At 62.5% G+C, this 216897-nt stretch carries 238 protein-coding genes, 5 tRNA genes and 5 pseudogenes (2 of these 248 running past the window's edge); 158 read left to right on the top strand and 90 right to left on the bottom strand.

Annotated elements, in window-relative coordinates:
- A protein-coding gene (locus ACMGGG_RS14845) for an AI-2E family transporter (protein WP_054895332.1) crosses the window boundary here: on the top strand, positions 1-374 show its end. The gene continues 691 nt to the left of window position 1, outside the view; the window shows 374 of its 1065 coding nt (coding positions 692-1065); its start codon lies beyond the left edge, outside the window; the stop codon is at positions 372-374.
- A gap of 74 nt (positions 375-448) precedes the next feature.
- Here ACMGGG_RS14845 and ACMGGG_RS14840 read toward each other — a convergent pair whose 3' ends face one another.
- Positions 449-2497, bottom strand: coding sequence for a TonB-dependent receptor family protein (locus tag ACMGGG_RS14840; RefSeq protein ID WP_063545530.1), 2049 nt, complete (start codon positions 2495-2497; stop codon positions 449-451).
- A 133-nt stretch (positions 2498-2630) separates the two neighbouring features.
- On the opposite strand from ACMGGG_RS14840, the gene ACMGGG_RS14835 reads away from it, so the two are divergent.
- Positions 2631-3251: a TetR/AcrR family transcriptional regulator gene (locus ACMGGG_RS14835; RefSeq protein ID WP_054895334.1), complete on the top strand. Its 621-nt coding sequence runs from the start codon at positions 2631-2633 to the stop codon at positions 3249-3251.
- A 69-nt stretch (positions 3252-3320) separates the two neighbouring features.
- Here ACMGGG_RS14835 and preA read toward each other — a convergent pair whose 3' ends face one another.
- The 3 genes from preA to hydA form a co-directional block, all read right to left on the bottom strand.
- Positions 3321-4595 (bottom strand): NAD-dependent dihydropyrimidine dehydrogenase subunit PreA, encoded by a 1275-nt coding sequence (preA, locus tag ACMGGG_RS14830; RefSeq protein WP_414153973.1) that lies wholly within the window; start codon positions 4593-4595, stop codon positions 3321-3323.
- Positions 4596-5963 carry an NAD(P)-dependent oxidoreductase gene (locus ACMGGG_RS14825; protein ID WP_063545528.1) on the bottom strand — a complete coding sequence of 456 codons (1368 nt, stop codon included), beginning with the start codon at positions 5961-5963 and terminating at the stop codon, positions 4596-4598. It lies immediately after the preceding gene.
- Between the two features lie 131 nt (positions 5964-6094).
- On the bottom strand, positions 6095-7534 hold the full coding sequence (hydA, locus tag ACMGGG_RS14820; RefSeq protein WP_063545527.1) for a dihydropyrimidinase: 1440 nt from the start codon (positions 7532-7534) through the stop codon (positions 6095-6097).
- 618 nt (positions 7535-8152) lie between these two features.
- Here hydA and ACMGGG_RS14815 point away from each other — a divergent pair.
- Together ACMGGG_RS14815 and ACMGGG_RS14810 are read left to right on the top strand one after the other, a co-directional pair.
- Positions 8153-9643: an NCS1 family nucleobase:cation symporter-1 gene (locus ACMGGG_RS14815; RefSeq protein WP_063545526.1), complete on the top strand. Its 1491-nt coding sequence runs from the start codon at positions 8153-8155 to the stop codon at positions 9641-9643.
- A 60-nt stretch (positions 9644-9703) separates the two neighbouring features.
- A complete protein-coding gene (locus tag ACMGGG_RS14810; protein WP_414153972.1) occupies positions 9704-10987 on the top strand; it encodes a Zn-dependent hydrolase in 1284 nt (427 codons plus the stop codon).
- A 131-nt stretch (positions 10988-11118) separates the two neighbouring features.
- Here ACMGGG_RS14810 and sodC read toward each other — a convergent pair whose 3' ends face one another.
- The gene (gene sodC, locus ACMGGG_RS14805) at positions 11119-11637 is read right to left on the bottom strand and encodes a superoxide dismutase family protein (protein ID WP_063545524.1); all 519 of its coding nucleotides are present in this window, start codon (positions 11635-11637) and stop codon (positions 11119-11121) included.
- Positions 11638-11981: 344 nt separating this feature from the next.
- On the bottom strand, positions 11982-12527 hold the full coding sequence (locus tag ACMGGG_RS14800) for an RNA polymerase sigma factor (protein WP_196759873.1): 546 nt from the start codon (positions 12525-12527) through the stop codon (positions 11982-11984).
- A gap of 339 nt (positions 12528-12866) precedes the next feature.
- On the opposite strand from ACMGGG_RS14800, the gene ACMGGG_RS14795 reads away from it, so the two are divergent.
- The 19 genes from ACMGGG_RS14795 (at position 12867) to tagF (ending at position 37438) form a co-directional block, all read left to right on the top strand.
- Positions 12867-13817 (top strand): hypothetical protein, encoded by a 951-nt coding sequence (locus ACMGGG_RS14795; protein WP_063545523.1) that lies wholly within the window; start codon positions 12867-12869, stop codon positions 13815-13817.
- 40 nt (positions 13818-13857) lie between these two features.
- A complete protein-coding gene (locus ACMGGG_RS14790) occupies positions 13858-14895 on the top strand; it encodes a catalase family peroxidase (RefSeq protein WP_414153971.1) in 1038 nt (345 codons plus the stop codon).
- 228 nt (positions 14896-15123) lie between these two features.
- The gene (tssA, locus tag ACMGGG_RS14785) at positions 15124-16140 is read left to right on the top strand and encodes a type VI secretion system protein TssA (protein WP_414153970.1); all 1017 of its coding nucleotides are present in this window, start codon (positions 15124-15126) and stop codon (positions 16138-16140) included.
- A gap of 37 nt (positions 16141-16177) precedes the next feature.
- Positions 16178-16687, top strand: a complete 510-nt coding sequence (gene tssB / locus ACMGGG_RS14780; protein ID WP_054895420.1) for a type VI secretion system contractile sheath small subunit — start codon at positions 16178-16180, stop codon at positions 16685-16687.
- Positions 16688-16778: 91 nt separating this feature from the next.
- Positions 16779-18275, top strand: coding sequence for a type VI secretion system contractile sheath large subunit (gene tssC, locus ACMGGG_RS14775; protein WP_063545520.1), 1497 nt, complete (start codon positions 16779-16781; stop codon positions 18273-18275).
- 50 nt (positions 18276-18325) lie between these two features.
- Positions 18326-18808 carry a type VI secretion system tube protein Hcp gene (locus ACMGGG_RS14770; protein ID WP_054895422.1) on the top strand — a complete coding sequence of 161 codons (483 nt, stop codon included), beginning with the start codon at positions 18326-18328 and terminating at the stop codon, positions 18806-18808.
- A gap of 97 nt (positions 18809-18905) precedes the next feature.
- On the top strand, positions 18906-19424 hold the full coding sequence (gene tssE, locus ACMGGG_RS14765; RefSeq protein WP_414153969.1) for a type VI secretion system baseplate subunit TssE: 519 nt from the start codon (positions 18906-18908) through the stop codon (positions 19422-19424).
- Positions 19421-21295, top strand: coding sequence for a type VI secretion system baseplate subunit TssF (tssF, locus tag ACMGGG_RS14760; RefSeq protein WP_414153968.1), 1875 nt, complete (start codon positions 19421-19423; stop codon positions 21293-21295). The genes tssE and tssF overlap by 4 nt, the downstream gene beginning before the upstream one ends.
- A complete protein-coding gene (gene tssG / locus ACMGGG_RS14755; protein ID WP_414153967.1) occupies positions 21280-22323 on the top strand; it encodes a type VI secretion system baseplate subunit TssG in 1044 nt (347 codons plus the stop codon). Before tssF ends, tssG begins: the two co-directional genes overlap by 16 nt.
- Positions 22316-24961 (top strand): type VI secretion system ATPase TssH, encoded by a 2646-nt coding sequence (gene tssH, locus ACMGGG_RS14750; RefSeq protein WP_414155775.1) that lies wholly within the window; start codon positions 22316-22318, stop codon positions 24959-24961. The genes tssG and tssH overlap by 8 nt, the downstream gene beginning before the upstream one ends.
- Positions 24958-25563: a ribosome-inactivating family protein gene (locus ACMGGG_RS14745; protein WP_063545515.1), complete on the top strand. Its 606-nt coding sequence runs from the start codon at positions 24958-24960 to the stop codon at positions 25561-25563. The genes tssH and ACMGGG_RS14745 overlap by 4 nt, the downstream gene beginning before the upstream one ends.
- Positions 25564-25580: 17 nt before the next feature.
- Positions 25581-26186, top strand: a complete 606-nt coding sequence (locus ACMGGG_RS14740; protein ID WP_063545514.1) for a hypothetical protein — start codon at positions 25581-25583, stop codon at positions 26184-26186.
- Between the two features lie 31 nt (positions 26187-26217).
- Positions 26218-26814, top strand: coding sequence for a hypothetical protein (locus tag ACMGGG_RS14735; protein ID WP_065861795.1), 597 nt, complete (start codon positions 26218-26220; stop codon positions 26812-26814).
- Positions 26815-27085: 271 nt separating this feature from the next.
- Entirely contained in the window at positions 27086-29047 is a 1962-nt protein-coding gene (locus ACMGGG_RS14730) for a type VI secretion system Vgr family protein (protein WP_414155774.1), read from the top strand.
- Between the two features lie 33 nt (positions 29048-29080).
- Positions 29081-30478 (top strand): type VI secretion system-associated FHA domain protein TagH, encoded by a 1398-nt coding sequence (gene tagH / locus ACMGGG_RS14725; RefSeq protein WP_063545511.1) that lies wholly within the window; start codon positions 29081-29083, stop codon positions 30476-30478.
- 24 nt (positions 30479-30502) lie between these two features.
- A complete protein-coding gene (tssK, locus tag ACMGGG_RS14720; protein WP_063545510.1) occupies positions 30503-31834 on the top strand; it encodes a type VI secretion system baseplate subunit TssK in 1332 nt (443 codons plus the stop codon).
- 28 nt (positions 31835-31862) lie between these two features.
- A complete protein-coding gene (gene icmH, locus ACMGGG_RS14715) occupies positions 31863-33143 on the top strand; it encodes a type IVB secretion system protein IcmH/DotU (protein ID WP_063546827.1) in 1281 nt (426 codons plus the stop codon).
- A 10-nt stretch (positions 33144-33153) separates the two neighbouring features.
- A complete protein-coding gene (tssM, locus tag ACMGGG_RS14710; RefSeq protein ID WP_196759872.1) occupies positions 33154-36714 on the top strand; it encodes a type VI secretion system membrane subunit TssM in 3561 nt (1186 codons plus the stop codon).
- A 10-nt stretch (positions 36715-36724) separates the two neighbouring features.
- The gene (gene tagF / locus ACMGGG_RS14705) at positions 36725-37438 is read left to right on the top strand and encodes a type VI secretion system-associated protein TagF (RefSeq protein WP_063545509.1); all 714 of its coding nucleotides are present in this window, start codon (positions 36725-36727) and stop codon (positions 37436-37438) included.
- 120 nt (positions 37439-37558) lie between these two features.
- Here the strand turns inward: tagF and ACMGGG_RS14700 are convergent, their stop codons facing one another.
- Entirely contained in the window at positions 37559-37984 is a 426-nt protein-coding gene (locus ACMGGG_RS14700; protein ID WP_063545508.1) for a RidA family protein, read from the bottom strand.
- Between the two features lie 543 nt (positions 37985-38527).
- On the opposite strand from ACMGGG_RS14700, the gene ACMGGG_RS14695 reads away from it, so the two are divergent.
- Positions 38528-38848: a hypothetical protein gene (locus ACMGGG_RS14695; protein ID WP_054895303.1), complete on the top strand. Its 321-nt coding sequence runs from the start codon at positions 38528-38530 to the stop codon at positions 38846-38848.
- Between the two features lie 189 nt (positions 38849-39037).
- Here the strand turns inward: ACMGGG_RS14695 and ACMGGG_RS14690 are convergent, their stop codons facing one another.
- The 3 genes from ACMGGG_RS14690 to ACMGGG_RS14680 form a co-directional block, all read right to left on the bottom strand.
- Positions 39038-39295, bottom strand: a complete 258-nt coding sequence (locus ACMGGG_RS14690; RefSeq protein ID WP_063545506.1) for a DUF2790 domain-containing protein — start codon at positions 39293-39295, stop codon at positions 39038-39040.
- Between the two features lie 109 nt (positions 39296-39404).
- Positions 39405-39875, bottom strand: coding sequence for a cyanase (cynS, locus tag ACMGGG_RS14685; RefSeq protein ID WP_054895305.1), 471 nt, complete (start codon positions 39873-39875; stop codon positions 39405-39407).
- 39 nt (positions 39876-39914) lie between these two features.
- Entirely contained in the window at positions 39915-40574 is a 660-nt protein-coding gene (locus tag ACMGGG_RS14680; RefSeq protein WP_063545505.1) for a carbonic anhydrase, read from the bottom strand.
- 110 nt (positions 40575-40684) lie between these two features.
- On the opposite strand from ACMGGG_RS14680, the gene cynR reads away from it, so the two are divergent.
- From cynR to ACMGGG_RS14665, 3 genes are all read left to right on the top strand, one after another.
- Positions 40685-41572: a transcriptional regulator CynR gene (cynR, locus tag ACMGGG_RS14675; RefSeq protein WP_063546823.1), complete on the top strand. Its 888-nt coding sequence runs from the start codon at positions 40685-40687 to the stop codon at positions 41570-41572.
- A gap of 507 nt (positions 41573-42079) precedes the next feature.
- Positions 42080-42337 carry a hypothetical protein gene (locus tag ACMGGG_RS14670; protein WP_112898697.1) on the top strand — a complete coding sequence of 86 codons (258 nt, stop codon included), beginning with the start codon at positions 42080-42082 and terminating at the stop codon, positions 42335-42337.
- Positions 42338-42546: 209 nt separating this feature from the next.
- Complete coding sequence (locus tag ACMGGG_RS14665) at positions 42547-42834, top strand: DUF3077 domain-containing protein (RefSeq protein ID WP_112898696.1); 288 nt, start codon at positions 42547-42549, stop codon at positions 42832-42834.
- A gap of 279 nt (positions 42835-43113) precedes the next feature.
- On the opposite strand, the gene ACMGGG_RS14660 is transcribed toward ACMGGG_RS14665, so the two are convergent.
- Positions 43114-43545, bottom strand: a complete 432-nt coding sequence (locus ACMGGG_RS14660; RefSeq protein WP_414155772.1) for a hypothetical protein — start codon at positions 43543-43545, stop codon at positions 43114-43116.
- A gap of 158 nt (positions 43546-43703) precedes the next feature.
- Here ACMGGG_RS14660 and ACMGGG_RS14655 point away from each other — a divergent pair, with 158 nt between their 5' ends.
- A complete protein-coding gene (locus ACMGGG_RS14655) occupies positions 43704-44138 on the top strand; it encodes an anti-virulence regulator CigR family protein (RefSeq protein WP_414155771.1) in 435 nt (144 codons plus the stop codon).
- A gap of 242 nt (positions 44139-44380) precedes the next feature.
- On the opposite strand, the gene ACMGGG_RS14650 is transcribed toward ACMGGG_RS14655, so the two are convergent.
- Genes ACMGGG_RS14650 through ACMGGG_RS14635 form a run of 4 tightly spaced genes read right to left on the bottom strand, consistent with a single transcriptional unit; the run spans position 44381 to position 48322 of the window.
- Complete coding sequence (locus tag ACMGGG_RS14650) at positions 44381-45196, bottom strand: PP2C family protein-serine/threonine phosphatase (protein WP_414155770.1); 816 nt, start codon at positions 45194-45196, stop codon at positions 44381-44383.
- The gene (locus ACMGGG_RS14645) at positions 45193-46566 is read right to left on the bottom strand and encodes a serine/threonine-protein kinase (RefSeq protein WP_414155769.1); all 1374 of its coding nucleotides are present in this window, start codon (positions 46564-46566) and stop codon (positions 45193-45195) included. The genes ACMGGG_RS14650 and ACMGGG_RS14645 overlap by 4 nt, the downstream gene beginning before the upstream one ends.
- Positions 46567-46579: 13 nt before the next feature.
- Entirely contained in the window at positions 46580-47458 is an 879-nt protein-coding gene (locus ACMGGG_RS14640) for a DUF3365 domain-containing protein (RefSeq protein ID WP_081255285.1), read from the bottom strand.
- A gap of 15 nt (positions 47459-47473) precedes the next feature.
- A complete protein-coding gene (locus tag ACMGGG_RS14635; RefSeq protein WP_372822433.1) occupies positions 47474-48322 on the bottom strand; it encodes a hypothetical protein in 849 nt (282 codons plus the stop codon).
- Positions 48323-48707: 385 nt separating this feature from the next.
- Between ACMGGG_RS14635 and ACMGGG_RS14630 the strand changes: the two genes are divergently transcribed.
- Positions 48708-49223, top strand: a complete 516-nt coding sequence (locus ACMGGG_RS14630) for a DUF3455 domain-containing protein (protein ID WP_414155768.1) — start codon at positions 48708-48710, stop codon at positions 49221-49223.
- 126 nt (positions 49224-49349) lie between these two features.
- On the opposite strand, the gene ACMGGG_RS14625 is transcribed toward ACMGGG_RS14630, so the two are convergent.
- The 6 genes from ACMGGG_RS14625 to ACMGGG_RS14600 form a co-directional block, all read right to left on the bottom strand.
- Complete coding sequence (locus ACMGGG_RS14625) at positions 49350-50678, bottom strand: OprD family porin (RefSeq protein WP_414155767.1); 1329 nt, start codon at positions 50676-50678, stop codon at positions 49350-49352.
- Between the two features lie 467 nt (positions 50679-51145).
- Entirely contained in the window at positions 51146-52498 is a 1353-nt protein-coding gene (glpT, locus tag ACMGGG_RS14620) for a glycerol-3-phosphate transporter (RefSeq protein WP_063545483.1), read from the bottom strand.
- Between the two features lie 320 nt (positions 52499-52818).
- Positions 52819-54111 carry a PQQ-dependent sugar dehydrogenase gene (locus ACMGGG_RS14615; protein WP_414155766.1) on the bottom strand — a complete coding sequence of 431 codons (1293 nt, stop codon included), beginning with the start codon at positions 54109-54111 and terminating at the stop codon, positions 52819-52821.
- Positions 54108-54536, bottom strand: coding sequence for a DUF2231 domain-containing protein (locus tag ACMGGG_RS14610; RefSeq protein ID WP_054892136.1), 429 nt, complete (start codon positions 54534-54536; stop codon positions 54108-54110). The genes ACMGGG_RS14615 and ACMGGG_RS14610 overlap by 4 nt, the downstream gene beginning before the upstream one ends.
- Before the next feature lie 103 nt (positions 54537-54639).
- Complete coding sequence (locus ACMGGG_RS14605) at positions 54640-55605, bottom strand: MBL fold metallo-hydrolase (protein WP_414155765.1); 966 nt, start codon at positions 55603-55605, stop codon at positions 54640-54642.
- 77 nt (positions 55606-55682) lie between these two features.
- Positions 55683-56300: a dihydrofolate reductase family protein gene (locus ACMGGG_RS14600; RefSeq protein ID WP_414155764.1), complete on the bottom strand. Its 618-nt coding sequence runs from the start codon at positions 56298-56300 to the stop codon at positions 55683-55685.
- 199 nt (positions 56301-56499) lie between these two features.
- Here ACMGGG_RS14600 and ACMGGG_RS14595 point away from each other — a divergent pair, with 199 nt between their 5' ends.
- Together ACMGGG_RS14595 and nudC are read left to right on the top strand one after the other, a co-directional pair.
- Positions 56500-57312 carry a crotonase/enoyl-CoA hydratase family protein gene (locus ACMGGG_RS14595; protein ID WP_414155763.1) on the top strand — a complete coding sequence of 271 codons (813 nt, stop codon included), beginning with the start codon at positions 56500-56502 and terminating at the stop codon, positions 57310-57312.
- 36 nt (positions 57313-57348) lie between these two features.
- Positions 57349-58179, top strand: a complete 831-nt coding sequence (nudC, locus tag ACMGGG_RS14590) for an NAD(+) diphosphatase (RefSeq protein WP_054892132.1) — start codon at positions 57349-57351, stop codon at positions 58177-58179.
- A 72-nt stretch (positions 58180-58251) separates the two neighbouring features.
- Here the strand turns inward: nudC and ACMGGG_RS14585 are convergent, their stop codons facing one another.
- Together ACMGGG_RS14585 and ACMGGG_RS14580 are read right to left on the bottom strand one after the other, a co-directional pair.
- The gene (locus tag ACMGGG_RS14585; protein ID WP_112898686.1) at positions 58252-59031 is read right to left on the bottom strand and encodes a TSUP family transporter; all 780 of its coding nucleotides are present in this window, start codon (positions 59029-59031) and stop codon (positions 58252-58254) included.
- 126 nt (positions 59032-59157) lie between these two features.
- Positions 59158-60057, bottom strand: coding sequence for a LysR family transcriptional regulator (locus ACMGGG_RS14580; protein WP_414155762.1), 900 nt, complete (start codon positions 60055-60057; stop codon positions 59158-59160).
- Positions 60058-60163: 106 nt separating this feature from the next.
- On the opposite strand from ACMGGG_RS14580, the gene ACMGGG_RS14575 reads away from it, so the two are divergent.
- The 11 genes from ACMGGG_RS14575 (at position 60164) to ACMGGG_RS14525 (ending at position 70465) form a co-directional block, all read left to right on the top strand.
- On the top strand, positions 60164-61027 hold the full coding sequence (locus ACMGGG_RS14575; RefSeq protein ID WP_063545474.1) for a VOC family protein: 864 nt from the start codon (positions 60164-60166) through the stop codon (positions 61025-61027).
- Positions 61024-61731, top strand: coding sequence for a class II aldolase/adducin family protein (locus tag ACMGGG_RS14570; RefSeq protein ID WP_063545473.1), 708 nt, complete (start codon positions 61024-61026; stop codon positions 61729-61731). The genes ACMGGG_RS14575 and ACMGGG_RS14570 overlap by 4 nt, the downstream gene beginning before the upstream one ends.
- A gap of 20 nt (positions 61732-61751) precedes the next feature.
- Positions 61752-63212, top strand: coding sequence for a 2-hydroxymuconic semialdehyde dehydrogenase (locus tag ACMGGG_RS14565; RefSeq protein ID WP_063545472.1), 1461 nt, complete (start codon positions 61752-61754; stop codon positions 63210-63212).
- 10 nt (positions 63213-63222) lie between these two features.
- A complete protein-coding gene (dmpE, locus tag ACMGGG_RS14560; RefSeq protein ID WP_414155761.1) occupies positions 63223-64005 on the top strand; it encodes a 2-oxopent-4-enoate hydratase in 783 nt (260 codons plus the stop codon).
- A 12-nt stretch (positions 64006-64017) separates the two neighbouring features.
- Positions 64018-64821, top strand: a complete 804-nt coding sequence (gene dmpH / locus ACMGGG_RS14555; protein ID WP_112898682.1) for a 2-oxo-3-hexenedioate decarboxylase — start codon at positions 64018-64020, stop codon at positions 64819-64821.
- Positions 64822-64835: 14 nt separating this feature from the next.
- Positions 64836-65033, top strand: coding sequence for a tautomerase family protein (locus ACMGGG_RS14550; RefSeq protein WP_414155760.1), 198 nt, complete (start codon positions 64836-64838; stop codon positions 65031-65033).
- A gap of 16 nt (positions 65034-65049) precedes the next feature.
- A complete protein-coding gene (locus tag ACMGGG_RS14545; RefSeq protein ID WP_054892123.1) occupies positions 65050-65985 on the top strand; it encodes an acetaldehyde dehydrogenase (acetylating) in 936 nt (311 codons plus the stop codon).
- Positions 65986-65989: 4 nt separating this feature from the next.
- The gene (dmpG, locus tag ACMGGG_RS14540; protein WP_063545467.1) at positions 65990-67003 is read left to right on the top strand and encodes a 4-hydroxy-2-oxovalerate aldolase; all 1014 of its coding nucleotides are present in this window, start codon (positions 65990-65992) and stop codon (positions 67001-67003) included.
- 61 nt (positions 67004-67064) lie between these two features.
- On the top strand, positions 67065-68420 hold the full coding sequence (locus ACMGGG_RS14535) for an MFS transporter (RefSeq protein WP_414155759.1): 1356 nt from the start codon (positions 67065-67067) through the stop codon (positions 68418-68420).
- 112 nt (positions 68421-68532) lie between these two features.
- On the top strand, positions 68533-69864 hold the full coding sequence (locus ACMGGG_RS14530; protein WP_054892120.1) for an OprD family porin: 1332 nt from the start codon (positions 68533-68535) through the stop codon (positions 69862-69864).
- Between the two features lie 250 nt (positions 69865-70114).
- The gene (locus tag ACMGGG_RS14525; protein ID WP_112898676.1) at positions 70115-70465 is read left to right on the top strand and encodes a hypothetical protein; all 351 of its coding nucleotides are present in this window, start codon (positions 70115-70117) and stop codon (positions 70463-70465) included.
- A 1-nt stretch (position 70466) separates the two neighbouring features.
- Here ACMGGG_RS14525 and ACMGGG_RS14520 read toward each other — a convergent pair whose 3' ends face one another.
- The gene (locus tag ACMGGG_RS14520) at positions 70467-71165 is read right to left on the bottom strand and encodes a YoaK family protein (RefSeq protein WP_112898675.1); all 699 of its coding nucleotides are present in this window, start codon (positions 71163-71165) and stop codon (positions 70467-70469) included.
- A 17-nt stretch (positions 71166-71182) separates the two neighbouring features.
- Positions 71183-72256 carry a helix-turn-helix domain-containing protein gene (locus ACMGGG_RS14515; protein ID WP_112898674.1) on the bottom strand — a complete coding sequence of 358 codons (1074 nt, stop codon included), beginning with the start codon at positions 72254-72256 and terminating at the stop codon, positions 71183-71185.
- 150 nt (positions 72257-72406) lie between these two features.
- Here ACMGGG_RS14515 and ACMGGG_RS14510 point away from each other — a divergent pair, with 150 nt between their 5' ends.
- Entirely contained in the window at positions 72407-74500 is a 2094-nt protein-coding gene (locus tag ACMGGG_RS14510; protein WP_414155758.1) for a TonB-dependent siderophore receptor, read from the top strand.
- A 33-nt stretch (positions 74501-74533) separates the two neighbouring features.
- Here ACMGGG_RS14510 and ACMGGG_RS14505 read toward each other — a convergent pair whose 3' ends face one another.
- Positions 74534-74905, bottom strand: coding sequence for a GFA family protein (locus ACMGGG_RS14505; RefSeq protein ID WP_054892110.1), 372 nt, complete (start codon positions 74903-74905; stop codon positions 74534-74536).
- Positions 74906-74989: 84 nt separating this feature from the next.
- On the opposite strand from ACMGGG_RS14505, the gene ACMGGG_RS14500 reads away from it, so the two are divergent.
- Positions 74990-75811: a class I SAM-dependent methyltransferase gene (locus ACMGGG_RS14500; RefSeq protein WP_112898672.1), complete on the top strand. Its 822-nt coding sequence runs from the start codon at positions 74990-74992 to the stop codon at positions 75809-75811.
- Here ACMGGG_RS14500 and ACMGGG_RS14495 read toward each other — a convergent pair whose 3' ends face one another.
- The 4 genes from ACMGGG_RS14495 to ACMGGG_RS14480 all read right to left on the bottom strand — a co-directional run bounded on the left by ACMGGG_RS14495 (position 75812) and on the right by ACMGGG_RS14480 (position 78957).
- Positions 75812-76579 (bottom strand): SDR family oxidoreductase, encoded by a 768-nt coding sequence (locus ACMGGG_RS14495; protein ID WP_063545458.1) that lies wholly within the window; start codon positions 76577-76579, stop codon positions 75812-75814. It lies immediately after the preceding gene.
- Positions 76580-76603: 24 nt separating this feature from the next.
- Entirely contained in the window at positions 76604-77671 is a 1068-nt protein-coding gene (locus ACMGGG_RS14490; RefSeq protein WP_414155757.1) for a phosphotransferase family protein, read from the bottom strand.
- Between the two features lie 201 nt (positions 77672-77872).
- Complete coding sequence (locus tag ACMGGG_RS14485) at positions 77873-78190, bottom strand: SCP2 sterol-binding domain-containing protein (RefSeq protein WP_027920549.1); 318 nt, start codon at positions 78188-78190, stop codon at positions 77873-77875.
- A gap of 53 nt (positions 78191-78243) precedes the next feature.
- The gene (locus tag ACMGGG_RS14480) at positions 78244-78957 is read right to left on the bottom strand and encodes a histidine phosphatase family protein (protein WP_414155756.1); all 714 of its coding nucleotides are present in this window, start codon (positions 78955-78957) and stop codon (positions 78244-78246) included.
- A 199-nt stretch (positions 78958-79156) separates the two neighbouring features.
- Here ACMGGG_RS14480 and sohB point away from each other — a divergent pair, with 199 nt between their 5' ends.
- Both sohB and ACMGGG_RS14470 read left to right on the top strand, forming a co-directional pair.
- Positions 79157-80182, top strand: coding sequence for a protease SohB (sohB, locus tag ACMGGG_RS14475; RefSeq protein ID WP_151926198.1), 1026 nt, complete (start codon positions 79157-79159; stop codon positions 80180-80182).
- A gap of 145 nt (positions 80183-80327) precedes the next feature.
- A tRNA-Cys gene (locus tag ACMGGG_RS14470) sits at positions 80328-80401 on the top strand.
- A gap of 101 nt (positions 80402-80502) precedes the next feature.
- On the opposite strand, the gene ACMGGG_RS14465 is transcribed toward ACMGGG_RS14470, so the two are convergent.
- Genes ACMGGG_RS14465 through ACMGGG_RS14455 form a run of 3 tightly spaced genes read right to left on the bottom strand, consistent with a single transcriptional unit; the run spans position 80503 to position 82390 of the window.
- Complete coding sequence (locus ACMGGG_RS14465) at positions 80503-81552, bottom strand: tyrosine-type recombinase/integrase (RefSeq protein ID WP_414155755.1); 1050 nt, start codon at positions 81550-81552, stop codon at positions 80503-80505.
- Between the two features lies 1 nt (position 81553).
- Positions 81554-81799, bottom strand: a complete 246-nt coding sequence (locus ACMGGG_RS14460; protein ID WP_063545410.1) for a DUF4224 domain-containing protein — start codon at positions 81797-81799, stop codon at positions 81554-81556.
- Between the two features lie 39 nt (positions 81800-81838).
- Entirely contained in the window at positions 81839-82390 is a 552-nt protein-coding gene (locus ACMGGG_RS14455) for a hypothetical protein (protein WP_414155754.1), read from the bottom strand.
- Positions 82391-82423: 33 nt separating this feature from the next.
- On the opposite strand from ACMGGG_RS14455, the gene ACMGGG_RS14450 reads away from it, so the two are divergent.
- On the top strand, positions 82424-83134 hold the full coding sequence (locus tag ACMGGG_RS14450) for a hypothetical protein (RefSeq protein WP_414155753.1): 711 nt from the start codon (positions 82424-82426) through the stop codon (positions 83132-83134).
- A gap of 18 nt (positions 83135-83152) precedes the next feature.
- Here ACMGGG_RS14450 and ACMGGG_RS14445 read toward each other — a convergent pair whose 3' ends face one another.
- Both ACMGGG_RS14445 and ACMGGG_RS14440 read right to left on the bottom strand, forming a co-directional pair.
- The gene (locus ACMGGG_RS14445; protein WP_414155752.1) at positions 83153-83557 is read right to left on the bottom strand and encodes a DUF2591 domain-containing protein; all 405 of its coding nucleotides are present in this window, start codon (positions 83555-83557) and stop codon (positions 83153-83155) included.
- Positions 83554-83835, bottom strand: a complete 282-nt coding sequence (locus ACMGGG_RS14440) for a hypothetical protein (protein WP_414155751.1) — start codon at positions 83833-83835, stop codon at positions 83554-83556. Before ACMGGG_RS14440 ends, ACMGGG_RS14445 begins: the two co-directional genes overlap by 4 nt.
- Positions 83836-84445: 610 nt before the next feature.
- On the opposite strand from ACMGGG_RS14440, the gene ACMGGG_RS14435 reads away from it, so the two are divergent.
- Positions 84446-84745: a hypothetical protein gene (locus ACMGGG_RS14435; RefSeq protein ID WP_414155750.1), complete on the top strand. Its 300-nt coding sequence runs from the start codon at positions 84446-84448 to the stop codon at positions 84743-84745.
- Between the two features lie 129 nt (positions 84746-84874).
- Here ACMGGG_RS14435 and ACMGGG_RS14430 read toward each other — a convergent pair whose 3' ends face one another.
- Together ACMGGG_RS14430 and ACMGGG_RS14425 are read right to left on the bottom strand one after the other, a co-directional pair.
- Positions 84875-85324, bottom strand: coding sequence for a hypothetical protein (locus ACMGGG_RS14430; RefSeq protein ID WP_414155749.1), 450 nt, complete (start codon positions 85322-85324; stop codon positions 84875-84877).
- Positions 85321-85752: a hypothetical protein gene (locus ACMGGG_RS14425; RefSeq protein WP_414155748.1), complete on the bottom strand. Its 432-nt coding sequence runs from the start codon at positions 85750-85752 to the stop codon at positions 85321-85323. The genes ACMGGG_RS14430 and ACMGGG_RS14425 overlap by 4 nt, the downstream gene beginning before the upstream one ends.
- Positions 85753-85844: 92 nt before the next feature.
- Here ACMGGG_RS14425 and ACMGGG_RS14420 point away from each other — a divergent pair, with 92 nt between their 5' ends.
- Positions 85845-86297, top strand: coding sequence for a hypothetical protein (locus ACMGGG_RS14420; protein WP_414155747.1), 453 nt, complete (start codon positions 85845-85847; stop codon positions 86295-86297).
- A gap of 1 nt (position 86298) precedes the next feature.
- Positions 86299-86664: a hypothetical protein gene (locus ACMGGG_RS14415; RefSeq protein ID WP_414155746.1), complete on the top strand. Its 366-nt coding sequence runs from the start codon at positions 86299-86301 to the stop codon at positions 86662-86664.
- Positions 86665-86708: 44 nt separating this feature from the next.
- On the opposite strand, the gene ACMGGG_RS14410 is transcribed toward ACMGGG_RS14415, so the two are convergent.
- Together ACMGGG_RS14410 and ACMGGG_RS14405 are read right to left on the bottom strand one after the other, a co-directional pair.
- Positions 86709-87659 carry a phosphoadenosine phosphosulfate reductase family protein gene (locus tag ACMGGG_RS14410; RefSeq protein WP_414155745.1) on the bottom strand — a complete coding sequence of 317 codons (951 nt, stop codon included), beginning with the start codon at positions 87657-87659 and terminating at the stop codon, positions 86709-86711.
- Positions 87660-88135: 476 nt separating this feature from the next.
- Positions 88136-88774, bottom strand: a complete 639-nt coding sequence (locus ACMGGG_RS14405) for a hypothetical protein (protein WP_414155744.1) — start codon at positions 88772-88774, stop codon at positions 88136-88138.
- Positions 88775-88884: 110 nt separating this feature from the next.
- Between ACMGGG_RS14405 and ACMGGG_RS14400 the strand changes: the two genes are divergently transcribed.
- The gene (locus tag ACMGGG_RS14400) at positions 88885-89394 is read left to right on the top strand and encodes a hypothetical protein (protein WP_414155743.1); all 510 of its coding nucleotides are present in this window, start codon (positions 88885-88887) and stop codon (positions 89392-89394) included.
- Positions 89395-89396: 2 nt separating this feature from the next.
- Here ACMGGG_RS14400 and ACMGGG_RS14395 read toward each other — a convergent pair whose 3' ends face one another.
- From ACMGGG_RS14395 to ACMGGG_RS14375, 5 genes are all read right to left on the bottom strand, one after another.
- A complete protein-coding gene (locus ACMGGG_RS14395) occupies positions 89397-89909 on the bottom strand; it encodes a hypothetical protein (protein WP_414155742.1) in 513 nt (170 codons plus the stop codon).
- Positions 89910-89990: 81 nt separating this feature from the next.
- On the bottom strand, positions 89991-90449 hold the full coding sequence (locus ACMGGG_RS14390) for a hypothetical protein (protein ID WP_414155741.1): 459 nt from the start codon (positions 90447-90449) through the stop codon (positions 89991-89993).
- Positions 90446-90715: a hypothetical protein gene (locus ACMGGG_RS14385; RefSeq protein ID WP_414155740.1), complete on the bottom strand. Its 270-nt coding sequence runs from the start codon at positions 90713-90715 to the stop codon at positions 90446-90448. Before ACMGGG_RS14385 ends, ACMGGG_RS14390 begins: the two co-directional genes overlap by 4 nt.
- A 19-nt stretch (positions 90716-90734) precedes the next feature.
- Positions 90735-91118 carry a response regulator transcription factor gene (locus tag ACMGGG_RS14380; RefSeq protein ID WP_414155739.1) on the bottom strand — a complete coding sequence of 128 codons (384 nt, stop codon included), beginning with the start codon at positions 91116-91118 and terminating at the stop codon, positions 90735-90737.
- A 639-nt stretch (positions 91119-91757) separates the two neighbouring features.
- Entirely contained in the window at positions 91758-92486 is a 729-nt protein-coding gene (locus tag ACMGGG_RS14375; protein ID WP_414155816.1) for an XRE family transcriptional regulator, read from the bottom strand.
- Between the two features lie 104 nt (positions 92487-92590).
- On the opposite strand from ACMGGG_RS14375, the gene ACMGGG_RS14370 reads away from it, so the two are divergent.
- Positions 92591-92815: a helix-turn-helix transcriptional regulator gene (locus ACMGGG_RS14370; RefSeq protein ID WP_414155738.1), complete on the top strand. Its 225-nt coding sequence runs from the start codon at positions 92591-92593 to the stop codon at positions 92813-92815.
- 180 nt (positions 92816-92995) lie between these two features.
- Here ACMGGG_RS14370 and ACMGGG_RS14365 read toward each other — a convergent pair whose 3' ends face one another.
- The gene (locus tag ACMGGG_RS14365) at positions 92996-93277 is read right to left on the bottom strand and encodes a hypothetical protein (protein WP_414155737.1); all 282 of its coding nucleotides are present in this window, start codon (positions 93275-93277) and stop codon (positions 92996-92998) included.
- 139 nt (positions 93278-93416) lie between these two features.
- On the opposite strand from ACMGGG_RS14365, the gene ACMGGG_RS14360 reads away from it, so the two are divergent.
- From ACMGGG_RS14360 to ACMGGG_RS14180, 37 genes and pseudogenes are all read left to right on the top strand, one after another.
- The gene (locus ACMGGG_RS14360) at positions 93417-94268 is read left to right on the top strand and encodes a replication protein (RefSeq protein WP_414155736.1); all 852 of its coding nucleotides are present in this window, start codon (positions 93417-93419) and stop codon (positions 94266-94268) included.
- A complete protein-coding gene (locus ACMGGG_RS14355; protein WP_414155735.1) occupies positions 94258-95070 on the top strand; it encodes an ATP-binding protein in 813 nt (270 codons plus the stop codon). The genes ACMGGG_RS14360 and ACMGGG_RS14355 overlap by 11 nt, the downstream gene beginning before the upstream one ends.
- 2 nt (positions 95071-95072) lie before the next feature.
- Positions 95073-95369, top strand: coding sequence for a DUF1364 domain-containing protein (locus ACMGGG_RS14350; RefSeq protein WP_372822472.1), 297 nt, complete (start codon positions 95073-95075; stop codon positions 95367-95369).
- A complete protein-coding gene (locus ACMGGG_RS14345) occupies positions 95366-95794 on the top strand; it encodes a VRR-NUC domain-containing protein (RefSeq protein ID WP_414155734.1) in 429 nt (142 codons plus the stop codon). Before ACMGGG_RS14350 ends, ACMGGG_RS14345 begins: the two co-directional genes overlap by 4 nt.
- Complete coding sequence (locus ACMGGG_RS14340; protein WP_414155733.1) at positions 95791-97089, top strand: tyrosine-type recombinase/integrase; 1299 nt, start codon at positions 95791-95793, stop codon at positions 97087-97089. The genes ACMGGG_RS14345 and ACMGGG_RS14340 overlap by 4 nt, the downstream gene beginning before the upstream one ends.
- The gene (locus tag ACMGGG_RS14335; RefSeq protein ID WP_414155732.1) at positions 97086-97367 is read left to right on the top strand and encodes a hypothetical protein; all 282 of its coding nucleotides are present in this window, start codon (positions 97086-97088) and stop codon (positions 97365-97367) included. The genes ACMGGG_RS14340 and ACMGGG_RS14335 overlap by 4 nt, the downstream gene beginning before the upstream one ends.
- Entirely contained in the window at positions 97361-97678 is a 318-nt protein-coding gene (locus tag ACMGGG_RS14330; RefSeq protein ID WP_414155731.1) for a hypothetical protein, read from the top strand. The genes ACMGGG_RS14335 and ACMGGG_RS14330 overlap by 7 nt, the downstream gene beginning before the upstream one ends.
- 10 nt (positions 97679-97688) lie before the next feature.
- Positions 97689-98030, top strand: a complete 342-nt coding sequence (locus ACMGGG_RS14325) for an antiterminator Q family protein (RefSeq protein WP_054892293.1) — start codon at positions 97689-97691, stop codon at positions 98028-98030.
- A gap of 142 nt (positions 98031-98172) precedes the next feature.
- Complete coding sequence (locus ACMGGG_RS14320; RefSeq protein ID WP_054892292.1) at positions 98173-98496, top strand: phage holin, lambda family; 324 nt, start codon at positions 98173-98175, stop codon at positions 98494-98496.
- 60 nt (positions 98497-98556) lie between these two features.
- On the top strand, positions 98557-98736 hold the full coding sequence (locus ACMGGG_RS14315; protein WP_414155730.1) for a hypothetical protein: 180 nt from the start codon (positions 98557-98559) through the stop codon (positions 98734-98736).
- Positions 98727-99107, top strand: a complete 381-nt coding sequence (locus tag ACMGGG_RS14310) for an HNH endonuclease (protein ID WP_414155729.1) — start codon at positions 98727-98729, stop codon at positions 99105-99107. Before ACMGGG_RS14315 ends, ACMGGG_RS14310 begins: the two co-directional genes overlap by 10 nt.
- A 147-nt stretch (positions 99108-99254) precedes the next feature.
- Positions 99255-99731 (top strand): phage terminase small subunit P27 family, encoded by a 477-nt coding sequence (locus tag ACMGGG_RS14305; RefSeq protein WP_414155728.1) that lies wholly within the window; start codon positions 99255-99257, stop codon positions 99729-99731.
- 3 nt (positions 99732-99734) lie between these two features.
- Positions 99735-101459, top strand: a complete 1725-nt coding sequence (locus tag ACMGGG_RS14300; RefSeq protein WP_414155727.1) for a terminase large subunit — start codon at positions 99735-99737, stop codon at positions 101457-101459.
- Entirely contained in the window at positions 101459-102859 is a 1401-nt protein-coding gene (locus tag ACMGGG_RS14295) for a phage portal protein (protein ID WP_054912139.1), read from the top strand. The genes ACMGGG_RS14300 and ACMGGG_RS14295 overlap by 1 nt, the downstream gene beginning before the upstream one ends.
- A gap of 14 nt (positions 102860-102873) precedes the next feature.
- Complete coding sequence (locus tag ACMGGG_RS14290; RefSeq protein ID WP_054912138.1) at positions 102874-103755, top strand: head maturation protease, ClpP-related; 882 nt, start codon at positions 102874-102876, stop codon at positions 103753-103755.
- Between the two features lie 2 nt (positions 103756-103757).
- Positions 103758-104972 carry a phage major capsid protein gene (locus tag ACMGGG_RS14285; protein WP_196128057.1) on the top strand — a complete coding sequence of 405 codons (1215 nt, stop codon included), beginning with the start codon at positions 103758-103760 and terminating at the stop codon, positions 104970-104972.
- Between the two features lie 41 nt (positions 104973-105013).
- Positions 105014-105259 carry a hypothetical protein gene (locus ACMGGG_RS14280; protein ID WP_414155726.1) on the top strand — a complete coding sequence of 82 codons (246 nt, stop codon included), beginning with the start codon at positions 105014-105016 and terminating at the stop codon, positions 105257-105259.
- A 2-nt stretch (positions 105260-105261) separates the two neighbouring features.
- Entirely contained in the window at positions 105262-105738 is a 477-nt protein-coding gene (locus ACMGGG_RS14275; RefSeq protein ID WP_414155725.1) for a head-tail connector protein, read from the top strand.
- Positions 105738-106079 carry a phage head closure protein gene (locus ACMGGG_RS14270; protein WP_414155724.1) on the top strand — a complete coding sequence of 114 codons (342 nt, stop codon included), beginning with the start codon at positions 105738-105740 and terminating at the stop codon, positions 106077-106079. Before ACMGGG_RS14275 ends, ACMGGG_RS14270 begins: the two co-directional genes overlap by 1 nt.
- Positions 106072-106557 carry an HK97-gp10 family putative phage morphogenesis protein gene (locus tag ACMGGG_RS14265; RefSeq protein ID WP_414155723.1) on the top strand — a complete coding sequence of 162 codons (486 nt, stop codon included), beginning with the start codon at positions 106072-106074 and terminating at the stop codon, positions 106555-106557. Before ACMGGG_RS14270 ends, ACMGGG_RS14265 begins: the two co-directional genes overlap by 8 nt.
- A complete protein-coding gene (locus ACMGGG_RS14260) occupies positions 106554-106922 on the top strand; it encodes a DUF3168 domain-containing protein (RefSeq protein ID WP_414155722.1) in 369 nt (122 codons plus the stop codon). Before ACMGGG_RS14265 ends, ACMGGG_RS14260 begins: the two co-directional genes overlap by 4 nt.
- A gap of 52 nt (positions 106923-106974) precedes the next feature.
- A pseudogene (locus ACMGGG_RS14255) lies at positions 106975-107313 on the top strand (phage tail tube protein); the annotation flags it as partial.
- A 159-nt stretch (positions 107314-107472) separates the two neighbouring features.
- Positions 107473-107700, top strand: a pseudogene (locus ACMGGG_RS14250) (phage tail tube protein); the annotation flags it as partial.
- Between the two features lie 8 nt (positions 107701-107708).
- Positions 107709-108176 carry a phage tail assembly chaperone family protein, TAC gene (locus tag ACMGGG_RS14245; RefSeq protein WP_414155721.1) on the top strand — a complete coding sequence of 156 codons (468 nt, stop codon included), beginning with the start codon at positions 107709-107711 and terminating at the stop codon, positions 108174-108176.
- Positions 108177-108474: 298 nt separating this feature from the next.
- Positions 108475-108783: a superinfection immunity protein gene (locus ACMGGG_RS14240; RefSeq protein ID WP_414155815.1), complete on the top strand. Its 309-nt coding sequence runs from the start codon at positions 108475-108477 to the stop codon at positions 108781-108783.
- A 39-nt stretch (positions 108784-108822) separates the two neighbouring features.
- Positions 108823-111354, top strand: coding sequence for a phage tail tape measure protein (locus tag ACMGGG_RS14235; protein ID WP_414155720.1), 2532 nt, complete (start codon positions 108823-108825; stop codon positions 111352-111354).
- The gene (locus ACMGGG_RS14230; RefSeq protein WP_054925847.1) at positions 111354-111701 is read left to right on the top strand and encodes a phage tail protein; all 348 of its coding nucleotides are present in this window, start codon (positions 111354-111356) and stop codon (positions 111699-111701) included. The genes ACMGGG_RS14235 and ACMGGG_RS14230 overlap by 1 nt, the downstream gene beginning before the upstream one ends.
- Positions 111702-111738: 37 nt before the next feature.
- Positions 111739-112440, top strand: a complete 702-nt coding sequence (locus ACMGGG_RS14225) for a phage minor tail protein L (protein ID WP_414155719.1) — start codon at positions 111739-111741, stop codon at positions 112438-112440.
- Positions 112441-112442: 2 nt separating this feature from the next.
- On the top strand, positions 112443-113225 hold the full coding sequence (locus tag ACMGGG_RS14220; protein ID WP_414155718.1) for a C40 family peptidase: 783 nt from the start codon (positions 112443-112445) through the stop codon (positions 113223-113225).
- On the top strand, positions 113222-113806 hold the full coding sequence (locus ACMGGG_RS14215) for a tail assembly protein (RefSeq protein ID WP_054886645.1): 585 nt from the start codon (positions 113222-113224) through the stop codon (positions 113804-113806). The genes ACMGGG_RS14220 and ACMGGG_RS14215 overlap by 4 nt, the downstream gene beginning before the upstream one ends.
- A gap of 83 nt (positions 113807-113889) precedes the next feature.
- On the top strand, positions 113890-117390 hold the full coding sequence (locus tag ACMGGG_RS14210) for a host specificity protein J (RefSeq protein ID WP_414155814.1): 3501 nt from the start codon (positions 113890-113892) through the stop codon (positions 117388-117390).
- Positions 117390-118442 carry a hypothetical protein gene (locus tag ACMGGG_RS14205; RefSeq protein ID WP_414155717.1) on the top strand — a complete coding sequence of 351 codons (1053 nt, stop codon included), beginning with the start codon at positions 117390-117392 and terminating at the stop codon, positions 118440-118442. The genes ACMGGG_RS14210 and ACMGGG_RS14205 overlap by 1 nt, the downstream gene beginning before the upstream one ends.
- Before the next feature lie 10 nt (positions 118443-118452).
- Positions 118453-119316 (top strand): phage tail protein, encoded by an 864-nt coding sequence (locus tag ACMGGG_RS14200; protein ID WP_414155849.1) that lies wholly within the window; start codon positions 118453-118455, stop codon positions 119314-119316.
- The gene (locus ACMGGG_RS14195) at positions 119316-119912 is read left to right on the top strand and encodes a tail fiber assembly protein (RefSeq protein ID WP_414155715.1); all 597 of its coding nucleotides are present in this window, start codon (positions 119316-119318) and stop codon (positions 119910-119912) included. Before ACMGGG_RS14200 ends, ACMGGG_RS14195 begins: the two co-directional genes overlap by 1 nt.
- Before the next feature lie 60 nt (positions 119913-119972).
- On the top strand, positions 119973-120599 hold the full coding sequence (locus ACMGGG_RS14190) for a glycoside hydrolase family 19 protein (protein WP_414155714.1): 627 nt from the start codon (positions 119973-119975) through the stop codon (positions 120597-120599).
- A complete protein-coding gene (locus ACMGGG_RS14185) occupies positions 120596-120958 on the top strand; it encodes a hypothetical protein (RefSeq protein ID WP_414155713.1) in 363 nt (120 codons plus the stop codon). Before ACMGGG_RS14190 ends, ACMGGG_RS14185 begins: the two co-directional genes overlap by 4 nt.
- Positions 120955-121218 carry a hypothetical protein gene (locus ACMGGG_RS14180; protein ID WP_414155712.1) on the top strand — a complete coding sequence of 88 codons (264 nt, stop codon included), beginning with the start codon at positions 120955-120957 and terminating at the stop codon, positions 121216-121218. The genes ACMGGG_RS14185 and ACMGGG_RS14180 overlap by 4 nt, the downstream gene beginning before the upstream one ends.
- 348 nt (positions 121219-121566) lie before the next feature.
- Here the strand turns inward: ACMGGG_RS14180 and ACMGGG_RS14175 are convergent, their stop codons facing one another.
- A complete protein-coding gene (locus ACMGGG_RS14175; protein ID WP_414155711.1) occupies positions 121567-121689 on the bottom strand; it encodes a hypothetical protein in 123 nt (40 codons plus the stop codon).
- Positions 121690-121718: 29 nt separating this feature from the next.
- On the opposite strand from ACMGGG_RS14175, the gene ACMGGG_RS14170 reads away from it, so the two are divergent.
- On the top strand, positions 121719-121925 hold the full coding sequence (locus ACMGGG_RS14170; protein ID WP_414155710.1) for a hypothetical protein: 207 nt from the start codon (positions 121719-121721) through the stop codon (positions 121923-121925).
- Here the strand turns inward: ACMGGG_RS14170 and ACMGGG_RS14165 are convergent.
- On the bottom strand, positions 121919-122581 hold the full coding sequence (locus ACMGGG_RS14165; RefSeq protein ID WP_414155709.1) for an SOS response-associated peptidase: 663 nt from the start codon (positions 122579-122581) through the stop codon (positions 121919-121921). The two genes, ACMGGG_RS14170 and ACMGGG_RS14165, sit on opposite strands and share 7 nt — an antisense overlap.
- A gap of 107 nt (positions 122582-122688) precedes the next feature.
- Between ACMGGG_RS14165 and ACMGGG_RS14160 the strand changes: the two genes are divergently transcribed.
- On the top strand, positions 122689-122982 hold the full coding sequence (locus ACMGGG_RS14160; RefSeq protein ID WP_414155813.1) for a hypothetical protein: 294 nt from the start codon (positions 122689-122691) through the stop codon (positions 122980-122982).
- A complete protein-coding gene (locus tag ACMGGG_RS14155; protein ID WP_414155708.1) occupies positions 122951-123190 on the top strand; it encodes a hypothetical protein in 240 nt (79 codons plus the stop codon). Before ACMGGG_RS14160 ends, ACMGGG_RS14155 begins: the two co-directional genes overlap by 32 nt.
- Before the next feature lie 325 nt (positions 123191-123515).
- Here the strand turns inward: ACMGGG_RS14155 and ACMGGG_RS14150 are convergent.
- The 3 genes and pseudogenes from ACMGGG_RS14150 to ACMGGG_RS14140 form a co-directional block, all read right to left on the bottom strand.
- Positions 123516-123995, bottom strand: a pseudogene (locus ACMGGG_RS14150) (integrase); the annotation flags it as partial.
- Positions 123959-124207 (bottom strand): hypothetical protein, encoded by a 249-nt coding sequence (locus ACMGGG_RS14145; RefSeq protein WP_414155848.1) that lies wholly within the window; start codon positions 124205-124207, stop codon positions 123959-123961. The pseudogene ACMGGG_RS14150 and the gene ACMGGG_RS14145, both read right to left, overlap by 37 nt.
- Entirely contained in the window at positions 124204-124440 is a 237-nt protein-coding gene (locus ACMGGG_RS14140) for a hypothetical protein (RefSeq protein WP_414155812.1), read from the bottom strand. The genes ACMGGG_RS14145 and ACMGGG_RS14140 overlap by 4 nt, the downstream gene beginning before the upstream one ends.
- 184 nt (positions 124441-124624) lie before the next feature.
- Between ACMGGG_RS14140 and ACMGGG_RS14135 the strand changes: the two genes are divergently transcribed.
- Positions 124625-124885 (top strand): hypothetical protein, encoded by a 261-nt coding sequence (locus tag ACMGGG_RS14135; RefSeq protein ID WP_414155707.1) that lies wholly within the window; start codon positions 124625-124627, stop codon positions 124883-124885.
- Between the two features lie 363 nt (positions 124886-125248).
- On the opposite strand, the gene ACMGGG_RS14130 is transcribed toward ACMGGG_RS14135, so the two are convergent.
- On the bottom strand, positions 125249-125611 hold the full coding sequence (locus ACMGGG_RS14130; RefSeq protein ID WP_112899587.1) for a hypothetical protein: 363 nt from the start codon (positions 125609-125611) through the stop codon (positions 125249-125251).
- A 120-nt stretch (positions 125612-125731) separates the two neighbouring features.
- On the opposite strand from ACMGGG_RS14130, the gene ACMGGG_RS14125 reads away from it, so the two are divergent.
- Positions 125732-126199, top strand: coding sequence for an anti-virulence regulator CigR family protein (locus ACMGGG_RS14125; RefSeq protein ID WP_081255267.1), 468 nt, complete (start codon positions 125732-125734; stop codon positions 126197-126199).
- Positions 126200-126338: 139 nt separating this feature from the next.
- On the opposite strand, the gene ACMGGG_RS14120 is transcribed toward ACMGGG_RS14125, so the two are convergent.
- Entirely contained in the window at positions 126339-126608 is a 270-nt protein-coding gene (locus ACMGGG_RS14120; protein WP_063545352.1) for a hypothetical protein, read from the bottom strand.
- Positions 126609-126627: 19 nt separating this feature from the next.
- Complete coding sequence (locus ACMGGG_RS14115; RefSeq protein ID WP_063545351.1) at positions 126628-126930, bottom strand: LuxR C-terminal-related transcriptional regulator; 303 nt, start codon at positions 126928-126930, stop codon at positions 126628-126630.
- On the opposite strand from ACMGGG_RS14115, the gene ACMGGG_RS14110 reads away from it, so the two are divergent.
- Positions 126917-127249 carry a hypothetical protein gene (locus ACMGGG_RS14110; protein WP_231100248.1) on the top strand — a complete coding sequence of 111 codons (333 nt, stop codon included), beginning with the start codon at positions 126917-126919 and terminating at the stop codon, positions 127247-127249. The genes ACMGGG_RS14115 and ACMGGG_RS14110 overlap by 14 nt on opposite strands.
- A 1400-nt stretch (positions 127250-128649) precedes the next feature.
- Here ACMGGG_RS14110 and ACMGGG_RS14105 read toward each other — a convergent pair.
- Positions 128650-129432 (bottom strand): EAL domain-containing protein, encoded by a 783-nt coding sequence (locus tag ACMGGG_RS14105; RefSeq protein ID WP_372822506.1) that lies wholly within the window; start codon positions 129430-129432, stop codon positions 128650-128652.
- Between the two features lie 325 nt (positions 129433-129757).
- Here ACMGGG_RS14105 and ACMGGG_RS14100 point away from each other — a divergent pair, with 325 nt between their 5' ends.
- Together ACMGGG_RS14100 and ACMGGG_RS14095 are read left to right on the top strand one after the other, a co-directional pair.
- Positions 129758-130051, top strand: a complete 294-nt coding sequence (locus tag ACMGGG_RS14100; RefSeq protein WP_054892102.1) for a hypothetical protein — start codon at positions 129758-129760, stop codon at positions 130049-130051.
- Positions 130052-130283: 232 nt separating this feature from the next.
- Positions 130284-131153, top strand: a complete 870-nt coding sequence (locus tag ACMGGG_RS14095; protein WP_065862473.1) for an AraC family transcriptional regulator — start codon at positions 130284-130286, stop codon at positions 131151-131153.
- A gap of 7 nt (positions 131154-131160) precedes the next feature.
- Here the strand turns inward: ACMGGG_RS14095 and ACMGGG_RS14090 are convergent.
- Both ACMGGG_RS14090 and ACMGGG_RS14085 read right to left on the bottom strand, forming a co-directional pair.
- Positions 131161-131289: pseudogene (locus tag ACMGGG_RS14090) on the bottom strand (DUF2388 domain-containing protein); the annotation flags it as partial.
- Between the two features lie 126 nt (positions 131290-131415).
- The gene (locus ACMGGG_RS14085; protein ID WP_054892099.1) at positions 131416-132090 is read right to left on the bottom strand and encodes a polysaccharide lyase family 7 protein; all 675 of its coding nucleotides are present in this window, start codon (positions 132088-132090) and stop codon (positions 131416-131418) included.
- Here ACMGGG_RS14085 and ACMGGG_RS14080 point away from each other — a divergent pair.
- Positions 132077-132214, top strand: coding sequence for a hypothetical protein (locus ACMGGG_RS14080; RefSeq protein ID WP_153774860.1), 138 nt, complete (start codon positions 132077-132079; stop codon positions 132212-132214). The genes ACMGGG_RS14085 and ACMGGG_RS14080 overlap by 14 nt on opposite strands.
- 112 nt (positions 132215-132326) lie before the next feature.
- Complete coding sequence (locus ACMGGG_RS14075; protein ID WP_054892098.1) at positions 132327-132521, top strand: hypothetical protein; 195 nt, start codon at positions 132327-132329, stop codon at positions 132519-132521.
- A 1-nt stretch (position 132522) separates the two neighbouring features.
- Here the strand turns inward: ACMGGG_RS14075 and ACMGGG_RS14070 are convergent, their stop codons facing one another.
- From ACMGGG_RS14070 to ACMGGG_RS14060, 3 genes are all read right to left on the bottom strand, one after another.
- A complete protein-coding gene (locus tag ACMGGG_RS14070; RefSeq protein WP_054892097.1) occupies positions 132523-132936 on the bottom strand; it encodes a DoxX family protein in 414 nt (137 codons plus the stop codon).
- Positions 132937-133040: 104 nt separating this feature from the next.
- A tRNA-Leu gene (locus ACMGGG_RS14065) sits at positions 133041-133125 on the bottom strand.
- A 106-nt stretch (positions 133126-133231) separates the two neighbouring features.
- The gene (locus ACMGGG_RS14060; RefSeq protein WP_112898588.1) at positions 133232-133444 is read right to left on the bottom strand and encodes a hypothetical protein; all 213 of its coding nucleotides are present in this window, start codon (positions 133442-133444) and stop codon (positions 133232-133234) included.
- A gap of 136 nt (positions 133445-133580) precedes the next feature.
- On the opposite strand from ACMGGG_RS14060, the gene ACMGGG_RS14055 reads away from it, so the two are divergent.
- The 3 genes from ACMGGG_RS14055 to ACMGGG_RS14045 are packed head-to-tail and all read left to right on the top strand — an operon-like array spanning position 133581 to position 136569.
- Positions 133581-134729 carry a two-component system sensor histidine kinase NtrB gene (locus ACMGGG_RS14055; protein WP_414155706.1) on the top strand — a complete coding sequence of 383 codons (1149 nt, stop codon included), beginning with the start codon at positions 133581-133583 and terminating at the stop codon, positions 134727-134729.
- Positions 134730-134751: 22 nt separating this feature from the next.
- Positions 134752-136197 carry an ATPase domain-containing protein gene (locus tag ACMGGG_RS14050; protein WP_063545338.1) on the top strand — a complete coding sequence of 482 codons (1446 nt, stop codon included), beginning with the start codon at positions 134752-134754 and terminating at the stop codon, positions 136195-136197.
- Between the two features lie 12 nt (positions 136198-136209).
- Positions 136210-136569 carry a response regulator gene (locus tag ACMGGG_RS14045; RefSeq protein WP_054892093.1) on the top strand — a complete coding sequence of 120 codons (360 nt, stop codon included), beginning with the start codon at positions 136210-136212 and terminating at the stop codon, positions 136567-136569.
- 71 nt (positions 136570-136640) lie between these two features.
- Here ACMGGG_RS14045 and csrA read toward each other — a convergent pair whose 3' ends face one another.
- The 7 genes from csrA to ACMGGG_RS14010 all read right to left on the bottom strand — a co-directional run bounded on the left by csrA (position 136641) and on the right by ACMGGG_RS14010 (position 141353).
- Entirely contained in the window at positions 136641-136838 is a 198-nt protein-coding gene (gene csrA, locus ACMGGG_RS14040) for a carbon storage regulator CsrA (protein WP_054892092.1), read from the bottom strand.
- A 264-nt stretch (positions 136839-137102) separates the two neighbouring features.
- A complete protein-coding gene (locus ACMGGG_RS14035; protein WP_063545337.1) occupies positions 137103-138116 on the bottom strand; it encodes a DNA topoisomerase IB in 1014 nt (337 codons plus the stop codon).
- 54 nt (positions 138117-138170) lie between these two features.
- The gene (modC, locus tag ACMGGG_RS14030) at positions 138171-139262 is read right to left on the bottom strand and encodes a molybdenum ABC transporter ATP-binding protein (protein ID WP_054892090.1); all 1092 of its coding nucleotides are present in this window, start codon (positions 139260-139262) and stop codon (positions 138171-138173) included.
- Position 139263: 1 nt separating this feature from the next.
- Complete coding sequence (gene modB / locus ACMGGG_RS14025; protein ID WP_063545336.1) at positions 139264-139944, bottom strand: molybdate ABC transporter permease subunit; 681 nt, start codon at positions 139942-139944, stop codon at positions 139264-139266.
- Positions 139944-140702, bottom strand: coding sequence for a molybdate ABC transporter substrate-binding protein (gene modA, locus ACMGGG_RS14020; protein WP_414155705.1), 759 nt, complete (start codon positions 140700-140702; stop codon positions 139944-139946). Before modA ends, modB begins: the two co-directional genes overlap by 1 nt.
- Before the next feature lie 169 nt (positions 140703-140871).
- Positions 140872-141042, bottom strand: coding sequence for a hypothetical protein (locus ACMGGG_RS14015; RefSeq protein ID WP_172964765.1), 171 nt, complete (start codon positions 141040-141042; stop codon positions 140872-140874).
- A gap of 8 nt (positions 141043-141050) precedes the next feature.
- Positions 141051-141353, bottom strand: a complete 303-nt coding sequence (locus tag ACMGGG_RS14010) for a DUF1883 domain-containing protein (protein WP_054892087.1) — start codon at positions 141351-141353, stop codon at positions 141051-141053.
- A gap of 163 nt (positions 141354-141516) precedes the next feature.
- On the opposite strand from ACMGGG_RS14010, the gene ACMGGG_RS14005 reads away from it, so the two are divergent.
- The 12 genes from ACMGGG_RS14005 to ACMGGG_RS13950 all read left to right on the top strand — a co-directional run bounded on the left by ACMGGG_RS14005 (position 141517) and on the right by ACMGGG_RS13950 (position 154151).
- A complete protein-coding gene (locus ACMGGG_RS14005) occupies positions 141517-141876 on the top strand; it encodes a hypothetical protein (RefSeq protein WP_054892086.1) in 360 nt (119 codons plus the stop codon).
- A gap of 145 nt (positions 141877-142021) precedes the next feature.
- Positions 142022-142672 carry a c-type cytochrome gene (locus ACMGGG_RS14000; RefSeq protein ID WP_414155704.1) on the top strand — a complete coding sequence of 217 codons (651 nt, stop codon included), beginning with the start codon at positions 142022-142024 and terminating at the stop codon, positions 142670-142672.
- Positions 142669-143583 carry a c-type cytochrome gene (locus ACMGGG_RS13995; protein ID WP_414155703.1) on the top strand — a complete coding sequence of 305 codons (915 nt, stop codon included), beginning with the start codon at positions 142669-142671 and terminating at the stop codon, positions 143581-143583. Before ACMGGG_RS14000 ends, ACMGGG_RS13995 begins: the two co-directional genes overlap by 4 nt.
- A 95-nt stretch (positions 143584-143678) precedes the next feature.
- Positions 143679-145040 carry a UDP-glucose dehydrogenase family protein gene (locus ACMGGG_RS13990; RefSeq protein ID WP_414155702.1) on the top strand — a complete coding sequence of 454 codons (1362 nt, stop codon included), beginning with the start codon at positions 143679-143681 and terminating at the stop codon, positions 145038-145040.
- Positions 145041-145088: 48 nt separating this feature from the next.
- Positions 145089-145928 (top strand): UTP--glucose-1-phosphate uridylyltransferase GalU, encoded by an 840-nt coding sequence (galU, locus tag ACMGGG_RS13985; protein ID WP_063545331.1) that lies wholly within the window; start codon positions 145089-145091, stop codon positions 145926-145928.
- Positions 145929-146030: 102 nt separating this feature from the next.
- Positions 146031-147386 (top strand): glutathione-disulfide reductase, encoded by a 1356-nt coding sequence (gorA, locus tag ACMGGG_RS13980; protein WP_153774852.1) that lies wholly within the window; start codon positions 146031-146033, stop codon positions 147384-147386.
- A 215-nt stretch (positions 147387-147601) separates the two neighbouring features.
- Complete coding sequence (locus ACMGGG_RS13975) at positions 147602-148126, top strand: fimbrial protein (RefSeq protein ID WP_054892080.1); 525 nt, start codon at positions 147602-147604, stop codon at positions 148124-148126.
- Between the two features lie 58 nt (positions 148127-148184).
- A complete protein-coding gene (locus ACMGGG_RS13970; protein ID WP_414155699.1) occupies positions 148185-148928 on the top strand; it encodes a molecular chaperone in 744 nt (247 codons plus the stop codon).
- 70 nt (positions 148929-148998) lie between these two features.
- A complete protein-coding gene (locus tag ACMGGG_RS13965) occupies positions 148999-151389 on the top strand; it encodes a fimbria/pilus outer membrane usher protein (RefSeq protein WP_414155698.1) in 2391 nt (796 codons plus the stop codon).
- Between the two features lie 152 nt (positions 151390-151541).
- Positions 151542-152105 (top strand): alkyl hydroperoxide reductase subunit C, encoded by a 564-nt coding sequence (gene ahpC, locus ACMGGG_RS13960; protein WP_004375926.1) that lies wholly within the window; start codon positions 151542-151544, stop codon positions 152103-152105.
- Between the two features lie 125 nt (positions 152106-152230).
- Positions 152231-153793: an alkyl hydroperoxide reductase subunit F gene (gene ahpF, locus ACMGGG_RS13955; RefSeq protein ID WP_054892077.1), complete on the top strand. Its 1563-nt coding sequence runs from the start codon at positions 152231-152233 to the stop codon at positions 153791-153793.
- A 166-nt stretch (positions 153794-153959) separates the two neighbouring features.
- Positions 153960-154151, top strand: coding sequence for a hypothetical protein (locus tag ACMGGG_RS13950; RefSeq protein WP_054892076.1), 192 nt, complete (start codon positions 153960-153962; stop codon positions 154149-154151).
- Between the two features lies 1 nt (position 154152).
- On the opposite strand, the gene ACMGGG_RS13945 is transcribed toward ACMGGG_RS13950, so the two are convergent.
- From ACMGGG_RS13945 to nhaR, 3 genes are all read right to left on the bottom strand, one after another.
- The gene (locus tag ACMGGG_RS13945; RefSeq protein WP_372822517.1) at positions 154153-154800 is read right to left on the bottom strand and encodes a YceH family protein; all 648 of its coding nucleotides are present in this window, start codon (positions 154798-154800) and stop codon (positions 154153-154155) included.
- A 67-nt stretch (positions 154801-154867) separates the two neighbouring features.
- Positions 154868-156079 (bottom strand): serine/threonine transporter SstT, encoded by a 1212-nt coding sequence (gene sstT / locus ACMGGG_RS13940; RefSeq protein ID WP_151926217.1) that lies wholly within the window; start codon positions 156077-156079, stop codon positions 154868-154870.
- Between the two features lie 132 nt (positions 156080-156211).
- A complete protein-coding gene (gene nhaR / locus ACMGGG_RS13935) occupies positions 156212-157105 on the bottom strand; it encodes a transcriptional activator NhaR (RefSeq protein WP_414160003.1) in 894 nt (297 codons plus the stop codon).
- A 137-nt stretch (positions 157106-157242) separates the two neighbouring features.
- Between nhaR and ACMGGG_RS13930 the strand changes: the two genes are divergently transcribed.
- Both ACMGGG_RS13930 and ACMGGG_RS13925 read left to right on the top strand, forming a co-directional pair.
- Positions 157243-157482, top strand: coding sequence for a hypothetical protein (locus ACMGGG_RS13930; protein ID WP_063545324.1), 240 nt, complete (start codon positions 157243-157245; stop codon positions 157480-157482).
- A 15-nt stretch (positions 157483-157497) separates the two neighbouring features.
- Positions 157498-158250: a TerC family protein gene (locus tag ACMGGG_RS13925; protein ID WP_054892071.1), complete on the top strand. Its 753-nt coding sequence runs from the start codon at positions 157498-157500 to the stop codon at positions 158248-158250.
- 62 nt (positions 158251-158312) lie between these two features.
- On the opposite strand, the gene ACMGGG_RS13920 is transcribed toward ACMGGG_RS13925, so the two are convergent.
- Positions 158313-158492, bottom strand: coding sequence for a hypothetical protein (locus tag ACMGGG_RS13920; RefSeq protein WP_054892070.1), 180 nt, complete (start codon positions 158490-158492; stop codon positions 158313-158315).
- Between the two features lie 159 nt (positions 158493-158651).
- Between ACMGGG_RS13920 and ACMGGG_RS13915 the strand changes: the two genes are divergently transcribed.
- A complete protein-coding gene (locus ACMGGG_RS13915; RefSeq protein WP_112898578.1) occupies positions 158652-159389 on the top strand; it encodes a peptidase C39 family protein in 738 nt (245 codons plus the stop codon).
- 100 nt (positions 159390-159489) lie between these two features.
- Here the strand turns inward: ACMGGG_RS13915 and ACMGGG_RS13910 are convergent, their stop codons facing one another.
- Complete coding sequence (locus ACMGGG_RS13910) at positions 159490-160773, bottom strand: NAD(P)/FAD-dependent oxidoreductase (protein ID WP_054892068.1); 1284 nt, start codon at positions 160771-160773, stop codon at positions 159490-159492.
- A 203-nt stretch (positions 160774-160976) separates the two neighbouring features.
- On the opposite strand from ACMGGG_RS13910, the gene ACMGGG_RS13905 reads away from it, so the two are divergent.
- From ACMGGG_RS13905 to ACMGGG_RS13885, 5 genes are all read left to right on the top strand, one after another.
- A tRNA-Val gene (locus ACMGGG_RS13905) sits at positions 160977-161053 on the top strand.
- 139 nt (positions 161054-161192) lie between these two features.
- Positions 161193-161269, top strand: a tRNA-Val gene (locus ACMGGG_RS13900).
- A gap of 180 nt (positions 161270-161449) precedes the next feature.
- The gene (locus ACMGGG_RS13895) at positions 161450-164365 is read left to right on the top strand and encodes an RHS repeat domain-containing protein (RefSeq protein ID WP_414155850.1); all 2916 of its coding nucleotides are present in this window, start codon (positions 161450-161452) and stop codon (positions 164363-164365) included.
- Between the two features lie 104 nt (positions 164366-164469).
- The gene (locus ACMGGG_RS13890; RefSeq protein ID WP_063545319.1) at positions 164470-165039 is read left to right on the top strand and encodes an SPOR domain-containing protein; all 570 of its coding nucleotides are present in this window, start codon (positions 164470-164472) and stop codon (positions 165037-165039) included.
- A 264-nt stretch (positions 165040-165303) separates the two neighbouring features.
- A complete protein-coding gene (locus tag ACMGGG_RS13885) occupies positions 165304-165729 on the top strand; it encodes a GTP pyrophosphokinase (RefSeq protein ID WP_054892066.1) in 426 nt (141 codons plus the stop codon).
- A gap of 48 nt (positions 165730-165777) precedes the next feature.
- Here ACMGGG_RS13885 and ACMGGG_RS13880 read toward each other — a convergent pair whose 3' ends face one another.
- Positions 165778-166236 (bottom strand): MarR family winged helix-turn-helix transcriptional regulator, encoded by a 459-nt coding sequence (locus ACMGGG_RS13880; RefSeq protein WP_414155696.1) that lies wholly within the window; start codon positions 166234-166236, stop codon positions 165778-165780.
- A gap of 105 nt (positions 166237-166341) precedes the next feature.
- Here ACMGGG_RS13880 and ACMGGG_RS13875 point away from each other — a divergent pair, with 105 nt between their 5' ends.
- A complete protein-coding gene (locus ACMGGG_RS13875) occupies positions 166342-167325 on the top strand; it encodes an aldo/keto reductase (protein ID WP_414155695.1) in 984 nt (327 codons plus the stop codon).
- A gap of 48 nt (positions 167326-167373) precedes the next feature.
- On the opposite strand, the gene ACMGGG_RS13870 is transcribed toward ACMGGG_RS13875, so the two are convergent.
- From ACMGGG_RS13870 to ACMGGG_RS13860, 3 genes and pseudogenes are all read right to left on the bottom strand, one after another.
- On the bottom strand, positions 167374-168339 hold the full coding sequence (locus ACMGGG_RS13870) for an endonuclease (RefSeq protein ID WP_200603901.1): 966 nt from the start codon (positions 168337-168339) through the stop codon (positions 167374-167376).
- 51 nt (positions 168340-168390) lie between these two features.
- Positions 168391-168630: a DUF1654 domain-containing protein gene (locus tag ACMGGG_RS13865; RefSeq protein ID WP_054892062.1), complete on the bottom strand. Its 240-nt coding sequence runs from the start codon at positions 168628-168630 to the stop codon at positions 168391-168393.
- 140 nt (positions 168631-168770) lie between these two features.
- A pseudogene (locus ACMGGG_RS13860) lies at positions 168771-169859 on the bottom strand (asparaginase).
- 401 nt (positions 169860-170260) lie between these two features.
- Between ACMGGG_RS13860 and ACMGGG_RS13855 the strand changes: the two are divergent.
- The 7 genes from ACMGGG_RS13855 to ACMGGG_RS13825 all read left to right on the top strand — a co-directional run bounded on the left by ACMGGG_RS13855 (position 170261) and on the right by ACMGGG_RS13825 (position 177289).
- A complete protein-coding gene (locus ACMGGG_RS13855; protein WP_112898573.1) occupies positions 170261-171214 on the top strand; it encodes a sugar ABC transporter substrate-binding protein in 954 nt (317 codons plus the stop codon).
- Between the two features lie 94 nt (positions 171215-171308).
- Positions 171309-172862, top strand: a complete 1554-nt coding sequence (locus tag ACMGGG_RS13850) for a sugar ABC transporter ATP-binding protein (RefSeq protein WP_414155811.1) — start codon at positions 171309-171311, stop codon at positions 172860-172862.
- Positions 172859-173854, top strand: a complete 996-nt coding sequence (locus ACMGGG_RS13845) for an ABC transporter permease (RefSeq protein ID WP_112898571.1) — start codon at positions 172859-172861, stop codon at positions 173852-173854. The genes ACMGGG_RS13850 and ACMGGG_RS13845 overlap by 4 nt, the downstream gene beginning before the upstream one ends.
- A 3-nt stretch (positions 173855-173857) precedes the next feature.
- Entirely contained in the window at positions 173858-174880 is a 1023-nt protein-coding gene (locus ACMGGG_RS13840; RefSeq protein ID WP_063545313.1) for a LacI family DNA-binding transcriptional regulator, read from the top strand.
- A gap of 9 nt (positions 174881-174889) precedes the next feature.
- Positions 174890-175798, top strand: a complete 909-nt coding sequence (gene rbsK / locus ACMGGG_RS13835) for a ribokinase (RefSeq protein WP_414155694.1) — start codon at positions 174890-174892, stop codon at positions 175796-175798.
- Positions 175795-176199 (top strand): D-ribose pyranase, encoded by a 405-nt coding sequence (gene rbsD / locus ACMGGG_RS13830; RefSeq protein ID WP_414155693.1) that lies wholly within the window; start codon positions 175795-175797, stop codon positions 176197-176199. Before rbsK ends, rbsD begins: the two co-directional genes overlap by 4 nt.
- A gap of 124 nt (positions 176200-176323) precedes the next feature.
- Positions 176324-177289 (top strand): nucleoside hydrolase, encoded by a 966-nt coding sequence (locus ACMGGG_RS13825; protein WP_414155810.1) that lies wholly within the window; start codon positions 176324-176326, stop codon positions 177287-177289.
- Here the strand turns inward: ACMGGG_RS13825 and ACMGGG_RS13820 are convergent.
- Positions 177261-177473 carry a hypothetical protein gene (locus ACMGGG_RS13820; protein WP_414155692.1) on the bottom strand — a complete coding sequence of 71 codons (213 nt, stop codon included), beginning with the start codon at positions 177471-177473 and terminating at the stop codon, positions 177261-177263. The two genes, ACMGGG_RS13825 and ACMGGG_RS13820, sit on opposite strands and share 29 nt — an antisense overlap.
- A 290-nt stretch (positions 177474-177763) precedes the next feature.
- Here ACMGGG_RS13820 and ACMGGG_RS13815 point away from each other — a divergent pair, with 290 nt between their 5' ends.
- Positions 177764-178087 carry an I78 family peptidase inhibitor gene (locus ACMGGG_RS13815; RefSeq protein WP_054892053.1) on the top strand — a complete coding sequence of 108 codons (324 nt, stop codon included), beginning with the start codon at positions 177764-177766 and terminating at the stop codon, positions 178085-178087.
- An 89-nt stretch (positions 178088-178176) separates the two neighbouring features.
- Here the strand turns inward: ACMGGG_RS13815 and ACMGGG_RS13810 are convergent, their stop codons facing one another.
- A complete protein-coding gene (locus ACMGGG_RS13810; protein WP_012313861.1) occupies positions 178177-178389 on the bottom strand; it encodes a cold-shock protein in 213 nt (70 codons plus the stop codon).
- Positions 178390-178552: 163 nt separating this feature from the next.
- Entirely contained in the window at positions 178553-178855 is a 303-nt protein-coding gene (locus tag ACMGGG_RS13805) for a hypothetical protein (protein WP_054892052.1), read from the bottom strand.
- A 330-nt stretch (positions 178856-179185) separates the two neighbouring features.
- Here ACMGGG_RS13805 and thrS point away from each other — a divergent pair, with 330 nt between their 5' ends.
- The 10 genes from thrS (at position 179186) to ACMGGG_RS13755 (ending at position 187668) form a co-directional block, all read left to right on the top strand.
- Complete coding sequence (thrS, locus tag ACMGGG_RS13800) at positions 179186-181108, top strand: threonine--tRNA ligase (RefSeq protein WP_414155691.1); 1923 nt, start codon at positions 179186-179188, stop codon at positions 181106-181108.
- Positions 181108-181659 carry a translation initiation factor IF-3 gene (gene infC, locus ACMGGG_RS13795; protein WP_172964767.1) on the top strand — a complete coding sequence of 184 codons (552 nt, stop codon included), beginning with the start codon at positions 181108-181110 and terminating at the stop codon, positions 181657-181659. The genes thrS and infC overlap by 1 nt, the downstream gene beginning before the upstream one ends.
- A 61-nt stretch (positions 181660-181720) precedes the next feature.
- Entirely contained in the window at positions 181721-181915 is a 195-nt protein-coding gene (rpmI, locus tag ACMGGG_RS13790; RefSeq protein WP_003250667.1) for a 50S ribosomal protein L35, read from the top strand.
- 28 nt (positions 181916-181943) lie between these two features.
- Complete coding sequence (gene rplT, locus ACMGGG_RS13785) at positions 181944-182300, top strand: 50S ribosomal protein L20 (protein WP_003250671.1); 357 nt, start codon at positions 181944-181946, stop codon at positions 182298-182300.
- A gap of 110 nt (positions 182301-182410) precedes the next feature.
- The gene (gene pheS / locus ACMGGG_RS13780) at positions 182411-183427 is read left to right on the top strand and encodes a phenylalanine--tRNA ligase subunit alpha (RefSeq protein ID WP_054892050.1); all 1017 of its coding nucleotides are present in this window, start codon (positions 182411-182413) and stop codon (positions 183425-183427) included.
- 33 nt (positions 183428-183460) lie between these two features.
- The gene (pheT, locus tag ACMGGG_RS13775; RefSeq protein ID WP_414155690.1) at positions 183461-185842 is read left to right on the top strand and encodes a phenylalanine--tRNA ligase subunit beta; all 2382 of its coding nucleotides are present in this window, start codon (positions 183461-183463) and stop codon (positions 185840-185842) included.
- 4 nt (positions 185843-185846) lie between these two features.
- The gene (gene ihfA, locus ACMGGG_RS13770; protein ID WP_003250679.1) at positions 185847-186149 is read left to right on the top strand and encodes an integration host factor subunit alpha; all 303 of its coding nucleotides are present in this window, start codon (positions 185847-185849) and stop codon (positions 186147-186149) included.
- The gene (locus ACMGGG_RS13765; protein ID WP_054892048.1) at positions 186130-186486 is read left to right on the top strand and encodes a MerR family transcriptional regulator; all 357 of its coding nucleotides are present in this window, start codon (positions 186130-186132) and stop codon (positions 186484-186486) included. The genes ihfA and ACMGGG_RS13765 overlap by 20 nt, the downstream gene beginning before the upstream one ends.
- A gap of 110 nt (positions 186487-186596) precedes the next feature.
- Positions 186597-186673: transfer RNA gene (locus ACMGGG_RS13760), tRNA-Pro, on the top strand.
- A 188-nt stretch (positions 186674-186861) separates the two neighbouring features.
- Positions 186862-187668, top strand: a complete 807-nt coding sequence (locus ACMGGG_RS13755; RefSeq protein WP_414155689.1) for a NaeI family type II restriction endonuclease — start codon at positions 186862-186864, stop codon at positions 187666-187668.
- Positions 187669-187686: 18 nt separating this feature from the next.
- Here the strand turns inward: ACMGGG_RS13755 and ACMGGG_RS13750 are convergent, their stop codons facing one another.
- On the bottom strand, positions 187687-188550 hold the full coding sequence (locus ACMGGG_RS13750) for an NgoMIV family type II restriction endonuclease (protein ID WP_414160002.1): 864 nt from the start codon (positions 188548-188550) through the stop codon (positions 187687-187689).
- Positions 188550-189506 (bottom strand): DNA cytosine methyltransferase, encoded by a 957-nt coding sequence (locus ACMGGG_RS13745; protein ID WP_414155687.1) that lies wholly within the window; start codon positions 189504-189506, stop codon positions 188550-188552. Before ACMGGG_RS13745 ends, ACMGGG_RS13750 begins: the two co-directional genes overlap by 1 nt.
- Before the next feature lie 463 nt (positions 189507-189969).
- On the opposite strand from ACMGGG_RS13745, the gene ACMGGG_RS13740 reads away from it, so the two are divergent.
- The 4 genes from ACMGGG_RS13740 (at position 189970) to ACMGGG_RS13725 (ending at position 192969) form a co-directional block, all read left to right on the top strand.
- Positions 189970-190206 (top strand): hypothetical protein, encoded by a 237-nt coding sequence (locus ACMGGG_RS13740; protein ID WP_414155686.1) that lies wholly within the window; start codon positions 189970-189972, stop codon positions 190204-190206.
- Between the two features lie 143 nt (positions 190207-190349).
- Positions 190350-190670: a DUF3077 domain-containing protein gene (locus ACMGGG_RS13735; RefSeq protein WP_414155685.1), complete on the top strand. Its 321-nt coding sequence runs from the start codon at positions 190350-190352 to the stop codon at positions 190668-190670.
- A gap of 214 nt (positions 190671-190884) precedes the next feature.
- Entirely contained in the window at positions 190885-191793 is a 909-nt protein-coding gene (locus tag ACMGGG_RS13730; protein WP_414155684.1) for an NAD synthetase, read from the top strand.
- A gap of 825 nt (positions 191794-192618) precedes the next feature.
- On the top strand, positions 192619-192969 hold the full coding sequence (locus ACMGGG_RS13725; protein ID WP_414155683.1) for a hypothetical protein: 351 nt from the start codon (positions 192619-192621) through the stop codon (positions 192967-192969).
- 183 nt (positions 192970-193152) lie between these two features.
- Here the strand turns inward: ACMGGG_RS13725 and ACMGGG_RS13720 are convergent, their stop codons facing one another.
- The gene (locus ACMGGG_RS13720; protein ID WP_402758611.1) at positions 193153-193695 is read right to left on the bottom strand and encodes a VOC family protein; all 543 of its coding nucleotides are present in this window, start codon (positions 193693-193695) and stop codon (positions 193153-193155) included.
- Between the two features lie 61 nt (positions 193696-193756).
- The gene (locus ACMGGG_RS13715) at positions 193757-194509 is read right to left on the bottom strand and encodes an SDR family NAD(P)-dependent oxidoreductase (protein WP_414155682.1); all 753 of its coding nucleotides are present in this window, start codon (positions 194507-194509) and stop codon (positions 193757-193759) included.
- Between the two features lie 104 nt (positions 194510-194613).
- On the opposite strand from ACMGGG_RS13715, the gene ACMGGG_RS13710 reads away from it, so the two are divergent.
- From ACMGGG_RS13710 to ACMGGG_RS13700, 3 genes are all read left to right on the top strand, one after another.
- Positions 194614-195543 carry a LysR family transcriptional regulator gene (locus ACMGGG_RS13710; RefSeq protein ID WP_414155681.1) on the top strand — a complete coding sequence of 310 codons (930 nt, stop codon included), beginning with the start codon at positions 194614-194616 and terminating at the stop codon, positions 195541-195543.
- A 113-nt stretch (positions 195544-195656) separates the two neighbouring features.
- The gene (locus ACMGGG_RS13705) at positions 195657-196061 is read left to right on the top strand and encodes a nuclear transport factor 2 family protein (protein WP_414155680.1); all 405 of its coding nucleotides are present in this window, start codon (positions 195657-195659) and stop codon (positions 196059-196061) included.
- A gap of 27 nt (positions 196062-196088) precedes the next feature.
- Positions 196089-196466: a putative quinol monooxygenase gene (locus ACMGGG_RS13700; protein ID WP_414155679.1), complete on the top strand. Its 378-nt coding sequence runs from the start codon at positions 196089-196091 to the stop codon at positions 196464-196466.
- 81 nt (positions 196467-196547) lie between these two features.
- On the opposite strand, the gene ACMGGG_RS13695 is transcribed toward ACMGGG_RS13700, so the two are convergent.
- Complete coding sequence (locus ACMGGG_RS13695; RefSeq protein ID WP_414155678.1) at positions 196548-197711, bottom strand: AAA family ATPase; 1164 nt, start codon at positions 197709-197711, stop codon at positions 196548-196550.
- A gap of 208 nt (positions 197712-197919) precedes the next feature.
- Positions 197920-198615: a type 1 glutamine amidotransferase domain-containing protein gene (locus ACMGGG_RS13690; RefSeq protein WP_414155677.1), complete on the bottom strand. Its 696-nt coding sequence runs from the start codon at positions 198613-198615 to the stop codon at positions 197920-197922.
- Positions 198616-198875: 260 nt separating this feature from the next.
- Between ACMGGG_RS13690 and ACMGGG_RS13685 the strand changes: the two genes are divergently transcribed.
- The 3 genes from ACMGGG_RS13685 (at position 198876) to ACMGGG_RS13675 (ending at position 204214) form a co-directional block, all read left to right on the top strand.
- Positions 198876-202274: a type III effector HrpK domain-containing protein gene (locus ACMGGG_RS13685; protein ID WP_414155676.1), complete on the top strand. Its 3399-nt coding sequence runs from the start codon at positions 198876-198878 to the stop codon at positions 202272-202274.
- Between the two features lie 278 nt (positions 202275-202552).
- Entirely contained in the window at positions 202553-202861 is a 309-nt protein-coding gene (locus tag ACMGGG_RS13680; RefSeq protein WP_054892041.1) for a DUF3077 domain-containing protein, read from the top strand.
- 114 nt (positions 202862-202975) lie between these two features.
- Positions 202976-204214 (top strand): hypothetical protein, encoded by a 1239-nt coding sequence (locus ACMGGG_RS13675; RefSeq protein WP_414155675.1) that lies wholly within the window; start codon positions 202976-202978, stop codon positions 204212-204214.
- Positions 204215-204225: 11 nt separating this feature from the next.
- Here the strand turns inward: ACMGGG_RS13675 and ACMGGG_RS13670 are convergent, their stop codons facing one another.
- Complete coding sequence (locus tag ACMGGG_RS13670; protein WP_414155674.1) at positions 204226-205230, bottom strand: 5'-nucleotidase; 1005 nt, start codon at positions 205228-205230, stop codon at positions 204226-204228.
- Positions 205231-205570: 340 nt separating this feature from the next.
- Here ACMGGG_RS13670 and codB point away from each other — a divergent pair, with 340 nt between their 5' ends.
- The 3 genes from codB to codA are packed head-to-tail and all read left to right on the top strand — an operon-like array spanning position 205571 to position 209290.
- The gene (gene codB / locus ACMGGG_RS13665; protein WP_054892038.1) at positions 205571-206830 is read left to right on the top strand and encodes a cytosine permease; all 1260 of its coding nucleotides are present in this window, start codon (positions 205571-205573) and stop codon (positions 206828-206830) included.
- The gene (locus ACMGGG_RS13660; protein ID WP_054892037.1) at positions 206827-208044 is read left to right on the top strand and encodes a PucR family transcriptional regulator; all 1218 of its coding nucleotides are present in this window, start codon (positions 206827-206829) and stop codon (positions 208042-208044) included. The genes codB and ACMGGG_RS13660 overlap by 4 nt, the downstream gene beginning before the upstream one ends.
- A gap of 4 nt (positions 208045-208048) precedes the next feature.
- Positions 208049-209290, top strand: coding sequence for a cytosine deaminase (codA, locus tag ACMGGG_RS13655; RefSeq protein WP_063545293.1), 1242 nt, complete (start codon positions 208049-208051; stop codon positions 209288-209290).
- Positions 209291-209325: 35 nt separating this feature from the next.
- Here the strand turns inward: codA and ACMGGG_RS13650 are convergent, their stop codons facing one another.
- The gene (locus ACMGGG_RS13650; protein ID WP_063545292.1) at positions 209326-209814 is read right to left on the bottom strand and encodes an Lrp/AsnC family transcriptional regulator; all 489 of its coding nucleotides are present in this window, start codon (positions 209812-209814) and stop codon (positions 209326-209328) included.
- Between the two features lie 146 nt (positions 209815-209960).
- On the opposite strand from ACMGGG_RS13650, the gene ACMGGG_RS13645 reads away from it, so the two are divergent.
- From ACMGGG_RS13645 to ACMGGG_RS13630, 4 genes are all read left to right on the top strand, one after another.
- Complete coding sequence (locus ACMGGG_RS13645) at positions 209961-210596, top strand: LysE family translocator (protein ID WP_054892034.1); 636 nt, start codon at positions 209961-209963, stop codon at positions 210594-210596.
- A 48-nt stretch (positions 210597-210644) separates the two neighbouring features.
- Positions 210645-211172, top strand: a complete 528-nt coding sequence (locus tag ACMGGG_RS13640; RefSeq protein WP_414155673.1) for a sulfite exporter TauE/SafE family protein — start codon at positions 210645-210647, stop codon at positions 211170-211172.
- 2 nt (positions 211173-211174) lie between these two features.
- Positions 211175-211387, top strand: coding sequence for a hypothetical protein (locus tag ACMGGG_RS13635; protein WP_414155672.1), 213 nt, complete (start codon positions 211175-211177; stop codon positions 211385-211387).
- Between the two features lie 81 nt (positions 211388-211468).
- Positions 211469-212206: a hypothetical protein gene (locus ACMGGG_RS13630; RefSeq protein ID WP_414155671.1), complete on the top strand. Its 738-nt coding sequence runs from the start codon at positions 211469-211471 to the stop codon at positions 212204-212206.
- Here the strand turns inward: ACMGGG_RS13630 and glcF are convergent.
- The 4 genes from glcF to ACMGGG_RS13610 all read right to left on the bottom strand — a co-directional run.
- Positions 212163-213425 (bottom strand): glycolate oxidase subunit GlcF, encoded by a 1263-nt coding sequence (glcF, locus tag ACMGGG_RS13625; RefSeq protein WP_414155670.1) that lies wholly within the window; start codon positions 213423-213425, stop codon positions 212163-212165. The genes ACMGGG_RS13630 and glcF overlap by 44 nt on opposite strands.
- Positions 213426-213434: 9 nt before the next feature.
- The gene (gene glcE, locus ACMGGG_RS13620; RefSeq protein ID WP_414155669.1) at positions 213435-214487 is read right to left on the bottom strand and encodes a glycolate oxidase subunit GlcE; all 1053 of its coding nucleotides are present in this window, start codon (positions 214485-214487) and stop codon (positions 213435-213437) included.
- Positions 214487-215986 carry a glycolate oxidase subunit GlcD gene (gene glcD, locus ACMGGG_RS13615; RefSeq protein WP_414155668.1) on the bottom strand — a complete coding sequence of 500 codons (1500 nt, stop codon included), beginning with the start codon at positions 215984-215986 and terminating at the stop codon, positions 214487-214489. The genes glcE and glcD overlap by 1 nt, the downstream gene beginning before the upstream one ends.
- Before the next feature lie 70 nt (positions 215987-216056).
- Positions 216057-216897, bottom strand: the 3' portion of a protein-coding gene (locus tag ACMGGG_RS13610; RefSeq protein ID WP_414155667.1) for an AbrB family transcriptional regulator. Its footprint extends 248 nt past the window's final position; only the last 841 of its 1089 coding nucleotides appear in the window; its start codon lies off the right edge, out of view — the gene reads right to left on this strand; the stop codon is at positions 216057-216059.

Raw genomic sequence — 216897 nt, 5'->3', positions numbered from 1 at the left:
GGGTGCTGGATATTCCCAGTGCGCTGGTGTGGGCGGTGCTGATGGCGTTCTTGTCGCTGTTGCCTGCGGTGGGTGCCGGGATCGTCTGGGGGCCGGTTGCGGTGTATTTCCTGCTGACCGGCGCGATGTGGCAGGGCATCGTGCTGACGGCGTTCGGCGTGCTGGTGATCGGGCTGGTGGACAACCTGCTGCGCCCTATCCTGGTGGGCAAGGATACGCGCATGCCCGACTACCTGATCCTGGTGTCGACCCTGGGCGGGCTGGCGGTGTTCGGCCTCAACGGCTTCGTGATCGGGCCGTTGATCGCCGCGTTGTTCATTTCCAGCTGGACGATCTTCACCGAGACCACACCGCAGGTGCAGTTGCCGTCCTGACTCGATCTACCCAAGGGCAGGAGCAGCGTAATGCTGCTCCTGCAGGGTGCAGTTCAATTAGCCCCGGCTAATCGCTAGCGGAAGCTGTACGAAACCCCCGCATACATCCCGAACCCTTCTCCCGGGGTCGAGCGCGCAGCATCCAGCCCGGCATCGTCGTACCCTGGTGTCACCGTCGCGGCGTAGCGCTTGTTGGTCAGGTTGCGCAGGTCGAGCCAGGTCTGCCAGTCGCGCTTGGGCGAATCCCAGCCCAGACGCGCGCCCAGTAGGGCGTAGGCATCGGCGTGATAGCTGTTGGCGTAGTCCACCTGCACCTTGGAGGCCAGTTGCGTGTTCACCCCGGCGTAGAAACCGCTCGGCCAGTCGTAACGTAGCTCCGCCTGGTAGTAATGCATGGGGATGCCCGGCAAACGGTTGTCGCCGAAGCGGTCATCGTCGCGGTAATGGAAGTCGCTGAAGGTATAGGCCTGGCGCAGAGACAGCTTGCCACTGCCCGGCTGCTCCCACAGCGTGCTGTCCAGACCAGCTTCGATGCCCTGGTGCACGGTGGCGCTGGCGTTGAACTCCTTGAACGGCTGGCCCGGCACGATTTCCACTGCCAGCAGCTCGTGACGCACCTGCGAGTAGTACCAGGCCAGGTCCCAGCGCCCCAGCACCGAGTCGCCGCGGGCCCCCAGCTCCAGGGTGGTGGCCGTCTGGTTCTGCATCTCGATCGGTTGCGTTGCAACGGTCGAACTCCAGATCAACGACCAGGGGTGCGGTGGTTCGACGGAGCGACTGAGGTTGCCGTAGACCTGGGTCTGCGGATCGATGTCGTAGCGCAGGCCCAGGCGTGGTGCGTAGTCCCAGTCATGCTGGCTGACCTTGCCGCCGTTGGCGGGGAAGGTGACAGCACTTTCTCGGCGGGTGTAGATCATGGCAAGGCCCGTGGTCAGCCACAGGTTGGGGACCAGCTCCAGATCGTTGCCCAGGTGCAGCACGGTGTCCGAGCCCTGGTAGCTGAAGTCGCGGCTGCGCGGGCCGAACACATCGCCATTGCGGGCGAACTGCGAGGCGCCGCTGTTGGGCAGGTGCTTGGTGGTGCGCCAGCCAACGGTGGTCTTGCTCTCGTGGCCGAACAAGGTGTCGCGACGCAGATAGTTGAGCGTGCCGCTGACATCGGTGTAGGCCACCTTCAGGCGCATCGGGCCTTCGCGCAGGTCCATCGGGTAGTCGTGGTAGACCAGCCCGGCCTCCAGGCGTGAGTCGTCGTCGAGGAAGAAGGTGGTCTTGTTGCCCACCCAGGTGCTGCCGGGCTGGGGACGGCTGTCATCGCGGGCGAGGTAGGCCGGGTTGGCGGCGCGCGGGTGATGCTTGATCTGCGCCTTGGTCAGGCGCCCGGCCAGGTCGTTCTCGGTTTCCCGGTAGCGCAGGTAGAAGCGCGTTTCCAGATTCGGGTTGAAGCGATAGCCGACATTGGCGGCGATGCCCTTGGCACTGCCGCTGCTGTGTCGCTGGTAGCCGTCGTACTCGGCGTCGGTCAGCGCCACGTAGTAGTCGAGGTTGCCCAGCACCTGGCCAGAGCTGATGTGCCGGCGCTGGTAGCCGTGGCTGCCGACCTCATAGCGCAGTTGCAGCGGGGCGGCGTCATGGCCGGTGTGGGTCACGTAGTTGATCGCACCGCCCAGAGCCAGGGCGCCCTGCTCGAAGCCGTTGGCGCCGCGCAGTACCTCGGCGCGGCTCAGCCACAAGGGTTCGAACAGCTCGTAGGGCGTCCCGCCGGGGCCGGTCAGCGGCAAGCCGTCGAACATCGTGTAGACCCCCGAGCCATGGGCGCCAGGCGCGCGGTTGATACCCGAGCCCCGGATCGACAGCTTGATCCCGTCGTTGCCCGCCGACTGGGCGAACACGCCCGGCTGGTAGGCCAGCACATCCTGGTTGCTGGCCACGCGTCCCTGGCCGACGGTTTCCATATCCACCAGGTTGCTGGCGCCAGGGATCTCGCGCAATCGTTCGGCGGCGGCCTCCTGCTCGGATTGCTGGCGGTCCTGGATCAGCACCTGTTCGAGCTCGATGCGCTCGGCGGCATGGGTGGCGGTGCTGACCAACAGGGCCAGTAACGAAAGTGGAAGGGTCGGACGCATGGGCAGGGGTTCCAGAGCGGGTGCGCAGTTGTGACGCTACAACTGTCAGACGAAGCACAGTGGTCGATCTGCAGAGCGCAGTCCTGGCGCCTGCGTGTTAGCCTTCACAGGTTCCAGCCGCTTCGGACGCCCTATGGCCAACCACAAGATCGAGATCCGCCGTCGCAATATCGAGAAGATCCTCCAGGCAGCCGAGCAGGTGTTCGCCGAACAGGGCTACGGCGTCACCTCCATGGGCGACATCGCCGAGCGTGCGCAGTTGCCGCGTTCCAACCTGCATTACTACTTCAGTACCAAGGACGAACTCTATCGAGCGGTACTGCAGGACCTGCTGGACGTCTGGAAGCAGGATGCCCTCTGTTTCGAACGCTTCGACGACCCGCGCGTCGTGCTGACCAGCTATATCCGCGCCAAGATGGGGCACTCGCGCTCGCGGCCGCTGGGCTCGAAGGTCTGGGCCGAGGAAATCCTCCATGGCGCGCCGCTGCTGGGAGGCAGCCTGGACGATTCGCTGGTGCCTTGGGCGCAGTTGAAGGAAGCCAAGATCCGGCGGTGGGTGGAGGAGGGGCGCATCCTCCCGGTCGAGCCGTCGGCGCTGCTCTACATGATCTGGGCTTCGACTCAGCATTACGCCGATTTCGGTTATCAGGTGGCTTTGCTCAATGATGGGCAGCCGCTGTCGGACATGGCGTTCGAGCGGGCGGTACAGACGGTGACCAGCGTGATTCTGCGGGGCATCGGGCTGGAGCCTTGAGCCTGCCGGGGTGCCTGACAACCCCGGCGAGGGTTCTTGCAGGGTTCAAAATCTGAAGGCCAGCCCAGGTCAGCTCGCTTCACGATAGGGGTTGCGCGGATCCTGGGTCCAATTCAGGTACGGCTTGCCGGTCTCCTGCGCCACCATGTCGATGCAGTTTTCAACCGGGCAGGTGATCTGGCACAGGTTGCAACCCACGCATTCGGCCTCGATCACGCTGTAGACGTGCGTCCCATCGGCCTGCAGGGTGTTGGCGATGGCTTGGTGCGAGGTGTCTTCGCAGGCGATGTGGCAGCGTCCGCAGCCGATGCAGGCATCCTGGTCGATATGCGCCACCGACTTGTAGTTGATGTCCAGGTACTTCCAGTCGGTGGTGTGCGGTACGGCCTGGCCGCGGAAGGCTTCCAGGGTGCGGTGTCCGTGCTGGTCCATCCAGCGCGCCAGGCCATCTTTCATGTCTTCGACGATGCGAAAACCGTGCAACATCGCCGCCGTGCACACCTGCACCGCACCGCTGCCCAGTGCGATGAATTCCGCGGCATCGCGCCAGTTGCCGATTCCACCGATGCCACAGATCGGCAGGCCACGGGTTTCAGAATCGCGCGCAATCTCGGCGACCATGTTCAGCGCGATCGGTTTGACTGCCGAGCCGCAGTAACCGCCGTGGGTGCTCTGGTCACCGACGATGGGGTGGGCGACCATGCGGTCCAGGTCGACACTGGTGATCGAGTTGATGGTGTTGATCAACGACACGGCATCGGCTCCACCCCGGTGTGCGGCGCGGGCTGATTGGCGGATGTCGGTGATGTTGGGCGTGAGCTTGACGATCACCGGCAGTGAGCAATACGTCTTGCACCAGCGGGTGACCATTTCCACGTATTCCGGTACCTGGCCGACCGCCGCGCCCATGCCGCGCTCGGGCATGCCGTGGGGGCAGCCGAAGTTCAGCTCGATGCCATCGGCGCCGGTGGCTTCGACCAGCGGCAGGATGAACTTCCACGACTGCTCGACGCACGGCACCATCAACGACACCACCAGCGCCCGGTCGGGCCAATCCTTCTTCACCTGGGTGATTTCACGCAGGTTGATCTCCAGCGAGCGGTCGGTGATCAGCTCGATGTTGTTGATGCCCTGCACCTGGCGGTTGGCGCCGAAGTGCGCGGAGTAGCGCGACGACACGTTGACCGCCGCCGGGTCCTCGCCGAGGGTTTTCCAGACCACGCCACCCCAGCCCGCCTCGAAGGCGCGAACCACGTTGTAGGCTTTGTCGGTCGGTGGCGCGGACGCCAGCCAGAAAGGGTTGGGCGCCTTGATACCGGCGAATTCGATGGACAGATCGGCCATTTACGCTGCCTCCACATTGAGCATGAGTTGGGCATGGATGGCTTCGGCGGCCAGCTTGCCATGTTGCACGGCCTGAACGGTGAGGTCCTGGCCAAGGGCGGTGCAGTCGCCACCGGCATAGACGCCAGGCAAGCTGGTGCGCATCTGCTCGTCGACGCGGATGCGTTCGCCATCGCGCGCCAGTTGCGCCGCCACCGGATCCTTGAGCCCTGCGTCGTCGAAGCACTGACCGATGGCCTTGAAGATCGCGTCGGCGGGCAGCTCGAAGGTTTCGTCGGTATCGGCCAGTTTTCCTTCGACCTGTTTGGTGCGGACGAAGCGCATCCCCTTCACCCGGCCCTGCTCATCCAGCAGCACCGCATCGGGCCGCGCCCAGGTATGCAGGCGCACCTGGTTGGCCTTGGCGATGTCCTGCTCGTGGCCGGTGGCGCCCATGTCGGCGGCGCCGCGGCGGTAGACGAGGTTGACCTCGCGCGCCCCCAGGCGGCTCATCTGCACCGCCATGTCGATGGCGGTATTGCCCGCGCCGATCACCAGGCAGCGGTCGGCCAGCGGCAGTTGGCTGAGGTCGTCGGCCTGGCGCAGTTCACGGATGTAGTCGGTGGCGGCCAGCACGCCAGGGGCCTCTTCGTCCGGCAGGCCGAGCTGGCGCACGGCATTCAGGCCAAGGCCCAGGAATACCGCGTCGTACTGGTCACGCAGCTCGCCGAGGGTGAGGTTGTCACCCAGGCGTTGGCCATGGCGGAGCTCGATGCCGCCGATGCCGAGCAGGAAATCCACTTCACGCTGGGCGTAGTCGTCGACCAGCTTGTAGCGGGCGATGCCGTATTCGTTGAGGCCGCCAGCCTTTTCCAGCGCCTCGAAGACCACCACATCATGACCATGCAAGGCCAGGCGATGGGCACAGGACAGCCCGGCGGGGCCGGCACCGACCACTGCGATGCGCTTGCCGGTGCTGGGCGAGCGCTTGAAGGGGTGTTCGCTGAAACCGGCGTTGTCCAGGGCATAGCGTTGCAACTGGCCGATCAGCACCGGCGCGCACTCCTGGGCGTTGTTGCGTACGCAGGCTTGCTGGCAGAGGATTTCGGTCGGGCACACGCGGGCACAGCTACCACCGAGGATGTTCGCCGACAGGATCCGCTCGGCGGCGCCCTGCAGGTTTTCATCACCGATGCGGTGGATGAACGAAGGGATGTCGATTTCGCTCGGGCATGCATTCACACAGGGGGCGTCGTAGCAGTACAGGCAGCGCGCGCTTTCCACGGCGGCCTGGCGTGCGGTCAGGGGAGGGGCGAGGTCGGTGAAGGCGTCGGCGAGCTGCTCGGCGCTGGCCCTCGGGCGCGGCAAGTGGTTCAGGGTGTCGATCACGGTTGTAGCCTCTCTCTTTTTTATGGGTGCAGGCGGCGGTTACTCGCCCGTCCGTTCTGGGATGGCAGTCAACAGGTGTCTCTGGATTGTTATCGCCGGAGGCGTTGCGGCCCCCGGCCGTTATGGGCTGCTCAGCGGCTGACCGGGATCGGCCGCTGCTGCTCGGCCCGTCGCCCTAGGACCTCGTACACCGAGGGGTAGGCGGGCCTTTCCACATAGCGTCCCGCGCCCGGCTCGGCGCGCAGGTCGCCATCTGCCCAGAGCACTCGCCCCTGGCTGATGGTGTGGCTGGGAATGCCGCGCACCGTGCGACCTTCGAAGATGTTGAAGTCGACCTTCTGGTGATGGGTGCTGGCAGAAATCGTGCGTGTGCCCTGCGGATCCCAGAGCACCAGGTCGGCGTCGGCTCCGACACGGATCGCCCCCTTGCGCGGGAACAGGTTGAAGATCTTGGCCGTGTTGGTCGAGGTCAGCGCCACGAACTCGTGCATCGACAAGCGCCCGCTGTTCACGCCGGCGTCCCACAACACCGCCATGCGGTCCTCGATGCCGGCGGTGCCGTTGGGGATGCGGCTGAAATCATCACGGCCCATGGCTTTCTGCTCGGCGCAGAAGCAGCAATGGTCGGTGGCGGTGGTGTGCAGGCTGCCCGATTGCAAGCCGCGCCACAGGGCTTCCTGGTGTTCGCGCGGACGGAATGGCGGGCTCATCACATAGCCGGCGGCGGTGGACCAGTCGGGGTTGCGATAGACGCTGTCGTCGATCAGCAGGTGCCCCGGCAGTACCTCGCCATACACCGGCTGGCCCTTGGCCCGGGCGTAGGTGATCTCATCCAGTGCTTCCTTGCTGGAGATGTGCACCAGGTACAGCGGGGTGCCCAGCGTTTCGGCTATACGGATGGCGCGGCTGGCCGCCTCGCCCTCGACCTGCGCCGGACGCGACAGCGGATGGGCCTCGGGGCCGGTGATGCCCTGGGCCAGCAGTTTCTTCTGCAGGTGGTACACCAGCTCGCCGTTCTCCGCATGCACGGTGGGCACCGCGCCCAGCTGCAGGCAGCGCTCGAAGCTGGCGACCAGGGTGTCGTCGGCGGCCATGATCGCGTTCTTGTAGGCCATGAAGTGCTTGAAGCTGTTCACACCGTGATGGGCGACGAGCTCGCCCATCTCCTGGGCGACCTGCTCGCTCCACCAGGTGATTGCGACGTGAAAACCATAGTCACTGGCCGACTTCTGCGCCCAGCCGCGCCAGGTGTGGAACGCCTCCAGCAGTGACTGCTGCGGATTGGGGATGACGAAGTCGATGATGGAGGTGGTGCCGCCGGCCAGGCCTGCGGCGGTGCCGCTGAAGAAGTCCTCGCTGGCCACAGTGCCCATGAATGGCAACTGCATGTGGGTGTGCGGGTCGATGCCGCCTGGCATCAGGTACTGGCCGCTGCCGTCCAGGACCTGGCAACCGCTGGGCACTTCGAGGTCTTTGCCAATGGCGCGGATCAGGCCGTCGGCACACAGGACATCGGCGGGATAGCTTTCTTCGTGGGTGACCACGGTGGCGCCACGGATCAACAGGGACATACCGTCTTCCTCGCAGGCTGACCGGTCGTTTTGCCGGTTCTTGAAATTGTTTTGTGCCAGCGGCGGGAGGCTGCGTTGCAATCCTGTCAGCGCTGACAAGATTGGAATCTAGATGCTGATCAAGGATTGATCAAGAAAAAATTTTATGAGCTTATTACTTTTATAAATTACTGAAATATAAGTGTTTTCTGTATAAATCACCAAAATGGACAGGCTGCTCACCATTTTGACGCACTTGACAAGAAGCAGATTTGGTCAAGATTTTCCATGCGAAATCAGCCGTTTGAAACCTGGCTTGCCGGCGCGAACCACGCCACGCAAAAACCAGGCTGCACCAGATTGAAACCGAGTGCGCAGGCCAGGGCGGGCCGCCACCAGCAAGACGACAGGGCAAGGCATGACCGTACCTTTCCCTGGCGCTAATCAATGCCTTGCAAATCAGTGAATTACCTCCAGTCGGCGGTGGCCGGCAGGGTTGGCCCGGGCCAATCCGGCACGCAATTTGAGTGCGGCCACAACCGCCAGGCCGGACCGGAGGTGCAGTACTGGTGAGGTGTGTAACTCCGGCCATCGATTCAGCCGATGAGCGAATAACTAGAACAATCTGGAGAAGGCCCCATGCAACAGAGCAGATCGCAAGTGATCGAGCAGCACGGGCTGTACGAGCTGTCCGAAGGCACTGATGTCCTCGACAGCCCTCGCTACAACCACGACATCGCACCGACCAAGGTGCACCAGCGTACCTGGAACAAATGGCACATCACCGCCTTGTGGGTCGGCATGTCCATCTGCGTCCCTACCTACACCCTCGGCGGGGTCCTGACCGCCTACTTTGGGCTGAGCGTCGGCGAGGCGCTGTTGGCGATCTTGCTGGCCAACCTGATCGTGCTGATACCGCTGACCCTCAACGCCTTCCCCGGCACCAAGTACGGCATTCCCTTTCCGGTGCTGCTGCGCGCCTCGTTCGGCATTCTCGGCTCCAACGTGCCGTGCCTGATCCGCGCGGTGGTGGCTTGCGGCTGGTTCGGTATCCAGACGATGTTCGGCGGCCTTGCCATCCACCTGTTCCTGGGGTCGCTGTTCGACGGCTGGAAGAGCCTGGGCGGAACCGGCGAGGTGATCGGCTTCATGCTGTTCTGGCTGCTCAACCTGTGGGTGGTGCTGCGCGGCTCGGAGTCGATCAAATGGCTGGAGACCCTGTCGGCACCGCTGCTGGTGGCGGTGGGCGTAGGCCTGCTCTTCTGGGCGCTGCCGCACATGTCGATGAGCGAACTGCTGGCCCAGCCGCCCAAACGCCCGGAGGGGGCCAGCGTGGTCGGCTATTTCTGCGCGGGGCTGACGGCGATGGTCGGGTTCTGGGCCACGCTGTCGTTGAATATTCCCGACTTCAGCCGCTACGCCAAAAGCCAGAAGGACCAGATCCTCGGCCAGATCTTTGGCCTGCCGCTGACCATGTTCCTGTTCGCTGCCCTGGGCGTGATCATGACCGCCGCCTCGGCATCGCTGGTGGGCGAAACGGTCTCGGACCCGGTGAGCCTGATCGGACGTATCCAGAGCCCCGGCTGGGTGGCGCTGGCCATGGCGCTGATCATCATCGCCACGCTGTCGACCAACACGGCGGCGAACATCGTCTCACCGACCAATGACTTCCAGAACATCGCCCCACGCCTGATCGGGCGCAGCCGTGCGGTGTGGCTGACCGGGTTCATCGGCTTGGCGCTGATGGGGCACGAATTGCTGAAAAAGCTTGGCTGGATCGTTTCCGACCTGAGCCTTGAGAGCGTGTACTCCAACTGGCTACTGGGTTATTCGAGCCTGCTCGGGCCGATTGCCGGGATCATGGTGGTGGACTACTTCCTGATCCGCCGCCAGCAACTGGACCTTGCCGGGTTGTACCGCGATGACGTGTACCCGGCCTGGAACTGGGTCGGGTTCCTGGCGTTCGCGGTGCCGGTGGCGCTGACCGTGATGTCGATCGGCAACAGCAGCTTCAGTTGGTTCTACGACTACGGCTGGTTTACCGGTTCGCTGCTGGGGGCGGGGCTGTACTACGTCCTGGGCCGAGTCGCGGTGCGTGGAACGGCGCGCCTGGCCAAACCATCACCCTGAAATCTGGCTGGCCGCTACAGCCGAATCACCAGAACAAGAAATCGCCTGAGGAGAGTCTCGATGAAACCGATCAAGGAAGTGCTGCACTCCACCGACCGCCATGTCGACAGCGCGCGCCTGTGGCAATCGCTGATGGACCTCGCGCGCCTGGGCGCCACGCCCAAGGGCGGGGTCTGCCGATTAGCGCTGACCGACCTGGACCGCCAGGCCCGCGACCTGTTCCGGCAGTGGTGCGAGGCCGCAGGCTGTAGCGTCAGCGTCGATGCGATCGGCAACATGTTCGCCCGGCGTCCCGGACGCAACCCCAAGCTGCCCCCGGTGATGACCGGCAGCCACATCGACACGCAGCCCACTGGCGGCAAGTTCGATGGCTGCTTCGGGGTGATGGCCGGCCTGGAGGTGATCCGCACCCTGAATGACCTCGGCGTGGAAACCGAAGCGCCGCTTGAGGTGGTGGTGTGGACCAACGAGGAAGGCTCGCGTTTCCCTCCGTGCATGATGGGATCGGGGGTGTTCGCCGGCAAGTTCACCCTCGAAGAGACGCTGGCCAAGCGCGACGCCCAGGGGACCAGCGTCGGTGAGGCGCTGCAGGCCATCGGTTATGCCGGCCCGAGGGCCGTGCTGGGGCATCCGGTCGGGGCGTATTTCGAGGCGCATATCGAGCAGGGGCCGATTCTGGAGGATCAAGGCAAGACCATCGGCGTGGTGCTCGGCGCCCTCGGCCAGAAGTGGTTCGACCTGAGCCTGCGCGGCGTCGAGGCGCACGCCGGGCCGACGCCGATGCACCTGCGCAAGGATGCCCTGGTCGGCGCGGCGGCAGTGGTCGAGGCCGTCAACCGCACCGCACTGGAGCATCAGCCACATGCCTGCGGCACGGTCGGTTGCCTGCAGGCGTATCCGGGGTCGCGCAACGTGATTCCGGGTGAGGTACGCATGACCCTGGACTTCCGTCACCTTGAGGGAGATCGGCTCGATTCGATGATCGCCGAGGTGCGTGAAGTGATCGACAGCACGTGTGCCAAACACGGGCTGAATTTCGAGCTGACGCCAACGGCGGATTTCCCGGCGCTGTATTTCGACCGCAACTGTGTCGATGCCGTGCGTGAGTCGGCCAGGAGCCTTGGGCTGGCACACATGGATATCGTCAGCGGGGCAGGGCACGATGCGATCTTCCTGGCCGAGCTGGGCCCGGCAGGCATGATTTTCGTGCCGTGCGAGAACGGCATCAGCCACAACGAGATCGAGAACGCCACGCCCGAGGATCTGGCGGCGGGTTGTGCAGTGTTGCTGCGGGCGATGCTGGCAGCGTCGGAGGCCATTGCCCAAGGGCGATTGGCGGCCTGACTGCGAGCGGTGCCTGGCATCGGCTCAGCCGGTGTCAGGCACTGGACATGCCCACTTGCCGACGTGACCGTGCTGGCCGGGCGTCAGGCGTTGCACAAGCGCGGCGATTACTGACGCCCGGCCTGCCTGGTTCAGATCACGCCGCAGGCCACGCGGTCGCCGCCACCGCCCAGGGGCATGGGCATGTCGGCGTGGTTGTCGCCACCGGCATGGATCATCAAGGCGTGGCCCTTGATTTCGGAAATCGTCTTCAGGCGCGGCGCCAGTACCGGATACGTGGAGGTGCCGTCGGCGCTCACATAGAGCGCCGGCAGGTCACCCAGATGGCCATTGCCATAGGGGCCCAGGTGCTTGCCGGTCTTGGCCGGGTCGAAGTGCCCGCCCGCGGCCAGCGCCGCCACTGCCTTGCCATCTTTCATGCCTGGCGCACAGCTGCCGTTCTCATGCACGTGGAAACCATGCACGCCTGCGGGCAGGCTGTTCAGCTTGGGGGTGAAGATCAGCCCGTAGGCCGACTCGCTGATGCTGACCTGACCGATGGGTTGTGCTTTGCCATCGGCGCTGACCAGATTGACCGGTACATCAAGGGTGGCGGCGTGGGCGCCAATGGACAGGGTGCCCAGCAGGGCGAGCCAGAGGTGTCGTTTCATGTTTGCCTCTTCAATTCAATGACAGGAAAGCGGGGTGGCGGGAACCTGAAAGTTGTTCCGGCGGGGCAAGAATAGAAAGGGCTGAGCGCGAGAGTCCAACTAAAATTGGTAATTAAAAAAAACAGAAAAAGCTATGGAATAAACGGCGTGAGATAAGTGTTATGGGCGTTTTTATTGCCTGAAAGTATGAGCTCATGAAACAAGGACGATAAATAACAAGATGAGTTCCCTCCACTTGTAAAAATAATGGCTTCGGCGCACTGTATGAAAAATCAACAGGCCGAAAGTTGCCGAGCAGTTTCCCAGGAGGGCGTATGCAAGTGCCTGGCAATGCGTACGAAGGTTCAGGTGCGCAGCAGGTCGCGGCCAGGCGCCGAGGGCTTGGGGGTGTCATTGAGCAGCGTGCCAATCGTTTGCCTGGCGCGGGACAGCCGACTCATGACCGTGCCGATAGGCACCTCCAGGATGTCGGCGGCTTCCTTGTAGCTGAAGCGCTCCACCGCCACCAGCAGCATCACTTCGCGCTGGCCCTCGGGCAGGCTGTTCACTGCCGTGAGGATCTGCTGGTGCATCAGATCGGTTTCCGGGGTGGGCGCGGCAGGGTCGGTCACCGACTCGATGACGCTGTCGTTCCACTCCGAGCGCGAGCGGCTGCGCACGTTGCGCGAGCGCACCTCGTTGATCCAGGTGGTATGCACGATGGCGAACATCCAGCTCAGCGGGGCAGTGTCCGGCCGCAGTTGGTGGGTACGTTCGAGGGCGCGCACGCAGGCGAGCTGGACCAGGTCTTCAGCGTCGTGCCGGTCGCCCGAGAGGCGCAGGGCAAAGGCCCACAGGCGCGGCAACATGCCAGGGAGCAGTGCAGGGAGGTCGGCACCGGTGATCGACATAGTTCCTCGTTCTTGTACTGGGTGGACTGGAAGTCAGTTGCTTCTCATGCGGCCGCCGTACGCTCCGGCCGGCGGATTCCCTCGCATGTCTTGGACTTCATTGTCGCTGAGCCGATACACTGCGCGGATTGTGCCACCACCTACGCTAAAAACCTATCCGAGTGCGTTTCAAAATCGATTTATAATGCTGGCTATGTCGCATTTGCCGACTTGTCAGCGTTAGGTAAAGCTGCTTGCGGCTGTTTCAGTGATATTAATATGATGGCGAGCTGACTACCCCTTCGCTCGCAGGTCGGCCCACAAGGCCGCAACGATGCCGTAACAGAAGTGCGAAGTACCATGAATAACGGAGACCGGGAATTGACCACCACCGTCGCGGATGATGCCCTGCTGATGGCCTATGTTGACGGCGAATTGTCGCCGCAACAGTGCGAGGAAATCGAGCAGCTCATGAACGCTTCGCCCGAAGTGGCCGAGCGTGTCGCGCTGTTGATGTCGTCTGCCCTGCCATACGCCGAGGCCTTCGCCCGCCAGGCACTGCCCCCGGTCCCTGACAGCCTGGTGAGCAACGTCGATGCGTTGATCGCCCGGCACGCCGCCCCGGCCAGCACGGCGCCCTCGCGTCCGGCAGCCAAGCCTGAAAGCCTGCTCACCCGTCTGTTCGGTCGCCCCAGGTTCGGTTGGCTGGCCGTGGCCTTCGCCACCGGTGCGGTGTGCTACGGCCTGGTGCTGCAGGCGGGTTTCATCGGTGGTGCGCTGAACACCGACCGCGCGCTGCAGGCGCCCAGCGTCGCCCAGGTCCAGGCCTCGCCCTGGGTGATGCAGGCTGCCAGCTATCAGCAACTGTACACCCGCGACACGGTCAACTACGTCACCCCTGACACCGACGATGTGCGCAAGACCCTTGCCGACATCCGCCAGATCGACGGCCTCGAGTTGCGCGTGCCAGACCTCAGTGCCGCTGGCCTGACCTTCAAGCGCGTGCAACGCCTGCGCTTCAACAACAAGGCGCTTATTCAGCTGGTGTACCTGCCGCAGCAGGGCGATCCGGTAGCCCTGTGCGTGATGAAGGAGCCCAAGCCCGACCAGTCCATCGCCCAGTTGAACGTCGCTGGCATGGATGTTGTGGTCTGGCGTCAGTCTCAGCTAGGCTACGCGCTGATCGGCGCCCCGGACGGCGTCGACCTCGATGCCGTGGCGCGCGTGGTCGCGGACCGCAGTTCGGGCCAGTTGTATACGGCCAATGCCAGCCTGCCATCGCCGTTGTGGTTCGCCGATATCCGCCAATAAGGACCCTGGTGACGGGCGACCGGATTCTTGGATCGCCTGAATGCCTGCTCAGCACCGCCGCCACGTCCTCCTTGCCCTGTTCCTGACCCTGTCCGCCGGCCTTGGCTGTGCACTGCTCGTCGAGCGCAATGGCTGGGCAGCCCCCTCATCGTTATCCTCTCCTGCCGGCGCTGCCCACATGGTCGATGCGTTCGAAGCGGTGTCCGGCCCGCAGCCGGGCTTTCGCCGCAATCACGCCAAGGGCCTGTGCGTCAGCGGTCGCTTCGACAGCAACGGCCAGGGTGTCGCACTGGCAAACACCGGGTTGTTGCGCACTGGCAGTTACCCGGTGACGGGGCGCTTCTCGGTGGTCGGTGGCAACCCGTCGGTCAACGATACCCAAGGGGGCATGCGCAGCCTGGCGCTGGACATCAGCAACGGCGGGGAAACCTGGCGCATGGCACTCAATTCAAGCCCGGTGTTCTTCGTGCGCACCCCCGAGGCGTTGCTGGAGCAATTGCAGGCCTCGGTGCCGACCGACGGTCGTGAGGCGCGCATTCGGCATTTTCGTCGCGACCATCCCGAGAGCCAGGCCTTCGAGGACTGGATGGCTGCGCACCGGCCATCGACGGGGTTCGACAACGCGGCGTACTTCAGCGTCAACGCCTTTCGCTTCAATGCCGCAGACGGGCAAGAGCACCTGGTGCGCTGGCGTCTGCAACCAGAAACGCCCTATGCGCCGCTGAGCGATGAGCAGATCGCGCAGAATGACCCCGACATGTTGTCCTATGGCCTGGCCTCGCGCCTGGCCGAGGGGCCGCTGCGCTGGCACCTGATCCTCACCCCGGCGTTGCCGGGCGACCCGGTCAACGATGCCACGCAGTTGTGGACTCAGCCAGGTCACCAGGAGATCGATGCCGGGGTGCTGGTGATCGACGCCCAGCAGCCGCAGATGGACGGCCCGTGCCGCGACATCGATTTCAACCCGTTGATATTGCCACCTGGCATCACCCCTTCGGACGACCCGCTGTTGCAGGCACGCGGGGCGGCCTATACCGAATCGCACCGGCGCCGGGTGCGGGAGATGGCGGGGCAGTAGCTCGCCAGTTGCGGTGCCTGTGGTGGCCCTATCGCGGGACAAGTCGGGGCGCCGAACCGCCGCTCCTACAGATACCCCACCGCTCCCAGATTAAGCGGTGAACCTGTGTGCGGGCTTGTCCCGCGATAGGGCCATCACAGCCCCCCAAAAATAATTTCCCACCCCCGGAATAATCCCCACCCCCCACCTGTTATCCCCTCAGAACACGCATTCCGATGGGGTCCTTCGATGTACCTTAACCACCTGGCCGAACCGCTGACCGCCGACGCCCCCTGTGGCGAAAGCCTGGAATACGATGCCGACTACCTGGCCCTCGAGGAAGAGGCCCAGGGCAAGCCGGAAGTCGAATATGGCAGCACCCTGACCCAGGCCACCGCCGCCGACTGGAAGCGCGTGCACCACCTGGCCCTGGCCCTGGCCGAGCGCAGCCGAGACCTGCGCCTGGCCGCGCACCTGACCCGCGCCGAGCTCAACCTCAACGGCTTCCCTGGTCTGGCCGCAGGCCTGGCACTGATCGAAACCCTGCTTGCCGACCAGTGGGCCCACCTGCACCCGCAACTGGACCCGGAAGACGGCCACGACCCGCAACTGCGCGTGAACACCCTGGCCAGCCTCTGTGAAACCGCCGGCCTGCTGCACGACCTGCGCACCACGCCGCTGGTCGATCTCGCGCCGCTGGGTAGCGTCAGCCTGCGCGACATCGACCTGGCCAACGGTGAAGCCAGTGCCACGTCCGATTCGCAAAGCCCGTCCCTGGCGATGATCGAGGCGGTCTTCCAGCAAGCCGCCCCCGAGCACCTCGCCGACACCCTGGCCACCCTGGAGCATGCCTGGCACAGCAGCCAACGCATCGAGTCGCTGCTGACCGAGCACGTCGGTTTCACCAGCGCCATCGACCTCAGCGCGTTGTCCACGGCGCTGCGCCGCGCTGCCGAGGTCCTGCGCCAGCGACTGCCCGCCACGCCCGTCGACACACCGCAGGCCGTCACACCACAGGCCCGCGCCACCGGTGCCAGCCCGCGTGGCGAGATCGCCAGCCGCGAGGACGTGCGCCAGACCCTGGATCGACTGTGCGCCTACTTCGCCGTACACGAACCCGGCAGCCCGGTGCCGCTGCTGTTGCAGCGTGCCCGCAAACTGCTGGATCTGAACTTCATCGAATTGCTGCAAGACCTGGCCCCCGATGGCCTGGCGCAGATGGCCATGGTCAGCGGCGTGCGCGACGACCCGCGCAGCGACGACTGATCGACACACCCCGTTAACCCAGCACAGGAGCAGTCCCGTGGCAGAAAACAGCCAGAAGTTCATCGCCCGCAACCGCGCCCCCCGGGTGCAGATCGAATACGACGTGGAGATCTACGGCGCCGAGAAGACCGTGCAATTGCCCTTCGTCATGGGCGTGTTCTCCGACCTTTCCGGCAAGCCTGCCGAGCCGCTGCCGCCGGTGGCCGAGCGCAAGTTCCTGGAGGTCGACGTCGACAACTTCGACGAGCGCCTCAAGTCGATGAAACCGCGCGTGGCCTTCCAGGTGCCCAACACCCTTACCGGCGAGGGCAACCTGCCGGTGGAGATCACCTTCGAGAACATGGACGACTTCAGCCCCGGCGCCGTGGCGCGCAAGGTGCCGTCGCTGGATGCACTGCTCACCGCACGCAACCAGCTGTCCAACCTGCTGACCTACATGGACGGCAAGGTCGGCGCCGAGGAACTGCTCGCCCGCGTGCTCGCCGACCCTGCGCTGTTGCAGGCCCTGGGCAGCGCGCCGAAGCCGACTGCCGACAGCAGCGACTGACCTCAACTCCCTGATCGAACCCTGACACCCGGCTGGGCCTTCGCGGCACCGGCAGGTAGACCCTTTCGCCCAAAAAACGAGGGATGCTGCAATGTCCACCCCACAAGCCCATGAGGCAACGGCCCCCGCAGCGGCCCGCGAAGTCGACCTCGATGACTTCGCCAGCCTCTTGCAAAAAGAGTTCAAGCCCAAGACCGACAAGGCCCGCGACGCCGTCGAGAACGCCGTGCGAACCCTGGCCGAGCAGGCCCTGCAAGGCACCCGGCTGATCACCGGCGACGTGCTTGGCACCGTCGAAGGCATGATCGCCGAGCTCGACCGCAAGCTCTCCGAGCAGATCAACCACATCCTCCATCACGAGGAATTCCAGGGCGTGGAAAGCGCCTGGCGCGGGCTTCACTACCTGGTGAACAACACCGAGTCGGACGAGTCGCTGAAGATCCGCGTGATGAACATCTCCAAGGCCGAAGTGCATCGCACCCTGCGCAAGTTCAAGGGCGTGGCCTGGGACCAGAGCCCGATCTTCAAGAAGCTCTACGAAGAGGAATACGGCCAGTTCGGCGGCGAGCCATACGGCGCGTTCGTCGCCGACTATTACTTCAACAACAGCGCCCCGGACGTCGAGCTGCTGAGCCAGATGGCCAAGGTCAGCGCCGCCGCCCACTGCCCGTTGATCACCGCCGCCGACCCCAGCGTGATGCTGATGGAATCCTGGCAGGAGCTGGCCAACCCGCGCGACCTGACCAAGATCTTCCAGACCCCCGAGCACGCCGCCTGGCGCAGCTTCCGCGCCTCGGAAGACTCGCGCTACGTGGGCCTGGCCATGCCGCGCTTCCTCGCCCGCGCGCCCTACGGCGCCAAGACCAACCCGGTGGAAGACTTCGACTTCGAGGAGACCACCGACGGCGTTGGCAGCAAGGACTTCACCTGGGCCAACGCCGCCTACGCCATGGCGGTGAACATCAACCGCTCGTTCAAGCACTACGGCTGGTGTTCGCAGATCCGCGGCATCGAGTCCGGTGGCGCGGTCGAAGGGCTGCCGGTGCACACCTTCCCGACCGACGATGGCGGCGTGGACATGACCTGCCCGACCGAAATCGCCATCAGCGACCGTCGTGAAGCAGAACTGGCCAAGAACGGCTTCATGCCCCTGGTGCACAAGAAGAACAGCAACCTGGCGGCCTTCATCGGCGCGCAGTCGATGCACAAGCCCGCCGAGTACGACGACCCCGACGCCACTGCCAACGCCAACCTGGCCGCGCGCCTGCCGTACCTGTTCGCCACCTGCCGCTTCGCCCACTACTTGAAGTGCATCGTGCGCGACAAGATCGGCTCGTTCAAGGAACGCGCCGACATGCAGGTGTGGCTGAACAACTGGATCGGCCGCTACGTCGAGCACAACCCGGCCACCGCCACCGAATCGGACAAGGCGCGCAAGCCGCTGGCCGGCGCCGAGGTGGTGGTCGAGGAGGTCGAGGGCAACCCCGGCTACTACCACTCCAAGTTCTACCTGCGCCCGCACTACCAGCTCGAAGGGCTGACCGTGTCGCTGCGCCTGGTTTCCAAGCTGCCGTCGGCCAAGACCTGACGGCGCGCGTTCCCCAGCACCCTCACTGACCCACCGAAAAGGTACAGACCATGATCCTGCTCAACTTCAACGGCAAGAAAATCAAAGGCACCTCGACCGTCTCCGGCCACGCCGACTGGATCACCATCGACGCCCTGCAGATGGGCGTCGGCCGCGCCATCTCCACCAGCGGCGGCGGCGCCGACCGCGACACCAGCAACCCGTCGTTCTCGGAGATTTCCCTGACCAAGGCCACCGACCTGGCGTCCGCCGACCTGTTCATGGAAGCGGTGTGCGGCAAGAGCCTGGGCAAGGCCGAGATCCACTTCATCCAGACCGGCGGCGCCGAGAAGAAAGAGCAGGTGTTCCTCAAGCTCGAACTCGAGGAGGCGATCATCAGCTCCTACTCGGCCAGCAGCAACGGCGAGCGCCCGAGCGAAACCTTCTCGATCAACTTCACCAAGATCAGCTACCAGTACGACTCCTTCAGCGGCGAGAAGATCACCACCGGCACGCCGAAGAAGTGGGACCTGGAAGCCAACGCCAAGATCTGACCTGGCCCCTTGGCCGGCCGGTGCCCAGGTGCCGGCCCGGCCCTTCGACCTGGAGTGTCGCCCATGACCCCCTTCATTTTGCCTGGCGCTGTCGATCATGGCTGAGCTGACCAGCAGTGAGCGTCTGCAACCCTCGCTGCTCGACCGCCTGAGCGACGACGCCCGCGACCAGTCGCACGAGCCCCGCGAGCAGCGCGTGCTGTCGATGCGCGCGCTGCGCAAGGCGGTGCTGCGCGACCTCGGCTGGCTGCTCAACAGCACCTGCCTGGGCAGTGTGCAGGACCTCACCGCCTACCCGCTGGCGGCGCGCTCGGTGCTCAACTTCGGCCTGCCCGACCTGTCCGGCAAGACCGCCACCGGCCTTGACCCGCAGGCCCTGGCGCGGCGCATCGAGCAGGTGATCGTCGATTTCGAGCCGCGCGTCCTGCCGGCCAGCGTGCGCGTCACGCCACTGGCCCGGGACCGCGAACAGGCCAGCCCCAACCAGGTGGCGTTCGAGATCCACGGTGAGCTGTGGGGCCAGCCGCTGCCCGAGCGCCTGTACCTGAAGACCGAACTGGACCTGGAGGCGGGCGATGTGAAGCTCTACGACATCGACGCTGGAGGTGTGCGATGAACCCCAAGCTGCTGCGTTCCTACGAGCGCGAACTCCAGCACCTGCGCGAGATGGGCGGTGAGTTCGCCCGCGATTTCCCCAAGGTCGCCGGGCGTCTGGGGCTGGAAAGCCACGCCTGCGCCGACCCTTACGTCGAGCGCCTGCTGGAGGGCTTCAGCTTCCTCGCAGCGCGGGTGCAACTGAAGATCGACGCCGAATTTCCACGCTTCACCAATCACCTGCTGGAGCTGGTCTACCCCCATTACCTGGCACCCACGCCAGCCACCGCCTTGGTGCAACTGCAACCGGACCTCGCCGAAGGCAGCCTGGCCGCCGGCTTCACCGTGCCGCGCGGCACGCCCTTGCACAGCCTGCTGGGCAAGGGCGACCAGACCGCCTGCGAATTCCGCACCGCGCATGACGTCACCCTCTGGCCGATCGAGCTCACCGAGGCCCGTTACTTCGCCTGCTCCGGGCAGGTCGGTGGTGTCGAGCTGGCGCGCCTGGGCCCGGTCAAGGCGGCGCTGCGCCTGCGCCTGAAAGTCGGCGCCGGGCTGACCTTCGACAAGCTCGCCCTCGAGCGTTTGATGCTGCACCTGCGCGGCGCCGAAGGGCTGGCCGGGCGCATCCAGGAGCAATTGCTGGCCCAGGCCGCCGGGGTGCTGGTGCAGCCGGTGCAGGCTGACAACCGCGGGCACGCCTTCATCGACGCCTCGGCGCTGCGCGCCCAGGGCTTCGACGACGACCAGGCCCTGCTGCCGGTGGCGCCGCGCACCTTCCAGGGCTACCGGCTGCTGCAGGAATACTTCGCCTTGCCGCAGCGCTTCCAGTTCGTCGAACTGGGCGGACTGGGCCCGGCGGTGCAGCGTTGCGACGTCAGTGAACTGGATGTGACGGTGCTGTTCAAGACCTTCGTGCCAGCGCTCGAAAGCAGCGTGTCCGCCACGCAGTTCGCACTGCACTGCACCCCGGCGATCAACCTGTTCCCCAAACGCGCCGACCGCGTGCATCTGTCCGACCAGCAGGTCGATTACCACGTGGTGCCCGACCGCACCCGGCCGATGGATTTCGAGATCCATCAGGTCACCGGTGTCACCGGCCACGGCAGCGGTGCCGAGTCCGAGCAGCGCTTCGAGTCGTTCTACCGCGCCAACGACTTGCACGACCCTCGCCAGGGCGCCTGGTTCCAGGTGCGCCGCGACACTCGCGTGCTCAGCGCCCAGCAGCGTCGCCAGGGGCCGCGCTCCAGCTACATCGGCAGCGAGATCTTCCTGACCCTGGTCGACGCCCACGAGGCGCCGTACCGCAGCGACCTGCGCCAGCTGGGCGTCGACACCCTGTGCAGCAACCGCGACCTGGTGCTGAGTATGCCGGTGGGCGTGGGCAAGACCGACTTCACCGTCGAGTCCGGCGCGCCGGTGCAGGCGGTGCGTTGCGTGGCCGGGCCGACCGCGCCGCGAGCCTCGTTCGCCGAGGGCGAAACCGCCTGGCGGCTGGTCAGCCACCTGTCGCTGAACTACCTGTCGCTGCTCGACCAGGACCCTGAGCAGGGCGCCAGCGCCTTGCGCGACCTGCTGCGGCTGTACTGCGGCGTCAGCGATACGCCGGTGCACAAGCAGGTCGACGGGCTGCGCTCGGTGAGCGCGCGGTCGATCGTGCGACGCTTGCCGATCCCAGGCCCGATCACCCATGGCCGTGGTTTGCAGGTGTGCGTCACAGTCGACGAGAGCGCCTTCGAAGGCGCCAGCCTGTTCGTCTTCGGCGCGGTGCTGGAGCAGTTCTTCGCCAAGTACGTGGCGCTCAACAGCTTCACCGAAACCCAGCTGCACAGCACCACGCGCGGCTTGATCATGCAGTGGCCGGCGAGGGTAGGGCGATGCGAGATCCTCTAGCGTTGTTGCAGCGGCTCGCGCAGAAACCGGCGTCGTTCGACTTCTACGCCGCCCTGCGCCAGCTCGAATGCGCCTTCGCCGACCGCCCACGGATCGGCCAGGCCAGCCGCCCGGCCGACGAGCCGCTGCGCTTCGGCCAGCAGCCGTCGCTGGCCTTCGAACCGGCGATGCTGGCGGGCCTGCAGGCGGGCGACGGGCACCAGGCGCCGCGCCTTCTGCTCAATGGCTTCGGCGCACTGGGCGCCAACGGCCCACTGCCGCTGCACCTGACCGAATACGTACGCGACCGCCAGCGCAATGTCGACGACCCGACCCTGGCGCGCTTCCTCGATATCTTCCACCACCGCCTGATCAGCCTGTTCTACCGCGCCTGGGCCAGTGCCCAGCCAGCGGTCAGCCTCGACCGCCCCGGCGCCGACCGCTTCTCCGACTACGTGGCCTCGCTGATCGGCCTGGGCATGCCCTCGCTGCAAGGCCGCGATGCCGTGCCGCAACTGGCCAAGCAGCACCATGCCGGGCGCCTGGCGCCGCACATGCGCAATGCCGAAGGCCTGGCCGCGCTGCTCAGCGACGACTTCGGCGTGCCGGTGCTGGTGGAGCAGTTCGTCGGCCACTGGATGACCCTGCCGGCCGATGGCCTGTGCGCCCTGCGCAGCGGGCCGAGCGCCGAGCGCCTGGGCGTGGGCACGGTGCTCGGGCGCAAGGTGTGGAACGCCCAGGGCAAGTTCCGCCTGCGGGTCGGCCCGCTGAGCATGGCCCAAGTGCGCCGCCTGCTGCCGGGCCAGCCCGGCCTGCGCCGGCTGACCGACTGGGTGCGCCAGTACGCGGGCCTGGCGTTGGACTGGGACGTCAACCTGATCGTCGCCCGCCAGCACCTGCCCGGCACCCGCCTGGGCCGGGATGCCCGGCTTGGCTGGAGCAGTTGGCTGAGCAGCGCACCACCGAGCGAAGACGACCGCCAATTGCTCATCAACCCGCGCCTTACCCCTTCCGCTTCCCCCTCATCGCAAGGATCAGATCATGGCTGAGATCAGTCGAGTGGCCCTGTTCGGCAAACTCAACGGCCTGTGCTACCGGGCCATCGAAAGCAGCACGGTGTTCTGCAAGCTGCGTGGCAACCCCTACGTGGAGCTGGCGCACTGGCTGCACCAGTTGCTGCAGGCGCAGGACAGCGACCTGGTGCGCATCGTGCGCCACTACAGCCTCGACCCGGCGCGCCTGGCCGTCGACCTGACCACGGCGCTGGACGGCCTGCCGCGTGGCTCCACCTCGATCACCGACCTGTCGTCGCAACTCGAAGACACGGTCGAGCGCGCCTGGGTGCATGCCACGCTGATGTTCGGGGAGGCCCAGGTACGTTCCGGGCACCTGCTGGTCGGCCTGCTCAAGGACCGCGCCCTGCGCAATGCGGCGCTGGCGTTGTCCGCCGAGTTCGCCAAGGTACGCGTCGACGACCTTACCGAATGCTTCGCCACTTTGCTGGCCGACTCGCCCGAGGCCAACCAGGCGGCCAGCGACGGTTTCCAGTTGGCACCGGGGGAAAGCTCCGGCGCGCTGCCCAGCGCCGGCCCGAATGGCCAGGAGGCGCTGGCGCGCTTCACCGTCGACCTCACCGGGCAGGCGCGCAGCGGCACGCTGGACCCGATCGTCGGGCGTGACGACGAGATCCGCCAGGTCATCGACATCCTCATGCGCCGCCGGCAGAACAACCCGTTGCTGGTCGGCGAGGCCGGGGTCGGCAAGACCGCCGTGGTCGAAGGCCTGGCCCAGCGCATCGTGCGCGGTGACGTGCCGCCAGCGCTGCGCACGGTGCGCCTGCTGGTGCTCGACATCGGCCTGCTGCAGGCCGGGGCGAGCATGAAGGGCGAGTTCGAGCAGCGCCTGCGCGCGGTGATCGACGAAGTGCAGGCCAGCGTCACGCCGGTGATCCTGTTCATCGACGAAACCCACACCCTGGTCGGCGCGGGCGGTGCGGCGGGCACCGGCGATGCGGCCAACCTGCTCAAGCCGGCGCTGGCCCGTGGCACGCTGCGCACGATCGGCGCGACCACCTTCGCCGAGTACAAGAAGTACATCGAGAAAGACCCCGCGTTGACCCGGCGCTTCCAGACCGTGCAGGTCGACGAACCCGACGAGGCCCGCGCGCTGCTGATGCTGCGCGGCATCGCCGAGAGCATGGCACGCCACCACCAGGTGCAGATTCTCGACACTGCGCTGGCTGCGGCGGTGCGCCTCTCGCACCGCTACATCCCCGCGCGCCAGCTGCCGGACAAGGCCATCAGCCTGCTCGACACCGCCTGCGCGCGGGTTGCCATCAGCCTGCACGCCACCCCGGCGGCGGTGGACGACAGCCGTCGGCGGCTCGAAGCGCTGGACACCGAGCAGGCGATCATCGCCCGCGAGCGCGCGCTGGGGGTGGACACCAACGCGCGCCAGGCGGCCCTCGACGCGCAGCGCACCCGCGAGCGCGAGCGGCTCGATGGTCTGGAGGCGTCCTGGGGCAGCGAGCAGGAACAGGTGGCGGCGATCGTCGAACTGCGCGGGCAACTGGGCGGCGAGGGCGCGAGCGACGACGCCCTGGTTGAGCTGCGCAGCCGCCAGCAGGCGCTGGCCGAGGCCCAGGGCGAGACGCCGTTGATCCTGCTCACCGTCGACGAGCAAGCGGTGGCCGCCGTGGTGCAGGACTGGACCGGCATTCCGGTCGGACGCATGGTGCGCAACGAGATCGACAACGTGCTCAACCTGGCCAGCAGCCTGTCGCGCCGCATCATCGGCCAGCCGCATGCCCTGGAAGCCATCGCCCGGCGTATCCAGACCGCGCGCGCCGGGCTCGACAACCCAGGCAAGCCGGTGGGCGTGTTCCTGCTCGCCGGTACCTCCGGGGTGGGCAAGACCGAGACCGCCCTGGCCCTGGCCGAGGCGCTGTATGGCGGTGAGCACAACCTGGTGACCATCAACATGAGCGAGTACCAGGAAGCGCACACGGTCTCCAGCCTCAAGGGCGCGCCACCCGGCTACGTCGGCTACGGCGAGGGCGGCGTGCTGACCGAGGCGGTGCGGCGCAAGCCCTACAGCGTGGTGTTGCTGGACGAGATCGAGAAGGCCCACCCCGATGTGCACGAGCTGTTCTTCCAGGTGTTCGACAAAGGCTGGATGGAGGACGGCGAGGGCAGGGTGATCGACTTCAGGAACACCCTGATCCTGCTCACCACCAACGTCGGCACGGAGACCATCAGCCATCTGTGCCAGCGACCGGAGCGGGTGCCGGACCCGGAAACCATCGCCCGCGCCCTGCGCGAGCCGCTGCTGCACGTCTTCCCGCCCGCGCTGCTCGGGCGGGTGGTGACCATCCCCTATTACCCGCTGAGCGACGCCATGCTCGCCAGCATCATCCGCCTGCAACTGGGCCGCATCGAGCGGCGCCTGGCCGAGCGCCACGGCGTGCCGTTCAGCTGCGACGAGGCAGTGGTAGCGCTGATCGCCAGCCGCTGCACGGAGCTCGAGAGCGGCGGGCGGATGATCGACGCGATCCTCACCCATTCGGTACTGCCCGCCATCAGCCGCGAATTCCTCGAACGGATGCTGCGCGGCGAAGCAGTCACCCGCGTGCACCTGGGCGTGCGCGACGGCGCTTTCGACTACACCTACGACGAGGAAGCGGCATGATCATCACCATGCACCTGTACACCGGCCTGTTCGTCTACGGCGACGCCATCGCCCAGATGCGCACCTTGCTGGCCATGCCCAAGGGGCGCGAAGGGTTCTTTCGCATCGACCTGATCCTGAAACCAGGCGAGGGCGTGGCGGCGAGCCTGCTGATGTCGCGCAAGTCCCTGTACATCGATGCCTTCCTCGGTGCCGATGGCACCTGGTACCACTTCGCCGATTCCGAGCCGCCGTTCGCCCCGAAGCTGGGCGTGGGCGGCAACAACAACCGCCTGCGCAAGATTGACCTGAAGGGCACTCATTCGGCCTTGCGCACCAACACCACGGCCACCACCTACTCGGCCTTCACCCGCATGGACCTGGTAGCGCTGCGCCAATACAGCGGCGGCGGCTACGACCACCTCAGGCTGCCGCTGTCGTTCGCCGTGGTCGTCTGCGCGGAGGCGGTGCGCTTCAAGGAAACCGAGCTGCGTATCGAACGCCTGCTGGCCAGCGAGCACGACGCCTACAAGCCGCTGGGCGACTGGCAGACGCTGTTCAAAGACTGGGAAAAGCTCACCGAGGTGCAAAGCGCCAAGGTGTGGGTGCGCCACGCAGGCTGACAGGGGAGACAACGAGCATGTCCGAGCGCGACGGCAAGAAAAGCAGCTACGAGTTCATCAAAGCCTTGGAAGAGGCGGCCGACCCTGATTGCGTCAAGGCCTGCAAGCAAGGGCCGATCCTCGACCTGTACCGCATCGATTTTCGCTACCTGCCGGTGGACGCGCGCATCAAGCAGTTGATGCGCACCTTGATGCAATCGACGGCGCCCTACGATTGCAGCGCCATCGCCACCTCGATCGGCGACGACACCCTGGGGGCGATGCGCCAGATCCATTCCAACACCCCCTGCTACCTGCCGCAGTTGACGGCGCAGCAGCCGGCCTCGGCACGCGGGCAGCTGTACCACACCTACGCGCAGGCCAACAAACACCACTCGGCCGACCGCGGCGGCGGCAACTGTGCCACTGGCTACGTCGAGTACACCGCGGGCGACCTGGACGCCTACGGCTGGGGCGGCAACCGCTTTCGCATTGTCTTCGACTACCTCAACGCGCGGCTGTACTTCGCGCCGCTGCACTACGCCTCGTGGCGTTTCAGCGGCAGCCAGCTGGAGACCGTCGACAAGCCGGCGGCGTTCTCTGGCCATCCGAACCCGTTCTTCTGGATTACCGACATCAAGTGAACCCAGGCCTGCCGGCCTTCGAGAGCCTTCCATGAACAAGAAACAAGATTTCGCATTTTCCTGTGGCGCGGCATCGCTGTTGTGCGCGGCGGCGGAGCTGGGCGTGACCACCATGCCGAACACCGGCGCGCGCAGCACCGGCCAGGCCTTGCAGGCCAACTATTTCTGCGAGGCGGCGCTGTACCAGATCACCTCGGGGTCCGTGACGGGCGGGCGGCTGGACAAGGAGCAGGCCGACTTGAGCAAGCTGGGCTATTCCTTCCCGCACAACGTGGCCATCGCTGCCCGCGAGTTGGGGTTGGATGTGAAGATCTACATGAGCGGGATGATCGCCAGCGCGTTGTCGACCTTCTACCCCGATGCCGAGACCAAGTGCGTGCGGGCGGGCTTCCCGATCATCCATTCCGAGCCACCGGCCCTGGCGGCCAACCGGCGGGCGCTGAAAATCGTGATGACCTTCGGCATCGGCCTGCACTACGTGATGCAGCGTCCGGACGGCACCTACATGGACCCGGGTGACGGCAAGGACTTCGCCGACTTCAAGCAGATGAACCTGTGGAGCAAGTGCTACAACGCCACCGGCATCACCCTGGTGCTGGAGCGGCTGGTGTCTACCGCCGCGGCCTGATCGCGTCGCCTGGCACGGGCTACGCCCGTGATCTCGCGGCAAGTCGGATCGCCGCACCGCCGCTCCCACAGGTACAGCGCGGTTCTCAGGGACAGCGCCGTCCTTGTGGAGCGGCGGTGCGGCGATCCGACTCGTCCCGCGATAGGGCCATCCGCAGCACCCTCGCGCTCACCCCACACGCTTTTTCATCCCCCACGGAATAAACCCCGCTCCCCACCTGTTGTGTCCCCAAGGCCGACCCTTGCGGCCACCCCGCGTGAAGGAGCCCTGGATGCCCGTTACCCAAGCCAACCGCGAAATTGCCGTCACCTGCGTGCTGGCCCCCGACACCCTGCTGTTCCGGCGCATGACCGCCCGTGAAGGCCTGTCGACCTTGAGCGAATACCACATCGACCTCTACAGCGAACGCACCGACCTGGACCTCGACGACCTGCTCGCCACCCCCCTGACCGTTGCCGTGGAACTGCCCAAGGGCGGCCAGCGCCACTTCAGCGGCCTGGTCACGCGCTTCGCCTATACCGGCCGCCAGGGCCGCTTCGCCACCTACCACGCAGTGGTGCGCCCATGGCTGTGGCTGCTCACCCGCAGCAGCGACTGCCGGATTTTCCAGCAGCGCAACGTGCCGGACATCGTCCAGGCGGTGTTCGCCCCCTACACCCTGGCCGACGTCGACACCTCGGGCCTGAGCGCCAGCTACCCGGCCCTTGAGTACTGCGTACAGTACCGCGAAAGCGACTTCGACTTCGTCAGCCGCCTGCTGGAGCAGGCCGGCATCTACTACTTCTTCCGCAGCGCGGCCGGCCGCCACACCCTGGTGCTGGCCGACGGCTACGGCGCCCACGCGCCCGCCCCAGGCTACGCACAGGTGCGCTACCTGCCAGCCGAGGACCAGGCCATGCGCGACAGCGAGGTGATCTACGACTGGCGCATGAGCGGCGAAGTCGAGCCCGGCGCCTGGGCCCTGCAGGACTACGACTTCGAAAAACCCTCGGCCAACCTGCTGGTCAAGTCGACCCAGGCGCGCCCCTACGCCCAGTCACGCTTCGAGCGCTACGACTACCCCGGCAAGTACCGCGAGCGCCCGCAGGGCGAGACCCTGGCCCGCCAGCAGCTCGAGGCCCGGCACACCAGCTACCGGCGCATCGAGGGCGCCACCCGCGCGCGCGGGCTGTTCCCCGGCGCGCTGTTCACCCTCAGCGAACACCCGCGCGGCGATCAGAACCAACAGGTGCTGGTGCTCGCCGCCGAATACGAGCTGTCGTCCGACACCTACGAACCGACCCGCCCCGAAGACCCGGCGCCCGTGCTCACCTGCCGCTTCACCGCGCTGCCGCGCCAGCAGGACTACCGCCCGCCATGCCTCACCCCGCGCCCGCTGGTGCACGGCCCGCAGACCGCCAAGGTAGTGGGCAAGGCCGGCGAGGAGATCTGGACCGACCCGTATGGCCGGATCAAGGTGCAGTTCCACTGGGACCGCGAAGGCCAGGAAAACGAGAACAGCTCGTGCTGGATCCGCGTCGCCCAGGGATGGGCCGGCAAGCGCTGGGGCAGCCTGTTCCTGCCGCGCATCGGCCAGGAAGTGGTGGTGAGTTTTCTCGAAGGCGACCCCGACCGCCCGCTGGTCACCGGCAGCGTCTACAACGCCGAGGTGATGCCGCCCTACAACCTGCCCGAACAAGCCACCCGCTCGACCCTCAAGAGCCACTCCAGCAAAGGCGGCAACGGCTACAACGAACTGCGCTTCGAAGACCGCAAGGGTGCCGAGCAGGTGTTCATCCACGCCGAGCGCAACTTCGACCAGCGCATCGAGCGCGATGCCCTCGATTGGGTGGGCGGCGAGCGCCATTCGCGAGTGGCCAAGGACCTGCGCGAACGCGTCGGCGGCGACCGCCACCAGCATGTGCTGGGCGACCGCACCGAGAAGGCCGTGGGCAGCGTGTCCCAGGCCGCCGGCCGTGACCTGCAGCTGGACGGCGCGCTCAAGGCCAGCCTCAGCGGCGGCACCGACGTGCACATCAAGGGCGGCATGAACGTGGTGATCGAGGCGGGGGCGAGCATCACCCTCAAGGCCGGCGGCTCGTTCCTGACCCTCGGCCCGACCATCATCGCCTCGATGCTGCCGCTGCCGTTGCCCCAGGCCTCGGCCGCCGCCAACGCCCTGGTGCTGGCCTCGCGGCCCGGCCCGGTGGGCCAGCCGCTGGAGCCCAAGGAGGCCGACGATGGCCGCCAGTGAGCCCCGCCACCTTCCTGCCGAAAGGAACCTGACATGCCTGTGAAACTGTGGGTCGAACGTTATCGCGGGCAGCCGCCCGCAGCTGAGCTGGCGTGCCTGATCGACGTCGCCGGCACCTTGGGCCGCGCGCCCGGCAACGACCTGGTGCTGGACGATCCGGGCAAGTACATCTCCCGCAGCCACGCCCGCGTCGAGCGGCGTGAGGGCGGCTACTACCTCACCGACACCGGCAGCAACCCCAGCGTGATCAACGAGCGCCTGCTCGGCCATGGCCGCGAGACGCTGCTGCAGGCCGGCGACCAGTTGGTGATCGGCGACTACCAGATCGGTGTGGCGCTGCTCGCGGTGGAGCAGGCCGACCCCGACCAGACGGGGGTTGGCGCCACCCAGACCCTGGCGGTGTTCGTGCCACCGGCGCCGGTCCAGCCGCCGCCGCCACCGCCGCTGGAAGCCGCCGTGGCACCGCGCAGCGAGCCGGGCTTCAGCCAGCCACGGGTGGACACCGACGCCCTGGCGGCGGCGAGCATCGTGCAAGGCGAGTCAGTGTTCGAGCCGGCCCCGATGCTGGACGACCCGCTGGGCCTGAACCTGTTCGGCGGCCAGCGCCCCACGGCGGCCTTCCTCGGCACCCCGGCCGATCATCTGTCGCCGGAGTTGCAGGCCCTGCCGGCCTTGCCTGTCAGCCCAGCCCCCCAGGCGCCGGAAGCGGCGTTGATCCCCGATGGCTACGATGCCCTGGCCGACCTGCTGGCGACGCCCGCCGCCCCAGCCAGCCTGGCGCCTGCACCCACCCCAATCGCAACACCAGCCCCCGTTGCCGCAGAACCCACGGCGGCCGGCGAAGACCCTGTGCTCCAGGCCCTGCTCGAAGGCCTCGGCCTGCCGCACCTGCGCGCCTCGCGCAGCCCCGAAGAGCTGGCCCGGCTGGTGGGAGAAATGCTCCGCGCCGCCACCGGCGGCACCATGGGCGTGCTGATGGCGCGGGCGCTGACCAAGCGCGAAAGCCATATCGAGATGACGATGATCGGCGCGCATTCGAACAACCCGCTGAAGTTCTTCCCCGACCCCACCAGCGCCCTCAGCCAGATGCTCAGCACCGACGCCCCGGCCTATCTGCCCGGCGTGCAGGCGCTGCACGCCGCCTTCGACGACCTGCGCGCCCACGAGATGGCGGTGATCGCCGGCATGCGCGAGGCCCTGGGCGAGGTGATGCAGCGCTTCGACCCGGTGCGTATCGAACGTCGACTGGCCGCTCCCGGCGCCCTGGAACGCGTGCTGCCCTCGACGCGCAAGGCCCGCCTATGGGCGCGTTTCGCAGAGCTGCACGCCGAGCTTGCACGCGATGGCGACGAAGACCTGCAACGCCTCTACGGCGAGAAATTCTCCGTGGCCTACCAGCAGCAGGTCAGCCGCCTGCGCGACATGCCCTGAACCCCTTTACCCGAGATCGCATTCATGTCCTGGAACAGCAAAGTCGTCTGGTCGGAAGGCATGCTCCTGCAGCCCCAGCACCTGCAGCAGCACGACCGTTTCCTCAATGCCCACCTGGAGGCCCGGGTCGCGGCGCTGCGCCCCTACGCCTGGGGCTTTTCGCGCCTGGAGCTCGACGAGCAGCACCTGGCCTTCGGCAAGCTGGCGCTCAAGGCCTACAGCGGCGTGCTGCCTGATGGCACGCCGATCGGCCTGCCATTCGACGAGATGCCGTTGCCGCTGGAGATCCCTGCCGACGCCCGTGACCTCGACGTGGTGCTGGCGCTGCCCACCGCACGCCATGGCGTGGCGGAAGTGGACGACCGCGTGAGCGCGGAAAACTTCGCCCGCCATCGCAGCGTCGAGTACGAGGCCTGGGACAGCAACGGCCTGGACAACAGCGCGCTGATGAACGTCGGCAAGCTGCGCCTGCGCCTGGCCCTGGCCAGCGACGTCGCTGACGCCCACGCGGTGTTGGGCGTGGCACGGGTGCTGGAGCGCCGCGCCGACCAGCAGGTGTTGCTCGACCCCGCCTACTGCCCGCCGAGCCTCACTTTGCAGGCCGCACCGCGCCTGGCGGCGTTCGTCGACGAACTGCTGGGCCTGCTGCACCAGCGCGCCGAGGCCATGGCCACGCGCCTGGCCCAGCCGGGTGCCAGCGGCGCGGCAGAGATCGCCGACTTTTTGCTGCTGCAACTGCTCAACCGCAGCGAGCCGCTGGTGCGTCACCTGGCCGGCATGGCCGGGCTGCACCCCGAGGCGTTGTACCGCCAACTGACGGAGTTGGCCGGCGAGCTGGCGACCTTTACCCACGCCGACAAGCGCGCCAGCCGCTACCCGGTGTACCGCCACGATGCCCTGGCCGAGACCTTCGCCCCGCTGATGCTCGACCTGCGCCGCGCCCTGGCCACGGTGATCGATGCGCGCGCCCTGCAGATCCCGCTGGAGGAGCGTCAGTTCGGTATCCGCGTGGCGGTGCTGCCCGACCGCGCGCTGCTCGGCAGCGCCACCTTCGTCCTCGCCGTGCATGCGCAGATGCCGGCCGAAGCGGTGCGCAGCGGGTTCCCGCCGCAGGTCAAGCTGGGCTCGGTGGAGAAGATCCGCGACATGGTCAACCTGCAACTGCCCGGCATCGGCCTGCGGCCCTTGCCGGTGGCGCCGCGGCAGTTGCCGTTCCACGCAGGCTTCACCTACTTCGAACTCGACCGCAACAGCGCGTACTGGCAACAGCTGACCCAGTCGGCAGGCTTCGCCCTGCACGTGGCCGGCAGCTTCCCCGGGCTGGACATGCAGTTCTGGGCCATCCGCAACGCCTGATCGACAGCGCAGGTACATCACCGTGAACATGAACGACTCCCTTGAGCCCGGGCAAGACCCGGACCACACCCTGTTGCTGCCGACCCCCGGCGGCCGCCGCCCGGCCTCCAGCGCCGCGCCTGCGCCGGTCGAAGCCGACCTGGCCCTGCGCGGCGCCGGCCTCAACCCGCTGGTGCGCGCCGCCAACCCCTTGCTCGACCTGGTGGTGCCGCTGCGTGGGCTGACCCGCGCACCGGACATGGAAACCCTGCGCGAGCGGCTGGTGCAGGCCGTGCAGCAGTTCGAGGCGCAGGCGCGCAACGCCCGGGTGGAAGCCCAGACCCTCGCCGCGGCGCGCTATGCCCTGTGCACGCTGGTCGACGAAACCATCTCCAGCACGCCTTGGGGCGCCGGGGTGTGGAGTGGCAGCAGCCTGCTGGTGACCTTCCACAACGAGGCCTGGGGCGGCGAGAAGTTCTTCCTGATCCTGCAGCGCCTGAGCCTGGATGCGCGCGCCAACCTCGACGTGCTGGAGCTGATGTACCTGTGCCTGGCCTTGGGCCTGGAAGGGCGCTACCGCGTACTGGACCGTGGCTTCGACCAACTGGCGGCCCTGCGCGAGCGCCTGTTGCAGTTGATTCGCCAGCAGCGCGGCGCGGTCGAGCAGGACCTTTCGCCACGCTGGCGCGGTGCGCCCACTGCGCCGGTGTCGATGCTGCGCCTGGTGCCGCTGTGGGTGCTGGCGGCCTTGGCGGCGCTGCTGCTGGTGCTGTTGCAGGTGACCGGCAACTGGCTGCTCAATCGCGCCTCGGACCCGGTGTTCGCGCAGATGGGCGAGCTGCGCCTGGCCTCGCCGTTGAAGGCCGCCCAGCCCACGGGGCCGGCGCCGGTGCGGGTGTCCGGGTTCCTCGCCGAGGAGATCGCCCAAGGCCTGGTGAGCGTGCGCGAAACCAGTGACCGCTCGGTGATCACCCTGCGCGGCGACGGTGTGTTCGCCTCTGGCAGCGCCGAGGTGTCGAGCGCCTTCGACGGTCTGTTGACGCGCATAGGCGAGGCGCTCAAGGGCGTGCCTGGCGACGTGCTGGTGGTCGGTCACACCGATAACGTGCGGCCTGCGCTGGGTTCGCGGTTGTCGTCGAACTTCGACCTGTCCAACACCCGCGCGCGCAACGTCGCGCGCCTGCTGGCCGAACGCGCCGGGCCCGCCACGCGCTACCGCAGCGAAGGCCGTGGCGAGACCGAGCCGCTGGTGGCCAACGACTCGGCCGCCAACCGCGCGCGCAATCGCCGCGTAGAGATCACCGTATTTGTTCCTGCGCAGCCGCAGTGAGGTCCAGGCGATGTCTTATCTGATCTATCTGTTCGATACCTTCATGCGCGGTCTGCGCTGGCTGGCCAGTTCCTGGCTGCTGTCGCTGCTGGGCGTGGCGTTGATGGCGCTGCTGATCTGGTACGAAGGTCCGCTGCTGTCATTCGACGGGCGCGAGCCACTGGCCTCGACCTGGGCGCGCGGCTGGCTGGTGGCGGCGTTGCTGGCCGCGTGGTTGGCCTATTTCGGCTGGCGCGCTTTTGCTGCCTGGCGCGCCAACCGCCTGCTGATGGCCGGGGTCACCGATGAGCAGGCCGGGGAACCCGCCTCGGCGCGCGCCTCGCAGGCCGAGGTGGCGCATCTGGCCGAGCGCATGCGCGAGGCGATGGCCGTGCTGCGCAAGGCCAGCCCCGGCTGGAAACCGGGCGGGCAGTACCTGTACCAGTTGCCGTGGTACCTGTTCGTCGGCGCCCCAGGCAGCGGCAAGACCACTGCGTTGACCCACTCCGGCCTGCAATTCCCGCTCAGTGACACCCACGGCGCCACGGCCATCGGCGGCATCGGCGGCACGCGCCACTGCGACTGGTGGTTCACCGACGAAGCCGTGCTGCTGGACACCGCCGGGCGCTACACCACCCAGGACAGCGACGCCGAGGTCGACAAGGCGGCCTGGCGCGGTTTTCTCGACCTGCTGAAAAAGCACCGCCGACGCAGCCCGGTCAACGGCGTGATCGTCACCCTGAGCGTCAGCGACCTGCTGCAACAAGGCGAGGCCGAGCGCCAGCGCCAGGCCATGGCGATCCGCGCGCGCCTCGACGAGCTGCACGAACGCCTGGGCGTGCGCTTCCCGGTGTACGTGGTGGTGACCAAGTGCGACCTGCTGGCCGGTTTTGCCGAGTACTTCGAGCACTTTGGGCGCGATGAGCGCAGCCAGGTGTGGGGCGTGACCTTCCCGCTGGCCCAGAGCGAGCAGCCGGGAGCGGCGCTGGCGGGCTTCCCGGCCGAGTTCGAGGCGCTGGAGCGGCAGTTGCAGGTGCGCGTGCTCGAGCGCATGCAACAGGAGCGTGACCTGTCGCGACGTGCCTTGCTGTACAGCTTCCCACAGCAGTTCGCCGGCATGGGCGACGTGCTGGCGGGCTTCCTGCGCACGGTGTTCGAACCCAACCGCTTCCAGGCACCGACCCGCCTGCGCGGGGTGTACTTCACCAGCGGCACCCAGGAAGGCAGCCCGATCGACCGGGTGCTGGCCTCGCTGGCCGCCGCCTTCGGCCTGGGGCGCAAAGTGCTGCCTGCCGGGTACGCCAGTGGGCGCAGCTACTTCATCACCCGGCTGCTGCGCGAGGTGATCTTCAAGGAAGCGGGCCTGGCCGGGCTCGACCCGCGCCAGGAGCAGCGCCGCCGCCAATGGTTGCGCGCGGGGATGGTGCTGGTCGCGGTGCTGACGCTGCTGCTGGCGCTGGGCATGGCGCTCAGTTACCAGCGCAACCGCGTGCTGGTCGATACCGCCGCGCAACGTACCGCTGAGGTGGCGCAACTGGCCAAGGCGCTGCCGGCTGAGGGCAACGTGCTGCAGGCGTTGCCGCTGCTCGACGCTGCCCGCGCCTTGCCCGCGGGTTACGACCAGCGCGGGGAGGGCGTGCCGCTGCTTGAGCGTTTTGGTTTGTACCAGGGTGACAAGCTCGGTGCCGGGGCCGTGGCGCTGTACCACCGCCTGCTGCGCAGCACCCTGCTGCCGTCGATCGTCGGCAACCTGGAGAGCGCCTTGCGCCGGGGCGATGCCAGCAACCAGGACTTCCTCTACGAAACCCTGCGCGTGTACCTGATGCTCGGCCAGCGCCAGTTCTTCGATGCCGCCTCGGTGCAGGCCTGGGTCGATGTCGACTGGCGCCGCGAGCTGCCCCAGGCCAGCGAGGCGCAGCGCCAGCAACTATGGGCGCATGTCGCCGCGCTGCTCGAAGACGCCGACGCCGAGCCGGTACAGCTCGATGCCGACCTGATCGCCAAGACCCGCCTGACCCTGGCGGGCATGCCGCTGTCGCAGCGCATCTACAACCGCCTCAAGCGCCAGGTGGCCCAGGCCGGGCTGGCCGAGCAGAGCGTCAACGCTGCCGCCGGGCGCGATGCCTCGTCGTTGCTGGTGCGGCGCAGCGGCCTGCCGCTGTCGCGCGGCGTAAGCGGCGTGTACAGCGTGGCTGGCTACCGCGCCTTGCTGGCCAGGCGCGAGCGCGCCGTGGCCGACATGGCCCGCGACAGCTGGGTGCTCGACCGCCAGGAAGCGGCCCTCGGCGCGGGCGATAGTGCGCGCCTGGGCGCTGCGGTGCTTGAGCTGTACTACGCAGACTATATCCGCCAGTGGGATGCCTACCTGGCCGACGTGCAACTGGTGCCCCTGGCCAGCCTCGGCCAGGCGGCCCAGGTGAGTAATGCCCTGGCCGCCGCCGACTCACCGTTGCGCGCCTTCCTCCAGACCGCCGCACGCGAGACCACCCTCGAAGGCGTGCTGGCCGACACCCCCGGCGACAGCGCCGGTAACCCGGTCGACCGCGCCCTGCGCGAACGCCTCGACAGTGCCCGCAAGCGCCTGGAAAGTGCGTTGTCCGACAGCGCCCCGGCCCCCGCGCCGGCTGCCACCGGCAACCCAGTGGACCAGCACTTCGCCGCCCTGCATGCCCTGGCGGGCAGCGCCACCCCGGCGTCGCTGGAGGAAAGCCTGACCCTGCTCAAGGACGCCGCGCAGTTCTTCGACAGCGCCGAAAATGCCCGCCGCAGTGGCACGCCAGCGCCCAGCGGCGAGGTGCTTGGGCGCATCAAGCGCGCCGCAACCGAGCAGCCAGCCCCGTTGTCCGAGGTGCTGCGCGCAGTCGACAGTGGCGGCAGCGCGCTGACCCTCGGCAACGAGCGCGAACGCCTCAATGCCCTGTGGGTGGCCAATGGCGCGCCGTTCTGCCGCGATGCCATCGCCGGGCGCTACCCGCTGGTGCGCGGCGCCAGCCGCGACGTCACCGCCGACGACTTCGGCCGCTTCTTCGGCCCTGGCGGCATCATGGACGACTTCTTCAGCCGCAACCTCGCGCCCTACGTCGACATGAGCAGTAGCCAATGGCGCTGGCGCGCCAACGGCAGCGCGCCGCTGAGCATCCCCCAGGAGGTGCTCGACCAGTTCCAGCGCGGCGCACGCCTGCGCGACATGTTCTTCGCCGCCGGTGCCCGTCAGCCCTCGCTGCGCTTCGACGTGCAACCCCTGACCGTCGATCCCGCATTGGGCCAGGTGACGCTGGATATCGCTGGCCAGCCGGTGACGTTCGTGCCTGGCGGCGATACCGGATTCACGCCGATCGTGTTGCCCAGCGGCAAAGGCAGCGACCGCGTGCAATTGCAGTCTCCCACCGGTAGCGGCCTGCGCAGCGACGGCCCTTGGGCCTGGTTGCGTTTGCTTGACCAGGGGCAGGTCAGCGGTGAATCGGGTGAGCGCTTCCTGCTCACGTTCAACCTGGGCGGGCACAAGGTGAGCTACACGCTACGCGCCAGCAGCGTGATCAACCCGTTCCGCCGCGACGCGCTGGAGCAGTTCCGTTGCCCGGCGCGGTTGTGAGGTGAGGCCCTTGGAACAGCGCGTTTCGCGCACCGGCTTCTACGGCAAGCTGGTGACCCATGGCGATTTCCTCAGCCGGCGCCTGTCGCCCGCGTTCGTGCGAGGTTGGGATGACTGGTTGCAGGCCGGCCTGCGCGCCAGCCGCGAGCGCCTGGGAGCTGGGTGGGAGCAGGCCTACCGCTGTAGCCCGATCTGGCATTTCGCCCTGGCCGCCGGGGTCTGCGGCGAGCCCGCCTGGGCTGGCGTGATGATGCCCAGTGTCGACCGGGTGGGGCGTTATTTTCCCCTGACCCTGGCCTATGGCGGGCCGGACATTCCAGTGCTGGAGCGCCTGCGGCGCGACGGCGCGTGGTACGCCGAAGTGGAGCGCCTGGCATTGTCGACCCTGGAGACGGGGTTCGTGCTGGAGCGCTTCGACCGCGACCTCAGCCAGTTGCCCGCTCCATTACGGCCAGAGCCCGCAAGCATCGCGCCTGCGTGGGGGCAGCCGGCGATGGGCGCGATGTGGTCGGCGCTGCCGGAGCAGGACGGAATGGCGCAGGCGGTCGAACAGTGGTTGCTGCAACTGGACGGGCTGGCGGGGCAGCGGTCGTTGGCCGGGCATGCCTTGTTCTGGACCGAGGGCGGGCCGCAGGTGGCGCCGACGCTGCTGGTGAGCCGGGGTTTGCCGGGGGTGGGGTGGTTCGTTGGCATGCTGGGCGGGGAGGGTGGCGGCGCGGCTTGAGCTTCATACCTGCACCGCCCTCACCGCTGATCTTGAGTACAGCGAGGTACCTGTGGGAGCGGGCTTGCCCGCGAAAAAGACCCCGCCGTGTCAGGCACGGCGGGTCACGTCACATCCATCTCAAACCACCTCACAGCAAGCGGCCACCGCATCAATCTCCACCAGCATGCCATCCAGCGCCAGCCGTGGAACGGGGATCAGGGTGCAGACCGGATGCCCGCTTTCCCAGACCCGATTTGCTTCGCTGACCCATTCACGCAAGCGATGCTCATCATGATCGACGATCAACAAGGTCAGCTTGAACACCTGTTGCAAGCTCGCGCCCTGCGACCGCAGCGCCGTGTCCAAATTGGCCAGTGCCTGCCTGGCCTGCGCGGCAAACTCGGCGGGCAGTCGCCCGTCGACATCCTCGCCACCTTGCCCGGCAATGAACAACAGCCTGGCTCCAGGTGCTACTGCGGCGACGTGGGAGTAACCGTTGCTGCTCGGGTCGTACAGCCCGGGTGGATTGGACAGCGCGAATGCGGGACGGGAATCTGCGGACATGGGATTGCTCCAGAAGAAAGAGCGGGCAGTCTGCAACCTCGAGTCAACTTGAGGTCAAGCGCGTTTGTGGCAGAGAGAAGAAATCTCCTGGACACAACGCAGTCACTCAATCAGGCGGAAATCCTACGCCACGGTCATGCTGCACTCGATGCCGTGCGCTCGCTGTTGGAGTGAGTGCTGGCCCAGGTGGAGCTCAAGAGCCGAGCGCAGCCGCTGTCCCTGCACTCGTCCGTATTCATTCCAAAGGGCTTGCAGGGCCTCTGTGGGGGCGGGCTTGCCCGCGATCACGGGCAACGCCCGTGCCATGCACCGCATCGCCTGCTTCGCGGGTAAACCCGCTCCCACAGAGTGGACGTCGCACTTACGAAACGCGATTTTTCAGTGTCCGAAATGGGGCGAAAGCAGTCTTCCGCTACCGCCAGCTCCCCCTAAGGCGGTGGGCAATTTCAGGAATAAGGCTGAGTCGTTGATTGCACGATAAACAACGAAAACCATCAGGGTCAGCTAGAGTTTTGATGAGTACAACACCGCGAGATAACGATCATGCTAAAACAAGAAGCAGACGACGTGATTGAGCGTATTCGGGAAGATCTGAAAAGGCACGGTGTGCTGATCGGCTACGATCCCGAGTTTACTACTGCTGAATTCGGGTGCGACCTGGACCATCACGTTGCTCAGGTCAGAGAGGATCCGAACAACCGTGTGTTGCAGATTGCGATACATGACGAAGGGCTCTGGAATCAGCTCCAGCAGGGAAATGTGTATCGGTGTAGCGTCAGTGATTGTCGAGGAAAGCTCTTCGGCATTCCTATTACGATAGAACCGAGAGAGGATGAGTCCTACACCATTGAGTACAGGCTCTGAAGTTTCAGGAGGGTCGTCTGCCGTCCAGATTCCCGTCCCGCAGACGAGTCGGCAGATCACCCTCTGTCGGAAGCAAAAAGCCCACAGCGATTTTCGCAGTGGGCTTGCGTCCATACAGGATGCCAAGCCTCGATCCCATCTGCCCTGATGTCCAGGAACTGCCTGTCGAGCTGCAGTAAGGATGGCGCATCAGTTGTTGGCACAGCCATTCCCCACGATTCTGTACTCCATGATATGCCGCTCGCCATTGGAGTCGTCGTAAGTCAGCTGCATCGGCACAACTTCGCAGACATTGGGCACCGGCGTAACAGCCACAACGTGCGCGATATCCAGGTTCTGAGAGTAGCGATAGGGTTCAACCGTCATTGGTGCAGCTCGAGTGCCTTGGTCATCGGCCATGGCAACAGAACCAAGGCAGCCTAGGAACAGAACGAGTAAGAGTTTCATGGTGATCACCTGTACTGAGGGCGTAAGAAGGCCTGAGCATCCGATTGGCGCTCAGTCGTCATGAATGTTGGGGATGGCCCGGCGCGGTATGGCACCGGGCTGAGCTACATCAGAAAGGCTTGGTAGGCAGGTACTTGCCGTCCAGGGTGATCACAGCACGGTGGCCACCGTCCGGGTCTTCGACTTTCTTGATGTCCAGCTTGAAGTTGATGGCGCTGATGATGCCGTCACCGAACTTCTCGTGGACCAGCGCTTTGAGGGTGGTTCCATACACCGACATCATTTCGTAGAAGCGGTAGATGGTAGGGTCGCTCGGCACGCCGTCGAAGAAACTGCCGCGAATCGGCATCGATTGCAGCAGTGCGACTTGATCAGCATCGAGGTCGAGCTTTTCGCCTACGACCTTCGCGGCGCTTTCAGGCAGCGGATGCTGGCCAAGCAAGGCCGCGGTGACGAAGGCCTCGGACAGGCCCGTACCGTCAACGATTTGCGCGAAGGACAGGTCTTTGCGAGCCTTGGCCTGAATGATGACTTCGGTCAGTTCCTGGCGAGCGGTGCGGGTGGCTTGGGTCTGGATCATGGTGAGTCTCCTGGGTAAGAAAAGGTGCAGGTACAGGTTTCAGGCGACGTGCCTGGCTGGCTGGGAAACGGCGTGGACTTCTGGGTGTTCCGCGAGAGACACGAAGGTGCCGGTGCTGCCATCAAAAGCGTCGATACGTCCGCTCTCGATGTCATAGATCCAACCGTGCAGGGTCACGCGGCCTTCTTCTAGCGCCAGGCGTACGGAGGGGTGGGTCTGGATGTTGGCCAACTGCGCGACCACGTTTTCGCGCACCATGGAGGCAACCTTGCTTGGTCCGTCCGCGTGCTGACGGGCCTCATTGACTACCTTGGCTGAGTCGGCATACCGCAACCAGCTGGCTACGGCGGGCATGTGATCCAGGCATTTGCAGGTGGCGATGGCGGTCATCGCGCCGCAGTCGGAGTGGCCGCAGATCACGATGTCTGCAACCTTGAGTCCGGCGACCGCGTATTCGACCGACGCCGAAACCCCACCCGGCTCTGGCCCGTACGACGGCACGATATTGCCGGCGTTGCGGATGACAAACAGATCGCCTGGCTCGCGTTGGGTGACCAGCTCAGGCACCAGTCGGCTATCAGAGCAGGAGATGAAGAGAGCCTTTGGCGCCTGCTGATTGGCAAGGTCCTTGAACAGTTTGACCCGCTCCGGAAAGGCATTTTTTTGAAACTTCAGAAATCCGTCGATGATCGCTTTCATGGTTGCTGTCTCGATGTCGCTGGGTGTGAGACGGAGATTAAGCAGCGCATGGCATAAGGTAAAAGTCTCATTTATTATGAGTTGGATCAGATTATCTTATGGGTATGGACATGCTCGCTCGCCACATCCAGTACTTCCTGGCCGTTGCAGAACATCTCAGTTTCACGAAGGCCGCAGCAGCGCTGCATGTCTCTCAGCCGGCGCTTTCTCAGCAAGTAAGGCAGTTGGAAGAGAGCCTGGGAGCCCAGTTGTTCGACCGATCAGGCCGCACGACGCGTTTGACTGACGCGGGGGATGTCTACCTTCTCTATGCGCGCCGTGCGCATCAGGAACTGCAGGAAGCCAAAAGGGCTATACATGATGTCAGCGACCTCAGCCGTGGCTCATTGCGTGTTGCGGTAACGCCGACGTTCACGACCTATCTGGTGGGGCCGCTGATCGAGGTATTTCACTCCAGATACCCCAAGATTACCGTCAACCTGAAAGAGCTTTCCCAGGAGCGTATCGAGGAGCTGTTGTTGGCGGGAGAGCTGGACGTAGGGATCGCTTTTGATGAAATACATGCGCCGGATATCGAAGCCATCCCCTTGCTGAACGAAACGCTTGCTTTGGTCATGAACCGCAGACACCGCCTGGCCGAGGAACGCTCCATTACCTCGCACGGCCTGAGTGCAGAGTCTTTGGTCTTGCTCAGCACAGAGTTTGCCACTCGCGAGCAAATCGACCGCTACTGCCGCAAATATGAGATTCGTCCCAAGGTGCAGATGGAGGCCAATGCCCTCGGCGCAGTGATCGAGATCGTTCGCCGGACGAATCTCTCGACCTTGTTGCCTGCCAGAATTGCGTTGGCCCATGACGACCTGGTGGCCATCACACTGGAGCCGGAGCGCTTGCAGCGACGGGCCGTTCTGATGCGGCGCAAAGACGCCTTTCTGAGTGCGGCGGTGCGTGTCTTCATCGAGCTGGCTAAAGAAATATCCAGCGATCTTGATCAGTGAGGGTTTGCGCGACCGCAGGATGTGCGTGTGCAACAGGGCCCAAGGGCAGGTGCAACGATGATGGCCTAGCCGACCTACGAAGCGGAGACTGGCAGGAGAGGGAAGCCCCTACTGCTTTCTAGCTGTTGACGGCGCACTGATGTGCGTCACTAACCTCCAGCAAGCAACTCACTCCAAAATTAGATGACTTCCTACACGAACGAATCAGATTTTCGCTATTTCATGTAGTCCCTTTCCCAAGCATCCTCCGTCCGCTTTTGCACCATCCAGATGACGACTAGTCTCGCCGGGTCGTTGCCAAATCAACGACCGGGCCTGCAAGCCCGAAGATGACACTACCTTCGCTGGCCGAGCCTACCCGGTCACGCCGTCTATGGTGGCTACGTGCGGGAGATCTTCGGATCTGCCGGTTTTCTCGTCTTCCGGTCTTGCAGACCTGTACGTAGCCGCCACCCATCAAATGCAAGTGGTGTCGTGGTGGTCCAATCGAATAGACGAGATCACGCCATGCTCAAGATAGTCCCCGACCCACCGCACACTACAGAAACCCCCGACTACCTCGAAGACACCCTGGTCGAAGCCATGGAATACACCCTGTGTGGCCTGGCGGTAGCCAACCAGTCGATCACCTTCCTCCCCAAATCCCCCGCCACGATCATGCTGCTCAGCGTGATGCACGAGCTCGACGCCGTGCGCTCGCTGTTGGAGTGCGCGTTGGCCCAGGTGCAGCTCAAGAGCCGAACGCAGCCGCTGTCCCTGCATTAGTCCGTACTCATTTCCAAAAGGCTTGCAGGGCCTCTGTGGGAGCGGGCTTGCCCCGCGATCACGGGCAACGCCCGTGCCATACACCGCATCGCCTGCTTCGCGGGTAAACCCGCGAAGAGGCCAGCATTGGCACTACAAAAAATTAGCTCACACCATCACCGCTGCCCCCGCATACCCACCCCATTCACAGCACCTCGAAGGACTTCCCCATGGACAAGGACTCACCAGACCCCCTCGGCAAGCTCGGCTGGACCGTCGGCACCACCACCTGCCTGGAAAGCGAAGTCAAAGGCAAACACCTGTTCCGCGTAGAGCCCGGCAACTGCGCCGACCACGCGCTGCAACAGGCTTCGGAACTACTTGCTAGCGCACGGCGGGCGTCGTTCATCGGGGTGATGGACGACGAACCGGTGCTGGTTTGGGCGGCGCATTACCTCAGCGAGATGGCCAAGGCGTTGATGGATGATGCGCACAGGGGGATGCATAAAAGCGATTGAGGTGGAGGTTGGGCGGTTCAGAGTTGTCCGTCCGGATTTACGGCTACGCCTTTGGATGACCGATTTCGACCCATAGCGGGCAGTTGACGACGGTTTGCCAAAGTCAAACAAGCAGCGACGAGTTTCAGGCATGCTGTCGGCTTGCTGGTAGGGCCTTTTGGGGCTCAGAAATGGTTCCAACGGCTGCCCAAACTTTAACGCCTACCAGTACTAGCCAAAAAGCCCAGTACAAGCTGGGCTTTTGAAAACGCTAGGTCTATACGCATCGGAGCTGCAAAATCATCGATCATTCTTTGAAGAAGATCTGACGGCGTTGGATAGACCTCTTGAATTGTGATCACCTGGAGTAGTTCGTGAGATGGCAGTGGATTTGGCCAAACCGCGAGTGTCTTTGGAGTGAGCGATACCCGAGGTAGTGGTTCCGTGACCATTATCAGTGTTGCGGGAGCTCCCGTAATGGTTGCCGCTTACACCATGATCGCGTGTGGCCTTGCCAGCGTGATCGCTTCCAGCGCTCTTGCCATTTCCGCTGTTCCCTCCCATACCGCCTGAATGCCCACCGCCATGTCCGCCACCGTTGCCAGCTCCACCGCCATGACCACCACCACCTTTGGCATAGGCGGAACCAATAGGTGAGATATCTGCGGGTACGAATGGAATCATCCCGAGTGCCAATGCACACGCAAAGACAGCAAGCACGGGTTTTCTCATTTTTATTCGCCTCCAAAGGCGTGTGGTAGAGCTAAGGGTGCCATTCAGACCGACATTAGATGCTTAAGTTCTTGAATCCCGACGGAATGCTCGCACCCTGACTGGCATTGCCTCTACCAACAGATTAGCTACTCTGTGGTTGGATAATGTCCCAAGGAATGCTCACTATGAATAGGAAATTGAGTATCGCCGCAGTTTTCTCCCTGGCTCTGGTAGTAAGCCCGATCTTGCTGGCAGATCCCGGGAAAGGGAAAAGCCACGACAAGGGAGGACAACACGGAAGCCAAGGTCATCAGGGCAACAGCAATGACTGGCACGAAGGGCCTTCCGTCGATTCGGGAGGGGTGCGAGTCATCCTCAATGACAACCGCAATTACTGGAATCCAGGCTCTCCCTTACCGCCAGGTATCCAGAAGAATCTGGCGCGCGGCAAGCCTCTCCCGCCCGGGATTGCGAAGAAGCTGGATAGCCGACTGATCGGGCGACTTCCTCATTACAATGGTTATGAGTGGCAGCAAGCTGGAACTGACCTGCTGCTTGTGGCTATTACTTCAGGTGTCATCTATGAGGTACTACACAATGTGCTCGACTAAGTCCCGTAGACCCATGAATTGGATCTCGTGACCAGGAAACGCTTGAGCCACCTGGTCCCGAGGAAATGTAAGGTGTATCAGGTGGCTCTGTGGGGCGCGGCTGAGACAGACCCCGTGAACGTCAGCTATGGGTCGGATACGGTCGTTCGCTAATGAACAGCCTTGGGGGCCCAACTCGGCCCCAGGTAACGCACCATTTTCGAAAATACCAGCAATCCTGTGAGGCCAGCCCCTACCATCCCTCACTCAAACTTCACCAACACCACCGTAGCGTTATCCCGCCCCCCATACTCCGCCGCCAGCTGAATCAACCGCTGACTACTCCCCGCCAGACTCTCCCGCCCGGCAACTTCCAGCACCCGCGCCATCTCATGATGCGGCACACACCCATGAACCCCGTCACTGCACAGCATCAGCAAGTCCTCCGCCTGCACCGCCTGCACCCACACCTGCGGCTCCACCCGTGGCGCTGGCCCGATCGCCTGCAATAGCACGTTGCGCGCCGGCAGCCGATCGAAATGCCCGGCGTCCAGCGCCTGCTGGTACCAGGTCTGGTCGCGGCTCAACTGCTCGAGCTCACCGTGGCGATAGCGATACAGGCGGCTATCTCCCACATGAAACGCCAACAACGGCCCACCGGCCTGGGGGCGCCAGATGCCGGTGAGGGTGGTGCCCATGCCGCGATCTTCGCTGAGCTGGCGGGTGTGGTTGTGCGCGTACAAGCGGGTGTTGACCGCTTCGAGCGCCTCGTGCAGCACGCTCAGGGCCTGCATCGAGGGCACTTGGCAGGTAGCGTCGGGGTCGCTGGAGGTGTGGGTGACGTGCGCCAGTTGGTGCGTCAGGCAGTCGCGCAGCGACTCCAGGGCCAGGGCGCTGGCCAGGGCGCCGGCCTGGTGGCCGCCCATGCCGTCGGCGACGGCCAGCAGTTCCAGGCGTGGGTCTATCAGGAAGTGGTCTTCGTTGTGCTGGCGCACTGGGCCGGTGTCACTGTGACCGAAGGCGATGCCGCCGCGCAGCAGGCAGGGCGCGGTGGCCATGTGGTTTTGTGGCGCGCTCATGGCTGCTCCTCGAGAAAGGCGCTGCGTTGGGCGGGGTCGGGGATGTGTTCGGCCAGGGTCTGCAACAGCGCCTGGCGGGTGCTGGCGCGGGGCAGGGCACGGCGCATGACGATGCGGGCGATGGGGCCGATCAGGTAGGTCAGGCGCGCTTCGCTGGCCTCCAGGAATGCGGGGTCCAATGCTTCTGGCGTGCCGGGTTGGCTGACCAGGGTGTCTTGGGCTGGCAGTGTTTCGGTCGAGGGCAGCAGCGCTTCGGTGGCGGCGACGAACTGCTCGCGGCCACGCTCGGAGGGGATGTGCGGCAGCAGGGCGCTGCGCAGGCTGGCGAAGTCGTCGGCGCTGGCCAGGCTGCGCTTGACCAGCAGGCGCGCCAGCGGGCCGATCTGTTGCGACAGCAAAGATTCGAGCTGCGGGCGGACCTGGCGTTTCCACGGGGTCAGGGTGTCCGCCGCTTCACTGCTGCTGGTCGGCGCGCTGCCCAGGCTGGCGTGGCTAAACGAGGTGGGCATCAGCAGCCGTGTGCGGTCGTCGTCCAGCTCCACGCTGCCCAGTGTCTGTGGGCCGGACAGGGCTTCCAGGGCGTCGAGGAAGTCCTGCGCCGAGGCGAAGCGCTCGTCCGGGCGCTTGGCCAGGGCCTGGCGAATCAGCTGGTCGAACTGCGGGTCGAGGGTCGGGTTCAGGCTCGACGGCGGCACCGGGGTCTGGTTGAGGATCTGCTGCATCACCATGGTCGCGGAACCCGAGAACGGGCGCTCGCCGGTGAGCAACTGGTACAGCACGATGCCTGCCGAGAACACGTCGGAGCGGCCATCCACCAGCTCGCCGCAGAACTGCTCGGGCGACATGTAGCTGGGTGTGCCGATCATCGAGCCGGTCTGGGTCAGCACCGAGGTGTCGATGCGGGCGATGCCGAAGTCGGTGACCTTGACCTGGTTGTCGGCGGTGATCAGCAGGTTGGCGGGCTTCACGTCGCGGTGCACCACGCCCTTGGCGTGGGCGTAGTGCAGGGCGCCGAGCAGTTGGCGCATCCAGCCCAGCACCTGGGCCAACTGGCGCGGCTCCTGGTTCTGCAGGCGGGTGTTGAGGGCGATGCCGTCGACGAACTCCATGGCGATGTAGGCTGCGCCGTCGTCTTCGCCGTAGTCGTACACCGCGACGATATTCGGATGGCTCAGGCGCCCGGCGGCGTGGGCCTCGTTCTGGAAGCGGCTGAGCAACTGGTGCTGCTGGGCGTCGCCGAGCAACTCGCGGCGGATGGTCTTGAGCGCCACCACCCGGGCGATGTGCGGGTCGAAGGCTTTGTAGACGGTGCCCATGGCACCTTTGCCGAGCACGCTGTCGATGCGGTACTTGCCCAGTTGTTCGAGCATGGTGGGCTCCCGGTTACTCTTCGAGCATCTTCATGGCGCTGACCAGGCTGGTGCGCATGCGCACGAACGATTGGCCCATGCGTGCCAGTTCGTCGTGGCCGCTGACGTCCATCTCCGGCACGTCGTCTTCGCCGAGGCTGACCCGGTCGGCCAGTGCCGACATCGCCCGCAGGCGGCGGATGACGAACAGGTGGACCATCACGTTCAGCGCGCAGAACAGGAATACGAACACCCCCAGCAGCGACAGCATGAAGGTGTGCAGCAACTCGCTGGCCCGCTGCAGCGGCACGGCCAGCGGCACCGAGACCAGGCGTGCGCCGATGATCTCGTTGAGCTTCCAGCCGAAGCCGTTGTGCGTGCCGTAGCGGTCGACCACGGTCTTCGGTGCGGTTTCCGGGGAGGTGTGGCAGGCCAGGCAGGCGGGGTCGGTAATCTGGATCGGCTGGGCGACGAACAGCGCCGGGCCCTTGCCATCGCTGCGCTCGCCGATCAGTTCCTGGGTGTCGGGCTTGCCGCGCAACTGTTCGACCACCTCGGTTTCCCAGCCGGTGGCCTTGTTGCGTGGGTTGGTCGGGTTGAGGGTGGCTTCCTTGTAGAGGAAGTCGGGGTAGGTCTTGAGCAGTTGCTGGAGCTGCTCGGTGGCGGCGAAGGAGGGGATCGACTGTGGCAGGAATTCGAACTTCAGGCGGTTCTCCAGCAGCGGCACGATCTGTTCGGCGGTGTAGGTGCTGCTGGCGCTGGCGGCGCTCATGAGCATGCGTGCCTTGTCCAATGATTCTTCACGTGCGCTTTTTTGCAGCAGGTAGTTGGCAAATAGGCTGCTGGCGATGAAGCCAACGATGAAGACGGCCAGGAACACCAGGTTGAAGCGTACGGCCAGGGTCAGTTTCATGGGGGCTCCGGGGTGTCAGCGCGTGGCGTTCTTGCGTTCGAATCGGTACAGCGCGGTTTCCCAGTCCAGCGTGCCGCCGAAGCGCTGCACGATGGCCTGGCGGAAGGCCGGATCGGCCAGGCGCGGTGTGAACCGCGTGGCCAGGGATGCGCCGTTGAGCTTGAGGGGGCCGAGCAGCAGCGGGCTGGCGTCGGCGAAGCTGGCTTCACGCAGCTTGTTCAGCGGGTCGGCTGTGAGCTTGCGGGCGGCGACGCTGGGCAGCGGGTCGAAGAAGGCGGGCGGCATCGCGCCGATGAAGTCGCCACTGGGGCGACCCGGCGCGCTCACGGGGCCCTGGCCCTTGGCCTGGGCAAATTCTTCGCGGCGCAGCACCTGCCTGGCAGGGTCGCGCGGCTTCTGCCCCGGATCACGGACGCTGACCATGCCGTCTTCGACGAACACTTCGGTGCCGCTGGCGTCGGCATGGATGACGCTGGCGGCCTTGCTCGCATCGAGCGCCAGGTTGGCGGTGCTGACCCGTAGATTGCCTTGGGGTACGCCACTCAACGGTTGCAGCTTGAGCCAGCCCTGCAGCAGGTTGAGATGGGTGGTGTTGCCAGTGTGTTCCAGATACAGGCGGGTGTGCGGGCCAAGGGCAATGCGTGTGCCGGCCAGTTGGTCGATGAGCACGCCTGTGCTGCCGGCTTCGAGGTAGTCGGCACTCTGCAGGCGGGCGCCGGCGCTGGCTTGGTAGACGCTCGTGGCACGCAGCAGTTGCACGGGCTTTTCCGCCGCGCTGATCACCCCGATATCTGCCGGGGCGGCGAGCAGTGGCGAGAGGTGGAGCAGGCTAGCCAGGAGAGGGAGGAGCGCGGTTCTGTTCACGGTTCGGTCATCGTGTGTACGAAAGGGGTAGCCCCGGGATGAGCGCAGGCTACCGATTCACGGGGTGCGATGAACGTCAATTTTTTCTATGTATTTCAAGGGGATGTATTGAATGAAATCATGGAATAAAAGGGCGGTGGCGGGTGTTCTCGTTGTGGGCGCGCGGGTTATTCGTTGGCATTGCTGGCCCTATCGCGGGACCAGTCGCAACGGCGAACCGCCGCTCCCACAGGCACCCCACCGCTTTCAATAACGATGATGAACCTGTGGGAGCGGCGGTTCGCCGTTGCGACTGGTCCCGCGATAGGGCCGGTAGATACAGCGGGAATAAACGGGTGGGCTGGCTTGTTGTGTAGAGGTCCCCATTGATCACAGGCAAAACACCATGCACCCGACCTCATGCACCACCCCGCAACGCCGCCGCGCTTTCCTCGGCGTCTGCGCCCTGGCCGTGCCACTGCTCGCTGGCGCGGCGCCGGCCAGCTTCACCGTCGCGCCGGGCAAGGCCGAGATCCTCGCTGTGCAAGCAGTGGGGGTGCAGGTCTATGACTGCCGGGCCGATGAAACCGGGCAGTTGAAATGGGCATTTCGCGAACCGCTGGCCACCCTCACCCGAGGCGGCAAGACCGTCGGCCACCATTTTGTCGGGCCGTCCTGGGAGATGGACGACGGCAGCCGGGTGACCGGCAAGGTCGTGGCCCAGGCGCCGGGCGCGGGCGAGCAGGATATCGCGCTGTTGCAATTGGAGGTTGCCAGCCACCAGGGGCAGGGCGTGTTGAGTGGAGTGGACGAGGTGCAGCGGCTCGATACCCAGGGTGGCAAGTTTGCCGGAAGCTGCACCCGGGAGGGCGCGCTGCACGTTGAACCGTACAGCGCGCGGTATGTGTTTCTGGGGCGGTGATGGAGTGTTCAGGGTTTGATGGATTTCAGTGCCGGCCTCATCGCGGGGCAAGCCCGCTCCTGCAAGGGCCAGTGGCGACCTGTGGGAGCGGGCTTGCCCGCGATAGGGCCGGCACTGACGTCGCGATCAGAGAATCGACAGCGGGTAGTCGACGATCACCCGGAACTCGTTGACATCCCCTTCGGCCTGGTCGGCATTGCCCCGATGGATCGCCTCGCGAAGGCGCACCGACAGGTCCTTGGCGGGGCCGGACTGCACCACGTACTTGGCTTCGAGGTTGGTCTCATGATGCTTGCCATCCTCGCCATAGCCATAGCCCAGGTACTTGCTGTCCGCGGCCATCTTGCTGCCGTCGATGCCATGGCCGTTGACGTAGCGGGCCATGAAGCTCAACCCCGGCACGCCGAAGGTGTTCATGTCCAGGTCGTAGCGCACCTGCCATGATTTTTCCTCTGGCCCGTTGAAGTCCGAGTACTGGATGGAGTTGGCCAGGAAGATCCCGTCACCGGTGTCTCCCGGGCCGTTGATGCCGAAGGCGACGTAGTCGAACGGGGTGTCACCGTGCACTTTCTGGTAGGCCAGGGTGATGGTGTGCGCCGAGAGGAAACTGTACGCGGTGGAGAACGACCAGGTGGTGTTGTTGATCGCGCCGGCGTCGGCGCGACCATCGTCGTTGGTGCGGTAGAGGTTGAAGTCGAAGTTCAGCGACTGGTCGTCGGCCAGCGCCAGGATGTAGTTGGCGTTGCCGTAGTACTGGCGCCAGATGTCCTGCAGCTTGGAGCCGTACAGCGATACCGACAGGGCATCGTTGACTGCGTATTTGCCGCCGATGTAGTCGATGCTGTCAGCCTGGATATTGGCGTAGGAGGCCCACAGGCCATGGTCCCCATTGGTGGTGACCGGGCCGTTGCCGCCGGTGAAGTGGCCCGCTTCCAGATCCAGTCCCTTGATCTCGCTGCTGAGCAGGTTGAAGCCAGTGGCGGTTTGCGGCAGCAGGCGGGTACCGCCGGCGGCGAATACTGGCGCCGTGGGTTGCAAGTCGCCCCAGCGCAGTTCGGTCTTGGAGATGCGCACTTTCAACGCACCACCGGCGCGGCCGTAGTCGTCTTCGGGTGAGCCGTTGTCCCTGACGGGCAGGTTGCCGGTGCCGGAGGTACCCTTGCCGCCGTCGAGCTTGACTGCCAGGTGGCCGAACGCTTCGACGCCGAAGCCCACGGTACCCTGGGTGAAGCCGGAGCTGTAGTTGAGGATGAAACCTTGGGTCCAGTCGCGGCGATCCGGGCCTTGCGACTTGCCATCACGGTTGAAGTAGTAGTTGCGCAGGCGTGCATTCAACTCGCTGCCCTCGATGAATCCCTTGGCTTCGGACTGGCTCGAAACGGCTTCGGCGAATGCGGCTTGCAACGGCGCGCACAGCAACGCCGCGCTCAGCATGGAGAGGCGGAATGTCGACATGTCGTACCCCTTGGTTGGAATTGTTGAGGCAGGTGTCTGGGTAAAGGAATGTAATTGTTGTAAGGGTGTAGCCGGTATTGATGCCGGGCTACTAGTAACAAATGCCGCGCCGTGCATGCCATTGTGTTTCGTTGATAATCGAAATCACGGTTTTTGATTGCAGTATCGAATGACTATGGGGTTAAAGTCGGCCCCGATAAAGTATTCGTGCACTCAGGACATCCCCCGTGCTAGAGCACCTCCTGGGTGGGCTCCACTTTATCGCCCTTTGGTTGTTTGCCGCCTGGTTTCAGGCGGCTTTTTTATGCCTGGTATTTAATGACGGGTGGCGAAGAGCCATTTTTTTGCGCACTGATTTCAGCGCGCCTGGAAGGGCAGTGGGCAACTTTCCTGCAGCAGAAACAACAAGGCCGGTGACAAAGAATGTCACCGGCCTTGTTGTTTGTCGCGGGCGTTATATCAGCCGATCACACCACCGCTTCGCGGCGGCTGCTGGCAACCTGAGTGTGGCGCAGTGTCGGCAGCAGGAAGGCGATCGACAGCAGGCAGGCACCGACCAGCAGCACGAAGCCGCCGTCCCAACCGAAGTGGTCGACGGTGTAGCCCATCGCGGCACTGGCTGCGACCGAGCCGCCCAGGTAGCCGAACAGACCCGTGAACCCGGCGGCGGTGCCGGCGGCTTTCTTCGGCGCCAGCTCCAGCGCCTGCAGGCCGATCAGCATCACCGGGCCGTAGATCAGGAAGCCGATGGAGAACAGCGCGATCATGTCGACGGTGGGGTTGCCCGGTGGGTTGAGCCAGTACACCAGGGTGGCAACGGTGACCAGGGCCATGAACACGATGCCGGTCAGGCCGCGATTGCCACGGAAGATCTTGTCCGACATCCAGCCGCACAGCAGGGTGCCGGGGATGCCTGCCCACTCGTAGAAGAAGTAGGCCCAGGAGGTCTTGTCGACGGTGAAGTGCTTGGCCTCCTTGAGGTAGGTCGGCGCCCAGTCGAGCACGCCGTAGCGCAGCAGGTAGACGAACACGTTGGCCAGGGCGATGTACCAGAGCATCTTGTTGCGCAGCACGTACTTGACGAAGATCTGCTTGGCGCTGAATTCCTGTTCGTGGCTGGCGTCGTAGCCTTCGGGGTAGTCGTTCTTGTACTCCTCGATCGGCGGCAGGCCCACCGATTGCGGGGTGTCGCGCATGGTGACGAAGGCGAACACGGCCACCAGCACCGCCACGGCGGCCGGTACATAGAAGGCGGCATGCCAGTCGTTGGTCCAGCCCAGGCCGAGGATGAACAGCGGGCCAATCAGGCCGCCACCCACGTTATGTGCCACGTTCCACACCGACACCACGCCGCCGCGCTCTTTCTGCGACCACCAGTGCACCATGGTCCGTCCGCTCGGCGGCCAGCCCATGCCCTGGGCCCAGCCGTTGATGAACAGCAGGATGAACATGATGGTGACGCTGGAGGTGGCCCAGTGCGCGAATCCGAACACGAACATCACCGCTGCCGACACCAGCAGGCCGAAGGGCAGGAAGTAGCGGGGGTTGGAGCGGTCGGACACCAGGCCCATGAGGAACTTGGACAGGCCGTAGGCAATGGCGATGGCCGAGATTGCCAGACCGAGCTGGCCGCGGGTGTAGCCTTCCTCGTCGATCAGGTAAGGCATGGCCAGGGAGAAGTTCTTGCGCAGCAGGTAATAGCCTGCATAACCGAAGAAGATGCCGGCGAAGATCTGCCAGCGCAGGCGGCGATAGGTACTGTCGACCTGTTCAGCGGGCAGCGGCGCCCGGTGCACGGCGGGGCGGAAGAAGGCAAACATCGGGGTACTCCAACGTTGTTGTTTTATCTGCGAAAGCGAATATTACATTTTCGTTACAGAAAAAAATATCGCTTTCACAGGCTGGAGTGTTGCTTTGCGAACGCTCCGTCAGATCGTGATCAGGGACGGGGTCTGGCTGTTGGGGGGGCGATGTCGTTGCGTTTGCTGGAGACATCGGTGGTGGTGCTGGGCGGGGTAGGCTTGGCTTTCGGCGCGGCAGGGCTGAGCTGGCGCCAGATTTCAAGGCCATGGCGGGTGTGGTTCATAACCTCAAGGCCAGCCATCCCCCTGTGGGGGCGGGCTGGCCTTGATTTAGCGCATCACTGATTACGCGTCACCCGCCACACAGTATTGGCCAGGTCGTCGGCGATGATCAGCGCGCCTTTCGGATCCACCGTCACCCCCACCGGGCGGCCGCGGGTCTTGCCATCCTCACCCCGAAAACCGGTAGCGAAGTCGATTGGCTCACCCGCTGGCTTGCCGTTGCTGAACGGCACGAAGATCACTTTGTAGCCAACAGGATTGGGCCGGTTCCAGCTGCCGTGCTCGCCTACGAACACACCGTCGGCAAACTGCTCGCCCATCGCCGGCAGGGAGAAATCGACCCCCAGGGCGGCGACATGTGAGCCGAGGCTGTAGTCCGGCTTGATCGCGGCGGCGACTTTCTCCGGGTTCTGCGGTTGCGCGCGGGTATCGACGTTCTGCCCCCAGTAGCTCCAGGGCCACCCGTAGAAGGCCCCTTCGCGCACCGAAGTCAGGTAGTCCGGCACCAGGTCCGGCCCCAGCTCGTCGCGTTCGTTGACCACCGCCCACAGTTGCCCCGAATCAGGCTGGATGGTCAGCGCCGTGGGGTTGCGCAGGCCGGTCGCGTAGGGTTTGTGGGCGCCGGTCTGGGCGTCGATCTGCCAGACCATCGCGCGGTCGATCTCCACTTCCATGCCGCGCTCGGTGATGTTGCTGTTCGAGCCGATGCCCACATACAGGTAGCGACCGTCCGGGCTGATGGTCAGCGCCTTGGTCCAGTGGTGGTTGATCGCCGAGGGCAGCTCGGTGAGCGTGGTCGGCGGGCCGTCGGCCTTGGTCTGGCCGTCCTGGTAATCGAAGCGCACCAGCGCATCCTGATTGGCCACGTACAGCTTGCCATCGGCAAACGCCAGGCCGTAGGGGGCGTTGAGGTTGTCGGCGAACACCGTCTGCACTTCGTAGCGGCCGTCGCCATCGGCATCGCGCAGCAGCGTGAGGCGATTGCCGCTTTTGACCTGGGTGTTGCCCTTGGCCTTGATCTGGCTGGCGATCACGTCCTTGGGCTTGAGCTTGGCGGCATTGCCGCCACGACCTTCTGCCACGATGATGTCGCCGTTGGGCAGGATCAGCGTCTGGCGCGGGATCTTCAGGTCGGTGGCGATGGCGGTGATGCTGTAGCCGTCCGGCACCTTGGGTTTCTGCTCGCCCCACAGTGCCGGCTCGGCGATCTTCATGCTCGGTAGCAGGCCACGTTCGGGGGCCGGAAGTTTCGGGTCGGGGCCGCGGGCCTGGGTGGCATCGCCTTCACCACCGCAGGCGGCCAGCAGCAGGCTCATGCTCAGGATCGACAGCGCGAGGGGCGTCTTCATGCAGCACCTCCCGAGCGCAGGTTGGTCAGGCCAATCCAGGTGGCGATGCAGGCCAGCACGCTGACGATCACCGACAGCACCAGCCCCGAGGGCATGACCGCCCAGGCATCCTTGGCGTGCTCGAAGGCGTTGACCAGCCCCAGCAGCCAGGTCACCACCAACAGCAGCACGTACAGCACCGGGCGACCGGCCTTGCGCTCGGCGCGCACCAGGTTGGCCAACGCGAACAGCACGGCCAGGCCGCAGAACAGCAGCCCTCCGGCGATGAGCCAGGCGGCGAAGTTGCTCCACTGGATCTGGAAGGTCTGGTAGTAGGCGATGTCGCTGATCAGTGCCCCGAGAAACAGCGGCACGGTGCCGGCCAGCAGGGTCGCATGCAGCGGCCCGGGCGTGCACCGGTAGGGGTCGTGGACGGTCGTGGTCATGGCGGCTCCTTGTCGTTGGCGATGAAAGCCAGCGATTTTTTACGCTGGCTGCGCCTAGGGAAGGATCGCGCGGGTGGTCGGTTGGTTCAGTGCAATTTCGCGTTCAAGTATTTTGCTCGCGTATCAGTTGCCCGTTTCGGTCCAGGTGATAACGCTCAAGATCGCGCGCCAGTATCAAGCAACCGTCGTAGTGGGTCTGGGCTTCGGCGTGGATGTCGTCGATGCACGGGCTGCGCCGTGGATCGCCCTGGTAGCGCGCGCTGAAGTGCGTGAGCACGAGATTCCTCACCCCGGCGGCCTGGGCGAAGCGCGCGACCGCCTCGGCACTGCTGTGTCCGAAGCTGACACCGGTGCGTTCGATCAGTGGCTGGGTGAAGGTCGCTTCGTGCACCAGTACATCCGCGTCACTGGCAACCTCTGCCAACAGCTCGGGGCGATCGTTGTCGCCGCAGACGATGACCCGTCGCGCAGGCCGGGAGGCGCGCAGGTAGTGCCGTGGATCGAGCATGCGGCCCTCGTGAACCACGGCAGTGCCCTTGGCCAGTTCGCCCCACAACGGGCCGCGCGGGATGCCGTCGGCCTCCAGGCGCTGGATGTCCAGGCGGGGCTCGGGGTTGATCTCGGTGAACACATAGCCACGGCTCGGCACCCGATGGGACAGCTCGACTGCATTGACCTGCAGGCTGGTGTTGCTCCAGGTGCCGAAGGTTTCGGCCGCGTGCAGGCGCAGCTCGAAGGGCAGGTAGGTGTCGCTGACCGAAAGGCTCAGGCGCACCCAGTCGTGCAGGGCAGTTGGCAGGATCAACTCGAGTGGCTCGCTGCGCCCGGACATGCCGGCGCTGGCCAGCAGGCCGGGCAGGCCGAAGCAGTGATCGCCATGTACGTGGGTGATGAAGATCGCGCGCAGGTCTCGGACCGATAACGGTGTGTGCAGGAGCTGGTGCTGGGTGGCCTCGCCGCAGTCGACCAGATACCAGCCGCTGCCGCTCGTGTCGATGACGGCCGTGGCGCTGACATTGCGCGCCGTGGTGGGCGCTCCGGCGCTGGTGCCCAGGAACAGCAGGTCCATATGAAATGCTTCCAGAGAGTGTCGGCCTATTCTAAGACGCGACACGCCGGTGGGCACAACCCGGGTTGGGCGCTGTGTCAGGCAAAGCTGCCGGTCTGCACCGCGCCACTGCGCCGGTAATGGGCGAGCAGTACCCCGCGTGGCGTGCTCAAGGACTCGACCAGGCTCAGCGCTGCCGGTTGCGCGTTGTCTGCGAACAGCCGCTTGCCGTGCCCGAGCATCACCGGGTTGATCAACAGGCGCAGCTCGTCCACCAACCCGGCAGCCAACAGTTGCTGTACCAGTTCGGCGCTGCCTTGGGTGAGCAGTGCCGGGCCGTCCTGCTGCTTGAGCGCGTGGACGGCCTGGATCACATCAGCGCCCAGGGCGCGGCTGTTTTGCCAGTCGAGGGTGTCAGGGTGGTGGGTGGCGACGTGCTTGGGCACCTTGTTGAACAGCTCGGCCATGGGCGCGTTGTCCGAGTCGGCGTCTACCTTGGGCCAGTAGCCGGCAAAGATGTCGTAGGTACGCCTCCCCAGCAGCAGTTCGAAGGGCTGGCTGAACAGCGTCTGCATGGCCCGACCAAAGGTCTCGTCGGCATAGGGCACGAGCCAGCCGCCAAAACCGAAGCCTTGGCTGGTGTCTTCCTGCGGGCCGCCAGGGGCCTGCATGACGCCGTCCAGGCTGACGAACGCGGCAACGATGAGTGTGCGCATGGGGATGTCCTCGCGAGGGGGGTTCGGGGCAGTGGAAGAATAGGTCACTGCGGTTCCTGAACATTGGTCGAACGGGCAAGGCGCGAATCGACAGCCCATTTGTTACCCGCGGCGATCAGTCCCGCCTTTGGCATAAGCACCGCCTTGCAGGTGCGTTATAGTCCGGCACGTGAACCCTTTCCCCACAGGAGTGCCGCCCGTGACCGAGTACACCGCGTTCAAGGTCGAACTGACCGACAACTTCGCCCATGTACAGATCAATCGCCCGGAAAAAATCAACGCGATGAACGCGGCCTTCTGGGAGGAAATCGTCGAAATCTTCCAGTGGATCGACGACACCGAGGCGGTGCGGGCGGTGGTTGTCAGCGGCGCGGGCAAGCATTTTTCCTCGGGGATCGACCTGATGATGCTGGCCTCGCTGGCCGGCCAGATGGGCAAGGACGCCGGCCGCAATGCGCGCCTGCTGCGCCGCACCATCCTGCGCCTGCAAAGCTCGTTCACGGCCGTCGACAAGTGCCGCAAGCCGGTACTGGCGGCGATTCAGGGCTATTGCATCGGCGGGGCCATCGACCTGGTGTCGGCCTGCGACATGCGCTATTGCAGCGCTGATGCGCAGTTCTCGATCAAGGAAATCGACATGGGCATGGCCGCCGATGTCGGCACCCTGCAACGTTTGCCACGTATCATCGGCGACGGCATGATGCGTGAGCTGGCCTACACCGGGCGTATGATCGACGCCACCGAGGCATTGCGCATCGGCCTGGTCAACCGGGTCTATGACGACCAGGCTGCATTGCTCGACGGGGTCTTTGCCATCGCCCGGGAAATTGCAGGAAAATCGCCCATCGCCGTGGCCGGCACCAAGGAAATGATCAGCTACATGCGCGACCATCGTATCGACGATGGCCTGCAGTACATCGCCACCTGGAATGCCGCCATGCTGCAGTCAGAAGACCTGCGGGTCGCGGTGGCGGCCCACATGAACAAACAGAAACCGACGTTCGCCGACTGACTTCCCGACGGCGCACGCGCCTGAAGGGATCCGAACATGTCAGCACGCTGGACTACCGCAGTACTCGACCCGCAGACCGCTGGCGGCCTGGCCGTCGCCCGCAGCCCTGCGGGGTTCCTGGTGGACGACAACGGTGCGTTGTTCCCGCGGGACTGGCTCAAGCGCCAGGAGCTGGACGTGCTCTGCGAGCACGGTATCGGTCATTTCGACGGCGAACCGGTGTTCCTCCTGGAGCTGCGCACTGCCAGCGAACTGCCGGGCATGAGCTGGCGCGGCCTGCGCCAGTTCATGCTCGAAGGCGACTTCGACACCTACAAGCTGCTGGGTTACGCCGCACAGATCGGCACCTGGGCGCGCGAGCATCGTTTCTGCGGCAGCTGCGGCCAGCCGATGACGCAGATTCGCTGGGAGCGGGCGATGCATTGCCAGGCCTGCGACCTGCGCAGCTACCCGCGCATCTCGCCCAGCATGATCGTGCTGGTGACCCGTGGCGACGAAATCCTGCTGGCGCGCTCGCCGCGCTTCGTCACCGGGGTCTACAGCACCCTGGCCGGCTTTGCCGAACCAGGCGAGTCGGCGGAGGATTGCCTGGTGCGCGAAGTGCGCGAGGAAGTGGCGGTGCAGGTCAAGAATATCCAGTACGTGGGCAGCCAGTGCTGGCCGTTCCCACATTCGATGATGCTGGGCTTCCACGCCGAGTACGCCGGCGGCGAGATCGTCATGCAGCCTGACGAGATCGAGGATGCCCAGTGGTTCAGCGTGCACGACCTGCCGCCATTGCCCGCTGGGCGCTCCATCGCCCGCTACCTGATCGACCTGTACGTGGCGCGGCGTCTGGGGCTGGCAGAGCCGGTGCTGCCGACCTGATCAGGGCTGTTCCGCGTGCAACCGCGACGGGGTTGTCATCGGGGTAAGTCCAGATGAGGGCTAGGCCGGTGCTCAGGCCTGGCCGAACCAGTGCTGCCAGGCCAGGCGCACGGTCAGCGCCAGCACCACGGTGATGAACACCGGGCGAATGAACTTGCTGCCGCCGCTGATCGCGGTGCGGGCGCCGAAGAACGCGCCGATCATCACCGACACGCCCATGGCCAGGCCGACGATGTAGTCCACCTGCCCGGAAATCACGAACACCGTCAGCGCCGCGATGTTGCTGACGAAGTTCATGCTGCGCGCCACACCACTGGCACGTACCAGGTCGATGGGGTAGAGCAGCAGTGTGCTTACCGTCCAGAACGCACCCGTGCCGGGGCCTGCCACGCCGTCGTAGAAACCAAGGCTGAAACCCTGGGGGAACTGCCATTTTTTCCTGATCGGTGCATCGGCATCCAGCGGCGCCTTGGGGGTGCCGCCGAACAGCAGGTACACGCCACAGGCGAAGACGATCACCGGCAGCATCTTGTTCAGCCATTCGGCGGGCATGTAGTGCGCGATCACCGCGCCGATCAGCGCGCCGCTCAGGGTGCCGACGATCGCCAGGCGCCACTGGGCCGGGTGGAACAGCTTGCGCCGGTAGTAGGTGAACCCGGCGGTGGCCGAGCCGAAGGTCGAGCTGAGCTTGTTGGTGCCCAGCACCAGGTGCGGCGGCATGCCGGCGGTGAGCAGGGCGGGGGTGGTGAGCAGGCCGCCGCCACCGGCAATGGCATCGATGAAACCGGCGACGAAGGCCACTGCGGCGAGGATCAGCAGGGTAAGCGGTTCTACGGTGAGTTCGAAGGGCATGGGACGGCTTTCAGGCTACAGGCGAGGGCGCGGCAAAAGGTCGCGCCAGAGGCTGCACATGGTAGCCCTCGGGACGCGCCCTTGCCAGAGTCGCTAGCGTGGCTGGAGCTTGGGAATCCGTCGTGCCTAGCCTTGCGCAAACAACTCGCTGATCACCCTGCGCAACCACACACTGCGTGGCGCCTGCTGGAAGCGTGCGTGCCAGAACTGCTTGAGGTCGTAGCACGGGATCTCCACCGGCGGCTCGACGATCTGCACGTTCACGGTATCCAGGTACAGATTGGCCACGGTGCGTGGCAGCACCACCACCAGGTCGGATTGCTCGATGATCGAGGGCACGCTCATGTAGTGCGAGGTCTCGAGCACGATGTTGCGCTTGATCCTCGCTTCGTTCAGGTGCGCCTCGAACATTTCCTGGCGGCGGCTGCCGTCGCGCACCTGCAGGTGCTCCATGCGGGCGAAATCCTCGAGCGCCAGGCGCTCGCGGGCCAGTGGGTGGCCGCGGCGCAGCATGCAGGTGAGGTCGTGGGAGAACAGCCGTTGCTGGTAGATGTTGGGGGCCGTGAGGTCGGGGAAGTAACCCAGCACGGCATCGACCTTGCCGTCATGCAGGCTATCGGTGAGCGCATCGGGCGCCAGGCTGAGCGTGCGCAGGCGAATGCGCGGAGCGAGCTGGCGCAGCTTCTGGAACAACGGCGGCAGGAACACCACCTCGCCGATCTCGCTCAGGCAGAACACGAACTCGTCTTCGGCGGTGGCAGGGTCGAAGGTCGGGCTGCTGAGGATGTCGCGGTCGATGATTTCGATGACTTCGCGGGTGCGCTCGATGATGCCCTGGGCCCGTGGCGTGGCCTCCATGCCGGCACCGGAGCGGATGAACAGCGGATCCTGCAGCGAATGGCGCAGGCGGGCGAGGGCGGCGCTGGCGGCGGGCTGGCTGATGCCCAGCTGTTTCGCTGCAGCGGTGACGTTGCCGGTTTCGTAGACGGCTAGAAGGACGCGAAGCAGGTTGAGGTCGGTGCGCATCTCTATAACCAAATCAAATAGTGCGAATAAAGAGAATTAGCTTCTGCGATTAAGCGCCGGTTGCGAGGATGAGTCCAGACAAAAATAAAACCAAGGGACTCCACCCATGATCAACCTGCACGATATCCGCTACGTGCGCCTGGGTACCGCCAACCTGGACGATGCACGCCGCTACGCGACGCAGATCCTCGGTCTGCAGGTGGCCCGCGAGGCCAACGGTGCGGTGTATTTTCGCTCCGACAGCCGCGATCACACCCTGTGCTACTACGAGGGTGACCCGCGCGAAACCACAACCGCCTTCGAGGTCACCAGCAGCGACGAGCTGGAGCACGCCGCCGTGCTGCTCGAACGCAATGCCTTCAGCGTGGTGCACGGCTCGCGTGAAGACGCCGAGGTGCGCCACGTCAATGAGCTGATCCGATTCAAGGACCCCAGCGGCAACAACATCGAACTGGTGTTGCGCCCCCACGCCAGCGGCAGCCGCTACTTCCCCAGCCGCGACGCCGGCATCACCGGCTTCAGCCATATCGGACTGCGCACCACCGACGCCCGCCGCGACGAGGATTTCTGGACCCGCCTGGCCAACGCCCGAGTCAGCGATCGCATCGGCGAGGCGCCGCTGCTGCGCATCGACGAGGTGCACCACAAGATCGCGCTGTTCCCCTCCAGCCACGCCGGGGTGCAGCACATCAACCACCAGGTCGAGAGCATCGACGACGTGATGCGCGCCTACTATTTCCTGCGTGAGCGCAACATCAAGATCCTCTTCGGCCCGGGTCGGCATCCGACTTCGGGTGCGGTGTTCCTGTACTTCGAAGGGCCGGACGGCATGACCTACGAGTATTCCACCGGGGTCAGCCACATCCGCGCCGAAGACGACTCCAGCCACCAGCCACGGCAGTTCCCCGGCGTATCGTCGTCGTACTGCGCCTGGGGTTCGAAACCCGATATCCCGGAGTTCAAGGCATGAGCGGCCAGCCGATTGCCAGCCAGGCGCAGCAACGCCAGGTGCGCATGGCGGCCCGCGCGTTGGGCCGCGCCGGCCTGGCGCATGCCTACGGGCATTGCAGCCTGCGCCTGGACGCCGAGTACTTCCTGGTCTGTGCAGCGCGCCCGATGGGCCTGATCGGCGTGGGCGAGCCGGGCACCGTGGTGCCGGTCCATGGGCCGCTGCCAGACGGCGTGCTGGGCGAGGTGCGCATCCACCAGCAGCTCTACCGTCGCCGCGCCGACCTGGGCGCAGTGATCCGCAGCATGCCGGCGCAGGTGATGGCGCTGTCCTGCGCCGGCCTCACGCCACAGCCGCGGCATGGCATGGGCAGTTACTTCCAGCCGTCGATCCCGCTGTGGGACGACGTCCAGTTGCTGCGTGACGATGCCCAGGCCAGCGCGCTGGCTGAGCTGTTCGGCCAAGGCAAGGCCCTGGCCATGCGCGGTAACGGTGCCATCGTCGCCGGCGATTCGCTGGTCGAGGCCCTGACCCTGACTTGGTACCTGGAGGACGCCGCGCGCATCGAGCTGCAACTGCAGGCCGCAGGCCTGGCCGAGCGCGGCCCGTTGCTCGATGCCCAGGCCTGCGCGCAACGCGCCACCCGTGGCGGGCGGATCTACGAGCGGATGTGGGAATACCTCACTGCCGGCGATCCGGAAGCCAGCGACACCGTATTCGAATAAAAAACAGAGGACTACCGATCATGCCTGCGCAAGCGTTTCGTCATTTCATCAATGGCGAGTGGGTCTCCAGTGCCCGCACCTTCGAAAACCGCAACCCTGCCGACAACAGTGTCATCGGCCTCGTCCACGAAGCGGGGCAAGCCGAAGTCGATGCCGCCGTGGCCGCTGCCCGTGCCGCCCTCAAAGGCCCTTGGGGGACGATGACGGTCGCCCAGCGTACTGCGCTGCTGCACAAGGTCGCCGAGGGCATCGAGCGTCGCCACGCCGAGTTCGTCGCGGCCGAAGTGGCCGACACCGGCAAGCCTGCACACTTGGCCGGGCACCTCGACATTCCGCGAGGCGCCGCCAACTTCAAGGTGTTCGCCGACCTGATCCGCAACGTACCGACCGAAAGCTTCGTGATGGACACCCCAGACGGTGGCAAGGCGGTCAACTACGCCGTGCGAGCACCGCGCGGGGTGATCGGCGTGGTCTGCCCGTGGAACCTGCCGCTGCTGCTGATGACCTGGAAGGTCGGCCCGGCCCTGGCCTGCGGCAACACCGTGGTGGTCAAGCCATCCGAAGAAACCCCGGCCACTGCCACGTTGCTGGGCGAGGTGATGAACGAGGCCGGTGTGCCGCCGGGCGTGTACAACGTGGTGCATGGCTTTGGCGCCGATTCGGCGGGGGCCTTCCTGACCTCGCACCCGGATGTCGATGGCGTGACCTTCACCGGCGAGACCGGGACTGGCGAGGTCATCATGAAGGCTGCGGCCAAGGGCATTCGCCCGGTCTCGCTGGAGCTGGGCGGCAAGAACGCCGGCATCGTCTTTGCCGACGCCGACCTTGAGAAAGCGGTCAAGGGGCTGGGGCGCGCAGTGTTCGAGAACAGTGGGCAGGTGTGCCTGGGGACTGAACGCATCTACGTGCAGCGGCCATTGTTCGAGCGCTTCGTCGAGGCCTTCAAGGCGCACGCCGCGAGCATCGTGGTGGGCGATCCGAACGCCCATGGCACCACCATGGGGCCGCTGATCTCCCTCGGGCACCGCGAGAAGGTGCTGTCCTACGCCCGCCAGGCTATCGCCGATGGCGCCACCGTGGTGTGCGGCGGCGGCATTCCCCAGGTGCCGGCGCACCTGGCCGAAGGCGCCTGGTTCGAGCCGACCATCTGGACCGGCCTGCCGGAAACCTCGGCGGTGATCCGCGAAGAGATCTTCGGCCCCTGCTGCCACATCGCGCCGTTCGACACCGAGGAAGAGGCCGTGGCCCTGGCCAACGATACTCCTTACGGGCTGGCTGCCAGTGTCTGGACCCGCGACCTGCAGGTCGCCCATCGCTTGGGCAGCGCGCTGGATGTCGGCATCTGCTGGATCAACGCGTGGTTCCTGCGCGATCTGCGTACCGCCTTCGGCGGCGCCAAGCAGTCGGGCATCGGCCGTGAGGGTGGCGTGCACTCGCTGGAGTTCTACACCGAATTGCGCAACGTCTGCGTCCGCCTGTGAGGAGCACTCCATGAACCTTGACGACATCCAGCACGCCGGCCGGCAACTGCACCAGGCCCTGGCGTGTGGCCAGGCCCTGGCGCCGCTGACCGAAACCCACCCCGACATCACCCTGGAGCAGGCCTACCAGGTGCAGCTGGCGATGATCCAGCCGCGCCTCGATGCAGGCGAGCGGGTGCTGGGCAAGAAGATCGGCGTCACCAGTCAGGTGGTGATGAACATGCTCGGCGTCGACCAGCCAGACTTCGGTCACCTGCTCAGCGACATGCTCCACGCCGATGGCGCGGCCATCGCTATCGACGGCCTCATCGCGCCCAAGGCCGAGGGCGAGATCGCCTTCGTGCTCAAGGAGTCTCTGCAGGGCCCGGGCGTCACCGTGGCCGATGTGCTGCGCGCCACGGCCTATGTGATGCCGTGCTTCGAGATCGTCGACTCGCGCATTCGCGACTGGAAGATCCGCATCCAGGACACCGTCGCCGACAACGCCTCCGCCGCTGCCTTCGTGCTGGGGGACCGCGGTGTCGATCCGCGTGACGTGGACCTGGCCTGTGTCGGCATGACCCTGGAAAAGAACGGCGAGATCGTCGCCACCGGCGCCGGTGCCGCCGCGCTTGGCCATCCGGCCAATGCCGTGGCCTGGTTGGCCAACACCCTCGGCCGCCTCGGCATCGCGCTGAACAAGGGCGAGGTGATTCTCTCCGGTTCGCTGGCGGCCATGGTGCCGGTGCAGGCCGGTGACCAACTGCGTATCAGCCTCGGCGGCATCGGCTCGGCCGCTGTTCGCTTCGTTTGAAGGAAAACCCCTATGAACCTGTCCCAAGCCACCATCGCCCAACTGGCCGAACACCTGGAAAACGCCGAACTCAAGCGTGAGGCGGTGGCCAAGATCACCGACGCCCACCCCGACATGGACTGGGACGACGCCTATGCCATCCAGGACGCCATCCGCGCCCGCAAGCAGGCCCGTGGCGTGCGTATCGCCGGCCTGAAGATGGGCCTGACCTCGTTCGCGAAGATGAAGCAGATGGGCGTCACCGATCCGATCCACGGCTTTCTCACCGACTACGGCTCGAGCCTCGACGGCGCGGCCATCGATGTCGACAGCCTGATCCACCCCAAGGTCGAGGCCGAGATCGCCTTCGTCCTCAAGCACCCGCTCAAGGGGCCGGGTGTGCATGTTGGCGACGTGCTGGCGGCCACCGACTTCATCGTGCCGGCGGTCGAAGTGATCGATTCGCGCTACGAGAACTTCCGTTTCGACCTCAAGAGCGTGATTGCCGACAACACCTCGTCGGCACGTTTCGTCACGGGCGGGCGCATGTCCGGGGTCGAGGGCATCGACCTCAAGTGCCTGGGCGTGGTGCTGGAAAAGAACGGCGAAGTGGTCGCCACCGGAGCCGGTGCCGCGGTGCTCGGGCACCCGGCGCAGAGCGTGGCGATGCTCGCCAACATGCTCGGCGCCAAGGGCCGCGAGCTGCCGGCGGGCACCTTCATCATGACCGGCGGCATCACCGAGGCCATTGCAGTGCAGGCGGGCGACAACGTCACCGTGCGCTACCAGCACCTGGGCAGCGTGTCGATGCGCTTCACCTCATCCGGCCAACGCTGACAGGAGTACCTGAGATGCCTATTGCCATCATCCATATCGCTGAAGGCCGCACGCCCGAGAAGAAGCGTGCGCTGCTGGACAAGGTCACCCTGGCCATTGCCGACAGCCTCGAAGTATCGGTCGAGAGCGTGCGCGTCCTGTTGCAGGAAATCCCCGAGACCCAGTGGACCGCCGGTGGCCAGACCCTCGCCGAACGCCGTGCCAAAGCCTGAACACAGGACCACGACAATGAACGACAAGATCAGCGTTGCCATCATCGGTTCGGGCAATATCGGCACCGACCTGATGATCAAGATCCTGCGCAACGGCCAGCACCTGAAGATGGGCGCCATGGTTGGCATCGACCCGGCCTCCGATGGCCTGGCGCGGGCCGAGCGCCTGGGCGTGGCGACCACCGCCAAGGGTGTCGAGGGCCTGCTGGCGCTGCCGGGTTTCAAGGATATCCGTATCGTCTTCGACGCCACCAGCGCCGGTGCCCACGGTCGCCACAACGCGCTGTTGCAGGAGCACGGGGTCAAGGTCATCGACCTGACGCCCGCCGCCATTGGCCCGTTCACCATTCCGGCGATCAACCTGGATGCCGAACTGGCCGCGCCGAACATCAACATGGTCACCTGCGGCGGCCAGGCCACCATACCGATCGTCGCTGCGGTATCGCGCGTGGCCAAGGTGCATTACGGTGAAATCGTCGCCTCGATCAGCAGCAAGTCGGCAGGCCCCGGCACCCGGGCCAATATCGACGAATTCACCGAGACCACTTCCCATGCCATCGAGAAACTCGGCGGGGCACAGAAGGGCAAGGCGATCATCGTCCTCAATCCCGCCGAGCCGCCGCTGATGATGCGCGACACTGTGTTCGTGTTGTCGGAGCCGGCAGACCAGGCGGCGGTCGAGCGCTCGATCCTGGCGATGGTCGAGGCCGTGCAGGCCTACGTGCCCGGCTATCGCCTCAAGCAGCAGGTGCAGTTCGAGGTGATCCCGGCAGACCAGCCGGTGAATGTTCCGGGGCTGGGGCTGCGCAGCGGCCTGAAGACTTCGGTGTTTCTCGAGGTCGAGGGCGCCGCGCACTACCTGCCGGCCTACGCCGGCAACCTGGACATCATGACCTCGGCGGCCGTGGCCTGCGCCGAGCGCATCGCCGCTACCCAGTTCGTGGAGGGCTGAACACATGAACGCCGGCAAGAAACTCTATATTTCCGATGTCACCCTGCGCGACGGCAGCCATGCCATCCGCCATCAGTACACCTTGGAGCAGGCCCGCGACATCGCCCGCGCGCTGGACCAGGCCAAGGTCGATTCGATCGAGGTCGCCCACGGTGACGGCCTGCAAGGCTCGAGCTTCAACTATGGCTTTGGCCGGCACTCGGACCTCGAGTACATCGAAGCGGTGGCTGAGGTCATCAGCCACGCGAAGATCACCACGCTGCTGCTGCCTGGCATCGGCACCGTGCATGACCTCAAGAATGCCTACAACGCTGGTGCCCGGGTGGTGCGCATCGCCACCCACTGCACCGAAGCCGATGTCTCGCGCCAGCACATCGAGTACGCCCGCGAGCTGGGCATGGACACCGTGGGTTTTCTGATGATGAGCCATATGCTGGCGCCCGAGCCGTTGGCGCAGCAGGCGAAGCTGATGGAAAGCTACGGCGCCACCTGCGTGTACATGGCCGACTCGGGCGGCGCGATGAACATGCAGGATGTACGCGAGCGCTTCCAGGCGTTCAAGGCGGTGCTCGACCCGTCCACCGAGACCGGCATGCATGCCCACCACAACCTCAGCCTGGGCGTGGCCAACTCGATCACCGCGGTGGAGGCGGGCTGCGATCGCATCGACGCCAGCCTTGCCGGCATGGGGGCTGGTGCCGGCAACGCGCCGCTGGAGGTGTTCATCGCGGCCGCCGAACGCCTGGGCTGGAATCACGGCACCGACCTGTATCGGCTGATGGATGCGGCCGACGATATCGTCCGGCCCTTGCAGGATCGCCCGGTGCGGGTTGACCGCGAAACCCTGGCGCTCGGCTACGCCGGGGTGTATTCCAGCTTCCTGCGCCACGCTGAGATCGCTGCTCGCCGCTACGGCCTGAACACCGTGGACATCCTCGTCGAGCTCGGCCGTCGCAAGATGGTGGGCGGTCAGGAAGACATGATCGTCGACGTTGCCCTGGACCTGCTGCGACCCTGAAACCACAACGCCTTGCCAATGCTTTGCCCCAACCACAAGCCTAATAAAAAGGGGAAATACCATGAGCCAGCACACTGCCCGAATCGGCGAGATCATCGATAACGCGCGCATCTCGCCTTACCAGATCATCGTTCTTACCCTGTGTTTCCTGATCGTTCTGGTCGACGGCTTCGACACCGCCGCGATCGGCTACATCGCCCCGGCCCTGCGTGAGGAATGGGGCCTGCTACCGGCACAATTGTCGCCGGCCTTCGGTGCCGGTCTGTTCGGCCTGTTGGTCGGCAGCCTGGTGTTCGGGCCCATCGCCGATGCCATCGGGCGCAAGCGCGTGCTGCTGGTGTCGGTGCTGGTGTTCGGCGTCGGCACCCTGGCCTCGGCCTATGCCCACTCGATCGAGTCGCTGACCGCACTGCGTTTCGTCACCGGTATCGGCCTGGGCGGGGCGATGCCCACCTGCATCACCCTGAGCTCGGAGTATTCCCCGGCGCGGCGGCGGATGATCATGGTCACCCTGAGCTGGAGCGGCTTCACCGCGGGCCTTGCGGTGGGCGGCATGCTTGCGGCGCAGATCATCCCGCTGTTCGGCTGGCGTGGCGTGCTGATGATCGGCGGTATCGTGCCGCTGGCCATGCTGCCGTTGCTGGCCTGGCTGATGCCTGAATCGGTGCGCTTCATGGCTTCGAGCCCCAAGCATGGCGATGCCTTGCGCAAGGTGGTCGAGCGCATCACCGGCAGTAGCTACGCCGGGGTGACCATCCTCGACGACGAGCGCCCGGCGCAGGTGCGTTCGCCGATCTCGCACCTGTTCATCGAGGGCCGCGCGGTGCGCACGCTGCTGTTGTGGCTGGCGTTCTTCTGCTCGCTGTTCGTCTTCTACCTCCTGACCAGCTGGCTGCCGAGCCTGCTCAAGGACGCCGGTTACGACATCGCCCATGCCGCGCGTGTCGGTGCGATGGTGCCGCTGGGCGGCACGGTCGGAGCGATCCTGCTGGCGCTGCTGATGGACCGTGTCGGGCCTTACCGTGTGCTGGCCTGCTCCTACCTGGGGGCGGCGGTGGTGATCGCGGTCACCGGCTACCTGATGGGCGATATCTATGGCCTGGCGGCGGCGGTGTTCCTGATCGGTTTCGGCGTGGCCGGTGCGCAGAACGGCCTTAACCTGGTGTCGGCGACCCTCTACCCGACCACGGCCCGCGTCACTGGGGTCAGCTGGGCCATGGCCTGCGGGCGTTCCGGCTCCATCGTCGGCTCGACCCTGGGGGCCTGGCTGATCGCCGCGGCCGGTACGCCGGTGGTGTTCTTCCACTGGCTGGCCATTCCCGTGGTGGCAGGTGCGGCGGCGATCTTCGTGCTGTACCGGCTGAGCATCCGGCCATCTGCGGCCTGGCCGGCTGAAGCACCTCCCGCGCACTCCTGATCCCTGAACGAGTACCAGCGCCCGCTTCCTGACAGAAGCGGCATCGGGCGCGGCTTGCCTGCGCCTGGCGTTCGGCGCTGCACATAACAACAAGAAACGAGGAGCACACAGCATGTCTTGCAAACGATCTTCTTTCGCTCCCGGGCTGATCGCCCTGGCGCTGGCCCCCCTGACCAGCCAGGCCGCTGGCCTGATCGAGGATTCCCATGCGCGCCTGGAAATGCGCAACATCTACTTCAACCAGGACAACCGCAGCGGCAGCGCCAACCCGTCCAAGCAGGAGGAGTGGGGCCAGGGCTTTCTGTTCGACTTCACTTCCGGCTACACCGAGGGCGCCGTCGGTGTCGGTGTCGATGCTCTGGGCATGCTTGGCATCCGTCTGGATTCGGGCAAGGGCACCCACTACAACCCGCAGAGCACCAACCGCGGTGGCCTGGTGTTTCCCACCGACAGCGATGGTCGTGCGGTGGATGAGTTCAGCACCTTGGGCGTGACTGGCAAGCTGCGCGTTGCCAAGACCGAAGCGCGGCTCGGCACCTTGCGTCCGAAGATGCCGGTGCTGACCCTCAACGACGGTCGCCTGTTGCCGGAAACCTTCGAAGGCCTGCAGATCACCTCGCGCGACCTGGACAACTTCACGTTCACCGGCGGGCAGATCCAGCGGGTCAAGAGCCGCAACTCGTCGAACAACGAAGGCATGGCGATTGCCGGAGCGGGTGGGCCGTTCGGCAAGCGCAGCAATGCGTTCAACTTCTTCGGCGTCGATTACGCCGTGAGCCGCGACCTGACCTTGCAGTACTACTACGGTGAGCTGGAGGACTTCTATCGCCAGCACTTCGTCGGCCTGGTGCACCAGTTGGCCTTGCCGGTGGGCAGCCTCAAGACTGACCTGCGCTATTTCGACAGTGGTCCGTCGGGGCGCAACGGCAGTGTGGCTGGGCGTGCCGAGGGGTACCGCAGTGCCGGTTTCGGCAACAACGGCAAGGTCGATAACCAGGCGTTTGCCGGGCTGTTCACCTACAGCCTCGGCGGCCACGGTTTCAGCCTGGGCTACCAGCAGCTTGAAGGCGACAGTGACTTTCCCTTCGTCAACCAGGGCGATGGCTCGGCCACCTACCTGATCACCGACCGCCAGACCGGTGCACGTTTCCAGAAGGCCGGCGAGCGGACCTGGGTGGCGCAGCACACCTACAACTTCGCCGCTGTCGGCATTCCGGGCCTGACCACGCTGCTGGCCTACCAGCGCGGCGACAACATCAAGTCGGCGCAGGGTGACCAGCATGAGTGGGAGCGTGATTTCTGGGTGACCTACGCAGTGCAGGGCGAGATGTTCAAGGGGCTGTCGTTCTCCTGGCGCAACGCCAGCTTGCGCAGCACCTACGCCAACCAGCGTGACCTGGACGAGAACCGTCTCTACATCACCTACAGCCTGCCGTTGTTCTAAGGCATAGCCCGCGCCACTCTCGTGGGCGCGGGCTTGCTCGTGAACGGGCGCTGGAGTGAGCGATTGGCAGATGGGCACCATGCCGATGTCGTTCGTCTAACCGCCGACTGGGTGACGGCGCTGATGGCAGATGATCCGGTGTGGGCACCGGTCAGGTAGCGCCGGGTTGAATGCCGCTGCGCAGCACGAGCATTCACGCGCGATCACCGCCAGTGCTACAGTCGCTTCTTTTTTGCCCCGAGGATGGAACATGCGAGCACTACTGCCGATGACTGCAGCCCTGATGTTGATTGGCTGCGCTTCGTCGACCATGGAGGCTGCGCGCAACGGCCAGCCCAGCGCGCGCCTCGACTCGCAGAAAGCGCCGGAGCTGGTGGCCCAGTGCATCCAGTTCAGTTGGCAGGAAGAATCGCGCTTCGGCGTTGACGCCAGTGGTTACCTGGAAACGCGCAAGGGCGGTGGCTTGACGGTGTACACCCGCGAGGCGGAATCCTTCGTTGACGTCTACCCGCAGGCTGGCGGGACTCGGGTCGATTATTACGCCCAGAAGAACGACATGGTTGCGCTGCAGCGCAAGGCTGCGGCGGCAACCTGCCTGTGAGTCAGCGAGGCATGTAGCGCAATTGCCAACGCCGTGGAATCTTCCACGAGACCACGGCGAGCAGCAGGGCGGTCAGCGCACTGGCCAGCAGTGCCGCTCGCTCGAAGCGTTGCTCCAGCAACACACCCAGCACTGCGCCGATGAACATGCCGCTCCAGGGCACCAGTTGTACGCGCCACCCCAGCCGTTGTTGGCCCAACAGGGTGCGGCCCAGCCCGCGGCCGAACCGCGACAGCGCGCCGGTGACGTAGGTCAGGCCGATCGGCAGGCCGTTCACTTCCTCGACCACCGCATTGATCATGCCCATCGCGGTCACCGCCGCCAGTAGCGCGAGCAGTTGCATGGGCTCTGGCAGCATGCCGGCGACCGCCAGCAGCAGGGCGATCACACACAGCAAGGGCCAGTGGCGCCGGCCGCTTCTGGCGGCAACGATCACCCCCAGTGCGTTGCCCAGCACGAACGCCGCGATCACCAGCGCCAGGCGCAGCACCGGCCCCAGCTCGGCGCTGCCCAGCGAGACCGCCAGGCGCGTGGTATTGCCGCTCATGAACGAAACGAAATCGCCCGTGGCCATGAAGCCGATGGCATCGGTCATGCCGGCGAGTACCGACAAGGCGGCAACGAAGTACAACCCCACCGTGCCGCGGCGCTGTACCCGCTGTTGACGCTGGCTGTCGGGTGACGCACTTCCCGGTAGCATCGCAGCTCTCCCCTGAATCAGCCCAGCCGTGCCTCGAGCCTGGCGATATGTGCTTGCAGCCGTTCATGTTCTTCGCGTTCGGCGGTGATGTTCGCGAATACGCTGATCAGGTGCTCGGGTTGGCCGTCGGCTTGGCGTTGCAACGAAGTACGCGCGCGGACCCACAGGTAGTGGCCGTTTTTGTGGCGTACGCGTTTTTCCACTTCGTAGCGGTCGATCTCGCCGTCAAGCAGGCGCTGCAGCAAGTGCAGGTTGTGCGCCAGGTCGTCGGGATGGGTCAATTGCTGGAAGGTGGTGCCGTAGAGCTCGTCTTCGCGGTAGCCCAGCAGTTCGCAGAAGCTGCCGTTGACCCGCTGCCAGCTGCCGTCGGGATCGATGTAGGCCAGCGCGCCCCAGGCGAACTCGAAGATGGTGCGAAAGCGCGCCTCGCTCTGGCGCAATTCTTCTTCGGCGACTTTGCGTTCGGTGGTGTCCATGCTGATGCCGACCATCTTCACCGCGCGCCCGGCGCTGTCGGCCAGCACGGTGGCGCGCGAGGCGATCCAGCATTGGCTGGCGTCGGGGCGGGTGATGCGAAAATCGCATTCGCAACCGGTGCCGTCGGCGACGGCCTGGGCGTACATGGCCTGCATCGGCGGAATGTCGTCCGGGTGGATATGCGCCCAGAACTCTTCGTTGCGCTGCACTGGCCAGCCATACACCGCCTCGACGTTGGGCGAGTAGGTGACTTCATCGGTGACCAGGTTCCACTCCCAGGTGACGATGCGTGCGCCTTCCTGGGCCAGTTTCATGCGGGTTTCACTTTCCATGATCTCGGCGGTGTAGCGGCGCCGCACGTCGGTCATCGGCAGCTCTACCACCTCGGCCTGCTGCACGCTCTGCAAGGCTTCTTCACCGTAGCGCAGCCAGATCCAGTTGACCTTGAGAAATGCGGCGAGCTTGCGCAGGTTGTCGTAGTCGATTTCGCCACCGCGAGTCCACTTGTGCACCGCGGTGCGTGAAATGCCCAGGGCGGTGCCCACGGCTTGCAGGGTCAGCTTGTGGTGTTCGAGCAATTCCTTGAGGCGAAAGGCAAAGCTGTTTTCAACCATGGGGCGGTTCCTGGAAGCGGGCCGGAAACGCAAGTATACCCGAGCCGTAAACCTCAGGTTGACGAACAAATGCGGTTTTTTCTCATCCGGGTATTCCTCGCATCGTTCATAAATTGTTATGTTATTACATGAAATTTAGGAGCGTCGTTGATGAAAGTTTCCCCCGCCCGGTTCTGCCTGGGTTTTTCCCTGTCTGTGTTCGGCCTGCCCGGCAGTGCTGCCGAACCTGTAATACTCGAGGCCCTGACCGTCAGCGACAGTCATCTGCTGGAGCGCGCCGACGGCCCTGTGCAGGGCTATCGCGCCACCCGCTCTAGCACCGCGACGCGCACCGATACCGATGTGCGCGACACGCCGCAGAGCATCGCCGTGGTGCCCAGCCAGGTGCTTGAAGACCTCAACAGCACGCGCATCGACCGTGCCCTGGACTTTGCCGGTGGCGTCACCCGGCAGAACAATTTCGGTGGCTTGACCTTCCTCAACTACAGCGTGCGCGGTTTTACCACCGGCGAGCTGTACAAGAACGGCTTTGCCATCAACCGCGGCAGCTACAGTGCACCGGACACCTCCACCATCGAGCGCATCGAGGTGCTCAAGGGCCCGGCCGCCAGCCTGTACGGGCGCGGCGATCCGGGTGGCCTGGTCAATATCGTCAGCAAGCGTCCGCAGGAGGAGGCGTTCACGCGCCTGAAGGCCAGCGCCGGCACGTGGGATCGCTACCGCGGCAGCCTCGACGTCAACACGCCGCTGGACGAGGAGGGGCGCCTGCTGTCGCGCGTCAATCTGGCAGTGGAAGATAACGGCAGCTTCCGCGATCACGTCGACAGCCGCCGACAGATCGTCAGCCCGTCGCTGAGCTGGCAACTCGACCCTGACACGCGGCTGTTGCTGGATGCCGAATTCTCACGCACCGAATCGGTGTTCGACCGGGGTATTCCGGCGGTCAACAATCAGTTGGGATCCGTTAAGCGCTCGACCTTTCTCGGCGAGCCCAACGACGGCCACATTCGCAACGACAACCAGACCCTGGACCTGGCCCTGGAACGCTACCTGAACGACAACTGGAAACTGCGCCTGGCCAACCACTACACCCAGGGCCACCTGCGCGGCAACAGTTCGGAGCCGTCGCGGGTAGTCGGCCAGGCGATCAGCCGTTTCTACCGCGAACGCAATTTCGAGTGGAACGACAACATCACCCAGGCCGAACTGCATGGGCAGTTCGATTTTCTCGGCTGGCAGCACCAAAGCCTGATCGGCCTGGAGTACGAGAACTACCGCAACAGCCAGAAATACCCGCAGAGCGCTACGTCGCTCGGCTATGGGCTGGATATCTACCAGCCGGTCTACGGGCAGCCCAAGCCGCCGCTGATCAACCCCAATGACTTCTTCGAACGCACCGAAAGCCAGGCGCTCAACCTGCAAGACCAGATCATCTTCGACGAGCGCTGGCGTGGCCTGCTCGGCGTGCGCCTGGAACGGGTCGAGCAGACGGCGCTGAACCGTGCCACCGGGGTAAGCAACAGCCAGGTCAAGGAAGTCGCTACGCCGCGTGTGGGGCTGTTGTATCAATGGACGCCGGAAGTGGGGGTGTTCGCCAATGCTTCCACCTCGTTCAAGCCCAACGCCATCGGCACCCAAGGCCAGGTGTACAAGCCGGAGAAGGGGCTGGGCTACGAGACGGGTCTGAAGCTCGACCTGTTCGACAGCCGGCTCGGTGCGACTGTGGCGTTGTTCAGCATCGACAAGGAAAACGTCGTCACCACCGATGCCTTTGGTGAAAGCATCGCCGCGGGCAAGGCGCACAGCCAGGGGCTGGACGTGCAGTTCAGCGGTCAGCTCACCGAGGCCGTGCGGGTAATCGGTGCCTATGCCTATATCGATGCCGAGGTCACCAAGGGCGATGCCGCACTGCCCAAGGGCAGCGACCTGCTGGGCATTCCTCGGCACAGCGGCAGCCTGATGGTGGTGCACGAGTTCCAGAACGGCTGGCTGCGTGGCTCGGATGTCGGCGCCTCGGCCAACTACGTGGGCGAGCGTTCCGGGCAGGCGGGCGGTGACCTGCGCCTGCCGGCGTACAGCACGCTGGACTTGCTGGCGCACTACAAGGCCAGCGAGCAGTTGAGTTTCGGGGTGAACCTGAACAACGTCTTCGACCGCAAGTACTACGAACGCGGTTACAACGCGGCGTGGAACATGCCGGGCGAGCCGCGCAACCTGAGTGTGAGCATGAGTCTGTCGTTGTAACCTCGGGCCGCACGGCGGTCCTGGAAAGCCCCATCAACCCCGCTGCATCCACCCTGGGCAGCGGTCCTCGAACGAGTGCCCGGTCGGTACCAGGCGCTCGTCCTCGATCTCATCGAAACACCCCAGCAGCAACGCCACCGTCGGTGCATCGTCGATCGCGCCTACCGAACTGCCGCAGCATCGGCAAAATGCCCGGCTGGAATAATCCGAAGAGCGCCAGGTGTCAGGCGCACCGCCGGCACCGACCCAGCGCACTTGCGCACGATCGAACTCCACCCAGCTCGCCACCAGTGCTCCGGTGTGCTGCTGGCACCAGCGGCACGAGCAGTGGTGGGGATTGCCCGCTGGTCCATCGGCCTCGAAGCGGATTGCACCGCACAGGCAGCCGCCCTTGTAGGTCTTCATGCTGGCGTTCTCTCCTTGAATGACTGGTTGTCGGCCTGCCTCCTGGCCGGTTAACGTGGCGGTTTTCCGCACAGGGAAGTGTCCATGAATCCGTCACTGGAGCTCAACCGCGCCAATTGGGACGAGCGGGCGCCGTTGCACGCCGCCTCGCCGGGCTATGAAGTCGAATGCTTCGTGCAGTCTGCCACGCATCTTTCCGAAGTCGTGCGCTTCGACCTGCCGCGCCTGGGCAATATACAAGGCCTCAAGACCCTGCACCTGCAATGCCACATCGGCACCGACACCTTGTCGCTCGCGCGGCTGGGCGCGCAGGTCAGCGGGCTGGACTTTTCGCCCGCATCGCTGGCGCAGGCGCGGTTGCTGGCAGAGCGCTGTGGCACCGATATCGACTATGTCGAGGCGGATGTCTACCGTGCCAGCGAGGTGCTGCCCAAGGCGAGCTATGACTTGATCTACACCGGGATCGGCGCACTGTGCTGGCTGCCGGACATCCAGCGCTGGGCGCAGAATGTCGCGGCATTGCTCAAGCCGGGCGGGCGGCTGTTCCTGCGTGAGGGGCACCCGATGTTATGGACGCTCGACGAAACCCACGCCGATCGCCTGCAGGTCGACTTCCCGTACTTCGAGCATGAGGCGCCGCTCATCTTCCACAGCGACCAGACCTACGTCGAAAGCGAACATCGCCTGGCACAAACCGAGACCCATTCCTGGAACCGCGGCCTTGGCGAAATCATCACGGCGCTGCTTGAACAAGGCATGCAACTGACCGCCCTGGTCGAGCACCCGAGCATCCCGTGGGAGGCGTTGCCCGGGCAGATGCTCAAGGGCGCCGACGGCGAGTGGTGCCTGGCGGAGCGGCCCGAGCGCCTGCCGTTGAGCTACACGCTGCAGGCGCGCAAGGGCTGATCAGGAAAGGAAGCCGCCGTCGACGTTGAGCGCCGTGCCGGTGGTGTAGCTCGACGCGTCGCTGGCCAGGTACAGCACCGCGCCGGCCATCTCGCTTGGGTCCGCTACGCGCTTGAGCGGAATCTGCTGCAGGGCGGCGTTGAGGATGGCGTCGTTCTTCACCAGTGCCGAGGCGAACTTGGTGTCGGTCAGGCCCGGCAGCAGGGCGTTGCAGCGGATGCCGAACTGCGCGCACTCCTTGGCGAAGACCTTGGTCATGTTGATCACCGCAGCCTTGGTCACCGAGTAGATGCCCTGGAACAAGCCCGGTGTCACGCCGTTGATCGACGCTACGTTGATGATGCTGCCACCGCCGTGCTCGCGCATCAGCTTGCCGGCTTCCACCGACATGAAGAAGTAGCCGCGGATGTTCACGTCGACGGTCTTCTGGAAGGCGCTGACGTCGGTGTCGAGTACGTTGCAGAACTGCGGGTTGGTGGCGGCATTGTTGACCAGGATATCCAGGCGTCCGAACTGCTCGCGGATGCCGGCGAACACTTGCTGGATCTGGTCCAGCTCACCGATATGGCAGGCCACCGGCGTAGCCTTGCCGCCGGCTGCGATGATTGCGTCGGCGACCTGCTGGCAGCCGTCGAGCTTGCGGCTGGAAACGATGACATGGGCCCCTTGCTGGGCCAGCAGGTGGGCGATGGCTTCGCCGATGCCGCGGCTGGCGCCGGAAACGAAGGCGATCTTGCCGTCAAGGTCGAACAGTTGGGTCTTGGACATGCTGGTTTTCCTTGTTGTCGCCGGTTACAGAGTGGATTTGCCGATCAGTTGCAGGCTCATCTGCTCCAGCAGCCGGTTCATGTGGATGAACTGGGCGAAGCGTTTGTCCTGGGTCTGGCCGTGGAAGAAGCGGTAGTAGATCTGCTGGACGATCCCGGCCAGGCGGAACAGGCCGTAGCTGTAATAGAAGTCGAAGTTGTCGATGCGAATGCCGGCGCGCTCGGCGTAATAGTCGACGAACTGGCGGCGGGTCAGCATGCCGGGGGCGTTGCTCGGCTGGCGGCGCATCAGTTGCACCGGTGCCGGGTCGTTGGCCTCGATCCAATAGGCCAGGCTGTTGCCCAGGTCCATCAGCGGGTCACCGATGGTCGCCATCTCCCAGTCCAATACGCCGATGATGCGCATGGGGTTGTTGGCATCGAGGATGACGTTGTCGAAGCGGTAGTCGTTGTGCACGATGCCAGGGCGCGCGTGGTCGGCGGGCATCTTCTCGCGCAGCCAGGCGATCACCTCTTCCCAGCGCGGCGCATCCGGGGTCAGGGCTTTTTCGTAGCGGCTCGACCAACCTTCGATCTGACGCTGCACATAGCCTTCGGGCTTGCCCAGGTCGGCCAGGCCGCAGGCGTTGTAGTCGACCTGGTGCAGTTCCACCAGACGGTCGATGAAGCTCTTGCACAGCGCCTCGGTGCGGCTGGCGTCGAGGTTCAGTTCAGGGGGCAGGTCCGAGCGCAGGATGACACCCTCGACCCGCTCCATCACGTAGAACTCGCCGCCGATCAGCGATTCGTCGGTGCAGTGCACATAGGCCTTGGGGCAGAACGGGAAGCCGTCGTTGAGCTGGTTGAGGATGCGAAACTCGCGGCCCATGTCATGGGCCGACTTGGCCTTGTGTCCGAAGGGCGGACGACGCAGCACGAACTCGCGCTCGGGGTAGGCGACCAGGTACGTGAGGTTGGAGGCGCCGCCGGGGAACTGGCTGATGCTCGGGGTGCCTGCGAGGCCCGGGATATGCGCCTTGAGGTAAGGATCGATGATGGCTGCATCGAGTTCTTCGCCGGGGCGGACCTGGGTGGACTGGTCGGTGAGCGTCATGCGTATTCCTTATTCTCGGTCGCAAGGATCATTGGCTAATCTAATGGCCAACCTGGGTTGGGACAAGCGTGCCAAACGTCATATCGACGCGGGTGTTGCCGGTCGATCACTGCCCCTGATGAGTGATGCATGCAGGCTGCGGGCAAAAAAAAACCGAAGCCGGTCAGGCCTCGGTTTTCTTCATGCGCGTGTTCGCATCACTCAGGACGGGAACAGCTCGCTCAGCTTCATCGACAGCATCATGTCGCCTTCGACGCGCAGCTTGCCGCCCATGAAGGCCTGCATGCCATCAGTCTCGCCACTGACGATGCCTTTGAGGGTTTCGCTGTCCAGAACCAGGGTGCAGTTGGCGTCAGGGTTCTCGCCTTCCTGGATCTCGCAGGTGCCGTCCTTGACGAGCAGGGCGTAGTGCTTGTCTTCGTCGGTGATGTTGAAGCCGAACACCAGGTCCAGGCCGGCGGCGGCGGCAGGGTTGAACTTGGCTTTCATCGCTTCGACTGCTTTAGCTACGTCGCTCATGGTGTATTCCTTGTTGGGTGAAAGTCGCGTGCACGGGGCACAACAGGCCGGGCTCATCGATAGGTGAGAAGCTCCGGCATCCGCAACAGCTGCACGTGGGCCTGGCTGTTGAAGGAGGTCAATGCCACGTCGCGGCCACGAAACTTCAGGTGGCTGAGCGACGTGTTGATGATCTGCCAGTTCAGCGCGAACGCCTGGGCTGGGGTGATTCCGGTGACCAGGTGGAGCAGGGCGGCGATGCTGCCACCGGAGGTGAAGACGGCAATGTTGTCACGGCTTGAGGCTTGTGCCAGGACGCGTTGCAGGCCGGCACCAACGCGCGCTGTGAACGCGGCCCAGGTCTCCAGGCCATCGTGAGCCTCGTGCTCGCCGTCATGCCAGCGCTGCACCATCAGCGCGAACAGACGCTGGAACTCGCTGCGATTCTGCGCAGCATTGCGCAGCACGTGCAGCGCCTCGGGCTCGTCTGGCAGCAGGGCAGGGAGCAGGGCGCGGATCACGCCGTCGGCATCGAACTCATTGAAGGCTGCGTCGGTCTCTATGGCCGGGATTGCGCAGCCGGTAGCGGCCATTGCGTCGAGCGTCAGCCGTGCGGTGTCCTGCTGGCGCCGCAGGTCGCCGGCCAGGCAGCGATCCAGGTGCAGGTCCAGTTGAGCCAGGTGCTCACCCAACGCCTGACTCTGGCGCACACCCAGCGGCGACAGGACATCGTAGTCGTCGGCGCCGAAGGAGGCTTGGCCATGTCGGATCAGGTAGATGTTGCCCACTGGAATGTCCGGCCGGGATGGAGGTTGCTGCGAGGTTAGGATGCGCCAGAGAGGCTGTCAATGAAAAAACATACAAGCGTTTGAAAAGGTTGTTTGAACTGTGTTGCCAGCATTTTCCCATGCTGGCGGCAGCCCAGGCGCACCGGTATGCTTGCATCAGTTTCGCGTCGTGCAGGCGCAGGTTTATTAAGGAGTCAATGTGGAGTTTCTTGCCGAATACGCAAGCTTTCTCGCCAAAACCGCCACTGTGGTGATCGCCATCCTGGTCATCCTTTCGGGTATCGCCAACCTGCGTGGCAAGGGTCGACGCAAGCCCGGCGGGCAATTGCAGGTCACCCGCCTCAACACCTTCTACAAGGAGCTGCGCGAGCGCCTGGAAGCCGGCCTGCTCGACAAGGCCGAGCTCAAGGCCCTGCGCAAGCAGCAGGCCAAGACGGAAAAACAGAAGAAGAAAGGCAAGGCCAAGCCCGAGGAAAAGGGCCGGGTCTTCGTGCTGGATTTCGACGGCGACATCAAGGCCTCCGCCACCGAGAGCCTGCGCAACGAAATCACTGCGCTGCTCACCCTCGCCACCCCACGTGACGAAGTGGTGCTGCGCCTCGAGAGCGGTGGCGGGCTGGTGCACAGCTACGGCCTGGCTGCCTCGCAGCTGGCGCGTATCCGCCAGGCCGGCATTCCGCTGACCGTGTGCATCGACAAGGTCGCGGCCAGCGGCGGCTACATGATGGCCTGTATCGGCGAGAAGATCGTCAGTGCGCCGTTCGCCGTACTTGGCTCGATCGGCGTCGTCGCGCAGTTGCCCAACGTCAATCGCCTGCTGAAAAAGCACGATGTCGACTTCGAGGTATTCACGGCCGGCGAATACAAGCGCACCGTCACCGTGTTTGGCGAGAACACCGAGAAGGGCCGGGAGAAATTCCAGGAAGACCTGGATATCACTCACCAACTGTTCAAGGACTTCGTCGCCCGCTACCGCCCGCAGCTGCACATCGATGAGGTCGCCACCGGCGAAGTGTGGCTGGGTGTTGCCGCACTCAACCGCAAGCTGGTCGACGAGCTGCGCACCAGCGACGAATACCTCAGCGACCGCGCCCACGACGCCAACCTGTTCCACGTCCGCTACGCCGAGCGTAAATCCCTGCAGGAGCGCATCGGCGTGGCCGCCAGCGGTGCCGTGGAGAACACCTTGGTAGGGCTTTGGAGCAGGCTTGGCCGCTTGCGCTAACACCTTGAACCCCTTGAAGATTTTTTTCTTCAGGGGGGTTGCAAGGTGAGGGGAATGCCGACATAATGGCGTCCATCGAAACGCAGCTCACTTGAAAAAGCTGAGCGGTTTCAAGGAGATAGCGAAAGCTGACTCCGAACTTTGAGGCCGAGTAGCAAAGTGGTTATGCTCCGGATTGCAAATCCGTCTACGCCGGTTCGATTCCGACCTCGGCCTCCACCATTCGAAAGCCCCGCAGATTAACGTCTGCGGGGTTTTTATTTGTGCGCCGGAAAATCTCGATAGTCCCAAAACTATTTGGGTGCAGTCCCAAAACTTTCCTATTTCGAGGGCTTCGCGATAGCCCCAACACGTCGATAGACACGCTCCGTGATTCCCTCTTTGGAGTGCCCCAGCAGCACGCTTGCCTCGCCCAGATCGTTTATCTCCGAGGCCGCCTTCGGTCGGATATCTCGGAACTGGAACTGGGCGATTCGGTTTGCGAGGTCTGGCTTCTTCTCGACTTCAGCTTTCACCCTGGCGGCCTCTCGGGCGTCCGCCCACCGGTTGCGCAACATCGGCCAGCTCATGCGCTTGCCGTGCTCGTTGATGATGAAAAACGGCGACAGGTGCTCGCTGGTCCTGCGCATAATCCGCTCCAGCAGCAGCCCAAGACTGTTCTTCGCTCCGTCCACCTCCAGGACGATCCTCAGTCGCTTGCCGGTCTTGCCTTGGCTGACCTGCAGGTAGATCCCGTCCATATCGTCTTTTCGCATGGACAGAACGTCCGATGGCCGCTGGCCGGTCAGGTACGCCAGGTCCATCGCATCCTTAAGCTCCTGTGGGGCCTCCTCATATACCGCCTGCCACACCGCTTCGTTGGCATAGAAGTCGCGCGGTTTCTCCTTGTTCTTCCTCACGCCCAGGCACGGGTTGTCCCGGGTGGTGAGCCCCCATTCCCTTGCGGTGTTGAAAACGTGCGAGAGCAGGGCGATTTCCCTGTTCGCTCGAGTTTTGGCCGACCTTGAGTCGCGGTACTGCGCGATCATGGCCGGCGTGATGGCATCGATCGGCGCCGAATCGAAAACAGTGCGCAGTTGCTTAAGCTCGTAGATGTTGTCTTTCTGGGTCCTGGCGGCCTTGCCTGGGATGATCTTCAACAGGTACTCGTCGAAGATCCCCTTCATCGTTGTCAGCTCTTTCGGTACCGTCTTGGCTTCGAGCTCTGCCCACATCAGCTTGGCCTTCACCAGGTCACTGCCAAGGAAAATGTCCTTGCCCGACTTGTCCCTGTAGTACAGAGCCTCCCACACCTTGCCATTGGCTTTTTGTCTTTTGCGACGATACATGCCTGGTGGCAGGTCGCGATTCTCGGTCTTCCTTGGGCGCATTTCACTTTACTCGGGAAAAATCAGGGGTCCAGGCTGGCGATGGCGGCGGAGCTGCAGCGACCGGCACAGTGTCGATCACCAGACCGCTGAGCTTCTGGCGGGCGTACAGGCGACCAACGAGGGGGCGGCCGCCGCGGCTCTCGACGAAATGCCAGCCTTTTTCTTTCAACCAGCGGCGCTGCCACGCCCGGGGTTTGTAGCCGGTGATCACCACCAGCTCTTCGTCCGAAAGGATCTCGGTTTCCATGGGATGGTCTCCACGCCGCCGGTGGCGGCAGTACGGTAATCAGGCCAGCAGCACTTCGCGCACGACTTCCCAGAGTCGCGCTGCGGGCCATTGATAGCGGTCGAAGTCTGTGTCGGGCTGCACGCCGTAGCGGCAGGTGGAGTGGGCGCCGGCTGGGTATTCGCCGCGCTTCTGCATGATGGTGGCCACTCGGCCGTCACCGCCCGGCTCGGTCCGGTGGTACTCGTAGGCCCTGGTGGTGTACACATCGCCCGCGGCAATGGTGCAGGTCGAGTGGTGCACCATGTTGGCCCTGCCGTCTGGGGTCCACGGTCTACCGCCGCCAGCCTGCCGCGCGCCTTCGTGCAGATAGAGAACGAATTCACCGTCATCCAGGCGGCGCATGTCGTAGCAGTGGTTGATCTGTTTCCCGACCAAGATCCGCGATACGAAGTTGAAGCGATGGTCGTGGATTGCCGAGTGCTCGAAACAGCTGCGGCGGGGCAGCTCGGGGTGCCAAACATGCAGGCGCTGGTCGCCCTGCAACTGGACCTGTACGAAGCCCAGGCCGTGGAGCGTGATCTTGTTTGTCATTACGTCGTCTATGATCATACGAACTCTCGGTTTGATTATTAAGGACAGGGCATGGAAGTTAGCGGTGACTTTTCAAGGGTCGTAGATTTTCTGAGTAAGTTGGCAGGTTGCTCAGTTCTATTTCTAGGGTTCGCTTTCTGTGCAGGATATTTTTACAGCTCAGCTTACTTAAAGGTGTTTGATTCTGAGTGGTTCTTAAGTGGATTTACTTTTGTTGAGCTAGTAATTAGAGGTGTCTGGAATGCAGTCTATGGTTCAATTGGTCTGGTAACGTTGCTTGTGATTGTCCAGAGTCCTAGCGTAAGTGAGCGGAACTTACTCTGGTTGATGAGGATAGTTTGCTATCCCTTTTACATTTTTGTGGTGGCCTCTTCCGTATACTACAAGTTTGACAGTGATTGGATTGGCGCTCTCTCACAAAATCCTTGGGCTCGTGGGTGGTTGATGTCTACGCTGGTTTGTCAGGCGGCAAGTTATTTACACCCTGAATCACTTCAGCATGTGCTGTTTAAGGTATTTTCGATAGTTACCCTGTTTCTTCTTGCCTACTGGGTGGTTGTCGAGATGCCGAAAGTATCTGCGCGTGAATATGCAGATAAGTTGCAAGGCGAAAGCGGTAAAGGCATGCTGAAGGTCTATAAAATTGGTTCGACAGAGGTGTATCGCCTAGTTGATGCGGCAAACGGAAAGTTACTTTTGCAGGGCGATGATAAATCGTTATTGGTCGTGGACCCAGCAAACGACTGGCGTATCTCTCGTTGAGGTTGTTCCGAGCGTCTATCAAGCAAATGGTGTTAGCTGTTGATGTATCAGCTCCTTCGGCACTCGGACGGTATCGCCGAGCTTGGCGGCGACGATGGCGCGGCAGGCGGCAACCAGGTGCGTCGAGCCGTCCGCATCGCCCGGCAGATCATCCAGGCCGGTGACAGCAAAGAAATAGTCCGAGTAGAGGCCGAAGCCGACGCGGTATTTCTCGATCAGCTTCCCGCCAAGCCCCCAGTCTTCCCACGGGTTGAAGCGTTTGGTGCGCTCTGTCGCATGGCCCTGGTACCGAGCGAACACTCGCCACGGGTTGCCGTACTGCGGTGGCTCAAGGATCAGGTCTAGGCCTTCTGCCTTGCCCACAGCCCAGCCCAGTGCCTCACCGGCCAGGTCTGCAGTCTTCACTTCGATCAGGCCGGTCATGGCTGAACCTGCACCGGGTAGGGCGGCTGAGTTGAGATGGACAACGAGCCGATCAGCGGAAGCCGAACCCAGGCGCCGAAGTGACCATGGCCGACCCGGTACCGGGTGCCGACCGCCATGGATGGCCCGAAGGCAGGAAGGCACAGCACTTTCTTTGGCTTGCGCCACCAGACCGCCCAGCGCCAGTAACCGCACTTCAGCGCCCAGCTCAAGATCACGGCCTGGTCTTTCGCGCCGTAGCACCAATTCAGACCGACAAAGAGTCTTCCGATTTTCACAGCTGATACCTATCATCAATCCAGCGCCCAGGCGCCATAGCGGGTGTAGGTTCGGGTTGGGTTTCGTGCGGGGAGAGCTGGCGCTCGTTGTTTGTATGGAAATGCTTGAGACATAGCTTCGCCTCGCCGCCATTCGGCGGAACGGTTAGGATTGATGGAAAGAAGGCAGACCACGAAGGTCTACCAGGCAGAAGCCTTGGAAAGGCTCAAACCTTGTTGTGCATCGTGGGGGGCAGGACCATGCCGGAACGTGAAAGCAGGTACCGCGCATACAAGTTGCTTCGCGAACTCGATTCGCTTACTTCATCGACAATGAATCAGGTGGCATATGGCCGTCTTGGCGGCCCGAGCTGGCAGGCCATGTGCGAGGCGCATCGGGCTGCCTTCAATCAATGGATTGAATTTGCGGAGTCACTTTCGAACGGAAGCGAAGCAATCGAAGGTTACGAATAGTCGCCCTCAATAACTTATACAAAAAATTAGTTTTGTATAATTATCTACGCCGACTGTCGATCAGTTATTGTTTTCGATAAAGGACACTTGAAGTTTATGTCGCGTGCCTTACTTTGAACTCCCTATGGATTTGATATCTAGATTGAAGGAGGGTGGCATGCGAGTTCGTGGAAATGTGTTCTGGGATTGGGCAGATCCAGCGCTTCACCACCGTACTCATGACGAAACACTCGACGACGGAACATTTATTGATGTCCAGGTGAGGCTTTCACGCACAGGTCAAACACAAATGTTCATCGGCGTCTATGCGCCTCAAGGCATGGCGGTGCATGAGGAGGCGTTTGACTCCCGTCCTGGCGAGTCGATGACCCGTGCTATGGCCTGGGGGGTCGGGCGGGCGCGCCGGATTGCTACGGAAGGCTTGTCTGCCGTCACATCCAAAGCGTCTGCTGGGTAAGGTGTCGTCACTCTGGGGCTGGATCAGGCTCTGAAATTGAGCCAGCCCCTACAGCCTGCCATATCGCGGCAGTGAATAGAGGGGAGAGGGGTTACAGCTGGATGGAGTACAAATGTGCTCTTTGGCCGACTACATCTCGACCCAGCCTTCGAAGAACTCGCATGGCGTGCGCAGGTGGTCCGAACTGTCGACCAAGATCCCGCTTTCGAGCGCCTGTTTTGCGGCCTGCATATTGGCTTTGGCGCGCTCGACTGCGGCCTGGGCAAAGCTCAGGTGGACTTCCTTGCGCCTGATATACGAGCGCAGCGCCTGCCTCTGGTCGATGTAGGCATAGCGCTTGCCTTCCTGGCTCTTCAGTACGCGACGGCGGTACCGCTTGACCCAGTGCTGATCCCAGCTGTGCGGGGAATCAACCTGGTGCTCGTGCCGATCTTCGATGATGTAGAAGCAGACCTCTGTTTCGGCGTAGGCCACGTAGCGCTGGCAATAGACGGACACCTCACCGTACACGCCAGACTCCCACCCATACCGATAGAGAAACGGGCGCTCGCCCTTTGGGATCGGTTTGAATTTGCTCATGGCTTGACCTCCGCCACCGGTTCACTGGGCTCCGCGCTGGCGGATAGGGCGACACGCTGGGCGCGTATCTTGCGCTTGAGCGGTGTGCCGATATCGCGCTGATATGCTTCTTCTAGCAATGCATCCTGTACTCGAAGCTCCGCACGCAGCTGCTCGACCTCAGCGCTATCGAGCATCGGGCCCAGCCCAACAATCGGCAGCCCAGTCTCTGCCGCATCCCTCTCTGCCTCGTCTTTGGTCCACCAGAAGGCAGTACCAACCATCCAGGCTATGGGGTCTGGGTGGGGCTGCGGGGCTGGCTGGGCTAGCAGGTCGTAGATCTCCCACTTTGCAGCACTGTCGTTCGGCAGGTGCGCCAGGGTGAGGCCGATCAAGTCACGCGACAAGCTGAGCATCTCGGTGTTGCTGGATCGGTTTTCTGTGGGCATGGGCTTGTAATCCAAATGCAGCTATTATTGTTCGCCGTCGTTCTACGGGGCGTTGACTCGAGCAGAATTAAGAGGTTAGGACTGGAGATGGAATGGAAAGCTATCTTTATCAGTGGGTGATCGATCTATCGGTGTTATGTTCGATCGGTGGGTTAGTGTGGACCGCCGTTGTTTGGTGGGAAACACGTAAAATTAGAAAAGAATTTTTAATCAGAATCAGACTTCCTGATCTGGTTAAAGAACTGCGTGTAGAGGTTAAATCTCTTCTGGCAGCTGTGACTGAGTGGCAAAGTGGCGGAGATCACTCTAAAACAAGCTCCGCTATAGCATCGTTGAAAGGTATACTGCTTAGCCTAAGGCTGAAGATATCAAGTGAAGACTTGAAGCAGGTTGAAGTGGTTATTGCACTGATTGAGGGTCGAGAAATTTTCCATAGTGATCCTGAATCTGATCCCTCAAAGCAGCATGCTTGGAAATTGTCTAATGAAGCCAATACATTGGTTTCTCTTCTTGGGCAGCGTGAAAAAGATATTAGGTGGGCATAACGTGAGTTCTGATGATCAGATTGAAAGACTTTTGATGCAGCTTGTCAGAGAGACATCTATGGGTAGCGTTCGTTGGGAGCTAACAGAGCCTCACTATTTTCTTAATCACGCCACCGAGGATATGGTGGTTACTAATTTTGGTGCTACTTACAATGGTCTTGATGTCAGCGTTTATGAGGCTAGATATAAATACTGGAGGGATGAAGATGAGTATTTCTGGAGTTCAGAAATACGATTCTCGGTGGTAAAGTTTGGCACGTTAGTTGCTGATTATCGTAAGCCATCTGCGGCGATGCATCAGCTTTTTGAAATGGCGAGATCGCAAGTTATGGATTTTGACTCGCTCTTCAAGGGTTCCTTTTTTTAATGCATAACACTCGCGCGTCGTTTAGCTTAGGGGCAGGAGCGGAGTCACTCGCAAAGTCCGTAGGCTGATGAACATTTGTTGTGGCTGTCCGCGCGCGCGATTAGGTCGACCATGTCGAACTGGCGCCCGCCGCGCGAAGTGTTGGCCCAGTCGACCATGCGGTCGATTCCGTGGGTTTCGGCACTGACCTTGTCATCGGACCGGACGGTGGGGTCGGTGACAGTGGCGAAGAACGTTGCCGCGCCTCTCTTGCTGGCGATGCTCACCAGGCGCTCCCATTCGCGCACCCTGGCCACTTCCTCGGGCCACCTGGTTGCGATCTCGCGCAGCTCATCCTTCGCGCACATGATGCAAGGCATGCAGCCGACGCGATTGCAGCCTTGCATGTACAGAGGATTTGGCTTGATGCCTGCGGCCCGGTGCGCCTCGAACACCGCATCCACCGTCCATTTCAGGATGGGGCGGTAGTTGAACAGGCCGCCGCCGACCTCGTCGCACTCCGGCAGGTATCGCCGGTTCAGTGACTCGTCAGCTCGCACGCCCTGCCAAGACAGCACCAGGTTCTCGCCGGTCATCAGCGGCATGAACACGTCTTCAATGATCGGGTTGCGCTTCAGCTCATCAGTGCAGAAGCGCGCCTTGGTACTGGGGAAACGGCCTTTCCAGAGGCACATGTCGAGGAAAGGGTTGCCGGTGGGGTGAAGCACCTCCAGGGCGGCCAGCACCACCGCCTCGGGCACTCCCTTCTCGCGCCACTTCGTTTCGATGAACTTGCGCTTGCCGGCGATCTGTCGAGCAAAGTCGGTCTTTACCCAGCGGATCGGCACTCCAACGGCCTCAGCCAGGTAGTGAACGTAGTCATAGGTAGCCGGGTGTTCGTGCCCAGTGTCCGCGAAAACAGCACTGAGGTTTGGCACCTCGAGTTCACGGGCGACCAGCAGAGTGGCCGTGCTATCTTTACCGCCGCTCATGCTGACGATGTTGTATTCGGCCATCTTGTGTCCTTGCGCGCTGGCGCTGCCCTAGCGAGGGCAGCGCGTCAGAAATGGTGATCAAGCTGCGATGGGCAGCTAAAAGTGAGTGACTAAAGGAGGAAATGTGGAAGCGCTGAGAGCAGAGTTTGCGAGGGCAATCGAGGAGGCTATCCAGGAGTGCTACCGGATCAACTACACCCCGACTGTATGGGAAAGGATGAATAGACGTTATGGACCAGTTGAAGCAGCCATCAGGCTTGTGACCTCCGGAGATTTCCAAACCGGCCTTACGCGATTGCTCGGAGAAAATCGCCCCGAGCTTACGGTTGAGTCTCACGTGTTGCAGCCGCGTTTCGCGGAGCTATTCAGTATCCAGATGCGTGAACTAGCTCAGTGGCGTTTAGATAACGCGCCCCGATAGTTCGAGCGAACGCCGCCGTCGCCGGGGAGGCGTTATCGTTGAATAGGGGAAGGCTCTGGCGGGCAGCGCCGGAGAATCAGGGGCAGTTGTTCGCGCCGCAGTTCCGGCAGTTGTTGAGGAATCGGCCGTCCCAGCTGATGAAGCGCCCGCAGCCGCAGCAATTGAGCATTGGTTGGCGGCGCTTGGCGACCTTGGGCGGCCTGGGCATCTTTACGCCGGCCACGCGCAGGGCCAGCTTATGGTCGACGTTCTGGCGGTGTACCAGGCGCCGGCGGATCTCCTCGATGTAGGCTGCTGGCCAGAATACTCGGGAGCCCTGTGCGGCATGATTAGCATACGTGAACTGGGCGTTTTCCAGATCCATGCAGATCGCTTGCTGCAGGTTCTCGGTTACCTTGCCGCGCTGCTCGCTGACCCAGTAGACATCGTTCCCGCTCCAGTCGCCTGGCACGTGCACGTAGACGCGGGCGCCGGCATGTAGCCCCGCAATGCGTCTGTCATCTTCCATCAGCTGACAGTCGACGCCGAAGTGCGCCCTGGCGTCGATGTACTCCTTCGGCCAAGGGATATCGGTGTCACGGTGGCGGCATGCCTCCTCGAAGGTGAACAGCTCGGCCTGGTCCAGGTTGGTCACGTAGCCGCGGCCTTCCTTGGCCCAGAACATCATTCCGTCGCCGACATGACTGCGGCTGTCCTGTAGGTAGAACTGGCTCATGGCTTTCTCCATGCATGCGCCGCCCTCCGTGCTGGTGGCGGCATGGTGGCAATTTGGTTTGGGATGGGGTATTACGGGTGACCGGCATGGAGCCGGGTCAAGGAGATGCTGTGAGCACGACCCGAGTATTCGAATACGCCCATAAGATGACCGACGCGATGATCGTTTTGCGCGACGCAGGCCATACAGTCCCCGCGCTCATGTTGACCTATGCAGCGATCGATCAGATGGGGTGGCTTGCGGCTCCGCAAGAGCGAACCACGAATGTCGACTTTAAAAAATGGGTCAACACGTACATGCTCGCTAACAACCCTATGAACGTGACGGCCGATGAGCTGTGGGAGGCCCGTAATGCAATCATTCACACCGGTACTGCCGAGTCGTCTGCGAATCAGCGTGATACGAGCATCCGAAAGGTTTTCTATACCGTTGGCGGGGTTGAAAACACCGTCAATAACGACCCAACGGTAGTTTTTGTAAACGCTGGTGATTTTTTCGGGCGTTTTCTAAACGCGGTCATGTGGTTCATGAGCGCTATGGATGCTGATGCAGCGTTGCTGGCCAATGCCTTGGCGAAACTTGACCGCATGCTTGTCGAGCGAGGCTTGGACAAGGCCTAAGCTCAAGACGGATAGCAGATTTCATCGCCAGGATCCTGTTGAATCATCAGCATACTCTTCCGGTCGAAGGCCAGGGCCAGGCGGGGTGAGATGCTGATTTCGTGCCGCGGCGGGGTTAGAAACTTCGCCGCGTGCAGCCTGCCAAGGGCGTGGATGCCGTAGATCAGCGCCTCGATCATCTGGCTGGCCGAGGCGTCTGCCCAGCCGCAGATCGCCCGCAGGTGTTGGCCCGTTCGCTTCCTGGCTGACAGCCGTAGCGGCTCGGTCCGCGCCACGGTGCGGTGAGCTTCGATTTCGTGGCGCGCGATCCTGAACAGCGCGTGATGTCCGAGCGCCTCGACGTGATGAATCATCAGCGTCATCGCCTCGCCCTGTTCCTCGATCCCGGCCCAATCCATAAGCTCCAGCAGGGCCTGTTTAGTCCCTGGTCGAACCTTCAAGCGCAGGTCTTCTTCCTGTAGGCGCTCGGCCTTCTCGCGCCGGCGCCTGTCGCGCCCCGCCTGGTCCATTGCCATGGTCATTACCTCCCAAGCCGCTGGGCGGCAGATTGATGTGTTGCTGGCGCCGGCCGTGCCGGACGCGGGCGGTGATGCGTTTCATGCTGCCTTCTGCTGATTCCAGGCGCCGACAGCGGCAAAGATCTTGGCTGCCTCTGCTTCGTCGAGCGTTGTGTCGGTGGGGATGGCGATCCAGCCGGATGCCACCAGGTGGTTTGGATTCGCGGTGGCGCGCAACTCGGTGTAGGTGGCTTCGATCACATCGGTGAGGTGATCGGCTCGGTAGTTGCCTTGGGGCGCGACCTCAACCGATTTGTGGTAGCGCTCGCCGAACTCGGTCCGGCAAAGCACGCTGAGGTAGATGGTCCAGCGGTGAGGGATGTCGCAGACGGCGTCGACGACCTGGCGCACGCGGATCTGCTTGAGGTTCCTCCAGTTGATCAGCACCTGCTGGCCGCTGGGGTCGATGTTGACCACGGCCGCATGATTGGCGGAAACCAGTGCCCGACAGGTTCGCTCCAGGCGCGCCCGCATGTTGTGGGGTTTGCGCTTGCTCATTGCCGCGTGCCTGTCTTGCTTGCCGCCCCGGCCTCGCAGGCATCGACAAAGCGCATCGCCGCTTTGTAGCTGTAGGCGAAACCTTGCACGGCGCCGGTGGCGATCTCAACCACATCCCAGGTGCCGCCATGACCAGATGCCTGGTAGCGCGGACTCCCTTGGGCGACCTTGGCGAGAGCTTCTTCGCGTACCACTTGGCTGCGCTCGAGCAGAGCCGCGAGCAGGGCGCGTTTCTCCGCGAAAGCGGGGTGCATTGCTGTCTGCATGGGATTTTCCTCGTGGGAATCAGGCGTGGTAGTCGAATGACTCGGCTTTGCGGAGAATGCGGACCTGGGCGATCCGGCGTTCGAGTACTCGTCGATCGCGGCGCATGGGGTCGCTGTCGCCAATGGCGGCGTGAGTGGCGACCAGTGCGGCGAGCAGGAAGCACATCGGGCTGATGATGTTGCGGCGCATGGCCTCGGCGACCAGGGCGGCCCGGCGCGGCACATCAAGCTTGAACATCGCGGCGGCGATGCGCTTCTCGACGCCACCCTCGCTGATGCCGAAGTGTCGGGCGATTTGCTTGGAAGTCATGCCCTGCGCAACGTCGAGAACGCATTCCAGCTCCCGAGGCGCGAGTCCGCGCCCAAGGTGGCCCATCCAAGAGCCGCTTGTGATCGTGTCCATTGAGGTTCTCTGTGGATTACGCTGGCTTGAAGCGGCGGTGAGCGACCCGAAGGCACGCTCGAAGGGTTGCGGGGTAATCGAAACTTTGGCCGAGGCGCTCCCAGCGCTCAACCATTGCGCGCACCAGGCGGTGGGCGTAGGTCATGACGTTCATCTTGTGCCCCCTGGGCGGTTGATTTCCCGTCTGGCCCTCAACATCGAAGGCCAGCCAGTGAAATCCGGTGAGCATCAGCTGCTGATTTCTGCGAGCAGCAGGCCGATGGGCAGGCCACCAACCACAGCAAACAGAAACAGAAAGGCCAACGCTCCGTTGGTGAATCTCGGCATTTCAGGATCTCCTTAAGCCTCGATCCGCTACTGGCGTCGATCGTGGCTCGTTATCAGGTTGTTGACTCCGACCGCGGACCTTCCCGCCGGATGACTGATCTCGGTGCTTTACCCTGCACACCCGGGGCAGTTGCCACCCCTCTGGACTGTTGAGGCCTGTCCATCGCTGCCTTTGCTGCGGCCGGTGTCGATCCGGCATGGGCTTAATATCACGCAACGTGTTTATTTATGTCAACACGTAATGTGATTATTTTTCCAAAAGGCGATAAAAAGCCCGGCACATGGCCGGGCTTCAGGAAAGGCGGGTAGGGGTTACCAGAGGACGGAGGACCAGAAGACCTTGCCTAAGATGATGATTTCTTTGTCGAGCATCTCTTCTGCGCTGTACTCCTCGTCGGGATGCTCATCCCGGTTGAAGCTGCGCATGCGGATCCCGCCGCCGGGAAGCCGGTACAGCGTTTTGACGCGAAGCTGACCACCGTGATTGATGGCGTACATTTTACCGTCGATGACGCTGGTGGCACCCTGGTCCACGCCTACGGTACTGCCATCAGGCAGAACTGGCTCCATGCTGTTTCCGCCGACAGTGACGCAGACAGCCTCGCTTGGCTGAACGTTCTGCCTGCGCAGCGTGATCTTTCCAAACCGCAGTTTGCGAGTATGAGATTGCTCTACAACTGTGCGGCCCTGGCCTGCCGAAAGCTCAACCTCTTTCAGGTATGGCACATAGACCTCGTCCTCATCCAGTGGCGTGTCGTCATCCCAGACGTCAATCGGCCCAAGGAGGACCGCATTCGGCTCAACTCGGCTGGGGTTTGGCTCGGGCGTGGTTGGCTTGTAGTCGAGGATGATTTCCGATTCATCAACGCCGAGCGCCTTCGCTATCAAGCGCAAGTCGGCCAGCGATGGCTCCCGACTGTCCGCTTCGTAGTTGCCAACTCGCGACTGTGATTTCCAGCCGCACGCAGATGCCAGCGCAGCCTGGGAGAGCCCTGCGGCTTTGCGGTGGCGTTTGATTCGTTGTCCGAGGGTTTCTTTCATGGTCGCGATTTTAATCACGTTATGAAATGTCGTGCTTTCACTATTTGTGATTGCCATTAACACAATGCGTGTTTATCCTGAGCTCAAGTCAACGAGGAACCCCTATGAACAATATTCGCAAGATCCGAGAGGGGGCGGAGATCAGTCAGGCCAACCTTCGGCGAGCTCTCAACTGGAACCAGTCAAGGCTCGCCAACTACGAAGCTGATCGCAGGAGCCCAGGACTTGAAGAGGCCCGGAAGATCGTGTCGGCGCTTAACTCGCTTGGCGCCTCTTGCGATCTGGATGACGTCTTCCCGCCAGTGCCCTGCGACAAGTCGGCAGCCTGACGCAATGAAGTATGCGCTACCCGGCCTTGCGCCAGTAGTGAACTGAACCAGCTGTGAATTTAACCAGTAGGAGAGAGCAGATGAAGGATCTTGACCGTGTGGATGCGCAGAAGTGTGCGGTCGCTGCAGTAGGAATTAAGACCCAGCGGTTGAGTGGCGGCCGCCAGGTCATGGTGGGTTTTATTTCTGCTCTGGGCTCAGGCGAGAGGCAATCAGATCAATCGTTTGATTGTACAGGTGACGATCTACATCGGCAGTTGCCAAGGACTTCAGCTCATTCAGATCGCGCCTGATGGATTCTCTATCGACGCCAGGGACTTGGTCTACGGCACTGACCACTGTGAGAAGGCCGTTCAGCGTTGCGGTGATCTGCGTGCTCACAATCTTGGCCAGTACCTCGACCTTAGCGTCCGCGTCTGGTTGCAACTGAAGAATTTCCATTAGCGAGTTTGCTTGTTGCATGTCCGGTCTCCTTGGACCTTGTTGTGTGGAAGCAAAAAGCTACCACGGATGCACCGGACACCCATAACGCCCGAATTGCGGGCATAAAAAAACCGCCTGGCAGGGCGGCTTTCTCTACAACATTTCAACGGGTTTAAGCATGACAAACATCGTCCAATTTGACAAGTCCAGGGGGTTCACCCGGATGGACAACCAGCTCATGGATGGCCTGTTGGCTATCGATCTCCCGGCCAGGGAGATGAAGATTGTGCTGTACGTGGCCAAGGCCACCATCAACTTCGGCGCGGGCGCCCAGCGCATCCCGGCGACCGACATCGCAAAGGCCATCAACGCCCACCCTGATTCCGTATCCAAGGCGATATCCAGTCTGCTGCGCCGTCGTGTGTTGTTCCGCGAGGGTGGTGCCCGGGGTGACATCGGCGTGAATGACCCGAAAGACTGGGTCTACGTCACTGAGCCGAAACAGACCAAATCAGCCGAGTCGGCTCAAGTGGTCCGAATCGGAGAAGAGCCGAAACAGACCAAAACCGCCGACTCCCTTCTTTATTCTAAGAATCTAACCCCCTATGTATTTCTTCCTTCGGAAGAAAATACATGCCCCCCCAACGATGAGCAGCCGACTCCGGCCAAGGCTGACCGCAAGGCGCCTTTCGGGAAGGCCGCCATGCTGGCCGACAACCCGCACGGCCTGGATGAGTCACTGATCGCTGACTACCTGACTGTCCGCAAGGCCGCAAAAGCCCCGGTGACTGCCCGGATCTGGTCCGGCCTGAATGCCAAGCTGGAGCAGTGCAAGGCATTCGGCATTCAGCCTGGCCAGGCCCTGGAGGTCGCCGTCGAGAACGGATGGCGCGGATTCGAGGTGGACTGGGTGACCAAGCGTCTCGCCGCCCAGCTGCCTGCTAACCCCAATAGCCGCCACCACGGCTTCAGTGACCGCGACTACACCGGCGGCCTGACCGAGCGCGAGGACGGTACCTATGCGATCTGAATCGGTGATCACCATGTCCGAGGTGCGAAACGCTGCCGGCTTCCGCGTCCAGCCTGCTCACTGCGAGCACCACGGCGACTTCGAACAGCGCGTGACCATGCTGATGGGCCGCGAAATCGTTGGCCGATGCCCTGAGTGCGAGAAGGCCGCCATTGCTGAGCGAGAGGCGAAGCAGCAGGCCGAGGAAACCCGCCTGAAGCGCGAGGCCATGACCCGCAAGCTGGGTTCGGCGCTGATCCCGAAGCGCTTCGCCGAGCGCACCCTGGCCAACTACCGCGTCGAGCACGAAGGCCAGCGCAAGGCCCTGGCCTACTGCACGCGCTACGTGGCCGCGTTCGAGGAGATCGAGCGTACCGGGCGTTGCCTGATGCTGCTGGGCAATGTCGGTACCGGCAAGACCCACCTGGGGGCTGGTATGGCCAACGAGCTGATGCGCAACACGTCGGCGACGGCCGTGTATCGCACGGTGGGCGCGATCCTGCAGTCCATCCGCGCCACTTACGACCGTCACAGCGAACAGTCCGAGGCCGACATCCTGTCCAGCCTTATCGAGCCCTCGCTGCTGGTGCTGGACGAGGTCGGCGCGACTAAGGAACAGCCGAGTGAATTCGAGCTGACCACCCTGTTTTCGATCATCAACGGGCGCTATGAGCAGATGCGCCCCACGGTGGTGATTTCCAACCTCGACCGGGACCAGCTGCGCCATGCCATGGGCGAACGCTGCTACGACCGCCTGCGCGAGGGCGGAGGGGTGATTGTGCTCTTCGAGTGGGAATCGCACCGCGGCAAGGAGGAGCTCTGACAATGCGACAAACCAAGTTGACCAAGGCTGCTCGCGGCAGGGAGTGCCAAGTGCGCATTCCGGGCGTGTGCAACGGCAATCCAGAGACCACCGTCCTTGCTCACTACCGCCTGGCCGGCACCTGCGGCGTGGGCAAGAAGCCGCACGACCTGCAGGGGGCATGGGCTTGCAGCGCCTGCCACGATGCCTGCGATGGCCGAAGCCGGGCCATTGATCGCGAGATCGCCCGTCAGTACCACGCCGAGGGCGTGATGCGCACCCAGTCGATTTTGCTGGCCGAGTCCGTGGTGGTCGCATGAGTGGCTCTGTCCTTCGCCCGTTCAAGGCCAAGCCGACCCGCGCAAAGCCCGTCGACAGGGAAGGGCAGGAGCAGGCCGCGCTCATGCAGGAACTGCAACTGCGCTACCCGCAGGCCTACAAGCTGATCTACCACGTCCCGAACGGTGGGCACCGGCACAAGTTGGTCGCCGCAAAGCTGAAGGGGCAGGGCGTGAAGGCTGGTGTTCCCGACCTGGTGCTACCAATGGCTCGTGGCGGCTATTTCGGCCTGTACATCGAATTTAAGGCCAAGCCTCCCTTCGATGCTGAGGTTTCGCCCAGCCAGGATGCGTACATCCAGGCGCTGACCGCCCAAGGATACTTGGCGATCGTCTGCCGGGGCAGTATCGATGCCGTCGAGGCGATCCGCGCCTACCTGCTCCAGCCTGCGACGGTGGCCGCATGAGCGCAACACGCGAAGTGAAGTTCAGCGAGGCTGAGGTGCGCCGCCAGGCCGCCGACGTGTCCGTGCGCGATCTGCGCGACCCGCGTCACCCTGGCCTATACCTGCGCTTCTGGAGCAACCGCGAGCGCGCCACCTGGCACCTGGTGCGCGGCAAGAAATGGGTGCCGGTCGCCCGCTGGCCAGAGCTGAACGTCGCCACGGTGCTGACTGAGCTGCCCGCACTGCGTCAGCGCCTGCTGCGCGACCCGGCCACCGGTCTGGTTGTGTCGAGTATGGCCACCGTGGGTCAGCTGCTGGACTGGTACGGCGACCGGATGGCTCGTGACCGCTCGCTGTCGGTGAAGCGCAAGGCCGGCGCCCGCTCGGCCATTGCTCAGCACCTGAAGCCGCGCCTGGATGACATGGTGCTTACCGACGTGACTGCCGACACGCTGGACAAGCAGCTGATGTGGCCAGCGCAGGCCGATGTGTCGTTGTCCTACCTGCGCCAGATGTTCGCGCTGCTGCTGACGGCGTTCAAGCAGGCGAAGCGCCTGGGTCTGATCGAGTCTGATCCTATGGCGGGCCTGCGCTTCAGCGACTTCACCAAGGCCAAGATCCTGCCGAAGTCGGCCCGTCTGCGAGCGGTGCACCTGGCTGATGTGATGCAGCAGCTGTGGCAGACCTTCGACGAGACTCCCGCCAAGGCCATGCTGGCGCTGATGATGCTCGCGCACGGTACTCGCATTGGCGAGACCCGAAAGGCCCGCTGGAGCGAGGTCTCGGTCACGGCTGGCGAGTGGTTCATCCCGGCAGCGAATGCCAAGACCCGCACTGAGCATCGCTTGCCGCTGACAGCCCAGATCTGCGCGCTTCTGAGCCGGTACCGGGCAATCCAGCAAGCCGACGGGTACGACGGCGTGTACCTGTTCCCAAGTCGTCGCGGCGGGTGCCTGAGCGAGAGCCAAGCCAGCGCTGTATTCACCTACCTGGGACGGGGCGAGTGGACCAGCCACGATCTGCGGAAAGTCTCTCGCAGCACCTGGACCGACCTCGGCATCGACGGGCACATCGGCGAAATGCTGCTGAACCACTCGCTGGGCAAGATCGCCAGCACCTACATCCACACCCAAGCGATGCAGCAGCGCAGGGCAGCCCTGGAGAAGTGGCACGCCTGGTTAGACGGCATCGGCTTTGGTGCCATTCACGGCCTTACAGAGGCCTTATCCGAAATCCCACAGATTCAGGCGCGGGCGGCAGGGGGCAAGGCCTCTAGTGCCTATCCCGAATTTGTTACTAGCGAGGATTCGAAATGAAAAATAACAGTGAGCTCATCGATCGGGCATCGGCCATCTGCAACCACCTTTCCTACAGCGCCGACACTTCAAATGGCAGTCCTAAGGAGGTGATTCGCGAGCTGTGCCATCGCCTTGGGAGCCGGACAGTCACCATCAAGAAGGTGCACCTGGGCTACACCATGACCAATGTCTACGGCCGTATGCGCTACCTGACCAAGCTAGAGGCGTTCATGTGGCGCCTGTTCAGTTGGCCGCCGCGTGGCTTCGAAGTGTTGGGCGAGGCAGCAGAGTGGTGAAGCAACACGGCCCGGCGCTGCGCAAGGAACGGGTCGCCCTGACCAGGTGCCCCGATTGCCAGGGGAGAGCGGTGGTCAAGGGCGTGTTCTATGACCTGCCCTGCGGTCGCTGCAACGCATCAGGCTGGTTGTCGGCGGTCACCGGCGAGCCGCTGCCGCTGGAAGAACTTGTGACGCAGTTGGGGCTGCGTGTGCGCGAGCTGGAACAGCAGGCTGATCGCCAGCGGCCACTGCGCACCGAAGGCCCATCTGCGCAGTACGAAACGAACAACCGCCGCGGCGCCGGCGGAACCAACTACACCGGGGATTGAGGGGAAGGACATGAGCCATTTGGAAAGAAGTGCTGAGGAACTGCTCGAGCATTGGGGTAGGTGGGTTGTGCTGGGGTCGGGCGTGTCGTGCTGCGCATCGCGTGAGAACACGGTCCTGGACCCAATCATCACCGACGACGAGGCGCTGTTTGTTGATCGCCTGGTGGGTCGGTTGTTGCAGCGCTACGCCGAGTGCGGCGCCGTGATCATGAAGTACTACACCTCGCGGGACACTTCCTTGCGTGATGTGGGCAAGAAGCTTGGCTTCGGCGAGGAGAAGACGCGGCAGTTGTGGAAGGCTGGCGTGGCTTGGGTTGATGGTGCGTTGGATGTTCGGCGTGAAGCCGCTTGACATCCCCGGTCCTCACCCGTATCTTTCGTGTTACTTTGCGGTAGGTGCGCGAGAGCAAACTCGGCATCACCGACATCCACCATAAGCCTCGGCATCTGCCGGGGCTTTTTCGTTTCTGCTCCCAGCAAAGGGAGGGATAGAGATGCCAAACATGCCTGAGAAAGATCCTGGCCTGTGGGCCGCCGTGCTCGCCTGGGTGCTGGCTCACCAGCCCCAGCTGTATGCCGCTGGCCTGTCGGTCGCGATCGCTGCTCTTCGAGTGGTGTATGGCGGTGGCACGCGACGGCAGATGATCTTGGAGGGCGCCCTGTGTGGCCTGATCACGCTGGCCCTCGTGCCGCTGCTGGAGTGGATGGGCTTGCCGCAGGGCATGGCCACCTTCGCCGGCGGTGCTGTCGGCTTCATGGGAGTGGAGAAGCTTCGCGGCTACTCCGACCTGTTCCTGTCTCGCAAGGCGCAGGGCTGATGAGTTGCAGTGGATGCGCCGCTCGGCGCGAATGGATCAACAAGTGGATGAGGGTAGCCCGTGAGCGAGCAAGCAATCTCTTTGCTCCAGCAGATTCTGGAGCAGGAACAGAAACAGACCGCTCTGCTGGAGACGATCGCAAGCCAGAACCTGGCCTTGATCGAAGCACTGGCCGACGGTGACGGCGCAGACCCAGACGCGCAGCCATTGACCTACCTGGACGGCTCGCCATGCCGTTGAGGCCGCAGCGTCCGTGTCGAGCCCAGGGATGCAGGGCGCTGCACAGGAACGCCAGCGGCTACTGCGATGCTCACGCCGAGCAGGTGAAGAGCCATGTGCGAGAGAAGCCGCGCGAGAGCTCCACGTCACGGGGATATGGGTACAAGTGGCAGCAGGCTCGCGCTGGATACCTGGCCAAGCATCCGCTGTGTATTCGTTGCCAGGCTCGAGGCCTTGTAGTGGCGGCCACCGATGTTGACCACATCGTGCCGCACAAGGGCGACATGACGGTGTTCTGGGATCGGTCGAACTGGCAGGCCCTGTGTGCCCCGTGCCACTCGGCCAAGACGGCCGGTGAGGACGGTGGGTTCGGCAACGCTCGCCAGAAATGATCAAAAATCGATCAGATTTGCCGTTGGTGAGATTGATTCTCGCGAATGGGGAGGGGGAGGGTCGAAAGTTCAGGCCTTTTCGTTTCTAGACCGCGCCCCCAGTCTTTTTTTTACACCCGCGAAATATAAAGTTTAGTGGAGGCGCCGATGCCAGGGGTTGCCGGGCGCTCCGGCCGTCGCCCAAAACCCACGGCCCAGAAGGTGCTGGCCGGAAATCCCGGCAAGCGCAAGCTGAACACGGACGAGCCGGACTTCGCTCTGGTGACCAACGTCGATGCGCCGGATTGGTTGTGCGAACACGCCACTCGGGTTTGGCAAATGCTGGTGCCGGAGCTGCTCCGCGCCAAGGTGCTCGCGCTCACTGACATGCACAACGTCGAGGCTTTCTGCACGGCCTACGGTAACTGGCGACTGGCTCAAGAGTCGGTGCGCGCCCACGGCATCGTGGTCGCGGGAGCCACCGGCGGCCCGGTGAAAAACCCGGCGCTTACAGCGGCGAACGAAGCGATGCGCCAGATGGTCACCTTCGGTTCGATGCTGGGGCTCGATCCCGCGAGCCGCACGCGCATCATCGGCGGCAACAAGCAGAAGACAACGAACCCATTCGCAGGATTGCTCGAGTGACCAATGGCCAGGACCAAGTACACCAACGTCGACAAGGCGATGGCGTGGGCAAGGTCCGTCCTGAAAGGCAAGTTCCCGGCCTGTCGCTACATCCACCAGGCGATCGAGCGTCACTTTGACGACGTAGCCGCCAGTCGCTCCAAGAACTACCCCTACAAGTTCGACCCGGCCAAGGCCGAGAAGAAGCTGCGGTTGATGCAGCTGCTGCCACACACGAAAGGTGAGTGGGCGTTCAAGCGGCAGCTGATCACCCTGGAGCCTTGGCAGCTGTTTGGCCTGGCCTGCACCTTCGGGTGGGTCCGGAAGAAGGGCGGATATCGGCGCTTCCGCGAAAGCTACTGGGAGGTGCCGCGTAAGAACGGTAAGTCGGTGATCGCCGCTGGTGTTGGCATCAGCATGTTCACTGCAGACAACGAGTTCGGCGCCGAGGTCTACTCGGGCGCTACCACCGAGAAGCAGGCGTGGGAGGTGTTCCGCCCGGCGCGGCTGATGATCAGCCGGTCGCCGATGCTGATCGAGGCGGCAGGCATTGAGGTCAACGCCTCGAATCTGAACATACCGTCCAACGGCAGCCGCTTCGAACCGCTGATCGGCAACCCTGGCGACGGTGCATCGCCGTCCTGCGCGATCATCGACGAGTTCCACGAGCACGACAGTGCGGCCCAGTACGACACGATGCTCACCGGCATGGGCGCTCGTCGGCAGCCGCTGATGTTCATCATCACCACCGCCGGAGCAAACATCGAGGGGCCGTGCTACGACAAGCGGCGTCAGGTCATCGAGATGCTCAACGGCACGGTGCCCGACGACGAACTGTTCGGCTACATCTGGACGCTAGACGAAGGTGACGACTGGACCGACCCGAAGAACCTCGCCAAGGCTAACCCCTGTATGGGGGTATCGGTATTCCAAGAGTATCTGGAGAGTCAGCTGGCTCGGGCGATTCGCTCCGCCAGGTTCACCAACACCTTCAAGACCAAGCACCTCAATCTCTGGGTGAGCGCGAAGTCTGGCTTCTTCAACATGGAGAGCTGGAAGGCGTGCGAGGACAAGACGCTCACACTCGAGCAGTTCGAGGGCCAGGAGTGGATCGCCGGCTTTGACTTGGCGCGCAAGCTCGATATGAACTCCAGGGCCAGGCTGTTCTGGCGGGAGATCGACGGCAAGACTCACTACTACAGCGTGGCGCCGGCGTTTTGGGTTCCTGAAGACACGGCCAACGACGTGGACAATAAGCGGATGACCGAGCGCTTCCAGGCCTGGATCAACACCGGGCACTTGACCGCCACGCCTGGCGCCGAGATCGATTACCGGGAAATCCTCGAAGACACCAAGGAAGCCAACAAGCTGGCGCCTATCAGGGAAAGCCCGATTGACCCGCACGGTGCCACCGGCTTGAGCCATGAGCTCGACGACGAAGGTTTCAATCCGATCACGATCACGCAGAACTACACCAACATGTCGGACGCCATGAAGGAACTGGAGGCAGCCATCGAGGCCGGGCGGTTCCATCATGACGGCAACCCGATCATGACCTGGTGTATCGGCAACGTGATTGGCAAGTTCCTGCCGGGCAACGACGACGTAGTGCGCCCGATCAAGCAGGGCGACGACAACAAGATAGACGGCGCGGTCGCGCTGATCATGGCCATCGGGCGAGTGCTGGCGAACGCCGGCGAACCGGACGCAAGCGGCTTCTTTGAAAACCCGATCATGGTGGGACTGTAATGGCACGCGAAAAGAAACCAGGGCGGATCAAGTCTGCTGTGCTGGACTGGCTGGGCGTGCCCATCAGCTTGAAGGATGGCGCATTCTGGCAGGAGTGGTTCGGTACCTCGGCAAGCGGGCAGCACGTAACGGTCGACAAGGCGTTGCAGCTGTCCACCGTCTGGGCCTGCGTACGGCTGCTGTCGGAGTCGGTGTCGACCCTGCCGCTGAAACTGTATCGACGGATGCCCGACGGGTCGCGAGAAACCGCCAAGGATCACCCGCTGTTCCGGCTGCTATGCCGGGTGCCAAACAGTGAAATGACTCCGCAGCGCTTCATGCTGCTGGTGGTGGCGAGCATCTGCCTTCGAGGCAATGCCTTCGTCGAGAAGAAGTTCATTGGCAACCGCTTGGTCGCGCTGGTGCCGCTGCTGCCTCAGTGCATGAAGGTGAAGCGACAGGACAACGGCAGGCTCAAGTACACCTACGTTGAAAACGGTACCGACCGGGACATCCCCGAAAAGAGCCTGATGCACATCCGGGGTTTCGGCCTGGATGGTGTGTGCGGCATGCTTCCCGTGACTACAGGCCGTGACATTTTCGGCTCAGCCATGTCGGCGGAGGAGGCCGCTGCGAAGGTGTTTGCCCAAGGCATGCAGGCCTCCGGCATCCTCAGTAGCGAGACACTCCTGAAGCCAGAGCAGCGTGAACAGCTGAGGGCCAGCCTTGGCGCCTTCATGGGCTCCAAGAACGCCGGCAAGATCATGGTGGCCGAGGCGGGAATGAAGTATCAGGGCATCACGATGAACCCTGAAGCTGCCCAGATGCTGGAATCCCGCTCGTTCAACGTTGAAGAAATCTGCCGCTGGTTCCGCGTTCCGCCGTTCATGGTTGGGCACATGGACAAGCAATCCAGCTGGGCCAGCTCGGTGGAGGCGCAGAACCTGCACTTTCTGACCAACAGCCTGCGACCGCTGCTCGTCAACATTGAGCAGGAAATCACTCGCTGCCTGATCGGCGAGGCTGACGCCGATGAGTTCTTTGCTGAGTTCGCGGTAGAGGGGCTGCTGCGCGCCGACAGCGCGGGCCGTGGCGCCTGGTACAACACAGCCCTGCAGAACGGCTGGATGAGCCGGAACGAAGTGCGGCGCCTCGAGAACCTGGCCCCAATCCCCGGCGGCGACACCTTCACGGTTCAGTCGGCGCTTGTGCCGCTCGATCAACTGGGCAAACAGTCGGCTGGCATGTCGCCGGCGGCCACCGCTTTCATGCTGCGCATCGCCGCCGCCAACCAGAGCGGGGACAAAGGTGCGATCAGTGATGCGTTCGACCTGGCGTCCAAGGCGCTGGAATCTGGAAATCCCGACGGCCCAGTGATGGCCCATGCCCTGATCTCACTGCCACTGCTCAAAGCAGCCTGACCCTGGAGTAACCCATGACACTGAAGACCATTCCGGAGGCTCCGGCGGCACGCCCGCGCGCGCAGATCCACTGCGATCTCATGCCGCTGGCGCTGGAGCGCTGGAACCCGTCGATCAAGGCAGCAGCGACCGACGACAACACCATCACCATGTACGACCCCATTGGCTTCGACTGGTGGACTGGCGAAGGCGTAACGGCCAAGCGCATCAGCGCCGCGCTGCGCTCCATCGGCGACAACGATGTGACCGTGAAGATCAACAGCCCTGGTGGCGATGTCTTCGAAGGCCTGGCCATTTACAACCTGCTGCGCGAGCACAAGGGCAAGGTGACCGTCCAGGTGCTGGGACTGGCTGCCTCGGCCGCATCCTTCATCGCGATGGCCGCCGATGAAATCCAGGTCGCCCGGGCTGGGTTCCTGATGATCCACAACAGCTGGACCATGGCTGCCGGCGATCGCAACGAGATCCGCGAGGTGGCCGACTTCCTCGAGCAAATTGACGGAACCCTGGCCGATATCTACTCGGTTCGCACCGGCGACAAGCCGGAGGCAATGCGCAAGCTGATGGACGTGGAGACCTGGATGGGCGGCAGCGCCGCGATCGAGGCGGGCTTCGCCGACAGCCTGCTTGCTTCGGATGCCATCCAGGAAGATCCCCAGGCGTCCGCGCCTCACCAGGTGGCCGCCCGCCGCCTGGACGTGATCCTTGCCAAGCAAGGCATGTCGCGCACCGACCGGCGCGCACTGATTCAAGACCTCAAAGCTGGTACGCCTGGCGCTACCAGCTCCGGCAAGCAGAACGCTGCCGAAACACCGGCCGACCTGGCCAATCCCATCGCCGACCTACAAGCCGCACTCGCGCGGTTTTCGGCAGCAGCTATCCAAACCGGAGCATAACCATGAGCGAATCCACCGCAGAACTGCTGAAAAACGTATCCGCTGAATTGAAGAAGGCGACCGACGAATTTAGTAAGCAGGCCGAGAATGCCCTGGCAGAAGCCAAGAAGGCTGGCTCTCTGTCGAACGAGACCAAGGCAACCGTCGACGAGCTGGCCACCAAGTTCAACTCGCTGACCGAGGCCGAGAAGCAGCTGAAAGCGCGCCTGGGTGAAATGGAGCAGGAGCTGGTGCGCAACCCTGGCAACAGCGCTGCCACTCCTCGCGACACCGTTGGTGGCGTCGTGATCAAGAGCGAAGCGCTGAAGCAGTTCGCAGCCAGCATCGAAGGCAATCGCCGCGTGAGTGTTCCGGTGCAGGCCGCCCTGATCAGCTCCGGCGTCGCCGAGGGCGTGGTCGAGCCGCAGCGCCTGCCTGGCATTGATGCCGAGCCGAAGCAGCGCCTGTTCATTCGCGACCTGATCGCCCCGGGCCGAACCACCTCTCCCGCGATCTTCTGGGTGCAGCAGACCGGCTTCACCAACGCCGCGCGTGTCGTGGCTGAGAACACCGCGAAGCCTTACAGCGATATCCAGTTCGCTACCAAGATCACCCCGGTGAGCACCATCGCTCACATGTTCAAGGCGTCCAAGCAGATCCTGGACGACTTCGCGCAGCTGCAGTCCACCATCGACACCGAGATGCGCTACGGCCTGAAGTACGCTGAAGAGCAGGAAATTCTGTTCGGTGACGGCACCGGCGTTCATCTGCACGGCATCGTGCCGCAAGCCACTGCTTTCGCGGCCGCGTTCGAAGTCGACCAGCAGTCCGGTATCGATGATCTGCGCCTGGCCATGTTGCAAGCGCAGCTGGCGCGCCTGCCTGCCTCGGGTCACGTGCTGCACTTCATCGACTGGGCGAAGATCGAACTGACCAAGGACACGCTTGGCCGCTACATCCTGGCCAACCCGCTGGGCCTGACCGGCCCGCTGCTGTGGGGTCTGCCGGTCGTTGCCACCGAGATCGCCGCCTTCCAGGGCAAGTTCCTGACCGGCGCCTTCCAGACTGGCGCTCAGCTGTTCGATCGCGAGGACGCCAACGTGGTGATCTCGACCGAGAACGCCGACGACTTCGAGAAGAACATGATCTCGATCCGCTGCGAGGAGCGGGTCGCACTCGCGGTGAAGCGTCCCGAGGCCTTCATCTACGGCAACTTCACCGCTCCAACCACCCCTTGACCTGAACGGGCCGCCCGAGCGGCGGCCCACTGGAGGCTGTCATGAAGATGAAGACCTTGAAACCGCTCTACCTGGGTGGAAAAACTCTGGTTGAAGGTAGCCCGTTCATCACTGATGAGCAGCACGGCCGAGAGCTTATCCAGAAGGGTTATGCGGAAAAGCATGATGGCGACGATGAAGCGCAGGTCGACCTGACCCTGGGTGATGCTGCTCCAGCCGCGACGACTTCGGCACCTGTTTCGACCGGTGCTAAGCCCAAGGCCGCTGCCAAGAAGAAGGCAGACTGACCATGTCCGTGATCGCCATCGACCTCGCCATGCATCACCTGCTGGCCGAGCCGGAGGATCAGGTGCTGGTCCAGGCGCAGCTTGATGCGGCAGAGGAGGCGGCCATGCAGTTCCTGAACCGCCGCTTCTACCTGGACCAGATATCACTCGACGGCGCCCGTGCCGGCGTATCTGCTTCCCTGCAGCAGGCCAAGGAGGTGAACGCCGCGGCAGTCGCTGCTGTGGAGGCAGAGCAGGACCACTCGCTGCGCTGTCGCCTGCTCGAGCATGCTCGCCAGGCGCTGGCCGATGCCTACGACCAGGCCGACGCCATCGCCTACGGCATGGTGCTGAATCCGTCTATCCAGGCGGCTTGCTTGCTAAAGCTGGGTCACCTGTTCGCCAACCGCGAGGATGTGGTGACCGGCACCATTGCCACCGAGCTGCCGCTGGCCTCGCAACACCTGCTGATGCCATACCGCATCCGGATGGGTGTGTGATGCAGGCCGGGAAGCTCCGGCACCGGATCGATATCCAGGAGCTGGTGCCGGTACGCGATCCGGTAACCCTGGAGTTCGGTGAGCCTGAATGGGTAACCCGGTGGTCAAAGTGCCCGGCACGCGTCGAGGATCTTTCGGCGCGAGATTTCATCGCGGCCCAGGCCGGCCAGGCGCAGGCCACTGGCAGGATGGTAATCCGGTACCGACCAGGTGTTCTTCCAACCATGCGCATCCTTTACCGGGGCGATGTGTACAGCATCGTCGGGCCACCTCTGGCCGACGACAAGTCCGGCCTGGACTACCTGACGATCTTGGTCGAGAAGGGGGTGAAGGATGGCTGACGGCGTCGAGTTCAGCATCACCGGGCTGGAAAGCCTGCTGGGCAAGCTGGACTCCGTCAGCTACGACGTTCGCCGCAAGGGTGGTCGGGCCGCGTTGCGCAAAGCCGCCCAGGTGGTGATGCAGAACGCCAAGGAGCGCGCCGAGCGCATCGACGACAAGGCCACTGGCCGTTCCATCGCTGAAAACATCGCGCTGCGCTGGAATGGCCGGTTGTTCAAGCAGACGGGCGACCTGGGATTCCGGATCGGCGTGCTGCATGGCGCCGTGCTCAAGGATGGCGGTGATCTCAGTCCGAACGCACCGACGCCGCACTGGCGCTTGATCGAGTTCGGTACCGAGAAGATGGCCGCGGTGCCATTTATGCGGCCGGCGCTGGCAGACAGCATCAGCCAAGCGACCAGCACCTTCGTCAGCGAGTACGAAAAGGCGATCGACCGCGCGATCCGTCGCGCTGCAAAGAAGGCAGATTCCTCATGACCCCACCCATTGCCCAGCTGTGCTCCGAATCGGCGTCCGTCACGGCGCTGCTCGGGGCCGGGACAAACCTCAGGCTCTACTCATTCGGCGAGTCTCCGGAGGCCGTGGCCAAGCCGTACGCGGTATGGCAGGTGGTGAGCGGCAGCCCGGAGAACTTCCTGGCCGGCCGGCCAGACGCTGACAGCATAACGCTGCAGGTCGACGTGTACGGCACCACCGGCGTCTCGGTGCGCCAGGTCCGTGATGCGATCCGCGATGCAATTGAGTTGCACGCCTACGTCACCCGCTGGGGCGGCGAGGGCCGAGACCCAACAACCAAGAATTACCGAACAAGCTTCGACGTGGACTGGATAGTCCGCCGTTGAGCCAACCGAGCCCGCCTAGAGCGGGCTTTTCTTTGCCCGACAGGAGATCACCATGTCGATTCTCACCCAAGGCACCCAGGTATACACCCTGATGCCGCCCCTCAATGGCAACGGCCCATCGACTGTGATGGAGGTCGAATGCGCCACAGCCTTCAACCCAGGCGGCGCCCCTGCCGAGCAGATCGAGGACACTTGCCTCAGCGACCGAGATCGCACCTACAAGAAGGGACTGCGCACTCCCGGACAGGCATCGCTGACCATCAACGCGGACCCCAACAGCCCCAGCCACCTGCGGCTGCATCAGCGCTCCGAAGAGAACGGCGACACGACCCAGAAGTGGGCTGTCGGCTGGTCCGACGGAACTGCGGCCCCCACCTTGGCGGCTGCGGGCGCCCTGGACGCAATCGCCGTCACCAGCGGCGGCAGCGGCTACACCAGTGCGCCGACCGTGACCCTGACCGGCGGTGGCGGCAGCGGCGCGACTGCCGTGGCCCTGCTCGACGACGACGGGGTGGTAGCGATCAACATCACCAACCCTGGCAGCGGCTACACCAGTGCGCCGACCGTAGGCTTCACTGGCGGCTCCGGGTCCGGCGCCGCGGCCACCGCCTCGGTCAACCTCGAGGAAGACTTCGTTCTCCCTCCTTCGCGCACCTGGTTCGTCTTCGAAGGCTACGTCGCCGACTTCCCGTTCGACTTCGCCGCCAACGCTGTTGTCAGCACCGCGGTATCCATCCAGCGTTCGGGCGGTTCCGCCTGGATCAAGAAGACCGCTTGAGGTAGCCAATGAAGCTCAATATCGACAGCCTGCGCCAAGCGGGTTCGTTCACCGGCCGGCCAGTTGAAAAGGAGATCAGCTGGCGGCAGGGCAGCGATACGATCACCGCCACGGTGTTCGTGCGCCCGCTGGGTTACCAGACCGCCGTGAGCGATGTGCTCGCCGCCGGCGGCAAACAGGACAGTATCGCGGGACGCATTGCAGCCGCGATCTGCGACGAAGAGGGCAATCCAGTTTTCACTGCGCTGGATATCACGCACGGCCCCCTCGACAAGGATGAGCAGGCCAAGGACCCGGACAGCACCAAACGCATGGGCGCTCTCGACGGCAACCTTACCGTGGCGCTGCTCCAAGCTATCCATGAGGTCAACAACCTGGGAAAGACGACGAGCTCACCGCCCTCGACGAGCTCTGGCATGAGCTCGTCCTCGCCGGTGTCGGAGGCTGCACCATCGCGCAAGCGCAAGAAAACCTGAGCCTGCGCGAATATCGATCCTGGGTGAAGTTCCGGGATCGACGCGGATCGCTGCACCTCGGGATGAGGGTCGAGCGGGGTGTGGCGCTTCTGGCATCCATCCTGGCGAATCAGGGTCGTGACAGGAAGGCACGGCCACAACCCTTCACCCCGGATGATTTCACCCCTCATGGTGACCTCAAGGTGCTCAGTCTGCAGCAGGCGATGGACGAGTGGGCATAGCCCCAATCCTTTGGAGTTCGGCTGCTTGGTGGTAGATTGACCGGCTGTTTATGTCGGAGGGAACCAGAGTGGAAATCATGTATGGCGGTTACTTGCTTGGGATTGCGCTTTCATTAGTTATTTACTTCGTTCCAATGATGATTGCCTTTTATAGAAATCATGGACGATATACCACCATTTTCATGATGAACCTTTTCCTTGGTTGGACGATGGTGGTTTGGGTCATTTGTTTGATATGGGCTTTGTTTGGTGCATCCAGAATAAAAAATGCATCTGGCGGCTCTAATAAGTACGAGGATCTTGAGCGAATATCTCGTCTGAAATCTTCCGGAGATTTAACGGAAGATGAATACCAGGCAGAGAAGGCCAGGTTACTCAATCAATGAAGGAGGCCCGCTTAATGCGGGCTTTTTTTTGGAGGCAGTATGGCAAACAGGTCGTTGGGGACGCTGACGCTGGACCTGATTGCCAAGGTTGGTGGGTTCGAGCAGGGTCTCGACAAGGCTGGGCGGTCTGCAGAAAAGCGTATGAAGCAGATCAGCGACAGTGCAGCCAAGCTTGGTGCGGCTGTTGGTGCAGGTCTCGCCGCCGGGGTTACGGCTCTTGGGGCGATAACCGTTTCAGCGATCAAATCTGCAACTGAGGTTGCAAAACTCGCTTCTGTAGCGAACGTCAGTACTACTGACTTTCAAAAACTTGCATCTGGCGCAAGACTTGTTGGTGTTGAGCAGGACAAACTCTCTGACATTCTCAAGGATGTGAATGACAAGGTCGGTGATTTTCTTAATACCGGCGGCGGAGAAATGAAGGACTTCTTCGAGCAGATCGCGCCGAAAGTAGGCGTTACGGCCGATCAGTTTCGTAACCTTAGTGGAAGCCAAGCACTAGGGCTGTATGTATCAAGTCTTGAAAAGGCGAAGGTAAGCCAGAGCGATATGACCTTCTATATGGAGGCTATCGCCAATGACGCAACTTTGCTGCTACCCCTGCTCAGGAACAACAGTGAAGGATTCAAAAGGTTTAGCGATGCGGCTGAGGCAGCCGGCGCCATCATGGATGAGAAGACGGTTCGAGCGGCGAAAGAGCTGCAGGCTGCCAACTGGCTTGTCGATCAATCGATCTCCGGGATTACAAATCAGCTAACCGCAGCGCTGCTGCCAAGCATGGCGGAGTTCGCTGGGCGGTTAAGTGATTCCAGCATCAATGGAGTTGTCGCGAAGAAAGTCGCGGATGATCTGGCAGCGAGCCTCCAGGCACTGGCAAAGTTCGCAATCGGGACAGTTGCAGGGATTCACCTGTTGGGCGTCGGTTTAAAGTCTCTTTCCGACTTCGACAACGCAATGGTAGGAGGAGAGGACGCCAAGTGGTGGGATAGGTATCTGCCGCCAGTGCGTATTTACAATGCTTTCAAGAATATCGATGCCATGGGGAATGTCATCGGTGGCACCAAAGAGCATATGGATAGCTTGATCACCGGTTACGGTGATCTCATGGCAAGCTTCGACTCCAAGACCGGTGGATCTGGTAGCAAAAATCAGGTCAAGGAACTTGCAGACCTTCTCGATAGGCTTAAAACCAGTGGGCCCGGAACATTCACAGCGATCACAAGGGCCCAGCAGGATGCCGCCAAAGCCGCGGAGGCCGCAGCAAAGAAGCTTCAAGGGCAGTTCGATACGACAGAGCAGGATTACCAGCGCCAGATCGCACTCATCAATACCGAGGTCGACAAACGCAAGGACGCCACGGAGGTGGCGAAGCTGCAGTTCGAGCTCGAATCCGGGAAGCTGAGCGGGCTGAGCGTTCAGCAGCAGGATCGACTCAAAGGGCTCGCAGCTGAACTCGACCAGCTCAAGAAGATCAAGCAGGAGAACGAGGACGCGAAGAAGCTCGCCGCCTTCCGCGCCAACGTCGGCGAAGACTACCAGACGGCCAGGAGCGGGTTCGATCAGGACCTGGCTGGTGCGGGCCGCGGTGACAAGTACAAGGAGCGCTTGAAGGAGCGCCTGGCGATCGAGGAGGACTTCAACCGCCAGCAGCGCGAACTGGTCTTGCAGCGCAACAGCGGCGATATCAGTGCCGAGTTGTACGCTCAGGAAACCGAGGTGCTGAGCGAAGCCCTTGCCGCGCGCCTGGTTCTGCAACAGGACTACTACAACCAGATAGACGAAGCGCAAAGCAACTGGATGGATGGTGTCACCAGCGCCTGGGAAAACTTCGCTGACGCAGCCACCAACTATTCAGCCATGGCGGCCGACGCCACCACCTCGACTCTCGGGAGCGCCAAGGGGGAGTTGAGTTCTTTCCTCTCTGACGTGGCCACCGGTTCCAAGGACGCCGGCGATGCGCTGGTGGACATGATCACTGGGTTCGCCAAATCGGGAGTTCAGGCACTGAGCGACATGACTGCCCAGTGGCTGGTGTACCAGGCCGTGCAACTGATCGTTGGTAAAACGACGCAATCCACGGCTGGACTGGCCATGGTGGCGAACGCACAGGCTACTGCATTCCAAGCCCAGCTTGCGGCCTACGCTTCGACTGCTGCAATTCCTGTCTTTGGTCCAGCGCTGGCGCCGGGAGCCGCTCTTGCTGCAGCTGCTGCTACCGCGCCAATGGTTGCAGGTGTGGCATCGACTGCGCTGATGGGTATGGCTCACGACGGTATCGACAACATCCCCAGGGAAGGCACCTGGCTGCTTGATGGCGGTGAGCGGGTGCTGAACCCCAACCAGAACCGCGACCTGACCCACTACCTGCGCAGCGCGAACGAAGCCGGCGGGGGCATGGGCCGGGGCGGGGGAATCACCATTAACGCACCAGTGACCGTTCAGGCCCAGGCAGGCATGAGCGACGAAGCGGCGCGCCGCCAGGGCGAAATGATGGGTCAAGCGTTCAGGCAAACCATCCGCGAGGTGGTGAACGAGGAGTTCGCCCAAGGCGGATCGATGTGGAGGAGGTAATGGCCGAGGAGTTCAGTTTCTGCACCCGGGTGGGCGCCTCAGGGGATGTAAAACAGCGCGTGTGGGAAAACGACTTCGGCGACGGTTACAGCCAGTCGGGCGGTACCGGCATCAACGGCAAGTCGGAGGAGTGGACGCACCAGGCCGTGGGCAGCCTTGAGGAGGGCCAGGAACTACGCCAGATGCGCGACTTCCTCGACCGCCACGAGGGCTACAAGTCGTTCTTCTGGACCTCGCCAAGTGGCTTGCGCGCCCGCTTCAAGGTCAACGGCTACAAGCTGGACCCGCTGGGCGCGGGGCAGACCAAGATCAGCTTTACGATGAAGCAAGCCTTCACCCCTTACTGACCCCGCCTCCGCGGGGTTTCTTTTTTCTGAGGCCCCCATGACTTTCGAGACCGATATCCAGAAGCTCGAGCCGGGCAACCAGATCCGGCTGTACGAGGTGGACGCAACCCGCCTGGGCGGCAACCTCATGCGCTTCCACGGCCACGCCCAGGAAGGAGACATCATCTGGCAGGGCCAGCTGTACGAGCCAATCCAGATCGAGGCTAAGGGCTTCGACATTCGCGGCGACGGGCGGCCCGCCACACCAACCCTGCAGCTGGCGAACGAAATCGCCGGTGTGCGCGGCGCGGTCACGGCGATGTGCCTGGCGCTCAAGGATCTGGCCGGCGCGCGCGTCAAGGTCATCGAGACCTTCCGGCACTTTCTGGACGCCGCCAACTTCCCGGACGGCAACCCCAACGCGGCGAACCAAGCGCGGGAGAACCTGTGGTTCATCGAGCAGAAGACCGAGGAAGACCGCGAGCAGGTGACGTTCCAGCTATCGAGCCCGCTGGACATGGGCGGAATCATGCTGCCGAGCCAGCAGATCACCAAGCTCTGCCGGTGGGCCACGCGCGGCGGGTACCGTGGCGAGGCCTGCGCGTACGCGGGCGCCGCGATGTTCACCAAACAGAACGAGCCCACGGACAACCCCGCGCTCGATCGCTGCGGCGGCCGCTGGAACAGCTGCAAGCTTCGCGGCAACACCCGTCGCTTCGGTGGCTCCATGGGCGCGAGCCTGATCGCAAGTTCGAGGTAACCATGCGCATCAACCAACAGCTGCAGGCCGCGATTCGCGAGCATGCCGAACGCGCGCACCCGGCGGAAGCCTGCGGCGTGCTGATCAAGACCGACGCCGGTCGCGAGTACGTGCCATGCCGCAACCTGGCACGTACCCCGCGTGACCAGTTCACGCTGCACCACGAAGACCTGGCCCAGGCCGAAGACCGCGGCACCCTGCTGGCGATCATCCACAGCCATCCTGACGCGAGCCCGCGCCCCAGCATGGCCGACCGAGTCAGCTGCGAGTTGCACGAAGTGCCCTGGGGCATCGTATCGTGGCCAGGCGGGGATATGGAGTGGTTCAAGCCCACCGGCTACGTCGCCCCGCTGCTGGGGCGGGACTTCTCGCACGGCCTGCTCGACTGCTGGGGCGCCTGCCGCGACTGGTATGCCCGCGAGGCCGGCCTGGTGCTGCCGAACTTCGAGCGCAAGGACTTGTGGTGGGAGGAGGCCGAGGGGCCGAGCCTGTACGAGGACAACTTCAAGGGCGCTGGCTTCTACCAGGTCAATGATCCGCGCCGTGGCGACATGCTGGTCTTCATGGTGCCATCGCCTGGCCGTCCGTGCTTCCACCCGAACCACGCTGCAATCTATCTCGGTGACGAGCCGGCGCTGGTTAGCGAGGACGCTCCAGCCCTTGGCGGGTCCGGCCCGTTCATCTACCACCATATGGCTGGCCGGGCCTCTACCCGCGACATTTACGGCTGGTCGATGGCCAACCGCTGCCGACTGATCCTCAGGCACAAGGACTACCAGCCATGAAGCGCACCGTGAAGCTCTACGGCGTACTGCGCAAGCACTTCGGGCGCGAATACCTCCTCGACGTGCAAAGCCCGCGAGACGCGGTGCAGGCGCTGTGCATCATGCTGCCAGGCTTCGAGAAGTTTCTCGCCACAGGGGAGGAGCGCGGCCTGGTGTTCACCGTGTTCTCCGGCCGCCGCAACCTGGCGCCTGAGGAGCTGGACCTGCAGGGCAGCGATGCCGAAGAGATCCGCATCGCGCCGATCATCCAGGGCAGCAAGCAAGGAGGCCTGTTCCAGGTGGTGCTCGGCGCCGTGCTGGTGGTCGCCGGGGTCTTCACTGGCGGCCTGAGCTCCGGTGTCGGTATTGCCCTGATGGCTGGTGGTGCTGCGCTGGCGCTGGGCGGTGTCGTGCAGATGCTCTCGCCGACGGCCAAGACCGGCAGCCTCGACCGCAACGAAGACGGCAACAACCCCAGCTATGGGTTCGGCAGCGCCGTCACCACCATCGCCCAGGGCAACCCCTATCCCGTCCTGTACGGCGAGCGCGAGATCGGCGGCGCGATCGAGTCTGGTGGGGTGTACCCACAAGACCAGCTGTAGCCAGCTGAATTACCTGACCTGCTTCGGCAGGTTTTTTGTTTCTGGAGGAATGAATGGGCGCAGAAGTGAAGCGCAGGGCGCGCATGCCTAAGGCGCAGCGGCGCCAGGTCGTCGGGCACAAGGGCGGCGCCAAGAAGCAGAAGCAGCCCAGCATTGCCTCGAACAGCGTGCCGTCGATCTCCACGGCGCGCCTGCTCTACCTGTGGAGCTGGGGACCTATCGTTGGACCGGTGAATGGGCTTCGCTCGGTCAAGCTCGACGGGACGCCGCTCGTGGCCGAAGACGGCACGGTCAACTATCCGGGCGTGAAGTGGCAGTTTCGCTCTGGCGAGTTGCACCAAGACCGCCTGGAAGGTGTGACCGAGTCCAGCAACGAGATCCAGATAGCGCAGGAACTACGCACCACCGCGCCCTGGGTGTACTCGATCAACAACCCCGTGATCGATGCGGCGCGCGTGCGGTTCGGTTGGGCTGTACTGCAGGCTCAGGACAGTGGCGGCAACATCAACGGCGTGCGTATCGACTATGCGATTGACGTGGCTACCGACGGAGGCCCGTACCAGCAGGTGCTGGCGTCCTACGTAGACCGCAAGAACGTCACCAAGTACGAGCGATCCCACCGCATCGACCTACCGGAGGGTAGCAGCTGGACCATCCGCGCGCGCCGCATCACGCCGGAGGCCAACAGCTCCCTTGTGCAAGACACGATGGTCGTGGAGGCGATCGCCGAGGTGGTCGACAGCGACCAGGAGTACCCGCTGACCGCTGTTGGCTGCGTAGAGTACGACGCCCAGCAGTTCGGCGGGGACTTCCCGAAGATTGCCGTGCTGATGCGCGGGCGCATCGTTCGTGTGCCCATGAACTACGACCCGGAAACCCGCACCTACGCCACCAGCGGCGCCGGTACCAGCCGCGGCATCTGGGACGGCTCGTTCAAGGAGGCCTACACCAACAACCCGGCCTGGGTGTTCTACGACTTGGCGCTGCACCCGTACTACGGGCTCGGCGACCGAATCGACGCAAGCATGATCAATCGCTGGTCGCTGTACCGGATCGCGCAGTGGTGCGACCAACTGGTGCCGGACGGGAAGGGCGGGCAGGAGCCGCGCTTCACCTGCAACCTCTACCTGCAGAAGCAGGCCGAGGCCTGGGCAGTGCTGCAGGACCTGGCCGCAATCTTCCACGGCCTGGCCTACTGGGACGGCAACCAGATCGCCGTGAACGCCGACATGCCGCAGGACCCGGTCTACACCTATACCGTGTCGCAGATCCTCGGCGACGGCGCGATCAAGTACACCGGCAGCAAGTGGCGCGACCGGCACAGCCTGGCCATGGTGTCGTTCGACGACCCGGACCAGGGCTTCGAGACCGACAAGGAACCGGTGTTCGACGAAGACGCCATGGCCGAGTATGGGGTTCGCGACGTGTCTGTCGAGGCCGTTGGCTGCACCAGCAGGGGCCAGGCTCAACGCGCCGGCAAGTGGGCTCTGCTGACCGAGCAACTGCAGACCCGCGGCGCAACGATCAATGTCGGCCTCGATGGGTACATTCCGAAGCCCGGCACAGTGATCGCGCTGTCCGACCCGATGCTGGCCGGCAGGGCCAACGGCGGCCGGATCGCCGCTGTCGCTGGGCGTGTTGTGACACTCGACCGTGACGTTGAGGTGCCCGCCGGCGCCAGGCTGCTGGTCAACCTGCCAAGCGGGAAGGCTGAAACGCGGCAGGTGCGCTCGGTCTCGGGCCGGCAGGTCACCGTGATGGCCGACTTCAGCGAGCTACCGCAGCCGGAGTGTGCCTGGGCGATCGATTACGACGACCTGAAGCTAATGCAGTTCTACGTCCGCAACGTGACCCGGCCGGAATGGACCCGTTTCCAGCTGGAGCTGATCCAGCACGAACCGAGCAAGTTTGACGCCATCGACCACGGCACCATGATCGATGACAGACCAATCAGCGTGCTACCGCCTGGCGTGCAGGATGCGCCGGCGCGCGTGCTGATCAGCAGCCACTCGGCTGTGGACCAGGGCATTGCGGTCACCACCATGACCATCGGTTGGGACGCTGCACCCGGCGCCGTCGCGTATGACGTGGAATGGCGCTGGGGCTCGCGTGACTGGATCAAGGTGCCGCGCACTGGCGAGCTCTCGGTTGACGTGCGGGGCGTGTATGCCGGCCAGTACCTGGCCCGCGTGCGCGCCGTGAACGCGATGGATGTGGCTTCTATCCCGACCACATCGGTGCTGACCGACGTAGCGGGCAAGACCACGCCGCCGCCTTCGGTTACGAACTTCACCGCAACGAGTGAGTTGTTCGCCATACGGCTCAAGTGGGGCATACCGCCAGGCGCAGAAGACACCCAGCGCACCGAGATCTTCCGTAACCAGGCGAACGATTTGGCCACGGCGACCAAGCTTGCCGACCTGGCATACCCGCAGTCGGAGTACGTGCTCTCCGGCCTGTCTGGTGGCGCTTCGTTCTTCTTCTGGGCGCGCCTGGTGGACCGTACCGGCAACATCGGCCCGTTCTTCCCGGTACCGCCGACAGCCGTCCAGGGGACGGCAAGCACCGATCCCGGCCCGATCCTCGAGTTGATCAGCGGTGAGGTCGACGAGTCGATGCTCGGAGAGGAGCTGAAGAACAAGATCGATGGCCTGCAGGACCAGATCGACGCCCTTGATGGGCTTAAGGCCTACAACAAGGACGAGGCCTATCCGAAAGACCAGATGGTCGTCGTTGACGGTCGTATCTACCAAGCCAAAGTGCCGGTGCCTGCCGATGCTTCGGGCGCGAACGCACCGCCGAACGCAGCCCTATGGGTTGATGTCGGGCAGTCCGTTGAGACGGCGAACGGCCTTGCTCAGCAGGTGGCAACCAACACGACCAACATCGCCGAGGTTGGCGGAAAGGTCGCTGCTACAGCAGAGAGCCTGCAAGCGTTGCGCGCGTCGTACCGCGACGACAACGCCGACGGCGACTTGTCTGGCGCGCTGCAGCAGTGGAGTTCGACCGCAGCATTCGCAACGGAGGTGAAGGCAACAGCGACCCGTGAAGCCGCGATCGTGCGCAAGACCGAGACGCTGGAAGCAAGTCTGGGCGAGACCAATGCAGCCGTGCAAACCGTCAGCCAGGCCCAGGCCGCCCTCGACGGCAAAGCAAGCGCAATGTGGGCGGTCAAGCTGCAGGTCAACTCGCAGGGGCAGTATGTCGCTGCCGGGATTGGGCTCGGAATCGAGAACACGCCGGCCGGCTTGCAGAGCCAGTTCCTTGTCTCTGCAGATCGCTTCGCCGTGGTCAATGGCATCAACGGCACTCTGTCGAGTCCGTTCGTTGTTCAGGGCGGCCAAGTCTTCATCAACCAGGCCTTCATCAACCAGGCATTCATCCAGGAAGTCATCCTGGGTATGACATTACGGTCGCAGGCAGTGAACGCCCAGGGTTTACCGTTGATCGAGCTGAACATGGTCACCGGTGCGTTCACCCTGCGCGGCCAGGACGCAAACGGACAAACGATCATCAACAATGGCGGCCTCTACGTGTACGACGCCAATGGCGTTGAGCGTGTGGCGGCGGGGAGGCTTACCTGATGGCTGGGCAATACGGCCTGCGGACCAAGGATGCGTCCGCAGCGGTTTCACTCGATACGACGATCACGCCGATCCGATCGCTGAAGATGATGCAGGTCGTGGGGAATGGAGCTTTCGACCAGTACTTCTCCATCCCGGAAATCAAGGCGCAGTCATTCGTCGTTGTGGATGCGCTTGATAACGCTGGTGAGTTCACCTATTCGCCGCAAGCGTGGTACTCGGAGGGGCAGCTTCACCTTCGGAGGCCGATGAACAAGACTTGGCAGGTGATGATCCTGTCTCAAGGCGGAGAGCCGTTTTCTGCGAGTGGAAGCTACGGCATTCGCACGTTTAACAACAATGTCAGGACCCAGATTGATTCGGTAAACAGACTTCTGACAATACGCTATTCGGGGAAGTACAGCCTTGGATTTCCAGGGGATGACCTAAATATTGAGGGTGATGATTTCAGGAGTTTCCCTTCCCCTATAACTACCTATGAACGACCGCTGATTTTCATAAACTCAAACGATTACCTCATGGTTGGTCAGTTCTGGGTTTTTGGAAGCCCTGGTAACTGGACGGGGTTCCGAGTCGCAAACAGGGCCCATTCGTCGCACGGCCCGCAGTGGTCTCAGCCGCAGCGTATAAAGTGGTTCTGCGCAACTTACATGTCGCCAAACGATCCGCCTGGCGCGTATGGAGCGTCTGTTCGGGATCCTAGCGGGGTCAGAACCTTTGTTACTGGAGCAAATTTGGCCCTGCTTAATAGTCAGCCAGCCATCAATGAGTTTGTGACTGCTGGTAACCCTATTACAGGAATAGGCGGATATTACGCATCAAGTCAGCAGATGAGCTGGACAGGCAATTATGATGATTACGTTTTAGCGAATGCCCTGTTCACGTCAACGAACATTGCTGCAACCACTCAGCCAATACGTGCAAATTTTGGCGGCTTCTTGCCTGGGAATAGATCGGTACTTCAAATGTACTGTGAGAATGACTCCGCCATAAATCCAGTAACACCAAATGGGCGAACACTGTTTGCCTCCAGGCCAATGAAGCCGATTTAAGGATAATCACATGCCTTGGTACAGAGACGGAACGGTGTCGATCACCGCCGGACAGACGACCGTGACCGGAACCGGCACGAACTTTTCACTTAATGCCCGAGTGGGTGATGCCTTCCAGGGGCCTGACGGTCGCTGGTACGAAGTAGCCAACATTGGCAGCGCTACTGTGATTGGCATCTTGCCTGCCTACCAGGGCGCTACGGTCGCCGCTGGCGCCTACGGCTTGGCTCCGATGCAGGGGTACGTTAAAGAGGCTGCTGACAGGTTGCGCCAGATCGTCGACCAGTTCGGCGGCACACTTGCGCTGTTCGGGGGAGCGACTGATGTGGTCGCGCTGCGGACCAACATCGGCGCTGCGAAGTCCGGAACCAACAGCGACATCACTTCGCTGAGTGGATTGACCACAGCGCTGAGCATCGCTCAGGGCGGGACTGGAGCAACGACCAAGGCTGGCGCTCGTACCGCGCTAGACCTGAAGGCTGCAGCACTGGCGGACATTCTCGGTACCGTCTCTCAGGCATCAGGGTACCCTACGGGGGCGGTGATGGAGTGGGGTTTCAACGCCAACGGTGAGTACTACAAGTTTGCGTCGGGGCTGATGATCTGCACCGCGACCAAAACCGTCACGGTAGCTCTCAGCACCAGTTATGGCAGCAGCTCATTTGGGGCCGCGAACTGGGACTTTCCCGCGACGTTCGTCGGAACGCTGCCTTTCGTCAGCGGTAAAGCCTTTGCTACCGGTCGGATCCTCACGGTCGAGCCTGCCGCTGCTCAGCAGCTTTATTCCTCCGCACTCTGGGTGCTGGATTTCGCAACCAACGGCACCTCAATGGGCGTGCTGCTCAAGATGTTCGCAGTGGGGAGGTGGTTCTAATGCGCATCAAGCTTTCGCCAACTGGCGACGATATGCAGATTGCGGTAACGAAGAACGGCGACGAGCTCACGGTAAACGGCCAGGTACTGGACTTCACCAGGCTGCCCGATGGCGCGACCCTGCCGGCTGGCTCGATCGCGTGCGAGTGGATCACGGTTCCGGTTGAGCGGGTGGATGGCGACCTGGTTGTAACGCTGCGGCTACCCCACGGCGCGGATGCGCCGGAGGCTGCTCGCTTCCCTGTCGATATCGTCAATCCCGCAGACGGCCCCGTGCTGCTGCCGACAGGCGTGGGTGAGCAGCCGGCAGAAATGACACCTGCAGTGATCGACTGGTCGCAGATGGTCACCGCTGAGCAGAAGGCCCAGGCCGCTGCCGAGCAACTGCTTGCACAAGCGGCTGCAGAGATAGCACAGCGCAGGTCAATCGCCGATGCGGCAATAGCCCCGCTGCAAGATGCCGTCGATCTCGACGAAGCGACGGAGGCCGAGGTTGCGTTGCTGAAGGACTGGAAGCGCTACCGCATCGCGCTGAACCGTCTGCCTGATCAGGCTGGATACCCCGCGTCGATCGAATGGCCCGCGCCGCCCGCATAAATCTACACATCCGACAGACAACCGCCGCATGGCGGTATTTTTTTGCCTGGAGAAACCCGAATGCCGATCACTGAGCAGCAGCTGCTGCAGATCCTCTCCAATGCCCGCCCAGTCGCGGGCATTTTTGTACCCGCACTGAACCGGGCGATGTTGCGCTGGAAGATCGATAGCCGCCTGCGCACCGCTGCCTTCCTTGCCCAAGTCGGGCATGAGTCTGGCCAGTTACGCAACCTGGTGGAGAACCTCAACTACAGCGCCGAGGCCATGGTGCGCACCTGGCCAAGTCGTTTCACGTCGCAGAATGCCGGCGCATATGCCAGGCAGCCGGAGAAGATCGCGAACCGCGTATACGGTGGTCGTATGGGCAACGGCCAGGAAACGTCTGGCGACGGCTGGCGGTACCGTGGGCGCGGCCTGATCCAGCTGACCGGTCGCGACAACTACCGAGCCGCTGGCCAGGCACTGGGCCTGCCACTGCTCGAACAACCTGAACTGCTCGAGCAGCCCGAGCACGCTGCACAGTCGGCTGCCTGGTGGTGGTCACAGCGCGGCCTGAATGAGTTGGCCGACGCCGGACGCATCCAGGATATCGGCAGCGTCATCAACACCGGACAGCCTGGCCGTGTTCCGCATGGCGCCGCTGAGCGAAAGGCGCTGTATGAGATCGCGCTGCGGGTGCTGGCATGAGCGCCTGGCTGCTTCGCCTCGCCAGCGCTGGCCTGCTGATCCTGCTCGGCATGGTCGTCGGCACCTGGGCGACCACGAGCCACTTCCGACCATTGCTCGACCACCAGCAGGACCAAGCCGCCCAGTGCGCCGCCGCGCGGGACAACTTGGCGGGCCTGGCGCAGGAGCAGGGCAAGGCCCTGGGCGACCTGACCCTGGCCGCTAACGAGCGCCAGGCCAGGGCAGAGCAAGCGGTGAAGGAGGCCAGGGCCAGTGCCCAGGACGACTACGCGGCGGCGAACCGCCTGCAGCAGGAGCGCACCGGTGGCGATCAGTGTGCCGCCGCTTCCTCGATCATCGACAAGGAGCTTGGCCTATGAAAGTGCAGGTGCTGCTGGCCGGCCTGCTGCTGTTGGTGGGGTGCGCATCGAAGGCGCCGCCTCAAATCCAGTACGTGCGCGTCGAGGTTCCGGTGCAGGTGCCATGCCGCACGCCGGAGGTTGCCGTGCCGCCGTGGTCTGCTGCAGGTCTGCGTAAGTCCGATAGCTTGGAGGTGAAGGTTCGTGCGCTGCTGGCTGAGCGCAGACAGCGTATTGGTTACGAGAAAATGTTAGAGGCGGCCGTTTCCGTTTGCCGGTAGAGTGGACATATCGCTCCCAACGCCGATGAAAACCAGATGCCCAACAGCACAAGTCTCTCCCAATTACTCAAGGCCGAGCAGCTCGTTTCGTCCTGCCTCGACGCACTGGAGAGATATTGCGAAGCGATTGAACATGGTGAGTCGGCGTGCACGATACGTGCCCTGCGGGAAGAAGCCGCGAGGCTTGCGAAAGAACTTGAGGAGTATCGCTGCTCCATCATTGATGCAGTCCCTTCTGATAGTCATTAATGGTTTGATTGAAAGAGAGGTCCAATGAAGCGGACACTCGAGGGGATGGTTACTGCAGGTGAAAAGTTGCTTCGCCAGGCGCTCGACGCCAATCGACGCCTACAGCAGGCCGTGGCTGATGGTGAGCCACCCGAGGATGTCGAGCGACACCGAGTATTGGCCGATCGGCTTTACCGCCAGGTGACCGAGCATCAGCTCATCGCTACCGGCAAGGCGCCTCATATCATCCACTGATCGCCAGGGAGGCGAGCATGAAAGACAAGCGCGAAGTCGTGATGCCAGACCATCAGGTGTACAAGGATGTCGAGGAGGCTATGAGGCGCCATCTTGAGGCGCAGGAGGCCGGTCTGCCTGCGGAGGAAGTGGAGCGCTTGCGGCTGATCTTGGAATCACAGATAAAGGCGGCTCATCATTACCACTCAGATGCCATGGGGCGAGCGCCGTTGAGTCGTCACTGAGGCGCTATCAGCTCAGGCCCCTGGTTCCGCACGTTCCCTACGGCTGTGCTGACCTTGTACCACTCGAATGCCTCAGACGGCTCTCCCAGGTTCAGCACAATCTGTTCTGCATGCTCGCTGGGCATCCCTGCTGCAATCCACTCTCGCGCCAGTTCCGGCTCAAGCACTACTGGCCGGCGGTCGTGCACGTCAACAAGCCCGCCCTGGGCGTCGGCTGTGATGATGACGAAGCCGTCGTGCTCGTTTCCGGTGAACTGGCCGATGCTGGCGCATAGCGCTGGCTGGCCGTCGCGCCGCCGGATGTAGTACGGCTGTTTCTTCGGGCCGCCCTCATCAACCCACTCGTACCATCCGTCGATGGGCGTGATTGCACGGTGTGGCCAGATGGCCCGGAAGAACGGGCCGTGTGCCACCTTCTCGACGCGCGCGTTGATCGGCGCGGCGCGATCGGTCGCCCAGTGCGGCCGCCACCCCCACCTCACCAGGTCCGCACGCGAACCTCCCTCATCAACGCGCAGCACAGCAACGGGCGTAGTAGGCGCAACGTTGTACCGCTGCAGCGCATGCTCCCCGACGTTGTTTCTCCAGACATCCGGCATGCTGAGCACTTCGACGAAGTCGTGAATGCCCCGGTATTGGGTCAGCCGTCCACACATTTCCCGTCCCTCCTGCTCGAGCACAAAGCATAGTCCGCCAGGCGGTACTGGTGCTGGCGGCGCATGCAATGCTCAAATACTGTATCGATATACAGTATTGGTGCCGTATGTACTTCCTCCTTGTTCGCCGCCGAGTGCGCGGCGTTGCGATCCCCAATGGACAACTGACGAAGATCCAGCCGATTCGCGCTGACGTTCACATCGAGTATGGACACAGTTCAGTGCTCGGTCGGCAGTGCCTGGGCGCCTGGGTATTTAACCCAACCCCAGGGCCTGACGTTATCCCGCGCCTGCACGACGCGCGCGTGACCGGGATGGCTCAAGGCGGAATGAACGTCACGGGTGTTGAGGAGGTGGATGGCGTGCTCTATGCGCAATCGTGGTGGTGTCGTGCGCAGTAGCGCAGCGGGCATCCCGCAACCATGGATTGACGAGCTCAACGACCAGATGGCGATGATCACCGATCCAGACGGGCGCTCTGCAGTGATGGCGGAAATGGCCGTTTCCGCTCATCGCCGACAGGACGTGGATGCTGGGGCGCTGGCCGAGATGCTGGAGCTCGCCGAGGCGGCCAGGCTATGGGCTCATGCTGAGCGTGAAGCGGAGTGAGAGTGACGCCAGCCAGGACGGCTGGCGGTGTCGGCAGGACGCCAAATGAAGGGTGAAAATCGGTTCCAAAACTAAAACGGCGACCCTTATAGAATGCGGCTTGCAGGCCGTTAAAATCTCTTTAGTTTTGGAACTGATATTGCCTTGCAGGCATCGCAGGGCGGGGATTCTTGGATCGGTTTGCAAATCCGTCTACGCCGGTTCGATTCCGACCTCGGCCTCCACTCTTCGAAAACCCCGCAGATCAACGTCTGCGGGGTTTTTATTTATGGCTCGAAAAAGCCAAGGTGTTCCGCAACATTTGGCATGTGTTCCGCAACCCTATCTATTTTGTTGGGCTCACAACCTCGCCAACTCGGCGATAGACCCGCTTGGTTATTTCCTCTTTCGAGTGACCCCGCAGGCGGCTGGCGTGGCTGATATCCTCGATCTCCGAAGCGGCCTTCGGGTGGATATCGCGGAACTGGAACTGCCGAACTTTGGCGGCCAGGTCAGTGTTGCCGTCGGCGATCAGCTTCCGAGCGGCCTTGTCCCGCGCCTCACCGAAGCGATTCCTCAGCATCTCCCAGCTCATCCGCAGGCCGGCGTCGTTGGTGATCAGGCGTGAATTGCGCACGCCCTGAAGCTTGCGCCGCTCAAGCAGCGCCTCGATGAATAGGCCTAGGCCGGTCAGTACGCCATTGACGTGCCGTCGTATGCGCAACTTCTTATCTGTCTTGTTCTGGTCGACCCACAGGTAGTCCTCGTCGAGATCGACACTGCTGAACTTCAGCGTGTCGGCTGGGCGCTGGCCGGCCATGGTTGCACCTGCAGAGCTAGATCGATTGCCATCCTTTTCGCCTGTTCTTCCTCCTGATCGGAAGGATTGGTGAGGCGAACTGCCCCATAGGTTTTTGTCCCCATGAAGCCTTCTTCCACGTAAACATCTCGACCCCCGAATGGCAGAACCTCTACCACCACCTTTCGGAAATTGCCGAGCATGAAATCCAAGCGTTGTGTATCCGTGAATTCGCTCACAGCTGATACCTCTCATCAATCCAGCGCCCAAGCTCCAGTGCGGGTGTAAGTTCGGGTTGGGTTTCCTGCGGGGAGAGCTGGCGCTGGTTGCTGGCCTGCAGCTGGCTGTCGGGGATGCAGCTTATGCCGACCCCATTCAGCAGGTAGCAGGTGACGCCGCGCTGGCTGTCGTGCTGCACGGCGATGACGTTCTCTTGGGGCTGAGGTGTTGCGTTGGCGCCGGTGGCCAGCAGTAGGAGAAAGAGGGTGACGCGGGTCCTGCGAGCTTCCTTTTTTGCGTGAGCGCTCTCTGATAGAGCAACTGGGTTTTGAAGTCGAGCGGGTTCTTTTTCTGGAATGCAGACATGGGCGGTCCTCGCCCAGGTGGCGTGATTCGTTTAAGGGGGTATTACTGGCGTCTCAGAAAAGGAGATCGCTATGAACTTGGTAGTGTTCGCGGATTACGGGTCGATCACCGCTGGCGCAATCTCAGCGTTGTGCTGGGTGGTCGCTGCGGTTGTGAAGGTGGCTCCACCAGATGAACTGAAAGGGAAGCCAGATGGTGATTACTGGAAAGGTATAGTTTTCAACAACTCCGATCTCATCAAGACACTACGCGCTCAAGCTCGGTGGAATAGCGCCGCCGCAATGGCTGCCGCTATTGCAGTTTCCCTTCAGTTGGCAGTAAAGCTTGCATAGGGGAAGGCGCTGGCGGGCAGCGCCGGAGGCAAGGTAGTAGCCTATTGCCTCAGGTGCGGGTTGAGTGGTAATCTTCGATCACGTGGTCGTTGTTTGACCCAATCGAGTCGATGCAAGCTGTTTACAACGTGAAGTCCATCGATGTTTTATCTGTTCTGTCTGGCCTCGTAACTTTGTTTGTTTTCATCAATGACAATGCTTACTGGGGGGTTCTTATGGCAGTACTACCAATGATGATCTGTGTTGGGGCTGTGCTGCGGGACCATGCAAATAGCAGAGAACTGTTGGGGATTGAGCGTTGTGCTTGATAGATAGCCGCCGGGCAACCGGGCCCCGCACCACTATTCAGAAGGGCTGACTCGTTCAGCCCTTTTTCATTCCTGAGAGATTGTTCTCAGTCCCTGGGTCGCGCCGCAGTTCGGCAACACTCGCTTCTTCAAACTGACGCGCTAGCTTTGGCGAGATGTAAAAAGCTGGCGCGTCAGGACGTTCAAGGCGACGCGCCCGCTCTTCCGGATCCTGGGCAATCCATGACAGGGCCAAGTCCTGCCATAGCTCCTGCACCTGATCGTAGCCGTGGCGCTCGATCTCGGCAGCCATGGCGGCCTTGATCCCTTCCGGCATTTTGAAGAACACCTTCTCGATGCCCAGCTTCGCGGCCTGCTTCTTCTGACGATCGCGGTAGTCCGCTGAGTGCTTTGCGGCTCCCGTCTTCTGCTCGGTCATGGCCGATACCTCTAGGGTTGACTGCATCACCCTCCGTGCTGAAGGAGTAATGATGTTGAATGCACTTAGTGGGGCAACGTCGTCTACATTGGAGGGGCTACCCTTAATGAGAGAACGGACATGCTCACATCAAAAACTTTAATCTCATTGCTCGCTAGTGCCGCCCTTGTTACGGGCTCAATAAGTGCCGCGGCTGATCCCGGCAATGGAAAAGGGCAGGGCCATGGAAAGGGTAACTTCCAGAATATTCAAGGCCATGAAGCTGCGGGCGGCGGGTCGAAGGGAAAGGGTTCAGGGCACAATGACTGGGATGACGGACCGAGAGTTGATCGAAGCAGCGTCCTAAACGTACTAAACAGTTACCACAATTACTGGAGTCCAGGACCAGCACTGCCGCCTGGTATTCAGAAGAATTTGGCACGAGGAAAACCGCTCCCTCCTGGCATCGCGAAAAAGCTCGATGGGAGACTTCTGGGCCATCTTCCTCGCTACGATGGCTATGAGTGGCAGCAGGTCGGAACTGACTTAATTCTCGTTGCGATTGCTACCGGCATAATCTACGAGGTGCTGAATGGGGCACTGGATTAGTGGAGTCGCTCGCGCTCTGCCGGACGTGGGCGGCGATGCGTTTCATGCTCGATGTTGACCACGGCGGCGTGATCGTCCGAGACCAGGGTCCGGCACGTCCGCTCCAGGCATGCCCGCATGTTCTGGGGTTTGCGCGTGCTCATTGCCGCGTGCCTGCCTTGCTTGCCGCCCCGGCCTCGCAGGCATCGACAAAGCGCATCCCCGCCTTGTAACTGTAGGCGAAGCCTTGCACGGCGCCGGTGACGATCTCAACCACATCCCAGGTGCCGCCATGATCAGATGCCTGGTAGCGCGGACTCCCTTGGGCGACCTTGGCGAGAGCCTCTTCGCGTACCATTTGGCTGCGCTCGAGCAGAGCCGCGAGCAGGGCGCATTTCTCCGCGAAAGCGGGGTGCATTCCTGTCTGCATGGGGTGTTCCTCGTGGGAATCAGGCGTGGTAGTCGAATGACTTGGCTTTGCGTAGGACGCGGACCTGTGCGATCCGGCGGTCTGGTACTCGTCGATCGCGGCGCATGGGGCCGCTGTCGTCGGTGGCGGCCCGGCGCGGCACCTCAAGCTTGAACATAGCGGCGGCAATGCGCTTCTCGACACCGCTCTGGCTGATGCAGTAGTGCCGTACGATCTGCTTCGAGGTCATGCCCTGAGCAACATCGAGAACACACTCCAGCTCGCGGGGCGCAAGACTGCGCCCAAGGTAGCCCATCCAAGAGCCGCTTGTGATCGTGTCCATGGGTTATCTCGGTTTTGCACTTTCCAATGCCTTGCGCAGCTCGATGACGAGTGCGGTGGAAATGGTGATGGTGTGCTCTATGCGCAATCATGGTGGTGTCGTGCGCAGTAGCGCGGAGGGCATCCCGCAGCCATGGATGGATGAGCTCAACGACCAGATGGCGATGATCTCCGATCCAGAGGGGCGCTCTGCAGTGATGACGGAAATGGCCATTTCCGCTCATCGCCGACAGGACATTGGTGCTGGGGCGCTGGCCGAGATGCTGGAGCTCGCCGAGGCGGCCAGACTATGGGCTCATGCTGAGCGTGAAGCGGAGTGAGAATGACGCCAGCCAGGACGGCTGACAGTGTCGGCAGAACGCCGTAAGGGGGCTTTCCGGGTTAAGTCTCGGCGACTATCATGACGGCCGTATAGGAAAGTGACTTGCTGAGACAGGTGGCGATCCCTCAAAACTGCATGGAGCCGAGGTGGGTATGTATTATTCAGTGGGTGCGATCGCTGGCCTGGCAATTATTGGTATCGCTAGTTGAGTATTCATTCGATTTCGCCGCAGCCCGATCAAAGGTAAATGCCCAGTCTGCGAGAACGGATTAATTGTCGACCCTAGAGAGCATGACGCGCTCTCCTGCCCTTATTGCAGCGCCTTGATTCTGGTCGATGGGCGAAAGCTCACCGGGTCTTCGGTCAGCGTGAACCACTGATCGGATGGCTAGGCTTTCACTCGAGGTCGTTCGTGCTCCGCCCTCTAAAAATTTTGGAAATCGGTTCCAAAACTAAAACGGCGACCCTTGTAGAATGCGGGTTACAGCCCGGAAAAATCGATTCTTTTGGAACTGATTTGATTGTCTAGACCGCATGAGGCGGTGATTATTGGATCGGTTTGCAAATTCGTCTACGCCGGTTCGATCCGACCTCGGCCTCCACATTTGAAAGCCCCGCAGATTAACGTCTGCGGGGTTTTTCTTTATGGGGCCGGAAAGCCAAGAGTTCCGAAACAAAAGGTATGGGCGTGCGCTACACCGGACCTGCAACAGAAGGCCATATCGCGGCAGTTGAAAAAGGTTGTGAGGGAGGGAGATTGCGTCAGACCATGACTGCTGCCATGGCGTGGGGGCGGCAGCGCGCCCTGGATTGGATCACCGAGAGCTCTCTGCCTGCGCCTACCGGCCTTGAAGTTAAACCCTCTGGACGCAGGCCTTCAGGTACTTTCAGATAAGGATGCTGGAAAACGGAACGCTCTTGAAAAGACATCAGTCGTATCTCCATCGGAGGCGCATTTGAGGCGCACAATTGGAGAGAATGATGAGCCTTCAGTCCATAAGCCATAACCTGTACGAGCACACCTACCTTGGGTACCAGGCATCTATCTACGTGCTGTGGGAGGCTAGCCTTGATTTTCCCACCGGGATGCTGGTTGAAGTAGGGAGACCAGGCGCTACGGCGCGCACGATGCGTGTGAATCGGCCATTCTCCTCCCCGTTTGAAGCAGTTATCGAAGGAAAGGTAATGGTCGAACAGTACGTGCAGAGTCAGAACGGCTGAGCATGATTGACACGCACAGCTTTCAGGCTGCTGCTTTCGGCCGAGCCGCATTCAGGTGAAGGCCGTTAGCTCTCGCATCCCGCTCTCTCAGGTCCGCTAGATGGCATTACCAACCCTCGAGCCTCGAAGGCTCGGGGTTGGTCTGCGCTGAATGCCTTCTGCTACAAGCAGGTCAAACTAAGAAAGTCGTTCGACCAATGGCAATGCATTTACCTGGGGTCGAGCGAACAGAAATCCTTGCATCAAATCAATCCCCAATGCTGCCAATGCTTGGCACTCTGCATCTGTCTCAATCCCCTCGGCGATCAGCGTAATGCCCAGCCGTTCGGCTACCAGAACGATACCCGCGACGATGGCTTGCCGAACCGGATCCTGGCTGATTCTCCGCGTGAGTGCCATATCCAGCTTCAGTACGTCTGGCTGAAATTCTGCGAGGAGGTTCAAGCCTGAGTAACCCGAGCCGAAGTCATCTATCGCAGTGGTGAAGCCCTGTCGGCCGTATTCCTTGAAGATTGCTTTCAAGTGCTCGGTATCGTCGATCCGCTCACCCTCGGTCACTTCGAACATGAGCTGATTGGCAGGGAAGTCGAATGTCCGGGTGGCTTCCAGGGTAGCTCGGATACAGGTGCTGGCACGGTAGACGGCGTTGGGCAGAAAGTTGATGCTCAATTTACAGTCTGCATGCCGTCCCAGTCCTAGTGCCGCCGCTTGCTCGATGGCCTTCACTCGACAGGCCTGATCGAAACGGTACAGATTGTCGGGCGACACCTTGGCCAGGATTTGCGCAGCGCTTTCACCGCTTAGACCGCGAACCAATGCCTCATAGGCAAACGGCCTACCTGAAGGAACGTGAATGATGGGCTGGAAGGCCATCGTAATGTCGAAACCCAGGCTCGCAAGGTCGCGACATTGGGAGCAGCCAATCGCTAGAAAGGGCTGGGGGAAAACGGGCTTGCTCATGGGTTATCGCCGAGGTGCGTGGGTACGACTGTTGAGAATGCTTGAATCCACAGCAAGTTCCAATTTGTACCCATTCGCCCTGGCTCAGGGGCAGTCTGCCGTGAGCTGGCGTTAGGACGAACTGTGTTCTTACGGCGTCGGGCCTTCGGGGGTTTATTTGTGGGCTAGAAACCTGTTTCTTGTACATGGTCTTCGCTGGCGTACAAGATTCAGGGCCGCCTGTCAGACTGCGACGGATTTTGACGCCAATTTTATGAATGTCGCCGGAGGCAGCGCTAATGTGGGTACGTCACCTACATTAACGCGTATGTCGAAGGAGGCCGGCATGATTATCAGAGGAGAGGTGTTTTGGGGCTGGGCCGACCCGACCCTGCATCACCGCGATCACGTAGAGGCGCTGGATGACGGAACCGTGATCGATGTTCAGGCGAGGCTGTCTCGAATAGGGGGCACGCAGCTTTTCATCGGCGTTTACTCGTCTTCAGGCGCCAGGCTTCTTGAAGAGGCCTACGATGAACGTCCTGGAGAGTCGATGACCCGCGCTCTTGCGTGGGGTGTGGGACGCGCCAGGAGGATTGCGATGGAGGGGGCGCCCAGGAAGATTGCAGCCAGGGCATAACCCTTGAGGTTAACCACGAAGCCCAGCTCCGCGCTGGGCTTTTTGCATCTGGCGACACTACGCCCCCACAGTGCTCTCTCAAAGGGGGGATACATGAAATACTGCTCGCATTGCTAGTTATACCCGGCGTGGTTGGATGCTCATCGCCGGATGCATTGAGCAAACCCGGCTAGGTACGCTTTCCGAGCATCGACGATCCTTGCCTCACCGCAACCACTGGGGCTTGCAACCGATGTCCTGCACACCTCCCAACGCGATCTACGCCAAGCGCTTCGAAGCGGTGCTCACCCATATCCAGGCCAATCTCGAAGGTGACCTGTCGGTGAACACCCTGAGCGAGATCGCGAACTTCTCGACCTTTCACTTCCATCGGCAGTTCACTGCGTACGTCGGCGTGCCCGTCGCGCGATACGTGCAGCTGATGCGACTGCGTCGGGCTGGTCAACGACTGGCGGGGGATGACAGCCATTCAGTGCTGGACGCCGCGTTGGACGCCGGCTTCGAAAGCCCCGAGGCGTTCAGCCGTGCGTTTCGCCGGGCCTTTGGCATGTCACCGAGCACCTTTCGCCAGGCGCCGAGCTGGCAGCTGTGGAATGCGGTATTTGCCATTCCTCATTTTTCCAGGAGTATCGTCATGCAAGTTCGGATCGTGGACTTTGTCGAGGTCAAGGTGGTAGCGCTGGAGCACCATGGTGCACCGGCATTGCTGGACCAGACCGTCGGGCGCTTCATCGATTGGCGCAAGCGCACGGGCCAGTCGCCGGTGGAGAGCAGTCGCACATTCGGCATCCCATATGGCAACCCCGACACCACACCAGCGCAGGATTTTCGCTTTGCCATCTGTGGCGAGATCAATCAGCCGCTGGTGCCTGATGACGAAGCGGTCCGAGAGCTCATCATCCCTGCCGGGCGTTGTGCGGTGGTGCGTCATGTCGGCTCGCCGCATGCCATTGGCGAGACTATCTATCCGGTCTATCGCGACTGGTTGCCGGGCAGTGGTGAGGAACTACGCGACCATCCGCTGTACTTCGAATACCTGAGCGTGTATCCGCAGACGCCGCTTGAGCAATGGCAGACGGATATCTACATCCCCCTGCGTTGAGCGCTGATCAATAGGTGGCGGTGATCGCCAGCGCCAGTTGTCGGTCGCTCATGAAGGGTGGTGTGGCGCTGGCGCGGTATTCACGGCGTGCCTGTTCGAAGCGAGCTCCGCGAATGGCGCCGTCGGAGCCGATGAAGGCGAGTGCGTCGACGCAGAAAAAGAAAAACCCGCCATTTGGGCGGGTTCAAGAACGTATCGAAGCCTGGTCACTATGCCCCTGTGAATGTCAGCATTTCGTGAAAGGCATGTCGACAGACTGTTTCTAGATGTGGCTGAGTTCGAGTCGGCTGATCACGCACACCGAGCCGTCTTCGGCGGCGGTGGAGTCGCTGTAGTCCACCTGGTTATACACGCCGCCATGGAAATTGAAGGCGCGGACGTTCCAGCTCTGGGCCATCTGCAGGACGCCAGTGCTGCCCGTACGGCCGTTGCAGGTGGCGCTGACCGTTGCCGCACCGGCGCTGGTGACGTCGATGCTGATCTCGAACGGGGTGTTCAGCGGCACGTCGGTCAGTACGTTGCTACTCAGCGGCGTGAGTTGGTTGAAGTCCTGGCGAAACCCCAGGGTGATCTTGCCCTTGTTCCAGAACACCTTGATCACAGGGCTGTCGTCGTCCTTGACGTGCATCTGCGAAATCACCACTTTTTGCGCCGAATTGACCTTTTCCAGGGTCATGCGCTGATGATTGCTGTGGCGGGTAGCGCTGGTCAGGGACCAATAGCGTGCTTCCTTCCACTCGCAGCGGGTGCGGTGGGTGCTCTTGCTCGAAGCGCCGCGGGTCGGAGCGCTCATGCGGATCGAGCCGTCGCTGAGGCGGGCGATTACCTGGGTGAGGGTGGCCAGGGCCTGGGCCCCGGTCAGTTCCAGCGCCACCGGATTGCTGGGTGACTTGGGCACGGGCGTGGTGATGATGAGGTTTTCCATGTTCACGGCCATTGCTGTTCTCCTTGCAAAAAAGACAGGTCCTACACCTAGTGCGAACCTGGAGGAGCGGCGCAAGTTTCAGCTGATCCATGAGCGGCAAAAAAAGCCCGCCATGGCGGCGGGCAAGACGTTCTGAAGGGAGCAGCGCAAGATTACGGCTTGCGCAGTTAAGCGAGCATTAACCCGGTTCAATGATTGACCGCGACTTCCGATAAGCCTATACAGGCCCCCCAACACGGAGCTGCGCGATGCACGAAGAAGACGATCTCCCCGAACCTGAGCACGATCACTTGCTCGATCACGAATTTCTCTACGAGGACTTCGACCCTGAGGCCGATGCCCAGGGCGCCGAGGATGAGATCGAGGAAGACGAGGCGCTACAGGATGATCTCGACGATGACGAGCAAGACCATCCCGCCTGGCATGACCACCCTGACGACTGAGTCAGCGCCGGTCCAGCGAGAAGCGTCCGGCGCCTGTCACAGCCAATAGCAGCAGGCCGCCGATGATGCTCATGTTCTTGAAGAACTGGGTCATGTTGGCTGCGCGCGCAGGCTCGACCATGTTCCAGAACGGGTGGCCGATCAGCGCCGTGCCGAGCACGAACAGGGCGAACAGCAAAGCCAGTGGTCGGGTGTAGAAACCGAGTATCAGGAGGATGGCTACGAAGAACTCCATGATCACTGCGACCGCCGCCGCGACCGTCGGGGCTGGGGCGCCCAGGGATCCGAGGTAGCCCACGGTGCCTTCGAAGCCGGTCAGTTTGCTCCAGCCAGAGAGGACGAAGAGGATCATCAAGAGGATGCGCGCCAGAAGGATGATGGCATCGCGTTGACCGTCGAAGAGGGTGTAGCGCATGTCTATGCTCCGGTGGACAGTGTCAGAATCCACTCTAGCAGGTGCGCAAGCCTTTGCTGCACGAACGAAAAAGGCGCCTGTTCAGGCGCCTTTGACGAGGAATATGGTGCGAGTGGTGGGACTCGAACCCACAAGGCTTGCGCCGACAGATTTTAAGTCTGCTGTGTATACCAATTCCACCACACTCGCACACTTGACCGGGTCACCGGGACCGGCACGCTTCAATGCTGAAGGGCCATACAATCAAGCGCGCTTTATAACCCATCGTTATAGGTGAGTCAACCGCGCTGCCCGTTCAGGGGCGGATCAGCTGGGCGATTTCGCGCATGTCATCAGCGCTGTGGCGAAGGTCCTGCACCTGTTCGCCCATGGCGGTGGCATCGTCCTGATGCACCGAGTGGCACAGAAAACGGGTATGGCCATCGAGTGCCTGGCACAGGTGGTCGATCTGCCGGGCGGTGTGGCGCAGGTCGTCCTGCAGGCCCAGCAGACGGAAATTGATGGCCATATAGGTTCCATGACAGGTGAGGGGCTGGGGTACTATAGGGTAATCCCCGGCTTGCTGTCATTGCGCCATATATCGGACACTGATGCCGTGCACTAAGCTCATCTACAGTTCCTCTTGTCGTGCTCGTGGAGCCCGCATGGTTTCGACCGATCGTCCCGCCCCGCCGCTCATGACTGCCAATCGCTATGAACAGCTGGTGCAGGCGGTGGTGGACTACGCCATCTACATGCTCGATCCGACCGGTCGCGTCGTTTCCTGGAACCCAGGGGCCGAGCGGATCAAGGGCTATTGTGCCGACGAGGTGATCGGTCGGCATTTCTCGTTGTTCTTCACGCCACAGGATTGCGCCGACGGTCGTCCGGCACGCCTGCTGCGCCAGGCGCTGGAGCAGGGCGTGGCGCAGGACGAAGGTTGGCGAGTGCGCAAGGACGGTACGCAGTTCTGGGCCCTGGCGGCGCTGGATGTGGTGCGTGATGAGCATGGCGAGATCATCGGCTTGGCCAAGGTAACCCGCGATATCACGGATCGACGTGAGTCGGCGTTGCAGCTCGACACGATGCGAGCGCAGCTGTTCCAGGCGCAGAAGCTCGAGGCCTTGGGGCAACTGACTGGTGGCCTGGCCCATGACTTCAACAACCTGCTGACCATCATCCTCAGCTCGGCGCGCCTGGCGCGGGCCAGTGGCGATCCGCAGCGGATAGAGCGCTTGCTCGAACACATCCTCGAGGCTGGGCAGCGTGGCTCGCAATTGACAGGCCAGTTGCTCAGCTTCGCTCGCCACCGGCAACTGAACGTCAGCACCATCTCCCCTGACGAGTTGGTTGCGTCCACCCGCAGCCTGGTGCAGCACGCCTTGCCTGACGGCATCGACCTCATCGCGCAGGTGGCGCCAGAGGTGCCGACGATCGAGGTGGATGCGGGGCAGTTGCAGATGGTCTTGCTCAACCTGCTGTTCAATGCCCGTGATGCCATCAGCGGCAAGGGGACGATCGGCCTGGACGTGACAGTCGTTGAACTGGCGGGTGAGGTAGAGGCGCTGCACGGGCGCTTCCTGCGTTTCGATGTGCAGGACAGCGGCCACGGGATCGATGCGCAGGTGCTGCCGCGAATCTTCGAACCTTTTTTCACCACCAAGGCTTTTGGTAAGGGAACCGGGCTGGGGTTGAGTCAGGTCTATGGTTTTGCCAAGCAGAGCAATGGTGCGATCTGCGTAGCAAGTTCGGTCGGTGAGGGCACGCGCATGAGCCTTTACCTGCCGGTTTCATCGAAAGTGCCCGAACCCTGAGACACAAGGTGGACAGTACGTCATGGTAGAAACACTCAAGCGACTGGCGACCGGTATCGAGGGCCTGGATGCGCTGCTCAAGGGCGGCCTGGTAGCCGGATCCTCGTACATCGTCCAGGGGCCGCCCGGGGCGGGCAAGACCATCCTCGCCAACCAGTTGGCCTGCGGCCATGTGCGTGACGGCGGGCGTGTGTTGGTCGCGACTTTGCTCAGCGAGTCCCATGAGCGCCTGTTCAAGTACCTCTCGACCCTGGAGTTCTTCGATCAGACGCTGGTGGGCGACCAGATTCAGTTCGTCAGTGCCTTCGATACGTTGCAGGACGAAGGGCTGGAAGCGGTGGTGCGTCTGTTGCGCCAGGAGATCGCCAGGCAGCAGGCCAGCTTGTTGATCGTCGATGGCCTGCTCAATGCTCGGGCGCGGGCCGAAACCAGTCTCGATACCAAGAAATTTGTCGCCGAACTGCAAGGGCACGCGGCATTTGCCGGCTGCACGGTGTTGCTGTTGACCAGCGCTCGCCTCGATGAGGGCAGCCCGGAGCACACCATGGTCGATGGCGTCATCGAGTTGGGTGAACAGCTCGAGGGCAGCCGCGCAGTGCGTCATATACAGTTGCGCAAAACCCGAGGCAGCGGTGCACTGTCGGGGGTTCATGAATGCCTGATCAACGAGGCAGGGCTGCAGGTCTATCCGCGCCTGGAGGCGTTGTACAGCCACCCGAGCAACCTGGGTTCTGACACCTTGGTGCGTATCACCACAGGTGTGAAAGCGTTGGACGGGATGCTCGATGGTGGTCTGGCCGAAGGGTCGGTGAGCCTGCTCATGGGGCCGTCGGGAGCGGGCAAGTCATCCCTTGGGCTCGGCTTTCTTGCAGCGGCTACGCCTGAGGCGCCGGCGCTGCATTTTGGTTTCTACGAGCCGCCTGCCCGCCTGAGGTTGAAGGCTGCCTCGCTGGGCTACGACTTTGCCGAAATGGAACGCCAGGGTGCCTTGCAGCTCAGCTGGCAACCGACCACCGAGGGCTTGCTCGATCAGGTTGGCGCACGCTTGCTCGCGCAGGTACAGGCGTTGGGGGCGAGGCGTGTGGTGATCGACAGCCTGGGCGCCTTCGCTCGACTCGCTTTCGATCAGGCGCGGCTCAACGGTTTCTTCCGAGCCCTGACCGGCGAGCTGCGCGCACGGGGTGTCAGTGTGATGCTGACCTGGGAGATGCGCGACCTGTTCGGCTCGGAAATCACGTCACCGGCACCGGACCTGTCGAGCATCGTCGACAACCTGTTCCTGATGCGTTTCGTCGAACTGGAGTCGCAGCTGCGGCGTGTGTTGTCGATTCTCAAGGTCCGTGACAGCCACTATGATCCGGCACTCCACGAGCTGGCTATCGGCGCCGATGGCATTACCCTGCGCAACGCATTCGCGGGGGCCAGCGGTGTGCTGTCGGGCACGGCCGTACCCCAGGGGGACCGCTGACGGTACCTGGCAATGAACAGCATCCTGATCGTCGATGATGAATACCTGATCGCCGACATCCTCGGATTCGCCCTGGAGGATGAGGGTTTTCTGGTAGAAAAGGCCAGCAATGGGCGCAAGGCGCTGGAGGCCCTGAGAGAGAAGCGGGTTGACCTGGTGATCACCGACTACATGATGCCGGTGCTCAATGGCGAGGAGCTGGCCAGGGCGATCCGCAATGAGCTGCAGCTGCCCGATCTGCCGGTCATTCTCATGAGCGGCGCGCAGGCCTACGAGGGGCACAGGCTAACGGAACTGTTCAGCGCGGTGTTCGACAAACCGTTCGACATGGACCGCATGATCGCCAAGGTCCGCGAACTGTTGAGTCCCTGAGCCGCAGGCGGAATCCCGCGGGGACGTGCCGTGCGATCAAGCGCGTCCGTGCGGCTTGAGGCGAAGGGTGGTCAGTATTGGTCGTCGGCTTTCTCCGGAGCGGGGTTGCCGGCCTGGATGCGCTTGAAAATCTCTTCACGATGGACCTGGACATCCTTGGGCGCATCGATGCCGATCCTCACTTGCATCCCCTTGACGCCCAGAATGGTGACTTTGATGTCATCGTTGATGACGATGCTTTCGCCAACCTTGCGGGTGAGTATCAGCATGTAGTTCTCCTTGGTGATGTAGAAATCCGTGGGGCTATGTGCCGCAGCGGTGGGAGCCTGTCCCTCTTCCTTCTCATTAAAGACGCTTTCGGAAGATATTAATTCCTGAGCGAACAAAATCTGTTGGCGGTCTTCAGTTGCAGGTGCCGACATCAACCGGGTCAGATCAATCGGCGAAGGTGCTCGGTGGCAAGGATAGGGGGCCGGAGCGAATATGGGAAATTTCTCTGCTTTATGTTGTAAATAGCTCTGGTCAATGAAACTTCACAGCGCTTCGAGTGCCTGCAGAAAACGCAACAGGGCCACCTCTTCCTGCTCCAGGCCTTTGCGTGCCCGCACTCGCGGAAGTTCGGCAAGGCGGCCCAGGTGGAAGTGCTCGAGCAGCGCTGGATGGATGTAGCAGCGTCGGCACACCGCCGGCGTGTTGCCCAGGCGCGTTGCAACCTCGCGGACGATGGCCGCGACCTGGCGCTTGGCCTCGGCCTCAGGCTGCCAGGCCAGCGGACGCAGCAGGCTCAGGGCCAGTGCGCTGCCGCCCCAGGTGCGGTAGTCCTTGGCGGTGAAGTCGGCACCGGTCAGTTGCTGGAGGAACAGGTTGATGTCACTGGAGCCGATGCGATGGCGCTGGCCGTCCTCGTCCAGGTACTGGAAGAGTTCCTGGCCAGGCAGCTCCATGCAGCGCTTGAGCAGTTGCGCCAGGCGCCGGTCGCGCACGGTGATGCTGTGCTCGACGCCGCGCTTGCCGCGAAACTGGAAGCGAATGGTGTTGCCCCTGACTTCGACATGTCGGTTGCGCAGGGTGGTCAGTCCGTAGGACTGGTTGTCGCGCAGGTATTGACGGTTGCCGATGCGGATCAGCGTGTTGTCGAGCAGGCTGACCACCAGTGCCATGACCTTTTCCCGGTCCATCCCGGGGCGTGCCAGGTGCTGGTCCAGGTGCTGGCGCAGCCCTGGCAACGCTTGCGCGAAGGCCAGCATGCGCCCGTACTTGTGCTCGTCGCGTAGCGTGCGCCACTCGCTGTGGTAGCGGTACTGCTTGCGCCCACGGGCATCGCGACCGGTGGCTTGCAGGTGGCCTTGTGGGTCGAGGCAGATCCACACATCGGTATAGGCGGGCGGGATGACCAGCGCCGCGATACGCGCCAGCGTCTCCGTGTCGCGCACGCGCTCGCCATCAGGGCTGAGGTAGATGAAGCGCCCACGCCAAAGGCGTCGGCTCAGGCCGGGCTGGGTGTCGTCGACATAGTGCAGGGTGCGGGGCAGGGTGATCTCGGGCATGGCGCAGTCCATCGACCAGTTGTCATCTGTGGACAACGACAGTGCCTGAGTTGCTCAGGCCAACAGCGCCACCGACTTGATCTGCGCCCACAGCATCTGGCCCGGCTGCAGGCCGAGCTGGTCTGCCGAGTACCGGGTGATGCGCGCGAGCAAGGCGCTGCCGGCAGCGTCGAGGCTGACCAGCACGTGCGCCGGGTTGTCGGCCGGGCGACATTCACGCACGGTCACCGGCAAACGGTTGAGGATGCTCGAGGTGCCGTCGTGGGCGAGGGTCAGGCTGACATCTCGGGCGTGTACCTTGAGGCGCAGGGTGCTGCCGACATGCAGGTCGGGATGGGCGATGCGCAGCAGCGCACCGTCGCTGCCCGGCAAGCGCAGGTCGAACAGTCCATAGTCGGGTTGGTGGCCGATCACCACACCTTCGAGCACCACACCCGCTTCCTCGCTCTGCGCCAGTGAGAGATCGAGGCGCGCGAGCGTCTGGCCGATCGGGCCGCTGGCCATGACCTTGCCCTGCTCCAGCAGTACCAGATGATCGGCCAGGCGTGCGACCTCGTCCTGGGAGTGGCTGACATACACCACAGGGATGTCGAGCTCGTCGTGCAAGCGTTCGAGGTAGGGCAGGATCTCGCGCTTGCGCGGGCCGTCCAGGGCGGCCAGGGGCTCATCCATCAGCAGGAGCCGGGGGCTGCTGAGCAGGGCGCGAGCGATGCCGACACGCTGCGCTTCGCCGCCGGAGAGGGTGATGGGCTTGCGTTCGAGCAAGTGCCCGATCCCCAGCAACTGGCAGGCCTGGTCCAGTCCGACCTTGCGTTCGCTGGCCGAGACCCGCCGCCAGCCGAATTCCAGATTGCCGCGCACCGAGAGGTGCGCAAACAGGCTGGCCTCCTGGAACACATAACCCACCGGGCGTCGATGCGGGGCGAGGAAAGTGCCGTGGCGACTGTCTTCCCAAACCTCGCCGTTGATCTCGATGTAGGCTTCGCTGGCGCGTTCCAGGCCGGCCAGGCAGCGCAGGCAGGAAGTCTTGCCTGAGCCTGAATGGCCGAACAGGGCGCTGATCCCGCGGCCCGGCAGGTCGAGGTCGACGTCCAGGGTGAAGTCGTCGCGCGCCAGTTTCAGGCGTGCGTGCATGCGTGAACTCATCTCAGCTCCAGCCAGCCTTGCCACGGCGGCCGGCATAGAGCATCAGCAGCACCAGGAAGGAGAACACCAGCATCGCACCGGCCAGCCAGTGCGCTTGCGAATAGGCCATGGCTTCGACGTGATCGAAGATCTGCACCGAAACCACGCGGGTCTTGTCGGGGATGTTGCCACCGATCATCAGTACCACACCGAACTCGCCGACGGTATGGGCAAAGCCGAGGATGCTGGCAGTGATGAAGCCCGGCCTGGCCAGCGGCAGCACCACGTGGATGAAGGTGTCCCAAGGACTGGCCCGCAGCGTTGCGGCCACTTCCAGCGGGCGCTGGCCGATGGCGCTGAAGGCGTTCTGCAGGGGCTGGACCACGAACGGCATGGAGTACACCACCGAGCCGATCACCAGCCCTGTAAAGCTGAACACCACGGTGCCTAGCCCCAGCGCCTGGGTGGCCTGACCAAGCCAGCCGTGGGGGCCGAGCGCGATCAGCAGGTAGAAACCGATCACGGTCGGTGGCAGCACCAGGGGCAGTGCCACGACTGCCCCGACGGGCCCGCGCAGCCATGAGCGGGTGCGTGCCAGCCACCAGGCGATGGGCGTGCCCACCACCAGCAGGATCAGTGTGGTCAGGCTGGCCAGTTTGACGGTCAGCCAGATCGCCCCCAGGTCACTGGCGTCGAGTGGCATCAGATTTCATAGCCGTAGGACTTGATCACCGCAGCGGCTTTCGGACCCTTGAGGTACTCGACCAAGGCCTTGGCCGCCGGATTATCCTTGCCTTTGTTGAGAATCACCGCGTCCTGGCGAATCGGGTCGTGCAGGCTGGACGGGACGATCCACGCCGAACCGTTTTCGACCTTGCCATCCTTGTAGATCTGCGACAGGGCGACGAAGCCCAGTTCGGCGTTGCCGGTGGAGACGAACTGGAAGGCCTGAGTGATGTTCTGCCCTTCCACGATCTTGCCCTTGGTGGCTTCGGTCAGCTTGAGTTTGTCCAGCACCTGGGTCGCGGCCAGGCCGTAGGGCGCGGCCTTGGGGTTGGCGATGGACAGGTGCTGGAAGTCGTTCTTCTTCAACACCTCACCCTTGTCGTCGACATAACCGGGCTTGGCGGACCACAGGGCGAGGGTGCCGATGGCGTAGGTGAAGCGCGAGCCTTCGACGATTTCCTTTTCCTGCTCAAGTTTGGCAGGGGTGCTGTCGTCGGCGGCGAGGAACACTTCGAACGGCGCGCCGTTCTTGATCTGCGCGTAGAACTGTCCGGTGGCGCCAAAGGCTGCGACCAGCTTGTGTCCGGTGTCTTTCTCGAAGTCCTTGGCGATCGCCTGGATCGGCGCGGTAAAGTTGGCTGCCACGGCCACCTGAACTTCATCGGCCCAGGCGCTATTGAGGGAAATCAGGCTGGCCAGGGCGCTGACGGCCAGGTGGGGCAGGCGAATACGCATGAAACGGGCTCCTCGGAGGTTATCGTTATATTGCGAAATATATAGCGATAAACCGTTCGCGGGGAAGAGGTGAAATCATGGCAGGGTGCTATCGGGACGCCAGGCCTGTATCGGCGGTGCAGGCACCCAGGGCGGCGGCGGGCACGCCCTGAGCGCTATGGCTGTTGGATTACAACGCCTTGCTGACTTGAATGTCGCTGATTTTCTCGGCGTCTTCGCCGTGGATCTTGCGCAACGCTTCCAGGGCTTGTTCCTGAGAGGCATCGGGCATCACGGCAAAGTCCCAGCGGCGCTGGCCGTCGAGCTTGTACTTGATCACGTATTTGAGGTTCTGGGTCATGGCAGGGCTTATCCGAGTTTCGACGACGAGCGACGGATGATCTTGATCTTGTGGGTGAAGGTCGGCTTGCGCGTCACCGAGATCGGGCGGGCGGTCACGGTATCGAGCGTGATGTTCCAGAAACCGGTGCTGGGGACGGTGATTTTCGCCGGGAAGCGTTCGAACAGGCCGCCGTGGTAAGTGTGGCGACCGCCGTTCTTGAAGCTGCGGAAGTTGGCGTCGTTCATCAGGCGGATGTTGCAGCGCTGGGAGCACTCGATAACGACGATGTCATCCTCGTTGAGGTGCTCGCGCTGGTGGACGAATTTCATGTGGGGCTCCGCGAGGTTGGGATTCTGCAAATGCCCAAGATACCACGATGTCAGGGTACACTGGCGGGCTGCACGGCCGGGCCAGGGAGAAATCTGCCAAAGCAGGGAGCAAAACCGCCCGGACGTTGTCGAACGATTTCTTTGATTGGCAGAGGTGCAACGGATGAAGTGGGTGATGGCGGCGGCGACGCTGGTACTGGGTGGTTGCGTCAGTGTCTCGGAGCTGGAGCAGTCGCGAGAGACGCTGGATGTGATCTCCGGCAAGACGCCGCGTGAGTATGCCGATTGTGTCAAGCAGAAGCTGGGCGATAGCCGTGATCCGCTGGTGGAAGAGGCGCGTGGCGATGGCCTGCGCCTGATCGTGCCGCAGAAGCTCAGTGCCGGTGTCGGCCCGGCAGCGCTTGTCGATGTCGACAAGCGTGGCAGTGGCAGTGCCATCAAGCTGCATGAACGCTTGAACAACTTCCCTCTGCGTCTGGGTGATGTGCGCTCCGCAGCGACCCAGTGCATCTCCGGTTCTTGATCCAGCGCAAGCAATACGTCGTTAGACGCCCGATCAATACCTTATGACTTGTAGGGACATTGTTCCGCTTTAGTTATCCGGACTAGTATCCATTTCCTTATGTCTTTTAAGACTAAGCTTATAACAAGGAAATGGAGTGTCCCTGATGAACCCGATGAGTCGCGTCATGATCGGCAGTCTGCTGATCCTGGCCTGGCCCGCGGCGCATGCCGTCGATGGCCAGAAAATCTTCACCCAGGGCGGGCAGAATCCCGCCGCCATGGCCTGTCTCGGTTGCCATGGCCCGGACGGCAAAGGTATCGCCGCCGCTGGTTTTCCCCGCCTGTCCGGCTTGTCCGCCGGATACCTGAGCAAGCAACTCGAGGACTTTCGCTCGGGCAGCCGCAAGCAGCCGGTCATGGAGCCGCTTGCCAAGGCGCTGAGCGACGAGGAGATCCGCTCGGTCAGCGCTTGGCTGGCCGAGCAGCCTTCCGACCCGGTTACGGGTTCGCGCCGTCAGCAAATGGCCAGCGATCCGATCGAACGCCTGGCCTTGTATGGCGACTGGAGCCGGCAGATTCCCGGTTGTGTGCAGTGCCATGGCCCAGGTGGTGCGGGGGTTGGCGAGCACTTTCCGCCACTGGCCGGACAACCGGCGGCTTACCTGGTTGCGCAGCTCAATGCCTGGCGCGACGGTAGCAGGCGTAACGACCCTAACCAACTGATGGTCGGTGTGGCCAAGGCCATGACCGATGCCGAGGTGACGGCAATCGCCGACTACTTCGCCCACGCCGCCCGCCAGGAGGTCGCACCATGAAAAAAATCCTGATCGCAGCATTGTGGCTCGGCGCAGGCGTCGCCCAGGCGGCGCAGATCGCCATGCAAGACCAGTCGCAGCTCAAGGTGCCCGGCAGCCAGGCCACTCCGCTATTCGTGCCTCCTGCAGAAAGCGAGTTGCCGGACAACGCGTTCGGCCAGATGGTCCGCCAGGGGCATGCGCTGTTCGTCGATACTCGCCGCTTGATGCCTGAGGCTGTCGGCAATGGCATGAACTGTAGCAACTGCCATCTCGACCAAGGCCGCATGGCCCACTCCGCTCCGCTGTGGGGCGCCTACCCGATGTATCCCGCCTATCGCAAGAAAAACGACAAGGTCAACACGTACGCCGAACGTATCCAAGGCTGTTTCCAGTTCAGCATGAACGGCAAGCCACCGGCGGCCGACAGCCCGCAGATGACCGCGCTCAGCGTCTATGCCTACTGGCTGGCGACCGGCACTCGCACAGGCGTGGAGACGCCCGGTCGCGGTTATCCTGAGGTGCCGCAACCCAAGGACGGCTACGACTTCAAGCGTGGCGAGCAGGTGTACAGCGAGCAATGCGCGATCTGTCACGGCGGCAAGGGCGAGGGGCAGAAAGTTGCAGGTGAGTACGTCATGCCGCCGTTGTGGGGGCGCGATGCCTATAACTGGGGGGCCGGGATGCACCGGATCAACACCGCCGCGTCCTTCATCAAGCACAACATGCCACTGGGCAAGCCAGGCAGCCTGAGTGACCAGCAGGCGTGGGATGTCGCGGCATGGATCAACCGCCACGAACGCCCGCAGGATCCGCGCCTGGTAGAGGGCTCCATCGAGAAGACGCGGGTGAAGTTCCATGCCAACGATGGCGTCAACCTGTATGGGCAAAAGGTCGAGGGTGTATTGATCGGGCAGGGCACGGGCGGCTGAATACCGGGCACCTGTCATATTCCCGCCGCGTCGCTGTCACGGCCCTGCAATCGCCTGCAGGTTGCAATGTCGTATCTTCCTGAAGGAGTGCGGCCATGGAACTCTGTGTGATCGGGGCGGGGTACGTGGGGCTGGTCACGGCGGCCTGTTTCGCGCAAATGGGCAATCGCGTGGTCTGTCTGGAGCATGACCGCGCGCGCCTGGCCCAGTTGCGTCAGGGACAGTGTCCGATCTACGAGCCCGGGCTTGCTGCGCTCGTGCAGGAGGGGCTGCACAGTGGCCTGTTGAGTTTCACCGAGCACTGGGATCATGCGTTGGCGCGGGTCGATGTGGCGTTCATCGCCGTGGGCACGCCCAGCCATGAAGACGGCTCGGCGGACCTGCAGCATGTGCTGGCGGTGGCCGACAGCCTCGGGCGGCACCTGCTGCGCCCAGCCCTGGTGGTGAACAAGTCGACCGTGCCGGTGGGCACGGCCGAGCGGGTTGCCTGCCAGGTCAACAGCGGCTTGCGCGCACGCGGGGCCAGTTTCACGGTGTCGGTGGCGAGCAATCCGGAGTTTCTCAAGGAGGGCAGCGCCGTCGAGGACTTCATGCGCCCTCAGCGGATCATCATCGGCACCGACAGTGACGCCGCCACTCAATGCTTGCAGCGCCTGTATGCGCCCTTTGTACGTAACCGGGAGCGCGTGCTGGTCATGAGCCCGCGCGCCGCCGAATTCAGCAAGTATGCCGCCAATGCCTTCCTTGCCACCAAGATTTCCTTCGTCAACGAGCTGGCCGGCCTGTGCGCCGAGCTGGACGTGGATATCGAACAGGTGCGTCGCGGGATCGGCAGCGACCGGCGCATCGGCAGCGATTTCATCTACGCAGGCTGCGGCTATGGCGGCTCATGCTTTCCAAAGGACGTGCGTGCGCTGATCCACACAGCCGAGCAGCATGGCTACCAGCCGGCGATCCTGCGCGCGGTCCAGGCGCGCAACGCGCAGCAGAAGACCTTGTTGTTCCAGGCACTGCAGCAGCATTTCGGGGGGAGCATGGGCGGATGCAATGTGGCGTTGTGGGGCCTGGCGTTCAAGCCTGGCACCGACGACCTGCGCGAGGCACCCAGCCTGGTGCTGCTCGACGCCCTGCTGGCGGCAGGGGCACGGGTGCGGGCCTGTGACCCGGCGGCGCTGGAGGGGGCCGCGGCGGCTTATCCGCAGGCGCTGGCCAGTGGTCAATTGCAGTTGGGGGATGATCCCTATGCCTGTGTGGAGGGCGCGGATGCACTGGTACTGGTGACCGAATGGAAGCAGTTCCGCCAGCCGGATTTTCGTCGGATCAGGGGCCTGATGCGTAAGCCGGTGCTGTTCGACGGGCGTAATATTTACGATCCATCGGAACTATCTACACTGGGTTATCTCTATCATGGCATCGGTCGGCCGCAGGTGGGGCATTGTAAGGTGACTGCCGCCTGATTAGACTGCGCCGAATACCACAGGCCCAGCCCTTGTTTAAGGATGTATATGATCAAAAAATGCTTGTTCCCGGCAGCCGGTTACGGCACCCGCTTCCTGCCCGCTACCAAAGCCATGCCCAAGGAAATGCTGCCGGTGGTGAACAAGCCACTGATCCAGTATGGCGTTGAAGAGGCCTTGGACGCCGGTCTGAACGAGATCTCCATTGTCACCGGGCGCGGCAAGCGCGCGCTGGAAGACCATTTCGACATCAGCTATGAGCTGGAAAATCAGATCAAGGGCACCGACAAGGAAAAATACCTGGTCGGTATCCGCCGCCTGCTCGACGAGTGCTCGTTCTCCTATACCCGCCAGACTGAAATGAAAGGCCTGGGCCACGCCATCCTCACCGGTCGCCCCCTGATCGGTGACGAGCCGTTCGCCGTGGTGCTGGCGGATGACCTGTGCGTCAACCCTGAAGGTGACGGTGTACTGACGCAGATGGTCAAGCTGTTCAATCAGTTCCGCTGCTCGATCGTTGCCATCCAGGAAGTCGATCCGCAGGAAACCAACAAGTACGGCGTGATTGCTGGCGACATGATCCGCGACGACATCTTCCGCGTGACCAACATGGTCGAGAAGCCCAAGCCTGAAGATGCGCCGTCGAACCTGGCGATCATTGGCCGCTACATCCTGACCCCGGACATCTTCGATATCATCGCCAACACCGAGCCGGGCAAAGGCGGGGAGATCCAGATCACCGACGCCCTGATGCAGCAGGCACAGAATGGTTGTGTCATTGCCTACAAGTTCAAGGGCAAGCGTTTCGACTGCGGCGGCGCCGAAGGCTATATCGACGCCACCAACTTCTGCTTCGAGAACTACTACAAGACCGGCAAGGCCTACTGAGTCCGAGCCAGCGCTGCAGCGTCACTTTTCTTGCTGTCTGACGCTTGCAGCGCGTCACGAAAAGAGCCACCCTCGGGTGGCTTTTTTTGTGGAGTCTGGAAAGTGGCCTACGATTTTGATCTGTTCGTGATTGGTGCCGGTTCCGGCGGTGTACGCGCGGCGCGCTTCGCCGCGGGGTTCGGGGCGAAGGTGGCGGTGGCCGAGAGTCGTTATCTGGGCGGCACCTGCGTCAACGTCGGCTGTGTGCCGAAGAAGTTGCTGGTGTACGGTGCACACGTCGCCGATGAGCTGGAGCAGGCGGCCGGCTACGGCTGGACCCTCGAAGAAGGTCACTTCGACTGGGGCACCCTGATCGCCAACAAGAACCGTGAGATCGAGCGTCTCAACGGCATCTACCGCAACCTGCTGGTCAACAGCGGCGTCACCTTGCTGCAAGGTCATGCGCGCATGACCGGTGCCCATGAGGTTGAGGTAGAAGGTCAGCGCTACAGCGCGGCGAACATCCTCATCGCCACGGGCGGCTGGCCACAGGTGCCTGACATCCCTGGCAAGGAACTGGCGATCACCTCGAACGAGGCGTTCTACCTCAAGGAGCTGCCACGCCGGGTGCTGGTGGTCGGTGGTGGCTACATTGCCGTCGAATTCGCCGGCATCTTCCAGGGCCTGGGCGCCGATACCACCTTGCTGTATCGCGGCGACCTGTTCCTGCGCGGCTTCGATGGTTCGGTACGTACCCACCTGAAGGAGGAACTGGAAAAGCGCGGTCTGGACCTGCAGTTCAACGCTGATATCCAGCGTATTGACCAACAGGCCGATGGCAGCCTCAAGGCGACGCTCAAGGATGGTCGGGAGTTGATCGCCGACTGTGTGTTCTACGCCACCGGTCGTCGTCCGATGCTCGACAATCTGGGGCTGGAGAACACCGGCGTGGAGCTCGACGAGCGCGGTTACATCCGGGTCGACGACCTGTACCGTACCACCGAGCCTTCGGTGTTCGCCTTGGGCGATGTAATCGGTCGTGTCCAGCTCACACCGGTCGCTCTGGCTGAAGGCATGGCGGTAGCCCGTCACCTGTTCAAGCCTGAGCAGTACCGTTCGGTGGACTATCAGAACATCCCCACGGCGGTGTTCAGCCAGCCGCCGATCGGCACCGTCGGCCTGACCGAAGAGCAGGCACTGGCTGCCGGCCACAAGATCCAGATCTTCGAGAGCCGCTTCCGCGCCATGAAGCTGACCCTCACCGACCTGCAGGAAAAGACCCTGATGAAGCTGGTGGTCGATGCCGAGACCGACAAGGTCCTGGGTTGCCATATGGTGGGGCCGGATGCAGGCGAGATCATCCAGGGGCTGGGTATCGCACTCAAGGCAGGCGCCACAAAGCAGCAGTTTGACGAGACTATCGGCGTACATCCGACCGCCGCTGAGGAATTCGTCACGATGCGGACTGTAACTCGTTAGTAGTTCGCAGCATTCTCCGGGCCTCGAAGCATGAGGTCTGGGGATTGTTCCCACAATCGCATGGTAGAGAATCCTACCGCTGTCATGGTTGTCGCCAGCCGCTGATCAACCAATCACCGACAGAGCCTCCCAAGCCTGATGCAGATACTGTTGCCGCGCCGCTCTACGGCGCCGGTTCGGCATGTGCCTGATCGTCTCGCTTGAGGAAGGATGATATGGACAGGTTCTACAAAAGTGTTTTTGCGCTCTGCGGGTTGTCGCTGATCGTCGGGGGGGCCCAGGCAGACCACGGCGAAATCAGCTTTCAGGGGCGGGTTCTGGCGCCGACGTGCATCATCAATGGGGGGGACGGCAATCTTCCAGTGACCCTGCCGGATGTCAACGCCGCGAAACTCGTGCGTCCAGGCGATGTGGAAGGGGAAACCTCCTTCGTATTGCAACTGACGGGTTGTACCCATGTCGGCCAGGTTTCAACTTACTTCGAGCCAGGTGCGAGCGTCAGTGATCAAGGGCGTCTGATCGTCGATGCCGGCGGCAGTGAAAACGTCGAGCTGCAATTGCTCAACAGTGCCAAGAGCGTCATGAATCTCGCTGCAGCCAAAGGCTCGCAGAACTCTCAGCAAGTCACCCTCGTGGACGGTAACGCGACGCTGCGCTACTACGCCCAGTACTACTCGACAGGCCGCACTACCCCAGGCCTGGTCAGTTCCAGAATCCGCTACTCGCTGGATTATCTCTGAGTCCTATGGAGCAGCCCTGTCCGGGGCTGCTCCGCTCCCAATTTTCGAGTGGAACATCATGAAGCTATCACTCAGCGCCATGGGGTGGGGATCGTTGCTGGCCGCGTTTCTGTCGTGCACGCAGGCCAATGCCAGTGTGGTGATTGCCACCACGCGGGTCGTCTATCCCGCCGAGAGCTCCGAGGTCACTGTCAGGTTGAGCAACGAGGGACGGTATCCGTCGCTGGTGCAGGTCTGGGTCGACGAGGGAGGGCCGGAAGAGGCCGAGGATGAGTTACAGGGGCCATTCAACGTGACACCTGGGTTGTTGCGCCTGGACCCGGGCAAGCGCCAGAGCCTGAGGGTGTTTCACGATAGTCGTGCCATGCCAACGGATCGAGAGAGCCTGTACTGGCTGAATGTACTCGATGTCCCGCCGAAAGGTGGTGGCGATAACAGCCTGCAGATTTCCCTCAGGACTCGTATCAAACTGTTCTATCGGCCGCAGGGATTGGCCGCAAAGCCTGCCGATGCACATGCTCGGCTTACCTGGCGCCTGGTCAGGGAATCCCAGGGCTGGGTACTGCATGCGGACAATCCCACACCCTATCACGTCAATCTCGCCAAGCTCGAGGCTGTCCATCCGGGTTCGGCGTTGCCAGCATCGGTAGGCCATGTTGCTCCCCTCAGCAGCGCCCGTTTCGCGTTGAGCTCCGCGCCGTCTCGTCCCGATGCGGTTTCCCAGGTGCGCTATCAGTACCTGGATGACTACGGCGCCTCTCGAGAAGCTGTTGCAATCCTGCAGTTCCCTCAAGGCCGTTGAACCCATGAGTTGTCGCCGGTGGTGGGCCATTCTCGGTATGACGGGAGGGTATGTCGGGCTTGTACCTGGTGTGGAGTTCGATCCCGGCCTGTTGCGCCAGGGCAGCACGATCAATCTCGAGCGTTTCCAGGCCAGCGATTCGGTTCCCCAGGGCGACTTTGCCCTGGATATCATCCTCAACCAGCAGTGGATAGGGCGGCGTACCGTGTTTCTGCGCAATCGGGATGCATCCGGTCAGGCGGCGCCCTGTTATGACCGAATCCTGCTCGAAGAGTTGGGGCTTGATCTAGCGAGGCTGGCGGCTCAGCCGCGCAAGCAACTGACCATCCCCGACAGCTGCATGATGTTGCCTCAACTGCTGGTGGCCGCCAGCGAGGACCTGGATTTTGGGGCCTTGCAATTGCGCCTTGAAATTGACCGGTCTTTGCTGCGTCGCCAACCCCAGGACAATTTGCCATTCCATACCTGGGATGCAGGTGTCACAGCAGGGTTTGTCGACTACCGCCTGAATGTCCATGAGCAGCACGACCTGCAGGCAGGCAGTCGTAGCCAGCAGGGCTATCTCGGCCTGCGTGCCGGATTCAATACCGGGGATTGGTATTGGCGCCACGAAGGCAATGCGCAGATGAGCGACAAGCGCGCAGCCCGGTACCAGCCGGGTGCGACGTCGGTACGGCGCGATGTTCCCTTGTGGTCGGCCCAGCTTACTCTCGGCGATGGCTACGCTGCTGGGGATGTATTTGACAGCAGCGCCTTTCGCGGACTGCGATTATCCACTGACGAGCGCATGTTGCCCCGCGCACAGCGGGGGTTTGCGCCGGTAGTGAGGGGCGTGGCCAATACTACGGCGCTGTTGAGCATCCGCCAGCGAGGGATGCTGCTGCATGAGTCGACGGTGCCGCCGGGGCCATTCGAGATCGACGACCTTTATGCCAGTGGCCTCAACGACGATCTGGAGGTCACCCTGGAGGAGGCTGACGGCAGCGTACGACGCTTCACGTTGCCCTATCAGGCTGCGCCACTGGCCCTGCGAGAAGGGGCAAGCCGTTTCGACCTTAGTGCGGGGGTGTGGCGCGACGACCTTGGGCGTCCTGGCCCAGGTCATGTGCAAGGCAGTTGGCAGCAAGGGGTGGACAACACCTTCAGCGTACATGGAGGCGCCTGGCTGGCAGAGGACTATCTGGCCAGCGCCATGGGGGGGGCGATCAACAGCCGCTTTGGTGCTTTTGGATTGACCGCATACCACGCGCAGGCATCGCTAGGCCAGGGTCGCTCCGCGCAGGGGCAGGCGCTGCGCTTCAGTTGGCGCCAGCGGGTGGAGGCAACGGCCACCGACCTGAGCGCCAGCCTTACCCACCGCAATAACGCTGGCTACTACAGCTTTGACGAGTTCGCCCGCACCAGCCAGCAAACGCAGCGTACAAATCAGCGTTCGCCTCAGCACTGGCGGGCAGCGCTGACACTTCAGCAGCGCCTGCCCGGGAGCGGTCGTCTGAGCCTGAGGGCCAGCGCGGGTAAGCAGTGGGGATCTGGGGTGGGCAATCGTGAGTACAACGTGGGGTATTACAACAATCTGCGCTCGCTCTCCTACGGCATGACGCTTGGGCGCGAGTATCGAGGCAACGGACAGGCCGTGAGCGCTTTGACACTGACGGCCAGCTTGCCGTTGGGTCTGCAACGTCGTGGATCGCTGAGTTCCAGCATGAGCCGCGACTCCGAAGGCGGGGCCAGGACGAATGTGCGCTGGAGCGCGACTGCCGGCGAGGATGGACAATGGGGGTATGGCCTGTCCAGTGTGTACCAGGAGGGAAGGCAAGGCGGCGCAGGGCTCGACGCCAACCTGGTGCATCGCAGCCCGACGGGAGAGCTGAGCGGGGTCGTGGCCCAGCGCCAGGGATCCCGTCAGCTGGCACTCGGCGCGCGCGGCTCGGTGGTCGCCCATCCGGGAGGTGTACTGTTGGCGCAACCGTTGGGCGAAAGTTTCGCTATCGTCCATGCCCTCTTCGCTGAAGCGGCGCGTATTCAACAGCATCCGAGTGTGCGGCTGAATGCCCAGGGCTTTGCGGTGGTCCCCTCGTTGAGCCCCTACAGCGTGAATACCGTCGACCTGGACCCCAAGGGCATGTCACAGGATGTGGAGTTGCAGCTCAGCGGTCAGTCGGTGGTGCCCCGAGCCGGTGCGGTGACCTTGCTGCACTATCCCACGCGCAGCGGTCGCCTGCTGATGCTGGAGGCTCGCAACGAGCACGGGCATGCCTTGCCGTTCGGTGCCCAGGTATTCGATGTGCAAGGTGACGAGGTGGGCATGGTGGGACAGGGCAGCCGCCTGCATTTTCGCTCGCATGACGCGCGAGGACGGGTAAGGGTCTCCTGGGGTGAGCAAGCAGATGCGAGCTGCTGGCTGGATTACGCAGAGGGCGCAGCCTCGACCTGCACTTCAGGACCGGCAGACGAGGCATAGGAATGAAAAAATCTATCGGTCGCGCAGCTTATAGCCAAAACCAATCACCAACATGAGGTTTACCAATGAGCCATTGTCGAGGTCATTGGATAGGATTACTCCATCGAAAGTTACCCACCCCAAGTTAACTAACCCTCGAAGGAGCGTTTCTCATGCCCATCATCAACAGCCAGGTCAAACCGTTCAACGCCACTGCCTACCACAAAGGCGAGTTCGTTCAGGTAAGCGAAGCCGACCTGAAAGGCAAATGGTCCGTCGTGTTCTTCTACCCGGCTGACTTCACTTTCGTCTGCCCGACCGAACTGGGTGACCTCGCTGACAACTACGCCGAGTTCCAGAAACTGGGCGTCGAGATCTACGGCGTGTCCACCGACACCCACTTCACCCACAAAGCCTGGCACGACACTTCGGACACCATCGGCAAGATCCAGTACCCGCTGATCGGTGACCCGACCCACGTCATCTCGCGCAACTTCGACGTGCTGATCGAAGAAGCCGGTCTGGCTGATCGCGGCACCTTCGTGATCAACCCGGAAGGTCAGATCAAGATCGTCGAACTGAACGACGGTGGTGTAGGTCGTGACGCAGCCGAGCTGCTGCGCAAGGTCAAGGCTGCCCAGTACGTTGCCGCTCACCCAGGCGAAGTCTGCCCGGCCAAGTGGAAAGAAGGCGAAGCCACTCTGGCGCCATCGCTGGACCTGGTCGGCAAGATCTGAGTCCATGCACCAGTCGAGGGCGGTGAGCAGCCGCCACAGCTGAAGTACTCACTGCCCCGTCAAACGCCCGGGCGACCTCGCCTGGGCGTTTTTGTATCCGAGTTTTGAAAAAGGAATCGCCCCGTATGTTGGACGCCACGCTTAAATCGCAACTGAAAACCTACCTGGAGCGGGTCACCCAGCCGATCGAGATCGTTGCCTCCCTCGACGACGGCGCGAAGTCCCGTGAAATGCACGACCTGCTGGTTGAGATCGCCGGCCTGTCGAACCTCATTACCCTGCGCGAGGACGGCAGCGACGCCCGTCGCCCGTCATTCTCGCTCAACCGTCCCGGGGGCAATATCAGCCTGCGTTTCGCCGGCATCCCCATGGGCCATGAATTCACCTCGCTGGTACTGGCGTTGCTGCAGGTCGGCGGCCACCCTTCGAAGGCCAGCGCCGAAGTGATCGAGCAGATCCAGGCCCTGGAAGGCGAGTTCAGCTTCGAGACTTACTTCTCGCTGTCTTGCCAGAACTGCCCGGACGTGGTCCAGGCCCTGAACCTGATGGCGGTGCTCAACCCCAACATTCGGCACGTCGCCATCGATGGTGCGCTGTTCCAGGATGAAGTCGAATCGCGCAAGGTCATGGCGGTGCCGAGCATCTACCTGAACGGTGAAGTGTTCGGCCAGGGTCGCATGGGCCTGGAAGAGATTCTCGGAAAGATCGACACCAGTGCTGGCAGCCGCCAGGCCGAGAAGATCAACGCCAAGGACGCTTTCGACGTGCTGGTGGTCGGCGGTGGCCCGGCTGGCGCTGCGGCAGCCATCTACGCTGCGCGCAAAGGCATTCGTACCGGCGTTGCCGCCGAGCGCTTCGGCGGCCAGGTGCTCGACACCCTGGCGATCGAGAACTTCATCTCCGTGCAGGAGACCGAAGGGCCGAAGCTGGCCACTGCGCTGGAAGAGCACGTCAAGCAGTACGACGTCGACATCATGAATTTGCAGCGCGGTGAAGCGCTGATCCCGGCCGCCGATGGCGGTCTGCATGAAGTACGCCTGGCCAGCGGTGCGTCGCTCAAGGCCAAGACCGTGATCCTCGCCACCGGCGCCCGCTGGCGCGAAATGAATGTCCCCGGTGAGCAGGAATACCGCTCCCGTGGCGTGGCCTACTGCCCGCACTGCGACGGCCCGCTGTTCAAGGGCAAGCGCGTGGCGGTGATCGGCGGCGGCAACTCTGGCGTGGAAGCAGCCATCGACCTGGCCGGTATCGTCGCTCAGGTGACGTTGATCGAGTTCGACAGCCAGCTGCGTGCCGATGCGGTGCTGCAGCGCAAGCTGCACAGCCTGCCGAACGTCAAGGTGATCACCAGTGCCCTGACCAAGGAAGTGCTGGGTAACGGCGAGAAGGTCACCGGCCTGCGCTACGAAGACCGGACCAGCAACGAGATCCACGAACTGGCGCTCGAAGGTATCTTCGTGCAGATCGGCCTGCTGCCGAACACCGATTGGCTCAAGGGCACGGTCGAGTTGTCGCCGCGCGGCGAGATCATTGTCGACGCCAAAGGCCAGACCAGCATCCCGGGTGTGTTCGCGGCCGGTGATGTGACCACGGTGCCGTACAAGCAGATCGTCATCGCCGTGGGCGAGGGCGCCAAAGCTTCGCTGGCAGCCTTCGACCACCTGATCCGGACTTCGGCGCCGGCGTAAGTCAGCGCGGGCCTCATCGCGGGACAAGTCCACCCCACCGGTAAAGCGCAGTTCTCGAGAACTGCGCTTTACCGGTGGGGTGGGCTTTTCCGTGATATGGCCGACCAAACCAAGTATCACCCGAGGGTGTCTATGATTACTGCAGACGCTCCCAGGAGGTACAGTCATGACCCCGATCAGTCGAGAACCCTGGTGGTTGGTGCCACCCAAGCCCGGCCAGCAGGAGCAGGACCTGCACTGGGGCTATCTGGAAATCTATCCCGACGGCCGCACCGTGTTCGTCGACCAGCGCCCCAGCGACAGAGAGTTGGCCGAGCGCAAGAGCTGCCGTAACTTCCCCGAACCCGACCAGCCCTGACTCAGCCCTCGAGCTGAGCCAGCCGGGCTTCCAGTGCCGCGACGCGGGCTTCCAGCGCCTCGATCCGCTCGTCCGAAGCAGCACCTGAAGCACTGCGTGAACCACCTTCCTGCTGGCGCGCGGCAAGAATCGCTTCGATCTCGGCCGGATCGCCCAGGGCGTGGGTGTAGCGGTCTTCACGCTGGCCTGCCTGACGTGGCAGGTGCAACGCCAGCCCACGTGAAACCAGGCGTTCCAGCTGATGCTGGACCTGATCGACGTCTTCGAATTCGTGCAGGCGATTGCTGCGGGTCAGTAATTCATTGAGGGTCTGCGGCCCGCGCAGGAACATCAGGCCCATCAGTACCAACTGTGCCGGCACCAGTTCCAGCGCCTTGTCCACCCGATGCTCCCAGCGGTCGGCGCGGCTGCCCATCTGCAGGCGGGCCATGTCCTGGCCTTCGAGTGCACGCAGGGCCTGGCCGACCTGGCCGGGGGAGAGGTTCATCACCGGCTCGCGGCTGGTCTTCTGGTTGCAGGCCAGGACCAGCGCATTGAGTGTCAGTGGGTAGCTTTCCGGGCTGGTGGCCTGCTTTTCGATCAGCGCGCCGAGGATACGGACCTCGATACTGTTGAGGCGGCCTTCGCCTGCGGTTTCGTGTTCTGACATGGCCCTGTCTCGTTACTAGGAAAAGGCCATTAGCCTAGGCCTTGCGTCTGGCTTAAGCAATTGCGGCTCAGGCAGCACGCCGCTCCATGGCCTCGCACGCAGCCGCAGTGAACAGTACGTCGGTCGATGAATTGAGCGCGGTTTCCGCCGAGTCCTGCAACACACCGATGATGAAGCCGACGGCAACCACCTGCATCGCAATCTCGCTGGGAATGCCGAACAGGCTGCAAGCCAGAGGAATCAACAGGAGCGACCCGCCGGCCACGCCCGAGGCGCCGCAGGCACAGACCGCAGCCACCACGCTGAGCAGCACCGCGGTCGGCAGGTCGATGGTGATCCCCAGGGTATGCACCGCTGCCAGGGTCAGCACGGTAATGGTGATCGCCGCCCCGGCCATGTTGATGGTCGCACCCAGCGGGATCGACACCGAGTAGGTGTCTTCATGCAGGCCCAGGCGCTCCGACAATGCCAGGTTCACCGGAATGTTTGCCGCCGAGCTGCGAGTGAAGAACGCGGTGATACCGCTTTCGCGCAGGCACAGGAGGGTCAGCGGGTAAGGGTTGCGACGAATCTTCCAGAACACGATCAACGGGTTCATCACCAACGCCACGAACAGCATGCAGCCGATCAGCACCCCCAGCAGGTGCAGGTAGCCGAGCAGGGCATCCAGGCCCGCCTCGGCCAGGGTCGAGCTGACCAGGCCGAAGATCCCCAGCGGGGCGAAGCGAATCACCACGCGAACCAGCTGCGTGATGCCGTTGGACAGGTCGTCGACCACACCGCGCGTTGCCTTGCCGGCCTTGCGCAGCACTATGCCCAGGCCGATCGCCCAGGTCAGGATGCCGATGAAGTTGGCATTGACCAGTGCGCTCACCGGATTGTCTACCGCGCTCAGTAGCAGGCCCTGCAGCACTTCGGCAATGCCGCCGGGGGCGCTCAGCGTCGCTTCATGTGCGCTCAACACCAGAGTCGAAGGGAAGGCCATGCTCGCCACCACGGCGACCACCGCGGCACCGAAAGTGCCCAGCAGGTAGAGCCAGAGAATAGGGCGGATATGGGTCTGCTGGCCTTGTTGGTGGTTGGCGATGGAGGCAATGACCAGCACGAACACCAGGATCGGTGCCACGGCCTTGAGGGCCGAGACGAACACCTTGCCGAGGAATGCAAGATCCCGGGCCAGGCTCGGGGCGACCAGCGCCAGGGCGATACCGGCAGCCAGGCCAATGATGATCTGGGTCACCAGGCTGGTGCGGTTGAGAAGGCGAAAAACAGGGCTCATGTGCAGCGGGGTCTCGGGTTTGAACGAACCGCGGACTTTAGCACAGGCACTGTAGGACAGGGCTGACGGTATTGTTCCTCCGACGCACTGCAGCGATCGCGGTGCAATCTGCCAGAAAAAGCCAGCATGGCCTCACCAGTTGAACAGTTCCCTGCGTGCCCCCTCGGTAATCGCCACGATCCCCGGATGCTTGACCTTGCGCTCCACCGAAATCGCATAGAACGACTCATGCACCGCCTCGGTTTGCCCGATCAACTCCACGCCGTATTGCCGACACACCTCATCGGCGATCACGCTTGGTGCCACGAAGATGCCGCTGCCCGATTGCCCGAATGCCTGCATCAAGGCGCTGTCGTCGAATTCCCCGACGATACGCGGCTGCACCTGCTGCTCGGCCAGCCAGCGCAACAGGCGGCTGCGCACCACCGTTTCCTGGCCGGGGATCAGTAGCGGTGCGTCGTTGAGGCAGCCGGGGAAGGGCTGCTTCAACCGAGTGGCAAGTGCCGCAGTGGCAAAAAAGCTCAGGCCGCACTCGCCCAGTTTCTGGCTATAGCCCTTGATGTCCAGATGGCTGGGCATGGGGCTGTCGGAGATCACCAGGTCAAGGCGCTGGATCGCCAGGTCCGCGAGCAGGCGCTCCAGCTTGTCTTCACGGCAATTGATGCGCAGTACTTCGTCAAGCTCCATGGTCGGTGCCAGCAAGCGATAGACGATGGACTTGGGCACCACGTCGGCGACCCCGACGCGGAACAGGATCTGCTCCTGGAGGCCGGCCCGCAGCAGGGTCTCGAGTTCGCTGCCGATCTGGAACATCTGCTCGGCATAGGCGAGGGTCTGCCGGCCGGTTTCGGTCAGCTCCAGTTGGCGACCGACGCGCTGGAACAGCTCCAGGTTGTAGGTCTGTTCGAACAGGCTGATCTGGCCGCTGATGGTCTGCGGCGTGAGATTCAATTGCTCGCTGGCGCGGGTGATGCTGCCAGTGCGGGCTACTACCCAGAAATAGTGAAGCTGCCGGTAGTTGAGCATGGAGACGCTACTCGATTCGTAAAAATCGAAGTATAACCGCTAAAAATACGAATTTTCCTGAACTGTTGTCCTCTCTAGAATTCGACTCCATCAGGCGCGGTGCGCGCGCCAGCCGAATATCGATAAGCGAGGACCCTATGCTACAACTGAAATCCATCGGCACCCCGTTGGTACTGGCGCTGGCGCTGTTGGCCACGGCGGGGTGCGACCAGGCCGAGAAGTCGGCCCAGCAGGTGCTGAACCAGGCTGCCGAATCGGCCAAGCAGGCGATCGACAAGACCAACGAGGCGGCCCAGCAAGCGCTGAACGACACTCTTGGTGGCGAAGGGCAAAAGCCCGAGAGCAAGCAAGACAAGAACGACACCCAGGACATCTGAGCGAAGGAACACTAAATGGAATACTTGCTGGAACTTGCCGCGAGCCCCGCCGCCTGGGTCGCCCTGGCTACCTTGGTGGCGATGGAGATCGTGCTGGGTATCGATAACCTGATCTTCATTTCCATTCTCACCAACAAGCTGCCCGAGGCCTACCGCTCCAAGGCGCGACGCATCGGTATCAGCATGGCGCTGATCATGCGCCTGGCGTTGCTCTCTACGGTGGCCTGGATCGTCCAGTTGACGGAGCCGGTGATCGAGGTGTTCGACCACGCCTTCTCCTGGAAGGACATGATCCTGATCGCCGGTGGCCTGTTCCTGTTGTGGAAGGCGACCAAGGAGATTCACGAAAGCGTCGACCCGCATGGTGCGAAGGAAGAGTCCAAGGCCGGCTCCACCGTAACCCTGGGCTTTGCTGCGGCCATCGGCCAGATCCTGCTGCTGGACATCGTCTTCTCGGTAGACAGCATCATCACTGCCGTGGGCATGACCGAGCACCTGCCGATCATGATCATCGCCGTGGTCAGTGCCGTGATCGTGATGCTGGTGGCCGCCGACCCGCTGGCCAAGTTCATCAACGACAACCCTACCGTGGTGATGCTGGCACTGGGCTTCCTGATCATGATTGGCATGACGCTGATCGCCGAAGGTTTCGGCGCCCACGTACCGAAAGGCTATGTGTACGCAGCGATGGCCTTCTCCACGGTGATCGAGATTCTCAACATCATGGTTCGCCGGGCACGCCTGAAGCGCGAGGCGGCGCAAGGCTGACAGCAGGCTGAGGTAAAAGAGAAGGGGCTGCCAGGCAGCCCCTTGTTCTTTTGCGGATCAGGTCAATGTGCCCCGGCGTGCCGGCGGGTGCGATGCAGCGGCTGCGGCTTGGGCGTGGTGGCCGCTTGGGTGTGATGCGGTCGGGCATGGCGTCGTGCGATGCGCAGTACCCCCCAGAGCATGGCGGTGGCGACGCTCAACCACATCGCGACCAGCATGAATATTGCCATTGTCAGGCTCATGTGCGTGCCTCCTTCTCTCGGGACAGCTGTGGGCTGTTCCCTCCAGACACTTACTTAGTCTAGCTGCAGGCGTGTGACGTTCCATTGACCGAAGGTCTATTGCTTGGGTCGTTTCGTTACAAGCCCGAAGCGGGCTATACCCGCGCCGCGCAGGCGCCTATGATCGGAGCCCAGTGTCGGGCGCTGTCTGCCGGGCGTCGAAACAAGCGAGTGTCCATGTCGCAGCATTTCTTCACCTCCTTGAGCCCGCGCCGCCTGCTGGCGGCCTGCCTGGTGGCCGCCAGCCTTGCCGGTTGCGCCGGTTCTCCACCGGCAGCGCTCGACAAACTGCCGCAGCGGGTCGAGATCAGCAGCGTGCCGTTCTATCGTGGTAATGCCAACTTGAGCGGCTCCATGGCCCTGGCCGCCGTGCTTTCGCAGCAGGGCGCGCCGATCACGCCTGGCCTGCTGGACAAGTCACTGAACCTCCCGCAGGGCGCGGCGTCGTTGGAAACCGGTATTCCCCGAGTGGCCCGCGAGTACGGGATGGTGGTCTATCCGCTGGACAAGCGCCTGGATGCCTTGCTCACCCAGGTGGCGGCCGGTCATCCGGTGCTGTTGCGCTACCACGACGGCTCGGCGCTGTGGGGCGAGCCACGCTATGCGGTGCTGATTGGCTACGACCGTTACAAGCAGCGGGTGTTGCTGCGTTCAGGGATGGCCCGGCGGCATCTGCTGGATTTCGACACCTTCGAGAGTGCATGGGCCAAGGAGGGGAGCTGGGCTGTGCTGGTACAACCGCCGCAGCGCCTGCCGGCCCAGGTCGATCGCCAGCGCTGGCTGAAGGCCGCCGACGAGCTGGCGCGGGATGGGCAGGAGATTGCCGCGAAGCAGGCGCTGCGCAGCCTAGGGCAGTAGTTGCTGGCGGTACTGATTCCATTTCGCGTGTAACCCCGCTCCCACAGATGCACGTTTGTGGGAGCGGGTTTACCCGCGAAAAGAACAATACGGTGCTACATCAGAACCCCAGGCGATCCCGCAGGCTGTAGTACCACGCACCAATGGCGCTGAACGGTACGCGCAGCATCTGACCACCCGGGAACGGGTAGTGCGGCAGGCCGGCGAAGGCGTCGAAACGCTCGGCCTGGCCACGCAGGGCTTCGGCCAGTACCTTGCCCGCCAGGTGCGTGTAGGTCACGCCATGGCCCGAGCAACCCTGGGAGTAGTAGATGTTGTCGCCGATACGACCGACCTGCGGCAGGCGCGACAGGGTCAGCAGGAAGTTGCCGGTCCAGGCGTAGTCGATCTTCACGTCCTTGAGCTGAGGGAAGGCCTTGAGCATCTTCGGACGAATGATCGCCTCGATGTTCGCCGGATCGCGTGCACCGTAGACCACGCCGCCGCCGAAGATCAGGCGCTTGTCGCTGGTCAGGCGGTAGTAGTCGAGCAGGTAGTTGCAGTCTTCGACGCAGTAGTCCTGTGGCAGTAGAGTGCGGGCCAGTTCATCGCCCAGTGGCTCGGTGGTGATCACCTGGGTGCCGCAGGGCATGGACTTGGCGGCCAGTTCCGGCACCAGGTTGCCCAGGTAGGCGTTGCCCGCGACGATGATGAATTTGGCGCGCACTTTGCCTTGTGGGGTATGTACCACAGGGTTGGCGCCACGCTCGATGCGTACGGCAGGCGTCTGCTCATAGATGACGCCGCCCAGCGACTCGACCGCAGCGGCCTCGCCCAAGGCAAGGTTCAGCGGATGGATGTGGCCCCCACTCATGTCGAGCATGCCGCCTACATAGCTGTCGCAGGCAACCACTTCACGGATGCGCTTCTGGTCCATGAGCTCCAGCTGGGTGTGGCCGAAGCGTTCCCACAGGCGCTTTTGCGACTCCAGGTGGCCCATCTGCTTGCTGGTCAGGGCCGCGAATACGCCACCGTCTTTCAGGTCGCACTGGATGTTGTACTTGGCCACGCGCTCACGGATGATGCGTCCGCCTTCGAAGGCCATCTCGCCCAGCAGTTGTGCCTGCTTGGGGCCGACGGTGCGTTCGATGACGTCAATGTCGCGGCTGTAGCTGTTGACGATCTGCCCGCCATTGCGGCCCGATGCACCGAAGCCGACCTTGGCGGCTTCGACGACGGCCACCTTGAAGCCGTTCTCCAGCAGGAACAGCGCGCTCGACAGGCCGGTGTAGCCGGCACCGATGATGCATACATCGGTCTCCACCTCGCCCTGCAGCGCCGGACGTGGCGGCACCGGGTTGGCCGAGGCGGCGTAGTAGGACTGGGGGTAGGGGGTGTTAGCCATGCTCGGAAAACCTCGTGTTTTATATTTTTAACGAATGTACCGATGCTATCAATAATAATAAACACCCGCTAGTCGTATGGTGAAAATCCTTTACAGGAGCGTTACTGCCACCCATGGGCGCAAACATTTTTAGAATCAGTAGGTTAGCTCGAAAAAAACTGTTGACAGGGATTTTCTAGCGCGTAGAATGCGCCCTCATCGACAGGCACATAGCTCAGTTGGTTAGAGCACCACCTTGACATGGTGGGGGTCGTTGGTTCGAGTCCAATTGTGCCTACCAAATCGAAGAAAAGGGGCGATCCGCAAGGGTCGCCCTTTTTTGCGTCCGGGCATAGCTCCAGCCTGCAAAGTTTTTGATTTTTTTGAGAAAAAACGCTTTACAGGTGTGCATTCGATCACTAATATGCGCACCACACGACAGGCACATAGCTCAGTTGGTTAGAGCACCACCTTGACATGGTGGGGGTCGTTGGTTCGAGTCCAATTGTGCCTACCAAATCTGAAAAGGGCGTCCCGAAAGGGACGCCCTTTTTCATTTTCGCCCTTTGAGGTGGCAGCTCTCTCAGGGATGGCTAATCTCGCATTGAATGGTTCGAGAACATCGCCAGGGAGTAGGTAGCGGCATGTGTGAGGCTGCTTGGCGTCTTCCGCCGATCCCAATGAAGGGAGCCTCTCCATGCAGGGTGCCAACGCGTCGCTTCACACGTACACGCCTGAAGTCAGCGTCTCCGATAACCGGGGCCTGATCGTCCGCGATATCCGTTTTCACCGCCATCCGGATAGCCCTGACTCAACGGATTGTCGGGTAACCCACCTTCATTTCAATGCACGTGGCCACCCTGTGCAAAGCATAGACCCGCGTCTGGCCCAAAGCCGGCGTGAGGCACCAGGTGCGCCACCCAATCTGCTGTTGCAGCCTGCTCTGAGCGGCGCGGTGGTACGTTCTCAGAGTGTCGATGCCGGCACGCTGCTCGCGTTGGACGATTGCGCGGGACGGTCACTGATGCGTCGCAGCGGCGTGGGGGTTACCCGTCGCTGGAATTACCAGTCGGTAGCCTTTTCAGGGCGATTACATTCACTTGATGAACAGGCAGAGGGCGCCGAGCGTGCAGTGTGCGAGCGCTGGATCTGGGCGCTTGACGGTGCCGTCGAGCGTGCGCGCAATCTGCTGGGCGAATGTGTGCGCCACTATGATACGGGTGGCCTGCAGCAGGTGTGCAGCATCGCTTTGACGGGGACGCCACTGCTCGTTGCCCGGCAAATGCTGAGGGATGCCGAGCGGCCTGAATGGCTTGGCGAGAATGAGCAAGCTTGGCAGGCAAAGCTGGAGCCCATCATCCACGTCAGTGGTTGTAGCGCCGACGCCACCGGCGCGGCACTGACGCAAACCGATGCGCGGGGGCATCGGCAGCGCCATGCGTATGATGTGGTTGGCCGCTTGAGCAGCTGTTCGGTGCATGTGCAAGGCGAGGAGCAAGAGCGCCGTGTGCTTGAGGCATTGACCTGGACAGCCGTGGGGCAGAAGCAGCGGGAACTGCATGGCAATGGCGTACTGACCCACTATCTATATGAACCGCAGACGCAACGTGTGTCAGCCATCAAGACGGAACGCCCAGACGGCCATCCGGCAGGGGGCCGATTGCTGCAATACCTGCGCTACGTCTATGACCCCGTGGGCAACGTGGCCAGTGTAGACAACGCTGCGCAGGCTACTCGGTTCTGGCGTAACCAAAAAGTGTTGGCACAGAACACCTTCATCTACGACAGCCTTTACCAGCTGGTGCAGGCGTGTGGCCGGGAATTGGCGGCGCATGGGCAGCAGGGGGTGGGTGTTCCGTCGGCGTTAGTGCCGTTGCCGAGTGGCCCCGAGGCGTTTACCCATTATCAGCGCGACTACAAGTACGACAGGGGCGGCAACTTGACGCAAATCCGTCACAGCGCGCCGGGCAGTGGCAACAGCTACACCACGGACCTGTTGGTCTCCCCCCATGGCAATCGTGCTGTGCGCTGGCAAGAGGGCCTTGATCCGGGTGATGTCGAGCGGATGTTCGACGGCGCTGGTCACGCGCTGTGGTTACAGGCTGGCCAGCCTTTGCACTGGAATCCGCGTGGCGAACTGGGGCGCGTGGTGCAGGTCGCCCGCAGCACGATTGATGATAGTGAGCATTACCGCTACGACGGGGCTGGCAGGCGCCTGTTGAAAGTCACTTCCCGGCAAATCGGTGACGGTATCCAGGAGCGCCGGGTCTTGTACTTGCCTGGGCTCGAGCTGCGCGACCAGGCTTTCGACGGCGCCGCGCAGAAGGCGCTTGAAGTGGTTGCCGTGGGCAGTGCCGGGCGAGGTCAGGCGCGCTTGCTGCATTGGCCCGATGGGTTGACCGGTGACACGCTGCGCTACAGCTTCGACGACCTGTTGGGCAGCAGTCAGCTGGAGCTGGATGAGCAGGGCGAGGTCATCAGCCAGGAAGAGTATTACCCCTATGGCGGTACTGCGGTGTGGACCGCACGTAGCGAGGTGGAGGCGGATTACAAGACCTTGCGCTACTCCGGAAAGGAGTGTGACGCCACCGGGTTGTACTATTACGGGTTACGGTACTACCAGCCTTGGCTCGGGCGCTGGTTGAGCGCTGACCCTGCTGGTGTCGTGGATGGGCTGAACCTGTATCGCATGGTTCGCAACAACCCCGTCACGCTCAAGGATCAACAGGGATTAGAACCCGTTTACCCGGTGCTATCGGCATTTCTGGCGGATGTCATGACCGATGTGAACCACGATGCCTGGGGCTTCGTCCCGTGGGGTGAGCAACTTGATTCAGCTCCGCCGTGGGCTATCGCCATCTGGGGAGATAACGCCTATGTGTCGACGATGAACAGGCATATGTCCATTCGGCCGCAGGGTGAGCGGGGATTCCCTGATTTCGTAGGTGTTTATGACGGGGGGCGCATTACGACGGAAACGGGGCATTACCGAACGCCGCCAGGTTATGCAGCAGGCATTGAGAACAACAGACCGCGAATAACCTCGCATGGAAGCACTGCGTCACTGGAGTGGCGAATGACAATGTTCAGTGATCCTCATGCGTATATGGCCAAGGTCAATGAATTCTGGAAAATCAATGATCGGGCAGAAAGGGGGCGGGCGGTATTGGCTTTCCTCAAATCGCATTGGGCGCAAGGTCTTGAAGAACTCGCTTCTTCATTCAATGAAAACAGGCCGGCCCTGCTGCTGGAAATGTTCCAGGCCAATGGGCAGTTGCGGGATGTCGAGCAGACGGGCTTTCAGTGGGTGGACCAGTTGTACGCAGAGGCCAATCAAATAATCTATGAAATCGGTGATCGCAAGGTCCTCGCGAAGCGGCAGCAAGCCAAGGCGCTGGCCGAGTTTAAATACAATGCAGTCATGGATATCTACAAAGGGAGAGAAGGCGATCTGCACATGGCGCGTCGATCCGAAGTCGAGGCGCAACTCCCGCCAGTGCCGCACTTGACTGCACCTGCACGTGGCCTTCCGCGAAGGCCGGTGACGACCGTTGCTCAGCCTGGGCGAAAGCCGAATTTTCTTTCCAGAATAAGGAATGCCTTCAAGCATTGATGGTTAGCCAGCTCGGGCCAGGTGCCGCTGCTGCGCCAATCTGACCCTCGGTCTGTGCTGTGCCTCGTGCTAGAATGCGCCCCTTCGAATCTGGAGGTACACGCGTGCGCAAACTGGCAGTGGTATTGGCAGTGCTGGCCCTGGCTGGCTGTGAGAACGAGGTCGAGGGCGTGCACAACCAGGTGGCCGAACACCTGCACAATCCCAAGACGGCCAAGTTCGCCAACGTGCGGATCGACACTCAGGGTTCGATCTGCGGCCAGGTCCGCGGCAAGGATGACGCCGGCCAGTACGAAGCCTATCGCAGCTATGTGGCGATCAAGCACGATGGCCAGTACGAGATCCTGGTCGACGATAGCGGCAACAATCTGCGCATCCGTGAGATCTGCGGCGGTGCCGAGCTGCAGCGCCGTGCCGATGCCCTGGCTGGCGAACCGGCGCCGGAAGGCTGGGATGTCGAAGTCGTGCAGGGGCCCAATATGGGGGCACTCACCGACATGACCGCGCGCCTGATCGAAAAAGGCATCCCTTCCTGGGTCGAATACCGCGACGGCAAGCCTGTCGTGCTGATGGGGCCTTTCCCCACCAAGGACGAGGCCGATGCGCGCAAGGCCGACGTCATGGCACGCCTGGGCACGGATTCGATCGTCATTCAGCACGGCGTCAAGCGCTGATCTTCCCGCGCCGGGCAGGGGCGTTGCATAGCCTCGGTCATAGCCCCCTGTACTGCGGCCTCTACTGCCAAGGAGGCCGATCACGCCCGCCTTACCATTCGATAGGCCCCGATACAGCGACAACGAACCGGCACTGATCTTGTACAAGCGCCATGGCTTTGAAGTCGAAGGACATTTACTGGACTATGCTTTGCGTGACAGCATCCTTGTCGATGCTGTTGCAATGGCGCATGTGCGACGACGTACGGGGTGAAAGGAGGGGTCATGTCTAGCCTGGAACGAGCAATCGTGGTGGCGACCAGAGCCCACGAAGGGCAGATCGACAAAGGCGGCGCCGCATACATCCTGCATCCGCTGCGGGTGATGGAGCGGGTCTCGACGCCCGAGCAGCGGATCGTCGCGGTGCTTCACGATGTGCTGGAGGATACGCCGCTGACCCTGTCCGACCTGGCCCGCGAGGGCTTCACTGTGAAAATCCTGGCGGCGCTGCTGGCGTTGAGTCGGCGTGAGGGTGAGCGCTACGAGGATTTCGTCGTGCGGCTGGGCAGTGATCCGCTGGCGCGCGAAGTAAAGCTGGCCGACCTCGCCGACAACAGTGATCTCTCGCGAATCGTATGTCCGGGGCCCGCCGATATCGCCCGGCTGAGCCGTTATCGAGAGGCCAGCGCCTATCTGCAGGCGCTGGCGTGATAGCGCACGCCCTTGGCGGGGGCATCTGGTCACGATACGGGGCCGACTCTACAGGGAGTCAGCTGCTTCAGCCTCCGGGTCATTGAGCGTGGTCATGCACGCATCCATCAGTACATGCAGCGCGCAGATGCGCTCCAGCCCCAGCGCGTCCTGCAATGAGTCTTGGGCCGCCTGCCACGCCTGACTGCCTTCCTCGCGTTTTTCTATCCCGGCCTCGGTGATCTGCACCGCACGGCTGCGCGCATCGCCGCCCGCCGAAATGGTCAGCCAGCCCTGAGCTACCAGCGGTTGCATGTTGCGCGTCAGGGTCGAAGGTTCCATCTGCATGGCCTTGGCCAACTCACCTGGACGCAACGGGCCGAGCCGCAGCACATGGGAAAGCAGGGCGTACTGGGTGTTCTTCAGGCCTATGGCAGCCAAGTGCTGGTCGTAGTGGCGGGTGACCATGCGCGTCAATTGGCGCAGTTTGAGGTTTGTGCAGCCGGAGGGCTTGATTGATGTGTTCATGTGAAATATTGTACCTGCAACATTTGTATATGCAAATGTTCTGTTGGCCGGGGGCGATCAACCCTGGCGCCTGTTGGAACGGTATTCATCGGCTCAGGAGCATCCATGCGCTACACACCCTTTGGCAAGACCGGATTACAACTGTCCCAGCTGGCATTGGGTACAGGCAACTTTGGCACCGCCTGGGGTCATGGCGCCGACCCCGATGCATGCAAGGCGATGTTTGACACCTATCTTGAGGCTGGCGGCAATCTCATCGATACGGCGGACATCTATCAGTTCGGTGAGTCTGAAACGCATCTGGGGCGCTTGCTGGCAGGGCGCCGCGATGAGGTGGTGCTGTCGACCAAGTTCACCCAGGGCGCCTCGCCCACTGCGGGCGTGCTGGCCACCGGCAATAGCCGCAAAGCCATGGTCACGTCTTTGGAGGCCAGTCTCAAGCGTTTGAACACGGACCGTGTCGATCTGTACTGGGCTCACTTCCCCGATCATGTGACCCCGACCGAAGAGCTGCTGCGTGGTCTGGAAGACCTCTCGCGATCAGGCAAGGTGCTGTATGTCGGCCTGTCCAATTTCCCTGCCTGGCGTGTGGCCCATGCAGCCACCTATGCCCAGCTTGCTCGCGCCGTGCCTATTGCTGCTGCACAGTTCGAACACAGCCTGGTGCGTCGCGAATGCGAGCTGGACCTGCTGCCGACCTGTCGAGCATTGGGGTTGGGCATGATGACTTTCTCGCCCTTGGGCGGCGGCATGCTCACCGGCAAGTACCGCCAGGGCGAGGCCGGGCGAGCCCAGGGCCTGGGTGGCAAGGTGTTCCAGGCAGAGAATTCGCCGCAGCGCAGCGCGATCCTCGATGCGCTGCTAGGTGTGGCGCAGGAGCATGGCGTACCGGCAGATCAGGTGGCGATCGCCTGGGCCGCCAGTCACGACACATTGCCGCTGATAGGGCCGCGCTCGCTGGCGCAGTTGCAATCGAACCTGGCGGCGCTTGAGGTGAAGCTCAGCAGCGAGCAGTTGCAGCGCCTGGATGACGTCAGCCAGCTCGTGTCGCTGCCCGTCGAGCGGACTGCTCGCATTCCGGTGGCATGACTGATCTTGCTTCCGGGGCGCCGTAAAGGCGCTCCCGGTTCATGAGGCTCAGCGGCAGTTGCCGGCCTTGCGGTAACCGGCCGCCCGGGCTTGCGACTCGGACTCGAAGCTCACCTGGTTCTTGGCCGACACCTGATTGTAGCCAGGGCAGCCGCTGGGCAGATGGTAGACGTGGCTGTTCTGGTTGCCGATGATCGTGCCCGTCATGCTGGCCTTGGCCAGGGTGGGCTGAGGTGTGGCCTTGGCTGGTTTGGCGGCAACGCCACTGACCACACCGTCGCCGACGGGCTTGTAGCCGACTGTCCAGCGCCGCTCGCCGCTCACGAACGGGTTGGCGTGCCCCATGATGCCGGCGATGCGACGGTCGCGCTCGCGCTCCCAGGGGGTGACCGGATACTGCTTGTCCCAGGCCATCAGTAGTTGTTGCTGCTGGCGAGACATGTTCAGGCCATAGCGATCGAACATATAGAAGGTGGTGCGGGCGACCAGGCCCTTGACTTCATCGCGCGGCTCGGCAGCGCGCTGGTTGAAATCGACGCGGGTCTTGCACTGGCCGTACTGCTGCCCCACACCCGACGCCATGCCATAGTTGAAGTTGCTGCGATCGCCATTCACCTCGCCCACAGCCGGGTACAGGTTGAACAGGTCGGCTTCCATGGCACGGAATACCGGGTCGTCGTCGGCGCAGTGTTCGCGGCCACCGTTCTTCCAGCATTGACGTTGATGACCCAGGGTCCAAGCCGGCACGATGTGTTCCCACTCGGTGCGGTCGGCGCGGGTCTGTTGCTTTCGGGCTTGCAGGCCGCAGGAGGCGGGGTCGATGCGCCCGCCGGACTTGCCCACCCAGGTCCATTTGCAGCCGCAGTAGAGCTCACCCATGGCGCTGCTGGCCTGGTCGAGATAGATCTTCTGTTTGGCCACGACCTTGGCTTCGGCAAAGGTGGCGGGAGGGTTGGCGAGCGCTGGAGTGGCGACGGACAGGAGCAGGGCAACGGCAGACAGCAGTTTTTTCATGGGCGAGCGCAAATCATCTTTCGGTGGAAGAGGCGGGGCGGGGAGGAAGGATCAGTCTTCTTTGGGGACGGTCCAGAAGATCTGGATGCCGCCATCGTCACGGTGGGCGAGGGTGACGTTGTCGTTCTCGGCGATTTCTTCGAGCAGGGTTTCCCAGTCGTCGGGTGACTCGTGCTCCAGGCGGAAGATCAGTGCTGCGCGGCTGCGCTGGGCGGTGGGGCTGTTGATGATCTTCTGGATGCGTACGCCCAGTTGTTCATAACTGCTGGGCGCTGCGGCGGTGCTGGCCATGGAACTTTCCTTATTTTGCTGTATGTGCGTACAGTATTTCACTGTCAGTTTTTTCGCAACAGCATGTCAGGCAAAAAGCATCCAAAGGCTAATGCGGTTGTAGCAGGAGCGGCACAGGGCCGCTCCAACTCAAACCTGAATCAATATTCCCAGAAGATCCGCTGCAGTTCCTTGCTGTCCTGGGTCTTGGTCATGGCGACCATTGCCAGGATCCGCGCCTTCTGCGGGTTCAGGTCATGGGCCACGACCCAGTCATTCTTGTCGTCCGGCTGTTCGGCGTTACGCAGCACGAAACCGCCCTGGTTGACGTGCGAGGAACGAATGATCTGCACGCCTTCCTTGCGCAGTTCCTGCAGTGCCGGGACTACGCGCGACGACACCGAGCCGTTGCCGGTGCCGGCATGGATGATCGCCTTGGCGCCACCCTGGGCCAGGGCCTTGTAAGCGGTATCGGTCACGTTGCCGTAGCCATAGGCGATGTCCACCTGGGGCAGGCTGCTGATCTGCTTGATGTCGAATTCGGAGTTGCTGGTGTGGCGCTTGGCCGGCAGGCGGAACCAGTACGATTTGCCTTCCACGACCATGCCCATCGGACCCCAGGCGCTCTTGAACGCCTCGGTCTTGATGTTGACCGACTTGCTGACGTCACGACCGGACTGGATCTCGTCGTTCATGGTCACCAGTACGCCCTTGCCACGCGACTGCTTGTCGCCAGCCACGGCCACGGCGTTGTACAGGTTGAGCATGCCGTCGGCAGACATCGCGGTGCCCGGACGCATCGAGCCGACGACCACGATCGGCTTGTCGGTCTTCTCGACCAGATTGAGGAAGTAGGCCGTCTCTTCCAGGGTGTCGGTGCCGTGGGTGATGACGATACCGTCGACATCCTTGCTGTCGGCCAGCTCTGCGACACGTTTTGCCAGCTTGAGCAGGTCGTCGTTGCTGATGCTCTCGGAGGCGATCTGCATCACCTGTTCGCCACGTACATTGGCGATGTCGGCCAGTTCCGGCACGCCGGCGATCAGCTTGTCGATGCCCAGCTTCGCAGCTTGCTAGGTCGCGCTGTTGGCAGCGCTGGCACCGGCCCCGGCAATGGTGCCGCCGGTGGCGAGGATGACCACATTGGCGAGCTTCTGCTGTTGTTCTGCTTCCTTGGCGGAAACGGTGATTGGCAGTGCAAGCAGCAGGGCGAGGGCGCCCGGTGCGAAGGTTTTCAGTGCGGTGTTCATGGTTTTTTTTCTTCTCTCTTCCAAATGAGATGTTTATTCGCACTGGGTTGTAGGCAGGTTCCGTACCAAGGGTGCGGCAGTGGTGAGGCGCAGGGCGAATTGAGTCGGATTTTTCGCGGGCAAACCCGCTCCCAGCGGTGTATGGAGCACTTAACTACGGCGCTGCCATGGTAGGCACGGGCTTTGCCACGAGGCGGGTTGCGGGTGTTTTGCTATTCGGAAATCCGAACAATCTCTACGAGAGCTATTCGGTTTTCCGACTATTTACCGGATAATCTCCGAGCAGTAAGGCGGGCGCTGGAACCCCGGAAAGTCATTTGACAAAACCTGTTCCTGTTCCCATAGTAAGGCAGCGCAAACGTTTGCGGTCCGATAAAAACCACAAGATTCGGAGTTATCCCATGAAGCTGCCGTTCCCAGGTCGTCTGCTGGCTATTGCCATTCTCTCCTCCCTGTCTCTCGCCATCCCGCTGTCCCAGGCCCATGCCGAGGACAAGCCCAAGGTCGCGCTGGTCATGAAGTCGCTGGCCAACGAGTTCTTCCGCACCATGGAGGATGGCGCCAAGGCCTACCAGAAAGAACATCCCAACGATTTTGAACTTGTCGCCAACGGCATCAAGGACGAAACCGACACCGGCAACCAGATCCGTATCGTCGAGCAGATGATCGCCACCGGCGCCAATGCCCTGGTCATCGCTCCGGCCGACTCCAAGGCTTTGGTGCCTGTGATCAAGAAGGCCATGGACGCGGGCATCACCGTGGTCAACATCGACAACCGCCTCGACCCCGAAGTGCTCAAGAGCAAAGGTATCAGCGTGCCGTTCGTTGGCCCCGACAACCGCAAGGGCGCGCGTCTGGTTGGCGATTACCTGGTGAAAGAGAAGCTCAAGGCCGGCGATCAGGTTGGCATCATCGAAGGTGTGCCGACCACCACCAACGCCCAGCAGCGCACCGCGGGCTTCAAGGATGCGATGGAGGCTGCCCAGATGAAGATCGTCTCGGTGCAGTCTGGCAACTGGGAAATCGACAAGGGCAACGCCGTTGCCGCCTCGATGCTCAACGAATACCCCGATCTCAAGGCGCTGCTGGCGGGTAACGACAGCATGGCCCTGGGCGCTGTCTCGGCTGTGCGTGCTGCCGGCAAGACCGGCCAGGTACAGGTGGTCGGCTACGACAACATCAACGCCATCAAGCCGATGCTCAAGGACGGCCGTGTGCTCGCCACGCTCGACCAGGCAGCCAGTCAGCAGGCCGTGTTCGGTATCCAGGCGGCGCTGAAGATGGTCAAGGGCGAGAAGCCTGATGTCGATGCCGACAATGTCATCCAGACACCGGTAGAACTGATCACCAAGTGATGCTGGCAGTGCGCTGAGCCTGATGCAGCGGTGGTTCGCCGCTCCCGCAGAGTCAGCGCCAGTTCAAGCAGTTGCAGCGCGTTCCATGAGAGAGGTGGCCATGTCGGCCCATGAATCCGTGCTCAGTGTCACCGGCCTGGGCAAGACGTACGCCCAGCCCGTTCTCGGCGATGTCACTCTAGACCTGCGCGGTGGCGAGGTGCTCGCCCTGACTGGCGAGAATGGCGCCGGCAAGAGCACCTTGTCCAAGCTCATCAGTGGCCTGGAAATCCCCACCACCGGGCAGATGACCTACCGCGGCCAGCCTTATAGCCCCGCGAGTCGCAGCGAGGCTGAGCGCCTCGGTGTGCGCATGGTGATGCAGGAGCTCAACCTGCTGCCCACCCTCACCGTTGCCGAGAACCTGTTCCTCGACAACCTGCCCAGCCGCGCCGGCTGGATCAGCCAGAAGCGCCTGCGCCAGTTGGCCACCGCGGCCATGGCCCAGGTCGGGCTGGACGCCATCGATCCGGACACCCCGGTCGGCGAGCTGGGCATTGGCCATCAGCAGATGGTCGAGATCGCCCGCAACCTGATCGGCGACTGCCACGTGCTGATCTTCGACGAGCCTACTGCGATGCTTACTGCGCGCGAAGTGGAGCTGTTGTTCACGCAGATCGAGCGCCTGCGCCAGCGCGGCGTGGCCATCGTCTATATCTCGCACCGGCTCGAAGAGCTGCAGCGTGTATCACAACGCATCGCCGTGCTGCGCGACGGCAAGCTGGTGTGCGCCGAGCCGATTGCTCGCTATAGCAGCAACGAATTGGTCAACCTGATGGTCGGCCGCGAAGTCGGCGAGCACATCGACCTTGGCCGCCGCGAAATCGGTGCGCCGTTGTTCAAGGTCGAACACATGACCCGTGGCGACAAGGTGCGCGATGTCTCGTTCGAGGTCAGGGCAGGGGAGATCTTCGGTATCTCCGGGCTGATCGGTGCCGGGCGTACCGAGCTGTTGCGGCTGATCTACGGTGCCGATCGCGCCGACAGTGGCAGCATCCAGCTCGGACGCCCGCTGCAGCCGGTAGTCATCGACTCGCCCAAAGCCGCTGTGCGCGCCGGTATCGCGCTGATCACCGAGGACCGCAAAGGCGAAGGCCTGCTGCTGCCGCATTCGATCAGCGCCAATGTCGCCCTGGGCAACCTGGGTGCGGTATCGCGAGCCGGCATCCTCGACGCCACTGCCGAGCGTGAGCTTGCCGAGCGGCAGATCAGCGCCATGCGTATCCGTAGCGCGAGCCCCGCCCAGGCGGTCGGCGAGCTGTCTGGTGGCAATCAGCAGAAGGTGGTGATCGGTCGCTGGTTGGAGCGCGATTGCCAGGTGCTGATGTTCGATGAACCCACCCGCGGCATCGACGTCGGCGCCAAGTTCGACATCTATGGGTTGCTGGCCGAGCTTGCCCGCCAGGGCAAGGCCCTGGTGGTGGTGTCCAGTGACCTGCGCGAGCTGATGCTGATCTGCGACCGCATCGCCGTGCTTTCCGCTGGCCAACTGATCGAGACCTTCGACCGTGATCGCTGGAGCCAGGACCAGATCCTTGCCGCCGCCTTCGCCGGTTATCAGAAACGTGACGCACTGCTGCATGACGCAGCTCCCAGGATGGATGTATGAAGACCCCCTCCCTCGAATCCGCCGGCAGCACGCCGGCCCGCCGCAGCGGCACCTATTTCGGCCTGGGCACCTACTTGGGGCTGGCCGGCGCCTTGCTGGCGATGATCGTGCTGTTCTCGTTCCTGAGCAGCCACTTCCTCTCGTACGCCACCTTCAGCACCCTGGCCAACCAGATACCCGACCTCATGGTGTTAGCCGTCGGCATGACCTTCGTGCTGATCATCGGTGGTATCGACCTGTCGGTCGGTTCGGTACTTGCCCTGGCCGCCTCGACCGTCAGCGTCGCCATCCTCGGCTGGGGGTGGAGTGTGCTGCCTGCCGCGCTGCTGGGCATGGCCATCGCCGCCCTGGCCGGTAGCATCACCGGTGCGGTCACCGTGGCCTGGCGCATTCCGTCGTTCATCGTCTCGCTCGGCGTGCTGGAAATGGCCCGCGGCCTGGCCTACCAGTTCACCGATTCACGCACCGCCTATATCGGCGACGCATTCTCCTGGTTCTCCAACCCGATCGCCTTCGGGATCTCCCCCGCATTCATCATCGCCTTGCTGGTGATCGTGCTCGCCCAGCTGGTGCTGACCCGGACCGTGTTCGGTCGTTACCTGATCGGCATCGGCACCAATGAAGAGGCCGTGCGCCTGGCAGGCATCGATCCGCGTCCGTACAAGATCGGCGTGTTTGCGCTGATGGGGTTGCTGGCCGGTCTGGCCGCGTTGTTCCAGATTTCCCGCCTTGAGGCCGCTGACCCGAATGCGGGCTCGGGCCTTGAGTTGCAGGTGATTGCCGCCGTGGTGATCGGCGGCACCAGCCTGATGGGCGGGCGAGGCTCGATCATCAGCACGTTCTTCGGTGTGCTGATCATTTCCGTACTGGCTGCAGGCTTGGCGCAGATCGGCGCTTCCGAGCCAACCAAGCGCATCATCACTGGCGCTGTGATCGTCATCGCCGTGGTCCTCGATACCTATCGCAGCCGACGTGCGACCCGGCGGAACTGACCCATGGCAACCATCAAAGACGTCGCGGCACTGGCGGGTATTTCCTACACCACTGTGTCCCATGTATTGAACAAGACCCGTCCGGTCAGCGAGCACGTGCGGTTGAAGGTCGAGGCCGCCATCGCCGAACTGGACTATGTTCCAAGCGCCGTGGCCCGCTCGCTCAAGGCGCGCAGCACCGCGACCATCGGCTTGCTGGTGCCCAGCAGCGTCAACCCGTACTTCGCCGAGCTGGCGCGCGGTATCGAGGACGGCTGCGAGCGCAACGGTTATTGCGTGATCCTGTGCAATTCGGACGATGATCCGAAGAAGCAGCGCAGCTACCTGAGGGTGCTGCTGGAAAAACGCATCGATGGCCTGATCGTCGCCTCGGTGGGCGAAGACCGTGATCTGCTCGAAAGCCTGGCTGCCGTGCGCACGCCAATGGTCATCGTCGACCGAGCCCTCGAAGGTGTCGATGCCGACCTTGTGCGTATCGATCACGAGCTGGGGGCCTATCTGGCTACGCGCCACCTGCTTGAGCTCGGCCATACCGACATTGCCTGCATCGGCGGTCCGGCCGAGACTGGCGTCAGCCAACTGCGTGTGACCGGTTTTCGTCGCGCCATGGCCGAAGCCGGGCTGGACGTGGCCGCCGATCGCGTGCTGCATAGCGACTTTACCAGCCCTGGTGGGCACGCAGCGGCTGCGCAGCTGCTCGAAGACAGGCCGCCGACGGCGATCTTTGCGGGCAACGACATGATCGGCTTCGGTGTGTTGCGTGCTGCGGCCGAGCGCAATATCGACGTCCCTGGCCAGCTATCGGTAATCGGTTTCGATGACATCGAGCTGAGCCGCTATGTGTATCCGCCGCTGACCACTGTCGGCCAGTCGATCCGCGAGCTGGGCGACAGCGCTGCGCAGTTGCTGCTGTCGCGCATCGCTACACCGCGCCGCGATACGGCGCAGCAACGTATCGTCGCGCCGCGTATCGTGCTGCGCGAATCCACCGGGCCGCGCCCGGACCTGTTCAATGATTACCGCTAAGGAAGACCCATGCATGCCAAGGTCGTAGTGGTCGGCAGCCTCAACATGGACCTGGTGGCCCGTGCCGAGCGTCTGCCGCGTGGCGGCGAAACCCTCGCCGGCGACAGTTTTTTCACCGTGCCCGGCGGCAAGGGTGCCAACCAGGCCGTCGCTGCCGCGCGCCTGGGGGCGAGCGTGGCCATGGTCGGCAATGTCGGCGATGACGCCTATGGCCAGCAGTTGCGCCAGGCCCTGGAGAGCGAAAATATCGATTGCCAGGCGGTGGGCGTCTGCGCGGGCGTGTCCAGTGGCGTGGCGTTGATCGTGGTGGATGCCGCCAGCCAGAACGCCATCGTCATCATCCCCGGCGGCAATGGCCTGTTGACCCCCGAGTCGGTGCAGCGCTTCGATGCGTTGCTGCAGAACGCCGAGGTGATCATCTGCCAGCTCGAGGTGCCACCTGCCACCGTGGCGTGGACTCTGGCTCGCGGTCGCGAGCTGGGCAAGACGGTCATTCTCAACCCGGCCCCCGCGACGGGTCCGCTGCCCAGAGCGTGGTTCGCCCATATCGACTATCTCATCCCCAACGAGAGCGAGGCCGAGGCCTTGACCGGCCTGCCGGTGAACGATATCGACAGTGCTCGCTGTGCCGCCGAACGCCTGCGCGAATGGGGCGCGGGCAAGGTGATCGTCACCCTGGGCGCTGAAGGTGCATTGTTCGTCAGCGAGCATGGCAGCCGTCATTTCCCGGCGACCAAGGTCAAGCCGCTGGACACCACGGCGGCAGGCGACACCTTCGTCGGTGGCTTCGCGGCGGGGCTTGCCTGTGGGCTGGAGGAGGGCGAGGCGATCGTGCAGGGGCAGCGTGCTGCAGCCATCTCGGTCACCCGTGCAGGGGCGCAGCCATCCATCCCCTTCCTCAAGGAGTTGGCGCCATGAAGAAGACCGCGCTGCTCAATATCGCCCTGTCGCGCATCATTGCCGGCTTGGGGCATGGCGACATTCTGGTGATCGGCGACGCCGGCCTGCCGGTGCCGCCAGGGGTGGAGTTGATCGACCTGGCATTGACGCCGGGCATTCCGGACTTTGCCAGCGTGCTGCGCGTGGTGCTCAGCGAGATGCAGGTGGAGCGGCACGTGTTGGCCGACGAGATTTTCAGCGCCGCACCGCCCGGGCTGGTGGAGGTCGAGGAGCAGCATGCGCTGGGCTTGCTCGGTGAGCGTGAGCGCATGTCTCACGAGGCGTTCAAGGCCTTGAGCCAGCAGGCGCGGGCGGTGATCCGCACCGGGGAGTGCAAGCCCTACAGCAATATCGCATTGATCGCGGGCGTCACGTTCTAGGTAGAGGGCGCCTTTATCGGCCCGCCCACCCGAAACAGACCAAACAACAAAAGCAAAGGAGTGAAGCGGGATGTTGATCAACAAAGCCAAACGTTTGCTACAAGGAGTCGTGCTCATGTCGACGATGGCCGCCGCCAGTGCATTCGCCGCCCCGCGGGACCTGATCATCGACACTGACCCTGGCGCGGACGATGTCGTGGCCTTGTTTCTGGCCATGGCCTCGCCCGAGGAGCTGAAGATCCGCGCCATCACCACCGTCGCCGGCAATGTGCGTCTCGACAAGACCTCCCGCAACGCACGCCTGGCGCGCGAATGGGCCGGCCGTGAAGACATTCCGGTCTACGCCGGGGCAGGGCGCCCCCTGGTGCGCACGCCGATCTACGCCGCCGATGTCCATGGCGAGGAAGGCTTGACGGGTATCGCGGTGCATGAGCCCAAGCAGCCTCTGGCCAAAGGCAATGCCGTACAGTACCTGGTTGACACCCTCGATACCGCCGAGCCCCACAGCATCACCATCGCCATGCTCGGCCCGCAGACCAACCTCGCTCTGGCGCTGATCCAGAAGCCGGAAATCGTCAAGGGCATCAAGGAAGTGGTGATCATGGGCGGCGCCCACTTCAATGGCGGCAACATCACCCCGGTGGCCGAGTTCAACCTCTACGCCGATCCGCATGCTGCCGAAGTGGTGTTGGCCAGTGGCGTCAAGCTGACTTACCTGCCGCTGGACGTGACCCACAAGATCATCACCAGCGACGCTCGCCTCAAGCAGCTCGCCGCTGTCGGCAACGACGCCAGCAAGAAGGTGGTGGACATTCTCAACGCCTACATCAAGTACGACATGGACAAGTACGGCATGAGCGGTGGCCCGGTGCACGACGCCACGGTCATCGCCTACCTGCTCAAGCCAGAGCTGTTCAGTGGCAAGCAGATCCACATGACGGTCGACAGCCGCGAAGGCCCGACCTTCGCCCAGACTGTCGCCGACTGGTATGGCGTGCTCAAGCAGCCGGCCAACGTGATGTGGGTCGAGAACGGCGACGCCCAGGGCTTCTTCGACCTGCTCAGCGCTCGCCTGGCTCGATTGCAATAGCGGCGTGCGGCGCGTAGCGCTCGAACACTTGTTCGATGAAGCTGCGCGCTGCTTCACTGCCCCGATCACGGACCAGCAGGTCGATGGCGATCAGCAGTAATTCTTCCGGAGTGCCCGGGCTGTAGGCGCTCTGGCCCTCGGCCCATTTGACCTTGATGTCGGCGTCTATGCTGTGGGTGTTCATGGGGTACTCGCGACTGTGCCTGGTGCCTGGGGTCGAACACCGGCTCCTGGCGTTCGCGGGGGAGGCGAGACGCACTCCACGTCTGCCAAGTAAATCATGCCTTTGCCGCCGTTGCGCTGCGACTTAAGCATAAGCAGGCCGCCCGCCCTAACCAATCGCCACGGTGCAAAATCCGGTCACGATTGCTTTTGGCCTGATCGGGCGAGATCAGGCAGACTTGAGCGGTTTTGCAACAAACTGTGAGCGGAGCGGTCGCATATGACAGTTCCCGAGATCGATTAGGAGGATTCATGTTTCGTACCCGCGCTTCCCTGGCGACCTTGCTGATGGCTGCCGTTCTGGCTGGTTGCAGCACCGGTGGTTCGTCTGATGGCGGCAGCGCCGCGCCGGCGACCCCTGCTGGTGGCGATGGCCGTTGCAGCGCCGGTGGTGCCGATTTCGCTGTCGGCAAGCAGGGCACGCCCGAGCTGCTCGAGCAGGCCCGCAAGGCAACTGGCGCGCAGACCGCTCGCATCCTCAAGCCCCATGATGTCGTCACCCTGGAATACCGTTCCGATCGTTTGAACCTGAACGTCGACGAGCAGGGCAAGGTCATCCGCGCCAACTGCGGCTGATCGCCCGAGGGAGATGGTTTGTCCGGATAGACCCGAACCCATGAAAAAACCCGCCGGTGAAGGCGGGTTTTTTTACTGCGGTATCCGAATTACTCCGGACGAACCTGAGCAGCCTGCATGCCCTTCTGGCCTTTTTCGGCAACGAAGGAAACAGTCTGGCCTTCTTTCAGGCTCTTGAAGCCGTCGGATTCGATGGCCTTGAAGTGTACGAACAGGTCGTCGCCGCCGCCTGCTGGGGTGATGAAGCCGTAGCCTTTCTCATCATTGAACCATTTGACGGTGCCTTGTTGGCGATTGGACATGAGGTGAATCTCCAGAACATTTAGTTTTTCAGTGGTGCAATGCGGCCGAGGCTACGGAGCACCGGCAACATCATAGTCTAATTCTGCTTATGTAGCGCTGTTTACCTTAGCCGGATACTGATCTGGCGCAAACAATGCGCGATCGGTGCGGCTCGGCGGGTCATCATTTTGGCTTGCAGGCGGCCTGTACCACGCTCTGGGCTTTCGCCATCAACTTGGCGTCGACGCCGTCCGTGCTGTCGAGGTCCTGGATCTCCTTATCGGTGAAATTCTTTTTGATGGCTTGGGCGCCGCAATCGCAGTGCTTCTTCGCCGTTGCCGCGTCCACGCCCTGGCCGGTCGCGACTTGCTGGCACTGGGTCATGTAGGCTGCCTCCTTGCCGGCGGGGAAGTTACCTGCGGTGGCGGCCAGTGGCAGCAGCAGGACGCTCGCGGCACACGCGGCCAGAAGAGACTGAACTCGCATAACCAGACACTCCTTGGGTTAGGTCTCATCAAGAGTAGGATGCTTCAGAGGGTCTGATAGGAATTTTTCCGTACAAGTTCACCGCTCCGGCGTAAATTCCAAATATTTCTGCGTCACGCGCAGGCCGCGTGCTAGCATGGTCGGCTTGCAGCTGTTCACGTCCAGCGCGCAAGTTTTCTTTCCAGTCACTCTGGTTCGCCCCTGACAGGCCGAAAGGCTTCTGCCGCTGTGAGGCAGGCTTTCCTCCGGGAAAGGCAGGTCGGATCTTGTACTGGCTCATCCCAACCCACGTGACCTTTGGTAGGGGTCACCACTAGGAGAGGAGGCGCCATGCCCACCATTACTCTTCCCGATGGCAGTCAACGTTCGTTCGACAAGGCCGTAACCGTAGCTGAAGTTGCCGCATCCATTGGTGCAGGCCTCGCCAAGGCCACCTTGGCCGGCAAGGTCGACGGCAAACTGGTCGATGCCTGCGACCTGATCGAACACGACGCCACCCTGCAGATCATCACCCCCAAAGATGAAGAGGGACTGGAGATCATCCGTCACTCGTGCGCCCACCTGATCGGCCACGCGGTGAAGCAGCTGTACCCGACCGCCAAGATGGTGATCGGCCCGGTGATCGACGAAGGCTTCTATTACGACATCGCCTACGAGCGTCCTTTCACCCCCGAGGACCTCGCTGCGATCGAACAGCGCATGCACCAGCTGATCGACAAGGACTACGACGTCGTCAAGAAGATGACCCCGCGTGCCGAAGTCATCGATGTGTTCAGCACCCGTGGCGAAGACTATAAGCTGCGTCTGGTTGAAGACATGCCGGACGAGCAGGCCATGGGCCTGTACTATCACGAAGAATACGTCGACATGTGCCGTGGCCCGCACGTGCCGAACACCCGTTTCCTCAAGGCGTTCAAGCTGACCAAGCTGTCCGGCGCCTACTGGCGCGGCGACGCCAAGAACGAGCAGCTGCAGCGCGTGTACGGTACCGCCTGGGCTGACAAGAAGCAGCTGGCGGCCTATATCCAGCGCATCGAAGAAGCCGAAAAGCGCGACCACCGCAAGATCGGCAAGCAGCTCGACCTCTTCCACCTGCAGGAAGAAGCCCCAGGCATGGTGTTCTGGCACGCCAACGGCTGGACCGTGTACCAGGTACTCGAGCAGTACATGCGCCAGGTCCAGCGCGAGAACGGCTACCAGGAAATCAAGACCCCGCAGGTCGTCGACCGCATCCTCTGGGAGCGCTCCGGCCACTGGTCCAACTATGCCGAGAACATGTTCACCACTTCGTCGGAAAACCGCGACTACGCGGTAAAACCGATGAACTGCCCTTGCCACGTGCAGGTGTTCAACCAAGGCCTGAAGTCGTACCGCGACCTGCCGCTGCGCCTGGCCGAATTCGGTGCCTGCCACCGTAACGAGCCGTCCGGCGCCTTGCACGGCATCATGCGCGTGCGCGGCTTCGTGCAGGACGACGCCCACATCTTCTGCACCGAAGAGCAGGTGAAGAAGGAAGCGGCCGACTTCATCAAGCTGACGCTGGGCGTATACAAGGACTTCGGTTTCACCGACGTCGCCATGAAGCTATCCACCCGTCCGGCCAAGCGTGTCGGTTCCGAAGAGCTGTGGGACCGTGCTGAAGGTGCGCTGGCCGACGCCTTGAACGAATCCGGTCTGGCTTGGGAATACCAGCCGGGCGAGGGCGCGTTCTATGGTCCGAAGATCGAGTTCACCCTGCGCGACTGCCTCGGCCGTAACTGGCAGTGCGGCACCCTGCAGTACGATCCGAATCTTCCGGAGCGTCTGGATGCCAGCTATATCGCCGAAGATAACGCCCGTAAGCGTCCTGTGATGCTGCACCGCGCCATCCTCGGCTCGTTCGAGCGTTTCATCGGTATGCTGATCGAGCACTACGCCGGTGTGTTCCCTGCGTGGTTGGCGCCGACCCAGGCGGTGATCATGAATATCACCGACAAACAGGCCGATTTCGCCCTCGAGGTGGAAAAAACGTTGAACGGAAGCGGTTTCCGTGCCAAGTCCGACTTGAGAAATGAGAAGATCGGCTTTAAAATCCGCGAGCATACGTTGCTGAGGGTCCCGTACCTTTTGGTTATAGGGGACCGCGAAGTCGAAACGCAAACCGTCGCTGTGCGTACTCGCGAAGGCGCAGACCTGGGCTCCATGCCCGTCGCGCAATTCGCTGAGCTCCTGTCGCATGCGGTTTCCCGGCGTGGTCGCCAAGAATCGGAGTAATGACTATTAAGCGTGAAATGAGAAACGATAAACGAACTGCACCTAAGGCACCGATCAACGAGAATATCTCGGCACGCGAGGTTCGGTTAATTGGCGCTGATGGCGAGCAGATTGGCATCGTCTCGATTGATGAAGCGCTTCGTATCGCTGATGAAGCGAAGCTGGATCTGGTGGAAATCTCCGCTGACGCTGTCCCACCTGTTTGCAAGGTGATGGACTACGGCAAGCACCTCTTCGAGAAGAAGAAGCAGGCCAACGAAGCGAAGAAGAACCAGAAGCAGATCCAGATTAAAGAAATCAAGTTTCGTCCAGGGACGGAAGAAGGGGATTACCAGGTAAAACTACGCAACCTGGTACGTTTCCTTACCGATGGGGACAAGGCCAAGATCTCTCTGAGATTCCGCGGCCGTGAGATGGCCCACCAGGAGCTGGGTATGGAACTGTTGAAGCGGGTCGAAACCGACCTCGTCGAATACGGGACCGTCGAACAGCATCCTAAGATGGAAGGACGCCAGCTTATGATGGTCATCGCTCCCAAAAAGAAGAAGTAATCTCCCGGGCACGGCAGGCCTGATGATTATTGTGTAATTTTATCGAATGCGGAGTTCCAACATGCCAAAAATGAAAACCAAGAGCGGTGCTGCGAAGCGTTTCCTGAAAACAGCTTCCGGCTTCAAGCACAAGCACGCTTTCAAGAGCCACATCCTGACCAAAATGTCGACCAAGCGTAAGCGTCAACTGCGCGGTGCCAGCTTGCTGCACCCGTCTGACGTGGCAAAAGTCGAGCGCATGCTGCGCGTACGTTAATTTCGGTCAAAGATAGAGGAAGTTACTCATGGCTCGTGTAAAGCGTGGCGTCATCGCTCGTAAGCGTCACAAGAAAATTCTGAAACTGGCTAAAGGCTACTACGGTGCACGCTCGCGCGTATTCCGCGTCGCCAAGCAAGCGGTCATCAAGGCAGGCCAATACGCCTACCGCGACCGTCGCCAGAAGAAGCGTCAGTTCCGCGCTCTGTGGATCGCTCGTATCAACGCCGGTGCCCGCACCAACGGCCTGTCCTACAGCCGTCTGATTGCTGGCCTGAAAAAGGCGTCGATCGAAATCGACCGCAAGGTTCTGGCCGACCTGGCAGTGAACGAAAAAGCGGCGTTTGCTGCGATTGTCGAGAAAGCTAAAGCCGTCCTGGCTTAAGTACCCGCGACAATCATCCGCCGGCACTCCGTGTCGGCGGGTGTAAAACGTCATCGATAGGGGAAGAGCCTTCAAAGCTCTTCCCCTATTTTCGTATCTGGAGTCTGTACATGGAAAACCTGGACGCGCTGGTCTCCCAAGCCCTCGAGGCCGTGGAGCGCGCTGAAGACATCAATACCCTGGAACAGATCCGGGTCCAATTTCTCGGCAAGAAGGGCGAGCTGACCCAGGTGATGAAGACCCTGGGCAACCTGCCAGCCGAAGAGCGCCCCAAGGTCGGTGCGCTGATCAACGACGCCAAGGAACGTGTCACTGACGTGCTCAACGCACGCAAGGCCGCCTTCGAAGAGGCTGAGCTGAACGCTCGCCTGGCTGCCGAATGCATTGATGTCACCCTGCCAGGCCGCGGCCAGGCCACCGGTGGCCTGCACCCGATCACCCGTACCCTCGAGCGCATCGAGCAGTTCTTCACCCACATCGGCTACGGCATCGCCGAAGGCCCTGAGGTCGAAGACGACTACCACAACTTCGAAGCGCTCAACATCCCCGGCCACCACCCGGCCCGGGCGATGCACGACACCTTCTACTTCAATGCCAACATGCTGCTGCGCACCCACACTTCGCCCGTTCAGGTGCGGACCATGGAAAGCACCCAGCCGCCGATCCGCATTGTCTGCCCGGGCCGCGTATACCGCTGCGACTCGGATATCACCCACTCGCCGATGTTCCACCAGATCGAAGGCCTGCTGGTCGACCGCGACATCAACTTCGCCGACCTCAAGGGCACCATCGAAGAGTTCCTGCGGGTGTTCTTCGAGAAAGAGCTGGCGGTGCGTTTCCGTCCGTCGTTCTTCCCCTTCACCGAGCCGTCCGCCGAAGTCGACATGGAGTGCGTGATGTGCTCCGGCAAAGGCTGCCGCGTGTGCAAGCAGACCGGCTGGCTGGAAGTGATGGGCTGCGGCATGGTCCACCCGAACGTGCTGCGCATGTCCGGCATCGACCCGGAAGAATTCTCCGGCTTCGCCTTCGGCATGGGTGTCGAGCGCTTGGCCATGCTGCGCTATGGCGTCAACGATTTGCGTCTGTTCTTCGACAACGACCTGCGGTTCCTGGCGCAATTCCGCTAGGCCACACCTCGACGCAATCTTCAGGAGAACAGCATGAAATTCAGTGAACAGTGGCTGCGCGGTTGGGTAAACCCGCAAGTCTCCCGTGACGAACTGGTCGCCCGCCTGTCCATGGCCGGCCTGGAAGTTGACAGCGTCACCCCGGCGGCTGGCCAGTTCAGCGGCATCGTGGTGGGTGAGATCCTCGCCACCGAGCAGCACCCGGACGCCGACAAGCTGCGTGTCTGCCAGGTCAGCAACGGCCAGGAAACCTTCCAGGTGGTCTGTGGCGCCCCCAATGCGCGCCCCGGCATCAAGATCCCGTTCGCCATGATCGGCGCCGAACTGCCTGGCGACTTCAAGATCAAGAAGGCCAAGCTGCGTGGTGTCGAATCCTTCGGCATGCTGTGCTCGGCCGCCGAGCTGCAGATCAGCGAAGAGAACGACGGCCTGCTGGAGCTGGCAGCCGACGCGCCGGTGGGTGAAGACATTCGCCAGTACCTCAACCTGGACGACGCCAGCATCGAAATCGGCCTGACCCCCAACCGCGGCGACTGCCTGTCGGTGGCGGGCCTGGCGCGCGACGTCAGCGCCCTGTACGACGTCCCGGTTACCCGTCCGGTAGTCCCGGCCGTCGCACCTGCCCACGACGAAGTACGCCCGGTGGACGTCAGCGCTCCCGCGGCCTGCCCACGCTACTTGGGACGCGTCATCCGCAACGTCGACCTGAGCAAGCCGACCCCGCTGTGGATGGTCGAGCGCCTGCGCCGCAGCGACGTACGCAGCATCGACGCTGCCGTCGACATCACCAACTACGTGATGCTCGAACTCGGCCAGCCGATGCACGCCTTCGACCTCGCCGAAATCAACGGCGGCATCCGCGTGCGCATGGCCGAGGAGGGTGAGAAGCTCGTCCTGCTCGACGGTCAGGAAGTTGCCCTGCGTAGCGACACCCTGGTCATCGCCGACCACACCCGCGCCCTGGCCATCGCCGGCGTCATGGGTGGCGAGCACAGTGGTGTCAACACCGAGAAGACCCGCGACCTGTTCCTGGAGAGCGCCTTCTTCGAGCCTGTTTCCGTTGCTGGCAAGGCCCGTTCCTACGGCCTGCACACCGATGCCTCGCACCGTTACGAGCGCGGTGTCGACTCGCAACTGGCCCGCGAAGCCATGGAGCGCGCTACCGCCCTGGTGCTCGAGATCGTCGGCGGCGAAGCCGGCCCGATCGTCGAAGCCGTGAGCGAGCAGCACCTGCCCAAGGTTGCTCCGGTCACCCTGCGCGCCGAACGCGTCAGTCAGATGCTCGGCATGGACATGGCCCCGGCCCAGATCGAACAACTGCTCAACGCCCTGGAGCTGAAAACCAGCGCCAATGGGGCAGGGGTGTGGACTGTCGAGATCCCGAGCCACCGCTTCGACATCAGCCTCGAAGTCGACCTGATCGAAGAGCTGGCGCGCCTGTACGGCTACAACAATCTGCCGGTTCGCTACCCGCAAGCCCGCTTGGCCCCCAAGGCTCGCTCGGAATCGCGCGGCGAGCTGCCGGTCCTGCGTCGCCTGCTGGTCGCCCGCGGCTACCAGGAAGCCATCACCTACAGCTTCATCGATCCCAAGCTGTTCGAGCTGTTCACCCCTGGCGTCGAGCCGCTGATGCTGGCCAACCCCATCTCCAGCGACATGGCCGCGATGCGCGCCTCGCTGTGGCCGGGCCTGGTCAAGGCGCTGCAGCACAACCTCAACCGCCAGCAAGACCGCGTGCGCCTGTTCGAAAGCGGCCTGCGCTTCGTCGGCCAGTTGGGCGACCTCAAGCAGCAACCGATGATCGCCGGCGTGATCACCGGCAGCCGCCTGCCGGAAGGCTGGGCCAATGGCCGTGACAGTGTCGATTTCTTCGACATGAAGGCCGACGTCGAAGCCCTGCTGGGCTACTCCGGCGCGCTCGCCGACTTCAGCTTCAGCGCAGGCAAGCACCCAGCCCTGCACCCTGGCCAAACCGCCCGCATCGAGCGCGACGGCAAGGAAGTGGGCTACCTGGGCGCGATCCACCCGGAGCTGGCCAAGACCCTCGGCCTGGAGCGTCCGGTGTTCGTCTTCGAGCTGGTACTGGGTGATGTGGTCGAAGGTCGTCTGCCGAAATTCAGCGAACTGTCGAAGTTCCCTGAAACCCGTCGTGACCTGGCGTTGATCGCAGGACGTGATGTGGCGTCGAGCGCCGTGCTTGAAGTAATTCGTGACAATGCAGGGGAATGGCTCACAGACCTCAGGCTGTTTGATGTCTACCAGGGTAAAGGTATTGATCCTGATAGAAAAAGCCTCGCGGTCGGCTTGACCTGGCAGCATCCATCGCGCACTCTTAACGACGATGAGGTGAACACCACCCTGCAAAATATCCTCACCTCGCTCGAACAAAGGTTGAACACCACGTTAAGGAAATAACGGCATGGGTGCTCTGACGAAAGCTGAGATGGCCGAAAGGCTGTACGAGGAGCTGGGGCTTAACAAGCGCGAGGCCAAGGAGCTGGTCGAGTTGTTTTTCGAAGAAATTCGTCACGCGCTTGAGGAGAACGAGCAGGTCAAGTTGTCCGGATTCGGCAACTTCGACCTTCGCGACAAACGCCAGCGGCCGGGCCGCAACCCCAAGACAGGGGAAGAGATCCCGATCACCGCACGGCGCGTCGTCACCTTTCGTCCAGGGCAGAAACTGAAAGCCCGGGTTGAGGCCTATGCTGGAACCAAGCCATAACGACGAGCTGCCCCCCATTCCGGGCAAACGCTACTTCACCATCGGTGAGGTGAGTGAGCTCTGTGCGGTAAAACCGCACGTGCTGCGTTACTGGGAGCAAGAGTTCCCGCAGCTCAACCCGGTCAAGCGCCGCGGAAACCGGCGGTATTATCAGCGCCAAGATGTGCTGATGATCCGCCAGATCCGCGCGTTGCTGTATGACCAGGGCTTCACCATCGGCGGCGCGCGCTTGCGCATGTCCAGTGATGAGGCCAAGGATGACACGACCCAGTACAAGCAGCTGATTCGACAGATGATTGCCGAGTTGGAGGATGTGTTGGTGGTGTTGAAGAAGTAACCTGATTGGCGATGAATGGATTTTTTTGAAAAAAAGCTTCCATTAATCAAAAGGTTAGGGTACATTTCTTTTCGTTCTCAGCGGTATCGAGAACATGCTTCAAGCCCAGTCGGGGCGTAGCGCAGCCCGGTAGCGCACTTGCATGGGGTGCAAGGGGTCGAGTGTTCGAATCACTCCGTCCCGACCATTATTGAAACGAAAAAGCCCAGTCAGAGATGACTGGGCTTTTTTGCATCTGAAAATTTATCATCGATCGATGAGGCGGTTGCGCGCTACCTGTGTTGCTGGTTTGTCATTGCTTTGGATTTTTTGTTGTGCCCTTTTGCCATCATTTGTTGCAGAATCCTTCTGGATGCTTAACGCCAGGAGAGGCAGATGCTGATCAATAACTCGGTTGCTCAAGAGCAAAATGATCCTGAACTGGAACTTTTGAGAAAATTCTTTCACTTGAAGCTTCAAGGTAGCACTCCCTTCGGGGGGTTGCTGCGACAAGCGTTTGATGAAGTTATTGATGGGGTGCGTACAGGAAGATATTGCCTCGAGCAGTTAGAAAAAACTGAAAAAACGTATATTGGCACTAAGGTTGAGATCATTGTGCGTGCTGAGTTCGAACTTGGTAGAGGAGCTGAACTCGACAATCTTATACATGGTATTGAAGTGGATACGAAGTTTTCATTGTCGGGGGGGTGGATGATTCCCCGTGAGGCATTTAATAAAGTATGTTTATTGATCGCCGGTAGTGATAAAAGTGGGAATTATGAAGTTGGTCTGTTACGCATGACGCCTGACGTCCTTACGACTGGCGCTAACAGAGATGGAAAACTCAGTGTGTCAGCTGTTGGGAGGCAGCTTATCACATGGATAGAGAAGGGAAAAATTCCAAGCAATTTTCTCTTGGAAATACCCGAGGATATACGAAGAAATATTTTAAGCCAGCGGAGCGGAATGCAGAGAGTTCATGCTTTGTTCAAGAGTGTTACAGGGAAATTAATACCGCGAAAAGTAGTTGAGCAGGTTGCGCAGCAAAAGGATCCAATGAGGCGTGCGCGTCAAATGAAAGCGATTTTGGGGGCTGAAGGGTATGTCGTGCTCTGCGCCAAGTATGATAGTGATCGTGATCAGATCATAAAGTATGGTTATGCACAGCACGATAGGGATGATTGGTTGGTAATGAAGGGTTAATAGGTTTGCTTCAATAGATTAAATGGCAAGATCGAGGGGGAGGTCGCTTATATCTTTAAGTCTTCCCCCTTCAATCATAATGCTAAGAAGCTCTAGCGCATCATCCATGGAATTTTCAATTATTACTTGTTTTAATTCATAGAGGGCGAAATGGTATACGCAGTCAATATCACCTGTTCCTAGTGCAATAGAGGCCAGTCGAGCGGGCATCGGCTCTGCTGTGACAACTACTATATGAGGCAAGTGTCCTTTTCTGTTTCGGATCAAATTTAGCGCTTCAGATCTCGAGTTCTGTGCCCTATCGCTTCGAATAGTCCATTTGCACGATATGCTGGCGTGAAGTATAGGTTCGCTACGGTTCACTTGTCGGAGATTAGCCAGTTGGCAGATTGAAGGGTCAACTAGTAGGCCTGTAGAATTAATGACCTCGTCATTTTCTGGTCGCCGACTAATCGTAATGTCGGGCGTAATCAAGTAGTCGTTCCCAAGTGCTGCGGCTAGGCTGGTGTTGGCCTTCGCTGCCATATCTAGTTCTGTTAAGTGTGTGTATTGCGAGTACTTTGCAATTTCAAGTCTTTTCCGCCCAGAAGCTTGCCGTACCTCCCATTGCCCTGGCCTGAGATGGGATAGTCTAGGAAAAGTACTTTCCAAGAATTTAGTACATACCTGCTCAAATCTCTGCCCAGAGGTTTGACCTGCTAGCCGTTCAGTAATAGTTTCGGCTTTAAGGATTTCTGCAATTCCAGCAGCTATTTTGACACTGCTTTTACTATTGCTATCCGAATTGCTAGGGGCACCACTGCTACTAACCGTTAAAATCGAGGTGAGCAGCGATGCATGAAAATCCTTTCTTTCGGTGAGGAAGAGTGGAACTGTATCCATCATGCAACCTGTATAAGCTTTTTTGTTTGAAGCGCAAGATGAATTTGTTTAGCTACCGCAGCAGCAACCGGTGGAGGGAAAGCATTCCCAATTTGGCGATAGGCTGCAGTTTTTTTGCCAAAGAATTGCCAGTGATCTGGAAATCCTTGAACTCTTGCTGCCATTCTTGTAGTGAGACGAGGCATACCCTCGAAGTATTCTGAAGGGGCTGAGTTTGCAATTCCCATACCGCATACACCGATAGATGCCCAGGCTTTTTTAGCTCTTGTAGGACCTAAATCAGGGCCTCCGTGTTTTTTTGAGCCGCCAACGAGGGTGGGTGCGATAGTGTTAGCAATAGTCTTCCAGTGATCTGCTCCACGCCAACCTTCTTCGCTCATGAGATCATGAAGAAGCTCGCCTACAGTTAGTGGCGCGATCTTATTAGGTTCTGGCCAAGAGAAGTTCTCTGAAATCTCTTCTCTTATTGCCACGAATATTACCCGAGGTCTTAGCTGGCTTACACCAAAATCTGATGCGTTCAATAGTCTCCAATCCGATAGGTAGCCAAGTTTTTTTAGCTCGCCGGAAATGAATCCTCTATATGCTTCAAACTTAGGATCGAGAAGGCCTCGCACATTTTCCAGCATAATTGCTTTAGGCCGACACTCGTCAACAATCCTAATAGCTTCAGGGAAGAGGTCGCGTTCATCATCAGGGCCTAACTGCTTACCGGCTTGAGAAAATGGAGGGCATGGTACTCCACCCGCGACTAAATCAATGCCGAAAAAAGGAAGTGCGTTGAATTGCCGCAGATCCCCCTCTTGGACATTCCACTGAGGTCGATTCAATCGGAGGGTGGCACAGGCAGGCGGTTCAATCTCGACCAGCACTTCATGCTCAAAACCCGCCATTTCTAAGCCTAGAGCTTGGCCGCCAGCTCCTGCACACATCTCGATTGAGGTAAGGAATGTCATTGCATCTCCAATTCTGTTCCGGTGGAGCCGATAAGGTGTCGATCTTATCATGGTGTACGGATAAACAGGTATTCGAGTCGATGAATCGTTCTTCGCCAGGGGGGACGGCGCGTCTTTCTCATACCCAGCGCCTACAGGGGTCGATATGTGCCTAAGTTCTCGCCTTTCAGGATAGATCCTATTGCATGTAGTCCTTTTCCCAAAGAAACTGATATCGGCCACGAACCATTGCGGCCATGTCTTCAGTCCCATAGTCTCGCTTCGTCGCTGCTCAGGTAACGACACGGCTTTGACAGGTCGTCTGCGATTGAAGGATTGCACGTGCGCGCTTATGGCGGCTGTACGTGGGGCACCTCGTGTGCGCCGGGTTCCTTCATCCTCGGTCTGTCAACCCACGTACCGCTGCCACCATTCTGTTTGACAGCAGGATCGTGACGGTTCCATTCGATGAAGGAGTGTGACCATGTTGAAAATTGTCCCCGATCCACCACCTCTCTCAAATGCCTCCCACCACACCCTCGAAGACCTCCTAGTCCAAGTTTCCGAGTACCTCGTCTGTGCGCTGACCGTCGCCCAGCAATCGGTTCCGATCCACACCAACCCCTCAGGCCAGGTCCTGACGTTGGCGACAATGCACGAAATAGAAAGCGCTCGTGCTCTGGTCGAGATGGCGCTAAGCCGCGTGCAGTTAAAGCACTGAAGCCGCCAACACTCGCGATTCAAGGCGTTCGTGTTCCGTAAATCAGAAGCGCGGTTTGGCTTGGCGAGCTCGCAGCATCGCGCACCAGCCTCACCGTTGTTGTCTGGGCATGCTGTATGCCCCAGACCCCCATGGAGATCTACATGAGCAAGGATTTTGAGACCTCAAGCAATCCACCAATCGAAACCGTTGGCATTGGTGCCTTCGGCCCTGGTGGTACCGCCAACACCACCAAGCCGCTGTTTCGAGTCGTGGCGGGGCACTCGATGAGCCATGCGCTGGAGCAGTCCACGCTGTTATTGTCCTGCGTCGACCAGTTGACCGACTTGGCGATGGTCGAGGTCGACGAGGCGGGCACGTTGTTGTGTGCGGCACATTATCTGAGTGGGATGGCCAAGGCGCTGGTGCAGGATGTCAGCCATGGGCTGATGCAGCAGACAGCGGAGATTGATTCTCGCGTTTAAGTTTGACACCAATCCTCTGAGCCTTTGAGTGATACGAAGACTAAGCCGTTTTCCTTAAGGGAAAGTGGCTTTTTCTTTTTGTTGCTAAATATCAGGGTGAGCTAGGACGGCTGAACTGAATTTTCGGAAGCGTCCGACATACTCACGGGCACTGAATCCGTACGTTGCGAGCTTCATGCATCAGCGCGTTTTCGCAATCGGAACAGGATGTCCCATGAGCTCTCGAGATCTCAGTCAGCTAGGCGCCAGCCCTTCGAGCTACTTTTTACGGCAACGCATTGAAAGGCTTGTCGATCTTCAGAAATTGTACGCCGCAATTGATCGTGACCCGGTGATTGTGGGTGCGGCTGTAGTGTATATCGATGTTGACTACAATATTCTAACGCTACGTGAGTTTCTTCCACTCTGTAGGACGTCTCCCTTAAAGATCGTGCTTCAAGAGCAGACTGCTGTCATCACCGCTGAAGCCTACGTCGAACGAACTTACGAGAGCGGTAGGCCATCGGAAGTATTGACCGAAGCTCTGAACATGGGGTTGGCGTGTTCAACTGTGATCATCAGTGGTTTGGTGTTCATTTTGGGTGGTTCCCTCACCCCCTTCTCTGGCGGAACGTCAATGTTTCTTGCGTCCATTGGGGCCGCTGGAGTTATGGCCAGCTTAGGGCAGTGTGGTTTCGGTGTGGCGCGGACCTATTGGGAGATGACGGAACCGTCGAAGAATGACGCTCTTGATGATCAGCTTTGGTTTACGCTGCTCGGGCAGTTGCTGGATGTTGTGTCGTTGCTATCCGTTGTGGGTTCGTCATTTAATACGATCAAGACCATTTTGGTCAGAAAGGCCGCTACGGGGGCGTCATGGCATCGGTTGCTTAGCCCGCTCAGCAGGCAGCAGCGACGCTCGTTGACTATTGAGATTCTTAAGCTTCGGCATCCATCGTTATCAGCCAAGCAGCTAAAGCTTAAACAAAGGAACGGGCAAGTCCGAAAGCGGTATACACCTCGTGAGCTCAATCAAGCCACTAAAGCCATGTTGCTTGAAACGTTGGGCGGTGTTTTGGGCATAGCAGGGAGCGGGTCGGTTCGGGCGCTCGCGGTCAGTGTAATCCAGGTGGGTGAGGACTAATGTTTCCACAATGGCGATTGACTTATCCACGACGGTACTTGCCCTGCTTCTTGTGTGCGGCTGTCTTTGCGGAGATGGCATATGCGACGGCAGTGGTCCAGCTTGAGGTGCTGATATCTCGTGTGGCTACAGTAGATATTGGGGCTGTCGTGGCTGCGATTATGGTGGCTTCAGGACTATTGGGAGGGTTCATTGTGGGCCTCTGTTATGGACGTATTTCCACGCTTCGTTATTTGGTCGGTGGCCTAATGATTTGTTTAGCGATCGCTTGTTTAACCTTGATGACCAGTCAGCATAGGCTTCCGGATCTGATTGCCTCCTTTCCTGTTCTTATGTCCCTTTACCTAATTAACACTTATCGGTTTCAAGGTTTTTGTCGGAAAATGGTGGTTTTTCGAATTCATCGTGCACACGAGACTCGTGTGCATTCTATATCGGCGAAGCGAGAGTCGCGGCGCATACGAAATAGCGAGCGCCGGTAGCTTGAGGGCTTGAGGGCTTGAGGGGTAGTGGTATTTCGTTAGATTCGACTATTCAGGCAATTTTCTTTCAGCCTTGTGCAGGTAGGGGAAAATGATCTTCCTTCGATGACGAGCTATCTGTGCCTCCATAACGCATCCGCGTCGTAGCTAGTTACCGCTCCTGCTACGCTCGATTCCGATAGCCCACAAGCACCTAAGTCGCCAGCCACACATTCCTTTTTTAGCGCGGTGACCGTGATCCGCATCATGCCGCCGCTCAAGTAGTGCCGCTCGCTTGACGACCACCACGCACGCCTTTAATGTCCCGGCGCGTCCATCCGGGCAAATCTCAAAAGGAGTTGTAATGAACACGATTTCACTGTGCACCGGCGCCTTGCTCGGGCTTTTCATGGTTGGTTGCGCTGTGCAGGACAAGCTCGACACCAGTCGCCTGACCCGTTTCGATGAGTACCACGCCAACCTTGAGGCCAATGGTGCGCGCTATACCCTCGATGCCTACATCATTCCGTTCTACCAGCCGTTTTTCATCACCGTCGAGCGTGACGATGGCAAGCCGATGGAGCTCGCCGAAGCGGCTGCGGTCGCCCAGCCGTATATCGTACCGCGCGGCTGTACCCAGCCTGCCGCGCGGCGTCCTGATCTGGACCGCAGCAATGCGGCCAAGACCCAATGGATCGTCGGCATCGAATGCTGACACTGGGCGCACCAACTCCCTGCAGCAGAATCTGATTGCAGTCCCTATCGCTGCAAAAACGCAGGCGGCATGGGTGTAGGGCAGATCTGGTGTGCCAGCGCGCGACAGGAGAACTTTTCGATCCGATGCAGCAAGCCTGTCTGCTTATGCCTAACCTTCGTCTCAAGACTTCTCATACAGACCCTAAAGCTCGGTAGCGCTCGAAACTAACTCCACCTGGGATCCCCACGGCGTCAAGAAGTACATCCACTGCACACCATCAGCATTGGTGATCGGCTCATTCAGGATCGTCAGGCCCTTGTCTTTGATGATCGACAAGCTGCGTGTCATGTCCGCGGTTTTGAGTGCGAAGTGGCTTGCGCCGATGTCATCCCCGTGCGGATGGGCATGACTGATTTGGGTGCCACGATACTGGAATAGCTCGATCTTGGCCCCGCCAGTCAATTCCAGCATTACGAAGCGTTGCAACTCACTGGATTGATGCCAGCGGAACTGTGTTTTCCAGGCTGGAGGGACGTTGCCCGGCTTGATGTCCGAGATGACTTTGGCACCGGTCAGGTCGGAAAAGAAGCCAACGGCCGCGTCGATATCCGGTACGTTCATGCCGACGTGATCGATTAGCGACACCTGAAGCGTGTTGTGGAGCGGGGTGCTGGTAACGCCAGCATGGGCCTGCGAGGCGAGGGCTACGGATAGTGCAATCAAGGCGGTCTTTACGGTTTTCATGGTGAGTGTTTGCTCGATTGATCAGGGAGGCGAGCAGCCCAAAGGACTGCTCTGCTGGGTATCAGATCTGGGCTTGGCCGCCGTCGACGAACAACTCGGCGCCATTGACGAAGCTTGCATCACTGGACGCCAGGAACAGCGCGGCCTTGGCGATTTCTTCCGGCTCCCCGACGCGGCCAAGGGGAATCTGCGAGGCCAGGTAATCGAGCAGGCCTTGCTGTTGCGCGGCGTCGGGGCCGGCGAGGTCGACCAGGCCTGGGGTACGGGTGGCGCCGGGGCTGATCGTGTTGACCCGCACATTGCGGTCTTTGAGGTCCAGAATCCAGTTACGGGCGAAAGCCCGTACAGCTGCCTTGGAGGCGGCGTACACACTGAACGCTGCGGTGCCGCTGCTGGCGGCGGTGGAGCCGGTAAGGATCACCGAGGCTTGGGGGGCTAGCAGTGGCAACGCCTGTTGCACGGTGAACAGCGTACCTTTGACGTTGCGATCAAACGTGTCGTGGTACTGCGCCTCGGTGATCTCGCCTAGTGGCAACATCGAGCCACCGCCGGCGTTGGCGAACAGTACGTCGATGCGGCCTTGTTCAGCCTCCACCCGTTGGTAAAACGCCTCCAGTTGCTCCAGGTTCGAGGAATCCACCTGCACGCCGGTGGCGTTGCCAATATGTGCGACGGCGGCGTCTAGTTCGGCCTGGCGGCGGCCGGTGATGTAGAGGGTAGCGCCTTCGCTGGCGAAGAGCTTGGCAGTGGCCAGGCCGATGCCGCTGGTGCCGCCGGTGACGATTGCGATTTTGCCTTCGAGTTTGCCGTTCATGTTGTGCTTCTCCGAGTAGGTTGTTTGCTGCGATGGGAGAAGCTTATCGACGAGCCGAAGAATTCAAAATAGAATCGCTTGAAACTTATCATTGCAGAAATGAAATGAGCAAACTTCCCGATTTCGAAGGCTTGGCCATGTTCGCCAAGGTGGCAGAAGAAGGTTCCTTCGCTGCGGCGGCGCGGGTCATGGGTGTATCGGTACCGACGGTGTCGCGCGCGGTCGCACGGCTGGAAGAGCGGCTGGGCGGGCGCCTGTTCAATCGCACCTCACGGCAGTTGTCATTGACCGAGTTCGGTCACAGCATGGCCGGCAAGGCGGGCGAGATCTATCGCCAGGCTGAGGAGGTCGAAGGCGAGGCCATGGAGCTGTCGGTGCAGCCGCGCGGGCAGGTTCGGCTGGCGGTGCCGATGTCGTTCGGGTTGCGCTGGGTGGCGCCGTTGCTGCCCAAACTGATCCGTCAGTACCCTGAGCTGTCCATCGACCTGCACCTGTCCGATGCTTCGGTGGACCTGGTCGCTGAAGGTTTCGACGCGGCGTTGCGGATTGCCGCGCTGCCCGATTCGTCTCTGGTGGCCAGGCGGCTTTGCGCCGTCACTCAGTTTCTGGTGGCTTCGCCTGCTTATCTGCAGCAGCACGGTCGCCCGCAACACCCGAGAGACTTGGCGAACGTGCCCTGCCTGAGCTACGCCTATCGCGCCCGTACCCAGGTGTGGCGCTTCACCGATGCATCCGGAACTGAAGAAGATGTGGTGCCGAACGGTCCGCTGCGAGTCACCAATTCCGATGCCATGCTGCCGGTATTGCTCGAAGGCCTGGCCATTTCCGAACTGCCAGAATTCATTGCCAGTGAATACCTGGCTGATGGCCGTCTAGAGCGGTTGTTGCCTGAGTGGAGCATGACCCGGGGCGGGCTGTACTTCGTAACACCCTCAGCGCGCACACGCCCGGCGAAGATCAGGGCGCTGTCCGATTTCTTCCAGGAGCACCTGTCCGACCCGAGTTGGCGTTGGGATGCGCGATTGTTTTCATAAATGAAACGATGGGTTTCAATCTTTGCCATTTTCGTGGGTTTCATGGCTGGTTAATGTAGTCCGCATGTTCGGCGATCCCGCGCCGCGACCTGTAGTCCATGAGGACGATGACCATGAAAAATGCCGTGCAATTGTTCCAGCAATACCTAGACACTATCCAGGATCCACGCACCGCCGCTGCGCTTTTCGCCGACGACGGCGCGCTGGAAATCCCCTATCTCAAATCCCTGGGTATCCCTGACCGTGCCCAAGGGCCGCAGCAGATCGAAGCCTTCATCGCAGCGCTGTTGGCAAAAGTGCCAGACTTCAAGTTTCGCTGCATTCGCTTTCTGATCGACACCCCGGATCAGGCGTTCGCCGAATACGATGTGGAAGCACCCGTGCCGGCCACCGGACGGATCTACCAACAGTCCTATGCCGGGCGCCTGGTGGCGCGCGACGGCAAGATCCAGTTGCTGCGCGAATCCATGAACACCGTTGCTGCCGCCACCGCATTCGCCCCGCGCGATCCTGCCTGAACACCGTCGAATCCCAGGAGAATACCTATGCAAGCCACCCACATCGCTGCAACGTCCGACCACGACAAGACACAACCTACACAGATTCTGGTCAGCGCCTATTACCGCGTTCATCCCGATGATCGCCAGACTTTCATCGACGCCGTTGTCCCGGAAATGCTCGCTGCGCAGAAACTCCCAGGCTGCATCTACTACGCATTTGCCCAGGATCTGACCAATCCGAATACTTTTCACCTCACAGAGGGATGGGCTGATGAGCAGGCGTATGAACGCCATGAGCACTCGGCCACTTTCCTCCACGCGCTCGCCACGGTGGTGAAGAACGTGCGGATACTGAGCCGGGAAGGCATTCGCTATGACGTGGCTAAACAACACATCGACGACCCTCGTGGAAAAGTACGATAAGTCAAATTCTGAACGTCATTTGGAAGGTGCGGATCAGCCCCACAGGGCCGCTCTTACACTGGGTGGTGAGGCTTGCGGGGCTCAGTCCACCCACCGCCACAGCGGCTCATCCAGCAACCCGACCCCGCGCAACTGCGTCTGCCCCTGATCCTTTTCAAGCTCCAGCACATTGCACCCTTCACACGCCGTCAGCGCGTCGATCAGCGGCCTGCTGTGCGACACCACCCACACCTGGCTACGCTGCGACGCGCGGATGATCAAGCGCGCTAGCGCCGGCAGCAGATCTGCATGCAGGCTGGTTTCCGGCTCGTTGAGCACCATCAGTGACGGTGGTCGGGGCGTCAACAGGGCTGCCATCAGCAACAGGTAACGCAAGGTGCCGTCCGACAGCTCCGTCCCGCCCAGGGGCCGCAGCAGCCCGTGCTGGTAAAGCCTTACGCTGAACAGCCCGCCGGGTGGTGCATCGATCTCCAGGCGGCTACCGGGAAATGCGTCATCCAGCGCGGCAACCAGGTCTTCGACGTCACCAATCTCGATGATGGTCTGCAGCGCCGAGGCGAGATTGCGGCCGTCGTGGTGCAGTACGGGCGAGCGGGTGCCGAGCTGTGGCTGGCGGCAGGGGGCGTCGCGATCGATGCGGAAGTGATCGTAGAAGCGCCAGCTGTTGATGAACGCGCGCAGCTCGCCGATCTCCGGGGCCTGGCGGGGGCGGCCGACGATGTTGAAGAAGCTTTCGCTGCTGTCGGCATGCTGGTCGAGTACGGACCAGCTGGTGCCTTCGCGGGCACGTACCAGGGCGTTCTTGCGCTCGACCAGCAGTGACGTGGGGCGGTAGGCGCCGGCGCCCCAGATGGCTTCGCACTTGATCTCGGGGTCGAGCATGAAGGCGCTCGGGTAGGGCAACGGGATGGGTAGGCCGAGAGAGATGGCGAAGCCGAAATCCTCGGTGGCGAACCCGAGGCGCAGGCGTCTGACGTCGGTCGGGTGCTGGCCTTGGATGGGCACTTCACCGCGCTTCATGCGGGCGCTGGTTTCCGGGCCGGCCCACCAGGTCGAGTCCAGGCCGCCTTCGCGGGCGAGGGCTTCGATCACGCCGCCTTGGGCGGTTTCAGCCAGTAGGCGCAGGGCTTTGTACAGGTTGGATTTGCCGCTGCCGTTTGCGCCGGTCACCAGGTTGAGCTGGCCTAGCGGCATGACGAGGTGCTTGATCGAGCGGTAGTTGCCGATGGCGAGGGTGGTGAGCACGCGGGGCGTCCTGGCTTGGGCATGAGGGGCGATTGTCACCGATGCTGGGTGGGGTTGCCAGCCGCCGGGTGCTCGGGGTTGGTGGGTGATGTGAGTCCGTCTGTATCGGTGATGGGGATGGCACCGGCTTTGCCGGTGATCGCGGGACGAGCCCGCTCCTACAGAGACCGTGCATCTGAGGGAGCGGGCCGCGCCTGTGCCATTCGTCTCAAGCGCCTGGTTCGTGTGCCAGACGTTTGAGCAGCGCTTGCGCCGCCGCCTCGGACGACGCCGGATTCTGGCCGGTGATCAGATTGCCATCCTCGACCACGTAGCTCGCCCAATCGGCCGCCTTCGAGTACTCACCACCGTTGGCCTTGAGCATATCCTCCACCAGAAACGGCACCACATCGGTCAACCCGACAGCCTCTTCCTCGCTGTTGGTGAAACCGGTGACGCGCTTGCCTTTCACAACCGACTCGCCATCCGCTGCCTTGACCTGCTTGAACACCCCCGGTGCATGGCATACCGCAGCGATGGGTTTGTTCGAGGCGTACAGGGCCTCGAGCAGGGTGATTGAATCCTTGTCCTCGGCCAGGTCCCACAGCGGCCCATGACCACCTGGATAGAACACGGCGTCGAAGTCGTAAGGGTCGATTTCTCCCAACGGAATGGTGTCGGCCAGAGCGATCTGCGCTTCGGTGTCTTGCTGGAAGCGGCGGGTGGCGGCGGTCTGGGCGTCGGGCTGGTCGCTCTTCGGGTCCAGCGGTGGCTGGCCGCCTTTGGGGGAGGCGAGGGTGATCTGCGCGCCAGCGTCGATGAACACGTAGTAAGGGGCGGCAAACTCCTCCAGCCAGAAGCCGGTTTTCTTGCCGGTGTTACCGAGCTGGTCGTGGGATGTCAGCACCATCAGGATCTTTTTCATACAGGACAAGCCTCCGGATCTTCATGGGCAGCGCGCCTTTCGCCCTGCGTTAGTGTGGGAGGCCCAAGACCGACAGATGTTCCATCGGGTGATTTCACAACGTTTCACAGGCGCGATCCGCCCAATGATCACGGGCGTGCAACTGCGAAAAGCGGCTGATCGCCAGCACAGCTGTCATCGTTCAGTCATCTCGCTGCTTTTCCCTGCACTCACACACCTCGGGCCCGCCAACCCGGCAGCCACCTTCAGGGAGAACGCGCATGTCAGCTCCGGTCACCAACGCCCTCGATATCAAGACGCTCACCAAGAAGGACGCCAGTGCCGACTGGGGCGATGCGGTCGATCGTGCCAAGGCCAAGGACGCCGGCATCGAATGGCAGCGCCCGAAGGACGACAACCGTTCCGCACAGGAAATCATCGACGACAGTCCGCTGTTGAAGAACCTTGGCAACCAGAGCGGGGTGAAGGACAAGCTGCGCGAGCGGGTCGGAGATTTCGAGCACGACGCCGATGCGGCCTACCGCGCCACCCAGGTACTGGACCACATCGAGCGCTTCGACGAGGGTGGCTCGCGACTGGTCGGTGGCGATATCGACAACGGCAAGGTCGATGGTTTCACCAAGGGCGGTGATGCCAAGCACGGCACCGAGGCCGGGCGCTTGCAGGACTTCGGCAAGTACGGTTGGGAAAACCTGAAGGGTGAGCTCAAGCACATCGAGGCGGCCAACGATGACCCCGAGGCACGCAGCAAGGCCGAGGCAGCGGGTATCCGGTGGGAGCGCCCCGAAGGCGACGAACGTTCGGCGCAGCAGATCATCGACGACAGCCCACTGCTCAAGAACCTGGGTAACCAGAGCGGGGTCAAGGACATGCTCAAGGAGCAGGTCGGCGACTTCGAGCACGATGCCGATGCGGCCTACCGCGCGACCCAGGTGCTGGACCACGTGGTGCGCTATGACGAGAACGGCGAGCGCCTGGCCGGCAAGGATGTCGACAACACCAGCATCGACGGTTTCACCAAGGGCGGCGATGCCAGGCATGGCACCGAAGCCGGGCGCCTGCAGGATTTCGGCAAGTACGGGTTCGAGAGCCTCAAGGGCGAGCTGCAGCATGTCGACGACGTGGGCAAGGATGACAAGCGTCGCGAGGCGGCAGAAAAGGCCGGCATCGTCTGGGAGCTTCCCGAGGACGACAAGCGTTCGGCGCAGGACATCATCGATGACAACCCGCTGCTCAAGAACCTCGGCAACCAGAGCGGGGTGAAGGATGCGCTGAAGGAGCAGGTCGGCGATTTCGACAAGGATCCCAACGCCGCCTTCCGGGCCAGCCAGGTGCTCGACCGAGTAGTGGGCTATGACGAGGACGGCAAGGCGCTCACCGGCAAGGATGTGGCCAACAGCAGTGTCGATGGCTTCACCAAGAGCGGCGAGGCGCGTCACGGCACCGAGGCCGGGCGCCTGCAGGACTTCGGCAAGTTCGGTTTCGAGTCGCTGGCCAAGCCGCCGGCCAACGACGAGATCGGCAGCTACAAGGCGTTCCTGAAGACCAACCCGGACGCTGACGCAGGCTCCAGGCAGATCGCCCAGTATGGCGCCATCTTCGATGCCAAGTACGATTCGATCCGCGGCAAGACTGGCGCCGATGGCGCAGTCACCGCAGACAACATCAAGGACTACCTCAAGCAGAATCCGCAACTGAGCAAGCAGGAGCAAGAAGCGCTGAACTTCTTCGCCCAGCCAGGTGCGTTCCGCAAGGTCGATACCGCCAGCAACAACATTGGCGACAAGCCTGACGGCAAGGTCAGTCGCGAGGACGTGCAGAGCTGGCTGAAGAGCGGCTCACCCACCGATGCCCAGGGGCTGGCCAGCCTGATCACCGATGTCGCCGCCGGCAATGTCACCGGCAAGGTCGACACCCGCAAGCTGGGCGAGGATGTCTTCGTGCATCCGGAAAACTACATCGCCGAGGAAAAGGCCGCCGTACTGCTGGACCTGCAGGAGGCGCAGAAGCTGGTGGTCGATGGCGCCAATGCCGGGGTGTGGAACAGCGACTACGGCAAGGTCGCCATCGCCAACCGTTCCGGTGCGATCTGGGAGCCGCAAAAGCTGCTGGAAGACATCAACGACCATATGGCCATCCTGCAGAACGACAAGGAAACCGCCGACTATCTCAAGAGCGCGGGTGATGAGGCAGTGAAGACGCTGTTCGAGGAAAACCCGGGGCTCAAGGACGCCGTCAGCAAGACCTACGAAGACGAGGTCAAGTCCGGCAAGGCGCTGGACGTTGCCTGGGACGCCAACACCAAGGATGGCAAGACCGACCAGCACACTGCACTGGCCAGCTTCTATGCCACCGCCACCAGCCTGCAGTCGATCCTCGGTATCGACGACGCCAAGGCGATCCAGGGCGCGGTCGGCAAGTCGTCGCACAATGAAGATTTCAAGACCTTCTACAAGGATCAGCTGGCCACCGGCGAACGCATGCGCGAACTGCTCAAGGACAACTCGCCCGAGCAGGCCGCCTCGGAGTTCAGCCTGGAGGTGGCGCTCTACAACTCGGCGCTCGATCCGCAGTTCACCGCCCAGTACGACAAGCAGCTCAACGACAACTTCTCCACCATCACCCAGGAGAACCTGTTCAAGGACGCCACCTTCGACGACCTCAAGACCGCGTTCGGCAAGGGTGGTGGCGAAGAGCTGGACGAGGACAAGGTGCGCAAGCTGATCGACCAGATGCGCGATGAGAGCCCCGAGCTGTTGCTCAACCAGGATGGCACGGTGGCCACTACCGACCAGGTGCTGGCGGGCTTCCGTGGCAACTGGGACCTGTTCCGCCAGGGCACCAAGGCCCTGGACAAGATGGGCAAGCTGTCGGACTTCGACCCCAACGGCAACGCCAAGGGCGCTTACGGCAGTGGCGTGCTGCACGGGGTGAGCGGGCTGTTCCTGGCCGGTGTCACCATCGCTCGCGGCGCGCAGAGCGGCGGCAAGCTCACCGATCGCAACATCGTCGACATCACCACCGGGTCGGTGCAGACCACCACGGTGCTGATCGAGGGCGGTTCCAAGGGTTACCAGGAGCACTTGACCAAGGCGATCAAGAACGGTGAGCAGACGCTGACCGACATGAAGGATGGCAAGGTGATGCTCGACCTGCTCGATGAGGTCAAGGCCAACGTCAAGGATGGCAAGCACGCCAAGGTGGTGGCGAAGAACTTCGAGGAAGCTGCCAAAGGCATCGGCGGGCTGGCCGGTATCGTGGCCGGGGCCTATGGCATCTTCGATGGTGTGAACGCGCTGCGTCGTGGCGACAAGCTGGCCGGTGGCTTCGGCATCACTGCCGGCTCGCTGGGCGTGCTGGCGGGCAGTGCCTCGGCGGTGGAGGGCGGACTCGGCCTGCTCGGCGCCAACCTGCCACGCTTCCTTCCGGGCCTGGCGGCCACGGCTGGGGTGCTGGGGTTCCTTGGCGCGGGCGTGGCGGTGCTGGCAGCGATCATCCCGGGCCTGGTCAAGGAAGGGCAGGAGCAGGTCAAGTCGGACAAGTTCGGCTCGTTGCTGGGCGATTCGATCGAGCGCTACGGCATCGACGGGATCAAGGACGGCACCTTGGCCGATATCCCCACCGAGGACTGGCCGGGTGGTGAGGAGTGGACTTCCTGATGATGCGCCGTGGTCGGCGCATGCCTGCGGATTGCTACCGGCCTAGGGCCTATTTCGCGAACCTTCCTAATACGTCGTAGGGCATTTCCGGGGATACCATTTCCCCGGGTTTTGCCGTTGTGTGGCGCCGTCCGTGCTTCTACTCTCCTGGGGCCGGTCGCACATCGTCATCGCGTTTTCAGCCGACGGGCAGAGACACACGCCAGGTTCGCGTGAGTCGGGCTGGAACACGGACGAGGGTGTGCGACGGGCGCTTTTCAACCAACGCTGGGGGAGCCATGGACAACGACGACCAATCGAATAAGCGCGGGAGCCTGAAACTGGTCAGCGCACCCGCACGTATCCGCCGCGAGCCACGCATGGCCTGGGTCCAGGCGATACCCGGGCTGCCGCCGAAGGAAACGCTGATGGAAATTTCCACGCTGCTCGGCTGCGTGACCGAACTCACCCGACGAGCCATCGACAAACCCCAGGATGCCGAACCGCTCATGCGCGCCACCCATTACCTGTGCGGCATGAGCAAGGCGATGATCGACGGCCAACTGACCATCGTACGCGGTGAGGTGCCTGTCGAGGAGGGGGCCTAGCGATACCGCAAGCCGTCGATGCAGGACGCATCGGCAAGCAGACACCGGGATTCACGCGGGCAAGCGTGATAGATTCCCCGGCCTCGTAGTTGCAGACCATGGACAGGCCTCGAAATGAGCAGGACCTCGCAATCCGCTACATCCCGGGTGCGCCGCGTGCGCCCGACCTTCGCCCAGGTGTTTCGCAAGAACCTCAAGCGGGTGCTGACGCACTGGACGCCGTTCACCGTCACGCTGGTGTTCCTCGGGACCTTCCTCGGCAGCGTGAGCTTGTACATCTACACCCGGGCCATCGGTCGCGCCGACCTGTTCATGTCGGCGCTGGATTCCAAGTCATCACTCGCCGCCTGGATGTTCGTGGTCGTCGCGGTGATGTTCTCGCACCTGATCATCCTGATGGGCTCGTCGTGGCTCTACGGCACGGCGGTATCGCTGTTCGGCAGGGTGCGCTGGCTCACCCGCCATGTCGCGCTGTGGCTGGTGATCCCGTTGGCGGTGGGCTACGCCGCCTTCATCGTCCTGGGCTTCTTCTACCATCGAATGCTCAGCCCCGGCGTTGCCATGCTGTTGATCTCGGTAGCCACCGTGCTGGCGTTTGCCGCGCTGTTCTTCTCCCGGTCGTTCAGGTCGTTGTTCGTTCTCGCGGTGCCGAAGAACAAGGGCAAGGCCGATCGCTGGTTTCTTGGGATCTTTCTTTCGTTCACCCTGGTGTTCGCCGTCATCGCCAGTTCGTTGTCGATGCTGTTGATCATCGACACCTACGTCGGGCGGGATAACGAGGCGGCGGTGTCGTTCGTGGCAGGCTTTTCACTGTTCACGCTGCTGATGAGCCTGCTGCCTTCGATGTTGTACTTCGTGTTCAAGGGCGATATCTACCGCAAGTTCGCCGCAGGCATCGGCGGCGCCTTGCTGTTCTTCGTGATCTTCCTCACCACCGCGAAGGGCGCGATGTCGAGCATCACCTATTCGGTGGCCGGCAGTCTGGAAGTACGCCAGGGTTTCTCCCAGCGCTACGTGCTCGATCGCCAGGTGACACTGGCCGATATCGATCCGCTGCTCTGGCACAGCCGTCTGCGTCACGATGGCAAGGTGCAGGTCAGGGCCTACCAGCTGTTCGCCTTCGGTGACCTGCTGTTGCTGTGCCCGCACAGCCTGCTCGGGGCCAAGCTCCACCAACTCCCTGATTACACCCGCCTGTGCATCTTCACCCGCAGCAGTCAGGTGGAGCGCTTGCCGCCGCTGCTGTTGCCAATCGTGCAGCGCGAGCCGCAACGGGCGCAGTGGCAAGAGGCGGCGGAGCGGCGAATGGGCTGGGAGCAGATACGTGGGCAAATGCTGCAGGACAAGCGCTAGGCATGCGGCCTTTATCGGCCTGTCGCCGGTTCACTCGTAGCCTCGCCAATGCCCTGAGTCATGACCTCCTGCGCCGGCTGGCTGGCTACGTTGCGGTTGGCCACCCCGAACGGCACATGCACCATCGGCAGGTTACCGGCCGCCGAGAACAGGTGGCTGCGCTGGTCATCGAAGAACATGTGCGGCTTGAGAATGGACAACACACGGTCCTTCTCCATCCCACCCAGAAAGAACGATTCATCTGGCGAAACGCCCCAGTTTTTCAAGGTGGTCACCACACGCTCATGGGATGGTGCGTTGCGCGCTGTGACGATGGCAATGCGCAGAATGCGCTTGTAGTCAGGGTCTTGCGCAAGCTTCTGGTCTTCGAGGGTGCGAATGTGCGAGAGCTTGCGGTACAGGTCCGCCAGCGGCCCCGGCTGATGCGGGATGGCCTTGCGGGCGAACTCGTGGGCCTGGAAGTCATGGAGGTTGTTGTGCTGCTTGTAGACCGTCTCGGCTTCGTCGTCGGCGATCACGCCGTCGAAGTCGAAGGCCACGCGCAGCTCGGTGTCGATCTCGTCGTCGTAGATGCGTGTGGGCAGCACCAGGCCGGCAGGATAGTCGGCGTCGATGGCGCGTTGCACGTCTTCTTCGTTGGCGCTGAGGAACAGCGAAGCATTGAAGGCCGGGATGTACTCGTAGGGCGAGCGGCCAGACATGAAGGCCGCGCGGCTGATGTCCAGGTCGTAATGCGTGATAGAGCGAAACACCCGCAGCCCGGTTTCCGGCGAGTTGCGGGACAGCAGCACCACTTCAACCGGCAGTTGCCCCGGGAAGGCCTTGTTGATGCTCAGGAAGCGGCGGATGAACGGAAAGGCCACACCCCTGGGGAACGGATTGTCGAGGTTCGCTTCATGATGCTGGCGATAGGCTTCGACGCCTTCACTTTGATAGATGTCGTCGGACTCAGCGAGGTCGAACAGCGCACTGGAGGCAACGCCGACGACAAGTTTCTGTTCGATGGGGTAGGGCATGGAGAAGTCCTGAACCGATAGGCATCACCGAGACTTGGCGCGGTGCGGCCATGATTGTACTGCCATAAAAGGATAGCTGTGATGCTCAAGGTCTTCGTCAGCCCAAAGCGCTGGAAATCCCGCGGTGCGCAGGCGCAAGTCCGCCACCCAAAGGTGCACGCGTGCATCAAAATGAGATATAAAGCCCACAAATTTTCGCCCTGATCAGTAATTTATGTGCGTGTTGCACATTAATGGATATCGTTAAAGCCCAATTCCCAGTCTGAACATCGTCTTCCCTGGATCCGGCCCACTTATTGCTCCGCCAGCGCCAACCCCCCAACACTGGAACACTATAAAAATGAGCTCACCCGGCGAATTCCCCCTGACCGAAGCCCCCCAGCACGCCCGCAAGGGCCTGCTGCCGATTGCCATGGTCCTGTTCAGCTTCACCTTCTTCACCGGCACCATGTTCGCTGGCGGCAAGCTGGGCATGGCCTTCAATTTCGTCGACATGCTGTGGATTGCCACCATCGGCAACACCTTGCTGGCGATCTATGCGGCAACGCTCGCGTTCATCGCCTCGCGCAGTGGCCTGAACACGGTGCTGATGGGGCGTTTCTGTTTTGGTGAGTCGGGCAGCCGGCTCTCCGATTTTCTGCTGGGTTTCGCTGAGCTGGGCTGGTACGCCTGGGGCACGGCGACAGTGGCGATCGTGCTGGTCAAGCTGCTGGGGCTGGCCGAGGGCCTGACCATTCCGCTGATGGTGTTGTTCGGATTGGGCTTCAGCATCACTGCGATCATTGGCTTCAAGGGGCTGGATTGGCTGTCGCGGCTGTCGGTGCCCCTGATGTTCGTGCTACTGGTGATTTCGATGGTCATCGCCACCCGGCACGTGGGCGGTTTCGAAGGACTTATGGCCGTGGTGCCGCACGAGGCGATGAGCTTCTCGGCAGCGGTGACCATGGTCTTCGGCACCTTCGCCAGCGGCGCGACCCAGGCCACCAACTGGACACGCCTGTCGCGCAGTGGCCGGGTGGCGGTCACGGCCAGCGTCGTGGCGTTCCTGGTGGGCAACGGCCTGATGGTGGTGGCAGGCGCCTGGTGCGCGATGGTCTACCAGCAAGCCGACATCGTCGAAGTGATGATGCTGCAGGGCCTGTCGTTCGCCGCCGTGGTGATGCTGTGCCTGAACCTCTGGACGATTCAGGGCCCGACCATCTACAACGTCGCGGCGGCGACCTGCCATTTGGTGCGCAGCGAGCGTCGTCGTACAGCGACGCTGGTGGCGGCCGGCGTGGGCATCGTGCTGGCGATCGGTGGCATGTATGAATGGCTGATTCCATTCCTGGTGCTGCTGGGTTCGATCATTCCGCCGGTCGGTGGGGTGATCATGGCTGACTTCTGGTACCGCCACCGTGGCAAGTATCCGACCCTGGCTTCGGTCAGCCTGCCGCGCTACAACCGCGCCGGCCTATTCGCCTACGCAGTGGGGGCGGTGCTGGCCTACAGCTCGCCGTGGGTCGCCCCGCTGGTGGGTATCGGTGCTTCGGCGCTGTGCTACATCGTCCTGCTTGAAGTCGGTGCGCGCGTGCGCCCCGTGGCACAGGCCAAGCCGTGAGCCTGGCACTCGATGAGCTGCTGGGGCTGCCCGGTCTCGAAGAGATGACCGTGCGGGCCGGTGCACGCAACCTGCAGCGGCGGGTGCGCTGGCCTTACGTGGCGGAGAACGAAGGCATTGCCGAATGGGTGATGGGCGGCGAACTGGTGTTCGTCACCGGTATCAACCATCCGCGTGGCGAGGCCAACCTGCTGAGCCTGGTGGAGGATGGCGATGCTGTCGGCATTGCCGGCATGGTGATCCTCACCGGCGGCACCTTCATCCAGCACATCCCGGCGGCGGTGGTCGAGCGTGCCGAACAGTTGGGGCTGCCGCTGATCGAGCAGCCCTACGCCTTGAAGATGGTGGTGGTCACCCACCTGATCGGCACGGCGCTGGTGCAGATGGGCCAGGTGCGGCGCTCGCGTGACGACATTCTCGGCCAGCTGTTGACCGGCGACTACCCGAGCCTGGCCATTGCCCGCCAGCGCGCTGCACACCTGCAGCTGGCGCTGGACGAGCCCCGCCGTGTGGTCGCGCTGCGGCTGTCGGCGGTCGATGGCCTGTTCGAGCGGCATCGACCGGAGCAGGCCGAACGCCTGTGGCAGAACACCCGCCAGGCGCTCGAAGAGCAACTGGAGGCCTGGTGCCGCACGGTTGCGGGGGCGGTCATGGCGCAATTGCCAGGTGACCTCTTCGTGCTGCTGCTGCCCGACGCACCGGACTTGCGCCCAGCGCTCGCAGCCTTGTATCGGCAACTGGCCGAGGTGACCGGCGAGATGGCGCTGTTCATGGGCCTGTCGTGCCTGGCCGAAGACTGCGCCCACTACCGTCAAGCCTTGGGCGAGGCGCGCCAGGCTCTCGAAGTGGCACAGAACATGCGCCCGGCTACTGGCCTGTGCGATTTCAGCGAGCTGGGTGTGTTGCGCCTGCTGCAGGGGATTGCCGACCGTTCGCTAATCGACAACTTCGTCGCCCAGACCCTCGGCCCGCTGATCGAAGCCGGGCGCAAGCATCCCTACGCCCTGGTGCACACCCTCGATGTACTGCTCAAGGAAAACGGCAACGGCGCCCAGGCGGCGCAACGCCTGGGCGTACACCGCAACACCATCATCCAGCGTATTCAACGCATCGAGCAGTTGAGCGGACAGTCGCTCGATGACTCGCTTTTCCGCATGAATGCTTCCGTCGCGCTGCTGATCTGGCGCATGAGCGAAAGCCAAGGCAAGGAGTAACCCCATGAATATCATCAACGCCCGCCTGCGCGGCAAGACCGGCCTGTTCCGGATCGAGCTCGATGGCGATCGCATTGCCGCCATCGAACCCCAGAACGCGGCGGTTGCACTGAGCAACGCTGCGGACATCGATGCGGCGCAGAACCTGGTGATCCCGCCCTTCATCGAGCCGCACATCCACCTCGACGCCACCCTGACCGCCGGCGAGCCGCGCTGGAACATGAGCGGCACGCTGTTCGAGGGTATCGAGTGCTGGGCCGAGCGCAAGGCCATCACCACCCACGAAGACATCAAGGCCCGTGCCAAGAAGACCATTGGCGCATTGGTCGACCACGGCATCCAGCACGTGCGCACCCACGTCGATGTCACCGACCCGACGCTGGTGGCGCTCAAGGCGATGGTCGAGGTGCGCGAAGAGGTCCGGCACTTGGTCGACCTGCAGATCGTCGCCTTCCCCCAGGAGGGAATCGAGTCGTACGCCAACGGTCGCGAACTGATGACCGAAGCGGTCGCGCTGGGCGCCGATGTGGTCGGCGGCATTCCGCATTTCGAGAACACCCGTGACCAGGGTGTGTCGTCGGTCAAGTTCCTGATGGACCTGGCCGAGCGCACCGGTTGCCTGGTGGATGTGCACTGCGACGAAACCGATGACCCGCAGTCGCGCTTTCTCGAAGTACTCGCCGAAGAGGCGCGGGTGCGCAACATGGGCGAGCGCGTCACTGCCAGCCACACCGTGGCCATGGGCTCCTACGACAATGCCTACTGCTACAAGCTGTTCCGCCTGCTGAAGATGTCGGGCATCAACTTCGTGTCCTGCCCGACCGAGAGCATTCACCTGCAAGGGCGTTTCGACAACTTCCCGAAACGCCGTGGCGTGACCCGGGTGGCTGAGCTCGATCGCGCCGGCATGAACGTGTGCTTCGGTCAGGATTCGATCGTCGATCCGTGGTACCCGCTGGGTAATGGCAACATCCTGCGCATCCTCGAAGCGGGCCTGCACATCTGCCACATGCTCGGCTATGAAGACCTGCAGCGGGCGCTGGACCTGATCACCGACAACAGTGCGCGCACCCTGAACCTGGGCGAGCGCTACGGCATCGAAGTGGGGCGTCCGGCGAACCTGCTGGTGCTGTCGGCGCCGGATGACTACGAGATGATCCGTAGCCAGGGATATGCGCTGGTCTCGGTGCGTGGCGGCAAGGTGCTGATGCGTCGTACCCCGGCGCAGGTCGAGCGCTTCGCCTGAGGCGCTGTGTGGGGGCAACTGCTTGCCCCCACACATCACTGTTCACCCACTGCCTGCGGCAGGTGCCCGAGCGGCAATCCCGTCTGTTCCTTCACCGTGGTGATCGCAAAGTTGCTGCGGATGTCCGTCACCCCCGGCACCTTGAGCAGCGCCTCCATCAGAAACCGCTCATAGGCCCGCAGGTCCGGCACCACCACCTGCAGCAGAAAATCCGACTCGCCCGACACCAGGTGGCATGAGACCACTTCGCTCAACGCCGAGACCGCCTGGCGAAAGGCGGCCGACGATGCCTCGGTGTGCCGCTCCACCTTCACCCCAACGAATACCGTCAACCCCAGCCCCACGCCATCGCGGTCGATCTGTGCCTGATAGCCACGGATGATTCCGGCCTCTTCCAGCAGGCGTACGCGGCGCAGACACGGGGAGGGTGACAGGCCGACTTCCTCGGCCAGTTGCACATTGGTCAGGCGTGCGTCGCGCTGCAAGGCGGCAAGAATCCGGCGGTCAAGGTTGTCGAGTTTCATTTTTGGCATTTATCCGTTTCTTTGAAATCGTGATTGGCACGATATGCCAATAATCCTCTCGCGTGTAGTGAACTACGCAACGCACGCTGGCGCGCTGCTCGTTAAGCTTTCAAGCCAATGATCCCTTGCAGGCAGGAGAGGCGAAGATGGCGAATCTGGAGCTGTTCATTGGCGCGCTGGTCGCGGTGTGCCTGGTCCCGGGGGCGGACATGGTGCTGGTGCTGCACACCTCGAGTACCCAGGGCCGCGCTTATGCAGTAGCGACCGCAGTAGGCCTTGCGATTGCGCGAGCGGTACACGTGACCCTGGCTGCATTGGGGCTGGCGGTACTGCTCAAGACGGTCGGTTGGGCCTTCGAGCTGGTACGCGTGGTGGGCGTGGTGTACCTGATCTGGCTGGGGCTGCGCATCGCTCGTGCGCCCAGCCTGGTGCCTGATCTCAACGGTGCAGACATGCCAGTGGCTCGACGCGCGTACGGCACGGCGGTGTGGCGTGGGCTGCTGACCAATATCAGCAATCCCAAGGCGTTGTTGTTCTGTTCGGTCCTGCTACCGCAGTTCATCGATGCCAGTGTTGGCGAGGTCGGTGGGCAGTTCTTGCTGCTGGGTGTGGTGCTGGTGATCGTCGGGCTGTTGTTCGACCTGTTCTACGCCCTGATCGGCGCTGCACTGGGCTACTGGATGGCGCGCAATCCGAAGGTCGAGGTGGTGCAGCGCTGGACCTTCGCCAGCCTGTTGATCGGTTTTGGCCTGCGCCTGGCGTTGATCGGGCGTCCGCAGTGAGTGCAGCTTGGTCTAGAATGCCGCTTTCCTTCGCTCGACGGACTGGCCATGGACCCGCTCTACCTCATCGCTCTGGGCGCTTGTGTCGCCGGTTTCGTCCAAGGGCTTTCCGGTTTTGCCTTCGGCATGGTCGCCATGTCGTTCTGGGCTTGGGGCCTGGAGCCACGCCTGGCGGCGTCGCTCACGGTGTTCGGCAGCCTCACCGGGCAGTTGATTGCGGTGTTCACCGTTCGCCGCGGTTTCAGTTGGCGGTTGCTCTGGCCCTTCGTGTTGGGTGGGCTTGCGGGCATCCCGCTGGGTGTGTGGGTACTGCCCTACCTGGACATGCTCTGGTTCAAGGCAGTGTTCGGCACCCTGCTGGTGCTGTGGTGCCCACTGATGCTGTTGGCGCCGCGCCTGCCCAGGGTGCCGGGCAATCGCCTGGTGACGGTGCGGTGGGTATGGTTGGCGGTGTGCTCGGTGGCATCGGTGGTTTCACCGGCACCGTACCGACCTTGTGGTGCACGGTGCGCGGCTTTGACCGCGACACCCAGCGCGCGGTCATTCAGAACTTCAACCTGTCGATGCTGGCGGTGACCATGCTCACTTATCTGGGCACCGGTGTGGTGACTTCGGCGATGCTGCCCTGGTTCGGCGTGGTGGCCCTGGCCATGCTGATCCCTACGGTACTGGGCACGCGGGTCTACCTGGGCATCAGCGAAGCGGCGTTTCGCCGGCTGGTGCTGGGGCTGCTGACCTTGTCGGGGATAGCCATGCTGGTGGCGTCGGTGCCGGTGTTGCTGGGGCGCTGAACGCTTGCCTATGGGCGGTTTACTTGGCACGCTTGGCCCCGGTCTGCAAACGCACATGCCGCGATACAAGGAACCGCCAAGGTGAGCTGGGAAAAAGTCGGGAAAGCCCTCGCGGGCCTGCTGGTCATCGTCGTCGCCGGCGCGGCGCTTTATGCGTCGCTCAAGGACGATCGTGGCCTGAAGGCCTATGTCGCCTACGAGGCCCTGACCTACCCCAGCCAGTTCAACGAGCGCATCGGCCAGGCCCGTGAGCAACTCAAGTACGAGCGGCTGTTCGCCGGGGTCGAGGCGCTGGCCAAAGGTGCATTGAGTCGCGATCAGGTCGAGGCCCTGGTGGCCCAGGCGCAGACGCCCTACATGCAATTATTCGCCAAGCCCTTCGAGGCGGGGCTGGTGGACCATCGCACCGGGCTGTTCATCACCTTGCGCAATACGCGTGACGAACCACTCAAACAAGTACACATCCGCCTGCCAGCCAAGGGCCTGGTGCAGGTGCGCGATGACGCCGGGGACGACAGCATTCCCGAGAACGCCACCAACATCATCGAGATCCCGTCCATCGAGGCCGGTGGGGTGTGCCGGGTGTGGGTGTACTTCGATGCCGACATCTCGCAGATCACCCAGGGCGGTATCAGCATCGTGCATGCCGAGGGGCCGGCGCAAATTCAGGTAATGCGTGAGGTGAGTGGCTTCGAGGCGACGATGGCACGTTATGGGCAGATACTGGTCGGCCTGGTCGTAGCGTCTGGTGTGCTGGTGCTGGGGCTGGCTTATGTCATCGTGCGTCAGCGGCGTCGTTTGCGCCGGTTGCGCGGCTGAGGTTCGGCAGCGCCTCGTCCACCAGTTCGATCCAGTGCCGAACCGGTGTTCGGCCAGCGCTGTCGAGGTGATGCTGGCAACCGATGTTGGCGGTGACGATCACCTCGGGGTTGCCACTCTCCAACGCGTTCAGGCGGTTGTCGCGCAACTGGCGTGACAGCAGGGGCTGGGTCAACGAATAAGTACCCGCCGAACCACAGCACAGATGACCATCCGGCACCGGGGCCAGGCTGAAGCCCAGGCGCTGCAGCACGCTCTCGACTGCACCTGCAAGCTTTTGCGCATGCTGCAGCGTGCACGGGCAATGGAAGGCCAGGCGCTGGTCAGCCTGGATGCCCAACTGCTCCAATGGCTCCTCGCGCAACACCTGGACCAGGTCCCGGGTCAGTTCGCTGATGCGTGCGGCCTTGGTGGCGTAGGCCGGATCGGCCGCCAGCAGGTGCCCATAGTCACGCACGAAGGCACCGCAGCCGCTGGCTGTCTGCACGATGGCTTCGGCGCCGGCTTCTATCGCCGGCCACCAGGCGTCGATGTTGCGTCGAGCCCGGGCAAGGCCTCTGGCCTGTGCATCGAGGTGGTAGTCCACGGCGCCACAACATCCCGCTTCACGGGCTGCGATCACCGAAATCCCCAGGCGGTCCAGCACCCGCGCTGCCGCCGCGTTGATGTTGGGCGACAGCGCCGGTTGCACGCATCCTTCGAGCATCAGCACCCGACGGGCGTGCTGGACCTTGGGACGCGCTTTGAGTGCAGGCTCATGGCGCGGCAGCTTGGCCTGCACCGGCTTCGGCAGCAGTGGCCGAAAGGCCCTGGCTGTGCGGGTCAGGGCCTTGAACAACGCAGGCCTGGGGACAAACAGGCGCAATCCGTGGCGTAGCAGGCGCTCGCCCAGCGGCCGCGGCACCTGCGCGTCGACCACGGCACGACCGATGTCCAGCAGGTTGTGATACTCCACCCCGGACGGGCAGGTGGTCTCGCAGTTGCGACAGCTCAGGCAGCGGTCCAGGTGAGTCTGGATGCTGGCGGTGGCCGGTTGCCCTTCGAGTAGCAGCTTGATCAGGTAGATGCGCCCACGCGGCCCATCCAGCTCATCGCCCAGCAGTTGATAGGTCGGACAGGTGGCGGTGCAGAAGCCACAGTGCACGCAACTGCGTAGGATGCGCTCGGCCTCGTCGGCCCGTGGCAGGCGCTTGGCCTGTTCGCTCAGGTTGGTCTGCATGGCTGGCCCTCATATGTCGGCATACAGGCGGCCGGGGTTGAAGATGCCGCGAGGATCGAGTTGTCGCTTGAGGTTGCGCTGGTACCGCAGCAATGGCTCGGGCAGCGGATGGAACCCGGCGCTGTGGCAGGCATGCAGCGTGGCATGGCCGCCGAGGCCTGCGACGGCTTCGCGGATGACGCTGGGCGAGGCGGCGGATTTCAGCCAGCGTTGGGCGCCACCCCAGTCGAGCAACTGGCGGCCGGGCAGGCTGAGCGGTGGGCTGTTATGCGGCAGTGACAGGCGCCACAGGGGCTCGTCAGCGGCGAAGAAGGCCAGGCGTTGTTCACGCAGGTCATGCCAATAGCGGTTGTCCAGCAGCGCGCCGCCCAGGCGCTCGGCGGCAGAGGCCACGGAGCCTTCACCGCCTTCCAGGCGCAGGTACAGGGCGTCGCCGTCATGGCAGGCGGCTGTGATCGGCAGCGCTTGCTGACCCCAGGCTGCCAGCTCGCCCAGGGCGTGCCGAAGATCCATCGACAGGCGCAGGCTCTGGCAAGTGCGCGGTCGCGGCAGCACCTTCAGCGATACCTCGGTCAATACCCCCAGGCAGCCGAAACTGCCGGCCAACAGGCGCGACAGGTCGTAGCCCGCGACGTTCTTCATCACCTCGCCACCGAAGCGCAACAGCTTGCCGTGCCCGGTGATCACCCGGGTGCCGAGCACATGGTCGCGTACCGAGCCCGCCCAGGGACGACGTGGCCCTGCCAGCCCGGCCGCGACCATCCCGCCCAGCGTGGCGCCGTCGCCCAGGTGTGGTGGTTCGAACGGCAGCATCTGCCCGGCCTCGTACAGCACAGCCTCGATCTCGCGCAGCGGCGTGCCGGCGCGTGCCGTGAGTACCAGCTCGGTGGGGTCGTAGCTGACGATGCCGCGATGGCTGCGGGTGTCGAGGGTCTGGCCGTCGACCGGACGACCGAGCATGGCTTTGCTGTCGCTGCCCTGGATACGCAATGGCGTACGCTGCTCGAGGGCCTGACGCACCTGCTCAAGCAGGTCGGCGCTGGCATCGTGATCCTGATCCATCAGAAACGCTCCAGGTCGGGGAAGGGTAACTGGCCGTGGTGCACGTGCATCGCGCCGAATTCGGCGCAGCGCTGCAAGGTCGGGATGTTCTTGCCAGGGTTGAGCAAGCCCAGCGGGTCGAAGGCGTGCTTGACCGCATGGAACAGCGTCAGCTCGTCGGCGTTGAATTGCGCGCACATCTGGTTGATCTTCTCGCGTCCCACGCCGTGCTCGCCGGTGATGCTGCCGCCCACCGCCACGCACAGTTCCAGGATCTTGCCGCCGAGGACCTCGGCACGCTCCAGCTCGCCGGGCTGGTTGGCGTCGAACAGGATCAAGGGGTGCATGTTGCCGTCGCCGGCATGGAACACGTTGGCCACGCGCAGGCCATGCTCGCGCGACAGCTCGCCGATGCCGTGCAGCACCCCCGGCAGTGCCCGGCGCGGGATGGTGCCGTCCATGCAGTAGTAGTCGGGGGAAATGCGCCCTACCGCCGGAAAAGCGTTCTTGCGGCCTGCCCAGAAGCGCACGCGCTCAGCCTCGTCACGCGCCAGGCGTACCTCGCTGGCGCCGGCTGTCTTGAGCACGGCCTCGACGCGCAGGCAGTCGTCGTTCACGTCTGCGTCCACGCCGTCGAGCTCGCACAGCAGGATGGCGGCGGCCTCGGCCGGGTAGCCTGCGTGGATGAAGTCTTCGGCGGCCCGTAGCGACAGGTTGTCCATCATCTCAAGGCCCGCGGGAATGATGCCTGCGCCGATGATGTCGGCCACCGCACGAGCGGCCTTTTCCACACTGTCGAAACTGGCCAGCAACACCCGCGCCACCTGTGGCTTGGGCAGCAGCTTGACGGTGACTTCGGTGACGATGCCCAGCAAGCCTTCGGAGCCGGTGAACAGCGCCAGCAGGTCGAAGCCTGGGGCGTCCAGGGCATCGCTGCCCAGCGTCAGGTATTCGCCCTCGATGGTGAGGACTTCGACCTTGAGCAGGTTGTGCACGGTCAGGCCGTACTTCAGGCAATGCACGCCCCCGGCGTTTTCCGCGACATTGCCGCCGATCGAGCAGGCGATCTGCGATGAGGGATCGGGCGCGTAGTAAAGACCGTGTGGCGCTGCTGCCTGGGAGATCGCGAGGTTGCGTACACCCGGTTGGACACGGGCGAAGCGACCTGCTGGATTGATCTCAAGGATGCGATTGAAGCGCGCCATCACCAGCAGAATCCCCTGCGCCAGCGGCAGAGCTCCGCCCGACAGGCCGGTACCGGCTCCCCGGGCCACCACCGGCACCTGTTGCGCGTGGCAGATCTTCAGCAGCGCCTGGACCTGTTCCAGGCGTTGGGGCAGCACCACCAGCAGTGGCACCACGCGGTAGGCGCTGAGGCCGTCGCATTCGTAGGGGCGCAGGTCTTGCTCGGTGTGCAGGATGTCGAGGTCGGGCAGGGCGCTGCGCAGGGTGTCCAGCAGCGCGGCCTTGTCGACCGTGGGCAGTGCGCCGTCCAGGCGCTCGTCGTACAGGATGTTCATGGGGCGGACTACCAGGCACTTGTCGTTGTTGTGCGGGGAAGGATAGCTACCCCTCGGCCTGGTGCACCCTTCAGTGGGCGTTCTGGGTGAGGCGAATGATCTGCCGGGCCAGATACGCACCGGTCAGGATCACCCCGAACAGGCGCAGCGTCTGCATCGCCAGGACCATGCCGACATCGGCGTGGGTTTCCACCGCGATGATCGCCATCGCATCCAGGCCGCCGGGGCTGGTGGCCAGGTACATGGACAGGAAGTCGGTGCCGGCGAGCCGTGCCAGCAGCCAGGCACAGCCCGCGCAGAGCAGGATCAGCACCACGGCGCCGGCGATCATGGTCGGCAGGCGCTTCCACACATAGCGCACGGTCTGGCGGTCGAAGCGCAGGCCGATGTAGCAGCCGATGGCGCCGTAGGCGATGGCCAGCACTTCGCTGGGCAGACTGACGTGCAACACCCCCGTCAGTTGCAGCACTGCGCCAAGCATCAACGGCATCAGCAGGGCGCCGGCGGGCATCTTCGACCCGGCGGCAACGCCCACCAGCACCACGCCAAGACCGAGCAGCAGGTTGCCCAGTTGCATGCTGTCGGCGACGACCGCGGCCTGGGCCGCGTCGCCAGCAACGCTGGTGGCGCCCAGTAGATGACTGACCAGCGAGCCGATCATCACCACACACACCACACGCACGTACTGCATGGTGGCCACCACGCGTCCGTCGGCGCCGTTGTCTTCGGCCATCGACACCATCGCCGAGGCTGCGCCCGGCGCAGTACCCCAGGCAGCGGTGCTGCCGGGAATGCCGCCGAAGCGCACGGTACCGAGGCCGACCAGGGCGCTGAGCACCACCGTGACGAAGGTGGCGAACAGCATCAGCGGCCAGGCGTCGGCCAGCGAGGCGAGCACCGACCAGGTCACC

Source organism: Pseudomonas sp. BNK-44-b (genome assembly GCF_047456245.1).
GTDB classification, from domain to species: Bacteria; Pseudomonadota; Gammaproteobacteria; order Pseudomonadales; family Pseudomonadaceae; genus Aquipseudomonas; species Aquipseudomonas machongensis.
The sequence above is the reverse complement of the archived record's forward strand: the minus strand, read 5'-3'. Positions and strand labels throughout refer to the sequence as shown.

Excerpts from the sequence above, each read along its gene's own strand:
- ACMGGG_RS14840 (WP_063545530.1), bottom strand. The coding sequence starts at position 2,497 with ATGCGTCCGACCCTTCCACTTTCGTTACTGGCCCTGTTGGTCAGCACC.
- ACMGGG_RS14835 (WP_054895334.1), top strand. The coding sequence starts at position 2,631 with ATGGCCAACCACAAGATCGAGATCCGCCGTCGCAATATCGAGAAGATC.
- preA (WP_414153973.1), bottom strand. The coding sequence starts at position 4,595 with ATGGCCGATCTGTCCATCGAATTCGCCGGTATCAAGGCGCCCAACCCT.
- hydA (WP_063545527.1), bottom strand. The coding sequence starts at position 7,534 with ATGTCCCTGTTGATCCGTGGCGCCACCGTGGTCACCCACGAAGAAAGC.
- ACMGGG_RS14815 (WP_063545526.1), top strand. The coding sequence starts at position 8,153 with ATGCAACAGAGCAGATCGCAAGTGATCGAGCAGCACGGGCTGTACGAG.
- ACMGGG_RS14810 (WP_414153972.1), top strand. The coding sequence starts at position 9,704 with ATGAAACCGATCAAGGAAGTGCTGCACTCCACCGACCGCCATGTCGAC.
- sodC (WP_063545524.1), bottom strand. The coding sequence starts at position 11,637 with ATGAAACGACACCTCTGGCTCGCCCTGCTGGGCACCCTGTCCATTGGC.
- ACMGGG_RS14800 (WP_196759873.1), bottom strand. The coding sequence starts at position 12,527 with ATGTCGATCACCGGTGCCGACCTCCCTGCACTGCTCCCTGGCATGTTG.
- ACMGGG_RS14795 (WP_063545523.1), top strand. The coding sequence starts at position 12,867 with ATGAATAACGGAGACCGGGAATTGACCACCACCGTCGCGGATGATGCC.
- ACMGGG_RS14790 (WP_414153971.1), top strand. The coding sequence starts at position 13,858 with ATGCCTGCTCAGCACCGCCGCCACGTCCTCCTTGCCCTGTTCCTGACC.
- tssA (WP_414153970.1), top strand. The coding sequence starts at position 15,124 with ATGTACCTTAACCACCTGGCCGAACCGCTGACCGCCGACGCCCCCTGT.
- tssC (WP_063545520.1), top strand. The coding sequence starts at position 16,779 with ATGTCCACCCCACAAGCCCATGAGGCAACGGCCCCCGCAGCGGCCCGC.
- ACMGGG_RS14770 (WP_054895422.1), top strand. The coding sequence starts at position 18,326 with ATGATCCTGCTCAACTTCAACGGCAAGAAAATCAAAGGCACCTCGACC.
- tssE (WP_414153969.1), top strand. The coding sequence starts at position 18,906 with ATGGCTGAGCTGACCAGCAGTGAGCGTCTGCAACCCTCGCTGCTCGAC.
- tssF (WP_414153968.1), top strand. The coding sequence starts at position 19,421 with ATGAACCCCAAGCTGCTGCGTTCCTACGAGCGCGAACTCCAGCACCTG.
- tssG (WP_414153967.1), top strand. The coding sequence starts at position 21,280 with ATGCGAGATCCTCTAGCGTTGTTGCAGCGGCTCGCGCAGAAACCGGCG.
- tssH (WP_414155775.1), top strand. The coding sequence starts at position 22,316 with ATGGCTGAGATCAGTCGAGTGGCCCTGTTCGGCAAACTCAACGGCCTG.
- ACMGGG_RS14745 (WP_063545515.1), top strand. The coding sequence starts at position 24,958 with ATGATCATCACCATGCACCTGTACACCGGCCTGTTCGTCTACGGCGAC.
- ACMGGG_RS14740 (WP_063545514.1), top strand. The coding sequence starts at position 25,581 with ATGTCCGAGCGCGACGGCAAGAAAAGCAGCTACGAGTTCATCAAAGCC.
- ACMGGG_RS14735 (WP_065861795.1), top strand. The coding sequence starts at position 26,218 with ATGAACAAGAAACAAGATTTCGCATTTTCCTGTGGCGCGGCATCGCTG.
- ACMGGG_RS14730 (WP_414155774.1), top strand. The coding sequence starts at position 27,086 with ATGCCCGTTACCCAAGCCAACCGCGAAATTGCCGTCACCTGCGTGCTG.
- tagH (WP_063545511.1), top strand. The coding sequence starts at position 29,081 with ATGCCTGTGAAACTGTGGGTCGAACGTTATCGCGGGCAGCCGCCCGCA.
- tssK (WP_063545510.1), top strand. The coding sequence starts at position 30,503 with ATGTCCTGGAACAGCAAAGTCGTCTGGTCGGAAGGCATGCTCCTGCAG.
- icmH (WP_063546827.1), top strand. The coding sequence starts at position 31,863 with ATGAACGACTCCCTTGAGCCCGGGCAAGACCCGGACCACACCCTGTTG.
- tssM (WP_196759872.1), top strand. The coding sequence starts at position 33,154 with ATGTCTTATCTGATCTATCTGTTCGATACCTTCATGCGCGGTCTGCGC.
- ACMGGG_RS14700 (WP_063545508.1), bottom strand. The coding sequence starts at position 37,984 with ATGTCCGCAGATTCCCGTCCCGCATTCGCGCTGTCCAATCCACCCGGG.
- ACMGGG_RS14695 (WP_054895303.1), top strand. The coding sequence starts at position 38,528 with ATGCTAAAACAAGAAGCAGACGACGTGATTGAGCGTATTCGGGAAGAT.
- ACMGGG_RS14690 (WP_063545506.1), bottom strand. The coding sequence starts at position 39,295 with ATGAAACTCTTACTCGTTCTGTTCCTAGGCTGCCTTGGTTCTGTTGCC.
- cynS (WP_054895305.1), bottom strand. The coding sequence starts at position 39,875 with ATGATCCAGACCCAAGCCACCCGCACCGCTCGCCAGGAACTGACCGAA.
- ACMGGG_RS14680 (WP_063545505.1), bottom strand. The coding sequence starts at position 40,574 with ATGAAAGCGATCATCGACGGATTTCTGAAGTTTCAAAAAAATGCCTTT.
- cynR (WP_063546823.1), top strand. The coding sequence starts at position 40,685 with ATGCTCGCTCGCCACATCCAGTACTTCCTGGCCGTTGCAGAACATCTC.
- ACMGGG_RS14670 (WP_112898697.1), top strand. The coding sequence starts at position 42,080 with ATGCTCAAGATAGTCCCCGACCCACCGCACACTACAGAAACCCCCGAC.
- ACMGGG_RS14665 (WP_112898696.1), top strand. The coding sequence starts at position 42,547 with ATGGACAAGGACTCACCAGACCCCCTCGGCAAGCTCGGCTGGACCGTC.
- ACMGGG_RS14660 (WP_414155772.1), bottom strand. The coding sequence starts at position 43,545 with ATGAGAAAACCCGTGCTTGCTGTCTTTGCGTGTGCATTGGCACTCGGG.
- ACMGGG_RS14655 (WP_414155771.1), top strand. The coding sequence starts at position 43,704 with ATGCTCACTATGAATAGGAAATTGAGTATCGCCGCAGTTTTCTCCCTG.
- ACMGGG_RS14650 (WP_414155770.1), bottom strand. The coding sequence starts at position 45,196 with ATGAGCGCGCCACAAAACCACATGGCCACCGCGCCCTGCCTGCTGCGC.
- ACMGGG_RS14645 (WP_414155769.1), bottom strand. The coding sequence starts at position 46,566 with ATGCTCGAACAACTGGGCAAGTACCGCATCGACAGCGTGCTCGGCAAA.
- ACMGGG_RS14640 (WP_081255285.1), bottom strand. The coding sequence starts at position 47,458 with ATGAAACTGACCCTGGCCGTACGCTTCAACCTGGTGTTCCTGGCCGTC.
- ACMGGG_RS14630 (WP_414155768.1), top strand. The coding sequence starts at position 48,708 with ATGCACCCGACCTCATGCACCACCCCGCAACGCCGCCGCGCTTTCCTC.
- ACMGGG_RS14625 (WP_414155767.1), bottom strand. The coding sequence starts at position 50,678 with ATGTCGACATTCCGCCTCTCCATGCTGAGCGCGGCGTTGCTGTGCGCG.
- glpT (WP_063545483.1), bottom strand. The coding sequence starts at position 52,498 with ATGTTTGCCTTCTTCCGCCCCGCCGTGCACCGGGCGCCGCTGCCCGCT.
- ACMGGG_RS14615 (WP_414155766.1), bottom strand. The coding sequence starts at position 54,111 with ATGAAGACGCCCCTCGCGCTGTCGATCCTGAGCATGAGCCTGCTGCTG.
- ACMGGG_RS14610 (WP_054892136.1), bottom strand. The coding sequence starts at position 54,536 with ATGACCACGACCGTCCACGACCCCTACCGGTGCACGCCCGGGCCGCTG.
- ACMGGG_RS14605 (WP_414155765.1), bottom strand. The coding sequence starts at position 55,605 with ATGGACCTGCTGTTCCTGGGCACCAGCGCCGGAGCGCCCACCACGGCG.
- ACMGGG_RS14600 (WP_414155764.1), bottom strand. The coding sequence starts at position 56,300 with ATGCGCACACTCATCGTTGCCGCGTTCGTCAGCCTGGACGGCGTCATG.
- nudC (WP_054892132.1), top strand. The coding sequence starts at position 57,349 with ATGTCAGCACGCTGGACTACCGCAGTACTCGACCCGCAGACCGCTGGC.
- ACMGGG_RS14585 (WP_112898686.1), bottom strand. The coding sequence starts at position 59,031 with ATGCCCTTCGAACTCACCGTAGAACCGCTTACCCTGCTGATCCTCGCC.
- ACMGGG_RS14580 (WP_414155762.1), bottom strand. The coding sequence starts at position 60,057 with ATGCGCACCGACCTCAACCTGCTTCGCGTCCTTCTAGCCGTCTACGAA.
- ACMGGG_RS14575 (WP_063545474.1), top strand. The coding sequence starts at position 60,164 with ATGATCAACCTGCACGATATCCGCTACGTGCGCCTGGGTACCGCCAAC.
- ACMGGG_RS14570 (WP_063545473.1), top strand. The coding sequence starts at position 61,024 with ATGAGCGGCCAGCCGATTGCCAGCCAGGCGCAGCAACGCCAGGTGCGC.
- ACMGGG_RS14565 (WP_063545472.1), top strand. The coding sequence starts at position 61,752 with ATGCCTGCGCAAGCGTTTCGTCATTTCATCAATGGCGAGTGGGTCTCC.
- dmpE (WP_414155761.1), top strand. The coding sequence starts at position 63,223 with ATGAACCTTGACGACATCCAGCACGCCGGCCGGCAACTGCACCAGGCC.
- dmpH (WP_112898682.1), top strand. The coding sequence starts at position 64,018 with ATGAACCTGTCCCAAGCCACCATCGCCCAACTGGCCGAACACCTGGAA.
- ACMGGG_RS14550 (WP_414155760.1), top strand. The coding sequence starts at position 64,836 with ATGCCTATTGCCATCATCCATATCGCTGAAGGCCGCACGCCCGAGAAG.
- ACMGGG_RS14545 (WP_054892123.1), top strand. The coding sequence starts at position 65,050 with ATGAACGACAAGATCAGCGTTGCCATCATCGGTTCGGGCAATATCGGC.
- dmpG (WP_063545467.1), top strand. The coding sequence starts at position 65,990 with ATGAACGCCGGCAAGAAACTCTATATTTCCGATGTCACCCTGCGCGAC.
- ACMGGG_RS14535 (WP_414155759.1), top strand. The coding sequence starts at position 67,065 with ATGAGCCAGCACACTGCCCGAATCGGCGAGATCATCGATAACGCGCGC.
- ACMGGG_RS14530 (WP_054892120.1), top strand. The coding sequence starts at position 68,533 with ATGTCTTGCAAACGATCTTCTTTCGCTCCCGGGCTGATCGCCCTGGCG.
- ACMGGG_RS14525 (WP_112898676.1), top strand. The coding sequence starts at position 70,115 with ATGCGAGCACTACTGCCGATGACTGCAGCCCTGATGTTGATTGGCTGC.
- ACMGGG_RS14520 (WP_112898675.1), bottom strand. The coding sequence starts at position 71,165 with ATGCTACCGGGAAGTGCGTCACCCGACAGCCAGCGTCAACAGCGGGTA.
- ACMGGG_RS14515 (WP_112898674.1), bottom strand. The coding sequence starts at position 72,256 with ATGGTTGAAAACAGCTTTGCCTTTCGCCTCAAGGAATTGCTCGAACAC.
- ACMGGG_RS14510 (WP_414155758.1), top strand. The coding sequence starts at position 72,407 with ATGAAAGTTTCCCCCGCCCGGTTCTGCCTGGGTTTTTCCCTGTCTGTG.
- ACMGGG_RS14505 (WP_054892110.1), bottom strand. The coding sequence starts at position 74,905 with ATGAAGACCTACAAGGGCGGCTGCCTGTGCGGTGCAATCCGCTTCGAG.
- ACMGGG_RS14500 (WP_112898672.1), top strand. The coding sequence starts at position 74,990 with ATGAATCCGTCACTGGAGCTCAACCGCGCCAATTGGGACGAGCGGGCG.
- ACMGGG_RS14495 (WP_063545458.1), bottom strand. The coding sequence starts at position 76,579 with ATGTCCAAGACCCAACTGTTCGACCTTGACGGCAAGATCGCCTTCGTT.
- ACMGGG_RS14490 (WP_414155757.1), bottom strand. The coding sequence starts at position 77,671 with ATGACGCTCACCGACCAGTCCACCCAGGTCCGCCCCGGCGAAGAACTC.
- ACMGGG_RS14485 (WP_027920549.1), bottom strand. The coding sequence starts at position 78,190 with ATGAGCGACGTAGCTAAAGCAGTCGAAGCGATGAAAGCCAAGTTCAAC.
- ACMGGG_RS14465 (WP_414155755.1), bottom strand. The coding sequence starts at position 81,552 with ATGCGCCCAAGGAAGACCGAGAATCGCGACCTGCCACCAGGCATGTAT.
- ACMGGG_RS14460 (WP_063545410.1), bottom strand. The coding sequence starts at position 81,799 with ATGGAAACCGAGATCCTTTCGGACGAAGAGCTGGTGGTGATCACCGGC.
- ACMGGG_RS14455 (WP_414155754.1), bottom strand. The coding sequence starts at position 82,390 with ATGATCATAGACGACGTAATGACAAACAAGATCACGCTCCACGGCCTG.
- ACMGGG_RS14450 (WP_414155753.1), top strand. The coding sequence starts at position 82,424 with ATGGAAGTTAGCGGTGACTTTTCAAGGGTCGTAGATTTTCTGAGTAAG.
- ACMGGG_RS14445 (WP_414155752.1), bottom strand. The coding sequence starts at position 83,557 with ATGACCGGCCTGATCGAAGTGAAGACTGCAGACCTGGCCGGTGAGGCA.
- ACMGGG_RS14435 (WP_414155750.1), top strand. The coding sequence starts at position 84,446 with ATGCGAGTTCGTGGAAATGTGTTCTGGGATTGGGCAGATCCAGCGCTT.
- ACMGGG_RS14430 (WP_414155749.1), bottom strand. The coding sequence starts at position 85,324 with ATGAGCAAATTCAAACCGATCCCAAAGGGCGAGCGCCCGTTTCTCTAT.
- ACMGGG_RS14425 (WP_414155748.1), bottom strand. The coding sequence starts at position 85,752 with ATGCCCACAGAAAACCGATCCAGCAACACCGAGATGCTCAGCTTGTCG.
- ACMGGG_RS14420 (WP_414155747.1), top strand. The coding sequence starts at position 85,845 with ATGGAAAGCTATCTTTATCAGTGGGTGATCGATCTATCGGTGTTATGT.
- ACMGGG_RS14410 (WP_414155745.1), bottom strand. The coding sequence starts at position 87,659 with ATGGCCGAATACAACATCGTCAGCATGAGCGGCGGTAAAGATAGCACG.
- ACMGGG_RS14405 (WP_414155744.1), bottom strand. The coding sequence starts at position 88,774 with ATGAGCCAGTTCTACCTACAGGACAGCCGCAGTCATGTCGGCGACGGA.
- ACMGGG_RS14395 (WP_414155742.1), bottom strand. The coding sequence starts at position 89,909 with ATGGCAATGGACCAGGCGGGGCGCGACAGGCGCCGGCGCGAGAAGGCC.
- ACMGGG_RS14390 (WP_414155741.1), bottom strand. The coding sequence starts at position 90,449 with ATGAGCAAGCGCAAACCCCACAACATGCGGGCGCGCCTGGAGCGAACC.
- ACMGGG_RS14385 (WP_414155740.1), bottom strand. The coding sequence starts at position 90,715 with ATGCAGACAGCAATGCACCCCGCTTTCGCGGAGAAACGCGCCCTGCTC.
- ACMGGG_RS14380 (WP_414155739.1), bottom strand. The coding sequence starts at position 91,118 with ATGGACACGATCACAAGCGGCTCTTGGATGGGCCACCTTGGGCGCGGA.
- ACMGGG_RS14375 (WP_414155816.1), bottom strand. The coding sequence starts at position 92,486 with ATGAAAGAAACCCTCGGACAACGAATCAAACGCCACCGCAAAGCCGCA.
- ACMGGG_RS14370 (WP_414155738.1), top strand. The coding sequence starts at position 92,591 with ATGAACAATATTCGCAAGATCCGAGAGGGGGCGGAGATCAGTCAGGCC.
- ACMGGG_RS14365 (WP_414155737.1), bottom strand. The coding sequence starts at position 93,277 with ATGCAACAAGCAAACTCGCTAATGGAAATTCTTCAGTTGCAACCAGAC.
- ACMGGG_RS14360 (WP_414155736.1), top strand. The coding sequence starts at position 93,417 with ATGACAAACATCGTCCAATTTGACAAGTCCAGGGGGTTCACCCGGATG.
- ACMGGG_RS14355 (WP_414155735.1), top strand. The coding sequence starts at position 94,258 with ATGCGATCTGAATCGGTGATCACCATGTCCGAGGTGCGAAACGCTGCC.
- ACMGGG_RS14350 (WP_372822472.1), top strand. The coding sequence starts at position 95,073 with ATGCGACAAACCAAGTTGACCAAGGCTGCTCGCGGCAGGGAGTGCCAA.
- ACMGGG_RS14345 (WP_414155734.1), top strand. The coding sequence starts at position 95,366 with ATGAGTGGCTCTGTCCTTCGCCCGTTCAAGGCCAAGCCGACCCGCGCA.
- ACMGGG_RS14340 (WP_414155733.1), top strand. The coding sequence starts at position 95,791 with ATGAGCGCAACACGCGAAGTGAAGTTCAGCGAGGCTGAGGTGCGCCGC.
- ACMGGG_RS14335 (WP_414155732.1), top strand. The coding sequence starts at position 97,086 with ATGAAAAATAACAGTGAGCTCATCGATCGGGCATCGGCCATCTGCAAC.
- ACMGGG_RS14325 (WP_054892293.1), top strand. The coding sequence starts at position 97,689 with ATGAGCCATTTGGAAAGAAGTGCTGAGGAACTGCTCGAGCATTGGGGT.
- ACMGGG_RS14320 (WP_054892292.1), top strand. The coding sequence starts at position 98,173 with ATGCCAAACATGCCTGAGAAAGATCCTGGCCTGTGGGCCGCCGTGCTC.
- ACMGGG_RS14310 (WP_414155729.1), top strand. The coding sequence starts at position 98,727 with ATGCCGTTGAGGCCGCAGCGTCCGTGTCGAGCCCAGGGATGCAGGGCG.
- ACMGGG_RS14305 (WP_414155728.1), top strand. The coding sequence starts at position 99,255 with ATGCCAGGGGTTGCCGGGCGCTCCGGCCGTCGCCCAAAACCCACGGCC.
- ACMGGG_RS14300 (WP_414155727.1), top strand. The coding sequence starts at position 99,735 with ATGGCCAGGACCAAGTACACCAACGTCGACAAGGCGATGGCGTGGGCA.
- ACMGGG_RS14295 (WP_054912139.1), top strand. The coding sequence starts at position 101,459 with ATGGCACGCGAAAAGAAACCAGGGCGGATCAAGTCTGCTGTGCTGGAC.
- ACMGGG_RS14290 (WP_054912138.1), top strand. The coding sequence starts at position 102,874 with ATGACACTGAAGACCATTCCGGAGGCTCCGGCGGCACGCCCGCGCGCG.
- ACMGGG_RS14285 (WP_196128057.1), top strand. The coding sequence starts at position 103,758 with ATGAGCGAATCCACCGCAGAACTGCTGAAAAACGTATCCGCTGAATTG.
- ACMGGG_RS14280 (WP_414155726.1), top strand. The coding sequence starts at position 105,014 with ATGAAGATGAAGACCTTGAAACCGCTCTACCTGGGTGGAAAAACTCTG.
- ACMGGG_RS14275 (WP_414155725.1), top strand. The coding sequence starts at position 105,262 with ATGTCCGTGATCGCCATCGACCTCGCCATGCATCACCTGCTGGCCGAG.
- ACMGGG_RS14270 (WP_414155724.1), top strand. The coding sequence starts at position 105,738 with ATGCAGGCCGGGAAGCTCCGGCACCGGATCGATATCCAGGAGCTGGTG.
- ACMGGG_RS14265 (WP_414155723.1), top strand. The coding sequence starts at position 106,072 with ATGGCTGACGGCGTCGAGTTCAGCATCACCGGGCTGGAAAGCCTGCTG.
- ACMGGG_RS14260 (WP_414155722.1), top strand. The coding sequence starts at position 106,554 with ATGACCCCACCCATTGCCCAGCTGTGCTCCGAATCGGCGTCCGTCACG.
- ACMGGG_RS14245 (WP_414155721.1), top strand. The coding sequence starts at position 107,709 with ATGAAGCTCAATATCGACAGCCTGCGCCAAGCGGGTTCGTTCACCGGC.
- ACMGGG_RS14240 (WP_414155815.1), top strand. The coding sequence starts at position 108,475 with ATGTATGGCGGTTACTTGCTTGGGATTGCGCTTTCATTAGTTATTTAC.
- ACMGGG_RS14235 (WP_414155720.1), top strand. The coding sequence starts at position 108,823 with ATGGCAAACAGGTCGTTGGGGACGCTGACGCTGGACCTGATTGCCAAG.
- ACMGGG_RS14230 (WP_054925847.1), top strand. The coding sequence starts at position 111,354 with ATGGCCGAGGAGTTCAGTTTCTGCACCCGGGTGGGCGCCTCAGGGGAT.
- ACMGGG_RS14225 (WP_414155719.1), top strand. The coding sequence starts at position 111,739 with ATGACTTTCGAGACCGATATCCAGAAGCTCGAGCCGGGCAACCAGATC.
- ACMGGG_RS14220 (WP_414155718.1), top strand. The coding sequence starts at position 112,443 with ATGCGCATCAACCAACAGCTGCAGGCCGCGATTCGCGAGCATGCCGAA.
- ACMGGG_RS14215 (WP_054886645.1), top strand. The coding sequence starts at position 113,222 with ATGAAGCGCACCGTGAAGCTCTACGGCGTACTGCGCAAGCACTTCGGG.
- ACMGGG_RS14210 (WP_414155814.1), top strand. The coding sequence starts at position 113,890 with ATGCCTAAGGCGCAGCGGCGCCAGGTCGTCGGGCACAAGGGCGGCGCC.
- ACMGGG_RS14205 (WP_414155717.1), top strand. The coding sequence starts at position 117,390 with ATGGCTGGGCAATACGGCCTGCGGACCAAGGATGCGTCCGCAGCGGTT.
- ACMGGG_RS14200 (WP_414155849.1), top strand. The coding sequence starts at position 118,453 with ATGCCTTGGTACAGAGACGGAACGGTGTCGATCACCGCCGGACAGACG.
- ACMGGG_RS14195 (WP_414155715.1), top strand. The coding sequence starts at position 119,316 with ATGCGCATCAAGCTTTCGCCAACTGGCGACGATATGCAGATTGCGGTA.
- ACMGGG_RS14190 (WP_414155714.1), top strand. The coding sequence starts at position 119,973 with ATGCCGATCACTGAGCAGCAGCTGCTGCAGATCCTCTCCAATGCCCGC.
- ACMGGG_RS14185 (WP_414155713.1), top strand. The coding sequence starts at position 120,596 with ATGAGCGCCTGGCTGCTTCGCCTCGCCAGCGCTGGCCTGCTGATCCTG.
- ACMGGG_RS14180 (WP_414155712.1), top strand. The coding sequence starts at position 120,955 with ATGAAAGTGCAGGTGCTGCTGGCCGGCCTGCTGCTGTTGGTGGGGTGC.
- ACMGGG_RS14175 (WP_414155711.1), bottom strand. The coding sequence starts at position 121,689 with ATGAGGCGCCTTGCCGGTAGCGATGAGCTGATGCTCGGTCACCTGGCG.
- ACMGGG_RS14170 (WP_414155710.1), top strand. The coding sequence starts at position 121,719 with ATGAAAGACAAGCGCGAAGTCGTGATGCCAGACCATCAGGTGTACAAG.
- ACMGGG_RS14165 (WP_414155709.1), bottom strand. The coding sequence starts at position 122,581 with ATGTGTGGACGGCTGACCCAATACCGGGGCATTCACGACTTCGTCGAA.
- ACMGGG_RS14160 (WP_414155813.1), top strand. The coding sequence starts at position 122,689 with ATGTACTTCCTCCTTGTTCGCCGCCGAGTGCGCGGCGTTGCGATCCCC.
- ACMGGG_RS14155 (WP_414155708.1), top strand. The coding sequence starts at position 122,951 with ATGCGCAATCGTGGTGGTGTCGTGCGCAGTAGCGCAGCGGGCATCCCG.
- ACMGGG_RS14135 (WP_414155707.1), top strand. The coding sequence starts at position 124,625 with ATGAACTTGGTAGTGTTCGCGGATTACGGGTCGATCACCGCTGGCGCA.
- ACMGGG_RS14130 (WP_112899587.1), bottom strand. The coding sequence starts at position 125,611 with ATGACCGAGCAGAAGACGGGAGCCGCAAAGCACTCAGCGGACTACCGC.
- ACMGGG_RS14125 (WP_081255267.1), top strand. The coding sequence starts at position 125,732 with ATGCTCACATCAAAAACTTTAATCTCATTGCTCGCTAGTGCCGCCCTT.
- ACMGGG_RS14120 (WP_063545352.1), bottom strand. The coding sequence starts at position 126,608 with ATGCAGACAGGAATGCACCCCGCTTTCGCGGAGAAATGCGCCCTGCTC.
- ACMGGG_RS14115 (WP_063545351.1), bottom strand. The coding sequence starts at position 126,930 with ATGGACACGATCACAAGCGGCTCTTGGATGGGCTACCTTGGGCGCAGT.
- ACMGGG_RS14105 (WP_372822506.1), bottom strand. The coding sequence starts at position 129,432 with ATGAGCAAGCCCGTTTTCCCCCAGCCCTTTCTAGCGATTGGCTGCTCC.
- ACMGGG_RS14100 (WP_054892102.1), top strand. The coding sequence starts at position 129,758 with ATGATTATCAGAGGAGAGGTGTTTTGGGGCTGGGCCGACCCGACCCTG.
- ACMGGG_RS14095 (WP_065862473.1), top strand. The coding sequence starts at position 130,284 with ATGTCCTGCACACCTCCCAACGCGATCTACGCCAAGCGCTTCGAAGCG.
- ACMGGG_RS14080 (WP_153774860.1), top strand. The coding sequence starts at position 132,077 with ATGTTCACGGCCATTGCTGTTCTCCTTGCAAAAAAGACAGGTCCTACA.
- ACMGGG_RS14085 (WP_054892099.1), bottom strand. The coding sequence starts at position 132,090 with ATGGCCGTGAACATGGAAAACCTCATCATCACCACGCCCGTGCCCAAG.
- ACMGGG_RS14075 (WP_054892098.1), top strand. The coding sequence starts at position 132,327 with ATGCACGAAGAAGACGATCTCCCCGAACCTGAGCACGATCACTTGCTC.
- ACMGGG_RS14070 (WP_054892097.1), bottom strand. The coding sequence starts at position 132,936 with ATGCGCTACACCCTCTTCGACGGTCAACGCGATGCCATCATCCTTCTG.
- ACMGGG_RS14060 (WP_112898588.1), bottom strand. The coding sequence starts at position 133,444 with ATGGCCATCAATTTCCGTCTGCTGGGCCTGCAGGACGACCTGCGCCAC.
- ACMGGG_RS14055 (WP_414155706.1), top strand. The coding sequence starts at position 133,581 with ATGGTTTCGACCGATCGTCCCGCCCCGCCGCTCATGACTGCCAATCGC.
- ACMGGG_RS14050 (WP_063545338.1), top strand. The coding sequence starts at position 134,752 with ATGGTAGAAACACTCAAGCGACTGGCGACCGGTATCGAGGGCCTGGAT.
- ACMGGG_RS14045 (WP_054892093.1), top strand. The coding sequence starts at position 136,210 with ATGAACAGCATCCTGATCGTCGATGATGAATACCTGATCGCCGACATC.
- csrA (WP_054892092.1), bottom strand. The coding sequence starts at position 136,838 with ATGCTGATACTCACCCGCAAGGTTGGCGAAAGCATCGTCATCAACGAT.
- ACMGGG_RS14035 (WP_063545337.1), bottom strand. The coding sequence starts at position 138,116 with ATGCCCGAGATCACCCTGCCCCGCACCCTGCACTATGTCGACGACACC.
- modC (WP_054892090.1), bottom strand. The coding sequence starts at position 139,262 with ATGAGTTCACGCATGCACGCACGCCTGAAACTGGCGCGCGACGACTTC.
- modB (WP_063545336.1), bottom strand. The coding sequence starts at position 139,944 with ATGCCACTCGACGCCAGTGACCTGGGGGCGATCTGGCTGACCGTCAAA.
- modA (WP_414155705.1), bottom strand. The coding sequence starts at position 140,702 with ATGCGTATTCGCCTGCCCCACCTGGCCGTCAGCGCCCTGGCCAGCCTG.
- ACMGGG_RS14015 (WP_172964765.1), bottom strand. The coding sequence starts at position 141,042 with ATGACCCAGAACCTCAAATACGTGATCAAGTACAAGCTCGACGGCCAG.
- ACMGGG_RS14010 (WP_054892087.1), bottom strand. The coding sequence starts at position 141,353 with ATGAAATTCGTCCACCAGCGCGAGCACCTCAACGAGGATGACATCGTC.
- ACMGGG_RS14005 (WP_054892086.1), top strand. The coding sequence starts at position 141,517 with ATGAAGTGGGTGATGGCGGCGGCGACGCTGGTACTGGGTGGTTGCGTC.
- ACMGGG_RS14000 (WP_414155704.1), top strand. The coding sequence starts at position 142,022 with ATGAACCCGATGAGTCGCGTCATGATCGGCAGTCTGCTGATCCTGGCC.
- ACMGGG_RS13995 (WP_414155703.1), top strand. The coding sequence starts at position 142,669 with ATGAAAAAAATCCTGATCGCAGCATTGTGGCTCGGCGCAGGCGTCGCC.
- ACMGGG_RS13990 (WP_414155702.1), top strand. The coding sequence starts at position 143,679 with ATGGAACTCTGTGTGATCGGGGCGGGGTACGTGGGGCTGGTCACGGCG.
- galU (WP_063545331.1), top strand. The coding sequence starts at position 145,089 with ATGATCAAAAAATGCTTGTTCCCGGCAGCCGGTTACGGCACCCGCTTC.
- ACMGGG_RS13975 (WP_054892080.1), top strand. The coding sequence starts at position 147,602 with ATGGACAGGTTCTACAAAAGTGTTTTTGCGCTCTGCGGGTTGTCGCTG.
- ACMGGG_RS13970 (WP_414155699.1), top strand. The coding sequence starts at position 148,185 with ATGAAGCTATCACTCAGCGCCATGGGGTGGGGATCGTTGCTGGCCGCG.
- ahpC (WP_004375926.1), top strand. The coding sequence starts at position 151,542 with ATGCCCATCATCAACAGCCAGGTCAAACCGTTCAACGCCACTGCCTAC.
- ahpF (WP_054892077.1), top strand. The coding sequence starts at position 152,231 with ATGTTGGACGCCACGCTTAAATCGCAACTGAAAACCTACCTGGAGCGG.
- ACMGGG_RS13950 (WP_054892076.1), top strand. The coding sequence starts at position 153,960 with ATGACCCCGATCAGTCGAGAACCCTGGTGGTTGGTGCCACCCAAGCCC.
- ACMGGG_RS13945 (WP_372822517.1), bottom strand. The coding sequence starts at position 154,800 with ATGTCAGAACACGAAACCGCAGGCGAAGGCCGCCTCAACAGTATCGAG.
- sstT (WP_151926217.1), bottom strand. The coding sequence starts at position 156,079 with ATGAGCCCTGTTTTTCGCCTTCTCAACCGCACCAGCCTGGTGACCCAG.
- nhaR (WP_414160003.1), bottom strand. The coding sequence starts at position 157,105 with ATGCTCAACTACCGGCAGCTTCACTATTTCTGGGTAGTAGCCCGCACT.
- ACMGGG_RS13930 (WP_063545324.1), top strand. The coding sequence starts at position 157,243 with ATGCTACAACTGAAATCCATCGGCACCCCGTTGGTACTGGCGCTGGCG.
- ACMGGG_RS13925 (WP_054892071.1), top strand. The coding sequence starts at position 157,498 with ATGGAATACTTGCTGGAACTTGCCGCGAGCCCCGCCGCCTGGGTCGCC.
- ACMGGG_RS13920 (WP_054892070.1), bottom strand. The coding sequence starts at position 158,492 with ATGAGCCTGACAATGGCAATATTCATGCTGGTCGCGATGTGGTTGAGC.
- ACMGGG_RS13915 (WP_112898578.1), top strand. The coding sequence starts at position 158,652 with ATGATCGGAGCCCAGTGTCGGGCGCTGTCTGCCGGGCGTCGAAACAAG.
- ACMGGG_RS13910 (WP_054892068.1), bottom strand. The coding sequence starts at position 160,773 with ATGGCTAACACCCCCTACCCCCAGTCCTACTACGCCGCCTCGGCCAAC.
- ACMGGG_RS13895 (WP_414155850.1), top strand. The coding sequence starts at position 161,450 with ATGCAGGGTGCCAACGCGTCGCTTCACACGTACACGCCTGAAGTCAGC.
- ACMGGG_RS13885 (WP_054892066.1), top strand. The coding sequence starts at position 165,304 with ATGTCTAGCCTGGAACGAGCAATCGTGGTGGCGACCAGAGCCCACGAA.
- ACMGGG_RS13880 (WP_414155696.1), bottom strand. The coding sequence starts at position 166,236 with ATGAACACATCAATCAAGCCCTCCGGCTGCACAAACCTCAAACTGCGC.
- ACMGGG_RS13875 (WP_414155695.1), top strand. The coding sequence starts at position 166,342 with ATGCGCTACACACCCTTTGGCAAGACCGGATTACAACTGTCCCAGCTG.
- ACMGGG_RS13870 (WP_200603901.1), bottom strand. The coding sequence starts at position 168,339 with ATGAAAAAACTGCTGTCTGCCGTTGCCCTGCTCCTGTCCGTCGCCACT.
- ACMGGG_RS13865 (WP_054892062.1), bottom strand. The coding sequence starts at position 168,630 with ATGGCCAGCACCGCCGCAGCGCCCAGCAGTTATGAACAACTGGGCGTA.
- ACMGGG_RS13855 (WP_112898573.1), top strand. The coding sequence starts at position 170,261 with ATGAAGCTGCCGTTCCCAGGTCGTCTGCTGGCTATTGCCATTCTCTCC.
- ACMGGG_RS13845 (WP_112898571.1), top strand. The coding sequence starts at position 172,859 with ATGAAGACCCCCTCCCTCGAATCCGCCGGCAGCACGCCGGCCCGCCGC.
- ACMGGG_RS13840 (WP_063545313.1), top strand. The coding sequence starts at position 173,858 with ATGGCAACCATCAAAGACGTCGCGGCACTGGCGGGTATTTCCTACACC.
- rbsK (WP_414155694.1), top strand. The coding sequence starts at position 174,890 with ATGCATGCCAAGGTCGTAGTGGTCGGCAGCCTCAACATGGACCTGGTG.
- rbsD (WP_414155693.1), top strand. The coding sequence starts at position 175,795 with ATGAAGAAGACCGCGCTGCTCAATATCGCCCTGTCGCGCATCATTGCC.
- ACMGGG_RS13825 (WP_414155810.1), top strand. The coding sequence starts at position 176,324 with ATGGCCGCCGCCAGTGCATTCGCCGCCCCGCGGGACCTGATCATCGAC.
- ACMGGG_RS13820 (WP_414155692.1), bottom strand. The coding sequence starts at position 177,473 with ATGAACACCCACAGCATAGACGCCGACATCAAGGTCAAATGGGCCGAG.
- ACMGGG_RS13815 (WP_054892053.1), top strand. The coding sequence starts at position 177,764 with ATGTTTCGTACCCGCGCTTCCCTGGCGACCTTGCTGATGGCTGCCGTT.
- ACMGGG_RS13810 (WP_012313861.1), bottom strand. The coding sequence starts at position 178,389 with ATGTCCAATCGCCAACAAGGCACCGTCAAATGGTTCAATGATGAGAAA.
- ACMGGG_RS13805 (WP_054892052.1), bottom strand. The coding sequence starts at position 178,855 with ATGCGAGTTCAGTCTCTTCTGGCCGCGTGTGCCGCGAGCGTCCTGCTG.
- thrS (WP_414155691.1), top strand. The coding sequence starts at position 179,186 with ATGCCCACCATTACTCTTCCCGATGGCAGTCAACGTTCGTTCGACAAG.
- infC (WP_172964767.1), top strand. The coding sequence starts at position 181,108 with ATGACTATTAAGCGTGAAATGAGAAACGATAAACGAACTGCACCTAAG.
- rpmI (WP_003250667.1), top strand. The coding sequence starts at position 181,721 with ATGCCAAAAATGAAAACCAAGAGCGGTGCTGCGAAGCGTTTCCTGAAA.
- rplT (WP_003250671.1), top strand. The coding sequence starts at position 181,944 with ATGGCTCGTGTAAAGCGTGGCGTCATCGCTCGTAAGCGTCACAAGAAA.
- pheS (WP_054892050.1), top strand. The coding sequence starts at position 182,411 with ATGGAAAACCTGGACGCGCTGGTCTCCCAAGCCCTCGAGGCCGTGGAG.
- pheT (WP_414155690.1), top strand. The coding sequence starts at position 183,461 with ATGAAATTCAGTGAACAGTGGCTGCGCGGTTGGGTAAACCCGCAAGTC.
- ihfA (WP_003250679.1), top strand. The coding sequence starts at position 185,847 with ATGGGTGCTCTGACGAAAGCTGAGATGGCCGAAAGGCTGTACGAGGAG.
- ACMGGG_RS13765 (WP_054892048.1), top strand. The coding sequence starts at position 186,130 with ATGCTGGAACCAAGCCATAACGACGAGCTGCCCCCCATTCCGGGCAAA.
- ACMGGG_RS13755 (WP_414155689.1), top strand. The coding sequence starts at position 186,862 with ATGCTGATCAATAACTCGGTTGCTCAAGAGCAAAATGATCCTGAACTG.
- ACMGGG_RS13750 (WP_414160002.1), bottom strand. The coding sequence starts at position 188,550 with ATGGATACAGTTCCACTCTTCCTCACCGAAAGAAAGGATTTTCATGCA.
- ACMGGG_RS13745 (WP_414155687.1), bottom strand. The coding sequence starts at position 189,506 with ATGACATTCCTTACCTCAATCGAGATGTGTGCAGGAGCTGGCGGCCAA.
- ACMGGG_RS13740 (WP_414155686.1), top strand. The coding sequence starts at position 189,970 with ATGTTGAAAATTGTCCCCGATCCACCACCTCTCTCAAATGCCTCCCAC.
- ACMGGG_RS13735 (WP_414155685.1), top strand. The coding sequence starts at position 190,350 with ATGAGCAAGGATTTTGAGACCTCAAGCAATCCACCAATCGAAACCGTT.
- ACMGGG_RS13730 (WP_414155684.1), top strand. The coding sequence starts at position 190,885 with ATGAGCTCTCGAGATCTCAGTCAGCTAGGCGCCAGCCCTTCGAGCTAC.
- ACMGGG_RS13725 (WP_414155683.1), top strand. The coding sequence starts at position 192,619 with ATGAACACGATTTCACTGTGCACCGGCGCCTTGCTCGGGCTTTTCATG.
- ACMGGG_RS13720 (WP_402758611.1), bottom strand. The coding sequence starts at position 193,695 with ATGAAAACCGTAAAGACCGCCTTGATTGCACTATCCGTAGCCCTCGCC.
- ACMGGG_RS13715 (WP_414155682.1), bottom strand. The coding sequence starts at position 194,509 with ATGAACGGCAAACTCGAAGGCAAAATCGCAATCGTCACCGGCGGCACC.
- ACMGGG_RS13710 (WP_414155681.1), top strand. The coding sequence starts at position 194,614 with ATGAGCAAACTTCCCGATTTCGAAGGCTTGGCCATGTTCGCCAAGGTG.
- ACMGGG_RS13705 (WP_414155680.1), top strand. The coding sequence starts at position 195,657 with ATGAAAAATGCCGTGCAATTGTTCCAGCAATACCTAGACACTATCCAG.
- ACMGGG_RS13700 (WP_414155679.1), top strand. The coding sequence starts at position 196,089 with ATGCAAGCCACCCACATCGCTGCAACGTCCGACCACGACAAGACACAA.
- ACMGGG_RS13690 (WP_414155677.1), bottom strand. The coding sequence starts at position 198,615 with ATGAAAAAGATCCTGATGGTGCTGACATCCCACGACCAGCTCGGTAAC.
- ACMGGG_RS13685 (WP_414155676.1), top strand. The coding sequence starts at position 198,876 with ATGTCAGCTCCGGTCACCAACGCCCTCGATATCAAGACGCTCACCAAG.
- ACMGGG_RS13680 (WP_054892041.1), top strand. The coding sequence starts at position 202,553 with ATGGACAACGACGACCAATCGAATAAGCGCGGGAGCCTGAAACTGGTC.
- ACMGGG_RS13675 (WP_414155675.1), top strand. The coding sequence starts at position 202,976 with ATGAGCAGGACCTCGCAATCCGCTACATCCCGGGTGCGCCGCGTGCGC.
- ACMGGG_RS13670 (WP_414155674.1), bottom strand. The coding sequence starts at position 205,230 with ATGCCCTACCCCATCGAACAGAAACTTGTCGTCGGCGTTGCCTCCAGT.
- codB (WP_054892038.1), top strand. The coding sequence starts at position 205,571 with ATGAGCTCACCCGGCGAATTCCCCCTGACCGAAGCCCCCCAGCACGCC.
- codA (WP_063545293.1), top strand. The coding sequence starts at position 208,049 with ATGAATATCATCAACGCCCGCCTGCGCGGCAAGACCGGCCTGTTCCGG.
- ACMGGG_RS13650 (WP_063545292.1), bottom strand. The coding sequence starts at position 209,814 with ATGAAACTCGACAACCTTGACCGCCGGATTCTTGCCGCCTTGCAGCGC.
- ACMGGG_RS13645 (WP_054892034.1), top strand. The coding sequence starts at position 209,961 with ATGGCGAATCTGGAGCTGTTCATTGGCGCGCTGGTCGCGGTGTGCCTG.
- ACMGGG_RS13640 (WP_414155673.1), top strand. The coding sequence starts at position 210,645 with ATGGACCCGCTCTACCTCATCGCTCTGGGCGCTTGTGTCGCCGGTTTC.
- ACMGGG_RS13635 (WP_414155672.1), top strand. The coding sequence starts at position 211,175 with ATGCTCACTTATCTGGGCACCGGTGTGGTGACTTCGGCGATGCTGCCC.
- glcF (WP_414155670.1), bottom strand. The coding sequence starts at position 213,425 with ATGCAGACCAACCTGAGCGAACAGGCCAAGCGCCTGCCACGGGCCGAC.
- glcE (WP_414155669.1), bottom strand. The coding sequence starts at position 214,487 with ATGGATCAGGATCACGATGCCAGCGCCGACCTGCTTGAGCAGGTGCGT.
- glcD (WP_414155668.1), bottom strand. The coding sequence starts at position 215,986 with ATGAACATCCTGTACGACGAGCGCCTGGACGGCGCACTGCCCACGGTC.